Source organism: Rhodococcus sp. ZPP (assembly GCF_017656075.1).
Taxonomy (GTDB): Bacteria; Actinomycetota; Actinomycetes; order Mycobacteriales; family Mycobacteriaceae; genus Rhodococcus_F; species Rhodococcus_F oxybenzonivorans.
In genome coordinates this window covers 5620924-5851609 of record NZ_CP058638.1, presented here as the reverse complement: position 1 = coordinate 5851609, position 230686 = coordinate 5620924, and the positions used below count along the sequence as shown (strand labels likewise).

The window sequence follows — 230686 nt, the reverse complement described above, 5'->3', positions numbered from 1 at the left end:
CCGACCACGATGTCCTCGGTACCGCTCATTCGCGCCAGCAGTACGGCGAACGCCGCGTGTACCACCATGAACACGGAGGCCTGGTGCGCCTGCGCGACCTCCGCGAGGGCGGCTTTCAGGTCAGGACCGAACTCGAACTCGACTCGCGCAGACTGCGGAACCCGGTTGGGCGTGCGCTGGCGATCGAGAGGTAGCTCGAGGAGTTCAGGCGCATCGGCGAGCGTGCTCACCCAGTAGTCCAGCTGCCGGGCAGCCGGCGACGCCGGATCTTCCTCCGAACCGAGCACCTCCCGCTGCCACAGGGCGAAGTCGGCGAACTGCACCGCGAGGGGCGCCCATGCCGGAGCGGAGCCCTCGACCCGCGCGCTGTACGCCGTGAACAGGTCACGCGCCAGTGGCGCGATCGAGCCGCCGTCCGCGGAAATGTGGTGGATGACGATGAGGAGAACGTGCTCGGTGGAGTCCGCCTCCCCCACCCGGAAGAGCGCTGCGCGGACCGGCACGGACTTGGTGACGTCGAACCCGGTGGTGGCGACGGCCAACAGACGATCGCGGAGTTCCGACTCGTCGGCGACGTGCGTCACCTCGAGGTTCAGATCCACCTCGGCGGCCGGCCGGATGACCTGGTGCGGCCCTTCAGGGGAACTCGGGAACTGGGTACGCAGAGATTCGTGGCGTTCGAGCACGTCGGCGAGAGCGGACTGCAGCGCTGTGACGTCGAGAGCACCCGACAGGCGCAGTGCCATCGGGATGTTGTACGACGGGGAGGACGGATCGTAGCGGTTGGCGAACCACATCCGCTGTTGCGCGAGCGACAGCGGGATGCGGTCGGGACGCGGACGCGGTGCCAGAGCAGGGCGGGCGGCGATGCCGGTGCCACGCGCATCCACCCGCGACGCGAGAGCGCCGACGGTGGGAGCCTCGAAGAGTTCGCGTACACCGATGTCCGTATCGAGGGCCGTGTTGATCCGGGACACGACGCGGGTAGCGATGAGCGAGTTGCCGCCGAGTTCGAAGAAGGCGTCGTCGAGCCCCACTCGCTCGACACCGAGAACCTCGGCGAACACAGCGGCCACCGTCTGCTCGATGTGTGACTGCGGAGCACGGTATTCGCGTGTGACGGCGAACGTTTCGGGAATCGGCAACGCCCGCCGATCGAGCTTGCCCACAGGGGTCAGGGGCACGGATTCGAGAGCGATGACAGTGGCCGGAACCATGAACGACGGCAGGAACTCACCCGCGAAGTCCATCAGTTCTGCCTGGTCCACAGTTCGTCCCGCCGTGGGCAGCACGTAGGACACCAGGGCGGCGTCGCCGGAAGAGGTGGTCAACGCGGACGTGGTGACGAACTCGACCGACTCGTGTCGCGCGAGGACGGCATCGATTTCACCCAGTTCGATCCGGAAGCCGCGAACCTTCACCTGCTGGTCCGACCTGCCGACGTAGTCGGCCGTCAGAACACCGTGTTCGTCCCGCTTCCATCGGACGACGTCGCCGGTGCGGTACATCCGGTCGCCGGGTGCACCGTAGGGGTTGGCGACGAAACGTTCGGCGGTCAGCGGCGTACGCCGGTGGTATCCGCGAGCCAGCCCGAGCCCCGACAGATAGAGCTCACCTGCGATACCCACCGGAACAGGGCGCAGACGATCATCGAGCACGAGCGCACTGGTTCCCCGGATCGGGCCACCGATCGTCACCGGACCGTCAGCGGACATCGGGTCGCTGATGTTGGTCATGATCGTGGTCTCGGTGGGTCCGTAGCCGTTGAACAGCGAACGCCCGGGAGCCCAGCGCGCGGCGAGTTCTGCCGGGACCGCTTCGCCGCCGGCCACCACGAACTGGAAGTCGTCGAGACCCGCCGGGTCGACGGACGCGAGGGCGGAGGGCGTGACGAAACCGTGCGTGATCCGGTTCTCACGGAGGAACTTCGCGAGCTCGGGACCGCCGTACACGTCCGTGGGGGCGATCACCATAGTGGCACCGGCGCCGACCGCGAGCAGCAGTTCGAGCACCGACGCGTCGAAGCTCGGCGAGGCGAAATGCAAGGTCCGCGACGCGGTGGTCACCTGGTAACGCTCACGCTGTTCAGCAGCGAAGTTCGCCAGACCGCGGTGGCTGACGACGACACCCTTGGGCTGCCCGGTGGTGCCGGACGTGTAGATGACGTACGCGCTGTTCGCCGGTGTCACCGACGAACGACGGTCCGCGTCGGTGACCGGTGCCGCCGAGTACTGCGCCCAAGCGGTGTCGGCGCCGTCACCGTCGAGGAGCAGCCAGTCGACGCCGGCCGGCAGCCGGTCGAGCTCGGATGCGACGGAAAGCCCCAGCGTCACACCGGAATCGGTGACCATGTGGGCGATACGCTCGTCTGGGTACTTCGGGTCGATCGGCACGTAGGCGCCGCCACTCTTGGCAACGGCCCAGATGCCCACCACGGAGGCGATCGAGCGGGTGATGCCCAGGGCGACGAACGACTCGGCGCCCGCCCCTCGCTCGATCAGTGCCCGCGCGATGCGGTTCGAGCGTGCGTCGAGCTCCCGGTAGGTGATCGATTCGCTGCCCGCGACGACGGCGACACCGTCCGGGTCGGCGGCCACGGCACCCGCGAGCAACTCCACGAGCGTCTGCGGCGCCGCTCCCTCGACGCCCCGGACCGGAGCCAGCTCGGCGGCCTCCCGCGGATCGAGGATGGGGATGTCTCCCACGGCAATGTCGGTGTCGGTCGCGACGGACTCGAGGATTCGCAGGAAGCGATCCACGAATCCGCGAACCGTACTCGAGTCGAAAATCTCCGTCGCATACCCGAGCGACCCGGTGATGCCGGTGGCCACGCCCGCGTCGGACCACTGCTCCTGCAGGTCGACGGTGAGGTCGAATTTGCTGAACTCGACGTCGACCGCACCGGGAACGGCTTCCAGTCCCTCGAACTCGAGCGACGGAATTCCGTTGACCTGATGCGTCAGAACCACCTGGAACAGCGGCGTGTAGGCCGTGGACCGGGTCGGTTTCAGGGCGTCGACCAGCTGCTCGAACGGAACGTCCTGGTGGCTGAAGGCCGCCAGGTCCTGCTCCCGAACGTGTTCGAGGAGAGCTGTGAACGACGCACCGGGCTCGACCTGCGTGCGCAACACCAGCGTGTTGACGAACATGCCGACGAGGTTGTCGAGCGCCTCCTCGCCGCGGCCGGCAATCGCCGCGCCGATGGCAATGTCGGTGCCCGCACTCACGCGCGCCAGCAGCACGGACAGCGCCGCATGCAACACCATGAACGAGGAGACATTGTGCTCGCGCGCAAGATCACTCAGCCGGCGGTGCAGGGCCGCATCGATGGTGAAATCGACGGCGGCACCCGTCATCGACCGCACTGCCGGCCTGGGCCGATCGGTCGGCAACTCGAGAACGTCGGGCAGACTCGCCAGAGTCTTCGCCCAGAAGTCGATCTGCTGCGCCGCAAGGGAGTGCGGGTCGTCTTCGGATCCGAGCAGAGCGCGCTGCCAGATCGCGTAGTCGGCGTACTGGATCGGGAGCTCGGGCCACTGCGGCTCCCCTCCCGACACACGCGCGGCGTAGGCCGCCATCACGTCGCGTGCCAACGGCAGTGTCGACGCGCCGTCGGAGGCGATGTGGTGCATCACCACGACCAGGACGTGATCGTCCGCGGCGATGCGGAACAGGCGAGCGCGGATCGGGAGTGTGTCGGTGACGTCGAACCCTTGCGAGCCGAACTCGAACAGGCGAGCCGTCAGATCCGACTCGGCGACCTCGACCGGATCGAGGCCCAGGTCGACGTCCGATGCGGGAAGTATGACCTGGTGTGCGCCGGCATCGGAGTCGGGGAACACGGTTCGCAGGACTTCGTGGCGCGCCACGACGTCGGACAGAGCCGACGCCATCGCGGTGACGTCGAGATCACCGCGGAACCGGACCGTCAACGGCACGTTGTATGCGGGCGAGGTCGGGTCGAAGCGGTTGAGGAACCACATGCGCTGCTGCGCCAGCGACAACGGAAGTTGCTCGGGCCGCTGCTGCGCGACCAGGGCCGGTCGGGGCGCCCGATCACCGTCCTGCCGCTCGATGAAGTCGGCGAGTTCGGCGACAGTGGGGACTTCGAAGAGATCTCGCATGCCCACGGTGGCGCCGGTCGCCGCCGACAGACGGGACGCGACGCGTGTGGCGCTCAGCGAATTACCGCCGAGATCGAAGAACGACGCGTCGACGCTCACGCGGTCGACACCGATCACGTCACCGAAGACCGCGGCGACGACCTCCTCCAGCGGTGTGCGGGGTGCGACGAACTCGGCATTGTCGGTGGCGAATTCCGGTTCGGGAAGCGCCTTGCGGTCGATCTTGCCGCTCGCGTTGAGCGGCATCTCGTCCACGACGACGAGCGCATCGGGAACCATGTGCGACGGCAGAAGCGCACGCAGACGCGCGGTCACGTCGTGAGCCGTCACGGAGGCGCCCGCCGCGGCGGTGACATAGCCGACGAGTCGCTGCAGTCCGTGACGCTCGGAGACCACGACGATCGACTGCTTGATGTCGTCCATCGCGGTCAGAGCCGACTCGATCTCGCCGAGTTCGACCCGGAGGCCACGAATCTTGATCTGGAAGTCACTGCGCCCGAGGAAGATCAACTCTCCGTCGGCGCGCTCGCGCACGAGGTCGCCGGTGCGGTACAGACGCGAGCCCGCATCCCCGAGGGGATTCGCGACGAAGCGCGAGGCGGTGACATCGGCCATTCCGCCGTAACCGCGCCCGACCACGACACCGCCGATGTACAGCTCGCCGGTCACGCCGGCCGGGACGGGACGCAGCCGCTTGTCCAGGACGTAGTACTCGGCACCGGGCAGCGGCGACCCGATGGGGATCGGGGTTTCCTCGGCATCCGGAGTCGTCAGGTCGAGCTCGTAGGACGCAGTGACGTCCGACGCTTCCGTCGGGCCGTAGGAGTTGACGAGGCGGACGCCTCGTCCGACCAGCTTGGCGTATGCGGCCGGTCGAATCTGCTCACCGCCGAGGACCACGCAGTCGAGCGACGCCATCGTGTCGTCTGCGTCGAGTTCGGCCAGCAATTCGAAGGCGCTGGGTGCCATGTTCACGATGCGGACGTCCGCCATCGCGAAGTGCCGCAGAATGTCGGCAGGGTCGAAGCCCTCGGCCGCCAGATGGACGACGCCGCCGGACATCAACGGAACCCACACGTTCTTCTGCGTCAGGTCGAACAACGGCGAACTCGCCACGAGAACACCGGTGCCCTCGGCGATGCGCATCTCGTCGCGGTACCAGCGGTAAGTGTTCAGCACACCCGCCATCGGCACCATCGTCGGCTTCGGCCGTCCCGTCGAACCCGACGTCGAGATGACGTAGGCGAGACGGGCCCCCGCCTCGTCGCCCACCCACGGGTCGAACGCGAGATCGCTTCCGTCGCGGGAGTCCAGTGCGCGAACGGTGTCCGGGTCGTCGAGGACCACGGCCGTGTCGAGGACGCGATCGCCCAACGGCTTCCGTGCGATTTCGCGCCACGACGACGTGGTGATCGCCGCGCGAGCTCCGCTGGTGTCGACGAGACCCGCGATGCGTTCGAGAGGCCATGCCTGGTCGAGTGGTGAGTAGGCGGCGCCGACCTTCCACACCGCGAGCATGCCGACGACCCAGTCGAGTGAACGAGGCAGGATCAGGGCGACGACGTCGTCGTCGCCGATACCCCGCTCGGCAAGCTCGCGGGCCACCTTGTTGGCGCGTCTGTTCAGCTCGGCGCGCGTGGTCGACACTCCCCCGGCGACCACCACGATCGCCTCGGGGTCGCGTTCGACGCTGTCCTGCCACGCCGCGAGGGGCGACTCCAGCCGTGCCGTCACCGCGTCCGCCGGGGCAGGCTCCACGACGGCAGGGGCGGCCGCGAACTTTTCGAGGTCCACGTCGCCCACAAGCCGGTACGCGTCGGCGATCACCTTGTCCAGGATCGCTCCGAAACCGTCCTGCCCGTCCTCCGACGGCGGAGCCATCATGATGGTCGGAACCAGACCGGACAGAACGACGGACACGATCGCGTCCGGAGCCATTCCCCGCTCAGCCAACGGCGCAGACATCAACCGGAGGCGTTCATCGAATTCCCGGTACGTCACCTGCATGCCGTCGTGTGCGACGGCTACGGCGTCGGGCGCGACGTCCACCGCGGCTGCCAGCAGCTGCGGTAGTTCGCGGACCGTCATCGTGCGGGCAGGTCGTGCTTGGCTCAACTTTGCTCTCTCGTGTTCGGTGAGAATGTCGATATCGCCTACGGCGACGAGTGGGTTCTCGACGACGGCCTCGAGGATCCGCACGAACCGCTGCGTGATGCGCTCCACACTCTCCCGTTCGAAGAGGTCGGTGGCGAAAGTGAAGCGGCCGCCGAGGCCGGACGGCCGGCCCTCGTCATCGGCCTTCTCGGACATGGTCAGGGTGAGGTCGTATTTGGCGCCCTCGGCCATGTCCTCGATGACCCGTACGGTGAGTCCGGGCAGTTCGAGCGATTCCAGACGGTTGTTCTGGAACGCCAACATCACTTGGAAGAGCGGCGAATACGAGGCGGAGCGGCGAATGTGCAGCGCTTCCACCAGTTTCTCGAACGGCACGTCGGAATGCCCGAACGCCGCGAGGTCGTTGTCGCGGATCCGTTCGATCAGCGCTGCGAAGGAATCACCCGCGTCGACCCGGGCCCGCAAGACGAGCGTGTTGACGAACATGCCCACCAGATCGTCGAGCATCTGGTCGGTTCGCGCCGCATGGGGAGTGCCGATCGTGATGTCGTCGCTGTTACTCAACCGTGCCAGCAAGGTGGTCAACGCCGCGTGGGTCACCATGAACAGTGACGCTCCGTGGTCTCTGCCGAGCTTCTCGAGCCCGCTGCGCAGTTCGGGCGAGATCACGAAGTCGACGGAATCACCGATCATCGACTGACGGGGAGGCCGCGCATGATCGCGAGGGAGGTCGATCAGCTCCGGTACCCCGGCCAGTGCGTTCTCCCAGTAGGAGATCTGCTCGGCCGCGAGGGACTTGCTGTCGGCGGGATCGCCGAGCACTTCGCGCTGCCACAGGGCGAAGTCGGCGTACTGCACCGGCAACGGCTGCCAGAGCGGAGCCGCACCCGCTGTCCGGGCGGTGTAGGCGACCATCACGTCCCGCGCCAACGGAGCCAACGAGGCGCCGTCTGCGCAGATGTGATGGATCACCAGGACGAGAAGGAACTCCGTGTCGCCGGTCGCGAACAGGCGGATACGCAGCGGCGGCGCCGCCGTGACGTCGAACCCTTCGGTGGCGAATGCAGTGAGTACCGAGTGAAGCTCGGACTCGGGCACCTGCACGGGCGTCAGATCGGCCGGCACCTGGTCCACGTCGACGACCTGCTGGTACGGCCCGTCGGCGGAGTCGGGGAACACGGTCCGCAGTGACTCGTGTCGCGCGAGGACATCTGCCACCGCCGACGACATCGCCTCGATGTCGAGGCTGCCGGACAGCCGGACCGCGAGCGGGATGTTGTACGCCGACGACGTCGTGTCGTACCGGTTCATCAGCCACATGCTCTGCTGGGCCATCGACATCGGAACCCGCTCGGGACGCGGCTGTGCGACCAGTGTCGGCCGGTCGGACCCCGAACCCGCGCCGTCGGTGACCAAGACAGCCAGGCGCTCGACCGTCGGCGCCTCGAAGAGCTCGCGCACACCCAGTCGTGTTCCCGCTGCCGCGTTCACTCGCGCGACAGCCTTGGTGGCGAGGAGTGAGTTACCGCCGAGGTCGAAAAACGACTCGGCCACACTGATTTTCGACAGTCCGAGTACCTCGGCGAAAACCCCGGCGACCAATTCTTCTGCCGCCGTGCGGGGTTCGACGACCTCACCCTGCAGCGCGTCGAAATCGGGCTCGGGCAGTGCCCGGCGGTCGAGCTTGCCCGCGGTGGTGAGCGGAATCTCGTCGAGCACCAGAACAGCACTGGGCACCATGTGTGCAGGCAGCGTGCCGGAGACGAATCGGGTGACCTCGGCGGCGTCCACCGTGCTCCCGGCCGACGGCAGCACATAGGACACGAGCGCTGTCGCGCCCGAGGGCATGGTGCGGCCCACCGTGGTCGCGAACTCGAGAGCGGGATGCTGAACCAGGGCAGCGTCGATCTCACCGAGTTCGATCCGGAATCCGCGGACCTTCACCTGGAAGTCACTGCGGCCCACGTACTCGACGCCGTACCCGGCGCGATGTTCGGGGTCGACGACGAACCGGACCACATCACCGGTTCGGTACATCCGAGAGCCGTTCTCGCCGAACGGGTTCGCGACGAATCGCTCGGCCGTGAGGCCGAAGCGGTCGTGGTAGCCGCGAGCGAGTCCAGGTCCGGCGATGTACAGCTCGCCGTCCACACCGACCGGCACGGGACGCAGCTGCCCGTCGAGGACGTACACGGTGACGCCGCAAACCGGCCCACCGATCTCGATCCGCTTGCCGGGCTCGAGCACGTTACTGACGTTGCTCATCACGGTGGCCTCGGTCGGACCGTAACCGTTGTACATCCGGCGGCCGGGAGCCCAGCGCTCCACCAGTTCCGGGGGGCATGCCTCTCCGCCCACCACCACGACACCGAGTCGGTCCAGCCCCGACGGTTCGACCGACGCCAATGCCGCCGGCGTGACGAACGCGTGCGTCACCTCGTGTTCCGCCAGGAAGCTGTGGAGTTCTTCACCGCCGTACAGGTCTGCCGGCGCCACCACCATCGTGGCCCCGCACCCGAAGGCGAGCAGGAGTTCGAGGACGGACGCGTCGAAACTCGGAGACGCGAAGTGGAGCGTGCGTGCTGCGGGGGTGACCCCGTAATGGGTGCGCTGTTCGGCGGAGAAGTTGGCCAGCCCCGCATGGGTCACGGTGACACCCTTGGGCAGACCGGTGGTGCCGGAGGTGTAGATCACGTAGGCAACATGGAGGGCACGCAGCGGCGCGGTACGCTCCGAATCTGCCAGCGATGCCGATGATTCCCGCGAGCAGAGTGCATCGCACTCGGCGGAGTCGAGGACCAGCCAGTCGAGGTCCTGAGGAAGTCCCTCGCGCTGCGCCGCGACGGTCAGGCCCAGCATCGATCCGGAGTCGGCGATCATGTGCTCGACCCGCTCGGTCGGATAGCGCGGATCGACGGGCACGAACGCTGCCCCTGTCTTCGCGACCGCCCAGGTGGCGACCACGGAGTGCAGAGAACGCGTCATACCTAGCGCCACAGCAGTTTCCGGACCGACACCGCGCCCGATCAGGACGCGCGCGAGCCGGTTCGACCGCTCGTCGAGTTCGGCGTACGTCAGTGTCGCGCCGTCGGCGATGACTGCGAGATGCTCGGGATCGAGTGCCACCGACGCGGACAGGATGTCGGGCAACAGAAGCTGTTCGGCGTCCTCGGTGCCCGACACCGCGAGAAGCGACGCACGTTCGGTGCCGTCGAGGATGTCGATGCGGGCAACCGGTTTGTCGACGTCGCCGGACACCGCCTCGAGAACACGGACCACCCGCGCCATGATCTCCCGTACCTGGGCGGATTCGAAGATCTCGGGCAGGAACTTCGCTGTCAGATGAAGGCGCGGGTCCGTCATCGCGACGATGGCGAGCGGGTAATGGGTGGCGTCGTTGGACGTCACGTCGAGGACGCGGAGCCCTTCGATGTCACTGCTCTGCGTGAGTGCCTCACGGTCGAGTGGGTAGGACTCGTAGACCATCAACGTGTCGAACAGCGCGCTCAGACTCAGGCCCTGCTGAATATCGGTCAGTCCGATGTGGTGGTGGTCGAGGAGCTCGGTCTGCTCGTGCTGGATCCGGTCGAGCAGGGTTCGCACGGAGTCGCCGGGGCGCACCCGCACCCGCACGGGAAGGGTGTTGATGAAGAGGCCCAGCATCGATTCGATTCCGGGAACCTGCGGTGGGCGGCCGGAAACGGTGGTGCCGAACAGCACGTCGTCCCGTCCGGTCAGCCTACCCAGCACGATGCCCCAGGCCGCCTGGACCAGGGTGTTCATGGTGACGCCGAGCTCACGCGAGCGTTCGGTCATCGCCGCGAGCAGCTCGTCGGGCAGGTCCACGACGAGTTCGCCCGGGGTGAGCGTCGCAGCGGTATCCTCGTGCGTCGGCGCGAGAAGGGTGGGTTCTTCGACGCCGGCCAGTGCCTGTGCCCACGCGGCCACGGACTGCTGCGGATCCTGGGTGGCGAGCCACTCGAGGTAGTTCCGGTACGGGCGCGGCTGTGGCAGCGCCAGGGCCTCACCGTCCACCGCGTACAGGGTCAGCAGGTCCTGGATGAGAACCGGCAACGACCAGCCGTCGAGCAGGATGTGATGGTTGGTGACGGCGAAGCGGTACCGATCCGGCGCGGTCTCCACCAGCAGGAAACGCACGAGAGGCGGCGCCGTCATGTCGAACCGGTCCGTCCGGTTCGCGAGCATCAGCGCGTCGACTCGAGCTTCGCGGTCTGCCTCCGGCAGCGATCGCAGATCGACGTGCGTCCACGGGACGTCCACATGGTCGACGACGACCTGCATACCGGTGCCGTCCTCGTCCAGGACGAAGGCGGTGCGCAGGTTGGGGTGCCGCGCGACGAGGGCTTCCGCGGCCCGGCGCAGGCGATCGACGTCGACCGTTCCACCGAGGTCCATGACGAGCTGAGTGGTGTAGACGTCGGTGGTGCTACTCGCCAACGCGGCGTGGAACAGCAGGCCCACCTGCAGGGGAGCGAGCGACCACACGTCGGCGAGCGCAGGATAGCTGCTCTCGAGCGCATCGATTCGGGGCTGACTCAGTGGTACGAGATCGAGATCGGAGGGAGTCCGTCCGCCGGCGTCCGGCCGCCGGGCGTGCTCGACGAGAGCCTCGAGCGCGCGTTTCCACAGCCCGGCGAACCCCTCCACCTCGGCGGTGGTGAGCACACCCTCCGGAAAATCGACTGTGGCGGAAAGACGTTGCTCCCCTTCGACATCGACGATCATCGCATTGATGTCGAGCGCGAAGTGCACCGGCATCTCGCTGTTGCGGGTGCCGGTGAGTTCCATGGTGTCGGTGTCGGGCATCCAACCCGCCGCACGCAGGGCCGCCGGGATGTCGCCCACCGACACGCGACCGAGGTAGTTGAAGCTGATCTGCGGGCTGGGCAGATCCGCGAGTACCGACCTCGTCTCGGCGTTCAGATAACGCAGCAGGCCGAAGCCGATACCGTGCTCGGGCACCTGCGCCAGCTGCTCCTTGACGGTCTTGAGCGCCGTGCCCGCGGCCTTCCCACCGGCGAGCGCGTCCCCCAGATCATCCAGCGGTGCCGCCAGGCGAACGGGATACATACTGGTGAACCAGCCCACTGTCCGGGACAGGTCTGCTCCCGGCAGGACCGTTTCCTCACGGCCGTGACCCTCGAGGTGCACCAGAGTCGACGACTCGAAGATTCCGCGCTCCGCACGCCACGCAGCAACCGCCAGCGCGAGCGCCGTCAGCAGCCCGTCGTTGACACCACCGTGGAACGCACGCGGCACGTGGGTCAGCAGACCGTCGGTGACGTCGGCGGAGACCTCGAGCCGAACCCGACCGGTGGTGGAGACCACGTCGCGGCCGTCGAGAGCCCGCGAGCCGATCAACGGATCGGAGCCGTCGAGCGTGTTGCGCCAGAAGTCCAGTTCCGCAACTCTCCGTGCACTTTTGGCGTTGTCGGACAGTCCGTGCGCCCAGCGGCGCACAGACGTGCCCACCGCCGGGAGCAGCGGATCGGCCCCTGCCGAAATCTGCGACCACGCGGCCGCGAAGTCGGGCACCAGCACTCGCCACGACACACCGTCCACCGCGAGGTGATGGATGACGACGAGCAGCCGACCGGACTGCGGCTCCGTGTCGGCGCCCTCGCCTTCGGCGCTCGCGGCTTCGATACCCTCGGGGGCGTCGCCGCCCGCTGCGAACTCCGCGGGCGCGAACCAGACGAACCGCACCACGCGGCCTGCGGTGGGATCCAGGGTGTCGACGGTTCGTTCGAGGGCGTGTGCCGCCAGCGCCTCGAACGAGTCGCTACCCGGCCCCTCCGTGAACTCGACCCGGTCGACGAGCTCGTCGACGTCGACGGAGCCGATCGGCGAGATCTGCAGAGTCCAACCATCCGCAGCGTCGTTGCGCCGCAACACGGAACGAAGAGCGTCGTGGCGATCGACGACCGCCGACAAGGTGCGAACCAGCCTCTGCCTCTCGACCTTCGGCGGGAGCGTGAGCAGAATGGACTGGGAGAAGCTGTGGAAGTCGCCGCCCAGTTCCGTCATCCAGTGCACCACCGGGGTCAGCGGCATCGTGCCGATACCGGCGCCCGGCAGTTCCTCGAGAACGTGGACCGTTGCGGAATCGGAGGCCGAGGTGGCCACCTCGGCGAGAGAGGCCACGGTCTTGCGCTCGAAGACGTCGCGGGCCGTGAAGAGGACGCCGGCTTCCTTGGCCCGGGACACCAGCTGGATCGAGACGATGCTGTCACCGCCGAGCGCGAAGAACGAGTCGCCGACGCTGACGCGCGGAACGCCCAGAACCTCGGCGAAGAGGCCTGCGATCGACTCCTCCATCGCACTGCGGGGAGCGATGAATTCGCTGGCTTCCGCCGCGAAGACAGGTTCGGGCAGTGCCTTGCGGTCGAGTTTTCCACTCGCGCCGACCGGCATCTCGGCGATCACCATGACGGAATCGGGGACCATGTAGGACGGTACGGCGCGACCGACGTGGTCGATCAGCGCTGCGACGTCCACGTCCGAGCCGGATTCGGGGACGACATAGCCGACCAGCCGCTGTCCCAGGGAACTGTCGTGCACCACCGCAACCGATTGCGCGACATGGGGATACGAGGACATCGCGGCCTCGATCTCGCCCAGCTCGATCCGCAGACCCCGAACCTTGACCTGGAAGTCGGTGCGGCCGAGGTACTCGATACTGCCGTCCACCCGCCACCTGACCAGGTCGCCGGTACGGTACAGCCGGGACCCGGAAACCCCGAAGGGGTTGGCTACGAAGCGTTCTGCCGTGAGGTCGGGCCTGCCCTCGTATCCGCGGGCGGTTTGCGCCCCCGCGAGATACAGCTCTCCTGCGGATCCGATGGGCGTGGGTCGCAGGTGACCGTCGAGCACGTACGCCTCGGTATTCCACACGGGAGTTCCGATGGATACCGTGTGGACGGCCTCGCGGTCGACTTCTCCTGCGGTGGCGTGCACGGTGAATTCGGTGGGGCCGTACAAGTTGTGCAGCGCCGCGTCGGATCGTGCCCGGAATGCAGCCGCCACTGACGGCGGAAAAGCCTCTCCCGCAACGAGAACCAGCCGAAGAGAGGCCAGCTGGTCCCGGCCGGCCTCGGAGGTGAACACCGAGAGCATCGACGGAACGAACGAGGTGGCCGTGACCTTCTCGCGGGCGATCAGATCGGCGAGGTATGCCGGATCGCGGTGCCCCTCGGGAGCCGCGATCACGACGCGTGAGCCCGAGACGAGTGGTGCGAACAGCTCCCACACCGAGACGTCGAAGGTCGTGGGGGTTTTCTGCAGCACGACATCGTTCGCGTCGAGGTGGTAGCGCTCCGCGATCCAGGCGACCTGGTTCAGCACGGACCCGTGGCCGACCGCCACGCCCTTCGGACGTCCGGTGGACCCGGAAGTGTAGATGACGTAGGCGGGGTTGGCGGGCCGAAGGTCCGCCAGTCGCTCGGCATCGCGGATCGGGCCGGCATCGATGCTCTCGAGGTCGAGTGCGTCGATCTCGACCACGTCGTGGCCGGGCGGAAGCGTCAACCGGTCCCGGGTCACCGTCAGGATGCACTGCGGTCGGGCGCTGTCGAGGACGTAGGCAGTGCGCTCGGCTGGATGATCGGGGTCGAGCGGGACATAGGCAGCACCCGTCTTGACCACCGCGTACATCGCCACCATCGAGTCGAGGGAGCGGCGGATCGCGAGCGCGACCTTCGTCTCCGGTCCCACACCACGCCCGATCAGCACCCGGGCCAGACGGTTGACGCGTGCGTCGAACTCGCGATACGTCCACTCCTGCCCCTCGAACACCAGCGCCGTCGCGTCGGGGGTTCGGGCGACCTGGGCGTCGAACAGGTCGACGATCGTTCCAGCCGGCGGTGTGACGACCTCACCGTTCCAGCCCGACACCACCTGCTCACGTTCCTCGGAACTCATCGGGGCCAGATCCGACACGGGCGCGTCGTCGCCGGCCCCGAGGAACCGCTCGAAGAAGTCGAAGAATCGGCTGTGGTGCCGGTTCAACTCGTCCGCGGAGTACAGATTGGGGTTGGCTTCGAAGTCGATGTGGATCTTGTGGCCCGCGACGCCCTGGTAGATGTTCAGGGAAAGATCTTCGACCGGGCCCGTCGTGAGCACATTCTGATGTCCAGTGACGGTGCCCAGCTTGATCTCGCTGTGGAACATCATGATGTTGATGGACGGGCCGAAGAAACCGCGCTGTCCCTGGGGCGCGCCGGCGTCGCGGCGGATGTCCTCGTGCCGATAGCGTTGACGACGCAGAGCGCCTGTCAGCTCGATCTGCACACTCTTGACCAGCTCCGGAACCGTCATCTCCGGAGTGATCTGGAGGCGGAGCGGCACGATGTTCGACACCATTCCACCGGAGCGGCGCAAAGTGGCGGTGGTGCGTGCCGAGACTGGGAGGCTGAGTACGACGTCCGTGCGGTCGGTCATGTGGGCGAGGTAGGCGGCGAATGCGGCCACCACGACGGGAGCGGAACTTGCGTTCGTCCCGTCCAGTGCCTCGTCCAGCAAGGTCGCGGTCGATTCGGGCAGTGCCTCGGAGGAGAGCCGCGCGAACTTGCCCACCTTCGCGGCGCGACCGGCGAGGCTGGGCGCTTCCGGCAGGTGCGCGGTGCGTTCGGCCCAGTATTCCCTGTCTTTCGCGAACCGTTCGGAGCTGCGGTAACGCTGCTCGTCTTCGACGATCCTGACAAGGTCTTCCGCGCGCGGTGCAGGCGGCTCGGTGGACTCGACCAGCGCCGTGTAGATCTCTGCAATCCGGGCGATGAGCGCCATCGCCCCGAACCCGTCGAGCGCGATGTGGTGAATGCGGCAGAACCAGAAGTAGTGATTCTCACCGACGTGCAGAAGGTAGACCACGACCAGACGGTCTTCGAGAAGGTCGACGGGAGCGCTGTAATTGGCGCGCATCCACTTCTGGGCAGCGTCGACGGAGTCGTCCTCGCCGCGGAGGTCGACGTACGTGATGGCGTCATCCAGCGTCTTGTCGACGTACTGGTGCGGCACACCGTCGATCTCGACGAGGCGGAGGAAGCCCGAGCCGAATTCCCGGCCGGAACGGATGGTGGCTTCGGTCAGAAGGTCGAGGTCGATGTCTCCGCGGAGTTCGATGTACTGAGCGATGGTGAGGGGAATGTCGCCCATCGCATGTTGAGCGAACCAGATCCCTCGCTGCGCAGCTGACAGCGGAAAGGCTCCGATGGGAGCACCGTTACTACCCGCTGCATGTCCCGACCCCAAGGGTTACTCCGTTCTCGAACGCGTGGCTTGCCGCCGCCTGTGTGACTGGTGATTGGTAGCTCTGAACGCCACTACATGCACGTGCCTCGGTCCGAGGCCACTCGCGAATCGGGAACGGGACGGCCCACCTTGGGCTGATCGACGAGTTCCACCACAGTGGAGATCGATGCAGTGCGCCGTGGGGCGCTCTGACATCCCGGATCATTCGTGGTGAGCGGGTTCATTCCTGGCTCCGTTCCTTCATCGATCCAACAAGCGGCCACCCAATCGGTGCTCGTCACCCTCGGAGTCGACAGACGAGTCTACGGCGGAAATAGACGTCCGATCTTTCGCCACACTCATGCCTGCACCCTCCTCTCATTCGTCGGTGACCATCTCGGTTCGTCCTGTGTCGAAATAACGCCGGGGTGTACATCGGTCACATACCCACCACTGTTACCTGCCGAGCTGTGACCTTCCCGACCGTCGATACTTCCAGAATCAGTCGAAATTTGGATCGGCGACGCGCACATGTTCAACAGCGAGAACCACATTCCGGGCGTCGCGTACACATGCGAGGCGAAAAACGTACCGCGGGTCGGAATTCCGCCGGATGGACAAATGTCGTGTCCACATTTATCGCCCCCTTCTCGAAGAATTCCACTTCGCGCGGTACCAACCGATCGGCTGATCGGCCGCGGGGGCGGACTTCGCACCACCACCGCTTGTTTACCAACCATCGTGTCTACCAAAGCCCCGCGCAGGTCTCAAAGCGGAACACTCGCGGCGAAGGCGAGGCGGGAATGAAATCGAGACCCGCTCAAACGTGACGCGCACACGCCTCTGGCAGCGACATCCTATGCGCTCGAAACTGAAATTCAGCGCGGAATTCGCCTTGACCTGCATGGGCGCAGTCAGTAGGGCCACCCGGGCGCGGGATGTGCCATCCGTATCGCCCGCGGCGGCGATCACACTTGGACGGCGATGAGACGGGATGCAGCGCGCGTGGCGTCCTATTTGTCGTATCCCGGCGCGGACGCTCGCTGCGCCGATAAGGAGATATCTCACACCCCCCGCCACGCACCACGCCCGAACCGCCCTTGTTACCTCCCAGTAACAAAAGCAAGCCTTACCTGGTCAGCCACCCTGAGCCGCCGTGCGGCCATGCCGGGCGAACCAGTCGAGCAGTGCTGGATCATCGACGGCGCTGCGGTCGACCGAACGAGCCGCGTCCGCGCCTTGGAAAATTTTCTTGAGTGGCACCTCGAGCTTCTTGCCGGTGCGAGTGTGAGGAATGCCGGGCGCTCGGATGATGTCGTCCGGCACATGCCGGGGCGAGGCCTGCTCACGGATCGCACCCCGAATTCGGTCTTGCAACGCGTCGTCGAGCTCCACCCCGTCGACGAGGACCACGAAGAGCGGCATCCAATATCCGCCGTCCGGCAGGTCCACCCCGACCACCAGTGCTTCTGCGACCTCGGGCAGCTTCTCCACCACCTGGTAGATGTCCGCGCTCCCCATACGGATACCGTTGCGATTGAGTGTGGAATCGGACCTTCCGTGCATCAGCACGGTCCCGCGTTCGGTGATCGTGATCCAGTCACCGTGCCGCCACACACCGGGAAACACGTCGAAGTAGGCGTCGTGGTAGCGCCTCCCGTCCGGGTCGTTCCAGAACGACACCGGCATCGACGGCATCGGAGCCGTGACCACCAGTTCACCGACCTCGCCGCGCACGGGACTGCCCGACTCGTCGAAGGCGTCGACAGCGACACCCAGACAGGGAGCCGACAATTCGCCGGGCCAGACCGGAACAGTCCGCGCACCACCGATGAAGGCCGAGACCACGTCTGTCCCACCGGTGATCGACATGACGGGAATGTTCCGACCGACGTTGTGCGCCAACCACAATGACGACGCGGCAGGCAACGTGGACCCGGTGCTGCCGACCGCGCGGAGCGCAGTCAGGTCATGGTCGCGGGCGGGCACCACCCCGGCCTTGGCGCAGGCGAGTACGTACCCGGGACTCGTCCCCACCACCGTCACACCGAGACGTGAGGTCAACGCCCACAACGCATCCGTCGTGGGCCACCCGGGGCTCCCGTCGTAACACACGATGGTGGCCCCCACGAGCAGGCCCGCGGTCTGGAAGTTCCACATCATCCAACTGGGACTGGTGTACCAGAAAAGGGTGTCGTCTCGGCCGACGTCGAGATGAAGCGCGAGCGACTTGAGGTGTTCGAGAAGCACTCCGCCGTGGCCGTGCACGATTCCCTTCGGAAGACCGGTTGTTCCCGAAGAGAACACCACCCACAGGGGGTGGTCGAACGGGACGGCCACCGGTTCGAGCGCGGCATCCCGGCCCGTGGCCTCAGCCCACGTGGTGGCGTCGCCGACCTCCGATTCCCGTCGAAGATGGGGCACGATGACCGTCAGGGCCAGAGAGGGCAGCCCGGCCTGCAGGTGGCGTACGGCATCGACGCGGTCGTGCTCCTTGCCGCCGAACCGATACCCGTCCGCGGTGATCAGCGCCTTCGGGTCGAGCTGTCCGAGCCGATCGAGGGCTGCCGGCGAGGAATAGTCCTGCCCGCACGCGGCCCAGAGCGCCCCCACCGAAACGGTCGCAAGGAACGCGATCACTGCCTCGGGAATGTTGGGTAGGTATCCGACGACGCGATCGCCGACACCGACGCCGTGATCCCGCAGTGTGGCCGCGAGCGCCGCGACCTGCGAGCGCAACTCGTCCCACCCGACAGCGACGTCGGCCCCATCCTCACCGACGTACCGGATGGCGGGCCTGTCGGAGCGGGCATTGCGGAAGACCTGATCGACGTAATTGAGAGTGGCGCCGGGAAACCACACGGCGCCCGGCATGGAGGACTCGGCCAAGGCCGGACCCGGATCGGTCGCAGAGCGGATGTCGAAGTAGTCCCACACGGCTTGCCAGAACGCGTCGGGATCGGCCACCGACCAACGCCACAACGCCCGGTAGTCGTCTACCGGAACGTTGTGGCGCCGTGCAATGAAAGCACCGAAGTCGGTGATCACCGCGTTGCGCAGATCAGCCTCGGTCGGGACCCACTGCGGATCGGCTGTCATGGTTCCATCTTCCCCGACAGCCGGAGTGCTCCGCGTTCTTTTGGTACCTAGCTGGTGGGAACCCGCACGATCAGGGCGTCACCCTGACCGCCGCCGCCGCACAGCGCGGCCACACCCACACCGCCGCCGCGGCGCTGCAACTCGAGGGCCAGATGCAAAGTGATCCGCGCCCCGGACATGCCCAGCGGATGCCCCACCGCGATCGCCCCGCCATTGACGTTGACCTTCGCCGGATCCAGCCCCAGCTCACGGGTCGAGACGATCCCGACAGCCGCGAAGGCCTCGTTGATCTCGACCAGATCGAGATCCTTCGGATCGATGCCCTCCTTCGCGCACGCCTTCGCGATCGCCCGCGCCGGCTGCGACTGCAACGTCGAGTCGGGTCCGGCGACCACCCCGTGTGACCCGATCTCGGCGATCCACTCGAGACCGAGCTCCTCGGCCTTGGCCTTGCTCATCACGACCACGGCCGCCGCACCGTCGGAAATCGGTGACGCGGACCCGGCCGTGATCGTTCCGTCCTTCGCGAAGGCCGGACGCAACCGTCCCAGCGTCTCCACCGTTGTATCGGCACGCACTCCCTCGTCCTGGCCGAACACGATCGGTTCACCCCTACGCTGAGGAATGGACACCGGCACCACCTCGTCGTCGAACAACCCGTCCTTCCAGGCCCGGGCCGCGTTCTGGTGCGACGCCGCCGCGAACGCATCCTGCTCCTCGCGGCTGGTCTGCCGACCGGGTTCCGTGTTCTGCGACTCCGTCAGACTTCCCATGGCCTGATCGGTGAAAATGTCGTGCAACCCGTCGAACGCCATGTGATCACGCATCGTCACATCGCCGTACTTGAACCCCTCCCGCGACTTCTCCAGCAGATGCGGCGCCCGCGACATCGACTCCTGCCCACCGGCAACAACCACCTCGAACTCCCCCGCCCGGATCAACTGATCCGCCAACGCAATCGCATCGATCCCCGACAAACACACCTTGTTCACCGTCAACGCCGGCACATCCATCGGAATCCCGGCCGCAACCGCCGCCTGCCGCGCCGGCATCTGCCCCGCCCCCGCCGTCAGGACCTGACCCATGATCACGTACTCCACCTGATCCGGCGCCACCCCCGCCTTCTCCAGCGCACCCTTGATCGCGATCCCACCCAGATCCGAACCCGAGAGATCCTTCAACGAACCCATCAACCGACCCATCGGCGTACGGGCCCCGGCAACAATTACCGACGTAGTTCTTTCAGGCACTGCAGTTCTCCATTCCTGTGTTGTAACCGTGTGTACTCGTCAACCACCCGCGGCTGAAGAGTATTCACGGGGTCGTGCCGGATCTCCTCAGGATCGCCTCTGCGTGACGCAGGACGGGTGCGTCCACCATCTTGCCCTCGAAGGCGAAAACTCCGCGTTGCTCGTCGACCGCGGCCAGAACTCTCGTGGCCCAGTCGACCTCGTCGTCCGAGGGTGCATACGCCTCGCGGATCACCGCGACCTGGCTGGGATGGATGGCGACCTTGACATCGAACCCGACCGCCACCGCGTCGTGCGCCTCGGCGCGAAGACCGTCGAGGTCCTTGATGTCCAGGTAGACGGAATCCAGGGCGAGGCGATGGAAGCCCTTCGCCGCCAGCAACGTGGACGACCGTACGTGCCGGGCCACGTCACGGTACGTGCCGTCCTCGCGGCGACTGGAGTTGCCGCCCATCGCCGCCACGAGATCCTCGGCGCCCCACATCACGCCGATCGTGCTCGCCGCCAGCGCGATCTCGCCCACCGCGAGCGCCCCGAGCGGCGACTCGACCAGGGCGATCACCTCGCGTGGCGCCAGCGACAACACCTGATCGGCGGTCTCACATTTGGCCAGCATCAATCGGGTATAACGAGTGCCGTCGAGGGCGAGGAGGTCGAGTTCGTGGTCGTCGGTGCCGACCGGATTGACACGGACCACTGTTCGCTCCGGATCGAGCGGGGTGTCGATCAGCGCGACACGGGCGGCCTCCTTGTCTGCGGGCGCCACCCCATCCTCGAGATCGAGGATCACGACGTCGGCTGCCGCAGCCGCCTTCGCGTAACGCTCGGGCCGGTCGGCCGGGCAGAACAGCCAGGCCGGTCCGGGCAGTGCCCAGCTCACGACGGCTTCTTCTGGACGAGGGTCTTGCGCACGGCGATCGCCACCACGTCGCCGTTCTGGTTGCGCCCGGTGTGCTCGAGGGTGACGATGCCCTCCCCCGGTCGGCTCTTCGACTCCCGCTTGTCGGCGATGCGTGTCTCCGCGTACAGCGTGTCGCCGTGGAACAGCGGTTTCGGGAAACTGATCTCCGAGAATCCCAGGTTCGCGACGATGGTCCCCTGGGTGAGTTGCGCGACCGACAACCCGACCAGCGTCGAGAGGGTGAACATCGAGTTGACGAGGCGCTCACCGAACTGGGTGCCCTCGCTGTAGGCGGCATCGAGGTGCAGGGCCTGGGTGTTCATCGTCTGGGTGGTGAAGAGGACGTTGTCGGCCTCGGTGACGGTGCGGCCGGGCCGGTGCTCGTAGACCGCTCCGAGTTCGAACTCCTCGAACCACAGGCCCCGCTGGACGATCCGGTTCGGCTCCTCGGCTCCTGCTGCGCTCACAGTCCGGCCTCCCGCGCGATGAGCATCAACTGCACCTCGGTGGTGCCCTCGCCGATCTCGAGAATCTTGCTGTCTCGGTAATGCCGTGCCACCACGTACTCGTTCATGAAGCCGTAGCCACCGTGGATCTGAGTGGCGTCCCGCGCGTTGTCCATGGCGGCCTCGGACGCGACGAGCTTGGCGATCGCGGCCTGTTTCTTGAACGGCTTGCCTGACAACATCAGTGCAGCGGCGTCGTAGTAGGCGGTGCGGGCGGTGTGGGCGCGTGCCTCCATGCGCGCGATCTTGAACGCGATGGCCTGGTTGTGCCCGATGGGTCGCCCGAATGCCTCACGCTCCTTCGCGTACTTGACCGACTCGTCGACACACCCCTGCGCCGCACCGACACTCAGTGCGGCGATCGCGATGCGGCCCTCGTCGAGGATACGGAGGAAGTTCGCGTATCCGCGACCCCGCTCGCCGAGAAGGTTCTCCTCGGGGACGCGAACGTCCGAGAACGTGAGGGGGTGGGTGTCGGAGGCGTTCCAGCCCACCTTGTTGTACGCAGGTTCGGCGGTGAAACCGGGGGTCGAGGTGGGGACGAGGATCGTGGAAATCTCCTTCTTGCCGCCGTCCTTCACGCCGGTCACCGCGGTGACGGTGACGAGCCGGGTGATGTCGGTGCCCGAGTTGGTGATGAATTGCTTGTTGCCGTTGATGATCCACTCACCGCTGTCGAACTTGGCTGTGGTCTTGGTGCCGCCCGCGTCGCTTCCGGCGCCCGGCTCCGTGAGACCGAAAGCAGCGAGGCTCTTTCCGCTCGTCAGCTGCGGGAGCCACTCCTGCTTCTGCGCTTCGTTGCCGAAGCGGTAGATCGGCATCGCACCGAGGGACACGCCGGCCTCGAGGGTGATGGCAACGCTCTGGTCCACCTTGCCCAGCTCCTCGAGGGCGAGGCACAACGCGAAATAGTCGCCGCCCATTCCGCCGTATTCCTCGGGGAACGGGAGGCCGAACAGACCCATGTCGGCCATGCCCGACACCACCTCGTACGGGAAGGTGTGGTTGGCGTCGTGCTCTGCCGCGACCGGTGCCACCACGTTCTTCGCGAAATCGGCGACCGTCTTGGCCAGCTGCTGGTATTCGTCGGGAAGCTGGCCGGTGGCGAGATATTCGGTCATGACTCGTTCTCTTTCGTGTCGGTGTGCGGGGTGACTCGTGCGAGCAGCTGGTCGACCATCACCTGGTCACCGGGTGCGACGAGGATGTCGACGACGCCGTCGATGGGTGCGGTGAGCGAGTGCTCCATCTTCATCGCCTCGACGACGACGAGGCTCTGGCCCGCGGTGACGTGGGAGCCCGCTTCGGCGCCGACGGCGATGACGGATCCGGGCATGGGGCTGGTGATCTCGGCCTCGCCGGCATGCACGTCACCTGTGCGGACACTGAGCTCCTCGACTTCCCGGAGCATCGTCGTGCCCTCGGATCCGGCGAGCCAGATATGCCCGTCGGTCTGGGCGACCCGGTAGGTTTCACGTCTGCCGTCGATCACGACGGACAGGGTGGTTCCGTCGAGGGCCGCCGTCAGGGACAGGGTGTCGCCGTCCTCGACCTGCGCGGTGGCCTCGGACGGACTGCCCGTGATGCGCACGTGGTCGGTACGCGTCGGCGATGCCAGCCGAATACTGGTGGGCGCGGGAACCCCGACCCGCCAGCCGCTGGGCACGTCCCACGGATCGGCCTGTGCACGCTCCGGCCAGCGCTGCAACCAGCGGAAAGCGGCCGCGGCGATGAGGGCGGCATCGGTGGCCTCCGCAGCGACGAAGTCCTCGAGCCGGCGGTCGAGCAGACCGGTGTCGAGGTTGCCCGCCACCACGTCGGGATCGGCGAGCAGGAAGCGCGCGAACTCGATGTTGGTCACCACACCGAGCACACCGGTGCCGGCCAGCGCCCGGTCCAGCTTCCGCAGCGCACCGGCTCGGTCGTCGGCGTGCGCGATGACCTTCGCCAGCATCGGGTCGTAGTCGCTGCCCACCACGGTGCCGGGCTGCAGCCCGGAGTCGACGCGGACTCCGGGGCCCTCCGGTTCGATCACGTCGGCGACGAGACCACCGGTCGGCAAGAAGCCTCGGCTCGGATCCTCGGCGTAGACGCGGGCTTCGATGGCATGTCCGGTGAGGGTGATGTCGCCCTGGGTGAAGCCGAGCGGCTCACCCGCGGCCACTCGCACCTGCCACTCGACCAGGTCCAGGCCGGTGACGAGTTCGGTCACGGGGTGTTCGACCTGAAGCCGGGTGTTCATCTCCATGAAGAAGAACTCGTCCGGCTTGTCGGCGGAGACGATGAATTCGACCGTTCCGGCACCGGAGTAGTCGACGCTGCGCGCCGTGTTGCACGCCGCCTCGCCGATCCGGGCGCGGGTCTGCTCGTCGAGCAGGGGCGAGGGCGCCTCCTCGATGACCTTCTGGTGGCGACGCTGCAGACTGCACTCGCGCTCACCGAGATGCACCACGTTGCCGTGCCCGTCGGCGAGGATCTGCACCTCGATGTGCCGGGGCCGCAACACGAATCGCTCGAGGAACAGGGTGTCGTCACCGAACGCGGACGCGGCCTCACGCCGTGCACTGCGCAGGGCGTCGGCCAACGCCCCGGGCTCCTCGACCAGACGCATCCCCTTGCCGCCGCCGCCCGCCGACGGCTTGACGAGGACCGGGTAGCCGATCTCGCCCGCGGCGGCGATCAGTTCGTCGTCGGAGAGGCCGGGCCGGGCGATGCCCGGTACGACGGGCACGTCGAACTTCGCGACGGCGTTCTTGGCGGTGATCTTGTCGCCCATCACCTCGATGGCGTGAGCGGACGGGCCGAGGAAGGCGATGCCGGCGTCTGCGCAGGCCCCGGCGAACTTGGAGTTCTCCGACAGGAACCCGTAACCGGGATGGATCGCCTGAGCTCCGGTGGTCTGGGCGGCCGCGATCACCTTCTCGATCACCAGGTAGCTCTCCCGGGCGGCGGCCGGGCCGAGCAGGACTGCGGTGTCGGCCTCGCGGACATGCCGCGCGTCCCGATCCGCTTCGCTGTATACCGCGACCGAGCGGATTCCCATGGTCCTCAGGGTGCGGATTACCCGCACCGCGATCTCACCGCGGTTGGCGACGAGGACGGTATCTATCCGTGTCATGTCAGTCATGTCCGTTCACATCCGGAAAACGCCGTAGGAGACCGGTTCGAGCGGTGCGTTCGCGCACACCGAAAGAGCCAGCCCGAGAACAGTTCTGGTATCGGCGGGATCGATGATGCCGTCGTCCCACAGGCGGGCGGTCGAGTAGTAGGGGTTGCCCTGCGCCTCGTATTGCTCGCGGATCGGCGCCTTGAACGCCTCCTCGTCCTCCGCCGACCACGGGTTGCCCGCACTGTCGAGCTGCTCGCTGCGCACCGTCGAGAGCACCGACGCCGCCTGCTCACCGCCCATCACCGAAATTCGCGCGTTCGGCCACATCCACAGGAAACGCGGGGAGTACGCCCGCCCGCACATCGAGTAGTTGCCCGCCCCGTAGGAGCCGCCGATCACGACAGTCAGCTTGGGAACCCGGGCACAGGCCACCGCGGTCACCATCTTCGCGCCGTGCTTCGCGATACCCCCCGCCTCGTAATCGCGGCCGACCATGAAGCCCGCAATGTTCTGCAGGAACAGCAGCGGAATCCTGCGTTTGTCGCACAGCTCGATGAAGTGGGCACCCTTCATCGCCGACTCGGCGAACAACACCCCGTTGTTCGCGACGATGCCGACGGGATGACCCTCGATGTGCGCGAAACCGGTGACCAGCGTCTTGCCGTACTCCGCCTTGAACTCCTGGAAGGTCCCGCCGTCGACGATGCGGCCGATGACCTCGTGAACGTCGTACGGGGTGCGCGGGTCGGTCGGGACCACGTCGTACAACTCGGCCTGCGGCGCCGACGCGGGGACGGCGCTGATCACATCCCACGCACGTGCGGCGCGCGGGCCGAGCGTGGCGACGATGTTGCGCACGATCCGCAGCGCGTCCTGATCGTCCTCGGCGAGGTGATCGGTCACTCCCGACACCTTCGAGTGCAGGTCTCCGCCGCCGAGGTCTTCCGCGGTGACGACCTCACCGGTCGCGGCCTTCACCAGCGGCGGACCGCCCAGGAAGATCGTGCCCTGGTTCCGGACGATGACCGCCTCGTCGCTCATCGCCGGCACATAAGCGCCGCCCGCGGTGCAGGAGCCGAGGACCGCCGCGATCTGCGGGATGCCCTGCGCGCTCATCGTCGCCTGGTTGTAGAAGATCCGGCCGAAATGCTCGCGATCGGGAAACACCTCGTCCTGCCGGGGCAGGAACGCGCCACCCGAGTCGACGAGATAGATGCACGGCAGCTGGTTCTGCAGCGCGATCTCCTGCGCCCGCAGGTGCTTCTTCACCGTCATCGGGTAATACGTGCCGCCCTTGACCGTGGCGTCGTTGGCCACGATCACGCATTCCCGGCCGGACACCCGACCGATCCCCGCGATCACACCCGCACCGGGGCATTCGTCGTCGTACAACCCATTGGCCGCGAGCGGGGCGATCTCGAGGAACGGACTCCCCGGGTCGAGCAACGTGTCCACTCGATCGCGCGGGAGCAACTTGCCCCGGCTCACGTGCCGCTCCCGCGACTTCTCACTACCGCCCAGAGCAGCAACGGCCAGCTTCGACCGCAGCTCGTCCACCAATTTGGTGTGCTCTACCCGGTAGCCCTCTCTCGTAGTGGTTCCGCCCAGTGCCATCGTGCCGCCTTCTCGTCTTGACGCCCGTGCCGAGTGAGTTAATACTCGATAACTGAATTCAAGATAACTGTGATTAACTGAGTTGTCCAGACCGCAACCCGAAAGGAGCGAGGCGATGACCGCACACGTCGACGAAACCGGAGCGCCGGCAGCACCGACAGCGTCCACCGACGGCGCCGGAGCGCCGATCACGCGTCGCGAACAGATGAAGGCGGATCGCCGCCGGCAACTTCTCGACGCCGCCGCTCGCCTCATCGCCGAACGGGGATTTCTCGGCGTCCGGCTCGAAGACCTAGGATCCGCCGCCGGGATCAGCGGTCCCGCCGTCTACCGCCACTTCCCCAACAAAGACGCCGTATTGGTCGAACTACTCGTCGGCATCAGTACGCGACTCCTGGAGGGCGGTTCCCTCGTCGCGGCGGAGGCCTCCTCCCCCGAGGCGGCACTCGACGGCCTCATCGACTTCCACCTCGACTTCGCACTCGGCGAATCCGAACTGATTCGCATTCAGGACCGCGACCTCGAAAGCCTTCCCGCCGAGGCGCGGCGTGAGGTCCGGCAGAAGCAGCGACGCTACGTCGAACTGTGGGTGCAGGTGCTGCTCCGGGTGGACCAATCGCTCGACGAAACGGATGCCCGTACCAAGGCCCATGCAACGTTCGGGTTGATCAACTCCACACCGCACAGCGCCGATCCCGCGACTCCGGCGCGCACTCGGAAGGTTCTGCGCGAGATGGCACTCACCTGTCTGCGTCCGTGATTTCGGCTACCCAGGCGCACGGCAAGGGCCCCGCCCTGGATTGGACGGGGCCCGTGCACAGCCGGGTACCTACACTCTCCGCTTACTGGTCATGGACGTGTACGCCAAGGTCAGCACAGCTGCCGCAGCGATACTGATAATCCACCGTATCCAGTCGATTCCGCCGGTATCACCCTTGTCGCTGATCGCGCCCCACACCCAATATCCGATGAGGGCGCCCGCAATGCCGAGGACGATGGTGATGATCCACCCCATCGCCTGCTTCCCTGGGATGACCAGACGCGCGAGCACGCCGATGACCGCACCGAAGATGATGGTGCCGATGATGTCTCCAACCATTACCCTCTCCTCTCCACACGCGAGTGCGAGCGGAAGGCCACCGCTCCTTCGCAGATTAGCCAGCGTGGCAGCGGTTCAACCGTGGTTGGACAAATCGTTGCCGAATGGTTCATCTCCGGGACACGAAGAGGCTTATGACCCGCCGATCAACGCCATCGACTGTTCACGCATCTCCACCTTGCGCACCTTGCCGGTCACCGTCATGGGGAATTCGTCGACGATGTGCACATACCTGGGGATCTTGTAGTGGGCAAGCTTGCCGGTGCAGAATGCCCGGACCGCGGCTTCGTCGAGCGGCTGCGCACCATCCCGCATGCGGATCCATGCCATCAGTTCCTCGCCGTACTTGGCGTCGGGAACACCGATCACCTGGGCGTCGAGAATGTCGGGGTGGGTGTAGAGGAACTCCTCGATCTCGCGGGGATAGACGTTCTCCCCGCCCCTGATCACCATGTCCTTGATCCGGCCCGTGATCGCCACGTACCCGTCGGCATCCATTACGCCGATGTCACCGGTGTGCATCCACCGCGCCGCGTCGATGGCCTCGGCCGTCTTTTCCGGGTTGTTCCAGTACCCGAGCATCACCGAGTATCCGCGGGTGCAGAGTTCACCCGGCTCGCCGCGGGGAACCGTCAATCCTGTTGCAGGGTCGGTGATCTTGACCTCCAGATGCGGTCCGACCCGCCCGACGGTCGTCACCCGCTGGTCGATGGTGTCGTCGGAGCGGGTCTGCAGCGACACCGGTGACGTCTCGGTCATGCCGTAGCAGATGGACACCTCGGCCATTCCCATCTGCTCGATCACCTGCTTCATCACCTCTACCGGGCACGGTGATCCCGCCATGATGCCGGTGCGCAGGGTGGACAGGTCGAACCGGTCGAAGTCCGGGTCGGCGAGTTCGGCGATGAACATCGTCGGCACCCCGTACAGCGACGTGCATTTCTCTGCCTCGACGGCTCGCAAGGTGGCCCTCGGGTCGAAGGAAGGCCCGGGAATCACCATGGCGGCGCCGTGACTGGTGCAGGCGAGATTGCCCATCACCATGCCGAAGCAGTGGTAGAACGGCACGGGAATGCACACCCGGTCGTTCTCGGTGTAATGACACAGTTCGCCGACGAAGAATCCGTTGTTCAGGATGTTGTGATGACTGAGGGTGGCACCCTTGGGGAAGCCGGTTGTTCCCGAGGTGTATTGAATATTGATCGGGTCGTCCGACGACAGCCGGGCCTGCGCTGCCTCGAGCCGCGACGGGTCGTCGGCGAGCGCCGCCGCGCCGTCCGTCATCAGCGTGCTCCACTCGGGACTGCCGAGGAGAACGACCATGTCGAGATCGGGGCACTCCGGGCGCACTTCCTCGATCATGGCGCCGTAATCGGAGGTCTTGAACTCAGCAGCAGACACCAGGAGGCGGATGCCTGCTTGTCCCAGCACGTACTTCAGTTCGTGCGCCCGGTAGGCGGGGTTGATGTTGACCAGGACCGCACCGATCTTCGCTGTGGCGTACTGGATGAGCGTCCACTCCGGGCAGTTCGGCGCCCAGATGCCCACCCGGTCACCTTTGACGATGCCGCGGGTGAGCAGGGCCGCCGCGAGCGTGTTCACGTCCTGCGCCAGTTCGGTGTACGTCCACCGACGACCCGAGGGAACATCGACCAGGGCGTCGCGACGACCGTGCGCGGCCACAGTTCGATCGAAGTTGTCTCCGATGGTGTCCCCCAACATCGGGGCGTCGCCGAGCCCGGACGTGTAGCTGGGAAGTGGCGTTGTCATAGCTTTCCTCTCCAGGCGCCTCGACGGACACCTACGGGACGGGCGGGCACACGAGGCCGTTCCGTTCTCGAATTTACTCCCGGTCGACGTGACGCCCGGTCAGAGAGCTTCGTCCTTCGTCTCGACGAGCGCCTTCGTGCACACCAGGCTCACCACGGCCAGCCCGGCGAGCATGACGCCGATCGCTGCACTTCCGTATGCCGACGCGAGCGGCGCTGCGATCAGGGGCGGTACTGCGCCGCCAAGCACACCCGCGAGGTTGTAGCCGAGGCCTGCCCCCGTGTACCGGTAGCGGGTCTGGAACATTTCGGGGAGTAGCGCCCCGCAGGGGCCGTACGCGACTCCGAAGATTGCGAGCGTCACCATCACGCCGATCGCGAATGCGACGGGTGAACCGGTGTCGAGCAGCGGGAACAGCGCCAGCGCCCACACCACGGCCAGCGCACAGGAGATCATGATGACCCGGCGGCGACCGATCCGGTCCGAGTACAGCGCGGACACGATGATGGTGAGCCCGAAGACCACCGCCGAGACGATCCCGACGGTCAGAACGAAGGGACGACTGAATCCGAGCGTCGCGGTGCCGTAGCTGGTGAGAAATGCTGTGCCCATGTAGAAGAAGGCGAAGAGCGTGGCGAGGGCACCGGCGGAGAGAAGGATTTCCTTGGTCTGGTAGCGCCACGCATCCATGAGCGGGAGCGTCCGGGGTGCAACATCGGCCCGGTCGGCCTCCTGCACGGCGCGGAACACCGGTGTCTCCTCGATCGCGAGGCGCATGTAGAGACCGATACCGACCAGGACGGCGCTGAAGAGGAACGGTATCCGCCACCCGTAGTCGAGGAAGGTGGAGTTCGTGTCACCGAAGACGGCGCCGGTGACGAGGAAGGTGGCACTCGAGAGGATGAACGCGACGGCAGGGCCCAGCTGGGGGAACATCGCATAGAGTCCGCGTTTGCCCGGTGGGGCGTACTCGGCGGTGAGCAGTGTGGCGCCTGCCCATTCACCGCCGACCGCGAATCCCTGACCGAATCGCAAGAGCACCAGGAGAATCGGGGCTGCGACACCAATTGTGGCGGCACCGGGAAGCAGTCCGATCAGGAACGTGGAGACGCCCATCAGGATCAAGGTGGAAACGAGGGTCTTCTTACGACCGATTCTGTCCCCGTAGTGACCGAAGAGCATGGCTCCTACCGGTCTGGCGACGAAGGCCACCGCGAACGTCGCGAACGACGCCACGGTTCCGGCGGTGGAGCCCAGGGCGGGGAAGAACACCTTGGGGAAAACCAGTGCCGCAGCGGTTCCGTAGATGAAGAAGTCGTAGAACTCGATCGTCGTCCCGATGCCACTGGCGACGGCCACCTTACGAACGCTGGTGCCGCCCTTGCGCACCGGCGCGGGAGTGTGGGGCACTCCCGCACTCGATGTGGAGACTGTGCTCACTCGATTCCTCCGTGGTCCGTGTGGATGTCCCGACTTCCGGGACAAGAGGAAAGGTAGTGACCTGGCTCACGTCGTCACCACCCCCGAATGGGGGGGGTGGTGACTTCCGCCTCCCTGGGAGGGCTTCAGGCCGGCGCGCCCGCAGCTCCCAGCAGCTCCCTGCGCAGTTCCGTCCACACCGTTGCGTAGGAGTCGATGACCGGCTCAGCTACCCACTTCTTGTCTCCGGCAGCGACTTTCGCGAGTGCGTCCGCGAACAGATCCTGGTAGCGGGACAACCGAGGGACGAACGCCGACAGGTCGTCGAACACCACGGAGGCGCGGCGATCGAGGTCGGCAAGCTGATCGGCGTCCGCGGTGTCGATCAGTGCGACGAACTCCTCGTGGAACGGCACGAAGCTCTCGTACACCTCCGCGATGGAATCCTCGTCGATGGACACCCGCTCGGCGTCGAGCTGGTCCTCGAGTTCCGCCAGTCCCACCTCGGTCAGAGCGATCCGGCCACTCGATACTTCCTCCGCCTTGCCCTGGCTCAGCAGGGCGTCGTAGGCAGCCTGCGCGGACGCCGCGGCCACTCCCAGATGTTCGGCGAGCACATCGGCACTGACCTGCTCTTTCAGACGCACAGCCTGCAGTAGGGCCAACTCGTCCACATTGCCAGCGAAGGCCATAGGTCTTCTCCTCGTCATACCCGTGCAGGGTCGTTACGGGCAGGCCCGGGCGGACCTGCCGACCCTCTAGGTAACACGACTACAGTTCGAGGATCTCCGAGGGGGCTGCCAGCGCATCCGCGCGGGAGGTGTCCTTCAAATCCACACCGGATCTGCCGAGCTTTCTGGCACCGCCGACGAGCGACGCCACGACGCGCGCCGCGACCTCGTACCCGAGGCCTCCGGGGGGATGGATGTTGGATACACAGTTCCGGTCTGCGTCGGTGCGTCCGGGCCGGGGAAGGTGGGTCAAGTAGACACCCACACTGTCGGCCACCGACAGGCCGGGCCGTTCCCCGATGAGCAGTACGAGCGTCTGCACGCCCATCGCCTCGGCGATGTGATCACCGAGCGCCACCCGGGCCTGAGTGGCGATGACGGGCGGTGCAAGAGAGTAGGTGTCACCGAGCTGCGCGACCAGAGCCGACAGGAGTGGAACCCCGTGATCGGCCAGCGCACGGGGTGAGAGACCGTCGGCGAGCACGAATCCGACCTCGGCGGTCCCCCTCGGAATGGAGGACAGGTCGGCGGGGGACCTGCCGAGGTCCGGTCGTCTCAGGTACTCGCCACGGTCGCTCGCCTGACTGGCGACGACTACCGGCCGTCCCAGACCGACCGTCTCGACCTGGTCCGCCAGCGCTGCCGCGTCGAGCGGCTGGTGCACCGCATCGCGCGCCGCGGCGTGCGCCGAGCGGAACTCGAGCACCCGCCGAGTGGGCAGCGCATCACCGGCCCGGCCCAGCCCGATGCGGGCCTGCGTCGTGGCACGCAGTTCGGTCCAGAAGTCCTGCGCTGCAGGTTCATGCGCACTGTGGTTCACGATGCCACCGTCAGCGCCCGCAGCGGTGAGGCCGCCGCATCCACCGGCAGAATCCTGCCGTCGCCGTCTACCATGCCGAGACGGCGCAACCAGTCCTCGAACTCGGGTGCAGGCCGGAGCCCGAGGACCTGACGAGCGTAGAGGGCGTCATGGAACGACAGGCTCTGGTAGCCGAGCATCACGTCGTCCGCACCCGGCACCGCGATGACGAACGCCGCGCCCGCGACACCGAGCAGGGTGAGCAGCGTGTCCATGTCGTCCTGATCGGCCTCGGCGTGATTGGTGTAGCAGACGTCGACGCCCATGGGCAGTCCCAGCAGTTTCCCGCAGAAGTGGTCCTCGAGCCCGGCCCTGATGATCTGCTTTCCGTCGTACAGATATTCCGGTCCGATGAACCCGACCACGGTGTTGACGAGAAGCGGCTCGAGGTCGCGCGCCACGGCATACGCCCGGGCCTCGAGGGTCTGCTGGTCGACGGCCCGGCCGCCCGTACCGAGGTGCGCGCCCGCACTGAGCGCCGAGCCCTGCCCGGTCTCGAGGTACATGACGTTGTCGCCGACGGTGCCGCGCCGCAGCGAGCGGCCCGCTTCGTTGGCTTGCCGCAGAAGCGCGATATCCACACCGAAACTCGAGTTCGCGCCCTGGGTTCCGGCGATGGACTGAAACACGAGGTCGACGGGAACGCCTGACTCGATCAATCCCATGGTGGTGGTGACGTGAGACAGGACGCACGACTGCGCGGGGATGTCGAATCGCTGACGGATGTCGTCCAGCAGATGAAGGAGCTCCGAGGTGGCGTGCGGGGAATCCGTCGCCGGATTGATGCCGATCACCGCGTCTCCGCATCCGAGGAGCAGACCGTCGAGTGTTGCGGCCGCGATCCCGCGCGGGTCGTCGGTGGGATGGTTGGGTTGCAACCGGGTGCCCAGCGTGCCGGGCCGGCCGAGCGTGGTTCGGAACCCCGCGGTGACGTGCACGGCCCGGGCCACAGCGATGAGATCCTGGTTCCGCATGATCTTGCTGACCGCGGCCACCATTTCCGGAGTCAGTCCCGGGCCGACTCGCCGCAGGATCTCGGCCGCATTCTTGCCCGCTGCCACCTCGAGCAGCCAGTCCCGGAATCCGCCGACCGTGAGATGGGAGATCTCACCGAAGGCCACCCGATCGTGCGAGTCGATGATGAGCCGGCTCACCTCGTCGTCCTCGTAGGGCACGACGAGTTCGTCGAGGAAGGTGGTGAGGGAAACGTCGGCGAGGGCCCACTGCGCCGCCGCACGTTCGGCGTCCGAAGACGCGGCACAGCCGGCGAGCTCGTCCCCGCTTCGAAGCGGCGTGGCCTTGGCCAACAGGTCGACGAGGCCGTCGAACGTATATCCGACACCGGCTATCGAGTGCGTGTACATGGTCATCCCAGCTCTTCCTCTGCCTCCGCAAGAGCAGCAAACTCCTCGTCGGGGGAATTGGCAACCAGGTGATGGCGGCTGTACAGGCCGAAGTAGGCCATGAACCCGGCAAAGGCGATCAGCGTCCACAGCGCGGCGACCGGGTCGACGAGGAACGTGGCGATCACCGCAGCGGCCGCGATAACGAGCGCGAAGGAGGTGGTGGCAATTCCGCCCGGGGTGCGGTACGGGCGTGTCATGTCGGGTTCGCGGCGGCGGAGCACGATGTGACTGATCATCATCAGCACGTAGCTGACGGCTGCGCCGAACACCGCCATGTTGAGCAACATGGCACCTTCACCGGTGAGGGAGAGTGCGAAACCGATGACGCCCGGGACGATGAGCGCGAGGGTGGGAGCCTTGCGGGAATTAGTAACCGACAGATTCTTCGGCAGGTACCCGGCACGCGACAACGCGAAGGTCTGCCGCGAGTACGCGTACATGATCGAGAAGAAGCTTGCGACCAGCCCGGCCAGGCCGATGTAGTTGACCACCTTGGCGGCGGTTCCGTCACCGAGGGCCTCGACGAGTGGATTGCCCGAAGTCGCCAGACCCTCGGCGCCCATCGCTCCCGTGGCGAGGAACAGCACAGCCGCCGCCGTGACGAGCAGGACGAGCATGCTGATGATGATTCCGCGCGGTACGTTCTTTTCCGGCTCACGCGCTTCTTCCGCGGCCAGCGGAACACCCTCTACCGCAAGAAAGAACCAGATCGCGAACGGTACCGCAGCCCAGATGCCGAACAGGCCGAACGGCAGGAAGCTCGACGCTCCCACCGCGTCGGTGGGAGCGATGTCCGTCAGATTGCCCGCATCGAACAGCCCGATCGCCGAGATCACGAAGATGACGAGCCCGACGAGGGCAATCGCGGTGATCACGAACATGGCCTTGAGAGCCTCGCCCGCACCCGTCAGGTGGATGCCGATGAAGATGGCGTACACGGCGAGGTACACCCACCAGCCGTCGGTGATCCCGAAGAGCTCGAGCGATTCGACGTAGCTGCCGATGAAGGTGGCAATCGCGGCGGGCGCAATCGCATACTCGATGAGAATGGCCGTGCCGGTGGCGAATCCACCCCACGGACCCAGTGCGCGCCGGGCGAAGGTGTAGCCGCCTCCCGCCGCCGGGAGCGCCGACGACAGCTCCGCCATACCGAGGACCATCGCCAGGTACATGCCCGCGATGACCACACCGGCGATCAGCAGACCACCGAATCCGCCCTCGGCGAGCCCGTTGTTCCACCCCGCATAGTCACCGGAGATCACATAGCTGACTCCGAGGCCGGCGAGAAGCACCCACCCTGCCGATCCTTTTCGGAGAGTGCGCTTTTCGAGATAACTACTGTCCTCGGAGTGATAGTCCACACCATCGTGGTGGTCACCGGTTCCGGAATTCTTGGATGGTTCAACGAGTGACATTCCGTCCCCTACATCGATGTGAATGCTGCCGCGGCGCAAGTGCCGAGGCGAACGGTAAGCGTGCTGTGTACACGTCGTGTCAGCGTGGCGTGTCCACGACGTAAAAACCGGAGCCGCGTCACGTGCCCGGGCGGACGCCGGGCACGGGGCAGGCGTCGACCGCCTCGGCGACCACCTGCGGCTCGGCGGACGGGGCGGGCCGCCAGCCCTGCTCCCACCGCTCACCGACGATGACGTCTTCGGCTGCGAGGCTGGTGTTCTCCTCGGGTGTGAAGGCGCGGGCCCGGCTGAGGAACCGCATCCCTTCCGGGCTTTCGACGCTGAATCCCGACCCACGACCCGGCACGACGTCGAGTACGAGCTGCGTATGCTTCCACGCCTCGAACTGCGAACCGGAAATCCACACCGGAACCGCGTCGACGCCCTCGGGGCGCGTCGGCAACGTCTCACCGACGCCGAGACGGAGGTCCAGGACGCCGAGCAGCACGTCCCGGTCCCCCACGATGAACTCGCCGTCCGGGTAACACATCGGCGCGGAGCCGTCACAACATCCACCCGACTGATGCATCATCAGCGCGCCGTGGAGACCGCCGAGGCGGCGGAGAAGCTCCACCGCCCCGGCGGTTGCCTTCAGGCGCGCGGGCGCCCGAACCGCGTCCATCAGAAGAAGCCCTGAGCCTTCGCGGCGTAGCTGACCAGCAGGTTCTTGGTCTGCTGGTAGTGCTCGAGCATCATCAGGTGGTTCTCACGGCCGATGCCGGACTGCTTGTAGCCACCGAAGGCGGCGTGCGCCGGGTACTGGTGGTACGTGTTGGTCCACACCCGGCCGGCCTGAATGTCACGGCCCGCGCGGTAGGCGACCCCGCCGTCACGCGACCACACACCGGCTCCCAGGCCGTACAGGGTGTCGTTGGCGATCTCGATGGCCTGGTCGTAATCCTTGAACGAGGTGACCGAGACGACGGGCCCGAAGATCTCCTCCTGGAAGATCCGCATCTTGTTCTGGCCGGTGAAGATGGTCGGCTGAACGTAGTATCCGCCCGACAGATCGCCGCCGAGCTCCGCGCGCTCGCCACCGGTGATGACCTTGGCGCCCTCACCCTTGCCGATCTCGATGTAGGACAGGATCTTCTCGAGCTGATCATTGGACGCCTGCGCGCCGATCATCGTGTCGGTGTCGAGCGGGTCACCCTGACGCACGGCCTTGGTGCGAATGGCGGCCATCGCCAGGAACTCGTCGAAGATGTCCTCCTGGATCAGCGAGCGCGACGGGCAGGTGCACACCTCGCCCTGGTTGAGGGCGAACATCGTGAATCCCTCGAGTGCCTTGTCCTGGTAATCGTCGTTGGAGGACAACACATCCGAGAAGAAGATGTTGGGACTCTTGCCACCCAGCTCGAGGGTGACCGGAATCAGGTTCTGCGAGGCGTACTGCATGATGAGCCGGCCCGTGGTGGTCTCGCCCGTGAACGCGATCTTCCTGATCCGGGGGCTCGACGCCAACGGCTTGCCTGCTTCGACACCGAAGCCGTTGACGATGTTCACCACACCGGCGGGCAGAAGGTCACCGATGATGGAGATCAGGTGCAGGATCGACGCCGGAGTCTGCTCGGCAGGCTTGAGCACTACCGCGTTTCCGGCGGCCAGTGCGGGCGCCAGCTTCCACACGGCCATCAGGATGGGGAAGTTCCAGGGAATGATCTGGCCGACCACGCCGAGCGGCTCGTGGAAGTGGTACGCGACGGTGTCGTTGTCGATCTCCGACAGCGCCCCCTCCTGCGCTCGAATGGCCCCGGCGAAGTAGCGGAAGTGATCCACGGCCAACGGAATGTCCGCGTTCAGGGTCTCGCGGATCGGCTTGCCGTTGTCCCAGGACTCGGCGAGCGCGATGGATTCGAGGTTCTCCTCGATACGGTCGGCGATCTTGTTCAGGATGATCGCGCGCTCGGCCACGGACGTCTTGCCCCAAGCCGGTGCCGCGGCGTGCGCGGCGTCGAGCGCGAGCTCGATGTCCTCGGACGTAGACCGGGCGACCTCACAGAACGGCTGGCCGGTGACGGGTGTCGGATTCTCGAAGTACTGGCCCTTGACGGGCGCAACCCACTGGCCGCCGATCCAGTTGTCGTAACGCGATTGGAAGGACATGACGGCGTCGGGCGAACCCGGGCGGGCATACACGGTCATCGATAACTCCCTGGTGTCGTGAAGCTCAGTTGCTTTTCGGATGTGACTCACAACACTAGGGAACGTACCGTTGCAACTACGTTGCGTACTGCTGATCGAACAGATCGACCCGAGACTTGACCTGCGAGTACAGGGGCGAACGTGGATCGAGTCCGGCGAGATAGGCCTCCCACGCGGCCACGTCTGCTCGGCCGTGCACCGACGTGGTCCACCGCGCCAGCAATCGCTGGTCACCCTCACGCAGCAACGCGGCCTGCACCCGCGCACGCAGTTCGTCCCGGATGTCCTCGACGCCGGGTGCGTCGGATCCGGGCAGCACCGGACCGGAATAGATGTCCAGGGCAGCGGCGAGCTCGCCCCGGTCGAGGGCACTGCGCACCTGCTGCACATCCGACACCAGGTCGGCGAGCAACCGATACGGGCGCGAACCGATACCGGCCGTTCCGAAAACTTTTCGGAGCCGGGACATCTCGGCCCTGATCGTGACCGAGTCCAGATCACTCTCGTCGAGGAGGACGGCGAGACGGTCCGAACTGAGCCCCTCGGGATGCTCGGCGAGGAGCAGCAGAATTTCTGCGTGGCGCCGCGACAGCGGAGTACGCCGGCCCTCGCGGACGAGGCTGGGCCGACCCGAGCCCAGTACCTCCAACCGGGTGACGGTGTCGACGAGGGGCTGCGGCGAACGCAGCAGGTTCAGCCGTAGTTCGGCTTCTGCCGCGGCAACGGTGGCCCGAATCAGCGAGAGCACCTCGGGCACGGCTACCCGCGGACCACCGGTGATGTCGATGGCCCCGACGATCAGCCCGGTGGCCGGATCGTGGACCGGGGCAGCCGAGCAACTCCACTCGTGGACCGAACGGCTGAAATGCTCGGCACCGAAGATCTGCACGCAGTGATCGAGGGCCAGAGCCGTTCCCGGAGCGTTGGTGCCGACGGTGTCTTCACTCCAGTCGGCACCCTCGACGAAGTTCATGTTCAGCGCGCGATCCTTGGCCGTGGAATCGCCTTCGACCCACAGCAGCTGTCCCTTCTCGTCGGTGATAGCGACGAGAAGACCGGTGTCGGCCGCGTCCTCGACGAGGAGTTTGCGCACGACCGGGCGGATCAGCGCCATCGGATGCGAGGCCCGGTACTCGGCCAGCTCCGAGGCGGCAAGATGATCTGCCCGGGCGGCGCCGTCCGGATTGACGCCCTTACGGGTGCTCCGCATCCACGAATCGAGGATGACGGAGCGGACGGCGTTCTGCTCCGTGTCGGAGACGGCGGGCACGGACCGGTCGACGAACAATTGGTGCGCCGACGACACCCGTCGTGCGAGCACTGCGACATCGTCGCCGGGTCGTACGGCGACCCACGGGTTGCCCCCGGTGGGCGGTTGCTTCTGCATCGGATCCTCCACGGCGTCTCTACTACTGTAACGCGGGCCACACTTCCGGCGGGCGAGGGCTGTCACCCTGAGAGGAAGGTACTGACCCGTTCGGCCACCATCACCGCGGTGGCGTGCGGGCCACGACTCGGCACAACCGGGAACACCGACGTGTCGGCAATGGTGAGTCCGTCGATTCCACGGACATTGCAGCGCTCGTCGACCACCGCGCCGGCGTCGTCCGAATTCCCCATTCGGCAACTGCCACAGAGGTGCTGCGACGTCCCCAGGTGGGCGCGCACCTCGTTGTCCGACACCTCCTCCCAGATCGGCTCCACCAGCGAGTGGAAGGCCGGCGATCGGAGAAGTTCCACACCGAGAGCGACGCCGTTCCGGAGCGCCCGGCGATCGGAGTCCGTTTCCGCGTAGCGATACTCTATCCGCGGACGGACGCGGCGGTGCGGGGACGCCAGCCGAATTCGACCCCGGCTCTCCGGGGTCATCACACCTATTCCGAGCCGGGGAACGGGCTGACCGGATCCGGGCACGAGGACATCGAAAGATGCCGTGTACGGACGAATTTCGATCTGCCCGACGTTGAGCACGGCCTCGAGCACCGGACTGGTGGCGTCGCGGCTCAGTGGAGCCCGGACCCGATAGGGCAGACCCACTTCGGGGTGGTCGCTGAAGTCGCTCCCGACACCCGGTGCATCCGTCACCGGACGAATGCCGTTGTCCCGCAAATGTTCAGCCGGCCCGATTCCCGAGTGCATCAGCAGCACAGGCGTCTCGACGGCGCCTGCCGCGAGAACCACCCGATCCGCCCGGACCACCCGTCGGGCGCCGCCGCTGTCGACCTCGACGCCGACCGCCCTGGTGCCCGAGAAAAGGATGCGAACGACGTGCGAGTCGACGTCGACCGTGAGATTGGGGCGATCGAGCGCGGGCAGCAGATAGGCCGACGCCGTACTGATCCGCCGGCCGTCGCCGACATTGAGCGGCACGGGTCCGATTCCCTCGCCGTCGCGCCCGTTCTTGTCCGCTTCCTCCGCGAACCCCAGGTCGAGGGCGGCGAGGTGGAAGGCTGCACTTACCGCACTCAGCCGATCGGCCGGTTGCCTGCGCACCGGCACAGGGCCCGTTGCGCCATGCATTGGACCCTCGAAATCCACGTCTGTCTCCAGCGCGCGGAAGAAGGGCAGCACGTGCTCGTACGACCAGGAAGGCGGCCACCGATCGAAGTCCGGCGCCGTCCCGCGGATGAAATATGCACCGTTGACGGCGCCCGAGCCTCCGAGGACATGACCGCGCACCATGGCCGAAGGTATGCCGGGCGTCAGTTCGATTCCGTAGGTGTCGCCGTAGGGACTGCGCGGGCCGACCGGCAACGTGCGATAGTCGAGCACGGAAGAACACTCGGCCGCCGATCGATACCCGGGACCGGACTCGAGCAGGACGACGGTTCGGTCGGGATCCTCGCTGAGCCGCGCAGCGACGACACAACCACTCGAACCACCGCCGACGACTACCACGTCGGCAGCTCGGACGGGACCGGCCACTACGATTTCAGCCGAGGCTTCACGGCGTCGAAATCACGGGCAGCGATCACGCCCTTCCACAGTCCGGCACCGTAGGCGATGTCGTCGATCCGTTTGAACGCAGTGTGCCGCACGGGACCCAGTCCACCGGGTTCACGGTGGGTGACCCAGTCGGCGAACCCCTCCGCGATCGCGATGGCGAGGGCGATCCGGCGGATCCGTCTCGACAGCACCACCGCCAAGAGCGTGATCGGCCAGTAGTGCCGGCACATCGCGGAGGCAAGCTGCCAGGCACCGCCCGCAAACCCTCGAGCTGCGAGAATCGCGGCGATGCGGGTGGGCTGATCGAGCCCGGTGAACATGCGGCGAAGACGCACCACCATCATCGCCAGGGTGGCGACGGCTCCGAGCAGACCGAGCCGAGTGCAGGTGGCTGCGGCGATGCACGCGAAAAACGTCCACGGCGACATGGACAGCGGCGGAACCATCCCCGCGTGCCGCGAGGCGAGCGGCGCCGCACCCGTCCCGTAGAACAACTTGCGGTCGAACCACTTGCCGAAGGTGACCCGGTGATCATGCGCCACATGAGCCACAGGCTCGTACCGCAGCCGCCAGCCGGATTCCTGCAGGCGCCAGCACAGGTCTACATCCTCGGCGACGTGCATAGACTCGTCGAATCCACCGAACTCGTCCACCACCTCACGGCGGGCGATCATCGCCGCGCTGGGCACATACGACACGGGCCCGCCGGATTGGACCGCCGATTCCTTGCGCCCCAGATCCAGTGAGGATCGGCCGTGCTCGTATCGCGCCAGCGTGCTCGCCTCGGGGTCGAGAGCGACGATCCGCGGGGCCACGAGCGCGACCGCAGGGTCACTGAAATGGCCGAGCATCACTTCGATCCATCCCGTTCGAGGCAGCACGTCGGAGTCCAAAAAGGCAACGAAGGGGGTTGCCGCGGAACGGAGACCGGTGTTTCTTGCCGCGGCGGGACCCCTGGCGGTGTCATGGCGGAGAACGGTGACGCGTCCGCACCCGTTCTGCAACGCGGGAGAGACCACCGGAACGTCGGAACCGTCGTCCACCACGATCACTTCCAGGCCCCGCAGCGACGCGAGGAGGCGGTGGAGCCCGCCCGGATTGTTCTTCACCGGAATGACAACGGTGACGTCCTGGGGTGAGGGAGTGCTCATCGGCCGCGGATTGGCGACGCCGGAATCGAGGAGTCTGCGGGCGACCACCGCCGACTGGGGATCGACGACCTCGAGGAATCCGTCGCCGATCATGGCCGCAGCGGTGGGCGCGAGTTTCAACATGCGTGTCGGTGAACCGCCGATGAGGACTCGGCCGCCGGAATATGCGCGCACCTTCGGATCGATCCGGATCCCGAATCCGTCGGGAAGTCGAGCTTGGCGCATCAGTCGATGGTATGCGGGTCGGACAGCACGGGCAGGTCATACCGGATATCGGGAACACCGAGGGTACGACGATGCGTCCTCAGCCACCCGAGGACTCCCGCGTGGGTCATGTGAGCCTCCCATCGGGGCCCGGCTCCCACCGGGCCAGTGCCTTGGACACGTCTTCGACGAGTGCGCCGAACAAGTGCGCCCCCTCCGCGGCCGTGGCGCCCGTCGGATCACCGAGCACGCCGTTGGCCGACACGGCGACCATACCGCCTTCGCGCAGTCTTGGCATCAAGCTTGCGAGAGGTTCGACATTGCCGGGTTCGGCGCTGGACAAACGTACCCGGTCGGGTGAAAGGTGTAGCAACAGGGACGTTTCCGTACGGCCGGCGTGCGCATCTGCACCCGGCACGGCGCAGGGTACCCAGGCGACATCCCGGCCCTCGTACCGGAGCAAGGCAACAGCCTTGACCAGCGCGGGACCGTTGCCGCCGTGACCGTTGACGAACAGCACCCGACCCGCCCAGCGGCATGCCGACCTCCCGTACTCCACCAGCACCGTGTCGAGCGCATCCGCGCCGAGCGACACCGTTCCCGGAAACGCCTCGTGCTCGCCGCTGGCTCCGTAGGCAATCGCGGGCGCCGCCAGCACACCGGGTAAGGCCCCTGTCACCGCTGCGGCGATTGCAGTGTCGGTGTCCAGCGGAAGGTGCGGGCCGTGCTGCTCGAGGGAGCCGACGGGGACGGCGACAGTCGCCCCGCCGCGGTCCAAATCCGTCCACACTGCATCCTCGAGGGGCCCGGAAGCGGTCATGCCCCGATGCTATGCGAGGCGGAAGAAGGGGCTGCCATCAGAGCGACAACGCGACCCGTTCACCCTCGATGACGGCCGAGTGCGCGCGCCGCGGGGCGAGGACGTCGCCGATGCGATGCACGTCGAACCCCGCGGTAGTCAACGGGGCCCAGAGGTCGGCGTCGGGTTCTTGATGGACGGAAACCACCACCCAATCGACGGTGAATCTGCTGACCCGACCGGTCGGGTGATGCAGCAGCGCAACGGCGACCTGCGATTGCTCGCCAGGGCCACTGCCGGTCGGCACCACCTCGGTCAACTGGGTGATGCCCTTACGGTGCGCCCGCTCGTTCCAGCCCTCGAGGTCCAGGGTGATCCCGAGGTCCTGACCGACGATCATTCCCGGTGTACAGATCGTGACCTCGCACCCGCCGTCCGCAAGGAACTCCGCCACCGACGTTCCCTGGTGGAACCCCAGGTCGTCGACCACCAGCACCGTCCCCTGCGGCCCGGCCCGTCCTTCGAGGACGTCGCGCACATCCACTATCCGATCGGATCGGCCGGCCCAGTGGGGGCGCACCGGACGAGCTCCCGTTGCCAGCACCACCACGTCCGGGGAGCACCCGGCCACGCCCTCTACCGTCGCCGATGTGCCGGTGCGCAGATCCACACCGAGACGGCGGCACTCCATCTTCAAATTCGTGACCAGGCTGAGCAATTCACGGCGGCCGGGGACCACTGCGGCAGTACGGACCTGTCCCCCGAGTTCCCGCGCCCGCTCGTACAGCGTCACGGTGTGACCACGCAGCGCGGCCGTCGCGGCTGCCTGTAATCCTGCCGGACCGCCCCCGACGACAACAACGCGGCGCCCGCGGACCCGCGGTTCGGGCAGGGCCACGGATTCCTTGCCCGCACGCGGGTTGACGACGCAACCGAGCCACCGGCCGAGGCCCATCCGGCCGACGCATTCCTGATTGCACGACAGGCACGTCCGGATGCCGGCCGTGTCCCCCGCCAGCGCCTTTGCGGCGAAGTCGGGATCAGCGACCTGTCCGCGCACCACACCGATCAGGTCGCAATGACCTTCTGCCAAAGCCCGGTCGGCCTGAGCTGGATCCGTGAACCGTCCGACTCCGACCACGGGAAGACCCACCCGTTGCCGGAGGGCGTTCGGAATGAACAGTGCATAGCCGCGGGGCACCGCCATCGACGCTTCGATCATGTGCAGGGTTTCGGTGGCCATCCCGATCGAGGTGTTGATGTAGTCGACCTGCCCACAGGCATCGACGAAGGCCGCCACCTCCACGGCCTCGTCCAGCTCGACGCCTCCGTCGAACCGATCGTCACCGGCGAGCCGCACCCCGAGTGCATGGTCCGGTCCGATCGCCTCGCGGACCGCGGCCACGACCTCGAGGAGGAACCGTGCGCGGTTCCGGAGCGAACCCCCGTAGCGGTCGGTGCGCTGGTTGGTCGCCGGCGCCAGGAAGCTACGGACGAGCGAAGAATGGGAGCACTGCAGTTCGATGCCGTCGAAGCCGCCGCGGATGCACTGCTCGGCGACGAGTGCGTACCCGTCGATCAGCGTCCGGATCTCCCCGCTGTCCACCTCCTTCGGTACTTCACGGAACAACGGGTCGGGTACAGCACTCGGCGCCCACAGCGGCCGGCGTGAATACAGGCTCGACCCCTGACCACCGTTGTGGTTGAGCTGAGCCAGAATCGGTACGCCGTACTCGTGCACGGCGTCGGTGATCCGCCGATATCCGGGTACCACCTCGGGGCGGTAACCCGCGATCACCTTCTCGTACGGCCAGTCACCCGGATGGGTGGCATGTTCCTCGGAGATGATCAGCCCGGCTCCACCCCTCGCGCGCGCCGCGTAATAGGCGGCGTGTTGCTCGGTGGGGAGTCCGTCGACGGCGTATCCCGTGAGGTGCGCCGAGAAGACCACCCGATTGCGCACGGTGAGCGGTCCGAGGCGCAACGGGGTGAAGAGGTGACGGTAGGCGGTGTTCACACCTTGGTGTTGCCCATGTCGAGAGCGACCTGACTTCCGGTGACCGTGCGGGAACCGTCACCGGCCAGCCACAGCACCGCATCGGTGATGTCGTCGGTCCCGGCCAGCGGATGCTCGGTGAGGATCGTTCCGAAGCTCGACAGATAATGGGGGTGCTTCTCGAGTATCACCAGGCTGCCGGGGTCGGTGCCCATCGGGGTCTTGACACCGTACGGGTGAATCGAGTTGACCCGGATCTTGTACTCGCCGAGCTCTTTTGCCGCCGTCTGCGTCAGGCCGACCAGGCCGAACTTGGAAGCTGCATAATTGGCCTGACCCGGCAAGGGTTTGATACCGGCGACCGAGCTCACGACGATGATGGACCCACCCCGCCCGCCCTCGATCAAAGCCGGCACTGCCGCCTTCAATGTCTTCCACGCACCCGTGAGATTGACATCGATCAGCGTCTCCCACTGCTCGTCGGGCATCTCCCAGAATCGGCTCCAGTTACAGATGCCCGCATTCGCGATCACGATGTCGAGCCGCCCGAACTGTTCGACGCCCCGATCCACCACGGCCCGCAGCGCGGCGCTGTCCCGGACGTCGGCCTGTTCGGCGAGAATCTTGCCGCCTTCGGACTCCACCAGTCGCACCGTTTCGGCCAGGTCGTCGGGCGTCGCCGGTTCATAGGTGTTGTACGTCGATACCGGTCCGCAGATGTCGACGGCGATGATCGCCGCGCCCTCACGGGCCAGCCGCACAGCGTGCGTCCGCCCCTGCCCTCGGGCGGCCCCGGTGATGAACGCTACCTTGCCGTCGAACTGTCCCATGACATCGTCCTATCTCTCGTTGACGCGGGTAACCGAAGGGCATGTGCCTCGAGGCGGCCTTCGCGGATCGCTTCGAGAAGTGTTCGGGGAGCAACGCAGTCACCGACCCGAACCGCGCCGGAGCGCAGAGTGTTATCGGGTAACCGGGGGGAACAGTCGATCACGGCGGCACACGGCACCAGCGTTTCCGCACCGGTGTACCGGTTCCGGATCCGCGCACCCGAGTGTCCCGCCGACACGATCCGGCTCGACAGGTGACGGGCGACTCCCGCCCGTTGCAGACGCCCGTTGGCGTCGAACAGGTCGCCGCTCGGGCCCAGACGCGATCCGGCCACCGGGTCGGGAGTCACCACACCGACCTCGCGCCCCGACGCCGCGAGCCATTCGGCGAGGGCGACCGCGATCGGGCCTCCGATCGGATCGAAGACCAGGACCGGACCCTCGCGCAGGGCGGCGCCGCTCAACACGTCGACGGCGTCGACGCACTGGGTGGTCCCTTCGACGGGAAATGGCGCTGGGCGGGGCCGGCTACCGGTGGCCACCACCACGGTCACCCCATTCTTGTGAGCGGCATCGATGTCCGCGTCGGACACAGTGACACCGAGGCGGAAATCGACACCCAAGGACCTGCACTCGGCTTCGAGCCAGCCCGTCAGAGGCTGCAGGTGCGGTGCATCGGCGGCGGCTGTCCTTACCAGACCACCGAGGCGGTCTGCCGCCTCGGCGACCGTGACACGGTGACCGGACGTCGCGAGGACGCGCGCCGCTTCGAGTCCCGCCGGCCCCCCGCCCACCACGAGCGCCGTCTCCGCATCCGCGGATATACACGGATACGGTTGCGGTTCCGGTGGGTCGACGACCTCGTGCCCGGCGGTCGGATTGCCGACACAGGTGACGAGAGGATTGCGGGGGTCACGCACCCGGCAGGTCTGATTGCACAGTATGCAGGGGCGCGGCGCGGAACCGCTCCGGATCTTGGCGACCAGATCGGGGTCCGCGATCTGCGCTCGCGTCATCTCGATCACGTCCGCGACACCGTCATCGAGCGCTCGCCGAGCGAGTACGGGGTCGATCACACTGCCCTGCAGAGCGACCGGAACGCCGCCGGCCACCGCCCGCCGAACAGACAAGCACGTCTCCGTGTTGAATCCGGCCGGAGTGTGAAAATCGGGACGGTAGGCCGTTACCGACAGTGCGCCGCCGCGGACCACGACCAAGAGATCGAGCGCACCGGCCAGGGTTTTCGCCTGCTCTGCGGCGACGGAGGGTGTGATGCCACCCCACGACGTCCGTTCGTCGCACGAAAGACGCAGCGACAGTACTCGACCCGGGCCCAGTTCCTCCCGGACAGCGGTAATCACCTCGCGGGTGAGCCTGAGACGGTCGGCCCCGTACTCGTCGCCGCGTACATTGGTGAGCGCCGAATGGAATTGACGCAGCAGCCCCCTCGGCCCGGCGTCGAGTTCGACCCCGTCCATGTCCGCCTCGACCACACGGGCCGCGGCGGCGCGGAAACCCTCGACGAGTTCCTCGATTTCGGGCCGCTCCATCGGCATCGGCATCTCCCGCGACACCACGTCGGGCACGCGGGACGGTCCCCACAGCACGGACTGTGAATAGGCGCTCGAGCCCTGGAGTCCGGTGTGACCCAGCCCGGCCAGCACCAGAGTGCCGTGTGGGCGGCACGCCGACACGACGTCACGCCAGCCGTCAACGCAGTCGGCAGCGAGTGGCGCGCGCTCATAGGGCCAGTCGGAGGCGTGCACCGACGCGACCTCGGTGACGACGATTCCCGCACCACCTCTCGCCCGCCGCTCGTAGTACGCAACGTGACGCGGGGAAATAGACCGTCGCACACCGAGATTCGTGACGTGCGGACCGAAGAGCACCCTGGAGGAGGCATGACGCCCCGCCAGGGTGATCCGGTCGGTCAGCTGCGCAGCCATCTACGCGTGTCGAGTCAGGATTCGGCGCCCAGGACGCGTTGGAATCCGGGCGGGATCACGACGTCGGATGCGCTGAGGTCGTGAATGGACGAGTGCCCCAGTCCGAGGAGCGCCGAATCGATGCCGCCGCGCAGGACGTCGAGAACGTTTTCGACACCGGCCTGACCGTTCGCCGAAAGGCCCCACAGGTACGCGCGGCCGATCATGACGGCCTTGGCGCCGAGAGCGAGCGCCTTGACGACGTCGCTGCCGCGGCGGACGCCGCCGTCCAGCAGGATCTCGACCTGATCGCCGACCGCATCGGCGATAGCGGGCAGCGCCCGAATCGGCGCAGGTGTGCCGTCGAGGTTGTTACCACCGTGATTGGACACCGAGATGGCCGTGACACCGGCGTCGACGGCACGCTTGGCGTCGTCGATGCGCATGACACCCTTCAGCATGAACGGTCCACCCCACTGCTCACGGAGCCACGCAATGTCGTCCCAGGTGGGCAGCGGTGTCTGCATCCATTCGCCGTACGCACCGAAGAACGTGGGCGGTTCCTGACCGGGTGCCGCGAGGTTCGGTGTGGTGAGATCCGGGATCTTCCGGGTCTTCGCGAACTCGTAAAGCCACTTCGGACGCGTGATGCCTTCCGGTGCGAACTGGATCATCGCCTTGAGATCCATCTTCTCCGGGATGGCCGGGCTGCCCCAGTCGCGCCCGTAGGAGAAGGACCAGTCGGTGGTGATGATCAGCCCGGTGGCGCCGGCCGCACGAGCCCGCTCCATCCGCTGAATCAGCACGTCCCGGGTACCGACCCAGTACATCTGGAAGAAGGTCTGGGGATTCGCCGCGGTGACCTCTTCGACCGACTTGCTCGCGAACGAACTCAAGCCGATCGCCGTCCCCCTGGCCGCCGCAGCACGTGCAACCGCGACCTCGCCGTCGGGGTGCACCGCCTGCACACCGGTCGGGGAAATCACGACGGGAAGCGAAATGTTCTGCCCCATCACGGTGGTAGACAGCTCGCGCTTGTCCGAGAGACCGACGGCGTGCGGGGCGAACCCCAGCTCACCGAACGCCGTGACATTGTCGTCGACCGTCAGCCCGCGCTCGGAACCGGCGATCAGAGCCGCATACACGGACTTCGGCAAACGCTTCTTCGCGCGACGCTGGGCCTCGGCCACAGTCTCGAAGAACGGATTCTTACCCATGTCGAAAAAACCTCTCATACCGACAGACGGTTTACGTCTGTTCCATTCCCGCAAGCGGGTTCTCGTCACAAATCTTGGCGGGCGGACGCACCATCAACGTCAGCGGAACCGGTGCCCGAGGAGTCCGACGCTGGCCGGTGCGGGAGTGGTCGACGCTGGATTTCGGAATGTCGCCGCGCTCACCTGCGAGCGCCGCCTCGCCGTATCCCTGAACACATTCGGGGTCGGGTCCGTCCATCGGAAGCCCGGTGAAGAACTTCGCGGCCATACAGCCGCCGCGGCAAGAGTCGTAGTGGGCGCACTTGCTGCACGCTCCCCCGGTTTGCGGAGACCGCAGTTCCTGGAACAGGTCGGAGTGCTGCCACACATGCTGAAAGCCGCCGTCCGCCAGGATGTTTCCGGCGAGGAACTGCTCGTGAATGGCGAAGGGGCAGGCGTAGACGTCACCGATCGGGTCGATCAGGCAGACTACCCGGCCGGCGCCGCAGAGATTCAGGCCCGGCAACGCGTCACCGTAAGCGGAAAGATGGAAGAAGGAGTCGCCCGTGAGCACACCGTCACCATTGGCGACCAGCCAGTTGTACAACTCACGCTGCTGCGCCTGGGTGGGGTGCAGCTCGTCCCACACGTCCGCTCCTCGGCCGGACGGGCGCAATCGGGTGATGCGCAGGGTGGCGCCGTACTTGTCCGCCAGGGCCTTGAAGTCGTCGAGCTGGGACACGTTGTGCCGGGTGACCACCACGGAGATCTTGGCGTCCTTGAAACCGGCCTCGGACAGATTCTCCAGCGCCCGCACCGCCATCGCGAACGATCCCGGACCACGAACGGCATCATTGACCTCGGCCGTCGCGCCGTCCAAGGAGATCTGCACGTCGACGTAGTCGCTCGCCGCGAGCCGGGCGGCAACCTTCTTGTCGATCTTCACCCCGTTCGTGGAGAACTTGACTCCCACCTGGTGCGCGGTGGCGTAATCGACGAGTTCCCAGAAGTCGGAGCGCACGGTGGGCTCGCCGCCACCGATGTTGACGTAGAACACCTGCATACGCTGCAGTTCGTCGATGATCGCCTTGCACTGCTCGGTGCTCAGCTCCCGTGGATCACGCCGCCCCGACGAGGACAGGCAGTGCACACACGACAAGTTGCACGCGTAGGTCAGTTCCCACGTGAGGCAGATCGGGGCGTCGAGTCCCAGTTCGAACTGGTCGACGAGTCGGCCGACCGGGGCGGAGGGCCTTTCGAGCATGGAGGTCATGGGCTGGATCCTCTGATACGGGGCGAAGAGAGCTGGTCAGGCGGGGACGATCATGTGCGACTCGGCCAAAGTGCCGAGGGCTCGCGCATACTGCGGAGCGGTGTCGTCCCCGATGCCCTGCGCCCGCAATGCGGACCGGGCGTCGGAGTGGTCGGGAAGGGCCTCCACCACCGCGACGATTGTGCGGTTCTTCAGGAACGACAGCTTGCGTGTCCCGAAGTGGTAGAGCAGCGCCCCGAACGGCTCGGGACGCAGCGCCACCTGCGGATGAAGCTTCCAGCCCACATCGAGATCGATACCGGCTGTACCGGTCGCTGCGGGTGCTTCGGGCATGTCAGTACACGCCGCACATGCCGTCGATCGACACCTCTTCGACGAGAGATTCCTCGACGAGGTCGTTCTCCAGCACGTTGTTGTCACGATCGGACATGATTTCCTCCTACTGTTCGGTGATACGTAGGCGAGTCACTGGGATGCTTCCCGTCATAGGAGGACCCTTCTGTGACTCGCCTCACCACTGTAATGGCATCGAGTGCAGAATGACAGACCGGGAGGGACGAAACATGAAAAGTCGTCGAAAACCAGCCAGTCGGATAGGGCGACGCCCGTCCACGACGCAGGACCGGATCAGTACCGTGGGGATCGAGCTGTTCACCCGGCAAGGGTTCGACGCCACCAGCGTCGACGAGGTCGCCGAGGCATCCGGCATCGCCCGGCGCACCCTGTTTCGCTACTTCCCGTCCAAGAATGCGATCCCGTGGGGCGATTTCGATGCCCACCTCGCCGAGATGCGCGCTCAACTCGCCGCACAGCCGGACGACATTCCGATCGCGGATGGCCTCACGGCCGCCCTCCTCGAGTTCAACGCCTTCCCTGCAAGCGAGGAAGTCAATCACCGCAAGCGGATGGGCCTCATTCTGCGGGTACCTGCGCTGCAGGCATATTCGGTGGTGATGTACGAAGGATGGCGCAACGTCATCGCCGAGTACGTGGCCGGCCGGCTCGGAGTCTCACCCACCGACCACATTCCGCGCACTGTCGGTTATCTCCTACTCGGGGTTGCGATGTCGGCATACGAGCAGTGGCTCGATGACGATTCGCTCGAACTGAACGAACTACTCGCCAGCGGAATGCAATCGCTTTACGATGGGCTGAGTTCCCTCGGCGAGCCCGACACACGAACCTGATCTCCTCCCGCCATCACCACTAGGCAAGGTTGCCTCGAATGTCCTCCACTCTCGACACCTCCGCTTTCGACTCTCTCGCTCCGTGCGAATCCGGACTCTGGTCACACGGCCACGTCACGGTAGAGCGCGTCGCCGCCGGACCGCTCACGCTCGCCCGCGACGGCGACCACTTGTGGGTGCGGCATGCCCTGACACCGGAGGATCTGAGCGAGCGGCTCGTGGCCTCGGTCACTGCGTCGATCGAGGACGCCGACTTCGGCCAGGACGAATTCGAGTCGACCATGGTCGGGCTTGTTCGCTCCACCGTCGACGGTGCGCTCGAGGCCTGGACCGTCTACTACCGCAACTCTCTGGACGAATTGCTGGACGGCACCGCCGACTTCGCACCGATCCACGAGAAGGCGGAGGAACTCGTCCGCGGTTCCGTCCTGGACCTCGGGTCGTGCTTCGGATTCTTGCCCCTGCGACTCGCCCGCGCGGGTCGCTCCGTCACGGCGACCGACATTCTGCCGGGCACCATGACCCTCCTCGACGCCGTGGCACCAGAGCTCGGACTGGACCTGGACACCCTCGTCTGCGACGCCGCGCACGTACCGGTTCCCGACGACAGCTTCGACACCGTCACCGCCATCCACCTCCTCGAACACGTCGACGACAGCATCGGTACCGCGGTGATATCCGAGGCACTCCGCGTTGCCCGCGACCGGGTTGTCGTCGCTGTCCCCTATGAGGACGAGGCAACCGCGTGCCACGGACATATCCGCACCTTCGACACCCCGTCGCTCACGAAGCTCGGCGACGCGACAGGACGCCCGTTCGCGGTGTTCGAACACCACGGCGGCTGGCTCGTCATCGACTGCTGACCCCCTCACGATGCGCGCAGGTGCGCGGCCGCCGGTAGCGGTGGGGCCGCAGAGCGATAGTGGTGTCCGGTCGGGGTGCCGAGGTCGATGAGGTGGGTGCGGCCGGGATCGCGTAGTGGGCGGGCGTTCCATCCTGGTGCCTCCTTCGCGTAGTTGCAGGCCTCGCACAGCCCGGACCCGTTGTCCGCGCTGGTCGCACCCGCGTTGCCGTACGAGCGGATGTGGTCGTGATGGCGGATCGGGGCATCGCACCACGGTGTGCGACAGGTGCGGTCGCGGAGATCGATCAGCGTCTTCAGGCTCTTCGGGAACGTGCGCGACTGGGATTCCATCGCCGTCAACGCCCCCGACTGTGGGCACGAATACACCCGCCGCAATGTCGTCTCGGCAACTCCATCGATGGCGTCAGCCACCATGTGTCGTGCTATCCCCGCCGGCACCGGCCCGAACCCCTGCAGGTGGGCTGCCTCGTGGCCGCCGGCCAGCAGCGACTCGTCCGACAGCACCAGGTTCACCGACACCGGCACACCGGACGCCAGTGACGCTCCGGTGCCGCGCGCGAACAACAGATCCACCATCACCTGATTGCGGGTGCGGCCACCACTGTTGCCGGTGGCGATGAGACTGTCGGCGTCCCGGCTCAGCGTGGCCTGCAGGCAGACAGCCTGTTCCACAGGCATCAACACGCTGAGATACGCCATCGAGTCCGGCGCCGGACGGGTGGTGACCCGTCGCTCCGAGATTGCCTTGCGGTGCCTTCGGACGACCGCCGCGGCATCGAGTTCGACCGCCAGGGCTTTCGCTCGTGCAACCAGACCCCGGTCGCCGACTCCGTCGAGAATGCCTGAATCCGCGCACAATCGGCGGTCGACAATCGCCCGATCGTGCGCCGACAGGCAGGCTGTCTCGCGCACGAGCAGGGTGGCGCGCCATTCGTTCAACCGCCCCGATCGCAACAAGTCCAGGGTGTGTGGCATTTCATGCACCAACGCCCGCGCGAACCCCAGATGCCGGCCACCTCGGTTCGGAGATTCCCTGCGCGCCAATGCAATCTGCGACGCAATCCCCCGGTCCCACTCGGACCGCGGCAGTTGTCGAGCTTCACGGTCGTGTCGGATACTCGTGGCGACGTCGTCGGTGATCACCGCCTGCACTGCGCAGCCCACCGACTTCAACGTCTCGATCGCATCGAGTAGATCGATGCCCAACCCCGCATCGCCGTCGGCAGAAGCCAGACGAAGCCGTGCGGTGAACGCACGCACCTCGTCCAGATCCGGTACCGCTAATCCCCCCATAACCAACCTCCCCCAAGGTCGTTCGAAACTTTGTTCGAGTCTAGCAACTGCGGGCCCCCAGAGCAATAGCCAGCGCGAATCACATTGTCCCGCAGAGTTACAACAGTCGCCGGACCACTACTCAGGGGCCGCGACGTGATCCTGACACGTCAGCACGAGTGGCGCGCTGTCGGTGACGGCGATGGTGTGTTCGCTGTGTGCGGTACGGGACCCGTCGGCCGAGCGGATGGTCCACCCGTCGTCGTCGTAGATGATTTTGTCGGTACCGGCAGCGAGCCATGGTTCGAGCGCAAGCGTCAATCCAGGCTTCAGCTTCAGACCACGTCCGGCGGTTCCCATGTTGGACACGTGGGGGTCTTCGTGCATGGTGCGCCCGAGTCCGTGGCCACCGAATTCGGTGTTGACCGGGTACCCGTAGTCGGCGGCCACGGCGCCGATCGCAGCAGAGATGTCGCCCAGGCGGTTGCCGGGCAGCGCAGCGGCAATCCCCGCTGCCAGTGCACGCTCGGTCGCCTCGATGAGACGCTCGTCCTCCGGCCGCGGAACCCCCACGATCACACTCCGCGCCGAATCGGCGACCCACCCGTCAATCGATACCGCGATATCCATGCTCAGCAGGTCTGCGTCACGGAGGACGTAGTCATGCGGAAGTCCGTGCAGCACTGCATCGTTGACCGACAGGCAGATGACATTACGGAACGGCCCTCGCCCGAACGACGGCGCGTAATCCCAGTAGCACGACTGGGCACCGCGTTCGGTAATCAGCTGGCGGGCGCGGTGTTCGAGTTCGAGCAGGTTTACCCCCGGCTCGGCCCGGGAGGCGAGGTCGTCGAGCAGCTCGGCGATGAATACACCGGTGACCTGCATCGCTTCGATCTCCCGAGGGGTCTTCAATTCCAGCACAGATTTTCCTCTCCATCCGACCCGATAGCCGGTATTAAAATACCACCATAGTCGATCGTCCGGTATTTTCATACCGCCGTCGAGTAGACTGATGGCATGGTGCGTCTCCCGCTGACTCCGGCCCAACTCGCGGCAGGTCAGCGCCTGGGGGCGTATCTACGCCGTGCCCGGGGCGATCGCACTCTCGCCGAAGTGGCTCAGGAAGCGGCGATTTCACCGGAGACTCTGCGCAAGATCGAAACCGGCCGGATGCCCACTCCGGCATTTACGACAATTGCAGCTCTGGCCCGAGTCCTCGCCGTACCCCTCGACGACCTCGCGCAGGCTACGAACTGGTGATATCGCGTCGCCGGAACAGCACCACCCCGACGGCGATCACGACGACGGCGATCGTCGCGAGCAGCACGAGCGGAGCCGCCGTCACCTCCGCCGCAGGAACGGCGGGGACGTGTGTGAACGGCGACAGGTCGCGCACCGCCTGAGGCAGACCGAGCAGTGGTCCGAGGAATCCGAAGATCAGGCAGGCAGCGAGCACGCCCCAGGAGATCCCGGTCGACCAGGCCGGGGCACCACCGAACGACGCGACCACCACGGCCGCGACCACTGCGATCGCAGGCACGAAGTCCAGAGCAGCACCGGTCAGATGCACTACCTTTCCCGGTACGTCGTCGGTCACGAGACCGTACGCGAGCCCAGTTGCCGCCCCGGTCAGTGCCTGCAAGACAACGATTCCCGACACGACCAGTCCGACATGCGCGAGCATCCACCGCGGACGCGAGAGCGCTGTCGCGAGAACCGGTTCGAGTCGTCCCGCCGATTCCTCACCCCGCATTCGGAGTAATGCCTGTACGGCGTAGCCCGCAACCGCGATCGCCATCATGCCGAAGATGGCGGCAAAGTAGGCATCGACCATGTCGGTGGTACCGCCACCGAGCTGCTCCATCATGTCGGCCACCTGCTCGCCCTCGCCGAGAAAGTCGTCGATCTGGTCCGCGATTGCGCCGTACACCACGGCGAGGACGGTGATGCCGAATGCCCACCAGAACAGGATCGTCCGTTGTATCCGCCACGCCGATCCGAGCGGCGTCGGCAACAACCCGGACGCGCGGGCGGGGCCGGGGCGGGTCGGTACGAGGCCCGAGCCGATGTCCCGGCGTTCGGTAAGGGCGAAGCCGACCGAGCCGACCGTGAGTGCGAACAGGACGGGCAACGCCAGCACCCACCAGGCATTGTCGTCGTAAGGACGGACCTGTTCGGCCCAGCCGACCGGCGACAGCCAGGTCGGCCAGCTACTCACCACCCGGGTGCCGTTTTCCGTCACCGTCCCCGTCATGTCGCCCACTGCACGCAACAGGAACGCCACACCCAGGGCGGCGCCGGCCAGTCCGTTGGCGGTGCGGGCACTGTCCGTCACCTGCGCGGTGACCGCGGCGACGGCGGCGAACGCGATGCCAGCCCCCGCGACAGCCACGCCCAGAGCCACAGAACCTGCGAACGGAAGACCCTCCGCAACCAGAACGACAACGTTGATCAGTCCGAGAACCAGATTGGCGCCGACCGCGACAACCAGTGCGGCCGTGAGCAAGGCTCTGCGCCCGACGACGGCGGCCTCGACGAGTTCGGCGCGGCCCGTCTCCTCGTTCTGCCGCGTATGCCGCACGACGAGCAGGGTGGTCATCAGGCCGGCAGCGAGAGACAGCGGCATGACGATCTGGCTGGCGAGCACGGCGCCGACGCTGTACCCGGACACCAGACCGTTGGTGGCCAGCGCGACCGGTGAGGCCGCAGTGGCCACCGCGAAGCTGCGCAGGTCACCCTCCGTGGGATACAGGCCGAGCACACTCGACGCCGAGAACGCCTGCAGCGCTGCGAGGGCGAGTAACCACACCGGCAGCTGGATACGGTCACGGCGTAGCGCGAGCCGCACCAGCCGGGCGGTCCCCGCGTACTGCCCGCGCCCCACCTTCTCCGGCGCCGTCACGGCGCTCATCGTGTCCGCGCCCCGGATTCGGCGCGCCGGTGGTTCTCGCCCTCGCGGGCCAGTTCGTCCCCGTAGTGCCGTAGGAACAACTCCTCCAACGTCGGTGGCGTCGACGTCAGCGACGAGATGCCGAACGACAGTAGGTGGCGCAGCACCCCGTCGATCGCGCTGGTGTCCACCTCACATCGAGAGTGCAGGCCGTCGACCCGCACGTCGTAGACCCCCTCGATGCTCTCGAGTCCGGTCACCGGCCGCTGCGTCTCGGCCGTGATCGACGTACGCGTGAGATGACGCAGTTCCGCCAATGTGCCGGTCTCGACGGTTCGGCCCTCGCGGATGATGCTCACCCGATCGCACAGCGCCTCGACCTCCGCGAGAATGTGACTCGACAGCAGGATCGTCCGCCCCGAGTCGGACATCTCCTCGACGCAGTCCTGGAACACCGACTCCATCAGCGGATCCAGCCCGGACGTGGGTTCGTCGAGAACGTACAGTTCGACGTCGGACGCAAACGCGGCCACGAGCGCGACCTTCTGCCGGTTGCCCTTGGAGTACGTGCGCGCCTTCTTCGTCGGATCGAGTTCGAACCGCTCGAGCAGTTCTGCACGCCGGGTCTCGTCGAGACCGCCGCGCAACCCCGCGAGGAGATCGATCGCTTCACCCCCGGTGAGATTGGGCCACAGATTCACATCACCCGGAACGTAGGCGAGCCTGCGGTGCAACGACACCGAATCACGCCACGGATCCCCGTCGAGCAGACGCGTGGTACCGGAGTCGGCCCGGAGCAGTCCGAGCAGGACCCTGATGGTGGTCGACTTGCCGGAGCCGTTCGGCCCCAGGAAACCGTGCACCTCACCGGCGCGCACCTCGAGATCCAGGCCGTCCAGGGCGCGGGTGGCGCCGAACGTCTTCACGAGTTTCTCCACCGAAATCGCAGCAGCCATGGTAGGGACGGTACGCCGATCGACTACCGGTCACGGCTGTTTCAGATCAGTCCGAGCTTGCCCGCCTCGTACACTGCCTCCGCGCGCCTACCCACGTCGAGCTTGCGCATGATGTTGCTGACGTGGAACTTCACGGTGGTGGCCGAGATGAAGAGCCGTTCACCGATTTTCGCGTTCGACAACCCGGTGGCCAGCAGTTGCAGGACCTCGAGTTCGCGCTCCGTGAGTCCTTCCCGCGGGGTCGTCTGCCCGTTCAGCGACCGGATCACCGCGGAAGCACTCCGCGAGTCGAATGCGCTTTCTCCACGCGAGACCGCGCGGATGGCGCGCACCAGTTCGGTCGTGTCCACATCCTTCACCACGTATCCCCGGGCGCCGGCTTGCACGGCACGGACCACCAGCTGCTCGTCGAGGAACGTCGTGAGCACCAGAAGTCCCAGTCCTTTGTTCGCGGACGACAACTGCGCACACAGCACGAGCCCCTCGTAATCGGATGCCGCCGACAGCTTGAGATCCATCAACACGACGTCGGGTTTCACCTGTCCGACGACGTCGAGTGCCTCCCCGCTCGTGGACGCTTCCCCGACCACCTCGAGATCCGGTTCACGCTCGAGTACCGAGCGCAGCCCCTGCCGAAGAATCGCGTGATCGTCGACGAGGACGAGCCGGACCATCGACGTTGCTCGTGCAGACCTCGCCTCGTCCTGCATCGGAGTTCGCATCGTCATCGCTCCACCTCGTTGTCGTTGTCTCCCCCGGAAGGTCTGTCGCCGAGAGGAATTCGTGCAGCCACTCGCACTCCGCCGAGTCGCGCCCTGGCCACTTCGAAGGTTCCACCGAATTCCGCAGCCCGGGCCTGCATGTTCGCCAGACCACGATGGTGTCCGTCCAGGTCGTTGTTTGCCGCCATCCGCAACATGAGCCGCATCTGCTTCGGATCCCCGTCCCCGTCGTCGGCGACGGACAGGAGTACAGAATCCGCCGAATAGGTCAGGCGCAGAACGGCGCGCGTCGCGTTGGCGTGGACAGCAGCGTTGAACAAGGCCTCGCCGGCAATGCGCAGCAGCGCGTGCTCGCGGTCACACGACAGCTCCGCCGGTGTTCCGCCGACCCGGACGCTGACCTCGAGGTCGTCGGGCATGTGCACCACACCGAGCTGCTCGAGCATCCCGGGCAGCGACGTGCGGTCCGAACTCTTGGAGTGATTGAGCGCGTAGATGGCCGAGCGTAATTGCTCGACCGCGCGACGAGTGAGATCCTTGGCCAGGTCGAGTCTTTCGCGACGTTCGTCGTCGGACACTCCGCTCCGGCACACCTCGATCTGCATTCCGGCCGAGAGTACCGCCTGCGTGACACTGTCGTGGAGCTCACGGGCGATGCGGTGGCGTTCCTCGTCGAGTACCTGATGCCGGTGCGCGGCCCCGAGCTGACGTTGGGTGGACTCGAGTTCGGCGTTGCGGACCGCGAGATCCGACGCGGTCCGTCGCGCCTCCGCATATGCATGCTCGGCGTGTTCGAGGAGCCGCTGACCGCGTTGGTAGAGCGCCGAATTCTGCAGGGCTACCGCGGTTTGGCTCGCCAGAATACTCAGTACCGCACCATCGGTGGTGTCGAGTGTGCGTTGCGGCGCCGTCCACGCAGCAAAGGCGCCCACCACTCCGCCCTCGAGCACGATCGGCACGAACGCATGGTGCGCGTCGATGACGGGCGCCCTGCCGGTGCGGGCGGACCTGATGTCGCCGAGACACGTGACCACCTCGTCCGGCAGCGGGGGTCCCTCGACGTTGTCGACGAGAAACGGGGTGGCGTCCGGTCCGAGAACCAGCCGGCGGGGACCGGCATCGGGCAGCATGCCGTCCGCCAGGGCGAATGCCACCCAGCGCGCGTCGAGGTGGGCGCGCGCCGCCTCTGCCACCGCGCAGATCAACGTCTCGGGCCCCTCGACCGTTCGCACCAGCGCCCGGGAGATGAGCTCGAGCGCATGGACGACGCGCTCGAGACGTTCGGCGGCGCCGCGGTACTGCGGGTAGAACGTCGGTTTGCCCGACCGGAGTCCGGTGAGTGTCGAGAGGTCTGGGGCGTTCATCGGGCTCACATCGCAGTCCGGAAGAGTGCCACCATCTGCTGGTGTGTGGCCGTCCGCGGATTGGTGGACATGCAGGCGTCCCGCAGGGCGAACTCCGCAAGCCGCGGAAGGTCGGTGTCACGCACACCCAACTGCCCCAGACCTCGCGGCACACCGACCTCGCGAGCCAAACGCTCCACTCGGTCCGCGACCGCGAAGGCCGCTTCCTCGGGGGTTCCGCGATGTTCCTCCAGTCCGAGAGCCGCCGCGATCGCCACGAACGGGGCAGCGTCGCTGGCCGCATTGAACCGAATCACGTGTGGAAGCAGGACACCGTTGATCACGCCGTGCGGCAGGTCGAGCAGTCCACCGACCTGATGGCTCATGGCATGCGCCGCACCGAGAATGGCGTTGGTGAAGGCCAGGCCCGCTTCGAGGCTCGCCTGGGCCATGACGGCCCTCGGCTCCATCTCCAGCGGGTCTTCGATCGTGTGGACCAGGGTGTCGGTGACCAGCCCGATCGCGCGAAGCGCGTGATGGTCCGTGAGCGGGTTGTGCGCCAGCGAGACGAACGCCTCGATTCCGTGTGTGAGCGCGTCGAGCCCGGTAGCCGCATTGAGCCACTCCGGCATGGTCGTCAGCAGGCGGGGATCGATCACGGTGACGTCGGGAACCAGCGCGCGGCCGATGATCGTGATCTTGGTACCGCGGGCCGTGTCCGTCACGATGCAGAATTGCGACACGTCGGCACCGGTGCCGGACGTGGACGGGACCATGACCAGCGGAGGGATCGGACTGGTCGCCTGATCCACCCCCTCGTAGTCGAGAATGTTGCCCCCGTTCGCGGCGAGCACCGCGATTCCTTTGGTGGCATCGATCACCGAACCGCCTCCGAGTGCGATCAAGACATCGCATCCACCTTCCTGGTAGGCCTCGTGACCGGCCGCGACCTCGTGATCCTTCGGATTGGGCGTCAACGCACTCCACACAACGGGCGTCAGTCCCTGTTCCCGGAGCTGGTCCTGCAGTTCGGCCGCCCAGCCGGCGTCGATCAACCCGGGGTCGGTGACGAGCATCGGCCGCGAGCCGCCCAGTCGGAGGACGGCGTGCGCGGCCTCCACCATCGACCCGACACCGAAGACTATTTCCGGTGCATGGAATTTGACCAGCCGGTCGGTAACGGTGGTGCGGGTGACCGGATACGACACAGACAAGACGACACTCCTCCCACGCCCCCGTGATGTGATCCAGGTTACAAGCGCTGAACCTCGACTCTACGGGTAGGGACGGACGCGCACACTGACCGAAGGGCAGGTCCGGCACCTACCCGATCGGGTAGGTAGGCAGCAGCGGTGATCAGGTCCGACCCTGCTCCACGACCCAGGCCGCGATCTGAGTCCGAGAGGCGAAGCCGAGCTTGGCGAGAAGGTGTTCGACGTGCCCCTGCGCGGTCCGAGGTGATATCACGAGCCGGGCAGCGATCTGCTTGTTGGTCAAGCCCTCGGCCACCAGGTCGGCAACCTCTCGCTCTCGTTTCGTCAGGTCGGCGCCGGCGCGCGAAGGGGAAGGACGCGTGGGAGACTGCTCGCCGAGCGCGAACGCCACAGCGTCGTCGACGGCCAGCGTTCTGCCCTCGTCCCACGCCGACTCGTAATCCCTTCTGCCGAGGGCACTGCGCGCACGCTGTTCGCATTCCTCGTGATAGACGAGCAGATCGGGGAACAGCACCGTCGAGCTTCTCGTAGATTTCGCCAGCGACTCCGCCGCTCCCATCAGAATCGCGGCGCGTCGTGGATCGCCGTCGCCCGCGACCCACGCCAACGTTTCCAGGCAGGTTGCCACGGTGACCGCGCTATCGACCCGCCAGGCCAATGCCAGCCCGTCCTCGACATACCGGGACGCCCGCCGGACATCGCCTTGAAGCCACAGGACTACGCCCATCGACCACATCGTGTGCGAACGGTACATCGACTCGCCGGTCGATTCCGTGATCTCGAGGACCCGCTCGTAGTGTTCGATCGCCCGAGCGGAGTCACCGAGCAGTGCCCTCACGCTGCCGAGCGAGTCCAGGACCTCGATGTGCAGGGCCGGCTGGCCACAGTCCCCGGACACCTCGAGGGCGGATTCCAAACACTCGAGCGCGCCGGGCAGATCTCCCGTGAACATCTTCAGCACACCCTCGGCATGAGAGATGTGCGCGCGGATCACGACGTTGTCGGTCTGTGCCGCGAGCGCCTTTCCTTCCGCAACCAGCGACGCCCCGGCAGCCACGTCGCCCTGGGCCTCGGCAAGAACACTGTTTCCGTACAGCGCAGCGACCCGTTCCTCGCTGACCTCGACCGGCGACGTCTCCAGGAACCGATCGAGCCAGTGGCGGCCCTCGCTGAACATGCCTCGGGAGAGCCAGAACAGAAACAAGGCGGTCGCAAATCTCAACCCCGACACCGAATGCGGCTCGGTCAGACAGAACTTCATCGCCTCCCGCAAGTTCGGCTGCTCGCGGGCGACGCGGCGCATCCACGCCACCTGCTCGCGGCTGATCCACTTCGCCTTCGCATCTTCGACCAACTGCAAGTACCAGTCCCGGTGCCGCCGCCTCATGCGGTCGGCTTCGCCGGCTTCCGTCAACTTCTCGCTGCCGTAGTCGCGCAGCGTCTCGAGCATGCGGAACCGGACCACCGAGGCCGACTCCTCGCGGATGAGGATCGACTTGTCCACCAGCGAGGTGACCGAATCGAGCAGGTCCTCGGCATGGGCAGTACCTGCGCACACGCCTTCGGCCGCGTCGAGTTCGAAGCTGCCGGCGAACACCGACAGCTGCGCCCACAACTGCTGTTCCTGCTGGGTGCAGAGCTCATAACTCCAATCGATCGACAGACGCAGAGTCTGCTGCCGCGTGGGCGCGCCCCTGCTGCCGAGGGTCAGCAGAGCGTAACGGTCCGTCAGGCGACGCAGGATCTGCTCGGCCGACATGGCTCGCAGCCGCGCCGCTGCCAGTTCGATCGGGAGTGGCAAGCCGTCCAGTCGCTGACATATCAGCGCCACCGTGTCCGTGTTCTCCTCGGTGACCTCGAAGCCCGGCACCGCGGCGGCGGCGCGGTCGGCGAACAACGTGACTGCGTCGTACCGGGGCATCGCCTGAATGGACGGGGGACGGGCCCGGTCGGGGACGGTCAGCGGGGGAACCCGAAGCACGACTTCTCCGCCGATCCCGAGGGGTTCCCTGCTCGTGGCCAGGACCCGCACATCCGGACAGCTACGAAGCAAGGTCTCGGACAATTTCGCGACCGCGCCGACCACCTGTTCACAGTTGTCGAATACGAGCAGGATCCGGCGCGCGGCCAGGAAGTCGACGAGGGTGTCCTTGCCCAGGCTCGCCGGCCCGTCCCGCAGGCCCAGTGCCGCCGCGACGACGTCGACCAGAAGAGATTCGTCGTGCAATTCACCGAGTTCCACCAACCACGCACCGTCGGCGAATCCACGTCGGACGTCGGCGGCGACACGGAGCGCGAGACGGGTCTTCCCGACACCGCCGATGCCCGTCAGGGTGACCAGGCGCGCATCGGACAGTTTCGCCTTCGCCTCCGTCAGCTCACGTCGCCGACCGATGAAGCTGGTCAGCTCGAGTGGCAGGTTACCGTCGGCGCCGATCAGCGAATGCGCCGTGGGCTGCGCTGGGAGACGGGACCTCGCTTGCGATCGGCCGGGCGCATGCTGCGGGGCGGCCATATCGTCGACGGGGAGTCCGTTGTCTGCTTCCATCTGCCGCAGCGCGTCACCGAGTTCCGCCGCAGTCGCGGGTCGATCAGCGGGGTCGGCCGCCATCGCGCGCGCGACCACCGCGCTCACGTCCTCGGGAATGCCCTTCTCGCGCAGATCCGGTACGGGTTGCGAGGTGATCCGGAGGAACTGTGCGATGACCTGCTCCCCGCTTCGGCGTTCGAACGCCGCGTGACCGGTGACCGCACAGAACAGCGTGGCGCCTAGGCCATAGATGTCCGAGGCCGGGCTCGGCGGATCGCCCCGCAGAACTTCGGGTGCCGTGAACGCCGGCGATCCCGTCACCGTTCCGGTCGCCGTTTCGAATCCCCCGGAGATGTGCGCGATCCCGAAGTCGGTCAACGCGGGTTCGCCGTAGTCGGTGAGGAGGATGTTGGCGGGTTTGACGTCGCGATGGAGGATGCCGAGGCGGTGCCCCGTCTCCAGAGCCCCCGCGATCTTCACACCGAGCCGAAGGACCTCGCCCAGTGGAAGCGGACCGCTCTTCCGGATCCGGGCATCGAGCGAATCCTGTGAATGATAGGGCATCACGATGTAGGGACGACCGCTTCTGGTGACACCAACCTGGAGGACATTGACGATGTTGGGGTGCCCGGTCAGCCTGCCCATGGCCCGCTGCTCACGGAAGAACCGCGCCGTGTTCTCCTCGTCGAGTTCGGCGGTGAGGACCTTGACCGCCACTGTGCGGTCGAGTTCCGGCTGAACACACCGGTAGACGACCCCGAAGCCGCCGTGCCCGATCTCGTGCGCCTCCTCGAATCCGGCCGCTGTCAACTCCGCCGCGACGTTCGACGCCACATCGCGCTGGGTCTCGAGGGGATCTTCAGCCGTCGGCACCATGCACTCACCTCTCGATGACGTGCCCTCAGGATATCCCCGGCCGCGGTATCGGAAGCACACTCGGCGGGGGCCGTTCATCGCAACGCGTGACCCAGTTCGGCGGCGCGGGCCGACAGCTGGACCGCGTCCCGCGCGACTACCACTCGGTCGCAGACTTCGGCGTACTGAGGCATCGCGCACGACGCCTGATCCCAGTACCTCTCGGGCTCCGGCGTAATCCACGCGAGGCGGTGCACCTTTCTCCGCAGAGCGGCGAACTCGTCCAAGCCCGGTGGCAATCCGTTGCCCCTTCCGTCACCCACTACGAGCACCGAAGTGCGCGAGTGAACCTCGTCGCCGAACGCGGTGAGGACCTCGGAGAACACCCGGCCGTAGTCGCTGCTCGCCTCGAGATCGATGCGGGGATCGGCGAGCACGGCAGCGAGTGCGTCGTCGTCTCCGCCCGCGAGGAGTGTGTCCGTGACATCGACGGGCCTGTCCACGAATGCCAGGACTCGGCATCGGCTCGCGCGGCGGTGCATCGCCTGCGCCAACCTCAGGGTGAAGGCCGTGACCGGTCGAACGGACAGCGAGACGTCGGCGAGAACGAGCACACGTACCCGGTCCGGACGCGGCGCCTTCACCATCAAGCGGAAGGGCACGCCCTCGGTCCGCAGGCTCGCGCGGACCGTGCGCCGCATGTCCAGCCGTCCCGCGGTCAGCTCCCTCGGACGGGGACGCGCGGGGCCACGCATCCGCCGAAGGATCTCGTGGCATGCCTGATTGACCTCGGCGCGTGAGACTGCCGAACCTTGGCCGTCCGCCATCGGGACATCCGGAGCGGCCTGCCCGGCGGCGTCCCGTGCGTCGGCCAGCGCTCCGACGAACGCCTCGACTGCTTCTGCCAGACGATTCAACTGGGCAGCAGTCAGCGGCTCGTCGACACCGGAGTCCGAGTACACAGCGCTGGGGTCGTAGGCGTCGAGCCACGCCAGAATCGACGCCGGATCGTCCCAGGACAGCGACCCCACGACGGCGCCGCTCGTCGACGTCGCCAGGTCACCGACGGCAGTACTCGCCGCCCGCGAGACGTCGACGGTGTAGGTGACGCCGCGTCGGCCCGAATCGGCCTCGGAGTCGACGGACAGTTCGGCATCGCTCGACGTCATGCTGACGTCGTCGTCATCCTTGTGGGGATTGAAACCCTTTTCTGCCTCCGGCGTGTCGAAGTGGTCGCCGACTTCCGCGGCGCGCTCGTTGTATTCGGCATAGCGGGCCGTGTCGACGTTGTCGGCAACCTCGAGGGCCGTGGGAAGCCCCTCCGCGAACTCGGTTCGGGACGGTGCGCGGAGTTCGGGGGCGGCCGTGGCGACAGCACCGAAGAACACGTCGAAGGCTCGGTCGAATCCTGATTGCTCGTAACGGTACTTGGCGCAGACCGCGCGCAGCGCGGCCCGCGTGGTGTCCGGCTGCCGTGCGCCGACGAGCCCCAGCACGCGCCGGACATCGATCACCTCCGCCGCAGACGCCGCCACTCCGTACCGGCGCAGCAGTGCGCCGAACGACGCCGCCAGCACATCGAGGAGCTGCGACTCGGGCATCGGCGCGCCTCGGACCGCGGACATCGTCATCGCCTCGCAGGCCGGCCGTTGCCGACGCCGATTCCACCGCGGTCGCGGCCGCCGTGTCCGCGGAACACCGCTGTGGTCGTGTTGGCCGGACGGGATGCGACGGTGACCCGCTCTCTACTGTCTGCCCCCGCCTCCGGCGCCGGCGTTGGGGGCGGGCTCGCCACACCGTCGAGTCGGCCGCGAGCAAGATCGACGTCGCTGGTGTACTTGAGCAGCGCGGCGAGGAGGATGTCGCGGATCGCCGACTGCGATGTGACCGCAACGCCGGTCGCCTTCAGCACCACCGCGGCGCGGGCGGCGTCGATGACCTCGGCGATGGACGGGCTCTTGCGTAACGGTAGTGCGCGCAGAGTCCGCGCCAGTTCGACGACATCGGCCGCGACGGCCGATTCCACCTCGGGCGCACGGGCGGTCACGATGTCCCGCTCACGTTCGGGGGTCGGGTAGTCGAGGTGGTAGTGGAGGCAGCGCCGTTTCAGGGCGGGCGAGAGCTCGCGAGTGTCGTTGGAGGTCAGGATGACCCACGGCGCCGAGCGGGCGGTGAACGTGCCGATCTCGGGAATGGTGACCTGTCCCTCGGCGAGAACTTCGAGCAGCAGCGCTTCCATCGATTCCTCGGTACGGTCCACCTCGTCGACGAGCAGCACCACTGGTTCCGGCGACAGGATCGCCTCGAGTAGGGGCCGTACCGACAGGAATGCTTCCGAGTACAGGCCGAAATCCTGCGCCGCCAGAAACCTCGACGCGTCGACGACGTCGTCGAACGCGGCCACCTGCTCACTGAGCCGATCGCGCAGCATCTGCACGTGCAGTAGTTGTTTGGCGTAATCCCACTCGTACAGTGCACGGTTGTCGTCGAGACCTTCGTAGCACTGCAACCGGACGAGCCTGCGGCCCGCGGCCTCCGCCAGGGACTTCGCCAGCTCCGTCTTCCCGACACCGGCGGGGCCCTCGAGGAGGAGAGGCCGGTCGAGCGCGGTCGCCAGGTGTACGACGACCGAGAACTCGTCGTCAGCGATGTAGTCGACTTCCCGCAGGGCTGCTTTCAGTTCGATTCCATCGGCGAAGCGGACATCCGCCAGGGATGGAGCGGTGTGCGGTGCGGTCATGGTGCGGCTTCCGTCCTTCGTCAGCAGTGTCGGTCGTGGGAACGCGTCCGGGGCGGGGCCAGGCTGAGACACGGGGCAAAGGCTGGGACACGCCCGCCCCGGACGCGAGTTCGGTGGAGCTAGTACGAGCTGTTGATCGCGTGGTCGACGACGGGCAGCATCGACTCGACCGTCACCTCACGGGGATTTCCGGGCGTGCACCAGTCACCCTGGATGTGCTCGGAGATGGCGCGGATGGTCTTCTCGTCGCCCCGGATGGTGTCGCCGCGGCCCTCGTACTTCTTGGTGTTCATCTGGTTCTTCTCGTACGAGTCGGTGCGGACCTGCCCGAAGTTGTCGGGGATACCGACGTCCTTGGCGAGCCGGATCGCGGCTTCGACGGCGGCGTCCGCGGCCTGCACCGTGGTGAGGTTCCGGGTGTCGACACCCAACGCCCCCGCCAACTGCGCGTAGCGCTCGTACCGCGAGGGAAGGTTGTACTCCCACACGCGGGGAAGGGCGATCGCGTTGTTCAAACCGTGGTGGCTGTCGAAGAACGCACTGACCGCGTGCGAGATGGAGTGCACGATGCCGAGACCACCGGAGTTGAATGCCTGCCCGGCGATGTACTGCGCGTTCATCATTCCCTCACGGGCCTTCAGGTTGCGCGGCTCGAACACCGCCTCCCGCAGGTTCTTCGCCACCAGCTCGACGGAGTAGAGCGCGTTGCCCAGAGACGGTGCGAAATCGAGACGGGACACGTAAGGCTCACTGCCGTGGGCGAGTACGTCGAATCCGCAGTAGGCCGTGAAGTGCTGGGGGCAGGTGTAGTACAAAAGCGGGTCGTCGATCGCCAGCGTCACGATGGTCGCCTCGTCGAAGCCGACCCACTTGTGCGGGTTGTTCATGTCGGACGTGTCGGTGATGACGTACGCCCACGAGGTTTCCGAACCGGTGCCGGCAGTGGTGGAGACGGCGATGTGCGGCGGGTTCTCCTTGTTGGTCGACTTCGCGAATCCCTCGAACTCGTTGATGTTGCGACCGTCGTGCGCGACCACCACTCGAGCACCCTTGGCCGCGTCGTGGCTGGAGCCACCTCCGACCGAGATGATCGAGTCGCACTTCTCCTTCTGATAGAGGGCCGCGGCCTCCATCACGTTGTAGTCCTTGGGATTCGACTCCACCTTGTCGTACAGCACCACCTCGACGCCCTGGTACTCGATCTTGCCGACCAGTTCCTCGATGATCCCCGAACCGCGCAGACCGGTGGTCATGAGCAGCGTCCTCTTGAACCCGAGGTTCTTCGCCTCCACTCCGATGATGTCGTGCGCGCCCACTCCCATCAGTGCCCGCGGGAAGGGGTGGAACTCCTTGATGGGGAAGTCCCAGATCTGGTTGAGCTCGATGGCCATGGCCGTCTCCTCGAAGTTGTCGGTGTCGAAACTGAGCTGCCGGTGGAAGGAAAACCGTCTGCCGGTGTGATCGGCGTCTCAGCTGAGATTCACTGTGACTCACTTCGGGCACTCGTCACAGACCTGCGGGCCCGAACCGTCCGACTGCGGCGCACGAACTCTCCGATCGGCCAGGTAGGCACGGGCCGAACCGGTCAGGGCGGCGCTCGTTACGCTGGAGCGACCCGCTAGTCAAAAACTAGAACCTGTTCTATATTTGAGGCAGATGCAGGAGCGTTTCGACGCTGCGAATCATGGAGAGGACTACACACGCGATGACGACTGTCGAGGTGCCGCACAGCTCACGATCAGCGGTGCTCACGGTGTCCGAAGTAGTCGAGGAAACGTCCGACTCCCGGTCGCTGGTCTTCGACGTCCCCGCCGACCTCACCGCCAAGTTCGCCTACAAACCGGGTCAATTCCTCACCCTGCGCATACCCAGTGACCGTACCGGCTCGGTCGCGCGGTGCTACTCGCTGGCCAGCTCACCGTTCAGCGACGACGCACCCAAGGTGACGGTCAAGCGCACCTCCGACGGGTACGGGTCCAACTGGCTCTGCGACCACGTCGCCGTCGGTGACACCCTCGAGGTGCTGCCGCCGTCGGGTGTGTTCACCCCGAAGTCCCTCGACCACGACTTCCTCCTGTTTGCCGCAGGCAGTGGCATCACGCCGGTGATCTCGATACTCAAGGCCGCCCTCACGGAAGGGTCCGGCAAGGTCGTACTCTTCTACGCCAACCGGGACGAGAAGTCGGTCATCTTCGCCGAAGAGTTGCGGGAACTCGCCGGCCGGTACCCGAGCCGCCTCGTGTCGATCCACTGGCTCGAGACCGTCCAGGGTCTGCCCTGCGTCGATCAGCTCGCGTCCGCTGTCGCGCCCTACGTCGGGCACGAGGCGTTCATGTGCGGACCGACTCCGTTCATGGACACCATCCACAAGGCACTTGCCGACGCCGGGATGCCGCGCACCCAGGTGCACGCCGAGGTGTTCAACTCACTCGCCGGTGACCCCTTCCGCGACGCCGATGTCGTCGAGGTCACCGACGACGAAGCGGCCGACGCCGCCACAGTGGAGGTCGAACTCGACGGGGAGGTCCACAATCTCAGCTGGCCCCGCAAGCAGACGCTGGTGGAGATCATGCTCGCCAAAGGTATCGACGTGCCCTATTCCTGCCAGGAGGGCGAGTGCGGATCGTGTGCCTGCACGGTACTCGAAGGTGAGGTCGAGATGGAGAACAGCGAGATCCTCGACCCGGAAGACATCGAGAGCGGCTACATCCTCGGCTGCCAGGCCCGGCCCGTCACGGACCATCTGAAGATCGAGTTCTGACACCCGTCGGCCGCGCCCCTCACTCCAGCCGGCCGAATCCGACCACTGCGGAGTCGCTCGACCAGTCGACGGTGTGCACGCGCACCCGGCCGAACTCGTTGCCTCCCACCGTCGTTGCAGTGTCACCGTCCACCGCGACGACGAAGTTGGTGTGCTGACCGACCCAACTGGTGTTGTCGTAGAGCACCACGTCGCCGACCGAGGGCCGGTATCCGCTACCGACCTCCTCGAACCGGGACTGCGATTCGTAGTACTCCTGCAGCGTGTACACCCCAGGAATGCGCCAATGTCCCGAATTGGGGTTCGACAGGGGCCGACCGGACTCTCGCATGATCCAGCTGACGAAGTCGGCACACCAGGGTTCCTCCACTCCCTCGGAGTAGAAGGTGCCCGGCCGCTGCCGGCTGTGCTCGGTTTCGAGCAGGTCGATGATCGTCGCCTGCTGCGGCGACAACGCGGACGTGTCCACGGTAGGGAAGTCTGCGGTGTCCCAGGGCAGGTAGCGCGTCGGCGCCCACCACCACACCCCGACTGCCAGCACGGCGGCGAGGGCAAGGACGCCGACGAGGACCGGCCCCGTACGGCGGCGGCGACGAGGGGCATCGGCGAGGGTCATGCCACCGAATGTAGCGGTATCGCGTACGGCACGGTCAGCGCTGCGCACGGTACGCGGCTCGCTCCGCGGCCGTCAGGTGCTCGCAGGCATAGCTGAGCGCGGTCCGGCCCATCACGGCGGCGTTGCGGTCGAGAAAATCGGTGAGCAGAGCGCGGTCGACCCGCTTCCCCACCTCCCGCAGCATCCACCCCGTCGCTTTCTGGGTCAGATCCCGTCGGTCACCGAGCACCCGCTGCGCCACCTCCAGCGTGGTCGACGCGTCCCCTCGCCGGATGAACGCAAACGTGCTGAGTAGAGCGACGCGTCGTCGCCACAGGTCGTCATCCGCCGCGAGTCGGAATATCAGGTCCCGTGGTTTCTCGACAAGCCAGGTGCCGAGGATGTGGTCGGCGGAGGAATCGACGAGGTCCCAGTTGTTGACGCGTCCGCGTAACACGAGGTCCACGTAGAAGCGGGCCACCTTCTCGACCACGGCGTCCTCGCCGGCGCGCGCTGCAGTCGTGCACTGGGACACCAGAATCAGCAGGCCGGCCAGACGGTGCTCGTGCACGGGGCTGTCGAGCAGGGTCTCGACCTCGGGCGGCTCGAGATCGCGGTGCCGGCGCACCACACCCCGGGTAGCCGGAACCCGCACACCGATGAATACGTCGCCCTCCCCGTATTCACCCGGTCCGGTCTTGAAAAAGCGCGCGGATCCCACAGCGACTTTCTCGTCTGCCAGTTCAGCGAGTGCTTGGATCACGTCGCGCGCAGTGGAGGTCACCAGCGCACTGTCCCACACGCCACCGACATCCTCGAGAGTGGTTACGAAATGGCTTTGACCAGCGGCTGACGTTACTGGACTGCAACGACGCAGATATTGATCGGGCGGTCAATCAGGCGTGTACTCGAGGTGGACACAATCCGTTCCGAGGAGGCTGGACATGAAGTCGTGGAGTCGCATGCAAGATATAGCGGCCATCGTGATCGGAGTCTTCGCGGCGCTCTCGCCGCTGTGGCTCGACACGAATAATGCCGCCCGTTGGTCCCTGATCGTGCTGGGCGCTCTCATAGCGCTGTCCGGTCTGGTCCACATGTTCCGTCCGGATTTCACGATGGCCGAATACGCCATGGGCATCTTCGGTGTTCTGCTGTTCCTCTCCCCCTGGGTGATGAACTTCGACGGACTCCGGGGAGCGTCGTGGACCGCGTGGGTGGTCGGCGTGCTCGCGGTGGTCGTGGCCGTCACGGCAATGCCGGTAATGAGTTCCCGGATGCACGGACACGGAGGGCTTGCCACCCATCACTGATCCGTGCCGCATACCGAGAACACCGATTCGAGCGGGGCGAAGGAACGTGGATCCGGCGATAGTCATCGCCGCCCCGGCCTTCGCCCCGCCGTTCACGTCCGGAAAAGGCTCATGCACGCACCTCATCTCGGAATACCCGGCGTTCCCCCACCCCGCAAAGGACGGCGACGGCGCAGCGCGAAGATCGATGGCGATGCCCGGGAGCTGATCCTCGACGCCGCCGAATCCCTCATTGCGACACACGGATTCGACGCCACATCCACCGCCTCCATCGCCTCGGCCGCCCACGTCCCGAAAGGCTTGGTGTTCTACTATTTTCCGGCCAAGACCGACATCCTCCTGGCGTTGCTGTCCGAGAGGCTGCCCACCGAACCGTTTCGTGACGTCAGTCCCCTCGTGAGTCCTGGTGATCCGGCGGCGAGCCTGGTGAACCTCGATACCGCGTTGAATCTGCGCGACCACCACTCGTCGGTGATGCGGGTGATCATCTGGCGCGAGGCCGAGACCCACCCGGATGTTCGCGCTCATCTGCGGCGGTTCCGCGATTACCTCAGAGATATCACCGAACGGCTCCTGCAGGCGAGTTCGCCGTATCCGGTGCAACCGGGCACGTTGCGTGCGTGCGCAACGGCCTGGGTGGCAGCCATGTTCTCGATGGCGGGCAATGACCGTCTCCATGACCTCGACGACCTACCACGTAGGTACGGCGACGAATTGGACAATGTGGCGCGCGTGGTGGCCGCCGGGATGGTTCAGCTGGGTTGAGACGCGCCCGCTGTGAGTAGTCGGCCGACCGGAAACGCACGCGCGCTCTCGGGGAGGCTGCCGGGTCGACCACTCAGGTAGACCTCGACGGAGCCGGCACGAGCGTGGTGTGCCCCTTGAGCGTCACCCGCCTCACCGAGTGCATCGATGCGGCGAATGGTCTGCGCCGCTACCGCTTCCGCGCTGTCGAACAAGTGCACTCCCGCGGGGAGACTTGCCGCGATCTCGTCCGCCACCAGTGGGTAGTGCGTGCATCCCAGCACCACTGCCCCGACATCGTCGGGGGTGCGCGCTGCGGCCGAAGCAATGGCTGCTGTGGCCGCCCCTCGCTCGCCCCGGTCGATGGCCTCGGCCAGCCCGTGACAGGCAATGCTCACCACGGAACTTCCGTTGCCGAAACGCTCGATCAGATCGGCCTGGTACCGGCTCGCAGTGGTGGCCGCTGTCGCCCAGATCGCAACCGAGTCACAGGCAGCGGCCGCGGGCTTGATCGCCGGCACCGTACCGATCACCGGGACACCCGGTCCGACCAACTCCCGCACGTGTTCCAGTGCGGTGACACTTGCCGTGTTGCACGGCAGCACGATCACCTGTGCACCGCGGTCGAGGCAGCGCTGCGCGGTCTCGAGGACCCGATCGATCACCCACTGTTCCGGTTTGGGGCCCCACGGCGCTCCATCCGGATCGAGGGCGAGCATCAGGTTCAGCTCCGGCCGCTTCGTGCGTAGCCACAACGCAGTGGGCAGCATCCCCAGGCCCGAGTCGATGAGCGCAACAATCACCGGTCGAATCTATCGCGTCCTCGCGAACCGCCCTACGCCGACGCGGCCTCGAGAACCTCACCGATGGGTGTACCGGCGGCGATCTTGGCCCGCATTTTCATCACCGCTCCTGCCATCCCGGCGCCGACGACTCCCGACAGGATGCCGTCGCGCTCGTAGTACGCGAGGAACTTACGTCCGTCGTCCTTGACCACGTGCACCACGTCGGTGCCCGCCACGGCGCCCAATGCCTGGATCTTGAGGTCGTACTGGTCGCTCCAGAAGTACGGCACGTGCGCCGCGGGACTTCCACTCCCCGTCCCGGTCAACGCACCGGCAAGAAGCTTGGCCTGCTCGCCGGCATTACTCCAGTGCTCGACGCGCTTGCGGCCGCCCACCTGCAGCTGCCACGCGGCCACGTCGCCGACGGCCCACACGTGCGGAACCGCTGTCCGGCCGACATCGTCGCAGACCACGCCGTTGTCCAGTTCGACCCCCGCCCCCTCGAGCCAACCGGTGACCGGCACCGAGCCGACACCGATCGCGACGACGTCGGCGGTCACCTCGCTGCCGTCACCGAGCACTGCCCCGGTGACCCGATCTGTCCCGGTCAACGACTGCAGGCCGACCCCGGCCCGGAGATCGACGCCCTCGTCCACGTGCAGTCGCGCCACCAGGCCACCGATCTTCTCGCCCAGGATCGACGCGAGCGGTGTCGGTTGCGGCTCGACGAGCACCACCTCCAGCCCACCGGCCCGCATGCTGGCCGCGAGTTCGCAACCGATGAAACCGGCGCCCACGATCAGCGCACGCCGGGCATCGGCCATGTCCGATCGCAGCGCGAGACACTCGTCGATGGATCGGAGAACGTGGATGCCGGCCAGTTCCGGTAGACCGGGGATGCGGCGTGGCACGAGTCCGGTGGCGATGACCAGTTCGTCGTAGGCCACCTCGGAGCCGTCCGCGAGTCTCAGGATGCGGGATTCCGGATCGAGAGAGGCCGCTTCGACACCGAGCCGCAGTTCGATGTTCTTCTCGTCGAAGAATTCCCGCGGCTTGAGCGTGGTGTCGCTCTTCTCGCCGCGCACCACCTCCTTCGACAGCGGCGGCCGGTCGTAGGGCAGGTGTGGCTCACCGCCCAGAAGTACCAGGTCACCCGCGTAGCCCGCCCGCCGGAGTTCCTCAGCTGTGCGCAGGCCTGCCAGACCCGCTCCTACGATGACGATCTTCTGCACTGTCCCGTACCCGCCCAATCTGCCGACGCGACCCACATGATCGCCATCACATTCCGTGCACCAGTCATATCAAATGCTCACGGGTCAGAGATCGGCGATGGCCTCGAGCGGGCGGGTGCGTGCTGCCCGGCTCGCGGGCCACAACGCTGCCAGCACCCCGACCACGCCGGATCCGAGGAGCATGGCGGTGACCTGCCCCCACGGCACCGTCACCTGCTCGAGCCCCTGATCCTTCAACGTGCTCACGAAGCCCCACCCGAAAGCGATTCCGAGCAACACCCCGACCGCGGCACCGAACACCGCGATGAGCATCGACTCCAGATAGATGGTGCGACGCATCTGCGCACGCTGCATTCCGACGGCCCGGAGCATGCCGATCTCACGGCGTCGTTCCACCACGGACAGGGCGAGCGTGTTGATGATTCCCAGGATCGCGATCACGACGGCCAGGGCGAGCAGTCCGTAGAGGATGGCGAGGAGGGTGTCGATTTGAGCACCCTGTGTTCCCTTGAACTGCTCTCGGTCCTGTACCTGAACCACGACGAACTGTTTGGTCGCGGCCTCGAGGTCGGACCGTAGTTGCGTCAGGTCGGTTCCCGGCTTCGCGTCGATCAGCACCGTGAAGGCCGGCAGGGTTGCGGCGGGCATCACCTGGCGATACACGTCGTCGGACACCACCCACTCCCCGATCAGCTGGTTGTCCTCGAACACTCCCGCCACCTCCGCGTCGACGACCTTGCCGTCGGCGCTCTTCATCGGAACCGTCGAACCGAGCGTCCAGCCCTTGTCCGTGGCCGCTGTCTGGGAGACCAGCAGGTGATTGGCCGTGAGGTCGGCGGCGCCCTCGACGAGGGTGTAGTCGAGCACCCCGTCGATGGGACCTTCGAGTGAGGCGCCCTGCTCTGGTTCGTCGTCGACCGTGACGGACACGGGGTGCAGAGCGGTGGCACTCTGGACGCTGTCGAGGTTCCGGACGGCGCGCGCCGCGCCGGACGGGACACCGATCTGGTTGGGTCCGGTGAGGATGTAGTCGGCGGTCACTCCCACGTCGACGAGCTGATTGACGCCCGTTTTGGCCGAAGATCCGAATACGCCGATCACCGAAACGAGCATCAGTCCCAGCGTGAGGGCGAACGCAGTCGCGGCCGTGCGCCGGGGATTGCGGACGGCGTTGGTGCGTGCGAGCCTGCCGATCGGCCCGAACGGTTTCGCGAGGACGGCGCCGAGTGCACCGACCACCGGCCGGGACAGTGCAGGTGCGGCGAACAGCACGGCAAGGATCAGGCCCAGGGCACCGATACCCACCACTGCGGCCGCACCGCCTCCCGTCCCTCGCGAACCGACGACGAGGCCCACCACACCGAGCGCGCCGAGCACCGCACCGACGATCGTCCGGATCCGCAGCGAATCCCCGGTGGACGCGAATTCCTCACGCATCGCCGCCACGGGCGGAACCTTGGCCGCCCGACGGGCCGGTGCGTATGCGCTGACCGTCGTGACGACGACCCCGATCACCAGGGCGACGAGGATGGTCCGTGGTGCGACCTGGAGCGGTCCCTCGGGCAGGCCGAGGTCGAACGCGTTGAGCACTGTGCGCAGACCGTAAGCCAGGCCGATCCCGGCGGCGATTCCGATCGCACTGCCGATCACTCCCACGACGAGTGCTTCGAAGACCACCGACCGGCCGACCTGCTGACGGCTGGCTCCGATTGCACGAAGCAGGGCCAGCTCGCGCAGTCGCTGAGCGACGATCATCGAGAACGTGTTGTAGATGATGAAGGTGCCCACCAGAAGGGCGATTGCTCCGAATGCCAGCAGGAAATAGTTGACGAAACTCAGTGCCTCCGAGATTTCGGCCTTGGTCTCCTCGCGCACCTCGTCGCCCGTCTGCACCTGGGCATCGGGGAGGGCCGCCGCGATCCGGTCCCGCAGATCAGTCTGCGACAGACCGGTTCCGGCGACATCGAGGTACTCGACGTGCTCGCCGTCGGTGAACAGCTCACGCGCCTGGGAGTCCACGAACGTGGCGCTGAGGAAGCCACCGGTGTCGTTGCCCGTGGAATAGATGCCGGACACCGTCACGTCCACCATGCCGCGGGCAGGGACCAGGACCTTCGTGGTGTCGCCGACGGTGAGACCGGCGCGTTCGGCGGCGCTCGCGTTGACCGCGATCTGGCCCACCTGGGCCGGCGGAGTGCCCTCGAGGTACTCGTCGGCCTCACCGAGCGCCTGGTCGGGCGGCAGGTAGGACTCCCCGACGCTCGGCGCTCCCCCGGTCTGCACGGCAGCACCGTCGGAGCCGATGAGCACGATTTGTCCGCTGACCGAGGGCGCCACCTTGCGGACTCCGTCGACCGCGACGACCGTGTCCACGTCCGCGAGTGGAATACCGCGCGAGTTCTCCTCGGCGCTCGACACCCGGACGTCGACGCCCTGGGCGGTGTTCTCGAAAATCGAATCGAAGGTCTTCTGGAGTGTGTCGGTGAAGACGAAAGACCCGGCGACGAAGGCGGTGCCGAGGACGACGGAGAGGACGGTCAGGGCGAGCCGCACCTTGTGGGCGGCGAGATTGCGCAGCGAAACCTTGCGCATGGGAGCGCGAGAGGTGGACGCCATACCGTCAGACCACCGCGTCCGTGGCGAGTGCATGGGCGCCGCCGGATACCGATGCCGGCTCGTCGAGCCGCTTCATCGTGTCCAGGACCGAATCGGCGGTCGGATCTCTCAACTCGTCGACGATCTTCCCGTCGGCGAGGAACACCACCCGGTCGGCGTACGCTGCCGCGCGCGGATCGTGCGTAACGATCACGACCGTCTGGTGGAACTCGTCGACCGCCGCACGGAGGATGGACAGCACCTCCCCCGAAGACTTCGAGTCGAGGTTTCCGGTGGGCTCGTCACCGAAGATGATCTCCGGCTGTCCGGCGAGCGCCCTGGCACACGCCACCCGCTGCTGCTGTCCGCCGGACAACTCGCCGGGGCGATGCCCGAGGCGGTCCTGCAGACCCAGTTTGTCCAGCACGTTGTTCAACCACACCGCGTCGGGCGCACGGCCCGCGATGTCGAGCGGGAGGGTGATGTTCTCGAGAGCGGTGAGGGTCGGCACCAGGTTGAACGCCTGGAAGACGAACCCGATGCGGTCACGGCGCAGCTGCGTCATCTGCTTGTCCGACAGCGTCGTCAGCTCGGTGTCGCCGATGAGCACCGAACCCGAACTGGCCGAGTCCAACCCGGCGAGGCAATGCATCAACGTCGACTTACCGGACCCGGAGGGGCCCATGATCGCAGTGAACTCACCACGGGCGAACTCCGCCGATACCGCGCTGAGCGCGTGGACCTGGGTGTCGCCGGTGCCGTAGGTCTTCGACAGCTCGACAGCACGGGCAGCGACAGCGGGGGCATGCGTGCTCATGATCGCCTTTCGTTTCTTCTGTGACGGCCCCACCCCGTGGTGACGGGTCGGGCCGGCGCGCGGGGCGCACTCCACCATCTTGTCGAGAGGTGGGTCGGGCCGCCATCGGGGACCACCCTGATCTTTGGCGGACGACGATCGTGGACCGGCACCGCGGAAACCTGAGCAGCGCGAGAGGCGGACTGAGAGAATTCGGACACACCGGCGCGAAGGAGAAGCTCATGACCACCGAGTCCCCGAAGCCGAGAGCAGGCGCGCGATTCGTCGACGCCTTCCTCCAGTCGCCCTTCGCCGGGCTGACTCCGTGGATCGTGATGTCGCTGCTGTCGGGTCCGGGACGATTCGAGGAATCGGTCGCCGCCGCTCTCGCGTTGTCGATCCTGTTCCTGTTTCTCAGCCATCGCCGGGGTGGAGCCCTCAAACCCCTCGAAGTGTTCGACATCGTCTACTTCGGCTGCCTCGCCGCTATCGGACTGTTCGCCTCCGACACCGTGATCACGTGGCTGGAGACGTGGTCGGGTGAAATGTCGAGCCTTGCGCTGGTCGTTTTCGCGTTCGGCTCACTACTTCTGCGCAACCCGTTCACCCTGCCGTATGCGAAAGAGACTACGCCTGAGGAGTATTGGAGCTCACCGCTCTTCCTGGCGATCAACCAGCGCATCACACTGGTGTGGGCCCTGTCGTTCACGGTATCGGCGGCGGCCGGGCTGTTCGGCGACGCGGTGCTGCGGCAGCCGGACAACTTCTGGACGGGCTGGATCATTCCGATCGGGGCGTTGCTGTTCGCGCTGTCCTTCACCGAGTGGTATCCGGATGTGGCGACTGCGCGGGCGCCGCGGGAACCCGGAGAACCGGAAGAAGTGGCACCACCGCTCCTGAAACTGTTCGAGTTCCTGCCACCGTTCCTGATGGGCGTGGGCATCGCCATGCTCGTCACCGACAATGACCCGGACTGGCTGGCGATCGCGCTCATCGTGGTCGGAATAGTCGCCGGCGCCGCGTTTCGCCGCACCGGCGCACGCAGGCCGGCCGCTTCCGCCGGGTGAGGGCAAAACCGTCCTGAGCCGTCCCCCGGCCACTAACCTTGTGACTGATGTCACACAGGAGAGGTGGGCGCATGTCGGACGCCGCGAACGGAATCATCTTCGACCGGCTCGCGCACTGGGCGCAGTTCCGACCGAACGCCATCGCCGTGCAGTTCCAGGATCGCGCGTACACGTGGTCGGAATGGCGCGACCGCATTCTGCAGATCGCCGGAGCTCTGGCGGAAGGAGGAATACGGCAGGGAGACACGGTCGCTTTTCTCGACAAGAATCACCTCTCCTGCTTGGAGGTGACCTACGCGGCGGGTGTGCTCGGGGCGGCCACCGCGGTTCCCAACTGGCGGCTCGCCGGCGAGGAACTCGACTACGTGATCAACGACTGCCGTGCCCGAATCCTCTTTGTCGGGAACGAGTTTCTGCAACAGGTCATGGCGCTGCGCGATCGGATGACCGGTATCGAGCAATTCATCACCGTCGGTGGCGAGCACGACGAATTCGAGCCGTGGTTGACGGAGGCGTCCCCGTTGTGGCGGCCGCCCGTCGTGGATCCCGAGTCGACGACGTTGATTCTCTACAGCTCCGGAACCACCGGTAAGCCGAAGGGGGTGCAGCTGACGCACCGCAACCTGAACGCCCACAACGTCGACGCGCTCGCCGTGCTTCCCGCCCGGGAGGACGACTGCTTCCTCGTCGCGATGCCACTCTTCCACGTCGGTGGTAGTTGCTACGCGATCATGGGAATCCACGCCGGCGCTCGATGCCATGTCGCGCGGGATGCCGATGCCCCGTCACTGTTCGCAGGTCTTGCCGCCGGAGCCACTATCGCGTTCCTCGTTCCACCGGTGATCGCGGGCGTCCTGGCCGCAGGCGAACAGGCCGTCGCCGCGTTCGGCGCGCTCCGCCGCATCACGTACGGAGCGGCGCCGATGCCACTGCCGCTACTCCGGAGCGCGTTGGCTGCTTGGCCCAGGACGGAATTCGTCCAGGTGTACGGGATGACCGAATGCGCCGGTGTCGTCACAGCCCTCCTCCCCGAGGTGCACCGCGACGAAACGCAGGTCGAACGCATGGCGTCGGCGGGACAGCCGATCCCCGGCGTGGAGATGCGCATCGTGGACCCGGTCACCACCCGGGACGTCGCCCCCGGGGAAACCGGCGAATTATGGTGGCGCACTGAACAGCGGACACCGGGCTATCTCGGCAAACCCGAGGCGACGGCCGAGGCGATCACCGCCGACGGGTGGCTCCGCAGCGGCGACATGGGACGCGCAGACGCGGACGGATTCGTCTACATCGAGGACCGCCTCAAGGACATGATCATCACCGGCGGCGAAAACGTCTACTCGCCCGAGATCGAGCGGGTGCTGGTCGAACACCCGGCGGTGGCGGAGGTGGCGGTGATCGGTGTGCCCGACGAGCATTGGGGCGAAACTGTGAAGGCGATCGTCGTCCCCGTCGAGGGAACCGTCGCCGACCCGGACGAGCTGATCCACTACACCCACCAGCGTCTGGCAAAGTTCAAATGCCCGACCAGCATCGACGTCGTCGAGATGCTGCCGCGCAATCCGACGGGGAAAATCCTCAAACGGGAACTACGTGCACCGTACTGGAAGGACCGCAGCCACAAGCTTGTGTGAGCACCGTCCATACTGGAGTCGTGACCGGTCGATGCCCCTGCCTGTTCGGTGAGCCGTACGACGACTGCTGCGGACGGTTCCACCGCGGCGAGGCCACCGCCCCGACCGCCGAGCGGCTCATGCGGTCCCGTTTCAGCGCCTTCGCCGTCCTCGACGCCGGCTATCTCCTGGCAACCTGGCATCCGAGCACCCGGCCTGACGACCTCGACCTCGACCCCGCGCAGCGGTGGACCCGGCTCGACATCCTCGGGTCGAGCGGCGGAGGACTCCTCGACACCGCCGGCACTGTCGAGTTCCGGGCCCATTTCGTATTGGACGGCGAGCGCGGCTCGCTCCACGAGAACAGCCGTTTCGTCCGCGTGGACGGTCGCTGGCTGTATCTCGACGCACATGCGGCGCCGGGGCGGCGGCTCCCGCGTGTCTGATCGCCCCCGGCTTACGATCGAAACATGAACAACCACCGGATCGGCCCCGTCGCCGTCTTCGCCGCCTGCGCGCTGGCCCTGACACTCACCGGATGTTCGGAGTCGAACTCCGCCAGCAGTGTCGCGGCGACGTCACCCGCCGCCGCGGCGACCACGAGCACCGCACTCGAACCCGACGCATCGACGGTCCCGACCGACGCGTCGCCGAAGTCGTCCGAGGCGTCCGGTCCGGCGAAACTGACGGTGACCGACATCCGGATCGGTCGGCACGAGGGCTTCGATCGAGTGGTCTACGAACTCGGCGGAACGGGCACGCCGGGCTGGCGGGTCGAGTACGTCGACGAGGCCGTCCAGGACGGCAGCGGCAGGTCGATCCCGATGTCGGGCAACGGAATTCTCCAAGTGCTGATCGACGGCTCCGCATATCCCTTCGACAGCGGCGTGGAAGGGTATGCCGGTCCGAACCCATTGCCCGGGGAGCCCGGCGGGGTAGTGACCGAGGTCAACGGTGCCCTCGTCTTCGAAGGTGTCACCCAATCGTTCATCGGCGTGACGCGCCCCGACAGGCCGTTTACGGTGTCGAGTTTGTCGGGACCGACGAGGGTGGTCGTCGACATCGCGAGGTAGGAAGCACGCTCGGCACCCCAGCGCTTGACCTCGAGTTCGGTTCAGGTTCTACCGTCGTGTCATACCCACGCTCTACCGTGTGGGTAGCGACAGGAGGCCGCTGGCATGAGCATGGAAGTCACAGCGTGGAACGCGATGTACAACGCGATGCACGCCCAGGAGGATCGTCGACCGTTCTCGCGCACCACCTTGCGGCGGATCGCCCGCTTCGCCGCGCCGCACCGACGGAGCCTGGCGTGGTACCTCCTGCTCAGCGTGATCACCGCGGCGCTGGCCGTGGCGACACCGGTGCTCGCCGGCCGTGTGGTGGAGGCGATCATCGACGGCGACGCCGTGTCCGCCGTGGTCCGTCTGGCCGGGCTCATCGCGCTCATCGCCGTCCTCGAGGCCGCTCTGGGCCTGTGGACGCGATGGTTGTCGGCGAGCATCGGCGAGAACCTGATCCTCGATCTGCGAACCGCGGTGTTCGACCATGTGCAGCGCATGCCCATCGCGTTCTTCACCCGCACCCGCACAGGTGCCCTCGTGAGCCGCCTCAACAACGACGTGATCGGAGCGCAGCGCGCGTTCAGTGACACGCTCTCCGGTGTCGCCGCCAACCTTGTGACGCTCGGTATCACCCTCATCGTCATGATCGGAATCTCCTGGCAGATCACCCTCCTCGCGCTGCTGCTGCTGCCGATCTTCGTGCTGCCCGCCCGCCGGATGGGTGCCCGGCTCGCGCAGCTCAACCGGGAGGCCGCCAACTACAACTCGGTCATGAGCACCCAGATGACCGAACGCTTCTCGGCACCGGGAGCCACCCTCGTGAAGCTGTTCGGCCGCCCCTCAGAAGAGTCCGCCGAGTTCGCGGTCCGGGCCCGGCGGGTCCGCAACATCGGGGTCCGGACGGCGATGTTGCAGTCGGTGTTCGTGACCGCGCTCACGTTGGTGTCGGCGTTGGCGCTGGCCCTCGTCTACGGTCTCGGCGGGTTCTACGCATTGCGCGGTCAGCTCGACGCCGGCGCCGTCGTCGCCATGGCGATGCTCCTCACCCGGTTGTACTCACCGCTCACCGCGCTCGCCAGTGCCCGCGTCGACGTGATGAGCGCGCTCGTCAGTTTCGAGCGCGTCTTCGAGGTACTGGATCTGCAACCGCTGATTCAGGAAAAGCCAGACGCCACGGTAGTGCCCGACGGCCCCGTGTCGGTGGAATTCCGGAATGTGGAGTTCGCCTATCCGGCCGCCGACAAGGTGTCGCTGGCATCCCTCGAGGAGGTCGCGACCCTCGACACCCGGGAGGGCGTCGAGGTACTGCACGGAGTGTCGTTCCGTGCCGAACCCGGCCAGATGGTCGCCTTGGTGGGATCTTCGGGAGCGGGAAAGTCCACCATTGCCCAGCTCGTCCCGCGGCTCTACGACGTGGATGCCGGCGTGGTCGAACTCGGCGGCGTCGATGTCCGGGATCTCACCGCCGACTCCGTCCGCGCCACCGTCGGCATGGTGACGCAGGACGGGCACCTCTTCCATGACACCGTCCGCGCCAACCTCCTGCTCGCCCGCCCGGGCGCCTCCGCCGCCGAACTGGACGAGGTGCTGGAACGGGCCAGGCTCACCGAACTGGTGGCGGCGCTGCCCGACGGCCTCGACACGGTGGTCGGGGAACGTGGCTATCGGCTCTCCGGCGGTGAGCGACAACGACTGACCATCGCCCGACTGCTGCTCGCCCATCCGCGCGTCGTCATCCTCGACGAGGCCACCGCGCATCTCGATTCGACGTCGGAGGCGGCGGTGCAGGAGGCACTGGGCGAGGCACTGGCCGGACGAACCGCCGTGGTGATCGCACACCGGCTCTCCACCGTCCGCGCCGCCGACCTGATTCTCGTGATCGAGGCCGGACGAGTCGTCGAACGCGGCACCCACAGCGAACTCCTCGCCCTCGGTGGCCGCTACCAGGAGCTGTACCGCACCCAGTTCGACACGGGTACCCAGTCGTCGCCCACCCTGACGGAGGTCATCTCGGCTACGACGTAAGCCGGCGGATCGCGCCGAGGGGCAACGACATCCACCGCGGGCGGTTCCGGGCCTCGTACACCACTTCGTAGACGGCCTTGTCCAGTTCGTAGGCGCGAAGCAGGACTGATGAAGACCGAGGGTCGTCACCGGCGACCGAGGTATATCCCTCGCAGAAGGCCGTTCCGTTGCGGTGGGCCCACTCGCGCGCGCGGAACTCGCGCTGCGACGCTGCCGCTTCCGTCACGGAGTCGGCGAGCAGGTGATGTGCGGCGTAATCGAAGGAACGCAGCATGCCCGCGACGTCGCGCAGGCGGCTGTCCGGTTCCCGCCGCTCGGTCAGCGTCTTGGCGGGTTCTCCCTCGAAGTCGATGAGCAACCACCGTTCGGGGGTTCGGAGCACCTGGCCGAGGTGGAGGTCGCCGTGAATCCGCTGCACCGTGATGCTCCCCAGCGACTCGGCCTCCGCATACCGTTCCCGAATGGCGGGTGCCACTTCCGCCAACTCGGGAACGACCTCGGTAGCCGCCTCCAGACGGCGCAGCATTGCCGCCACCGTCGTGGACGTGACTGCCTTGTCCTCGGTGCCGAGCGCCCGCGCGAGGGTGGCATGCACCTCGGCGACCGCAGCCCCCATGCGATACGACTCCCCCGCGAAGTCCGTCCCGACCTCGTCTGCGCGGAGGTCCGCCTCCATCAGAAGGTCGCGCACGCTACCGAGTGCCATCGTCCACCCGTCCGCCGAATTGGCGGCGAAGTCCTGGACCATCGCCAGGGTCGTTTCGATGCCTTCCACGTCGGATTCGATCCACGCGCGCAAGGTTGCCACGTACTCGCTGCCTGCCTCGCCGAGTACCCGGTGCATCTCCACGTCCGGGTTCGTCCCCGGGGTCACGAGGCGGAAGATCTTCATCAGCAACTTGTCCCCGAGCACCACGGACGTATTCGATTGTTCAGCGCCGAGGGTCCGCCCCTTCAGGCCGGGTTCGATGACGCTTCCGGGAGCGGTCCGCAGCCGGATCGGCCCCGAACCCTGCGGCGACGCGAGCCGTTCCGCGTAGAGATCGATCACTTCGGCGTCGTGCAGGCCGTCGTAGGCGAACCATTCCGAACCGACATCTCCGTCGGGCGCAGGTAGCGCCCAGGGCACCAGGTCTTCGGGAAGGTGACTGCGGAAACCGAGCGGCACCTGATAGACCTGCGGTGGCCCGGTCTCGAAGTCCACCGAGACCAGGAGGTGATCGACCGCGAACCCCGGCACACCGGCGAGAGGCTGGCGCAGCAGAATCCGGACACCGGAAATGGTGTTCCCCTTGGCAGCGAACCAGCGGCGCTCAGGCAGCCATCGAGCGAGCTGGGGCTCGAGGATGTGGTCGGGGATTGTCGTCGGTTGATTCACGGCTGTACCGCCTGTTCTGCCTCGCTGCTCACCGGGTGACCGTCTGTCACTCCGCCGTCCCGTGGATCCGGTTGCAGGGCAAACCAGAAGAAGCCGTGCCCCGGCAATGTGACCATGTATCCGTCGTCCGTGATCGGCGGGAACGGAACCGATCCGGTGAGTTCCACCGGGATGCGACCGGCATATTGCGACAAGTCGAGGATCACCGCCTGCGGATACCTCGACAGGTTGTTGACACACAGGATGACATCCGCGGGTGCGCCTTCCGAGCTGGGCGGCGTTTCCCGCACATAGGACAGCACGGCCGGGTTGGCGCTGCCCAGTTCGGTGAACGAGGCGGTACCGAACGCCGGATGCTGTTTCCGCACCTGGATCATTCGCCGCGTCCAGTGGAGCAGGCTGTTGGTCGAGTTCATCTGCGCTTCGACGTTCACCGACTGATATCCGTACGTGGGGTCCATGATGACCGGCAGATACATTCGGGCCGGATCCGCCCGGGAGAACCCGGCGTTGCGGTCGGGCGTCCACTGCATGGGAGTACGGACGGAATCCCGATCACCCAGCCAGATGTTGTCGCCCATACCGATCTCGTCGCCGTAGTACAGGACGGGAGAGCCCGGCAGGCTGAGCAGCAGTGCCGTGAAAAGCTCGAGCTGGTTGCGATCGTTCTCGAGCAGCGGCGCGAGACGACGGCGAATACCGATGTTCGCCTTCATCCGCGGGTCCTGTGCGTATTCGGCATACATGTAGTCGCGCTCCTCGTCGGACACCATCTCGAGCGTCAACTCGTCATGATTTCGCAAGAAGATTCCCCATTGGCACGAACTGGGAATGGGTGGTGTCTGCGCGAGAATCTCCGAAATCGGGAAGCGGTTCTGTCGCCGCACGGCCATGAAGATCCGCGGCATCAGCGGGAAGTGGAACGCCATGTGGCACTCGTCGCCGACGTCCGGTTCGCCGAAATACTCGACCACGTCGGAGGGCCACTGATTCGCCTCGGCAAGCAGCGCGCGGCCCGGGTACTCGGCGTCCATCACGGCCCGGCACTTCTTCAAGAATGCGTGCGTCTCGGGCAGGTTCTCGCAGTTGGTGCCTTCACGCTCGAACAAGTACGGGACGGCATCCAACCGGAATCCGTCGATACCGAGGTCCAGCCAGAACCGGAGCACGTCGATCATGGCGTCCTGAACTTCGGGATTGTCATAGTTCAGGTCCGGCTGGTGGGAGAAAAAGCGATGCCAGTAGTACTGCTTGCGCACCGGATCCCACGTCCAGTTGGACGTCTCGGTGTCGACGAAAATGATTCGCGCGTCCGGATATCCTTCGTCGGTGTCGGACCACACATAGAAGTCGCCGTACGGGCCGTCGGGGTCGCTGCGTGACTCCTGGAACCAGGCGTGCGTGTCGGACGTGTGGTTCATGACGAGATCGGTGATCACCCGGATCCCGCGCCGATGCGCCTCGTCGAAGAGGTGAACGAAGTCCTCGACTGTACCGAATTCCGGTAGTACAGCACGGAAGTCACGGATGTCGTAGCCGCCGTCACGCAATGGGGAGTCGTAGAAGGGCGGCAACCACAGGCAGTCGACACCGAGCCAGGACAGATAGTCGAGCTTGGCGGTCAACCCCTCGAGGTCGCCGGTGCCGTCTCCGGAAAAGTCGTAGAAGGCGCGGACCAGGACCTCGTAGAACACTGCGGTCTTGAACCACTCGTGGTCGACCGTCAGTTCCCGGGCATGGGAGAAGTCTTCGGACCGTGCCTCGACGATATGGCCCTCCAGGTCGTGTTCCGGCTCGGCGTTGACGGAGGGCGACGGTTCTTCCAGGGGCATTAGCACCTCGGTATGCGACTCGATCACAGGAACCGCGAGGCTCCTCGGACACTTCCTCGATGGTAGGGCGGGTCAGCCTGAACCGCTCGGAACGCGTGCCGCGGAGCGTCCCCGAAGGAGGCCGGCAACTTTCCTGAACTTCGACGGTAAACGCGGACAGAAGGTGTCCTCTATCAGCGCGAGACTGTGTTCATGAACGAGACGACGCACGACGACATTTTTGACGAACGCAGCCTGCTGCTGCTCCTACTCGAGCATCAGCGCACCGCATTCCGCAACGCCATGTCGGGCCTGACCGAGGAGCAGGCGCGCAGCGTGCCCAGCGCGAGTGAGATGAGTCTGTCCTCACTCCTCAAACACGTGATCGACGGGGAGGAATCGATGACGGCCCGCGTTCTGGGAACACCGCGCGCCGAGGGGTCCGACCCGGTTGCCGCATGGATGGCGGCCTGGAATGTCGCGGAGGACGAAACCGTCGACGTACTCCTCGCCCGGCTCAATCGAGCCGAGCGAGCCACGGAGGCCGCGATCGCCGCGGAACCCGATCTCGGCAGGGACGTTCACCTCCCCGCCGACGTGGCGAAATGGATGACGCCGGGTGTTGCTTTCACTGTCCGTTTCATGCTGGTCCACCAGCTCGAGGAGATGGCCCGCCATGCCGGGCATGCCGACATCATCCGACAGTCCATCGATGGTGCACGGGCCGATACCCTGGCCGGCGGCACTGCCTGGTCCTGACGGGCGCGCAGTGCTCGGGTAGATTCACCGCTCGGACGGCGCTGCAGAGCCGCCCGAGGAGCGACGACGAGGAGTTCAGGTGGACGGTGTGAGCGGAACGCGGCGCGTGGTCGCCGCAGCAGCGGTCGGCATTGTGGCGACTTTCGGTCTGTCAGGAACGGCGTCGGCCCAGCCCTCGGCATCGAGTGTTCCCGGACTGGCGGAATTGCGCGCTCAGGCGGACAGGCCCGGTGAGCAGGTCGCGGTCGAGGCCCTGGCCTCGTCCACGGCGCTTCGGGACGTGGCCGGGACGCACACCCCGTTCCTGTACACGGCACCGACAGTGGGCTGCGGCACCGTCGCCCCGGTCACGCTCACCCTTGCCTCGGGAACCACCGACCCCGCCGCCGCGGCGATCAGCTTCCAGGCGCTCTCCGCCTACCCCGGCGTCGTCCAGTCTTCCGGGCTCACCGTCGCGTGGATCAACACCAATACCGGCGCCAGCGTCATCCTGCCGCTCGACGGCGTCACCGAGGGCGGCTACCCGTCGCTGTCGAAGGTGGTGGCCACCGGACCGGGCACCGTCGTTGCGTCGATCTTCGGCACCGTCGGCTACACCGGCGCCACCTGTTATGTACTGCCCACCGTGGGGACGTTCCTCGTTCCCACCGAGGGTCCTCTGCCGGCCGACGCGGCCGGTCAGCCAGCGCCGGCTCCCGCTCCCCCGGCGTAATGACCGGGGGCTCGGCAGGGCCTCTTCTCGGCGAGCCGCGCGGGTACTACTCGCGCGGCTTTCTTCTACTGTCGCGGTCACGCTGGAACTTACCGGCGTCGCGGTCGCCCCGGCCGGGCCTTCCCGACGGTGGGCCGGAGTCGGGCTGAAGCTGGATCAGCACACCGGAGATGCGGGTGCGCCGCAGGGCCTCGAGCGTCTCCCGGGACAGGTCTGCGGGTAGTTCCACCAGGCTGTGATCGGGACGGATGCTGATGTGCCCGAAATCGCTGCGCCGCAGCCCGCCCTCGTTGGCGATGGCACCCACAATGGCGCCGGGCACCACGCGATGCCGCTTCCCCACCGCGATGCGATAGGTGGCGAGTTCCTGACCCTCCGGGCCCCGCGACCGGGTGGGCGGGCCGTCGTCGAATCGACGGGCCGGACGTTCCCGGGGTTCCCGCGGTTCACGCTCGCGACGCGGCGGCGGCGGCGGTTCGGGTGACATCAGGAATGCGTCACCGTCGCGCGACTGCACCGCGAGCGCTGCTGCGATGTCGGCGAGCGGCACGTCGTGCTCCTGCTCGTAGTCCTCGATCATCTTGCGGAACAACGCCAGGTTGTCGGAGGTGAGGCTCTCGGTGATGGAGTCGCCGAACTTCGCGACGCGCTGCGCGTTGACGTCGTCGACGCTCGGAAGCTGCATCTCGGCCAGCGGCTGCCGTGTTGCCTTCTCGATCGCCTTGAGGAGATGCCGTTCCCGGGGCGCGACGAACAGCAGAGCCTCGCCCGCGCGTCCTGCTCGACCGGTACGGCCGATGCGGTGCACGTAGGACTCCGTGTCGTGCGGAATGTCGTAGTTCACCACGTGGGAGATGCGGTCGACGTCGAGACCGCGGGCAGCGACGTCGGTGGCGACGAGGATGTCGAGAGCACCACTCTTGAGCTGGCCGATGGTTCGTTCACGCTGCGCCTGCACGATGTCGCCGTTGATCGCGGCAGCGGAGAACCCGCGGGCGCGCAGGCGTTCGGCGAGATCCTCCGTGGCCTGCTTGGTGCGCACGAAGATGATCATGGCCTCGAACGACTCCACCTCGAGGACACGAGTGAGGGCGTCGAGCTTGCGCTGATGCGCCACCTGCACGTACCGCTGCGAGATGTTGGACGCGGTGGACGTCTTCGACTTCACCGTGATCTCGATGGGATCATGCAGGTACTGCTTGGAAATCTTGCGGATCGCGCCCGGCATGGTGGCCGAGAACAACGCCACCTGTTTCTGTTCCGGCGTATCGGACAGGATGCGTTCGACGTCTTCCTGGAAGCCCATCTTCAGCATCTCGTCGGCCTCGTCGAGGACGAGGTACGACAGCTTGGACAGGTCGAGCGTGCCCTTTTCCAAGTGGTCGATGACCCGGCCGGGCGTGCCGACGACGACGTGGGCGCCGCGGCGCAGCCCGGACAACTGGACGCCGTAGCTCTGGCCGCCGTAGATCGGCAGCACATGGAGACCCGGAATATGGGTGGCGTACTTACCGAACGCCTCCGCGACCTGCAGAGCCAGCTCACGCGTCGGTGCGAGCACCAAGGCCTGCGGCGACTTCTGGGTGAGGTCGATCCGGGAGAGGATCGGAACCGCGAACGCGGCAGTTTTGCCGGTACCGGTCTGGGCCAGTCCGACGACGTCGTTACCTGCGAGCAGAGGCGGGATGGTGGCTGCCTGGATCGGCGAGGGCGACTCGTAGCCCACATCGGACAGTGCCTTCAAGACCCGATCATCGATGTCGAGGTCGGCAAAAGTGGGCGGTTCGGGTTCACGTTCGATATCACTCATTGACCAGCAGTTTAGTGCACGACTCGGCGCCGCAGCGCCATGCCGGGTAAATACGCGGCCACCGGCACGGGAGACACCTGTGACGGGTCGTCGCCTAGCGTGGACGCCATGGTCGATGTCGCCGTCATTCAGTTCGCCCCCGGTCAGGACAAGCAGGAGAACGCGAGCACCCTTCGCAGGCTGGCCACCGAGGCGTCGGATCGCGGCGCACAGGTGGTCGTGGCCCCCGAGTATGCGATGTTCACGGCTCCGCGGACGGACCACCGACTCGTGGAGTCGGCGGAGGGACTGGACGGCACGTTCGTGACAGCGCTGGCCGAGACCGCCGCCCAGCTGCAGATACACCTGGTGGCCGGAGTCAACGAGTTGCTGCCCGGCGACGACCACATCTCGAACACGTTGGTGGCTCTCGGCCCGACGGGAGACGTCGTTGCCACGTACCGCAAGCTGCACCTCTACGACGCCTTCGGATACAAGGAATCGGAGGTGATCCGCGCGGGCGAGATCGGGACCCCCGAGACGTTCGCCGTCGACGGTCTCACCTTCGGGATGCAGACTTGCTACGACCTTCGATTCCCTGAGGTCACCCGCCGCATCGTCGACGCAGGCACCGACGTCCTGCTCCTCCCTGCGCAATGGGTGCCGGGACCGCTCAAGGAGGACCACTGGTCCACGCTCGTGCGTGCACGGGCGATCGAGAACACCATCTACGTGGCCGCTGCGGACCAGAGCGCGCGCACGGGGGCCGGAGCCAGCATGATCGTCGATCCCATGGGTGTGACCGTCGCTGCGCTCGGCGAACGGGTGGGCACCGCCATCGCCACGGTCACCGCGGAACGCATCACCGAGGTGCGCGAGAAGAACCCCGCGCTCGCGCTGCGGAGATTCACCGTCACGGAGATCTGAGCTGTATTTCCGCGCCCGGAAGTGGAGTAGTTTCGAAGACGAACCGTTCTTCCGATTCGGAGCGTTCGATGCAGTACACCAGTCGGGCGGACGCCGGTCGTCGGCTGGCCGCCTCACTCGAGCATCTACGCGGAAACGACCTGGTGGTTCTGGGCCTGCCGCGCGGCGGTGTCCCTGTCGCCTTCGAGGTTGCCGCGGCGCTCGCCGCCCCCCTCGATGTGGTTCTCGTACGCAAACTCGGTGTCCCCTGGCAGCCCGAACTCGCGATGGGCGCGATCGGTGAAGGAGACGCCCGCGTCGTCAACGACGACGTCCTTCGGATCGCCCGGGTCAGCAAGACAGCCCTCGCCATGGTCGAGGCCAAGGAGCGCCGGGAACTCGAGCGTCGAGCGCAGGTGTTGCGCGGCGGCAGGAACCGCGTGCCGATACGAGGACGCACCGCCGTCATCGTCGACGACGGCATGGCCACCGGTGCGACGGCCGCGGTGGCCTGCCAGTTCGTCAAGAAGTCGGGGGCGTCGCGCATCGTCGTCGCGGTTCCGGTGGCCGCGCCCGAGGCCGTCTCCCGTCTGCGCGTCACGGCCGACGAGGTGGTCTGCCCGTACACCCCACTCGACCTCGGTGGCGTTGGCAATGCCTACGACGACTTCCATCAGCTTGCAGACAGCGAGGTCACAGACCTGCTCGCCACCATATGACAGTCGTTCTCGAGTAAATCTCAGCGAGAGTGCAACGTTCCTGGAGTGACCGTCGATACACCGGACAGAGCACAGAACAGTCTGCCTTTGGAGGATCTCGTGACCGTCTCTGCCGATACCGTCGAAACCGTGGTGGCCGCTTGTCGCGACCGGCTGGGTGATCCGTCCGGCTGGGTCACCTCTGATGTCTATCGGCACAGCCTCGCCCTGTGCATCATCGAGTCCGTGCAGTCGAGCGCGGGACACAGCGAGGTCGCCGTCGTCGACCGGTATCTGGCGTACCGCCGGGCGGACGCCGGACGGCCGCTCACCGACGGTGCCCGCGATCTGCTCCGCACCTTCGAGGAGGCAGGCAGTTCGGATCAGTGGGCCGGCAAGGTCGGCTCGTACAAGCGCCGCTACACCGCGACAGGTGTGCCGATCGAGGCACGCCACATCCAGCAGGCAGCCGAGCGACTACACCAGCTCCGGGTCAACAGCATCGACGACCTTCTCGAGGCCGCTCGGGACGAGGCGGCGCTGGAGCAGATCCATCAGGCCTGGGTCGACGTATGCGGTGAGCACAGCGACGTCACGTGGTCGCACTTCCTGATGCTCGCGGGAATCCCCGGGGTGCGACCCAACAGGGTGGCGGAGGTCTTCGTCAACGGCGCCCTCGGCATCTCGGAGGCGACCGATGGGGGTGCCGCGGACGAAATCCTCGAGGCCACCGCAACCGAGCTCGGGGTCGACCCCGAGCAGCTCGACTACGCGATCCGGCGGTGGCTTGCGGCCAATTCTCGCCGCCTCGACGACGTCGCGTAGTTACCAGTTTACGTCTGGTTACACATATTCTCGCAGGTCAGAAGCAACTTACCCAAAACGGACATCGGCGCTAGTGCGAAACCCGGACAATTGTGATCGAATGCACATCCGTCATGTTGTTTCAGTGGAGGGGTCATAGTGCGAGAGTTTTCGGTACCGCAGTCGTTCTCAATTCCGGAGGACGCCTCTATGGCCGACTCGGTCTTCCGTCATGCCGAGGAGGATCCGACGTTCGTACCGTTCAAGCGTCCGAGTAACGGCGGCTGGACGGACGTCACCGCCGCCGAGTTCGCGAAGCAGGTCTCGGCAGTCGCGAAAGGTCTCATCGCGTCCGGCATCGAACTCGGTGATCGTGTCGCGATCCTGTCCGCGACCCGGTACGAGTGGGTCGTCATCGACTACGCGATCTGGACGGCCGGCGGTTGCACCGTCGCCATCTACGAGACGTCCGCGCCCGATCAGGCCAAGTGGATCCTCGAGGATTCCGGCACATCGCTGCTCGTCGTCGAGAACGCCAAGCACGCGCAGGCCCTGCGGGTCGTCACCGACGAGGCGGCGGATCTGCGGGAGGTGCTGCAGATCGATGCCGGGGCGAGCGAAGCGACGGGGGAATCATCCGGGGCTATCGAGGAACTGACGAAGCGTGGGCAGAGCGTCACGGACGAGCAGTTGCACGAACGTCGTCACCAGGTGCGAGCATCGTCGCCCGCCACCCTCATCTACACCTCCGGCACCACAGGCCGGCCCAAGGGCGTGCAGTTGACGCACGCCAATTTCTACGCCGAGTCCGCTGCCGTGAAGCTGGCGCTCTCCGATGCGATGTACGCCGGCCGCCGCACCCTGATGTTCCTGCCGCTCGCGCACGTCTTCGCCCGCGCCATCTCGTTCGGCGCCTTCGACGCGAAGGTCACCGTCGCACACACCGCGGATCTGACGACGCTGCTCGACCAGTTCGCCGCGTTCAAGCCGCACTTCATCCTGTCGGTTCCCCGCGTGTTCGAGAAGGTCTACAACTCCGCGAAGCAGAAGGCGTACGACGGCGGCAAGGGCAGCATCTTCGAGAAGGCGTCCGCCACTGCCATCGCGTACAGCGAGGCTCAGGACAAGGGTGGCGCCGGCCTCGGCCTCAAGCTCAAGCACGCGCTGTTCGACAAGCTGGTGTACTCGAAGCTGCGCACCGCGCTCGGTGGCGAATGCGACCGCGCCGTCTCCGGTGGTGCGGCTCTCGGTGCCCGGCTCGGCCACTTCTTCCGTGGCGTCGGCATTCCCGTGTACGAGGGTTACGGCCTCACCGAGACCAGCGCCGCCATCTCCGTGAACACCACGTCCGCGCAGAAGGTCGGCACGGTCGGCAAGCCGATCGACGGCCATGCCGCGAAGATCGGGGAGGACGGTGAGCTGCTCGTCAAGGGACCCGTCGTCTTCAGTGGGTACTGGCACAACGACCAGGCCACCGCCGACTCGATCCGCGACGGCTGGTTCCACACAGGTGACCTCGGGTCGATCGACGAAGAGGGATTCATCTCGATCACCGGCCGCAAGAAGGAAATCATCGTCACCGCAGGCGGCAAGAACGTGGCGCCGGCGGTCCTCGAGGATGCCCTGCGCGCACATCCGCTGATCAGCCAGTGCCTCGTGGTCGGTGACGGTAAACCGTTCATCGGGGCGCTCATCACCCTCGACGCCGAGACCCTCCCCGGCTGGAAGGAACGTCACGGGCTGGCCGCCGACACCCCGGTGTCCGAGCTGGTCAAGAACCCGGACCTGGTCGCGGAGATCGACGAGGCCGTGGCCGAGGGCAACAAGAAGGTATCCAACCCGGAACGGATCAAGAAGTACCGGATCCTCGAGGTCGACTTCTCGCAGGAAACCGGCGAACTCACCCCCACACTGAAGCTCAAGCGCAACGTCATCCACAAGGAACACGGCGCGGCCATCGAGGCCATCTACGCGTAAGCGGCTCCGCCACCCGTGTGTGGCCGAGGAGTGCATCGACTCCTCGGCCACTCACGTGCGCGCAGCGCCCAAGATGAAGTCGCGTACCACCGCGGTGACCGCGGGGTGAACCTTCTCGTGCAGTAGGTCGTGACCGGCGTCGTCGAACTCCCGGAATTCGAGGCCGGCGATTCCCGTCGCCCATGTCCGGATCGGGTCGATGGGTGCGATGCGGTCGTCCACGCCGTGCACGACGAGCAGCGGCATCTCGAGAAGGCCCAACATATCCGCCGTCTGCGCCGCGGCGGCGGACTTCGGTGTCCCGCACAGAATCGCGCACCGGAAGCCCGCGTTGCCACGCGCGAGGAGTTCCATCGACACGGCGGCACCCAGCGAATGTCCCATCAACGCCGTCGGGACGTGCGGTGCGCTTTCTTCGGCGAGGGCGGTGAGGAGCGCGCCGTCCTCGGCCAGTTCCGCGACGGATCCCGGCTGGTCGCCTTCGGATAGGCCGTGTCCTGCCTGGTCGATGCCCCACACGCCGATACCTGCCGATGTCAAGGCGCGCGCGAAGCGATGGTAGTGACCCGTGTGCTGACCCATCCCGTGTAAGAACACGAGCTGGGCGACCGGATTGTCGGCCGGCCAATGCCGGTAGTGCACTCGTCCGGAGTGGCCGTCGAAGAAAGGCATGGCTGCCATTCTGGGGCTGTCACACCCCGATGGCACAATCGGGCGCGTGAACTCACCGGCAGAACTGGGGACATAGCTGTGTTCCTCCTCGACGACACGATCGTCTACAGCGCGAGTGATCTCGCCGCGGCTGCCACGTGCGAGTTCGCCTTGCTGCGTCGACTGGACGCCACCCTCGGGTTCGCGGCGGCCGGCGCGGCCTGCTCCCCTTCCGACGACCCCATGCTGCGGCGCACCTCCAGCCTCGGTGACGCACACGAACACCGCAGGCTCGCGCAGTTCCGCGCTGTCTTCGGCGACGGAGTGGTCACGATCGATCGCCCCGACTACACCGCGCTCGGCTTGTTCGAGGCCAATTCCGCTACCGTCGAGGCGATCCGGGCCGGTGCCGACGTCGTGTACCAGGGAACATTCTTCGACGGCCGCTTCCTCGGTTTCTGCGACTTTCTCGTCCGCAACGGCGACACGTACGCCGTCTACGACACCAAGCTTTCCCGACACGCCAAGGTGTCAGCCCTCCTGCAACTCGCCGCGTACGCGGAAGCTCTGCAGCGCAACGGCATTCCCACCTCCCCGGAGGTGCACCTGCTGCTGGGCGACGACAGCGACTCGTCGCACTCCCTCGGTGACATCGCGCCGGTGTATTCCGCCCGCCGGTCCGCCCTCGAACGGGTACTCGACGAACACCGCGACGAGCAGTCGCTCACCGAGTGGGGCGATCCCCGGTACACGGCGTGCGGCCGGTGCGACACCTGCGGGCCGGAGGTAGAGGGGCACCGCGACCTCCTGCTCGTGGCCGGGATGCGTTCGACGCAGCGGAGTCGGCTGATCGCGGGCGGTATCGACACCATCGATGCGCTTGCAGCGCACACCGGTAACGTCGACGGTCTCGCCGAGCGCAGTCTCGACTCGCTCCGCGCCCAGGCCGCGCTGCAGCTACGGCAGGAGTCGTCGGGAACACCCGAATTCGAGGTGTACTCGCCCGGCGCACTCGGCGGGTTGCCCGCACCGGACGACGGGGACATTTTCTTCGACTTCGAGGGAGACCCGCTGTGGGCCGAGGACGGCTCGTCCGACTGGGGTCTCGAGTACCTTTTCGGTGTCGTCGAGGGGCCGCCGCCGGGCGAGAAGTCTGCCGCCCCGGTGTTCCGGCCCTTCTGGGCACACAGCCGCGCCGAAGAGCGTCAGGCCCTCGTCGACTTCCTCGACTACGTCATGGAACGCCGCGCCCGCTACCCCGACATGCACATCTACCACTACGCCGCGTACGAGAAGTCGGCGCTGCTACGGCTGGCGGGGCGCCACGGAGTCGGTGAGGAGTGCGTCGACAATCTGTTGCGCGACAACGTTCTCGTCGACCTGTATCCCGTGGTCCGCTCAGCCCTGCGCATCGGCGAACGTTCCTACAGCATCAAGAAACTCGAACCGCTGTACATGCCCGAGCAGCCGCGCGACGGAGACGTCACCAATGCCGCAGCGTCCGTGGTCGCCTACGCCGATTATTGCGATCACCGTGACAACGGCCGCCTCGGCGAGGCCCGCGACCTGTTGCAAGGCATCGCCGACTACAACGAGTACGACTGCGATTCCACCCTGAGATTGCGGAACTGGTTGCTGACACAGGCCGAGAAGCATGGTGTCGCTCTCCGTCCGCCGGGCGCGGCATCCTCTCCTGCCGCGGACGAGTCCTCGCCCACGGAATCGGCTCTACGACAGTTCGCCGGCTCCGGAACCGGCGACACCCGCGGGCACGATCAGCAGGCGGCCGCCCTCATGGCGGCCGCGGTCGGATATCACCGCCGGGAGCGGAAGCCCTTCTGGTGGGCTCACTTCGACCGTCTCGTCGTCCCTACCGACGAGTTGTCGGACATCCGGGACGTTCTGGTGGTCGCGACGGCCGCCGTCGAGGAGACCTGGCACAAGAGCACACCGCGGCAACGCAAGCTTCGGCGGCGCCTGTCACTCACCGGACGCTTCGGAACGGGCAGCACCGTCGGCCCCAAGACCACGATGTACGCGCTGTACGACACTCCCGCACCCGAGGCGGTCGCGGGTGACAACCCTCAGCAGAGGGGGACGTCCACCGTCAACGTGCTCGAGGTCGCCAAGGACGAGCGTCGCCGCGACGTCGTGACGGTCGAGGAGCTTCTCGGCGGCGAGGAGTATGCCGAGCTGCCGGTGGCCGTCACCCCCGGTCCGCCGATCACGACGGACCGCATCGAATCGGCTATCGCGTCCGCAGCCGACACAATGTGCGAGGTCCTGCCCGACCTTCCCCTGTGCGCGTCGGCAGACATCCTGCGGCGCTTCGACCCTCGGACCCGGAGCGGACGAGCGCTTCCATCGGTTCAAGGCACCGACTACGCGGCGGCAATCACCGCCGCCCTCCTCGACCTCGACAATTCCTACGTCGCCGTTCAGGGGCCGCCCGGCACCGGCAAGACCTACACCGGCGCCCGCGTGATCAAGACTCTCGTCGAGCAACACCACTGGCGGGTGGGGGTTGTGGCGCAGTCACATTCGGTCATCGAGAACATGCTCGGCGGTATCGTCAAAGCCGGCGTGCCCGCGGAGTTGGTGGCGAAAAAGGACGGACGGCACCGCGCTGCAACGTGGACGGACATCGGCTCGAACGACTATCCCGGATTCATCGCCGAGGCGGAGACCACCGGATGCGTGATCGGCGGTACGGCCTGGGATTTCGCGAATACCGATCGGGTGCCACCCGGAAGTCTCGATCTTCTGGTGATCGACGAGGCCGGACAGTTCGCGCTGGCCAACACCATCGCGGTCGGCGGCGCTGCCCGCAACCTCCTGCTTCTCGGTGACCCGCAGCAGCTTCCGCAGGTCAGTCAAGGCACTCATCCCGAACCCGTGGACACCTCCGCGCTGGGCTGGCTCGCCGAGGGGCACGGTGCGCTGCCCCCGAGCCGGGGCTACTTCCTCGAACGCACCTGGCGGATGCACCCGCAGCTGTGCGCACGGGTGTCGGTGCTGTCGTATGACGGGAAGCTTCGGTCTCAGGAAACGGCAAGTACCGCGCGAAGACTCGACGGCATGGAACCGGGAGTGCACACTGTCGTCGTCGATCATCAGGGCAATGCCACCCAATCACCCGAGGAATCGCGCGAAGTGGTCAATCGGATCACCAAGCTGCTCGGGGCCGGGTGGACCGACCCCAGCGAGTTCGACGGCACGCGCCCACTGGGCGAATCCGACATTTTGGTGGTGGCGCCGTACAACGCCCAGGTGGCGCTCATCGAGCGGGATCTCGCAGCGGTCGGACTCGACAAGGTAGAGGTGGGAACGGTCGACAAGTTCCAGGGACGCGAGGCGGCCGTCGCCATCGTGTCGATGACGGCGTCCGCGATCGAGGATGTGCCCCGCGGTATGTCGTTCCTGCTGTCCCGTAACCGGATGAATGTGGCCGTCTCCCGCGGCAAGTGGGCTGCCGTCATCGTCCGATCGGAATCCCTGACGCGGTACATGCCGAGCACACCGGAAGGGTTGACCGAACTCGGCGCCTTCATGCGCCTGTGCACGGATCAACCGAAGCACTGACCTTCGCCGCGATAGGTCGGTACGACGGTGCGGGAGCCGTCCGACTCGACGAGATGCAGCTCGGTGAATCGTTCGCACAGCTCACCCGCCTTCGCGTGCCGAAACCACACGCGGTCGCCGACCGCGAGTGACCGTGCCGCCCTCCCGGTCACGGGTGTCTGTACCTCCCCGGCACCTTCGTTGCGCAGCAGCGTCAGTCCGGACGGCCACACGGGCCGGGGCACGCGGGCGGAGCCTGCAGGTCCGGAAGCGATGTAGCCGCCGCCGAGCAAGGTGGCGATCGCGGGCGCAGGTCGGCGGACCGCAGGCAGAGCGAAGTACAGGGCGGGATGCGGACGGAAGGACCGGTACCGGTCGAACAAGGTGGGAACGTACAGACCCGATCCGGCGGTCACCTCGGTGACCACCGGGTCTGCCGAGCTCACCTCCAGGGAGCCGGTGCCTCCGCTGTTCACGATCGCGAGGGCCCCCACAGCCGTCTGCACCGCATCCACGACGGCACTGCGACGGGTGGCGAGTTCCTTCGCCGACGCGCGTTTCATCCATCTCACCGGCAGGCTGGAGTCGGGTAACCCGGCGATCTGGGCCTCGTAGAACATCACCCCGACGACGGCGAATCCGCGCTTGTCTGCGCGCGTGGCGAGACCGGCGACATGCGACGGTAGGCGCAGCGGTGAACGGCGTACTCCCATATGCACGGGCCCGAGGCGCAGCGACGCGTCCACGTCGATGCACAGCCTGGCGGGGACGGATTCGGTGCCTGCTGCGGCGGTGATGACGTCGAGGTGCTCGTCGCTGTCGACCATCAGCGTGATCCGGTCGAGAAGGACGGGGTCGGACGCCAGTTCGGCGAGCGCGCCGCGGTCCGCGGTGGGATAGCCCATGAGGATGTCCTGGGCGCCGGAGCGGGCGAGCCACATGGCTTCGCGCAGCGAGTACGTCATGATGCCGCGAAACCCGTTGTCTGCCGTAAGGCTTCGGCCGAGCGCGACCTCGAGGACCGCCCGGCAACGTACCGACTTGCTGGCGACGCGGACCGGTGTCCCCCCGGCTCGTCGCACGAGATCCCGCGCGTTGGCGCGCAGGGTCGGTAGGTCGACCGCGGCCAACGGTGGATCGACCTCCGCCGTGGAGGCGATGAGGCGGTCGAGCGTGGGGGTCACGGTTCGTCCAATCGTTGCCGCGGGAGGCTGACTCGAACCGTCAGTGAACCACCGTGTTGGACGATTGTCCAGATCGTTTCGGTCGGTCGAGTCCCCAGGATCAGGAGTGCTCGACGGCCTTCGACGCGATGATGTGCACCAGGTCGTCGAGCGCCGCGATCATCGCCTCGCTGTCGCGGTCGACGAGCCACCGCAGCACCAACCCGTCCAGCATGGCCAGGCCGAAACGCGCGATGGACTCGACGGGAGTGCTCCAGCCGACGTCCGAAATCCGCGCACACTCCGCGAGGAACTCGATGGCCTCATGGTCCATGGTGCGATATTGCCGCCCGGCGATGTCGCCCGCCCGTTCACTTCCGGAGGCGCGATGCCGGAGCGCCTGGGCGGTGATTTCGTAGGTGAGTAGCTGCCGGTCCGGGGTGGCCTCGATAATCGGCCACATCCCGCTGATCCCGATGTGGAGAAGTTCACGCAATCCCGCGGCCCCCCGCAGGTCCGGCGCGTGCCGCACCTGCCCGAAAGCCAGCCTCATCGATTCGCTGAGCTGCAATATCAGGCTCTCCCCCATTGCGGCGAGCAACTCTTCCTTGCTCTCGAAGCAGTAATGCACCACCCCGAGCGACACGCCGGCCTCCTCGGCTACGGCTCGAACCGTGACCGAAGCGACCCCGCGTTGCTCCGCGATGGAGAGGGCCGATTCGACGAGTTGAGCGCGACGTTCGTCCGCGGGGAGCCTGTTCAGCATTCTCCGATCGTAGGACCTGAGGCCGTACCGGCACGGGACAACACGGGGTTGCGCAGAAGCCGTCATTTGCCTGGACGAACGTCCAGGTTCATGATGAGCCCATGGGACAGGACACGTGGCACAACTGGGCGGGCACCGAAACGGCAAGCCCGTACCGTTATGCGACGCCCCGTTCCGTCGACGAGCTGAGCGCCCTGGTATCCGAGGCCGCGGAGCGAGGGCTGCGCGTGAAGGCGGTGGGAGCTGCGCATTCGTTCACCGGGGTCGCAGTCACGGACGGAATTCTCGTCAGCCTAGACAATCTGAGCGGAATCGATTCCGTGACGCTCGACGACCGTGCAGGCGCTCTCGTCACCGTATTCGCGGGCACCCGGTTGCGCGAGCTGAACGAACAACTCTGGCACCGCGGATTGGCCATGATCAATCTCGGCGACATCGATGTGCAATCGGTGGCGGGCGCCCTTTCGACCGGCACCCACGGCACCGGAGCGCGTTTCGGTGGCCTCGCCACTCAGGTCCGCGCATTGCAGGTGGTGCTGGCCGACGGTTCGATCGTCGAATGTTCGCCGGCCGAGAATCCCGACTTGTTCGAGGCTGCGCGTCTGGGCCTCGGCGCTGTGGGAATCATCTCCAAGGTCACGCTGCAGTGCGTCGCGCACTTCGTGATGCACGCCGTGGAGGCGCCCGGGTCATTGGACTCGACGCTCGATCGGCTCGACCACGACCGCACCGGGGTGGACCATTTCGAGTTCTACTGGTTTCCCCACACTCGGCGGGTGCTCACCAAGCGCAATACCCGGCTGCCCGGCGACACCCCGATCTCACCCCTTCACCCGCTCCGCGCCTACGTCGACGACGAGGTGCTCACCAATGTCGTCTTCGAGGGCATCAATCGGGTGGCTACCCTTGCGCCGTCGGCGATCCCGAAGATCAACCAGCTCTCCTGTCGCGTTCTGGGCACACGCGAGTACACGGATCGGAGTTACCGCGTCTTCGCCTCGCAGCGGCGGGTGAAGTTCCGCGAGATGGAGTACGCGGTACCCGTCGAGGCACTCCCGGATGCCCTCGCCGCCATCGATTCGTGGGTCGAGAACTCCGGTTTCACGGTGGCGTTCCCCGTGGAGGTGCGGTTTGCCGCCGCGGACGACGTGTGGTTGTCGACGGCGAACGGCCGGAACACCGCATACATCGCGGTCCATCAGTACTACCGCCGCGACCACGAACCCTACTTCGCGGCGGTCGAAGCCATTGCCCGCGCGGTGGACGGCCGTCCGCATTGGGGAAAGATGCACGGCCGCACGGCCGACGACCTGCGCGCCACCTACCCCGACTTCGACAGGTTCGTCTCCGCACGCGACAAGTACGATTCCGCGCGAATGTTCGGCAACGCGTACCTGCAGCAGGTCCTCGGTCGCTAACGTGGTCTAGGTGCCCCCCAGTCGATCTTTCGATCGTCGCGCATTTCTCCGCGTTGCCGGAATCTCCGGAGCGGCAGCGGTCGGCGCCACCGTGCTCGGCGCCTGCGGCGAACGGCTTCACGACCCGGAAGTCCCCCCGTTGCCCGACGGCAGCCTGTTCGACCCGAACGCAGGCACCTCCGAGTTCGTGCCCACCGACAAGGCGACGTGGCGTCTGCAGGGCGCTCCACTCGTCGCGCCGACCGGTGACGGCGCGCTTGCCGGACTGCGGGTTGCCGTCACCGACCTGTATGCCGTGGCCGGCAGGCAGATCGGGGCAGGCAGTGGGCGGTGGCTGGCCGGGGCGCCCGTCGAAACCACCACCGCAATAGCGGTGGCACGTCTTCTCGACCACGGCGCCGAGGTCGTGGGTATTGCTCAGACCGACGATCTCGGTTACGGCCATTCGGGTGTCAATCAGCAGTTCGGGACGCCGCCGAACCCACGGGCGGAGGACCGCTTACCGGGCGGAGCAACGTCGGGGGCGGCGAGCGCGGTCGCTCAGGGCGAGGCCGACATCGGACTCGGAATCGACACCACCGGGTCCGTCCGCATCCCCGCGTCGTATCAGGGCCTGTACGGGTTCTCGCCGTCGCGCAGTGCCGTGTCCAGTGAAGGCCTCCTTCCCCTCTGCCCGACCTTCGACACTCCGGCGTGGGTGTGCAGCGACATCGACACTCTCGCAGCCGTGTCGGGCGTGCTGCTTCCGCTCACAGCGGAGCGTCCCTTCGCCACAGCGCTGAGTTCGGACGGAATCAATGCCGTCGCCGACGCCGGGGTCCTCGCTGCGGTGCGGCGCGCACTCACCGCCTGGGAGAAGAGCAGCCTGCCGCGACTCGTGCGCACCGACACGGACATCGGCCGGCTACCCGACTGGTACGACGCCGTCAGCGACGTGCGGGGGTACGAGGCGTGGCGGCTGCACGGCGAGTGGATCGGGCAGGCGATCACCTCGCTCAGTGACGAGCCACGCCGCAATTTCGCGGCCGCCGGGCGGATCTGGGACTCGACGTACGCCCGTCAGATGAGAGTGCTGGCCGAGGCCTCCGACACGATCACCCGTTTCATCGGGAACAGCCTGCTGGTGTTGCCTGCGACCTCCTCGGCTGCGCCGCCGAGGCAGAACGACCCGAGCGGCGAACGCTTCCGGAACATCATGCGCACCACCGGAATGCTCACCTCGCTGGCGACCATCTCCGGCCTTCCCAGTGCAACGGTGCCCCTACGCACGGACGACGGAATCCCGGTCGGGCTCTGCGTGGTAGGCCCTTTCGGGCGCGATCGCGACGTGCTGGCTGCCGTCACCAGTGTCGGCGACGCCGGGCTGACCGACTGAACCTCAGCGCCGGAGGAGTTCCGCTTTGCGGGCTTCGGTCGCGAACGAGGCCTTGATGGAGTTGCGCGCCAACGTGTCTTGTTCGGCGTCCGTGAGTCCGAGTTGATCGCGCAGCTGGGCGAAATTGTCGTCGACGTATCCACCGAAATAGGCGGGATCGTCGGAGTTCACGGTGACCACCAGTCCGGCGTCGAGCATGGTCCGCAGGGGGTGCTCGGCGAGGGAGTCGACAACGCACAAGCGCACATTGGACAGCGGGCACACGGTGAGAGGAATCTCCTCGTCCACCAGTCGTTCGACGAGCGCCGGGTCCTCGAGGGCTCGCACGCCGTGGTCGATGCGCTCGGCACCGAGGAGGTCGAGCGCCTGCCAGATGTACTCCGGCGGACCCTCTTCGCCGGCGTGCGCCACCACGTGCAGTCCTTCCGCGCGGGCGCGGGCGAAGACGTCCTCGAACAGTGACGGCGGATTGCCCCTCTCCGCCGAATCGAGTCCCAGCCCGATGATCGGAGACTGCAACCGAAGAATCTCCGAGAACATCTCTTCTGCTTCGCTAACCGGACGGTCACGCAGAATTGCAGCGATAGCCGCACTACTGAGCCCGAACTCGCGCTCGCTGCCTGCGACAGCGTCCATGATTCCGTCGAGAACTTCGGTCAGCGGCACACCACGATTGATGTGCGCCTGCGGATTGAAGAAGAACTCGACGTGCGCCACACCGGCCGCCGATGCCCGGGCGAAGTAGGCGCGGGTCAGGTCGGCGAAATCCTGGGCGGTCCGCAGAACCTGCATGTTGGCGAAGTAGAGATCGAGGAACGACTGCAGGTCGGTGAATTCGTACCGCGAACGCAGATCGTCCAGGTCTGCGTACGGCAGTGGCACCGCGTTGCGTTCGGCGAGCCCGAAGATCAGCTCGGGTTCGAGCGACCCCTCGATGTGCATGTGCAACTCGGCGACGGGGAGGTTCACGGGAATGGTCCCTGCTTTCTCGGCGCCTAGGCGGCGACGTCGCGTTCGACGATACGGACGAAGCCGTCGCCGTCGATACTCGCGGTGTCGCCGGTGTGAAACCAGCCACCCGTGAAGCTCCGTGCGGTGGCCTCCGGGCGGTTCCAATAGCCACGTGTCACACCCGGTCCCCGACAGCACAATTCACCGAATCCGTGCTGCGCTTCCGGGCCGAACAGCGCCACCTCCATTCCACCGAACGCGATTCCCACACTTCCGGCGTGGGTCAATGCGCACTCGTCGGGAAGGGCCAGTCCGGCGCCGCACGTTTCGGTCATCCCCCACCCCAGGAAGTGCTTGGCGGCCGGGAATGTTCTGCGCAGGAACTGGGCCTGCTCGACGGACAGGCCGGCGCCGCTGTAGTCGATCCACCGCACTGCCCGACGACCGAAGTTGGTCACCGGGGACTCCTCGACCGCACCTAGGAGGGTGGCAGGCGCCGCGGTCAGAACGTCGGCGCCCGTTCCACGCCACGACGCGGAATCCGTGCTTGTCGTCAACAGGGCGGTGCCGCCCACCACGAGTGTCGACAATAATTCGACGAGCGATCCGACGGTGTGCAGTTCGGGGTCGACCAGCAAGTTACGCAGTCCCTCCGAGCTGAACCGCCGCGCGTGGATCACCGATTCGAGGGTGGACAGGACGTTCTCGTTGCTCAGTTCGACACCCTTGGGCGAGCCGTCACCGGTGTACGACAACAGCACCAGTTCCTCGGGGCCGGCGCCGTCGTCGATGAACGAGATTCCGTCGGGAAGTTCCCCGTCGAGGACCATCACCGACTCGCTGTCGGCGAGGACCGTGTCGGTGGCGGACTGGCCCAGTTCCGGACCCACCCCGACCGGTACCCCGCCTGCGAGGAGGACGCCGAGGAAGGCCTCGACCCAGCGCACTCCCACCGGTTGCCGAACGGCCACCCGGTCGCCGATCTCGACTCCCCTCGTCTTCAGGCCGCCGGCCACCCGGGCCGCCGACGTCCACAACTGCGAGAAGGTGAGCGTCCGGCCGCCGTCCTCCTCGACCGCCACCCTGCCCGCGTAACGGTGCACGGCGATGTCGAGCAGTTCGGTGAGTGACGGCGTGAGACCGCCGTACCGGAGGAGGCCGTCGCGTCCGCGGGCCATCCGGTCGTCGTGGAAGAAGGCGGAACTGCACGGGTACTCGACGAGGGACGACGGCATGTGGACCTCCGCTGACTGACCGGAACGCTGCCCCGACTATATGACGCCGGTCACAATCGTGTGCACAGTCGGGCGACTCTAGCGGCCTCGGTACGAGGCCTTGCCCGGCCCGTCGGTAAGAAAACTGCGGACCGCACCCGACAGGTCTTCGGTCTCGAAGAGCGCGCCTGACACTTCCGGTGTGATCGAGTCGGCGTGCGCCACTCCACCGGATCGCCATGCGGAAATGATCTGTTTCGTCGCATCGTGGGCGCGGGTCGGTCCGTCCGCGAGGCGCGTGGTCAGTGCCCGGGCCTCGGTGTCGACGTCGTCGTGGACCGCGTTCACCACACCCCAACCCTGCAGTGTCGCGGCGTCGTACAGATCTCCGGTCATCACCAGTTCGCGGGCACGGCCGGAACCGGCACGCTCGGCCAGTCGCTGAGGTCCCCCCATCGACGGAGTCAGACCCACCACTGTCTCGACCAGACCGAACTTCGCCTTCGGTGCGGCCAGAATGATGTCGCAGGCGAGAGCGATCTCGAATGCCGCAGTCAGGGTCAGTCCATGGGCGGCGTAGACCACCGGGCACGGCAGTGCCTCGATCGGATGGCAGATGTCCGCGAACAGCTGCTGCCACAGATCCGCAGCCTGCTCGGCGCTGAGCCCGTCGAAGAGATGGACGTCGACGCCCGCCGACACCACTTTGCCCTCCGCACGCAGCAGCACGGCACGCGGCGGGTCTTCGGTGAGAGTCGCGACATCGGCCTGGACGGCGTCGAACATGGCCTGGTCGAAAAGGTTCAGCGGGCCGTGGGCGAACGTGAGGGTCGCGAACTCGGCACCCGCATTGGTGCGGACGCGTTCGAGTCGGGTGGGGTGCGATGCGACAGCGGGATCGGTCATGCCGCCACACTGCCACACCGGCAACGTCAGTCCTGTAGCGACGATTCGCTGCTCGTCTCGACGTCGACGGTGTCGTCGGAATCCTTCTCCCGCAGCGGGCGGGCGAAGCAGACGGACGCAACGAAGCCGACCAGCAGAATCGCGGCGGGTAGCCACACCGATTGGGACATGGCCGTGGCGAACGGGTCTTTCAGGACCTCGGGCAGCTCGCCGACACCGGCGTCCTGGCTACCGCCTGCCATCCCCTGCGCGGACAGCCGCGCAGTAATGAGCGCGCCGATGGCGGCGCTGCCGAGCACTGCCCCGACCTGGCGGGTGGTGTTGTACACGCCGGCCCCTGCGCCCGCCTGATGCGGCGGCAGGTTGTGGGTGGCGGTGGCAGCGAGCGGGGACCAGATACACGAATTGGCCACGCCGATCAGACCGATGGGGAGCAGCAGCTGCCAGATGGCGACACCGGGCGACATGACCATCGCCAGCCAGCCCAGCGCGATCGCGAACAACAGGAAGCCCGTACCGGCGATGTACCGCGGGTGCGTACGGTCCACCAGCCGGCCGACGAACGGGGCGAACACACCGGTGAAGACGGCCATCGGCACCAGCAACAAGGCCGACTCCGTAGGCGACAGGCCGCGCACGCCTTGCGTGTAGAACATCAGTGGCAGAACCATGGCCGTGACCGCGAAACCCATCGCGGTGATCCCGACGTTGGCGAGGGCGAAGTTGCGATCCCGGAACAGGCTCAACGGCAACAACGGTTCGTTGCGATTCCACGACTGATACCAGACGAAGATCCCGATCAGGACCACCCCGGCGCCGATCGACAGCCACACGATTCTCGACCAGTCGTACGAACTGCCCTCCTGGATGCCGAACACGAGCAAGAACATGCCCGACGCACTGAGCACGACACCCGGGATGTCGAACTTGTGCGCGTGGGTTTCGAGCGCGGGAACGAGCCGCCATGCGAGCACGAACGCGATCACGCCGACCGGCACGTTGACGATGAAGATCCATTCCCAGCCCAGGTTGTCCACGAGCACACCGCCGGCGAGGGGACCGACCAACGTCGCGACGCCCGCCACGGCGCCCCACAGGCCCATCGCCGTGCCGCGCCGGTCGGGCGGGAAGGTACGGGTAATGACGGCCATTGTCTGCGGTGTCATCAGCGCGGCACCGAGTCCCTGGAACACCCGGGCGACGATGAGCATCGTGACGGTTCCGGACAGGCCGCACCACAGCGATGCACCGGTGAACAGCACGAGGCCGATCAGGTAGACGTTCTTGGGTCCGAATCGGTCACCGAGCCGGCCGGTGACGAGGAGGGGCACGGCGTACGCCAGCAGGTAGGCGCTGGTGACCCACACCACGCTGGTGATGTCGGTACGCAGGTCTGTCAGGATCGCCGGGTTGGCCACCGCCACGATGGTGCTGTCGACGAGGATCATGAAGAACCCGATGACCAGCGCCCACAGGGCGGGCCAGGGGTTGCCCTGTTCGGGCGGGGCGGCGGGAAGTCGTGCGGTGCGCTCGGTATCCATCGTCAATCCTTTGCTGAACCGGAATGGTCCGGGCGTGCGAATGTCAGGCCTTCGAGGAATTCCAGCCACGACAGCGTTCCGGAGTCGATATCGCTCACGAGCGCGCGGAGCCAGTCGCGTTCCGCGCGGGCGACAGTGAGCAGATACTCGTTCCCCAGGCTGAAGATGCGCGGCGGTGCCTCGTTGCCGTCGGCGGAGGCCACGAGTTCGTCGATCTCCTGGTCGAGGCGGCCGAGACGCTCGCGCAGCAGGTCTACGACCGCACCCGACTCGAGGTTGTGCGCCTCCGCGAGCGCGAGCGGAAACTGCGGGTACTCCCGGGCGGGGGCGGCGAGCATGTCGCTCACCCGGCGGCCGAGGGCGTCCCGCCCGGAGTCCGTGATCTCGTACATCGTGCGCTCGGGCCGGTTGCCCGCCCTATCGGTGCCCGTGGTGCGCACCAGGCGTTCGGCCTCGAGCCTGTTGACCGTGTGGTAGAGCGATCCCGGCCTGATCTTCACCAGGCGTCCGCGACGGGTGTCGGCGAGTTGGTACATCTCGTACGGGTGCATCGTTCGCTCGTTGAGTAAACCGAGAATGGTGACGGCGAGCGGCGTCAGCACCATCTGCATCGCCTTCCGCCGTCGAATACTCCACACGGAATATACCGGACCGGCCACGCGGGAACAGCGGTTACCGTGGCTGCGTGGATCCGCATCATCTCGACATCGTTCGACTCGCCTGGTCGCGTGAACTCGGACTCGCCGACGACGCGCTCACGGACAGGCCCGGCCGGGCCACCCGTGCCGATCCCGAGGCGGACACCCTCCGTTTCCTCGACCTGCGGGGCACCTCGGCCATGGTGGGTCCCGACTGGATACTCCGGCGCGCGGAACGACTTTCGGACCGGGACCTGACCGAACCCGCAACTCTGCTCGCCCTTGTTCAGGATCGTTCGGGCCGCTGCTCCGGACCGCTCACGCTGTGGTTCACCAGCGACTATCAGGAACCGGCGACCGGGCGACCGCCTGTGGTGTCGGACGACCGCGGGCACGTGCGGGAACTGGAGACCGCCTGCCCACCGGACGACGTGACCGAAGCCCACCTCAGCACTCGAGACCGGTGGTTCACGATCCTGGACGACGCGCAGCAGCCGGTCAGTTCCGCCGGGTACAGCGAATTCCAGGGATTCGTCGCCGATGTCGCGGTCCTGACCGCTCCCCTCTTCCGGTGCCGGGGGGCTCGGCACCCAGGCCGCCGGAATCGCCACCGACGATGCGCTCGACAGCGGACTGATCGCCCAGTTCCGTGCACCGCGCGACGCCCCGGCCTCCCGTCGGCTCGCTGCCCGCTCGGGTTACCGCGAACTCGGAACATACATCGAGGTCACCGTCGCGCGAAGTACGCTGTGAGACACCATCGACGGACGAGGACGGGTCGATCATGACTGAGCAGAAACAGGACGAAACGGGTTCGGCCGGCTATGTCGAACCCGGTTCCGAGTTCACTCGGGACACTCACTACATCGCCACGCGGATCACCGCTGACGGACGAGACGGGTACCCGGTCGAGTCGGGCCGCTATCGACTCGTGGCCGCGCGAGCGTGTCCTTGGGCGAATCGGGCGATCATCGTGCGGCGGCTGCTCGGACTCGAGGACGTGTTGTCGATGGGCCTGTGCGGCCCGACCCACGACGAGCGGAGCTGGACCTTCGACCTCGACCCGGGCGAGGTCGACCCCGTGCTGAAGATCCCGCGCCTGCAGGACGCCTACTTCGCGCGTTTCCCGGACTACGAGCGCGGAATCACCGTTCCCGCAATCGTCGACGTGCCCACCGGGCAGGTGGTCACCAACGACTATCCGCACATCACCCTCGATCTGTCCACCGAGTGGACGAAGTACCACCGCGAGGGAGCGCCCGAGCTCTACCCGGAGGAGCTTCGCGACGAGATCGACGAGGTAGCCGAGCTCGTCTTCCGTGATGTCAACAACGGCGTGTACCGCTGCGGTTTCGCCGGCTCACAAAGCGCCTACGATTCCGCATACGACCGCCTGTTCGCGCGCCTCGACTGGCTCGAGGAGCGGCTGACCACCCGCCGGTACCTCGTGGGCGACACCATCACCGAGGCGGATGTGCGGTTGTTCACCACACTGGCCCGATTCGATTCCGTCTACCACGGGCATTTCAAGTGCAATCGCAACAAGCTCAGTGAGATGCCTGCCTTGTGGGGCTACGCGCGTGACCTGTTCCAGACCCCGGGATTCGGCGACACCATCGACTTCGTTCAGATCAAGCAGCACTACTACATGGTGCACACCGACATCAATCCCGCCGGAATCGTCCCGAAAGGCCCGGACCTGTCGGGCTGGTTGCAGCCGCACGGTCGCGAGCAGCTCGGTGGCAGGCCGTTCGGGACCGGCACCCCGCCGCCCCCGCCGCGGTCCGGGGAGGAAGTGCCCGCGGGCCACGGCGCCTGAGCGGGTGAGTCCGTCTACGCACCGGTGTAGGTGCCGAAGCTCCAGAACACGCCCTCGGGGTCACGGCAGGTAAATCCGCGCGATCCGTAGTCTTCGTCCCGCAATTCGCGAACGATCGTGGCCCCGGCAGCGACCGCGCGCTGGTGGAGCGCGTCGGGGTCGTCGACGACGAGGTACACCGAGCCCGTCCCTGGCGGCAGGTCGCTGATGACCGAGTCCTCACTAAGCGAGCCGAGCATGATGCCGCCGCCCTTCGGCCAGCCGAGTTCGGCGTGATCCACCCGGTCGCCCTCGCCGTACACCGCCTTCTCGACGAATCCGAAGGTGTCGGCGAGGAAGCGGATCGCGGCGCGCGCGTCGCGGTAGACGAGGGTGGGCCATACACATGTAATTTGCGTCGAAGTAGTCATGTCGTCACTCTGCACCGTCGTCGCGGTCGGAGTCTTGGACAAATGAGAACGGTTCATTCTCGCGCCACCGCGACGGTGCGACACCCGCGAGGTCACGCCAGTCGCGGGCCATGTGCGCCTGGTCGTAATAGCCGCATCGCGCGGAGACCTCGGCGAGCGTGGCGCAGTGGGCCCGCTTCAGCATTCGGTGCGAGCGGTGAAAGCGCGACAACCGCGCCACATCTTTCGGCGTGACGCCGTACTCCGCAACGAAGCGGTTCACCAAATGCCTTCTGCTCCAACCTATGTCGCGAGCTACCGCGCTCACTCGCACTACCCCGTCACCGGCGAGCAACGTCCAGGCCTGCACGAGATGGGGGTCGATCTCCGCGTCGGCGATGCGCCGCCCGAGTACCTCGTCGAGAATGCGGAACCTCTCCTCCCACACCGGTTCGAGGGACAGCCGTTCGACCAGTTCCGTCGCATCGGCACCGAGGAGGTCGTCGAGTCCGACCACCCAGGCACCGAGGGCCGACGCGGGCACGCCTAGCAGAGCCCGCGCACCGAGGGGACTCAACGCCAGCTGGATCCCGTGCTGATTGCCGTCGTGCCGAATCGTCACCGGCGCCGTCGCGATGCCACTGGCAAGCGTGTCGTAGAAGCCGGGAGCCTGCTCCGCCGCGGCCTGCTCGGCGATCTCGAGCGGCGCATCGAGCGAGACGACGACGGTGAGCGACGGCGACGGCAGACCGAGGTGAAGTCCGGGCTCGAATCCCGTCAGGCGATAGCCTTCGTACCCAGACACCAGGGCGCGCAGCGGCGCGGCCGGTCGACGGCGTGCACCGTTGGACACGCCCCGAACCGGAGGCACGCTGCCCGCGACAGTCACGCCAACAGCGTAAGCACCGCCACCGCCGTCGGCCACCGCCTTTTTCCCACCTACAGTCGTATCCGGCACACTCGAAGTACACGGCGAGACGGGAGCCCCGATGGCTGACAATGGTGGACGGATCGAAAAGGCCCTGGTCTCGGTTCTGGACAACGGGAGCAGACTGCAGGCACCCGCTGTGGCCAAGTACGTCGAGTGGGTCCGGCGTTCGCATCCCGACGAATCGCCCGCCCAGATCATCGAGCGCATGGAAAAGATGTTCCTGCTGGCAGTGACGGGCAGCGGCAGCGCAGTGGGCGCCGCGGCCGCGGTTCCCGGTGTCGGGACGGTGGCATCGATTGCGGCCGTCGGCGCCGAATCCGCGTTCTTCCTCGAATCAGCGGCGTTGCTGACTCTCGCCGTGGCATCGGTGCACGGCATCTCCGCCACCGACCATCAACAGCGCCGGGCGCTCGTCCTGGCCGTCGCACTCGGTGAATCGGGCATGGAGATCGTCCAGAAGGCGACGGGCGTGACCGCGAAGAACTGGGGGACGGCAATCACCAGCCGCATCCCGGGCCCCACGATGAGAGGCATGAACAGCCGCCTGCTGCGCAAGTTCGTCACCAAGTACGCTGCCCGGCGCAGCGCGCTGATTCTCGGCAAACTCGTGCCTGCCGGGATCGGCGCAGCGATCGGCGGCGCCGGAAACCGGGCCATCGGCAAGGGCGTCGTGAAGAATGCGCGCGAGGCTTTCGGTACCGCACCTGCCCGCTGGCCGGATCAGCTGCGAGTCGTCGAGGCCTGACCGGTTTCGCGCGGATCAGTGCGCGAAGTGCTGCGCCGCCGAACGTCCGCCGCCCTTCTCGCGTAGTTCGGCGCAGACTTCCTCGATCGCCTCGCAGACCTGCGATCCCAAGTCTGCGCTGAACCCCTCGCGGACGACGATGCGCAGCACCGCCACCTCTTCTGCGTCGGCAGGCATCGTGTAGGCAGGCACTTGCCAACCCCGCGCCCGGAGTTCGTGCGACACGTCGAAGACCGTGAATCCGGGGTCCCCGACGAGCTCGAAGGCGATCACCGGGATGTCGCTGCCGTCGCTGATCAACGTGAAGTGCTCGATTTCGGCGATGCGCTTACCCACACGGACCGCGGTGTCGCGCAACGTCTCCATGATCGCCCGGTACCCGGCTCGGCCGAGGCGCAGAAAATTGTAGTACTGCCCCACCACCTGATTGCCGGGACGCGAGAAGTTCAGCGTGAACGTCGGCATATCGCCGCCCAGGTAGTTGACCCGGAACACCAGCCCCTCGGGCAGATACTCACCGCCGCGCCACACGACGAACCCGATACCCGGATACGTCAGCCCGTACTTGTGGCCGCTGACGTTGATCGAGACGACCCGCGGGACCCGGAAGTCCCACAACAGTTCCGGTTGCAGGAACGGGATCACGAAACCCCCGCTGGCCGCGTCGACATGAATTGGGACGTCGGGACCCCCCGAGGCCGCCAGTTGCTCGAGTGTGTCGGCGATCTCGGCCACCGGTTCGAGCTCACCGGTATAGGTAGTGCCGATGATCGCCACCACCCCGATGGTGTTCTCGTCGACCGCCCCCCGTACCTGCTCCGACGTGATGATGTACCGGCCCTTCTCCATCGGCAGGTAGACCGGCTCGACGTCGAAGTACCGGCAGAACTTCTCCCACACCACCTGAACATTGCTGCCCAGAACGAGATTCGGCCGGCTGGCGTCCTTGCCTGCCTCTTGACGCTGCGCGCGCCATCGCCACTTCAGTGCGAGACCGGCGAGCATCACCGCCTCGCTCGACCCGATCGTGGAGACACCCGTAGCGCTGGCCGGGTCGGTGGTGGAGAGATCCGGCGCGTGAAAGAGATCAGCGACCATCGACACGCACCGGGACTCGATCGCGGCCGTCGCCGGATACTCGTCCTTGTCGATCATGTTCTTGTCGAACGTCTCCGCCATCAGCTTGTCGGCCTCGGGATCCATCCACGTGGTCACGAACGTAGCGAGGTTCAGCCGAGAGCTACCGTCGAGCATCAACTCGTCGTGAATGAAGCGGTAGGCCGCCTGCGGATCGGTTTCCTCGTCCGGCAACCGCAGCGCCGGGAACGGTTCCACCGACATCCGCCCCGTGTACGCCGGCGCCAGAACATCTCGGTGATGGTGGTGGTGCTTGCTCATGTATGCCCCCAATCGACTTCATACAGGATGCGCTGCGCCGAAGAGCCCTGTACGCCAGTTGGTGAATATCGGGACGGCTGCCCAGTAGGGTCGAGTCGATTCCACACGATCATGTTCAGGGGAGGACGGCTTGACCACTGCAATGCCGGCACGTGTCGCGGCGCCGATCGAGGTGCGCGGGCTGTCGAAGAGCTTCAAGAACGTCACCGCCGTCTCCGACCTCAGTTTCTCCGTTCCGCACGGTTCGATCACCGGTTTCCTCGGCCCCAACGGCTCGGGTAAGACGACGACGCTGCGGATGATCCTCGGACTCGTCCGGCCCAGCGACGGAACCTCCGCAGTCGAGGGCGTCCCGATTCGGGCACTGCGAGATCCTGCCCGCACGGTCGGCGCCGTGCTCGACTCCCAGAGCCTGCACCCTGCGCGCACCGCGCTCGATCACTTGAAGGTGTACGCCTCGGCCATCGGGGTGCCGGACGCGCGGGCCCGACAGGTACTCGCGTTGGTCGGGCTCGAAGACGTGGCGGGGCGTAAGGCCGGCGGATTCTCCCTGGGCATGCGACAGCGCCTCTCGCTCGCGACCGCCCTGCTGGGCGATCCACGCATCCTGGTCCTCGACGAACCGGCCAACGGACTCGATCCCGAGGGGATCGCGTGGCTGCGGGAGTTCCTGAAAGGCTTCGCCGCCTCCGGGCGGACCGTCCTCGTCTCGAGCCACATCCTCCGGGAGGTCGAGCAGACGGTCGACACCCTGGTCATCGTCAGTCGGGGTGCACTCGTCTATCAGGGAAGGATGGAGGACCTGCGGAAGTCGCAGCAGAGCCGCCTACTGGTCGCCTCCTCGAGTCCGGCTGCGCTGGCGACCGCTCTGGCCGCGCGAGGCATCGTCGATGCCCGGTCCCTGGCCGACGGCCGTCTCGCCGTGACGGGTGCGGCATTGGACGTCGTGCAGTCCGTGGCCACCGGAGCCGGAGTGACGATCTTCGGCGCCGTGGCCGAGCACATCGACCTCGAGCAACTCTTCCTGTCGATGACGACCGGCCAGTACGTTGCCGGTGCGAGCGCGGCTGCGCCCTCTGGGTACGGCCCGCCCCCGGCCTACCCCCAGCAGCCCCACTACCCCGGCCACCCGGGTGCCGGCCCTCCTCCGGGCTACGGCGCGTCGGCCGGGTATCCGCCCGCGTATGCCCCGCACCCGCAGGGTCCGATGTCCGGAGGTCCGCGATGACCGCCCTGCTCACCGCCGAATTCCGCAAGGTCACCACGCTGCGGTTCTGGTGGATGCTCGGGCTGACCCCGCTGGTCGTCGGGATGTTCTCGAGCGCCATCTCCCTGCCGGTGCTACGCGCCTTCACCGACGCGTTCGAAGCCGATCCGGCAGACGCCAACCTCGCTGCCACCGTGTTCGGGCTGGCCGTCGCCCTGTCGCTCGTCGTGCTCTTCGCCGCCCTCTTCGGAGCAGTGAATGCCGGTACCGAGTTCCGCTACAAGACACTGACCACCACTTTCCTCACCGCACGTGGCCGAGACGGGGTGATCGGCGCGAAACTGGCCGTCACTGCCGCGTTCGGATTTTTCTACTGCCTCGTCGTCGAGATGGTCAGCGTCGCCCTGCTGCTGACGTTCGGCGGAGAGAACTTCGCACTGCGGGGTTCCCTCTTCGCGATGTTGGCCGCTGCGTTGGTTGCTGCCGCATGCTGGGCGCTGATCGGTGGCGGGATGTCGATGCTGACCGGCTCCTCCGTCGGCAGTTGCATCTCACTCGTCGTGTGGTACACCCTCGGCGAGATGATTCTGCGCTCAATCCTCAGCGGCATCGGCATCGGCGCGGTGGGCGACGTCCTCCCCGTGTCGGCCACCCTGGGGTCCGTCGCCAACGCGGCCGCGGGCAACGACATCGACTGGTTGCCGTTGTGGCCCGCCGCACCGATCGCGGTGGTGGTGTGGACGGCACTCTTCACCCTCGGCGGATGGGCCCTGACCCGCAGTCGCGACATCACCTGAGGAACGCCGCGACTGCGGTGTCGGACCGCAGCGCTAACGTGGACACAGTGGCAGGTGAGAGCACATCCGGCTCAGTGATCGAGCGGGAGCAGACGCGCGTACGCGACACGGTACGGCCCGGCTGGATACGCCGGCTCAGCGCCGAGTGCTGGACACATCGCCGCGCGACCGTGGGGGCTCTGACCGTGACGGTCGTCGCGGCGGGCATCGATATTTCGTTCCCGCTGCTCACCAAGTACGCGCTCGACGCCGCCGGTACGGATCGCGCCACCGAGGTCATCGGCATCGCAGCGCTCCTGATCGCGCTCCTCGCGTGTGTGCGCTTCGCGTGTCAGTACGGCCGGCGGATGCTGGCGGGCAAGCTGTCGCTCGACGTCCAGCACGACCTCAGGCTGGGTCTGCTCGGTGCCCTGCAACGCCTCGACGGACGTGGTCAGGACCAGATTCGCACCGGCCAGGTGGTGTCGCGGTCCATCACCGATCTGCAACTGGTGCAGGGACTCCTCGCGATGGTCCCGTTGTCGGCGGGCGCGTTGCTTCAATTCGTCCTCGCCCTCGGCATCATGGTGTGGCTTTCCCCGCTGCTGACGGTGGTCGCGCTGGTGATCGTCCCCCTCGTCTGTCTCGTCGTCTACGCGATGCGCCCGACGCTGTTCGCCGCCACGTGGTCCGCCCAGCAGCGGGCGGCCGACCTCGCGCAACACGTCGAGGAGACGGTCACCGGGGTGCGCGTCGTGAAGGGCTTCGGGCAGGAACGGCGGGCCGTCGATCAGCTCGAACACCACAGTCGGGCGCTGTACGCGGAACGCCTGCGGGCCGCCCGCATCAACTCCCGCTTCACGCCCACCATGGCCGCACTCCCCCAACTGGGGCTCGTCGGTGTGATCGCGGTCGGCGGCTACCTGGCCCTGCACGGCTCCATCACGATCGGCACCTTCCTCGCCTTCGCCACCTACGTCACGACGATGACGGCGGTGACCCGCACTCTGTCGTCCGTGGTGATCATGGCGCAACTGTCCCGGGCAGCCGTGGAACGGGTGTACGAGGTGATCGACACCGAACCGGAGGTCGCGGATCCACCGCACCCCACCCCGCTGCCGGGCGGACCGCTCGGCGTCGATCTGCGGTCGGTCACCTTCGGGTTCGAGCCGGGCCGCGACACCCTGCGAGGGCTCGACCTGCAGATCGCCCCCGGCGAGACGGTCGCGGTGGTCGGAATGGCGGGATCCGGGAAGACGGCGCTGTCGCTACTGCTTCCCCGGTTCTACGCCCCCTCCTCGGGCACCGTTGCGCTGACATCCGGCGAGGACGTGTTCGACGTCGCCCAGCTCAGCGCCGAGCACCTACGTGAAGCCGTCAGCCTCGTCTTCGACGAACCGTTCCTCTTCTCCGACACCATCGCCGCCAACATCGCACTCGGCAGGCCCGATGCCAGCGCCGAGGAAATCCGAGAAGCGGCGACGATGGCGGCGGCCGACGAGTTCGTCTCCGCCCTCCCCGACGGCTACGACACCGTGGTCGGGGAACGCGGTCTCACACTGTCGGGGGGGACAGCGCCAGCGGATCGCCCTGGCCCGCGCGCTGCTCACCGACCCGCGGATCCTGATTCTCGACGATGCGACGTCCGCCGTGGACGCGACCACCGAGGCGTCCATCTTCGAGTCGCTCCGGGCAGGCCGCGGCCGCACCGCGCTCGTCCTCGCGCACCGACGTTCCACCCTGTCGCTCGCCGATCGGGTGGCCGTCCTCGACGGCGGAACGATCATCGACAGCGGCACGGTGGCTGAACTCGACGAACGGTGCGCCCTGTTCCGGGCACTGTTCGCGTCCCCCGAGGAGGGAAACGGTTCGGAAGCAGGCCCGCGCGCGGCCGATCCGATGTCGACCCAGCGCATCCCCTCCGCAGCGGAACTGTGGCCCGAGGGCCCCCCGAGAGGTGCCGGACGCCGCTCTCGCCGCCACCACGGCCGGGAGGACCCCGGCGCCCGCCACCGGACCCGGCGGCGGAGGTCGCGGCGGAGGTGGACCGATGGCCGGCGCCCTGGGAAACATCGCGGCCACCCCCGAATTGCAGGCCGCAGTCGACGCTCTGCCTCCCGCTCTCGAGAGTCCGGGCCTCGACACCCGCACCCTGCGGCTACCCGAACCCAACTTCCACCTGTCGCGCACCCTGCGACCGGTCCGCGGCCTACTGTTCGCCGTGGTCGCCTGCCTCGCGCTCGATTCCCTCGCCGGGATCGCCTTCCCCTCCATCGTGCGATTCGCCATCGACAACGGGGTGCTCCCGCAGGACTCGGCGACGCTGTGGACCGCCACCGCGGTCGGAATCGCCCTCGTCGCCGCCGACTGGCTGGTGGTCGCGGCCATGACGGTGCTCACCGCCCGCGCAGGTGAACGCGTCCTCTTCGGACTCCGGGTGCGCAGCTACGCGCACCTGCAGCGGCTCGGCCTCGACTACTACGAGCGGGAGCTTTCGGGCCGGATCATGACCCGCATGACCACCGACGTCGACGCGTTGTCGTCGTTCATCCAGACCGGGATGTCCACCGCGGTGGTCAGTGTGCTCACCGTCGTGGGGATCTCGGTCGCACTCGTCGTCACCGACCTCACTCTCGCCCTCGTCGCCCTCGCCGTCATCCCGCCCCTCGTGCTCGCGACGCTGATCTTTCGCCGGATCTCTTCGGTGGCCTACACGATGTCCCGGGAACGGATTTCCCTCGTCAACGCCGAGTTCCAGGAAAACATCGCGGGATTGCGCGCCGCGCAGGCCTACCGCCGCGAAGAGTTCGCCGCCCGCAGATTCGCCGAACGCGCCGACAGTTACCGCCGCAGCCGCATGCGGTCCCAGCGCGCGATCTCGCTGTACTTCCCGTTCATCGCGTTCCTCTCGGATCTGGCGCTTGCCGCCGTCGTGTTCGTCGGTGCCCGGCAGGTCGCGGGCGGCGAGACGTCGTCGGGAACGCTCGTCGCCTTCGTGCTGTACCTCGGCCTGCTGTTCGGGCCCATCCAGCAGCTGTCCCAAGTGTTCGACGGCTATCAGCAGGCCAGTGTCGGCCTGCTCCGGATCGGCGATCTGCTCCGCACTCCGAGTTCCATCGAGCGCGCCGCCGGCGACCATCGCACTCGGATCGACGGGCACCTGAGAGGCGAGGTGCGTCTGCGCGACGTCGGCTTCCGCTATTCCGGCGCGGAGAGTGACGCGCTGACCGACATCGACCTCCACATTCCGGCGGGCGCCACGGTGGCGCTGGTCGGCAAGACCGGCGCGGGCAAATCCACCATCGTGAAACTGCTCGCCCGCTTCTACGACCCGACGTCCGGCTCCGTACTCGTCGACGACGTCGACCTGCGTCGCTATTCGCTCGGTGAGTACCGCGGGCGACTGGGCGTGGTCCCGCAGGAGGCGCATCTGTTCACCGGCACGGTCGCGACCAACATCGCGTACGGCAGGCCCGACGCGAGTCGCGAGGAGATCGAGAATGCCGCCCGCGCGGTCGGAGCGCTCGGTACGATCGGCCGGCTGCGGGGTGGGATGCGTCACCCCATCGGCGAGCGGGGGCAGGGGTTGTCGGCGGGTCAGCGACAGTTGATCGCGCTTGCTCGCGCCGAACTGGTCGACCCCGACCTCCTGCTCCTGGACGAGGCGACCGCGACGCTTGATCCGGCCACAGAGCAGCTGGTTCTCGAGGCCGGCAGCCGTGTGACCCGGCGCCGGACGTCGGTCGTGGTAGCCCACCGACTGGCCACTGCAGCGCGCGCCGATGTGATCCTCGTCATCGACGGAGGCCGGATCGTGGAGACCGGATCGCACGCCACCCTGCGCTCGGCTGGTGGCCACTATGCGGGACTGTGGGATGCGGCGGAGAGCGGTGCAGGGAATAATCGCGGGGCGAGAACCGTCATCGATGGTGACCCCATCCGATGGCCGTGAGACAGCTCACACGTGCAGGCCTGGCGATTCGCACGTCACACGCGAGGGCTACTCTCATGTATATAGGCGCTCTGATCGGGTACCGAAATAGAAACGAGGCGAACACCTGCCGTGAGCAGCAGCTCTACATCCCAGTTCGGACAGAACCAGTGGTTGGTCGACGAAATGTACCAGCGTTTCCAGGACGATCCGTCGTCCGTGGACGCGAGTTGGCATGAATTTCTGACGGATTACTCCCCCGATGCCGCCGCCAAGGCCGGCGTAGCCAACGGACGCGGCACGAACGGCACCACCACCGCCGCATCTGCTGCCGCTCCCCCCGGCAAGACGTCGCCGCCGCCGGCCGCCAAGGCCGAGACCGCACCCACGTCGGCGACCAAGACGGGCGACGGCGCCCCGGCGAAGTCCGCTGCCAACGGCGCAGCTCCCAAGGCCGCGGCGCCCAAGACGGCCGCACCGAAGGCCGCCCCGGCCAAGACCGCACCGGCCAAGGAGTCGACCGCGAAGGCGTCCGCTCCCGAGACCGCTGCCGAAGAAACGAAGGTTCTGCGCGGCGCCGCTGCTGCCGTCGCGAAGAACATGTCGGCCTCGCTGGCCATTCCGACCGCCACCAGTGTTCGCGCCATCCCTGCGAAGCTGATGTTCGACAACCGGATCGTCATCAACAACCACCTCGCCCGTACCCGCGGCGGCAAGATTTCCTTCACCCACCTGCTGGGTTACGCGATCGTGCAGGCGGTCAAGGCGTTTCCCAACATGAACCGGCACTTCGCGGAGATCGACGGCAAGCCGCACTCCGTCACGCCCGCGCACACCAATCTCGGCCTGGCAATCGATCTGCCGGGCAAGGACGGCAGCCGGTCCCTCGTCGTCGCCGCCATCAAGAACACCGAAACGCACAACTTCACGCAGTTCTACAGCGCCTACGAGGACATCGTCCGGCGCGCGCGTGACGGCAAGCTCACCGGTGAGGACTTCTCGGGCGTCACCATCTCCCTCACCAATCCCGGTGGCATCGGCACCGTGCATTCCGTGCCGCGTCTGATGCAGGGACAGGGCGCCATCATCGGTGCCGGTGCCATGGAGTACCCCGCCGAATTCCAGGGCGCGAGCGACGAGCGCATTGCCGACATGGGCGTCGGCAAGCTGATGACGCTCACCTCGACGTACGACCACCGCATCATCCAGGGTGCCGAGTCCGGCGACTTCCTCCGGACCATTCACAACCTGCTGATCAGCGACGAGTTCTACGACGAGATCTTCCACGCGCTGCACATCCCGTACGAGCCGGTCCGCTGGCGTCAGGATGTGCCCGAAGGCGCGGTCGACAAGAACACCCGCGTCCTCGAGTTGATCGCCGCGTACCGCAACCGCGGTCACCTGATGGCCGACACCGATCCGCTGCAGTTCGTCAAGGACAAGTTCCGCAGCCACCCGGACCTCGACGTCATCACGCACGACCTGACCCTGTGGGATCTCGACCGTGAGTTCAAGGTCGGCGGCTTCCACGGCCAGGAGAAGATGAAGCTCCGCGACGTGCTCAGCGTGCTGCGCGACGCGTACTGCCGCCACGTCGGCGTCGAATACACGCACATCCTCGAGCCGGAACAGCAGCAGTGGCTGCAGGACCGCGTCGAGGCGCATCACGTCAAGCCGACGGTCGCTCAGCAGAAGTACATCCTGAGCAAGCTGAATGCCGCCGAGGCATTCGAGACCTTCCTGCAGACCAAGTACGTCGGCCAGAAGCGCTTCTCCCTCGAGGGCGCCGAGTCCGTCATCCCGATGATGGACGCCGTCATCGACCAGGCCGCCGAGCACCAGCTCGACGAGGTCGTCATCGGCATGCCTCACCGTGGTCGACTGAACGTGCTGGCGAACATCGTGGGTAAGCCGTACTCCAAGATCTTCACGGAGTTCGAGGGCAACATGAACCCGGCTGCCGCGCACGGCTCCGGTGACGTGAAGTACCACCTCGGTGCCGAGGGCACGTACATCCAGATGTTCGGCGACAACGACATCACGGTGTCGCTCACCGCCAACCCGTCCCACCTCGAGGCCGTCGACCCGGTCCTGGAGGGACTGGTCCGCGCCAAGCAGGACATCCTCGACAAGGGTGAGGACGGCTTCACCGTCCTGCCGTTGATGCTGCACGGTGATGCCGCATTCGCGGGTCAGGGCGTGGTGGCGGAGACGCTCAACCTTGCGCTGCTGCGCGGATACCGCACCGGCGGCACCGTCCACATCGTGGTCAACAACCAGGTCGGCTTCACCACCGCCCCGGAGCACTCGCGTTCCTCCGAATACTGCACCGATGTCGCGAAGATGATCGGCGCGCCGATCTTCCACGTCAACGGTGACGACCCCGAGGCCTGCGTGTGGGTTGCCCAGCTCGCTGTCGACTTCCGGGAGAAGTTCCAGAAGGACGTCGTCATCGACATGATCTGCTACCGCCGTCGCGGTCACAACGAGGGCGACGACCCGTCGATGACCCAGCCGGCGATGTACGACGTGATCGACACCAAGCGCAGCGTTCGTAAGAGCTACACCGAATCGCTGATCGGCCGTGGTGACATCTCGCTGAAGGAAGCCGAAGACGCTCTCCGCGACTACCAGGGACAGCTGGAGCGGGTGTTCAACGAGGTACGCGAGCTGGAGAAGTACAAGCCCGAGCCGAGTGAGTCGGTCGAGCTCGACCAGCCGCTGCCCACCAAGTTGACCACCGCGGTCGACCGTTCGGTCCTCGAGCGGATCGGTGACGCGTTCGTCAACGTGCCCGAGGGTTTCTCGGTGCACCCGCGCGTCAAGCCGGTCGTCGAGAAGCGCCGCGAAATGTCCCGCGAAGGCAAGATCGACTGGGCGTTTGCCGAACTGCTCGCCTTCGGTTCGCTGGTCGACCAGGGCAAGATGGTTCGCCTCTCGGGTCAGGACTCCCGCCGCGGTACGTTCACGCAGCGTCACTCGGTGCTCATCGACCGCAAGACGGGCGACGAGTACACGCCGCTGCAGAACCTCGGCAGCGAGAACCCGGGCAAGTTCCTGGTCTACGACTCAGCACTCAGTGAGTTCGCCGCCGTCGGTTTCGAGTACGGCTACTCCGTGGGCAACCCGGACGCCCTCGTGCTCTGGGAAGCCCAGTTCGGTGACTTCGTCAACGGTGCGCAGTCCATCATCGACGAGTTCATCTCCTCCGGTGAGGCCAAGTGGGGTCAGCTTTCCGACGTCGTGCTGCTCCTTCCGCACGGTCACGAGGGTCAGGGTCCGGACCACACGTCCGGCCGTATCGAGCGCTTCCTCCAGCTGTGCGCCGAGGGATCGATGACGGTGGCCGTCCCGTCTACGCCGGCCAGCTACTTCCACCTGCTGCGTCGCCACTCGCTCGACGGAATCCGCCGCCCGCTGGTGGTGTTCACGCCGAAGTCGATGCTGCGCAACAAGGCCGCCGTGTCCGATATCGAGGACTTCACCACCGGCAAGTTCCGGTCCGTCTTCGAAGAGCCGGTTTACGAGACCGGTGACGGCGACCGCAGCAAGGTCACCCGGGTGCTCCTCGTCAGCGGCAAGCTGTACTGGGAACTGCTCGCGAAGAAGCACAAGGACAACCGCGACGACATCGCGATCGTCCGTATCGAGCAGCTGTACCCGGTGCCGAGCCGTCGCCTGCGTGAAACGCTCGATCGCTACCCGAACGCCGCCGAATTCCGGTGGGTTCAGGAGGAGCCGGCCAACCAGGGTGCATGGCCGTTCTTCGGTCTCGCGCTGCCCGAGTTGCTCCCGGAGAAACTCGCTGGGATCAAGCGGATTTCGCGCCGTTCGATGTCGGCACCGTCCTCGGGTTCGAGCAAGGTCCACGCTGTCGAACAGCAGGAGATTATCGATGAGGCCTTCGGCTGAAGAGCGTGTAACGGCTGAAGCCTTCGGCTGACATCGGCTGAACCACCACTGAGCCGGGCCGAGTTCGCTGTACGAGGCGAACTCGGCCCGGCTTTGTGGTGTCCGGATCCGCTCGGCTAGCCGCGCCCTGGTCAGATGCACCCCTTCTCGGTCGACGCACCCATTTTCGTGCCCTGAAACCGGTGCAGCTGCCTAAAAGGAGTGCCTCAGCATCGTCGCCATCGGCCCGCTAGCTTGCGCTGGTGGCCGCGACCAGTGCTGCGGCGATCTCGGGCGCCGCCGCGACCGCGAGGGCGGGCAGCGCTTGTACGTTGAGTTCTATCAATTGCTCACGGGTGAGCTGCGGATCGCGCAACCAGCTGATCGTGACCTCCTCGACGTATGCGATCCAGCCACGGACGGTCAGTTCCACCGCGGGTGTCCGCTCGACGCCGAGGATCGGGAGCTGCTCGAGAGTGCGCTCGGACATCTTTGCCCGCGTCTCCTCGAAGACAGCCCGCATGTCGGGGTCGCCACTGGCTGTGCCTCGGAGCAGCGAAACGTAGGTGCCACGGTTCTCCGACACGTAGTCGACGTATGCGGCCAATACGGACCGCAGAATCTGCAACGGATCCCGGGCGTCGTCCACGTAGGGGTCGGGCGCAGTCCGGGCCAGCATCTCGCTGCTGGAGTGACGCACGATGGCGAGATGGAAGTCGTGCTTCGAAGCGAAGTAGTGGAAGAGCAGTCCCCGCGAGACTCCGGCCTGGTCGGCGATCTCCTCGACCGAGATCTGCTCGAGCGGCCGTTGCGCCAGCATCTTCACACCGAGGTCGATCAATTGTGCCCGTCGTTGCTCCGGGCTGAGACGGGTCCGCTTCACGACGTCCATGACAGCATCTTACTGAACGGAGGTCAATAGCTATTGACTACCCCTCAATAGCGCCCTATTGTCTCCTACATGAGTCTTCCCGTCACAGACACTTACGACACGACCGCGGGTGCCCGATACGTCGACACCTTGATTATCGGCAGCGGGTTCGCCGGGCTGGGCGCGGCCATCAAGCTCACCCAGGCAGGCAAGACCGATTTCCTCGTGCTCGAACGCGGCACGGAGGTCGGCGGCACCTGGCGCGACAACACGTACCCGGGCGCGGCATGCGACGTGCCCTCGCACCTGTACTCCTACTCGTTCGCGCTGAACCCCGAGTGGACACGCTCGTTCTCGACCCAGCCCGAGATCCAGAAGTACATCCAGTCGGTGGCGGACAAGTACAAGGTGCGCGACCGCCACGTTTTCGGTTGTGACGTGACATCCGCACACTGGAACGAGCAGACCACGCGGTGGGAAGTCACCACCACCAAGGGGAACTTCGTCGCGAAGATCGTCGTCTCGGCGGTCGGTGCACTGTGCGAGCCGGCGCTCCCCGACATCAAGGGCATCGAAGAGTTCGAGGGCGAGATCTTCCACTCCGCCCGCTGGAACCACGACGCCGACCTGACGGGAAAGCGGGTTGCCGTCATCGGTACGGGCGCCTCGGCCATCCAGATCGTCCCGGCGATCGGCAAGAAGGTGTCGCACCTCGACGTCTACCAGCGCACGGCCCCGTGGATCCTGCCTCGCGCCGACCGCGAGTACACGAAGGCCGAGCACGCCGCGTTCAAGTACCTGCCCGGTTTCCAGAAGCTGTGCCGTAGCGGGATCTACTGGATGCGTGAGAGCCAGGTCGTCGGGCTCGCGAAGGCACCGGTGTTCATGAAGCCGCTGCAGTTCGCGGCCGAGCGCCACCTGCGCCGCCAGATCAAGGACAAGGACCTGCGCAAGAAGGTCACCCCGAATTTCCAGATCGGCTGCAAGCGCATGCTGATCTCGAACAACTACTACCCGACGCTCGCGCAGGACAACGTCGACCTGGTGACCGAGGGCATCGCCGAGGTCAAGGGCAACGCAGTCGTCTCGAAGACCGGCACGGTCCGCGAGGTCGACGCCATCGTGGTCGCCACCGGTTTCCACGTCACCGACTCCCCCACCTTCCAGGGAATTTTCGGCAAGGACGGCCGCTCGCTCGCCGAGATCTTCGACGAAGGCGGGCAGCAGGGTTACAAGGGCGCGGCGATCGCGAACTTCCCCAACATGTTCTTCCTCGTCGGTCCCAACACAGGACTGGGCCACACCTCGATGGTTTTCATGATCGAGTCGCAGCTCAATTACCTGGTCGACGCACTCGACACCCTCGACAAGTACGGCATCGGCAAAATCGAGGTCCGGCAGGACGCGCAGGACCGATACAACGCCGACCTCCAGGAGAAGCTGTCGCACAGCGTGTGGAACAACGGCGGGTGCGCCAGCTGGTACCTCGACAAGCACGGCAACAACACGACACTGTGGCCGGGGTTCACCTTCCAGTTCCGGAATCAGACGCGGCGTTTCGACCTCGCGGCGTACGACAGTGTGGCCGCCGCCGACCTCCCCGCACCGGTGCAGGTGAACGGTCAGTCCTCGGACTCGTTCGCCATCTCGGCACAGATCGACCTCGACGACGACAAGGTGGCAGCACAGTGAGCACATTCGCAGGCAAGGTGGTCGTGATCACCGGCGCCGGTTCGGGCATCGGCAGGGCTCTCGCCGTCAATCTGGCAGGGCAGGGCGCCAAACTGGCAATCTCCGACATGGACACCGTCGGTCTCGCCGAGACGGCGCGACAGGTCGCCGCCCTCGGCGCCGACGTGAAGTCGGACCATCTGGATGTCACCGAGCGCGAAGCGGTACTCGCGTACGCCGACGCCGTGCGTGCCCACTTCGGCACGATCAACCAGGTCTACAACAACGCCGGTATCGCATATCACGGCGAGTTCGAGAAGTCCGAGTTCAAGGACATCGAGCGGATCATGGATGTGGACTTCTGGGGAGTCGTCAACGGCACCAAGGCATTCCTGCCGCACCTCATTGCCTCGGGCGACGGCCACCTGGTGAACATCTCGAGCCTCTTCGGTCTGTTGTCCATGCCGGGCCAGACCGCCTACAACTCCGCGAAGTTCGCGGTCCGCGGCTTCACCGAGTCGCTGCGACAGGAGATGCTGATTGCTAAGCATCCCGTCAAGGTGACCTGTGTGCATCCGGGAGGCATCAAGACAGCCATTGCCCGCAATGCCACCGCAGGCCCCGGCGAAGACTTGGACACGTTCGCCCAGTTCTTCGACAAGAAGCTCGCCCGGACCTCACCGGAAGATGCGGCTGCCACCATCGTCAAGGGTGTGCGCAAGGGTAAGGCGCGGGTGCTGATCGGCGCCGACGCGAAGTTCCTGGACGCCTGGGTGCGCGTGGTCGGCCCGAGCTACCAGCGAGTGGTCGCCGCCGTCGCCGGGCGTGTCCTTCCCAAGCCGAACTGAGGTCGCCGTGAGCTTCTCCTTGCCGCTCCCGGTAGTCGCCGCCGCGCTGCGGCCGTTCTACCGGCTGAGCCTCAACTCGCGGCTGCCGTATCCGGCGCAGAGGGCGCTGCTCGAAATGGCCGCACCGCTGCAGCAGATGCCGGAGGGGGCGGCCTGCCGCCCGGCCACCTTGGCCGGCCGGCCCGCCGAGCGGATCACGGTGGGCGCCACCGAGCGCCGGACCGCCGTGCTCTATCTCCACGGTGGCGCGTACACCATCGGCTCGCCCGCGACCCATCGGTCGCTGGCCGCGCATCTGGCACGTGAATCCGGAAGCGTGGTCTACACACTCGACTACCGCCTGGCTCCCGAACATCCGTTTCCTGCCGGGCTCGAGGACGCCGTAGCGGCGTTCCTCGAGCTGACCACAGAACACGGGTACGAGACAGGTCGACTGGCAATCGCCGGCGACTCCGCGGGCGGTGGTCTGGCGGCGGCCACGGCGCGGCGCCTGATCGACCGGCACGGGGTCACCCCGGCCGCGTTGGGACTCATCTCACCGTGGGTCGATCCGGGCAGGCGCGACACCATCCGGGACCGCGACCTCGTGGTGAATACCGCGTGGTCGTTCGACGCCGCCGAGAAGTACCTGGGGAGCGGAGACAAGTTCGATCCCGGTTATGCCCCGCTGCACGGAGATTTGAAGGGGTTTCCGCCCACTGTCGTTCACGTCGGACTCGACGAGGTTCTGTATCCACAGATCTTGGAGTTCGTCGACAAGCTCGAGAAGTCGGGCGTCGACGTGATGCTCACCGAATACGCCCGACTCTGGCACGTTGCGCACCTCCAGGCCTCGTTGGTACGCGAGGCTGCGGACGCCGTCGCCGAACTCGGGGCTTACTTGAAATCACACATGTGCGTCCAGCCAGACACGAGCGACGTCGGCTGAATCGGCACCACCGCGGACCTGGCCGATCATGTCGGCCAGGTCCGCTGTCGTCAGCTCCCCCGCCACCACGTTCAGCGCCTTGATCTGGGGTTCACCGAGCGCCCCGACCCGGTAGAGCGGCACCACGTTCTGGGCTGTGAAGATCGGCTCGTCGTCGTCCAGCAGAACGAGGTCCGAGCTCGCGACTTCCGGGGTCGCGGTGGTCACTCCTGCCACCACGGCGCCATCCACCTGTGCGGGGACGGAGAGTTCCGCGACCGCCGCGGCTCCGTCCGGAACCGCGCGCGTCTGTGCGAACGTGCAACCGGTCAGATCGGCGAGTGAGCCGGCCTCGAAATCGGGGGTGAGCACCGCGGAGCTACGACTGCACGCGGGAATGAGCTCGTCGAGCGTCGTCACCGCCATCCGGGTAGACGTGTCCGCAGACACCGCCAGCGCGGACCGATCCTCCGCCGCCGCATAGTCTGAGATCGAAAGACCTTGCGGCAGAGCCTGACTCAGCGCCTCGAATACCTCGTCCTGTTCCTTTTCGGTCGACTCGGGATCGTAATAGCGCAGCAGCCGGCCGGTGAACTCGGGCACCAACGTCACTTCGCCCGCATCGAGCCGCCGAAGATAGGAGGTGCGGTCGCCCAGGCCGGTCTCGGTGGATGCCGGCGCACCCGTCGAACGGAGAGCGCCCGCGTAGATTTCGGCCAGGACCCGGCTTTCCGCCGTGTCTCCCGATCCCACCACCACCTCACCCGAGGTCTGTCCCGCGGAACCGTCGAGAGCAGTGTTGTCGACATCGCAGGCCGACAGCGCGCCGGGAACCAGAATCAGCACCGACGCTGCCGCCCATGCCCCGAGACGAGCGGACTTCCGGGAACTCCCGTTCCCCGATCCGCCCTTACCTGTCTGTGCCACCTCGCACGCCTTCCCTCGCATCACGCTGAGCCGAAACCAGTGTTGCCCACCTGCCTATCGTTACACTGACGCCACATCGGCCCGGCGGTGTGCCCACCGGATCTCCCGATCATGCGGCAGTAGTGAACAAACGGCAGTGTGAACGAACGGAAGGACGCGCATGCGCACCTCGAACACATCCTCGGGTCGCGGGTTCGCCCGCCGCACTCTGGGCGGCCTCGCAGTCGCCACGGTTGCCGTGGTCTCCCTCGCCGCGTGCGGGGGCGGTTCCGATCCGTTGTCGGCCGAGGGCGAAGGGTCCGGTGACGACGCAAACGCCGTCATCGTGGGTTCGGCGAACTTCCCGGAGTCCGAGACGGTGGCCAATATCTACACCGAGGTTCTCCGCGCCAACGGTTTCGACGTAACCACGAAGTTCGACATCGGAAGCCGCGAGGCCTACATTCCGGCGCTGAAGGACGCGTCGATCGACGTCATTCCGGACTACACGGGCAACCTGCTGCAGTACCTCGATCCGGAGTCGACTGCCACCAGCGCTGCCGACGTCAACTCGGCACTTCCGGGTGCACTCGGATCGGAGTTGACGATCACCACCGCCGCCCCAGCCGAGGACAAGGACGCCGTCGTCGTCACGGCGGAGACCGCACAGAAGTGGAATTTGACCTCGATTGCGGACTTGGCAGCGCATTCGGCGGAGGTGAAGTTCGGTGCACCCGCCGAGTTCCAAGAGCGCCGCGCCGGATTGCCCGGACTGAAGGAGAACTACGGACTCGATATCGCACCGGCCAACTTCGTCCCCATCGCGGACAGCGGCGGCCCCGCCACGGTCGAGGCTCTGGCATCGGGGCAGATCACCGCGGCGAACATCTTCACCACCTCGCCGGCAATCGGGAAGAACAACTTTGTGGTGCTCACAGACCCGAAGAACAATTTTCCGGCTCAGAACGTCGTTCCGGTGGTGCGCGCAGCCAAGTCGACGGCCGAGCTGACTCGAGCGCTCGACGCACTGTCCGCGAAGCTGACGACGGAGGAGCTGGTGAAGTTGAACGATGCCGTGTCCGGTGACGCCAAGACGGAGCCGGCGGCAGCCGCGAAGCAGTGGGTCGTAAACCAGGGGCTCGACAAGCCGGTCTCCTGAGGAGTCGACGGTGATCACATTTTCGGGCGTCACCAAGCGGTACCCGGACGGCACCACGGCGGTCGACAACCTCGATCTGCATATCGACGCGGAGTCGTTCACGGTCTTCGTCGGGCCTTCCGGCTGCGGCAAGACCACATCGATGCGCATGATCAACCGGATGATCACCCCGACGGCCGGAACCATCTCGGTCGACGGCCGGGACATCGCCTCCACCGATGCAGTGAAGCTTCGCCTCGGGATCGGTTACGTGATCCAAAGCGCTGGACTGCTACCGCATCGCACCGTGATCGACAACGTCGCGACCGTACCGGTCCTGCGCGGTGACTCCCGCCGTGCGGCCCGGACGGCTGCGCTGTCGGTGCTCGAGCGGGTCGGTCTCGACCCCGCGCTGGCGGGCCGTTATCCCGGCCAGCTGTCGGGTGGGCAGCAGCAGCGTGTGGGCGTGGCCAGGGCGCTGGCTGCCGACCCGCCCATTCTGCTGATGGACGAACCGTTCAGCGCGGTGGACCCCGTGGTCCGCGAGGATTTGCAGGCGGAGATGCAACGACTGCAGGCCGACCTGCGCAAGACCATTGTGTTCGTGACGCACGATATCGACGAGGCGGTCAAGCTCGGTGACCGGCTGGCAGTCTTCGGACCGGGCGGCCGATTGCAGCAATACGATGCGCCCGACACGGTGCTGTCCGCGCCGGCCACCGATTTCGTCGCCGGATTCGTCGGCCGCGACCGCGGCTATCGCGGCCTGTCGTTCCGCGCGGCAGACGAGGTTTCCCTTCATCCCCTCCGGACGGCCACCGAACGGGAGCTGAGCACACTGCGGCTCGACCGCGGTGATTGGGCGCTGGTGGTGACCGATTCCGGTGTTCCGCGGGGCTGGATCGACGTCACGGGCGTCGAAGGGTTGCGCTCGGGCCGCCCGCTGTCGGAATGTACTGCGGCAGGCGGCTCACTGTTCCCGCCGGGCGGAGACCTGCGGCAAGCGTTGGATGCGGCCATCTCGTCGCCGTCAGGAATAGGTGTGGCCGTCGACAGGGACGGTGCCGCCCGCGGCGGCATCCTCGGGTCCGAGGTCATCGAGAAGCTGACGCAACAGCGGGCCGCCGAGGATCGCGCGCGGAACGAGCAGTTCTTCGCGCCCGCGTCCACTTCTCCCGACAGGCCGTGATCCTGTGCGGTGGCTCATCGACAATTTTTCCGTAGTCGTCGACCTGACGAGGACCCACCTGTACCTGGCGCTGATGCCACTCCTACTCGGCCTGGTCGTCGCCGTCCCGGTGGGCACCGCGATCCGGGGTGCATCGGTGCTGCGCAAGGTCACCACGACCATCGCCGGCATCGCGTTCACGATTCCCTCGCTGGCCCTCTTCGTCACCATCCCGTCCGTCGTCGGACTGCAGATCCTCGATCCGCTGAATGTGGTGATCGCCCTGACCATCTATTCCACCGCCCTGCTCGTCCGCGCCGTCCCGGAGGCCCTCGACTCGGTTCCCGCCGACGTCGTCGACTCCGCGAACGCGATGGGTTTCACACCCTTGCGCCGGGCACTGACAGTCGAATTGCCTTTGGCCTTACCGGTTCTCGCGGCAAGTGTGCGCGTGGTGGCGGTCACCAACATTTCGCTGGTCTCGGTCGGTTCGCTGATCGGGATCGGCGGACTCGGGACCCTGTTCACCCGCGGCTACCAGCGTGACTATCCCGATCAGATTCTCGCGGGGATAATCGCCATCGTCGTCCTCGCACTGGTCTTCGACCTGGCGCTGTTCCTCCTCGCCCGTGCGCTCACACCATGGACGCGGCAGAAGAAGGAGGCGGCGGCGGCATGAGCATCTTCGGCGGGGCGTGGGACTACATTGTAGATCCGGCCAACTGGGAGGGCAGGGCCGGAATCGGGGCGCGCATCCTCGAGCACCTCTGGTACAGCCTTCTCGCCGTCGCCTTCTCGGCCGCCGTCGCGGTTCCGCTCGGTGCGGTCATCGGCCATCTGCGTCGAGGCGAGGTGCTGGTGGTGGGCCTCGTCAACGCGCTGCGTTCACTTCCCACGTTGGGCCTGCTGACCTTCCTCGTGCTGCTCCTCGGGCTCGGTCTCATCCCGCCGATCCTCGCCCTGGTGGTACTCGGCATTCCGCCGCTACTGGCCGGCACCTACTCCGGTGTCGCGAACGTCGACCGGACGGTGGTAGACGCCGCCCGCGCGATGGGCATGACCGAGTGGCAGGTCCTCAGTCGCGTGGAGGCACCGAATGCGCTGCCGCTCATGCTCGGCGGACTGCGCAACGCCACACTGCAGATCATTGCAACCGCAGCGGTGGCCGCGTACGTCAACCTCGGCGGACTCGGACGGTACATCTTCGACGGACTCGCCTTGCGTCAGTACGACCGGGTACTGGTCGGTGCGCTCCTGGTGACGATCCTGGCCCTCGTCGTCGACGGGCTTCTCGCGCTCGCGGTGTGGGCATCCGTCCCGGGCACCGGCCGGCTACGTCGTGGAACCAGCGCTCAGGAGTGGGCCGACCTGGCAGTCGCCGCGAAGTCCCGCTAGAACGGCAAACACCCCGGGCGGGAACCTTGGTGCGGGCTCCGGTCCGGGGTGTTCAACGGATTCTCGCTAGTCGGTGACGCCTTCTGCGCGAGCAGCGGCGGCGACTGCCTCCGCGACAGCGGGGGCGACGCGAGGATCGAGCGGGCTGGGAACGATCTTGTCTACAGCCAACTCGTCACCGACGACCGAGAGGATTGCCTCGGCGGCGGCAAGCTTCATGCCTTCGGTGATACGGCGGGCGCCGGCGTCGAGCGCACCGCGGAACACACCGGGGAAGGCGAGCACATTGTTGATCTGGTTCGGGAAGTCGCTACGCCCGGTGGCCACGATCGCCGCGTGCTTCTTCGCGACCTCGGGGTGGATTTCCGGGTCCGGGTTCGACAGCGCGAAGACGATGGCGTCGTCCGCCATGGTCGCGATGAGTTCTTCGGGAACGGTGCCCGCGGACACTCCGAGGAACACGTCCGCACCGTCGAGGGCTTCGACGATCCCGCCGTGCCGGCCGGTGGGGTTGGTGCGGGCCGCGAGGTCGACCTTGACCTCGTTCAGGTCCTTGCGGTCGGCCGAGACGATGCCCTTGGAATCGAGAACGGTCACGTCGGCGATGCCGGCGGCGAGCAGGATGTTCGCGCAGGCGACACCGGCGGCGCCGGCGCCGGAGATGACGACGCGCAGCGAGGAGATGTCTCGCTTCTGCACCTTCACCGCACCCTTCAGGGCGGCGAGGACCACGATCGCGGTGCCGTGCTGATCGTCGTGCATGACCGGGCAGTCCAGGGCCTCGATCACGCGCTTCTCGATCTCGAAGCAGCGCGGTGCGGAGATGTCCTCGAGGTTGACCGCGCCGAAGCTCGGGCGCAACCGGATGAGGGTTTCGACGATTTCGTCGGGGTCCTTGGTGTCGAGCACCAGCGGAATGGAATTGAGGCCCGCGAAGTTCTTGAACAGTGCGGACTTGCCTTCCATCACCGGGAGGGAGGCGCGGGGACCGATGTCGCCGAGGCCGAGTACCGCGGAGCCGTCGGAGACCACGACCACGAGGCGGCTGGTCCAGGTGTACCGGTCCGCGAGGGTCTCGTCGGCGGCGATGGCGCGGGAAACCTGCGCGACGCCGGGCGTGTAGGCAATGGATAGGGCGCGCTGGGTATCGAGGGCGGTCGTGGTCTCAACCGAGAGCTTCCCCCCGATGTGGCCGGCGAAGATCTCCTCGTCGGTCAGCTCGACCTTCTGCGGTGTGGTGGGTTCGGACACGATGGACACGATGACACTCCTGCTAAGTCCAGGCTCACTCGGGGCCGGGTTACTGTGAAGTAACCATGCGGATCGGCGCTGATCTACGTAGTTACTCCGCGAACGACAACTGGTGAAGCTTCCGGTGCGCGCGATCACTTTGGCCGCAGAACTTCCGAAGCGTGGATGGCGCTGGGCGGGTGAGCCCTTGGCAACGCTGCCATAAATCCCCGCCGAAGGGCGGTGGCGCCGACGTCGGAGTGATGCTAAGTCAAGCACGAAGATCGCTGCACAATCAAATCGCCACGGGAGTCAGACGTCTCACGTTTTCCGGCTTCTACCTGTGAGAACAAGTTACCGACGGGTCACCGTGAGAGCCGGTTTCACATAACTCTCCGAGCGTCGGTCAACCCCACCATTGGGTGACCAGCAGAAGCGCTGCCGCAGCGAGGACGGCGACTGATGCGAGCACCGCGGCGAGACCGTCGCGGCGGTCGGCGATCCGCTGGGCCACGACCACGACCACGGACGCGACGATGTGCGCGGTGATCGAGACCGCTCCCGGACCCGGGAATCCCCTGCCGCCGCCCACATAGGCGGACCCGATCACGACGAGACACAGGATCACCACACCGGCCGCGACGGCGCCACTGAACGCGCGCGACGCCCTGACGACAAATGAGCTGCGACGTGGCTCGCGCGGGGGCACGGACCTCGGCGGCGTCGGGCCGTAGGGGTCGTCACGGCCAGCGTCGTAGCCGTGAGGGTCGTAGTGGTCGCGGTTGCCGTAGCGGTCCGAATCGCGGGCAGTCATGCCGAAATCACCTGTGTACCGGAGGCTTTGGAGGCGAGCTTGTCGAACTCGTCGGGGTCCGTGCCGAACTCGCCCAGCCGGATCGTCTTGTTCGTCCCGTGGTAATCGGAAGATCCGGTGACGACGAGCCCCAATTCGTCGGCCAGTCCCAGAAGGACCGCGACATCGGCCGACGAGTGGTCGGGATGATGCACCTCGAGCCCGTGTAAACCCTCAACGGCCAGCTCCCGGACGTGATCGAGCGACAGCAGCCGTCCCCGCGCCCGCGCCCGCCCGTGGGCGAGAACGCTCACCCCTCCGGCCTCGGCCACCAGTTGCACCGCCTCGTCCAAAGGGGTGTCGGATTTGTCGACGAAGTACCGGCCCCGCGGCGCCAGCAGGTCGACGAACGCCTCGTTGACACTGCTCACGACTCCGGCCCGCATCAGCGCCCTCGCCAGATGTGGGCGACCCGCGGCGGGACCCGCTGCCGCCAGGACCTCGTCGGCGTCGATGGGCAGGCCGTCCTCCATCATCAGCTCGGCCATGGCCCGGATCCTGACGACCCGTTCGGTTCGCAACCGCTCACGTTCCCGCGCGAACGCGGCGTGCGCGGGATCGAAGAGGTAGGCCAGCAGGTGAACCGCGACGGGACGACCGTCCTCACCCCGGCCCGCGCAGGACATCTCCATGCCCCGGACCAGGGTCAACCCGGCAGGCATCGCCGCAACCGCCTCTGCCCACCCCGCCGTGGTGTCGTGATCGGTGATGGCCACGACGTCCAGACCCGCGGCACCGGCCGCGCGCACGAGGTCTGCCGGACTGTCGGTACCGTCCGAGGCCGTCGAGTGAGTGTGGAGATCGATGCGCACCTGCCCAGTGTGTCAGGTGCGCTCGGGAAGGGTCCGGGCGTGCGTGCGTCGAGCGGTGTCGTGCCGTCCGGTCGTCGGGGATTCGGGACTCCGGTGCTCACGTAGGATTGCGCGACACCAGGTCCTCGGTCTCGACGCTGAAGGGAGTGCTCGCACCCATGCCCTCACTTCCGGCACAAGGCCGCGACAAGTCCGCGGGTCCCCGGATCCGCATCCCCACCGCACGCGCCGTGGTGGATTGCGGCGTGTACGTGGACGGCATCCGTCTGCCCGGTAAGTACACCCATCAGGCTGCCCTCGCCGAGGTTCGGCGGCGTGGCCGGGGATTCGTGTGGGTCGGACTCCTCGCACCCGACGAAGGTCAGATGGAGAGCGTGGCCGAGACGTTCGGCCTGCACGAACTGATGGTCGAGGACGCTGTCCACGCGCACCAGCGGCCCAAACTCGAACGCTACGACGACATCCTGTTCCTGGTGCTGCGGACCGTCAATTATGTGCCACACGATTCAGTGGCGACCGCCAGTGAGATCGTGGAGACCGGCGAGATCATGGCCTTCGTGGGCGCGGACTACGTCGTGACCGTGCGGCACGGCGATCATTCCGGGCTCGCGAACGTCCGGCGCTCGCTCGAGGAGAATCAGGAACGGCTCGTGCTCGGTCCCTATGCCGTCCTGCACGCGGTGGCCGACCACGTCGTCGATACGTACCTCGAGGTCACCCAGGCCATCGAACACGACGTCGACGGCATGGAGGAGGCGGTGTTCAGCCCGCGGAACACCGTCGCGGTCGAGCACATCTACCTGCTCAAGAGGGAGATCGTCGAACTGCGCAAGTCGGTGAACCCGCTGTCGAACCCGCTGCTGCGGTTGACGCAGTCGCCCGGCAATCCGGTGCCGAAGGAAGTGCGGCGGTACTTTCGCGACGTGCTCGACCACCACACCACCGTCGCAGAGCGGATAGCCGAGTACGACGAGGTGCTCAGCTCACTCGTCGACGCGGCTCTCGCCAAGATCGCCGTCCAGCAGAACACCGACATGCGCAAGATTTCGGCATGGGTGGCCATCGCCGCCGTGCCCACGATGATCGCAGGAATCTATGGCATGAATTTCGACAACATGCCCGAATTACATTGGCAATACGGGTATCACCTCGTGGTGGCCTTCATTGTGTCGGTCACGGTGGGACTGTTCGTCACCTTCCGCCGAAACAACTGGCTCTAGAGGGACGCCGCGCCGCGGTTCGGGTCGCGCACGTCGATGCCCGCCTCGGTCCACGCTTCCCGTAATGCCTCGGCGCCGCGCAGTCGCACCCACGCTGCCTCGGTTCCGGTGAGGGGCACGGCGGCGAGGAACTGCACCGCGTCGGCGGGTTCGGGAAGGGCCAGGTCCGGAATCGAGGACTTGCCCAGGAGCACCGCCGTGAACGGCGTGTCCTTCCACAACGGCTCGCCGAGGTCGAGGAGCGCGTCCTCGACGAGGACCACCCCCTCCACCGACGGCGCCGCCGCCAGCACCGCGAGCGTGCGCGCGACACCCGAGCTCACCCCGGCTCCCCCGCGCAGCGTCAGCACGAGTTCCGCGCGCGGACCCCGCATCGGGTCGGCCACCAATTCCCCGGGATCACCCATCGGGTGCCGGGAGCAACCCAGAGTCACGTACCGGACGAGATCGTCTTCGGCGGGAGGGAACCGCAGCACGTCGAGAGGCTCGACCCCCAGAAACGTCACCGAGGCGGCGGTCGGCTCGGGCCCGCCGATCTGTTCGAGCAGGTGCGCACGAACGGCTGCCACAACGCTGTCAGTCACCCCGCCATCAAACCACCGCGCGCGGTCACTCGTCCCCCGGCCTCTCGAGCCGGTAGCGTCGGGCCATGGTCTCGGTACTCGCGGTCTCCGACGAGACGATCGAGTCGTTGTGGACCCCGCAGGGGCGCACCATGAAGGTCGACCTCGTCCTCGGTGCCGGTGATCTGCCCTTCGACTATCTCGAGTATCTGATGGATGCACTCGATGCACCGTGCGTGTTCGTGCCCGGCAACCACGACCCCGACCTTTCCGGCTATTCCGCGGGCCGTGTCGGATGGATGCGTTCCGGTATGCCGTCGACGTGGCCGGGTCCGTGCGGCGCCGTCAACGCCGACGGACGGATCGTCCGCATCGCCGGACTGCGGATCGCCGGCCTGGGCGGATCGATTCGGTACAACGACGGCCCCAATCAGTGGACCGAACGGCAGCAGCGCCGGCGTGCCCGCAACCTGGCCATGACGAGTGCGTGGCATGCGCGCCGATCCGGAGTAGCCGGTGTCGACGTGCTCCTCACGCACAGCCCACCGCGCGGAGTCGGTGATCTCGAGGACCCGCCGCACCGCGGTTTCGAGTGTTTCGAGCAGCTGGCCGCACGGTTGCAGGCTCGGACACTCGTTCACGGCCACGTGCACCCGTACGGGACGACGCCCGTGGACAGAGTGCTCGGCTCCACGACGGTGATCAACACGGTCGGGTTCACTCTCATGGAGATGTCTTCGGGTACCGAACCGACGATCGTGAGGCGACGGCATGGCACGTGACACCGGTTTCCCTGCCGCCGACGCGGAGAACGACTTCACCCGTCAGCGCCGCCGCGCCGAGCTCTCCCGGCTGGTCAACTGGTTACGCAGGGAACCGGACGACGTCAACGAAATCCTGCCGTTCGACGAAGTGGTGGCCGCGCTCGGGAGGATCGGCGAACGGTCACTGGGGTTGCAGGTGATCCCCGTCAACTCGATCGTCGGGAGTGTCGACCGCACCAGTGACTTCGACCGGTACTTCCGTCCTACGTCCGCCCGGATACGCGAACGCTGGCAGCGGCTGGCCGCAGCGCAGCGCCGCGGCGAGTCGGTTCCGCCGATCCAGGTGTACAGAATCGGGTCGATGCACTTCGTCAGCGACGGCCACCACCGCGTGTCCATCGCCTACGCGATGCACTGGAGCACCATCGACGCGTACGTGAGGGAGATCCTCACCCGGATCTCGCCGGACGGCATCACGCAGCGCGGCGATCTGCTGATCAAGGACCATCGCCGACTGTTCCTGAGCCGGGTACCCCTCACCGGCGCCCAGCGCAAGGCGGTGACGGTCACCGATCCGTGGGAGTACGCGGAAATCAGCGAGTGCGTCGAAGCCTGGGGATTTCGTCTCATGCAGGAGATGGGCGAGTTCGTGGGCCGCGACACCGTGGCGCGTCGGTGGTTCGGCGAGGAATTCCTCCCGGTCGTGCGCATGGTCCGGGCCGCCGGCATGTTGCCCGACCACACCGATGCCGAAGCCTACCTGTGGGTGGCTCGAGAACGGTATCGCCTGGTGCGTCAACATGTCTGGAACGACGAGATCATCGCCGAACTGAGCCAGCGGGCGCCCCGCAAGCACCGGTCTACGAGTCCGTGAACCGCACCTCCCGGGTGACGGCCTCGGGGTGTGCGAACTTCAGCAATCGGCGCCCTTCCGCTTCGATGGCCGGCCGATGAGATTTGGCGATCGTGGTCAGCGGCTCCACCTCGAGGATCACCCCGTCCTTCTCCACGGTCGTGGTCGTGAAGCCCGCGACCCTGCCGCCCACCAGCACGGCAGGCTTGATGATCCCGTTCTGAGTGAAGACCCGCTTCCGCACCTCGTCGTCGAGAATCCGCCTGCGATCCGCATGGGAAAGAAGCACATTGTCGAAGGGCGCGAGGATGCGCACCGGCGCAGGCACCCCAGCCTCCGGCCGCGGCGCGTCCGGAAGGTCGAAAAGTTCCGTTCCCGATTCCGCGGTGAACACCCGCAACTGCGGGCGCAGCTCGTCCAGGATCTCGCCGAGCCGGGTCAAGCCTGACCACGCCTGTGCATCCAGGGCACTCGCCGGGCCGAACGCGGCGAGGTAACGCAGGACCATCGTCCGTAGTGACGGCGCCGGGTCGAGTGCTTGCCCCACCCACGACTCGAGTGTCGCCAGCGCGGGCTGTCCCGACCTGCCCCACAACCCCCGCGGTGGCACCTGGACCATCGGCACGAGCCCGCGCACCCCGTGCGCGAGGGCCGCGCCGCCGCGTCCGGGAAATCGCTCCTCGAGCAGCGGCCGCATCTGCAGTTGCGTGAGCGGCCGATCCTGGACGAGGTCGCGGCCGGCGGCGGCGAGAGCGGCGGCATCGATCCCGTAGAGGTGTGCCCGGTACTGCGTGTTGGTGCGCAGATCCCGATCGAGGAGCGGCTGAACCAGCGGGCGGAATGTCAGAGCGTCGGCCGCCGACAACGCGAACACGGTTCCACGCATGGCGACGATGCGAACCACTTCGCGGCGCTCGATGAGCTCGGAGAGGGCATCGGGCCGGAAATTCTCGATGCGTGCCCACAGGGCGAAATACGGCGGCATCGGGGCCTGGGCCTGCAGCCCGCACAGGTGCTCGATCATCTCGAGAGCCGGCGTCCCTGTTCGGCGTAGCAATCCCTGGCGGGCCAGCGTGGCCCGTCCCAGCGCCCGATCCGACATCCGTTCGGAACCCACCGCGTCGACCCCCTTTGTTAGTTAGCCCCAGTACCGTGTTTATCTGTCAGTGTCGACAGGACGACGCACGGAGGACCACATGAGCGCAGAACCCGGACCCACGCCGAGGATGCTGCTGCCGGTCATGTGCTTCATCGTCATGATTCTGGCGGTTCTCCAGACCTTGGTGGTACCGATCGTCGGCACGATCGGCGCCCAACTCGAGGTCGGGCCCACCGCCGTCGGGTGGCTCCTCACCGCCAACCTGCTCGCAGCTGCCACTGCGACGCCCCTACTCGGCCGGCTCGCCGATCTTCGCGGCACACGCCCGGTGCTGCTCGGTGTGCTCGTGATCGTGCTTCTGGGCTCGTTGCTCGGCGCGGTCGCCACGTCGATCGGTGTGCTCATCGTTGCCCGAGTGCTGCAAGGCGTCTCGTTCGCACTGTTCCCCATCGGAATTGCAGTCCTGCGCGACGAGCTGCCCCCCGAGAAGCTGACCGGGGCGATGGGCATTCTCTCGGGAACTCTGGGTTTCGGCGGATGTTTCGGGATCGTCCTCACCGGGGTGCTCGTCGCCGACGGCGCCGACTTCCACCGGATCTTCTGGCTCTCCTCTGCGATCACGCTTGCAGGTCTCGTCCTGGCGTGGTTCGCGATTCCCCGGCGCGCGCGGACGGGATCGGGGTCTATGGACTGGATCGGTGCGGTGGGTCTCGCCGCCGGCCTCGTCCTCGTCCTGCTCCCGTTGTCCGAGGGAAGCACCTGGGGATGGGGTTCGCCCGCCTCCATCATCAGCGGTGCTGCCGGACTGCTCGTCCTGACCGGGTGGTTCCTGTACGAGCGCAGAATCGCTCATCCGTTGGTGGCACCCCGGTTGCTCACCGATCCGCCGGTCCTCGTCACACACCTGTCCGCCCTCGTGGTGGGAATGTCGATGTTCGTGATGTTCCTGGGCAGTTCGTACTTCGTGCAGACGTCCCGTTCGGTCGCCGGATACGGCTTCGGCGCCACCGTGCTCGAGGCCAGCACCGTGTACCTGTTACCCGGCGCGGTCAGCGGAGTCCTCGCCTCGATCCTCAGTGGCACGATGATCCGCCACGTCGGCGCGCGTGTCGTGCTCATCGGCGCCAGCGTGGTCGGCGTCGCAGGCTTCATCCTGTTCATCGTCGCCCACGACCACACCTGGCAGGTGATCACCGCCATCCTGCTGATCAACACCTACATCAGCCTTGCCTACGCGGCGCTGCCCTCGCTGTTGGTCGCCGAGGTCCGGCAGGACGAGACCGGCGTGGCCAACAGCATCAACTCGATCGCGCGGTCGGTGGGCAGCGCGTTCGCCAGCGCCCTCATTGCGACCCTGCTGGCCGAAATCACTCTCTCCGGCACCGACCTCGCGGCCGAATCCGCCTACCTCATCGCGTTCGTCACCGGCGCCGTTGCCGCCGCTCTCGCCGGGCTGCTGCCCTTCTTCGGTATCACCCGCGTGATCCGCACACCCTCCGACGCGGAAGAGGACGAGATCCATGCCACCGCGCTCGCTGCCGAATGGGGCACGGTGGGCGGCCTCGGTGGCGCGAACACGAGCCCCGGCGAACGGCAGAGGACGTCATGAGTTCGCCTTGTCCCCTCGGTCAGCGAGTGATATTGGCCCCGGAATCCTGATCGAACACCGCGACTTTCGCGGGATCGAACCACAACTCCACCGGGCTGCCCTGCGCCGCAGACGACTCGGTCGACAACCGAGCCACCAGATGTCCCCCACCCGCGACCTCGGTGCCCGAGTCGGCAGCGAGCTCCTCGAGTTCCCGCGAACTCACCTGTGGTCCTTCTGCGGAGAAGTAGACATACTTGTCCGAGCCCATCGACTCGAGCACCTCGACCTGAGCGGTGAACGTGGCACCAGCGGCTTTCTGATCCGCGTCGATCAACCCGGCGTCCTCGAAGTGCTCCGGGCGGATACCGACCACGACGTCCTTCGACGCCCCGGAGGAGGTGACCTTCTCACGCGAGCGCGGAGGCAGCGCGAAGTTCCCGAGGGGAGTCGAAATCCCGTCCGCTGTCAGCTGTCCGGGGAAGAAGTTCATCGACGGCGATCCGATGAACCCGGCAACGAACAGATTGTTGGGATGGTCGTACAACTCCTGCGGTGCCCCGATCTGCTGGACGAGTCCCCCGCGCAGCACCACCACCCGGTCGCCGAGAGTCATCGCCTCGGTCTGATCGTGGGTCACATACACCGTGGTCGTTCCCAGACGTTGCTGGAGGCGGGAAATTTCGGTGCGCATCTGCACGCGGAGCTTGGCGTCGAGGTTGGACAGCGGCTCGTCCATCAAGAACGCTTTGGGACTGCGGACGATTGCCCGCCCCATCGCGACCCGCTGTCGCTGTCCGCCCGACAGATTGGACGGCTTGCGGTCGAGGTGCTGGGTGAGATCGAGGATCTTCGCGGCATCGTCCACCTTGGCCGCGATCTCCGACTTCGACATCTTCGCCAGCGTCAACGGGAACGCAATGTTCTGGCGCACCGTCATGTGCGGATACAACGCGTACGACTGGAACACCATGGCGATGTCCCGGTCCTTCGGCGCCTTCTCGTTCACCCTCTCGCCGGCTATGCGCAGCTCACCGGACGAAATGTCCTCGAGGCCCGCGATCATGTTGAGGGTCGTCGATTTACCGCAACCCGACGGACCGACCAGAATGATGAATTCGCCGTCGGCGATCGTGATGTCGACGTCGCTCACCGCCCGCGCACCGTCCGGGTAGAGCTTGGTTACCTTGTCCAGCACAATCTCGGCCACAGGTTTATCCCTTCACTGCGCCGGACGTCAGACCGGCCACGATGCGTCGTTGGAAGAAGAGCACGAAGACGATGATCGGAATGGTGATCACCATCGCAGCGGCGGCGATCGACCCCGTCGGCTCTTCGAACTGCGAAGCGCCGGTGAAGTTGGCGATCGCCGCCGGTGCGGTGATCGAGCGCTCCGTGGAGGTCAGCGAAATCGCGAACAACAGGTCGTTCCAGCAGAAGATGAACACGAGGATTGCCGCGGTGACGATACCGGGCGCCGCAAGCGGTGCGACCACTTTCCGGAACGCCTGCGCCGGTGTGGCGCCGTCCATCTTGGCCGCTTTCTCCAGCTCCCAGGGGATCTCCTTGAAGAAGGCCGACAACGTGTAGATCGCCAAGGGAAGCGCGAACGTGATGTACGGCAGGATCAAACCGGCCCAGGTGTCGAACAATCCGAGTCGGCGCTCGATGTCGAACAGCGGGCTCACGAGGGAGATCTGCGGGAACATCGCGATCAACAGCGCCACCCCCACCAGGAGCTTCTTGCCCGGAAAGTCGAGTCGGGCAATCGCGTAGGCAGCCATCGTCCCGATTACCACCGCGATCACCGTGGCGATCAGACCGATGCCGATGGAGTTGATCAGCGCGCTGGTGAACGCGTCGGTCGAGAAGATTCCGCGGTAGTTGTCGAGCGTCCACTTCTCCGGGATGAGCTTGCCGTCCTTGATGGTGCCCGCGGGCTTGAACGACAAGCTGGCTATCCAGAGCACAGGAACGAGCGCATACAGCAGGACCAGCAAGTTGACCGCCGACCAGCTCAGCCTGCGTTGCTTTGTTTCGACCATGGTTATCGCTTTCCTTCCGTGTCGGACCCGGGAGCCGAGGCACCGAAGAGCTTGATGAAGACGAATGCGAGGACGGCCACGCAGAGAAAGATCAGAACGCTGATGGCCGAACCGATTCCGAGATTGAAGGCCTTGAACAGGTTGTCGTAGCCGAGGATCGACAGGGAGCCGGTGTCGTTGGCGCCCTTGGTGAGCACGTAGATATTGTCGAAGATCCGGAACGCGTCGAGGGTGCGGAACAACAACGCCACGAGGATGGCCGGTTTCATGAGCGGGAGAATGATGCGCACCAGCCGGGTCCAAGCCCCGGCGCCGTCGACCTGTGCCGCCTTGAGCAGATCGTCAGGTACTAGGGCGAGACCGGCCAGCAGCAGCAGGGCCATGAACGGCGTGGTCTTCCAGACCTCGGCGAGGACGATGATCGCGAGCGACGGAATCTGCTGCGTGAGGGGAGCACTGCCGTCGGGTAGCAGATTTGCGAGGTAGCCGGTTCCCGGCGTCCACGCGTAGTACCAGCTGTAGGCGGCGGCCACGGTGACGATGCCGTAGGGAATGAGCACCACGGTCCGCACGAGCCCCTTGCCCACGATCGTGCGGTGCATGACCAGTGCGAGGATCAGACCCAGCACGAATTCGATCACCACAGACACGGCCGTGATGCCCACCGTGACCACGAACGCCTGCCACCAGTACCCGTCCGACAACACCGACACGTAATTGGCGAGGCCGACGAACTTGCGGTCGTCGGGGAATCGGAGGTCGTAGCGCTGCAGGCTCAACCACACCGCGTAGACCACCGGATAGGCCGTCACGGCGATCATGAGAATCGCAGCCGGTGCCACCAGCCACAGTCCCAGCCGGCGCTCGGCCTTCTTCCCCTCGGACACCTGTCTCTTCGTCGGCGCTGCCGGCTCGTCGGTCCGGTCCACCGGCACGGCTTCGGTCGTCACGGAATCAGTCCTTCCGAGTTGACCGCCTTACGCACCTGCTCGGCGAGTTCGTCGACGGTACGCGGCGGATCGATGTCACCGACCGGGTTCAACGTGGCGGTGATCAGGGTCGAGATGCTCTGGTACGCGGGCGAAACCGGACGCACCGCCGCCGTGTTCAGGCCGTCACGCACCTGCTGCCAGGCGGGATACGCCTCCTGGAATGCCGGATCGTCGTACAGCCTCGCCAACGTGGGCGGCACACCACCGTTGACGGCATTGTTGCGCTGGTTCTCCTCGTTACGTAGGCAGGACACCGCTTCGAACGCGAGGTCGGGGTGCCGGCTGGTCTTCGCGACCGCGATGTTGAATCCACCGATCGTGACCTCGGCCGGCCGGCCGGGAATCACCGCGGGGTACGGAGCGGCGAGGAAGTTCTGCTGCCCGTCGACCGTGAGCACCGTGTTACCGGTATCGACGGAGGTGGTGTTGCCCTTGTCGTCGATGAACGGCAGGTCACCCTTCTCCGCATTCTCGATCATGCCGGGAAGAACGAAAGGCCAGTTGACCTCGAAGGCCGCGCGTCCGCTTTCCATGCCGAGACGGGACGACGCCTCGTCGCCCTGAGAAATGGACGGGTCGGCGCCCTGTGCGGTGGCTACTCGCTTCATCACCTCGAGGGCTTTCAGCGTACCGTCACCGTCCGCGACGGTCACGGTGGTTCCGTCCTCGCCGACGACGGATCCGCCCGCGCTGGCCAGCAGGGTGTTGAACCACACCATCAAACCCTCGTACTGCTTGCCCTGCACCCCGATCCAGCTGGGCCGGCCCTCACTCGCCAGCCTCTCGGAGATATCGATCATCTGATCCCACGTCTGCGGCGGTTGCCCACCAGGCATGAGGTCCTTGCGGTACCAGAGCAACTGCGTGTTGGTGTTCAGCGGCGCGGCGTACAGCTGATCCTGCCACCGGGCCGACTCGAGGGGGCCTTCGAGAGTGCCCTCGGTGACCTCGGCCGCCACATCGTCGGGCAACGGCAATGCCCACCCCGCCTCGGCGAACTCGGCCGTCCACACGACGTCGAGCGTCATGATGTCGAGCGAGGTGTCGTTTCCGGTGAGGCGCCGGGCCAACTGCAGTCGCTGATCGTCTGCCCCCTTCGGAAGGGTGCGTTGCTCGATCGTGTATCGGCCACCGGCCGCGGCCGTGCAGTTGGCTGCGGCCTCGGCATACTGTTCCGCACCGTCGGCCGCCGTGTAGAAGCTGAGCACGGTGCCGCTGTCCGGTGAACCGCACGCCGCCAGCAGCGGAACCGTCAGGACGGTGGCCGCGCCGATGAGGCCCCATCTGACTGCGAGTCCGGGCCTGCCCGGACGACCGGATTCTGTCGATGTACGCCGCACAGCCGCCTCCTCGAGCGGTCCTCACGAACCCAGTCGCGGTACGGCTGGCACGCAGGCCCGCACAGTGGTTCCTGCCGGATCGTGCAGTCCCGCCAGGTCACGGTTTCACCGAGGGGAAGACCCCTCGCATTGCGCCGTAAACCTATCCGAGATCGACCTGAAACTGGCGGAAATCACCGCGAACGAGACGAAAAGCGCGCAATCCGTAATACGAGCCCGCCCACGTCTCGGTTCAGAGCGCCAGCTTGGCCAGCATGTCGCGCGCCGCCTCCGCGGTCTTCGGCTCACACAGCACGTCGTACCGCCCGGCGACCAATTGCATTGTGGACGCGAAGTCACGGGTACCGCGAGTGGCCGCATACGGGATGGTGGTGGAGATCAGCCCGAAGATGATGCCGCCGACGATGCCCACCACGAGCGGTGCGAGGAATCCGCCCGTGACGATACCCAGCAGAAGGCCGAAGAAGACACCGAGCCAGGCACCTGAAACGATGCCGCCGCCAATGACTTTGGCCCACGTCAACCGGCCGAGTACTCGCTCGACCTGCATGAGGTTCACTCCGACGATGGTGACGTCCTCGACCGAGAACTCCTGATCCGACAGGTAGTCGACGGCACGCTGCGCCTCCGCGTACGTCGGGTACGAACCGATGGGCCAGCCCGTGGGAGGTTCCGGCAGAGCCCCTCGCCGCGCCCCGTTGGACTGTCCGAGTGGATTCGTCATCGTCAGCTGGTCTCCTCGTGTAATTCTCTCAGGATCGATCCTGTGAGAACCATTCTGCCTGTTTCCGCTAACGCTCGTCGGGCGGCGTGAACTCGGAGGTCCGCGTCATTCCCGCGGCACGGCCCTTGGCCGAGATCACGAGGGCCATCTTCCGACTGGCCTCGTCGATCATCTCGTCACCGAGCATCACTGCGCCACGTCCTCCGCCGGCCGCCGACGTGTGGAACTCGTAGGCGTCGAGGATCAGTTCGGCGCGGTCGAAATCGCCCTGTCGGGGGCTGAACACTTCGTTGGCCGCATCGATCTGCGTGGGATGCAGCACCCATTTCCCGTCGAAACCCAGAGCGGCGGTGCGCTGCGCAGAACGCCGGAATGCCTCCACGTCGCGGATCTGAAGATACGGCCCGTCGATGGCCTGGATGCCGTGTGCGCGTGCGGCCATGAGGATCGTCATCAGTATGTGATGGTAGGCGTCACCGCGGTCGTAGCCGTCCGGCTGTTCCCCGACCACCAGCGTGCGCATGTTGATACTCGCCATGAAATCCGCCGGCCCGAACACCAGCGTCTGCACCCGGGGACTGGCCGTTGCGATGGCGTTGATGTTGGTGAGTCCGATGGCGTTCTCGATCTGCGGTTCGATCCCGATCCGCCCGACCTCCAACCCGTTGGCCTTCTCGATCTGGGTCAGCAGTAGGTCGAGGGCCTGAACGTGGCTGGCGTCCGGCACTTTCGGCAGCAAGATGGCATCGAGGTACGCGCCCGCACGCCCGACGACCTCGGCGACGTCGGTATGGGTCCACTCGGTGGTCCAGTCGTTGACCCGCACCACCTTGATCTGTTCTCCCCACCCGTTCTCGGCAAGGGCGTCCGCGACGGTGACGCGGGCTTCCTGCTTCGCCAACGGCGCCACGGCGTCCTCGAGGTCGAGGAAGACCTCGTCCGCGGGAAGCCCCTTGGCCTTGTCGATCATCTTGCGACTGCTGCCCGGAACAGCCAGAACCGATCGGCGTGGCCTGAAGACGGAACTCATGACGGACGATCCTCCACTTTCCACAGGTGTTCGATTGCCTGGATCCCCGTACGAGGATCTAGCCTGGCAATCATGGCAGCTGCGAACAAGGTTTTTGCAGCCAGGCTGGCCGGCCTGGTGGTACTCGGGCCCGACGGTGAGTCGATCGGCCGGGTGCGGGACGTGGTCATCACCGTTCGCATCGGGCGCCAGCAACCGCGGGTGCTGGGGCTGGTCATCGAATTATTCACGCGCAAGCGCATCTTCGTGCCCATGCTGCGGGTCACGGCGATCGAGCCGAGTTCGGTGACACTGACCACGGGGAACGTCAGTCTGCGCCGGTTCACGCAGCGTCCGGGCGAGGTTCTCGCGCTCGCGCAGGTCCTCGATTCTCGCGTGCGGGTTGACGACCCGGAACTCGCGGAACTGCACGGGGTCGACACGGTGGTGGTCGATCTCGGCATCGAACTGACCCGTAGCCGTGACTGGGTGGTGTCGAAGGTCGCGGTGCGCGGCCATCGCGGCCGCCTCGGCCGGCGTACCGCCATTCACATCGTCGAGTGGCAGCACGTGCAGGGGCTCACGCATTCCGATCTGTCGATGCCGGGCCAGGGAGTGTCCGCACTCCTGATGCAATACGAGGGCATGCGTCCCGCCGACGTGGCCAACGCCATGCGTGAGCTCCCGGACAAACGACGGCACGAGCTCGCACTCGCTCTCGACGACGAGCGCCTGGCCGACGTCGTGCAGGAGTTGCCGTCCGATGATCAGACCGACCTTCTGATGCACCTCGAGGTGGAGCGGGCCGCCGACATCCTCGAGGCCATGGATCCCGACGACGCCGCCGACCTTCTCGGCGAGCTGCCCGAGACGGAAGCAGAATCACTGCTCCAACTGATGGACCCGCAGGACTCGGAACCCGTCCGAAGGCTGCTCGAGCACTCGCCGGACACGGCCGGTGGTCTGATGACTCCCGAACCGGTGGTGCTGACGGCGTCCACAACGGTGGCGGAAGCATTGGCCCGCGCTCGCAACGAGGATGTGACGCCCGCGCTCGCGAGCATGATCTTCGTCGTCAGGCCGCCGACGGCCACGCCGACCGGCCGCTATCTGGGATGCGTGCACCTGCAGAAGCTGCTGCGGGAACCACCCGCGAGCCTCGTGGGGGGTCTGCTCGACACCGGTCTCCCACGTCTCGCGGCCGACGACTCCCTGGCGGCCGTCACGCGGTACTTCGCCAGCTACAACCTCGTGTGCGGTCCCGTGGTGGACGACGAGAATCACCTGATCGGCGCGGTCACCGTCGACGACGTCCTGGACCATCTCCTTCCGGAGGACTGGCGTGAAGAGGAGATCGACGGATGAGCGAGAAGGTCCCCAGCGTGTCGGCCCGTGGACTGTCGGATCGGCAAAGGCTCGACACCCCTCGCGGCGCCCGGCGGTTCCGCTTCACCTACGACGTGGAAGCGGTCGGCCGTGCCAGTGAGAACTTCGCTCGTTTCCTAGGGACCGGCCGGTACCTGGTGATCCAGACCGTGGTCGTGATCATCTGGATCGTCCTCAACATCTTCGCCGTCGAGCTGAAGTGGGATCCGTACCCCTTCATCCTCCTCAACCTCGCGTTCTCCACCCAGGCCGCCTATGCGGCCCCGCTGATCCTGCTGGCCCAGAACCGACAGGAGAACCGGGACCGCGTCTCGCTCGAGGAGGACCGGTCGCGGGCGGAACAGACCAAGGCGGATACCGAGTTCCTGGCGCGCGAACTCGCCGCCCTGCGCATCGCGATCGGCGAGGTGGCAACCCGTGACTACCTCCGCCGGGAACTCGAGGAGATCAAGACCCTGCTCGGCGACGAGGAAGAGGCCCGGCCCCGGCGCAAATGATCGCCGGTCATTCGCGCATTCCTCGGCACACGCAGTCACGGATATGTAACGTCGATCACAACTTCTCGGATGTACGCGGTGTGCGACAAGCAAGAGCACCGCAGGGGGTGGTGGAGTGCGGATACGTGGACTGGTGACGGTTGCTGCCCTGACGGTGGGCGCCGCCGCAACGCTCGGATCCTCGACGGGTAGTTCCGGCCCTGTCTCGGCCGTCGACACCCGTCAGAACCCGGCGGTCGAGACGGCCGCGCTGGCGTCGGCCACGCGTCTGTCTCCGGTGAGTGAACCGCAGGACGCCTACCTACCGCCCGCAGGCTTCGTGGCGCCTGCGCCGCGGGTCGCGAGATCGCAGCGCGCGGCGCCTCCGTCTCCCCCGCCCGTGGTGATAAATCCCACATCGCCCGCGTCTCCCACCGGAACAGGGTTGATCGCCGCACCGGTGATTCTCAGTTCGCTCGGCATCCCGGAGATCGTGCTCAACGCGTACCGCTCGGCGGAACTCACCTTGATGGTGGAGGCACCCAAGTGCGGGGTGCCCTGGCATTTGCTGGCGGGTATCGGGCGCATCGAATCGGGGCATGCCGGTGGAGGCCGGACAGACTCGTCCGGCACCACCGTCACCCCGATTCTGGGACCGGTGCTGGACGGCCGGCTGGCCGGCAACGAGGTGATCCGCGATACCGACCGCGGCGCCACCGACGGCGACGCCGGACACGATCGGGCGGTGGGGCCGATGCAGTTCATTCCGTCCACTTGGGCGAAATACGCGTCGGACGGCAACGCGGACGGCGCTGCAGATCCCAACAACGTATTCGACGCAACCCTCGCCGCCGCCCGATACCTCTGCTCGGGGGGACTCGACCTCCGTGATCCACTCCAGGAGACCCGCGCGGTTCTCCGCTACAACAATTCGGGAACCTACGCCGCCAACGTCATTACGTGGTCGAACGCCTACCGGAACGGTGGTACGCCCACCCCGAGTCAGCTGTCCGACTCGAGCACTCCGCCGCCCGGTGGCCTCAGCGACGCTGCGGCGAACGGATCCGACCTCGCCCGTGAGCTCGCGGCTCCACCGGAGCTCCCGCCCGACGCGACACCGACTCCGACCACTCCGGCGCCTGCACCGCTGATCCCCGGCTTGCCTGCGCTACCCGCACTCCCGTGTGTGTTCTTCTGCCCACCTGCCGACCCGGCCGCTCCGGCACCCGCGCCGGCGCCTGCGGAACCGGCCGCTCCCCCGCCGCCAATCGCCCCGGCCGTGGGAGTTCGCTAGAAGTTTCCTCGTTTTCGTATGCCTTCCGGGTTCTGGCGTCGAGTCGCGCTGCCTTCCGCGCTGAGCCGCCTGCGGGCGTGACCTTTCCGTGTTCGTTACCCTTCCTGGACGGGTTCCTCAGGTAACAGACCCGCGTCTCTCACCCGTATTGATCACGGTTGCGTAACGGAAATGTCTCGAATCGGGTAGCCTCGTGCCGTCCAGTTCACAGGCACATCCCGAACGGGGTCGCAGGAGGCAATCGAGTGGGTCGGCACAACAAGAAGACGGATTCCCATATCCGCCGCAATTCGGTCATCGCGCTCACCGGACTGATTCCCATCGGTCTGGTCACCGCAGCCAACACGGCCGGAGCCACCCCCAAGGTCCCGTTCTTCAGCTCTGAAGCCGCCGCGGACGTCGCGGACGTCGCGGACGTTGCCCAGGAAGCGACCGCCGCACCGAACGCCGAGGCTGTCACCCCTGTCGCCGACACCGCCGCCGTGGAGGCCACGCCCGCAGTGGAGCAGCCCCCCGCACCTGCCCTGGCCCCGGTTCAGGCCACGCCGCCGCTTCCGGCCAGCATCGCCCAGGGCGCCCTCGGCATACCTGCCATCAACGTGTCGGCCTACCAGAACGCCGAGCGCATCCTCGCTGTCGAGCAGCCCGGGTGCGGCATGTACTGGACGCTCATCGCCGGCATCGGCCGCGTGGAGTCGACTCACGCCTACGACGGCAAGGCCGACGACAAGGGCAACATGCTCGACGCCGTTCTCGGTCCGGTCCTCGACGGTCACCTCGCCGGCAATGCCGTGATTCGCGACACCGACGGTGGACGGCTGGACGGCGACAGCAACTACGACCGCGCGGTCGGGCCCACACAGTTCCTTCCGGAGACGTGGAACCGCTACGCAGGCGACGGCAACGGAGACGGCGCCGCCGACCCGCAGAACCTCTTCGACTCCGCGCTCACCACCGGAAAGTATCTGTGTGACGGCGGTTTGGATGTCCGCGACCCGATCCAGGCGGCCAAGGCGGTCCACCGTTACAACAACTCGGCTGCCTACGTCGCCAATGTCTTGGCCTGGTCCGCGGGCTACGCCAGCGGCATCGTCCCGGCTGCGTCCGACCTGCCGCGCATCCACTGAGGACACATCCCTACCATTGAGTTATGTCAGTCCTGAGCGAGTCCGCTGTTCGTAGCGCCTTGGCGCGCGTCCAAGATCCCGAGATCCGGAAACCGATCACCGAACTCGGGATGGTCAAGAGCGTCGACATCGCCGACGACGACAGTGTCGACATCGCCATCTACCTCACCACTGCCGGCTGCCCGATGCGGACCGAGATCAGCGACCGCGTCACGAAAGCCGTGGCCGATGTGCCGGGTGTGGGCGCGATCCGCGTCGAACTCGACGTGATGAGCGACGAGCAGCGCACCGAACTGCGTAAGTCGTTGCGCGGCGACTCTGCCGAGCCGGTCATTCCCTTCGCGCAGCCGGGCTCACTCACCCGCGTGTATGCGGTCGCCTCCGGTAAGGGTGGCGTCGGCAAATCGAGTGTGACCGTCAACCTGGCCGCATCGCTGGCCGCCCGAGGTCTGTCCGTCGGTGTCCTCGACGCCGATATCTACGGTCACTCCGTTCCCCGCATGCTCGGCACCGACGCCAAGCCCACCCAGGTGGAGCGCATGATCATGCCGCCCGTCGCGCACGACGTGAAGATGATTTCGATCGCCCAGTTCACTCAGGGCAACACTCCGGTGGTGTGGCGTGGCCCGATGCTGCACCGCGCGCTGCAGCAGTTCCTCGCCGACGTCTTCTGGGGCGACCTCGACGTCCTGCTCCTCGACCTTCCGCCCGGAACCGGTGACGTCGCCATTTCCGTGGCCCAGCTCATTCCGGGGGCAGAGATCCTCGTGGTCACGACACCGCAACAGGCGGCGGCCGAGGTGGCCGAGCGGGCGGGGGCCATCGCCTTGCAGACCCGTCAGCGCATCGTCGGTGTGGTGGAGAACATGTCGTGGATGGACCTGCCCGACGGCACTCGGATGGACGTGTTCGGTTCGGGTGGCGGTCAGGCCGTTGCTGACCGGCTCACGAGAGCCGTGGGCGCCTCGGTGCCGTTGCTGGGGCAAATCCCCCTCGAGCAGGCGGTGCGTGAGGGCGGCGACGGCGGTGTGCCCATCGTGCTCGGTCATCCCGATTCGCCGGCGGCAATCGCCCTCCGCGAGGTGGCCGACAAGCTGGCGGTGCGCAAGCGTGGGCTCGCTGGAATGTCGTTGGGGATCGACACCACCCGCCACCTCTGAGGCGCTTCGCGCCTGTGCGCCCTTCTGGTAGCAGGAACAACCAGAAAGGCGCATGAGCCCGGAGGGCCTAGGTTGCGTCGGTGTCGATGGGGGGACGCTCGCCTGCCGCGAGCGGCTTGTTCGGCGGCGGGGTGGGCGTCGACGGATCGGCGCTGACCGCCTTCGTTCCCGGCTTGTCGAACGACACCGCATTCGGCTTGTCGAAGTTGCCGGTGAGAATCGAATCGTCGCCGTCGAGCAGGTGTTTGGTGATCACGGCGCGGGGGGTCATACCGCGCAGCTGATTGAGGTCGGCCAGCGGCTTGCGGAGATCATCGAACTCCGGTCCGAGTTCATCCTTCAGTTGCTGGCTCGCGCCGCTCGCGTACTCGCGGACCTGCCGCAAGGATCGCGTGACCCAACTGACCGCTCCCGGAAGCCGCTCGGGTCCCAGAATGACCAGAGCTGCGACGAGGAGGACCATGAACTCGCCCCAACCAATGTTGCCGAACACGTGGTCAGCCTACTGTGCGGTGCGGGCCGACGCCCAGGCGGAAGGGGAACTCACAGCGAATCGGGAGTCAATCCGAGGCCGGGGTCACGTCGACGTCGACGAGCCGCCCCTCACGGATCAGCTGGACCCTCACCGGCTGGCCGATCTTCTGGAGGTTGACCGCGACGACGAGTTCGTCTGCGCTGGTCACCGTCCGATCCCCCACCTTCACGATCACGTCCTTTTCCACGATGCCGGCCTGCGCCGCAGGGCTGTCCGACTGGACGTTGGCCACCTCTGCACCGCTGGTGTTGTCGTTGACCACGGTGCGCGCATTGACCCCGATCTCGGGGTGGTGCATCTCCCCGTCGCGAATAAGGGTTTGCGCCACCGTCGTGACGTCGTCGATCGGGATTGCGAAGCCGAGGCCCACCGACCCGCCGGACTCACTGAGCATGGCGGTGTTGATGCCGATGACGCGTCCGGTGTCGTCGACGAGCGCGCCGCCCGAGTTGCCGTGGTTGATCGCGGCGTCCGTTTGAACCGCGTCGATGACGGCATTGGTGTCGGAGCCCTCGCCCGACAGCCGCATCGGCCTGTGCAGGGCGCTGACGATTCCGCGTGTGACGGTCTTGCTGAGGCCGAGCGGCGAACCGACGGCCACGACGTCCTCGCCTACCTGCACGTCCTCGGACCTGCCCAGCTCCGCAACGGTGAGGTTGTCGGCCGCCACCTTGAGCACGGCGAGATCCATCTTGATGTCGCGCCCGACGATCTGTGCCTCGGTTTTGGTGCCGTCCGCGAAGATCACCTGGATCTTGCCGCCGTCCGGCGCGGTGGCCGCGACGGAGATGACGTGGTTGTTGGTGACGATGTAGCCGGCACCGTCGATGACGACTCCCGAACCGGTGCTTCCCTGGTCACCGACCGCCACCTGGATCGACACGACGGCGGGAAGCACGGCATCGGCGACCTGCGCCACCTGCGACTGTCCGAGGTCTTCGTCTCCGCCGTTCTGCGCGAGCGTGACCCGCTGGCTGGTGAGAGAGCTGCGGTCGGCGGTGATGACCGCAGCGAGGAGCCCGCCGATCAGGCCGATCGCCAGTGCGAGTGCGCCCAATGTCGCGAGTGCGCGGGGTGCGACCTTGCCGCCGAAGAGGACTTCGCGGGCCGTGAGGGCGGGGGCAGGGGGCTCCGTACGTTCCCGGGCGTGCAGGGCGGGCGATCCCAGTTCGACTCCCGCTTCGGGGTTCCGCCAGGGGTCGGCAGGGGGCGCCTCGTCGGGCACTACTTCCGGTGTGTTGTAGGGATCGCGCTGGATGGTCTCCGTCTCACCGGGCGGTCGGCCGAAAGCCTCCGCGAGGACGGGGTCGGGGGCGCGCACCTTGACGGCCGGTTCGCTCTCACGCTGAGCGCCGGACGGAGCGAAGGAGCCGGTGACCCCACCGGGGCGGCCGAACGCACGACTGGACGCTGCGTCGATCTGCGGCCGGTAGACCGGTCGGGGGTCGAGTCTCGGAGCGTCGGCGGGCCGCAGGGCCCCGTCCTCCGACGCGCGAGCATCGGATTCCGCGGCGTCGGTACCCGGGGTCTTGTAGTCCGCCGTCACGCTGTCGTGTCCCCCTCGTAAGAGTCAGTTCCGGGCCCCAGTATCACCGATGACTCCAGTATCACCGATGACTGCGGGCGCACGGACACCGCCGTCCCCGGTACCGAGAGGGTCAACGGCGCCAGCGCCGCGACCACAGCCGACTACTCACCGTCGAGTCCGCAGTGGGTCCGGCAAACGGGGCCTTGTCGGCGGGTTCGCCCGAATTGCAGCTGGGGATCTGGCTCAGCAGACCGAGAAGCCCCGACGGCATCGCCACGTCGGCACTGCGACGAAGAGCCCGCCGCGCCTGCTGCTGTGCGTCCACCTCGAACGCGCACTCGGCGCAGATCGACAGGTGGTGGGCCGCCCGCAGGTAGGCGGACATACGGAGTTCACCGTCGACGAAGGCGGCGATCGCCTCACTCGCCAAATGCTCCGTCGAGCCAAATTGGCGAGGTACACGCCCCTGCGTCATTCGTCCCTCCTGATAACTACCCGACACCGATCTGATCGGAGTCAACCTTTCCGTTCACAGCCAGATGATCACGCAGAGCCTGGCGGCCGCGGTGGATGCGACTGCGCACGGTTCCGAGTTTCACACCCAGTGTGGCACCGATCTCCTCGTATGACAGACCTTCGATGTCACAGAGCACGACGGCGGCGCGAAACTCCGGTGCCAGCGAGTCGAGCGCTGCCTGCAGATCGGCGTCGAGCCGGGCGTCGTGGTAGATCTCCTCGGGGTTGGGCCCGTCGGCCGGGACCCGGTCGTAGTCCTCAGGCAACGCTTCCATGCGGATGCGGTTGCGGCGGCGGACCATGTCGAGGAAGAGATTGGTGGTGATGCGGTGCAACCAGCCTTCGAAGGTGCCGGGCTGATAGTCGGACAAGGAGCGGAACACGCGAATGAACGTGTCCTGGGTGAGGTCTTCGGCGTCTTGCGCGTCGCCCGACAACCGGTAGGCCAGACGGTAGACACGGTCGCCGTGTTCCCGGACGAGTTCGTCCCAGGACGGCATGGCCGACTTCTCGCCGGTGGCGTCGAACACAGCGGTGCCCGTCAGCTCGGGTTCAGAGACGGCGTCACCACCGACCAGCACGGGCTCGACACCCGGCTGCTCGGTTCTGTCACCGTCTCGCGCCATTGCGTGGTTACTCATCGAGTTAAGTGGATCCTCCTGGTCAGGACCGCGGATCACGTCACGTGGTATTAGGGGACAACTCCCGACGGTCCGGAATTGTTCCCGGCCCCCGCCTGTACTTCACCTCGTTGCAATCTGCCCGCCGTGCGGTCTTCGGATCTGGCGATGGTCATACTCTCTCCCACCGCGATATGTGTGTGGTGTGAGCAAGCTGAGGTATTCCTGAGAATTTCGCTGTTCACCGGGGAACCCGCACACGCCGATCGGGCGGCATCGAGCGCGCCTCGCAGCGGCGATGACGAGACCCCGATAGCCTCATGTGCGTGCAGACTAACGCCGAACGGATACTCACCCACGCGGAAGGGGCCGTCCGTGAGGACGACGCCCTCGGTGCGGCCAGGGAGCGGGCGGACGACCTCGGTGCCGCACCGGTACCGCCCGCGGTCGGTGCTGCTCTCGCTCTGTTCGCCCGCATGCTCGACGCCAAGACAGTAGTCGAGGTCGGCACGGGCGCAGGTGTGAGCAGCCTGTGGCTGCTCCGCGGCATGCGTGAAGACGGCGTTCTCACCACCATCGACAGTGAACCGGAGCACCAGCGCGCCGCCAAGCTGTCCTTCCGGACCAACGACATCGCGCCCGCACGCACGCGGCTCATCAACGGACGCGCCCTCGATGTGCTCCCCCGCCTCGCCGACGGCGCGTACGACCTCGTCTTCGTCGACAGTGCACCCGTCGACCACCCGCATTACGTGCGTGAGGGCGTCCGGCTCCTGCGTCCCGGCGGCGCCATCGTCCTGCACAACGCGCTCCACGGGGGACGTGTGGTCGATCCGAGCCAGCGTGATGCCGCCACCGTCGCTGTGCGTGAGGCCGCCAAGGTTCTCGCCGAGGACGATCAGCTGATCCGGGTGTTCCTGCCGATCGGCGACGGCCTGCTGTGCGCGTCCAAGCTGTGAGTTAGATCCACACGCCCTTGCCGATGGCGACGACCCCGCCGTTGCTCACCGCGAAGCGCTGCTTGTCCCGTTCGAGGTCGACGCCGATGATCTCGCCGTCTCCGACCACCACGTTCTTGTCGAGGATGGCGCGGCGCACCACAGCGCCCTTGCCGATGCGCACGCCGGGCATGAGCACACTGCCCTCGACGGTGGCGCCGTCGTCGATCATCACGTTCGAACTGAGAACGGAGTTGCGGACCGTCGCTGCGGAGAGGATGCACCCGGCGCCCACCACCGACTCCTGAGCCAGCCCACCCTTCACGAATTTTGCGGGCGCCAGGTTCTCCGTCGCACCGCGAATCGGCCATCGACGGTTGTAAAGGTTGAAGATGGGGTGGACCGACACCAGGTCCATGTGTGCGTCGTAGAAGGCGTCGAGTGTTCCGACGTCCCGCCAGTAACCACGGTCGCGGTCGGTGGCGCCGGGAACGACGTTGTCCTTGAAGTCGTAGACCGACGCCTCACCGGCCTCCACGAGCGCGGGGATGATGTCGCCGCCCATGTCGTGGTCGGAGTCGGAGTTCTCGGAGTCGGCGCGAATGGCGTCGACGAGCACCTTGGTGGTGAAGACGTAGTTCCCCATCGAGGCGAACGTCATGTTGGGGTCGTCCGGTGTGCCGGGCGGATGCGCGGGCTTTTCGAGGAACTGCACGATGCGGCCGGATTCGTCGCTGTCGATGCACCCGAACGCGAAGGCCTCGCTGCGCGGCACCCGAATTCCGGCGACCGTCACGCCGGCACCGGAATCGATGTGGTGCTGCACCATCTGTTCGGGGTCCATGCGGTACACGTGGTCGGCGCCGAACACGACGATGTACTCGGGATCCTCGTCGTAGACGAGGTTCAGTGACTGCAGAATCGCATCCGCGCTGCCCGTGTACCAGCGTGGACCCAGACGTTGCTGCGCGGGCACCGGAGTGATGTACTCCCCGGCAAACCCCGACAACCGCCACGTTTGAGAGATGTGGCGGTCCAACGAGTGCGACTTGTACTGCGTCAGTACACACAGGCGGAGATATCCCGCATTGACCAAATTGCTGAGCACGAAATCGATCAGCCGGTAGGCACCGCCGAACGGTACGGCCGGCTTCGCCCTGTCCGCTGTGAGCGGATAGAGACGTTTGCCCTCGCCGCCGGCGAGCACGATTCCAAGCACATGTGGCTGGCTCCTCACCCTGTCAACCTATCGGGCGGCCTCTCCCCCCGCCAGCGAAGCGCCGAGTCACCATTCGTCCGATATCCGAATGTGTCCGACATCGGTTGGCCCGAACAGGCCCGGCCGGTTACGTTAGGCGCGTGCGGGTGGCGATGATGACCAAGGAGTATCCACCGGAGATCTATGGCGGTGCCGGTGTACACGTCACCGAGCTGGTTGCTCAGTTGAAGCAGCTGTGCGAGGTGGACGTGCATTGTATGGGTGCTCCGCGCGTCGGTGCCTTCGTGCACAATCCCGACCCGGCACTGACGGGGGCCAACGCCGCACTGGCGACGTTGTCTGCCGAATTGCGCATGGCGGACGCCGCAACCGGCGCCGACGTCGTGCACTCGCACACCTGGTACACCGGGCTGGCAGGACATCTGGCGGCCGCACTGTACGACGTCCCGCACATCCTCACCGCCCACTCACTCGAACCCCGCAGGCCGTGGAAGGCGGAGCAACTGGGTGGTGGCTACCGTGTCTCCTCCTGGTCCGAGCGCAACGCCGTCGAGCACGCAGACGCCGTGATCGCCGTCAGCGCCGGGATGCGACTCGACGTGCTCGACGCGTATGCGTCGGTCGATCCCGCCCGGGTCCACGTGGTACGCAACGGGATCGACACTTCGGTGTGGCATGCCGGTCCTTCCGGTCCGAGACGGTCCGCGCTCACCACGATCGGCGTCGACCCCGACACGCCGATGGTCGCCTTCGTCGGTCGCATCACGAGGCAGAAAGGTGTCGGGCACCTCATCGCGGCCGCACACCATTTCGCGCCGGACATCCAGTTGGTGCTCTGCGCAGGCGCTCCGGACACACCGGAGATCGCCGCGGAAACCGAGCAGGCCGTTGCGGCCCTCGCCGCTCACCGGGGCAATGTGTTCTGGGTACGCGAAATGCTACCGACCGAGCAGGTGCGAGAAATCCTCGCAGCGGCAACAGTATTCGTATGCCCCTCCGTGTACGAGCCGCTCGGCATCGTCAATCTCGAGGCGATGGCCTGCGAGACGGCGGTAGTGGCATCCGATGTCGGTGGCATCCCCGAGGTTGTGGAAGACGGCGTCACCGGTCGTCTCGTGCACTACAACTCGTACGAACCGGACAGTTTCGAACATGCGCTGGCAGAGACGGTCAACGAGGTCGCTTCCGATACCGCCGCGGCCGCCGCGATGGGTAAGGCGGGGCGAGCCCGTGCCATCGCCGAATTCTCCTGGGCCGCCATCGCACAGCAGACCCTCGACGTGTACCAGGACGCCCTCTCCCGGCGTTGAACCGACTGCCTGGGACGGCCTTTTCAGCGGCGCCGGTATGTGGAGACCGTCACGGACGCCGTCACCGGATACGCGCGGGGCAGGTCGGCGATCGAGGTCGCGAGCCGCTCGGGTGTGAGGTGGCGAGCCGAGGGTCCCATGCCGACCAGACGCGTGAGGTCGTCGTGCGTCAGCGACATCGGGTACTCGACGTCCCTGAGGTCGGTGCGGTCGAAGCGCCCGGACATGGCCGCACCGAGCCGCTCGACCTTACGGTCGTCGACACGCACCATGCCGAGGAGGTCGACGAGTTCGGCCAGGTGTCGTTCGGTCGGGGTGAGGACCACCAGAGCGCCGCCCTCGCCGAGCACTCGATGCGCCTCCTCTGCATTTCGCGGCGCGAACACGCACAACACGTGGCTCAGGACTCCGTCGCGCACCGGCAGGTGGTGCCAGACGTCGGCGACGACCGCCCCCGCACGCGGATGCGCCTTGGCGATACGGCGGGCCGCGTATTTGGAGACGTCTAGCCCGATGCCTCGGGCCGTCGGAACCGCGTCGAGGACACGGGCAAGGTAGTGACCTGTGCCTGCGCCGATCTCGAGAATCGCCGGCTCGGGATCGTCAGTAGCTCGGACGGCGTCCGCGACGGCGTCCATCAACGGGTCGAAGCTCCCGCCCGCCAGAAAATCGGCCCGCGCGGCAATCATATCGGGACTGTCACCGTCGAACTTGCCGCCGGCGCCGGTCATCAGGCTGACGTAACCCTGGCGGGCCACGTCGAAGCTGTGGCCCGCATCGCACAGAAGCGTATTTTCGTCGAGTTCGAGGCCGGCCCCGCATTGCGGACAGGCAAGCAGGTCCACCACATCAGACAACACGAGCGCGCGCCCCGTTTCCTTCCGGACAGGGAACAGGCCCCGCACCGGCAACGGCGACGGGGCCTGACCCATGAGGTTCTCTCTGCACCCGGCTAACTGGTGACGCCCTTGAGCTCTTCACCGAGTGCAGCAGCTTCCTCCGGGGTGAGCTCGACGACCAGACGTCCACCACCCTCGAGCGGAACCCGCATGACGATTCCTCGTCCCTCTTTGGTTGCTTCGAGGGGACCGTCCCCGGTCCGGGGCTTCATGGCCGCCATCCTCTGCTCCCTCCAGATCTGCGCTGCCTGCGTGCGCCTCGACAACTTGTGGTGCCTCGCCGAATCACTCGGCGAGGCTCGTGACAACCATTCTTCCCTATGGACACGAGTACCGGGAACCTGAGTTCCAAATAGGCGCGTTCACCGGCGGCTCAGGCGGCCGATGGGACCCAGCACCCGGCGACATGGTCGTCGACCATCCCGGTAGCCTGCATCAGCGCATACGCCGTGGTAGGGCCCACAAACTTGAATCCGCGGCGCTTGAGTTCCTTGGCCATTGCGGTGGACTCGGCGGTGACGGCCGGAACGTCGTTCACGGTGGCCGGCCGGCTCGGGCGCGGCGGCGGGGCGAACGACCAGAGCAGGGTGTCGAGGCCGGTGTCCTGCAGCTCCAGAATCGCCCGCGCATTGCTCACCGAAGCTTCGATCTTGGCACGGTTGCGCACGATCGACGCGTCCGCCAGAAGGCGTTCGACATCCCGTTCCGTGAACCTCGCGACCACCTCCGGGTCGAACCCGGAGAACGCAGCACGGAATGCATCACGTTTACGCAGGATCGTGATCCATGACAGTCCCGACTGGAACGCTTCGAGGCACAGCCGCTCGTACAACTCGTTCCGCCCGTGCAACGGCCGGCCCCATTCCTCGTCGTGGTAGTCCCGGTACAGCCGGGAGCCATTCGTGTCGACCGCCCACGCACACCGCACTCGATCGTCGGGCTCGGTCACGACGACTCCGCCGGACGGTCGCGCGCCGACTCAGCCTCCGCCAATTGTTCACGCAGCGAATCGATTTCGCGAGCCAGCCGCGCCAGCGCCCAGTCCACCTCGCTCGCTTTGTATCCCCGCAACGTCTGCTGAAAACGCAAGGCCTCCACGTCCGCCCCGGTTACGCCCCGGGCCGGCAAGACGGTCAGGGTGGTGCCCGGAGGCAGCGGCTCCAGTTCCTCGGAACGGCCGAACACCGCACTGGCGGCGAGGAACAACATCGCACCGACGAAGGCCATGACGAGCAGATAGAGCAGGGCTGTCACCATGCTTCGATCCTGTCACGGACCTCCGACAGCAGCCACAGGCCGGGCTTCCGTCAGGGGCACACGGTGTTCATCGGAGGACGATCCGTCAGAGCCACTTCCGTCGTGGTCGGGACGAACGAATCGCCGTCGACGAGGAACTGGGTGAGACCGGCCCCCGAATCCTCCACTCCACACCTTCGCATCATCGTGCCGATGATCTGCCTGCTCATCACACCGAGTTCGGACAGCGGGCGGTTGCGGTGCTTACGCACCCCCAGATTGACCTGGCCGATGGCACCGAGGCCGAGGCGGTCGTACGTGTCGAGCAGCAGCCCGATCTCGACGCCGTACCCCGGCGCGAAAGGCACCGCCGACAGCAGTTCGCGGGTGCCCGCGTATTCACCACCGAGCGGTTGCAGCACACTCGTCAATTCCGGCCGCAGAGCCGCCAGCAACGGACGCGCCACCAGTTCGGTGACACGCCCCCCTCCGTTGGCATCCTCCGTCCCGCTGAGCCGCAACGGACGACGGTAGTAGCCCTTCACGAGATGGATGCCGTCGACGGTCAGCAGCGGTCCCAGTAGTTTCGGTACGAAGGCGGGGTCCGGGTTGATCAGATCGGAATCGACGAAGGCGATGAGGTCGCCGGTGCTCGCGGCGACGGACCGCCACAACACCTCACCCTTGCCCGCCACCGGCGGGTACGCGGGCACAGCCTCTTCGCGGCTGATCACGGTGGCACCGGCCGACCGGGCGCGTTCGACCGTCAAATCCGTCGACCCGGAGTCGAGCACGATCAGCTCGTCGACCAGCCCGCCCAGCAAGGGGTGGATCGTGTCGACCACGGCCGCGACGGTCTCTTCCTCGTTGAGCGCAGGCAGGACCACCGACACGGTCCTGCCCGCCTTGGCACGTTCGAGTTCCGCGATACTCCACGACGGCTGATCCCAGCTGTTCGCCTCCGCCCAGGTGCGAGGGGTGTCGACCGCCAGCATCGAGCGGGGCACGCCCGCCCCGACCGCGCTCATGCCAGCCCCCGCACCGTGCGGGCGGGTGCGCGTCTGCCCTGAATCGCGGCCACCATATCCACCACTCGTCGAGTGGGTGCAACTTCGTGAACGCGGAAGACGCGTGCGCCTCCCGCTGCGGCCATCGCTGTCGCTGCCAATGTTCCCTCCAACCGCTCGGCGAGATCTACCCCTAGAGTCTCCCCGACAAAGTCCTTGTTACTGAGGGCCATGAGCACTGGCCACCCCGTATTTACAAGATCTTCCACTCGCCGCAACAACTCGAGCCCGTGATAAGTGTTCTTCCCGAAATCGTGGGTCGGATCGATGAGGATGGAGTCGGTGGGCACGCCCAGCCGAGCGGCTCTCTCGGCGGCAGTGACCACCTCCCGCAGGACGTCGGCCACGATGTCCGCATAGCGAACCCGGAACGGCCGGGTCCTCGGTACCGCTCCCCCCGTGTGCGAGCAGACGATGCCGGCTCCGGTCTCCGCGGCCACCTCCACGAGCGCCGGATCCGCGCCCGCCCAGGTGTCGTTGATGAGGTCGGCCCCCTCGGCGCGGGCCAGTCGCGCCACCTCGCTGCGCCAGGTGTCGACACTGACGAGCAGCTCCGGGAAGCGTTCGCGGATGGCGGCGACGAACGGCACCACCCGCCGCGTCTCCTCGGCGGCATCGACGACGTCACCCGGCCCTGCCTTCACACCCCCGATATCGACGAGGTCCGCGCCCTCGTCCACGGCACGCTCGACCGCCGCCATCGCCGCCGAGTCGGTGAACGTGGACCCGCGGTCGTAGAACGAATCGGGGGTCCGGTTGACGATGGCCATCACCAGCGCGCGGTCGGTGGCGACCGGTCGCCCGCAGAGCGTGGACGACGGGCAGTCCGGGGCGGGCGGTGTGTCTTCGTCGGCCATGTCACCCATATTGGCACGCAGCGGAATCGCACCACCCGTGAGCACTTCTCAACAGTGGGGTGTCAACAAGTACTCACGGGCGCCGGAGGCGCATCGTCACCCCTTGGGGAGCGCGCCCTTCGCTACTTCGTCGACGTAACCCTCGTAGGACGGGCAGTATCCCTTGCTGCGTCCGGCGAGAACGAAGAGCCGGGCGGTGTCCTCGACGTCGTACCCTTCCTTGCGCAGTTCCACCTTGCGGCTCTTGAACGTCGACGTCTGTTCGAGGGAGTCGACAACGCGGACGAACAAGGGCACGGCGTACGACGGCAGCCGCTCGAAGAGGAGGGACGCCACCTCCCTGCCGTCGAACTTCTCGCCGTCACACAACGTCACGGCCGCCATACCCGCGCGCCCGTCCGTACCCGGGATCTCGACCCCGTAGACGACGGCATGCTCGACCGCGGGGTGTGCGAGGATCACCCCTTCGACCTCGGTGGTCGCCACGTTCTCGCCCTTCCAGCGGAAGGTGTCACCGAGCCGGTCGACGAAGGCGACGTGCGACCACCCCTGCCGGCGCACCAGGTCGCCGGTGTCGAACCAGCAGTCGCCGTCGTCGAAGCCGTCGCGAATCAATTTCTTGTCGGTGGCCTTTTCGTCGGTGTACCCGTCGAACGGCGCCCTGTCGGTGACCTTCGACAGCAGCAGCCCGACCTCACCGGTTCGCACCTTCCGCAGCCGGCCGTCGGAGTGGCGTTTCGGCGATCCGCTGTCCTCGTCGTACTCGACCACCGCGTGGGGAAGGGGACAGATTCCCGCGGTCTTGTCGAGGTTGAGGGCGTTGACGAAGGCGATGTTGCATTCGCTGGCCCCATAGAACTCGGCCACCCGCGTGATGCCGAACCTCTTGGTGAATTCCGACCAGATTTCGGGGCGAAGGCCGTTGCCCACCATCAGCCGGATGGAGTTGTGCCGATCCTGCGGATCGGCCGGCTGGTTGAGCAGATACCGGCACAGTTCACCGATGTAGGTGAACGCCGTGGCACCGTTCAGTTCGACGTCTGCCCAGAAGTTCGACACGGAGAACTGTTTGCCCAGGGCAAGGGTGGCGCCCGACCCCAGCACCGAGGAGAGGGAGACCGTGAGCGCATTGTTGTGATAGAGCGGCAGGCAGCAGTAGAGCGTGTCGCTGCTGCGCAGACGCACCCCCATGTTGCCGAGGCCGGACATGCTTTTGAGCCAGCGGAAGTGGCTCATCAAGCTGGCCTTGGGAAGGCCCGTCGTGCCCGAGGTGAAGATATAGAAGGCCTTTTCCTTCGCCTGGATCTCCTCGCACACATCCGGGTCGTCCTGTTCGGCCGATTCCGCGAGCTGATCGAGGTCGTCGTAATACAGGACCGAGGACACCGCGGGTGGTTCGTCGAGGGAGTCCATGGCCTCACCGCAGGCCTCGGACACCACCAGCAACCGGCTGTTCAACAGCGCGATGCTGTGGGCGAGTACCTCACCGCGCTGGTTGTGGTTGAGCATGCCTGCGGTGGCACCGAGTTTCACCACCGCCAGTGCGATCAACAGCGTCTCCGGCAGGTTCTTGCCGAGGATCCCGACGACGTCTCCGCGCGCGACGCCGAGGTCCGCGAGGGCGTGTGCGTAACGGTTGACGCGCGCATTGGCGGACGCGTAACTGATCGATTCACCCTCGAATTTCACGAAGGTGCGACCCGGGTGTGCCGCTGCCACCCGTTGGAAGACGAGACCGATCGATTCCTTCGCGTCCGGGGTGCGCATCAGGCCCCGGACACCCTTGGCCATGATCGGCAGTTCCGGGATCATCGCCGGCAGCCGCCAGGCAAGGTCGACCACACTGATCGTCGAACGTGCTTCAGAACGCATGACATCCCCTCAGGCCTGCAATATGAGTCAGGTCACCTTACTGCACGGTAACAACCAGCGCCACGACTCCGGGGGATGCGGATCTCAGACCACGCAGGCGTCGAGCGCAGCCTCGACGTCGGTCCGAACGAGCAGTCGGTCGAGTGCACGTTGGGCCACGAATCCGCCTCCGCGCAGGCTGTCGAGCCATTCCAGCAGCCCGGTGTAGTGACCGACCGGGTCGAGCAGGACCACGGGTTTGTCGTGCATGCCGAGGTAGCCCGCTGTCCACGTTTCGAAGAGTTCCTCGAGCGTGCCGATTCCGCCCGGCAGCGTGATGAAGGCGTCCGCTCTGTCCTCCATCACCTGTTTGCGCTGCCGCATGGTGTCGGTCACGACAAGTTCGTCGGCGTCGACATCGGCGACCTCCCGGTGCACCAAGGCTTTGGGGATGACACCCACCGTGTTGGCGCCCGCAGCCCTCGCCGCTTCGGCCACCGCGCCCATCATCGACACATTTCCGCCACCCGAGACGAGTTGCCAGCCGCGGGCGCCGATGTGGGTGCCGATCTGGCGGGCGAGTTCGAGGAAGTGTTCGCCGACCGGCCCGGAGGCACAGTAGACGCACACCGACAACGGCTCGGCTACAACACCTTTCGGCATCACCACTGGTCCTCCGTGCCGGCCAGTGCGCCGTCGTCGACGCCCTGTTGCGCCTTGACGACGATCTGCACGGCCTCCTCGACACTGTCGGTCACGTGCAGCAGGTTCACGTCCCCTTCGGAGATTTTGCCGGTCCGCTCGAGCGTGTTCCGAAGCCAGTCGACGAGCCCCGACCAGTACTCGGTGCCGAACAACACGATCGGGAAGCGGGTGACCTTCCGCGTCTGGACCAACGTCAGCGCCTCGAAGAGTTCGTCGAGAGTCCCGAACCCTCCGGGCAGGCAGATGAAGGCCTGCGAGTACTTCACGAACATCGTCTTACGCGCGAAGAAGTACCGAAAATTGATCCCCAGGTCGACCCACTCGTTGAGTCCCTGCTCGAAGGGCAGTTCGATGCCCAGGCCGATGGAGTAGCCCCCGGATTCGCTGGCGCCCCGATTGGCCGCTTCCATCACGCCGGGGCCCCCGCCGGTGATGACGGCGAACCCTGCCTCCGCCAAGCCCGCACCCAGCGCCCGGCCCGCCTCGTACTCCGCATGGTCGACCGACGTCCGGGCGGAGCCGAACACCGTGACCGCCCGGGGCACCTCGGCAAGGGCACCGAAACCTTCGACGAACTCACTCTGGATCCGCAGCACCCGCCACGGGTCGGTGTGCACCCAATCCGTCGATCCCCGCTCGTCCAGCAACCGCTCGTCGGTGGTCGTGGCCTCGTCCTTGCGGGCGCGCCTCAACTGGATCGGGCCGCGGTGCTTCACGGACGACGACTTGCGACCGTGATTGTTCTTTTCGGGTGCCATGCGCCCCAGGCTAACGGGTGGCCCGAGCCTCCGATCGGGCAGTCAGGACGCCGTCAAGTACGCCCGCAGGACGGTCGTGACGTCGGTAATCTGCTGCACGGGCACGTGCTCGTCCCGCTTGTGCGCAAGATTCGGGTCGCCCGGACCGTAGTTGACGGCCGGGATACCGAGGGCCGAGAACCGGGATACGTCCGTCCACCCGTACTTCGCCCGGAACCGGCCGCCTGCGGCCTCGATGAGGGCGGCCGCCGCAGGATCGCTCAGCCCGGGTAGGGCGCCCGGCGAGAGGTCGGTGACCTCGAAACCGAGTTCGAGCCCGTCGAAAACCTCCCGAACGTGCTCGACGGCCTGCTCGGCACTGCGGTCGGGCGCGAAGCGAAAGTTCACATCCACCTCTGCGGCATCGGGGACCACGTTCCCGGCTACTCCGCCCGCGACCCGCACCGCGGACAGGCCTTCGCGGTACACACAGCCGTCGATGTCGACCGATCGCGCGGTGTAGTCGGCGAGGCGCTGCAGGACGGGTGCGAATCGGTGGATGGCATTGTCACCGAGCCACGACCGCGCCGAGTGTGCCCTCGTCCCGCGGGTCGTGAGGGTGACACGCAACGTTCCCTGGCACCCGGCCTCGATCTGTCCGGCCGTCGGCTCTCCCAGGATCGCCACGTCCGCCTGCAGCCATTCGGGCATCTCACGTTCGATCCGTCCGAGCCCGTTGTGGACGGCGGCAATCTCCTCGCAGTCGTAGAACACCAGCGTGAGGTCGTGCACCGGGTTCTCGATGGTGGCCGCCAGATGCAGGAACACTGCGTCACCCGACTTCATGTCGACGGTGCCGCACCCGTGCAGCAGGTCGCCCTCCCGCCGCGACGGCACGTTGTCCGCGATCGGCACCGTGTCCAGGTGTCCGGCGAGCATCACCCGACTCGGTAGCCCCCGGTTGGTCCGGGCCAGCACAGCGTTTCCGTTTCGGACGATCTCGAATCCGTTCGTCTGGGTGCGCAGGGCGGATTCGACGGCCTCGGCGATCACCGACTCGTCGTGCGAGACACTCGGGATATCCACCAGCGCGGCGGTGAGGTCGATGGGATCGGCATGCAGGTCCAGTGTGCTCACCCGTCCACCCTAAGCCGCGGACGTCTACGGTGTGCCTTGCCGCCAGCCGGCACGCGTTGTCGTGCACGCTGCCGTAGGCGGCGCAGACCTGCAGGGTTTCCCGGGACGACCCGTTGCCACCACCGCGGAGGGGCACCCCCGTGACCACCCAGTAACCTCTAGTGCCGTGAGCACACAGGGAGCATCAGCAGTAGGCATCGCCAACGTGACGGTCGGCGGCACGGTTCTCGACACCTGGTTCCCGGCGCCCGAGCTGGGCACCTTCGAGGAAGCGGGCACCGTCCGGGTCGAGGGTGGCGACATCCCGTCCGATCTGGCACTCCTCGCCGGACCCGACGAGGCGCGCGAGGTGGACCAGATCGTGGTTCGCACCACGATCGCCGACCTCTCGGCCCCGCCCGCGGACGCCCACGACGCCTACCTCCGCCTACATCTTCTCTCTCATCGTCTGGTCGCACCCCACGGTGTGAACCTCGACGGCCTGTTCGGGTTGCTGTCCAACGTGGTGTGGACCAACTTCGGTCCGTGTGCCGTCGAAGGATTCGAGAAGGTGCGTTCCCGTCTGCGGATCCGCGGCGTCGTCACCGTCTTCGGTGTCGACAAGTTCCCGCGCATGGTCGACTACGTGGTGCCCTCCGGTGTCCGCATCGCCGACGCCGATCGGGTACGCCTCGGCGCGCACCTGGCCAGCGGCACCACCGTCATGCACGAGGGATTCGTCAACTTCAACGCGGGCACACTCGGTAACTCGATGGTCGAAGGCCGCATCTCCGCCGGTGTCGTCGTCGACGACGGATCCGATGTGGGCGGCGGCGCTTCCATCATGGGCACCCTGTCCGGTGGCGGCAAGGAAACCATCTCGGTCGGCAAGCGGTGTCTGCTCGGTGCCAACGCCGGCCTCGGTATCTCGCTGGGCGACGACTGCGTGCTCGAAGCCGGTCTCTACGTCACCGCAGGCACCAAGGTCACCGGCCCCGACGGCACCGTCGTCAAGGCAAAGGAACTGAACGGCAAGTCGAACCTGCTGTTCCGCCGCAACTCGGTGTCGGGTGCCGTCGAGGTGGTGCCGTGGAAGGGCACCGGTGTCGAACTGAACGCCGCACTGCACGCAAACGACTGACTCTGTGAGCGGTACGCGACCACCCGACACCATGACCGACTCGGACACCCTGGGCCGCGGCCTGAAGGTCCGCCATCTCACGATGATGGGTCTCGGCTCGGCCATCGGTGCCGGACTGTTCCTCGGTACCGGTGTCGGAATCGCCACGGCCGGTCCCGCCGTGCTCGTCTCCTACCTTCTCGCCGGCCTGATCGTGGTCTTCGTGATGCGCATGCTCGGCGAGATGGGGGCAGCGATCCCGGCCAGCGGGTCCTTCTCGCACTACGCCCGGATCGGCATCGGCGAGTGGGCCGGGTTCGTGATGGGCTGGCTCTACTGGTTCATGCTGATCATGGTTCTCGGAGCCGAGATCACCGGCGCCTCGGGCATCGTCAGCGGGTGGCTGCCCGGGGTCCCGCAGTGGGTGGTCGCCCTGGTGTTCGTGATCTTCTTCGCGGCCGTCAACCTTGCCAAGGTCAGCAACTTCGGTGAGTTCGAATTCTGGTTCGCCGCTATCAAAGTCACCGTCATCATCGCCTTCCTCGCAATCGGTGTGTTGCTCGTGTTCGGGCTGCTCCCCGATACCGAGCCGGTCGGTACCACCAACCTCCTCGGACACGGCGGCTTCATGCCCGAAGGGTTCGCCGGTGTCGCCGCCGGTCTCCTGGTAGTGGCCTTCGCCTTCGGCGGTATCGAAATCGTCACCATCGCCGCCGCCGAGTCCGAGAACCCCGAACGGTCGATCGCCGTCGCGGTACGCAGCGTCGTCTGGCGAATCAGCGTCTTCTACATCGGCTCGATCTCGATCATGGTGCTCGTCCTCCCGTGGGACTCGTCGGACCTGAAGAGCGGACCCTTCGTGGCCGTGTTGAATCAGGCGCACCTTCCCTACGTGGCCGGATTCATGGAACTGGTCGTGGTGATCGCGTTGCTCTCGGCGTTCAACGCCAATATCTACGGCACCTCCCGGATGGCGTACTCGTTGTCCCGCCGCGGCGACGGTCCGGCGTTCATGGCCCGGATCTCCCACTCGGGGGTGCCGCTCAACGCGGTGTTGCTGTCCGTGTTCTTCGGTTTCGTCAGCGTGCTCCTCAATTGGTGGCTACCCGACGACCTGCTCGGGTTGCTTCTCAATGCCGTCGGTTCGGCGCTCCTGGTGATCTGGATCTTCATCGTCGTCTCCCACCTGAGACTGCGTCCGCGCCTCGAACGTGAGGGCAAGCTGACGGTGCGGATGTGGCTGTTCCCCTGGCTGAGCTACGCCACGCTCGCGCTTCTCGGCGGGTTCGTCGTGCTCATGCTCTTCGACACCGACGCCCGAACCCAGCTGTTCTCGACGTGCGTGCTGTTCCTCGGAATCACCGCGCTCGCCTTCCTGAACGCGCGATACCGCAGGAAGGCCGTTCCCGCTACCGACCCCGGGCAGCGAGCGCGTTGACGAACACGTTGGAAATGTCCGCCGGATCCTTCGCGACGTAACTCGACCCACCCGTCACCCGCGAGATCTCGGCGAGGGTAGCCGCGTCTGCGTCGTCGGTGATACCGATCGTCACGATGATGACGGGACGCGCCGGGTCCTGCTCCCGCTCGAGGATGCTCAGCAGCTGCTCCTTGGTGATGGAGTCCGGGTCTTCGTTGGCACCATCCGTCAGGATGATCACGCTGTTGACGGCGCGTGGGTCGTACGATTCCTGCACGGTCCGAAATGCGGCCAGCGCCGTGTCGTACAGCCCCGTGGCGCCGCCGACGAGGCCGTCCACCTTCTCCGCTTGCTGGGCCATGATCTGCCGTTGCGTGAGGCCGTCGACCACCGTGTCATAGCGCCGGATCGGCACCATCTCCCGGTAGTCCTGCGGTCCCCCGCCGAGCCCCTGCGAGAAGGCCCACAATCCCGCCGACACGCTGTCCGGGAACATGGCGTTCCCGGCGAGCGCGGCGTCCACCGTGAGGTCCATCCGAGATCGGTTTCCTGCCGGCGTCTCCATCGACCCCGACACATCGATGGCGACGAGGGTGCGGATGGGCAGCGCCATCAACGCCCATGCACCGAGCGCCTCCTGCAACACCGTTTCGTCCACCGGGCCCAGCTCGGGGACCTCACCGACCCCGCGCCCGTCAGGCAATTGGCTGCCATCCGGGCCACGAAACCCACTGTCCTGCAGCATGGTTCGAGCGGATTCACTCCCGAGAACTCCCGCGACGGCGCGCGCGACCTGAGTGGCCTTGTAGTGGCGGTCCGGTGCCGGCGACGTGACGACCAGAGGATAATTCATGAACGTGCTGCCCGTCGGAGGCACCGTCGCAGCGAGCGCCTGACCGGTATCGGCGTTGTAGTCCGCTACGGCCTGTTCGGTGGCGACGGCGACGCCGCCGTTGTCGGCTACCCCGCGCAGCATCTCTTCGCCGATGGGTTCGTCTGCGGTGCGCGCACTCTCCTCCTGCGCGAGGGGCACCAGGGCGGCCCGCACGGTGCCCGCGGACACCGGGTCCGATCGGCCTTCCGCGAGGGCTGCATCGATCGGCCCCTGTGCGACGCCTGTGACGAGCGGATTACCGAGCTGCAGTTCTTTCAACTGCAGCGCAGCAAGCCAGGTCTCGACCGCCGGCGCCTCATCTTCGCGGGACACCAGGACGATGGGCGAAGACGCGACCGACCCCGTCATCACTTCCACCGGACCCGCAGCGGTGAGTGCCGCTTTCCCTACCCACGCCCCGGTGTCGGGGATCCACAAGTCGGGAGCGTCGGCGCCCTTGCCCAACCGTCCGGCTACGTCACCCGAGGTGGCAGCGCTGACGGCGATGGTGGCGCAACCCGTGTCGGTGTCCGTCGCCGCGCTCAGAATGTCGGTGACCGCCGGCGCGATACTCGGGTCCGCCGCAAGGGTGTAATCGACCAGGCGGTCGCAGCCACCGGTCCAGGAACGCACCGCTTGCACGATGACGACGACGGACACGACCAGACCGATGACCACGGCGGCGCAGACGATGTAGAAACCGAGGGAACGGCCACCGCGCTCGTCGTGCGTACTCGAATGACGACCTCCGGCCATCGCCTGCCTTCCTGACTTTTCGGTCACGACGCGACCGACGACCCACCCCCGACCCATTATGATCCGCCACACATCGTAGCGAAGAGGCTGTTCGCCGAACTCGCACTACTGACGCGGATGGGCTTGCTCGAGGCGCCGGGCGATGAGGGCCGCTTGGATGTGCCGAAGCCCGGACGGACGGGTGGGGTCGAACCCAGTGAGCTGAGCTACCCGCTTGAGCCGGTAGTCGACGGTGTTCGCGTGGACGTGCATCTTCTTCGCGGTCCGCTGGCGGTTCAGATCGTAACTGATATGGACCTCGAGCGTCTCGACGAGTTCCGGTGAACCGTCGAGCGGCTCGAGCAGACTCGCGAGATGCGTTCGCCCCGGCCCATGCCGGGTGAGCTGAAACTCGAGGGCGAGGTCGTCCATGCGATACATCCCCGGCGGCCGGGACAGCTGACGGACGAGGTCGAGAAGTTCGTGGACCTCGTCGGCGGCACTGGGGATCCGGTCGATGCGTGCGGCGGCGACGGCCGCCGTCACGTCCATCTCAGAAGCTTGGCCGAGCCTGCGCACGAGGTTCTGCAGTTCCGCCGGTGTCGGTGTGCCCGGGAGGAGGATCGTGCCGCCCTCTTCGCTGAGGAGTGCGAGTGGCGCACCACCGCAGGCGTCCGAGACGGCCGCCTGGATATGTCGGGTCCGCCGCCGGATCCCCACCGCTTCGGGCAGTTGCGGGTTCGCGTCCGCACTATACGGCGGCACCGACAACCCGATCACGACATAGTTCTCCACCAATCCGATCCCGGACTGTCGGGCCAGAGGCACCGGATTACGCCCACTCAGGAGGGCGGTGACCATCGCTTGCGCCGCCGAGTTCCGTTCGCTGGTCAACGCCTCGACCTCCGCCATGTAGCTGGACGTGGCGGCGATCGTCACGCTTTCCACCAGTGCAAGCAAAAGTCGGGATCCCGCGACGACGTCGGCCAGATCCTCCGCGCGAGCTCTGGAGACGATCACGTCCCACCCACGGCGGATTCCTTCGTGGTAGACGTGCAGGACGGATTTCAGTGGAACACCCTCACGCGCCCATTGGGAAGCGATCGTTCGCAGCGGATCCAGGTCCTCCTCTGCGGGTTCGCTTCTGGTGTCGAACATCGAAATCCCCAGCTGCAGGCAATGAACCGTCACCTCGGTGACGTCGCTCTCGGACTGCTTACCCGGAACCGTTCCGGGCGACGTGCTCTCGGTGGCGAATCGGGAGACCAGATGACGGGCCAGCGACTGGAAGTTGCGTAGTGGCTCCGACGCCGGCTTGCCATCCATCATGATGCCCTGGCCGGTCTCCGAATTATTATCAGCCACAGCATTTCTCCCTCTAGCTCTATGGCGCCGGACAGATCTCGCGCCGACATGAGTCGCCGAAGGTTACTGCACGCGAGGAACTCACGCACCCACTTCTCGCAGATGGTCGGCGGCCCCTTGTGAGGCTCGACAAGCGGAGACCGGCGCCGCTGCGAACTCCACCAAGAAAGCCGAAGAAGACTGGCATGAATTCGCGCGCGCAGCCTAGGGTCCGTCAGTCACCCGCCCTGTTGCCGCCTCGAAGGATCCCCATGACTGCTCGCTCCAGCGTGACGATGCCGATCCCGCAGGGGCCCCGGAACACGCAGCTCCCGCAACGCCAGTTACTCCGTGAACTGCAGACGACCGCGGAGGAGAATCTGCGACGCCACCGCAAGGCCCTCGACGACTGGCATCCGCACGACTACCTCCCGCTGAATGGCGGAACCCCGCCACCGAGGATGATGTACCCGGAACGCCGCGAACTCGATGATGTCGCGGAGGCGGCAATGATCATCACCTTGCTCACGGCAGACAACCTGCCTTCAGGCTTGCAGCAGATGACCGACAGCGTCGCGAAGGACAGCGCCTGGGCGACGTGGGTGCGGATGTGGACTGCCGAGAACGACCGGCATTACGTCGTCCTGCGCGACTACCTGGTGAAGCTCCGTGGGGTCGACCCTGTGGCGCTCGAACGCGCCCGGATGGAGAACATGACCGTCGGAATTTCCTGCGCGCTCGAAGGTGCCAGCCTGCTTCATTCCCTTGCGTCCGTCACGTTGCAGGAACTCGCCACCCGGGTGGCGCACCAGAATATCGGCCCGGTGTGCGGCGACCCACTCGCCGGAAGAATCCTCACGCGGATCGGGGACGAAAAGGACCTGCACACAATTTTCTACCGGAACCTGTGTGCGGCGGCACTGGAATTGACCCCGGATCAGGCCGTCCGGGCGGTGGGCGACGTGGTGTTGAACTTCCAGATGCCCGGGGTGACTCGGCCGGGCTTCCGGCACACTGCGACTCGGATGGCGCAGTACGGGATCTACGACATTCGGCAGCACCTCGACCAGGTGCTGCGCCCCACCCTGGAGGAGTGGAAGCTATTCGAACGCAACGACTTCGGCAAGGAAGGCGAGCAGGTTCGCGAATGCATCGGCCGACATCTCGAGGACCTGGAGATGCAGGCCCGGCGGTTCGAACAATCGCGGGACCGCACCTGTTCCCCGACACCGAACTCGCGGGCCGAGGAACCCGGCGGTCAGCGTTCGCGTTGGGCCACCTCGAGTTTCCGGGCCACCAGTGCGGCCTGTATCTGACGCAATCCGGAAGGTCGTGTCGGGTCACACCCGGTCAGCTGCGCTATTCGCTTCAGCCGATAGTCGACCGTGTTGGTGTGTAGGTGCATCTTCTTCGCGGTGCGCTGACGGTTCAGGTCGTGGCCGATGTGTACTTCGAGGGTTTCGACCAGCTCGGGTGAGTTCTGCAACGGATCGAGAAGGCGTGCGAGGTGTGTGCGACCTGGGCCGGGACGGGTGAGCTGATACTCGAGTGCCAGATCATTCATCTCGTACAGTCCTGGAGCCAAGGCCAGCTGATGCGCGAGGTCGAGAAGTTCGTGTACCTGCTCGGCGGCCGTCGGGATGTCCGCCGTACGCACCCGGCTCACCGTCGCGGTCAGCGGCACTTCGGCGGCCGCGCCGATGCGGTCGAGCAGCGACACGATCCACGCCCGCTCGGGCGAGCCGGGAAGCAGGATGGTGCCGCCATCGGGACTCAGGGAACACAGGGCCGCCCCGCCGGAGGCCTCGGAAAGTTCGATCTGCAGACGCCGTAGCTTTTGCCGCGCCACCACGGCCTTGCGCCGGTGAGCGACTGCCTCGGCCGGATGCGGCGGTACCGCAAGGCCCATGACGACGTAGTTCTCGGCCGGCTCCACCCCCGCATGCCGGGCGGCCGACGCTGCCTTCCGGCCGCTGAGGAGGGCGGTGACGAGGTTGACGGCGGCGCCGTCGCGCTCACTGTTGACCGCCTCGAGTTCATTGACGTAGCTGGTTGTGGCCGCGACCGTCACGCACTCGAGAAGCGCGAACATCACCTTCTGGATGACCAGAAGGCCCGGCAGGTCCTCTTCGCGGGCGTTGGCCGCCGCAAGGTCGCCGGCCTTGGTGATTCCCTCATGGAGGATGCGCAGAACCAGCGTCAAGGGGAAGCCCTCGCGGGCCCACCGAGCCGAGGCGTCCCGCACTTCGGCGAGATCTTCTTCGGTGGGCGAAGTTCCCTCATCGAGCATCTGGATGCCGAGGCGCAGGCACACGACCGTGAAATCGGTGACGTCGCTCTGGAGTTGCTCACCGGGCAGAGAACCGCAAGGAGTCACGTTGTCCGCGAAATGCCGTACGAGTTTTCGTGCGACTGCGTGCGTGTCGCGTAAAGGGGCAGACGCCGGCCTACCGTCGACGAGAATCTGCAAACCCGCCCCCGCACTGTGATCTGTCATAGATCTCATCACTCCAATATGTGGATGACACCGAACTTGCGCACCATCGACATCACGTGCACATAACGAGGGTTCGCTTCTATAACTGTTTTATCACGACAACGCTCTGTGCAGGGGGAATACGGCGATGTGCGGACGACAAGTCGGTCGAGAGCAGACCCGGCACCGGCCGGGCAGACCTCAGTTCTCCTCGCCGACCCGGACCACCAGCTTGCCGAAGTTTCTTCCCTCGAGAAGGCCGATGAATGCTGACGGAGCGTTCTCGATGCCCTCGACGAAGTCTTCCCGGTAGGCGAAGCGACCCTCGGCGATCCACGCCGCAACGTCCCGCTGGAAGTCGGCGAACATCTCCGGCACGAACTCGCTCTGAATGAAACCGCGGATGGTGAGACTCTTCACCAGGACACGACTGAAGAAGCCGGGCAACCGATCCGGCCCCTCGGGAGCCGCTGTGTCGTTGTACTGGGCGATCAAACCGCACACGGGAACGCGAGCATAGAGGTTGAGGAGCGGGAGCACCGCGGCGGCGACAGCGCCGCCGACGTTCTCGAAGTAGACGTCGATACCGTCCGGCACCGCGGCGCGGAGTTGTTCGGCGAAATCAGGAGCCCGATGGTCGACCACGGCATCGAAACCCAGCTTCTCCAACACATAGGCACATTTCTCGGGACCGCCGGCGATGCCGACTGCCCTGGCGCCCTTCACTTTCGCGATCTGGCCGACCGCGGAACCGACCGGTCCGCTCGCCGCCGCGACGACGACGGTCTCGCCTGCCTTCGGTTGCCCGATCTTCAGTAATCCGGAGTAGGCAGTGAATCCGGGCATTCCGAGAACGCCGACCGCGGTCGACAGCGGCGCCGCGGCGGGGTCGAGCTTGCGCAGGTGGCGACCGTCGACCACCGCGTGCGACTGCCACCCCGCGTAGGCGAGGACATAGTCACCGGCCGGAAATTCAGGGTGGCGCGATTCGACCACCTGGCCGACAGTGCCACCCACCATCACCTCGTCGATCTCGACCGGATCGGCATACGATTCGGCGGTGCTCATTCGCCCCCGCATGTACGGGTCGAGCGAGAGGTAGATGACGCGGATCAGCACCTGCCCCTCGGAAAGTTCGGGCAAACTCACTACCTCGAGACGGAAGTTGTCCGTCGTGGGCGCGCCGTCCGGCCGGGACGCCAGGACGATCCGGGTGCTCTGAACAATGCTGTCGACACTCACTGTGCGCCTGCCCATCCGTAGTGGTCCGGTTCCGAACGCCACACTACCGACGTCAGAAGAGTTGGTTCTTCTGCACCTTTCCCATGGCGTTGCGGGGCAGGGAGTCGACCACCCTGATTTCGCGGGGTCGCTTGTGTACCGACAGTTCAGCGGCGACGTGGTCGATCAACTCGGTCTCCGAGACGTTCTCCCCCACCACGAAGGCGACCAGTCGCTGGCCGAGGTCGGGGTCGGGAACGCCGACCACCGCCGCTTCCCGCACACTCGGGTGACCGAGCAGCGATGTCTCCACCTCGCCCGCCCCGACCCGGAAACCGCCCGACTTGATGAGGTCCGTGGATTCGCGTCCGACGATGCGATGAAACCCCCCTGGGTCGATGACGGCGACGTCGCCGGTCTTGAACCAACCGTCCTCGGTCCACGATTGGGCAGTCGCCTCCGGACGGCCCAGATATCCGTCGAACAGCATCGGACCCCGCACCTGCAGTCCGCCTATCGATTCACCGTCGCGGGGAACGTCACCGCCCCGTTCGTCCCGCAGTCGGGTTTCGACGCCGCGAAGGGGGACGCCGACCCAGCCGGGGCGACGCTCCCCGTCCGCCCGCGTACTGAGGGTCAGCATCGTCTCGCTCATCCCGTAGCGCTCGATCAGTGCGAGGCCGGTCAGCTCGCGGATCTTGTCGAACACGGGCACCGGAAGAGGCGCACTGCCCGACACCAGCAACCGCGCACTCGACAGCGCACGAGCCGACTCGGGGTCGTCGGCGATGCGGCTCCACACCGTCGGAACGCCGAAATACATCGTTCCGCGGGCGGCGGCGTACGCCTTGGGGACCGGTTTGACGGTGTGCACGAGCGGGCCGCCGAACCGTAGCGGTCCGAGCACCCCGAGAATCAGCCCGTGGATGTGGAAGAGCGGGAGTCCGTGCACCACGGTGTCGGCGCCGGTCCACTCCCACGCCTCGGCGAGCGCGTCGAGTCCGGCGGCAATCGCCTTCCGGCTGAGGAGTACGCCCTTCGGCGGTCCCGTCGTCCCGGAGGTGTAGAGGATGAATGCAGTGGCCGTGTCGGGCGGCTCGGGATAGCTGTGCCAGGAGCGGGCGTGAAGCCGGACCGGGATGACGGGCAACCCCGCAGCGTTCTGCGGAGCCTCGCCGAGCCACGCCTGCGCCCCGGAGTCACGCAGGATGTGCTCGAGCTCCGCGCGACCCGAATCAGGTGGAACCGGCACGGCGGTGACGCCGGCGATGAGACAACCCACCACCGCGAGCACAGTCGTGACACTGGGGGTGGCGAGGATCGCGACCCGGTCTGCGCGCGAGATTCGTTCCGCCACGGAGGTCGCTGCGCCGAGCACATCACTGCGCGACAGTGTGGAATCGCCGATCCGGACGGCGTCAGGAAGGTCGTCGCCGCGGGCGACGGCTACAGGATTCAGGGATCGCAGAAGCACAGGGACAGCTTCTCACAGGGGCCGGGCGGCGCCGGCCGGGTCTCCCACGGGCGGACTGACGGTCGCCAGGGCGGCGCCCAGCAATGCTCCGGTGAGCACCGCGAGTCCGTGAGCGTTGCCTACCGCGACGAGCAGAACGCCCGCCAACACCACCCCGGCACTGAGGGCGAGGGCTCGCCACTCCTTCGACTGCATGACCACCAGCCCGGCGATGGAGGCCGCGAGTGTGAGGGTGGCTCCCGAGTTGCCGGCGCCGGAGGAAGGAAAGAGAAAAGCGGTGAACAATCCGAAGATGACCTGACCGGCCACGAACAGCAGGACCGTCCGGGCGCTCCCCCACACCTTCACCGCCAGCGGCGCCACCCACGCGAGGATCGCCAAATTGAGCAGCGTGCCGGCGATCCCGCCGTCCTGAACCGCGACGGAGGTGACGATGCGCCACCACTGGTCGTCCCTGATCCGGTCAGGCTCCCGATCGAACGCATCGAGAATCGCCGGAAACACGAACTGCAGCAGCGACGGAACTGCGACCACCGACCACAGCACGACGGCGGTCCGGGGCGGGTGACCCGGCAGTCGGTAGCCGACGAGAACCTGCCCGAGCAGCGCAGACAGCACGAGGACGACCACGAAGAGGACCGCACCGGTCCATCCTTCGACTGAAGTGGTCACCGCGAAACTCTACAACGGCGCAGGCCCGGTCCCGCGTCCGTGGCACACCATCTCAGTCCCTGCTGACCACCGACCGGAGGAAGAATCGCAAGTTCGACGGACGCTCCGCGAGGCGGCGCATGAAGTAGGCATACCACTGAGTTCCGTACGGTACATACACCCGAACCTGCTTGCCCTCACCCGCGAGCCTGCCTTGTTCGAGGTCTCGGATGCCGAACAACATCTGGTGCTCGTAGTCCGTGGATGTACGTCCTGATTTCGTCACAAGTGGCCCGACTGCAGCGATCACTGCCGGATCGTGCGACGCCACCATCGGGTATCCCGATCCGTCGATCAAAACCCCGAGGCACCGCAGATACGACGCGTCGACCGCAGCACGGTCTCTGAACGCCACCGACTCCGGCTCCTGATAGGCACCCTTGCAGAGACGGACCCGGGAGCCGGAACCCGCCAGTTCGCGGCAGTCCTGTTCGGTGCGCCGCAGATACGACTGCAGCACGGCGCCCAGCCAGGGGTAGTCCCGCCGGAGTTCGCGCACGATCGAGAGAGTCGAATCGGTGGTGGTGTGATCCTCGGCGTCCACGGTGACCCAGACGCCGGCGGCCTCCGCGGCCGCGCAGATGGTGCGGGCGTTCTCGGTGGCCACTTCGGTTCCACGGTCCGGAAGCGCCAGCCCGAGCGCCGACAACTTCATCGACACCTCGAGCCGGCGCACGCCCGACCCGCCGGGCGCCGCCTCGGGTAAGGCTCCGAGGGCGGCGACGAGTTGCAGATACTCGTCGACCGTTGCCCGCGCTCCCTCCTCGTCGCGGGTGTCCTCGCCGAGGAAATCGATGGAGACGGAGCGGCCCGAGTCGAGGAGGGCGCGGACCGTGCGCAGAACCGAGTTCCGGTCGTCGCCGGCGATGAATCGATCGACGAGCTTGCGGGTGACCGGTGTGCCCGTTACCGCCCGTTTCACCCGGGACGAACGCGAGGCCGCGAGGATCGCCGGCCGAAGCGGATTCGCCAGGGACGCGGGCGCTTTCATTCCGACCCCATGTGTGGGTAGCGATAGTCGGTGGCGGGCGAGAACGTCTCCTTGATCGTGCGCGCCGACACCCACCGCAGAAGGTTCAGCTTGGAGCCGGCCTTGTCATTGGTACCCGAGGCGCGGGCGCCGCCGAAGGGTTGCTGTCCGACCACGGCTCCGGTCGGTTTGTCGTTGACGTAGAAGTTCCCCGCGGTGAACCGCAACGCGGAGGTGGCAGCTTCCACCGCACGGCGGTCGTCGGCGATCACGGCCCCTGTCAGCGCGTACGGGGCCGCCGAATCGACCGCGCCGAGGATGTCGGCGAAGGCACCGGGCGCCGAATCGTCGTAGACGTGCACGGTCAGGATCGGGCCGAAGTACTCGGTGGTCATCGCCTCGTCCACCGGGTCGTCGGCGAGCAGCACGGTCGGACGGACGAAGTACCCGACGCTGTCGTCGTACTTGCCGCCCACGGCGATCTCGACGCCGGTGGTGGCGCGTGCGCGCTCGATGGCCGCGACGTTCTTCTCGTACGCGCGGCGGTCGATGAGAGCGCCGCCGAAGTTCTCGAGATCGGTGACGTCACCGTAGGTGAGCGCGTCGACTTCCGCGGTGAAGGTGTCGCGCATCCTGTGCCACAGGGACTTCGGTACGTAGGCGCGGGACGCCGCCGAGCACTTCTGGCCCTGATATTCGAACGCTCCCCGGATCAACGCGGTGCGCAATACGTCCTCGTCCGCCGACGTGTGCGCGACCACGAAATCCTTGCCGCCGGTCTCGCCGACCAGCCGCGGATAACCGGCATAGTTGCCGATGTTCTCCCCGATCTGCCGCCACAGGTGCTGAAATGTCCGGGTCGACCCGGTGAAGTGGATCCCGGCGAGACGGGGATCGCTCAACGCCACCTCGGACACGGCCTGCCCACTGCCGGTCACCAGATTGATGACGCCCGGTGGCATTCCGGCGGCCTCGAGTAGCTTGATGGTCCAGTACGCCGCAACGGTCTGCGACGACGACGGCTTCCACACCACCGTGTTACCCATCAGCGCCGGCGCGGTAGGCAGATTCCCGGCGATGGCACTGAAGTTGAACGGGGTGATCGCGTAGACGAAACCCTCGAGCGGCCGGTATTCGAGCCGGTTCCACACACCCGGTGACGAGAGCGGCTGATCGGCGAGGATCTGCCGGGCGAAATGAACGTTGAAACGCCAGAAGTCGATCAATTCACACGGTGCGTCGATTTCCGCTTGTTGCACCGACTTGGACTGACCCAGCATCGTGGCCGCCGCCAGCGTCTCCCGCCACGGTCCCGACAGCAGGTCGGCGGCGCGCAGGAGGACTGCTGCTCGGTCGTCGAAAGATAGTGCCCGCCATTCCGGCGCTGCTGCTGTGGCCGCCTCGATGGCCGCTGATGCGTCGTCGTGGGTCGCGTTGCGCAGCGTGCCGAGCACCGCGGAGTGCCTGTGTGGTTGCACGACGTCGACACGGTCGCCGGCGCCGTGCCGGTGCGTTCCGCCGATCACGTGCGGGATGTCGATGGGATTTGTCGCGATGTCGCCGAGTGCGGTCTTGATTCGTGTGCGTTCGGGACTGCCCGGCGCGTACGAATGGACCGGCTCATTGGTGGGCACCGGAACCTGGGTGATGGCGTCCATGCTGCCTGCCTCCTGCCCTCAGATCGTGAGGAACTGTGACCGCGAACGAACTGTGACGGGAACTTCTCGGACGGGACACCCGACCGAGTTGGACCCTGTGCCCAGGTTAGCGCCGGAGAGGGAGAGCCATCCGGTTTTGGCCGCGACTACACGTCGCGGGCGTTCGAGACCATCTGATGCACGTCCTGGTCTTCGGCGCCGAGACCGAAACTGATGATGCGACGCGGATGGATACGAATCGTCGGGCCACCGAGGCCCTGCGTCTGCGCAGCGTCCGCGTCGATCGCCTCCCCGCGGCCGCGGATCTCGACGCACCGCACCCGCCACGGATCGACGGAAGGAACATCATCTACCACGAAGGCCACCCGCCCGTTGTCGGCGACGTTGCGGAACTTCCTGCTCGCCGCCATGCGGTAGCCCTGGATGTCGATCGTCGACGTCGTGGGGTTGTAGTGGAAGCCGACAGGGCTGACCTGCAAGGTCCCGTCGGGCTGGACCGTCGCGAGGCGTCCGAGGCGCTGGGTGGACAGGTACGCGAGTTCGTCGTCTGTGAAAGGCATGAACTCACGCTAAAACCTGAACCACGCTGGAGGTCAAGTGCTCACCGAAGATCCCGGACCGCCTGCCTCGCTTCGTCCACCCGCTGTTCGGCCCGATCGAGTTCCCGTTCCGTCCGACGCACGCTCTCCGCCGACGCCTTCTCGGCGTTCCGGGTGAACTGCCGTTCCTGCTCAGCGTGTTCGAGTTCCGCGCGCAACTCCTCGATGCGCCGGTCGATCTCCGCCAACGTCGAGCGCGCCTGTTCGAGTTCGGACCGCGCACTGCCCAGCGCGCCCCGGATCTCCTCCGCCTGCGACGTGGCCTCGGCGAGCTCCGTCTCGGCGGCCGCCCGCTCGGCGTCGCGCTTGCGCGCCTCCGACTTCTTGTCCTTCCGGGATGCCGACTTCGGCTTGGACTCGGTAGCCGACTTCGCGGACGAACCCCCGTCCGACGCGGTGGTCGGGCTCCCCGATTTCTCGCTCTTCTTCGCCGTCTTCCCCGAGACGACACTCAGTCCGGCCGGACCGAAACCGCTGTAACTCGCAGCAGTCACCATCCGGCCGAGCCGAACCTGATCCGCCGTGTCGGAATCGGCGAGCGCCGCTGTGAGCGTCTGCCCCACCTCGCGTAAAGCGTCTTCACCGACCTGCCGCCCGCGCTCGGCCGCAATGTCCCCCGCCCGGCGAGCCAGGGCGCTCACTGCCTGCTGCCGTTGGGCGGACAGTTTCCGAAGGTCCGGCCCCGACAGATGGCGTTGAGCGTCCCGAAGTGCCTCCCCCAACTGCAGAAGCGCGCCCACCTCCTCCGGCAACTCGCGCGAGAGTAGGTTGACCAGCCACCCCACCGTTGTCGGTTTCCGCAGCTTCCCGATGGCGCTAGCCATCGCACGATCCCCGGCCTCGCGGGCCGCTTCCACCCGGGCAGTGCGGGCCGAGACGAACTCGGCGGGGTCGAGGCCGTACAACTCGTCGGCGACATCGTCCAGGTTCACGGACACAATCCTGTCACCGCGAACCACCGCACCTCAGCGCAACCGCTCGGCCGCCGCCTCAGCGCAACCGCTCGGCCGCCGCCTCAGCGCAACCGCTCGGCCGCCGCCTCAGCGCAACCGCTCGGCCGCCGCCTCGATCCGCTCATCACTGGCCGTCAAGGCAATCCGCACATGCGTGCCGCCGCGGGGACCGTAAAACTCCCCCGGGGCGACGAGAATGCCGCGGTCGGCGAACCACTCGACGGTGTCGCGGCACGACTCACCGCGGGTGGCCCAGATGTAGAGCCCGGCCTCGGAATCGTCGACGGTGAACCCGGCACCCCGTACTGCGGCGAGGAGGATGTCACGGCGACGACGATAGCGCTCGCGCTGCTCGTTCTCGTGCTCGTCGTCGGACAGCGCGGCCGTCATCGCCGACTGGATGGGCAGTGGCACCATCATCCCAGCGTGTTTGCGCACCTCGAGGAGTTCGGCAACCAGCACGGGATCACCGGTGACGAATCCGGCGCGGTAGCTCGCGAGATTCGACGTCTTCGACAGGGAGTGCACGGCGAGCAAACCGGTGAGATCGCCGTCGTTCACCCGCTCGTCGAGGATCGACAGCGCCTCACCCTCCCAGGTAAGTCCCAGGTAGCACTCGTCGGAGACGACGAGGGCGCCGCGTCGCCGCGCCCAGTCGACCACCTTGCGCAGATGTTCGAGGCCCAGCACCTTGCCGGTGGGGTTGGACGGCGAATTGACGAAGATGAGTGACGCCGCCTCCGGCCCCAACCGGTTGAGCCCGTCGGCGCGGATCACGCGGGCACCCGCGAGAAGCGCCCCCACCTCGTATGTGGGATACGCGAGTTCCGGAATGACCACCAGATCGTCGGACCCGAGCCCGAGGAGGCTGGGCAGCCAGGCGATCAGTTCCTTGGTACCGATGGCGGGGAGCACCGAGACCGGATCGATCCCGGCGATCCCGTACCGGCGTTTCAGCGACTCGACGGCAGCGACACGCAACTCCTCGGTACCGTGCGTCGTCGGATATCCGGGGACAGCCGCGACCGCGGCCAGCGCCTCCTGAATGATCGGCGCAACGGGATCGACGGGCGTGCCCACCGACAGGTTGACGATGCCGCCCGCGTGCGCGAGTGCTTTCGCCTTGGCCGACTCGAGCGAGTCCCAGGGAAAGTCGGGCAGTGCCTTGGCTACCGAGATACGCGGCACATCTAGTCCTCGCCCATGGGCGGCAACGCCTTGATGAACGGCGGGTCGTAATCGACCTTGCCCAACTTCGCTGCGCCACCGGGGGATCCGAGGTCGTCGAAGAAATCGACGTTGGCGGCGATGTAGCCGTTCCACTGTTCCGGGACGTCGTCTTCGTAGAAGATGGCTTCTACCGGGCAGACAGGTTCACAGGCACCGCAGTCCACACACTCGTCGGGATGGATGTAGAGCATCCGCCCGCCCTCGTAGATGCAGTCGACAGGGCACTCCTCGATACATGCCTTGTCCAACACATCTACGCACGGTTCAGCAATCGTGTAGGGCACTGCCGCTCTCCCTGCCTTTCTGACGCCACCAACGAGCTGCGGAAGACCCGCAGAAGACCCTATTATCCCCTGCCCGGACTCCCACTTTTCGCTGAGGGTTACCTGACCCGGCGCAGTCCCGGGGCGAGCGCCGCGCGGGAGCTGATCCATTGCTCACCCTGCTTCGCCGCCCGCGCCAGCGCTCCCCGTTCACCGAGATACGCGGCCACCACACCGATCACTGGCACGTTGCCGAGCAGAGAGTAGGTGCGACCCGGCCCCGGCCGTTGATCGAGCTCGGTGGTGAGTGCACGCAGCGTGCGGGCCGTGCGCCACAAGGCGCCTATGAGTGCGAACGGACGCCACGACGTCTCCCCTGTGTCGGGGCGGGGCTCGTCACCGTCGGCAGACAGGGCTCTAGCATCGGCCTCACGCCGGCACAGCACCGACGCCAGCAGCTCCACCTGCTCGGCCCGCTCGGTGACACCGTGCTCCCGCGCGACGGCAACGAGTACGAGCGCCTGGTTCGCGAACCCGAGCAGGTCTCGGATGGGCAATCGGTTCAGGAGAACGCCGAACATGCCCGGAAACGCGACCGCGATCGTGTTGAGTGCCCCGATGCGCGTCACCCACCACCGAGCGCGTTCGTCGTCGCTCGCCTTCTCCCACGACGCCGTTCCTGGGAACTGGATCGTGTCCAGCACCCAGCCGATGCCGTCGAGCAGGGCTTCAGCGGCGCTGCGCTCCTCCGGTGTCGGGACGAACGTCCGGCCCTTGATTCCGAACGGGTCCGTCAGTGCCAGATCGAGCACAGGGTTGATGCCGCGCGCGGCCCGATCCAGTATCGCGACGACCTTGTCGTCTCCGAGCCGATCCGTATCGCTCATGCTGCCGGTGACCTTCCTTCGCGTCGGGCGTGGGTGGTGGTGCGTTCGCGTGCCGGGCGGCCGATTCCCTCGGCGATGGCCCGTAGTTCGGCGACGGTCTTCTCGGATCCGTGCTCGGACCCGGCCATCCGGGAGATGGTTTCCTCCATCAGGGTGCCGCCGAGATCGTTGGCACCGCCCTGCAACATCACCTGAGTACCCGTGACACCGAGCTTGACCCAACTGGTCTGAATGTTCGGGATCCGCCCGTGCAACATGATCCGGGCCAGCGCGTGGACGGCGCGGTTGTCCCGGTTGGTCGGGCCCGGACGCGAGGCACCCGCGAGATACAGCGGCGCGCTCTGATGTACGAAGGGCAGCGGCACGAACTCGGTGAATCCGCCTGTCCGGTCCTGAATTCCGCGCAGCACCCGCAGATGCCCCACCCAGTGCTTCGGGTTGTCGACATGGCCGTACATCATCGTCGAACTCGACCGCAGCCCCACCTCGTGCGCCGTCGTGACCACCTCCACCCAGGTGGCCGTGGGCAACTTCCCCTTGGTCAGCACCCAGCGGACCTCGTCGTCGAGGATCTCCGCGGCCGTGCCCGGAATGGTGTCCAGACCCGCCTCCCGCAATTCGGTGAGCCAGTCCCGGATGCTCTGCCCACCCTTGGCGGCACCGTTGACGATCTCCATCGGCGAGAACGCATGCACATGCATCGACGGCACCCGCGCCTTCACCGCCCGCACCAGATCGGCGTACCCGGTGACCGGCAGCTCCGGATCGATACCCCCCTGCATGCAGACCTCCGTCGCCCCGGCGACGTGCGCTTCCCAGGCCCGGTCCGCGACCTCGGACGTCGACAGGGTGAACGCATCCGCATCACCCTTGCGCTGCGCGAACGCGCAGAACCGGCAGCCGGTGTAGCAGATGTTGGTGAAGTTGATGTTCCGGTTCACCACATACGTCACCTCGTCCCCGACCGCCTCCTTGCGGAGGGCGTCCGCCAGCGCCACCATCGCCTCGAGTCCCGGACCCTCGGCCGTGGCAAGGGCCAGGTACTCGTCGTCGGTGCATCCTGCCGGATCGCGTTCGGCGCTGCGCAACGCCGCCAGCACATCGGTGTCCACCCGCACCGGGCCACTGAGTTCGAGGACCTGCTCGCGGACGGTCTCCCAGTCCCCGAACGCGCTCCCCAAATCGCTGCGGGTGTCGGTGTTGCGGCCCTCGGTGTCGATTCCGGTGTGCAGATCCACCCGCCCGGTCGACTCCCACGACTCGTCCGGCTCCTGCCACGGCAACCCGCCCGGGATCGTGTCCGGCCGCGCCAGCCCCGTATCAGGGTCGGAGAGGGCCTGCACGTGCCCGAGGATCCGCGGATCGATCCACGGCGAGCCGGCGAGCACGAACTGTGGCTGCGCCGCCGTGCGTTCGGTGAGCACGAACCCGGCCTGCGCGGTGATCTCGGCCAGGGTGTCCAGATTCGGCCACGGGCGTTCGGGGTTCACATGGTCCGGAGTCAACGGCGACACCCCACCCCAGTCGTCGACACCGGCACCGAGCAACGCGGCGCATTCGGTGTTCGAAACCAGGTTGGGTGGTGACTGGATCCGCATCCCCGGCCCGAGCAGCAACCGCGATACCGCAATGGACGCCAGAAATTCGTCGAGACCGGCATCGGGGACATCGCGCATCGCCGTATCCGGTTTGGCCAGGAAGTTCTGGATGATCACTTCCTGGATGTGCCCGAACGCCTTGTGCGATTTGCGGATCGCCATGATCGACTCGGCCCGCTCGCGCACGCCCTCGCCGATGCCCACCAGAATTCCCGTCGTGAACGGAACGTTCAACCGCCCCGCGTCGGTGAGCGTGCGCAGCCGCACCGCCGGATCCTTGTCCGGGCTGCCGTAGTGGCATTCGCCCTTGTCGGTGAACAACCGGGTGGCAGTGGTCTCGAGCATCATCCCCATCGACGGCGCCACCGGCTTGAGGCGGGAGATCTCTTCCCAGTTCATCACCCCGGGATTCAGGTGCGGCAGCAGCCCGGTCTCCTCGAGCACCCGGATCGACATCGCCCGCAGGTAGTCGAGCGTCGAATCGTAGCCGCGCTCGTCGAGCCACTGCTTGGCCTCGGGCCACCGATCCTCGGGACGATCACCCAAGGTGAACAGGGCCTCCTTGCACCCGAGTTCGGCGCCCCGGCGGGCGATCTCGAGCACCTCGTCCGGCTCGAGATACGCACCCCGGCCCTCGGCCCGCAGCTTGCCCGGCACGGTCACGAACGTGCAGTAATGGCACTTGTCGCGGCACAACCGCGTCAACGGAATGAACACCTTGCGTGAATACGTGACCGCACCGGGTCTGCCCGCCGCCAGCAACCCGGCATCGCGCACCTTCGCCGCCGACACACACAGATCGACCAGATCATCACCACGCGCCTGCAACAGAACAGTGGCCTCGTCGACATTCAACGTCGCGCCGTCCCGGGCACGCCGCAACACACGCCGCATAGCCGAGGCAGAAGGTGCCGCTTCCTGCACCGATGCGCCAGTCGAGGTCGCTGCTGGAATACCCGGTATGGGAAGCATGGTGGGCCGGCCGGTCTCTTCACCTGAATGGGTCACCCAGCGATCATGCGCCACCCACTCGCGCACGTGCCACCCAGACTCCCCCGAGCGGCCCGTAACGCTATTCGCGCGGATAGTCTTCGTCGTCCGGGACGACTCGGCTCTGCTCCGCGGCATCCGCCTCGTTCACTTCCAAGGACGACACCCCTTCTACCTGGTCAGTGGGCTCGTCGTCGACGGCCAGTTCCTGCTCCAAACGGTCGGCCTCGGGAACCTCCGGAGAGTTGGCCGCATCGAATGACGTCATGTCTGCGCTCCTTTCGCTTCGGGGGTCCTCCCACGATAGGTCTGTTCTCGACAGAATGCCGGTGCACGGCCAAAGTAGGGGCATGAGTGCGCCCGCTACCGTCACCATGGCCGATCCGCTGTGGCAGCCCAGCCCCCGAGCCAGGCAGCTGTGGGCCATCAACGCCGCACTCTTGTGGCTCCCGGTCTTCGCCCTCCAGGCGGTGGGTGCCTTCGTCGGCAGCTGGTGGCCGACCTGGGCTCAGATCAGCGTTGCAGCGGCCACTGCCGTCCTCGCCCTGTTGCATGTCACCGTCGTTCCGTTCTGGCGCTATCGCGTGCATCGCTGGGAGATCAGCGACACCGCCGTCTACACGCGCACCGGGTGGTTCACGCAGGAACGGCGCATCGCCCCGATCTCCCGGGTGCAGACGGTCGACACCGAACGCGGGCCGATCGACCGCATGCTCGGTCTCGCCACGGTCACCGTGACCACAGCGTCGTCGGCCGGTGCGGTCAAGATCACCGCCCTCGACCAGGACACCGCAGATCGCACCGTGGCCCAGCTCACCGAGATCGCCGGGACCAACGTCGGCGACGCCACGTGACTGCGCCGCCGCCCGGAGTCGCGCCTCCCCTCGCTCAGGGGGAGGCCGCGGCCGCTGCCGAGGCAGAACAACCGTGGCTCCGCCTGGATCGGCGGATGCTGCTGGTTCATCCGGTGAGCGAGATCGTGAAGCTGCTGCCCGTGCTGCTGCTGTCGCTGGTCGTCGGCAGTCAGAGTGGGAACCACGTGTGGGGTCTGATCGCGGTGGCGGCGTTCGTGGCACTCGGCCTCTCGCGCTGGTTCACCACGAGCTATCGCATCGGTCCCGTCCACGTGCAATTGAGGCAGGGACTCTTCCGCAAACGACTCCTCTCCATTCCCCGAAACCGCATCCGCTCGGTGGACGTCGAGGCGGGAGTGCTGCATCGCCTGCTCGGATTGTCGATCGTCCGGATCGGCACGGGGCAACAGGTCGGTTCCAAGCCGGACGCGGCGAAGTTCGAACTCAATGCCCTCTCGGCCGCCCTCGTACCGGATCTGCGCACCGCACTGCTCTCCCACACACCCGAAACAGTGCCCGGACCCGGCTCGATCGCCGCCGAGCGTCCTGTACACGAGATCGGGCACTGGGGGCCCTCCTGGGTGCGATACGCCCCGTTCTCGGTGACGGGGGTGGTCACCATCGGCGCGATCGTCGGCATCGCATTCCAGTACGGAATCGCCCGCGAGATCGCACGGTCCTCGACGGTGACCGAAGGTATCGAATCGGCCGAGCGGCTCGGTATCGCGCTCGTGGTGGTCTTCGGAATCGTCGTACTCCTGATCGCTGCCAGTGCACTCGCATGCATTCGGTATCTCCTGGCGTACGGCAACCTGACCCTCACCGACAACGGACGAACACTGCACGTCAGCCACGGTCTCCTGAAGACCCGGCAGACGACGCTCGACCGTGCGCGGTTGCGGGGCACGACCTTGAAAGAGCCGTTGCTTCTGCGGTTGGCCGGCGGTGCCCGACTCGACGCCGTCATGACCGGGGTCAGCGCCGAGAAACACGAGTCCTCGCTCCTACTACCCCAGGCGCCGCGCCGTGAAGCCGAACGGGTGATGGCCACGGTGATCGGAGACAGTCGTCAAGCCGCGGTGGCACTGAGGCCGCACGGAGCTGCGGCACGACGGCGGCGCTACACGAGGGCGCTGATCCCTGCGGGCGTCGCACTGCTCGCCGCACTCGTCCTTACAGGGGTCGGCCGGCCGGTGATCTGGCCCGTGTGGGCAGGAATCGGGGTGGCCACGGTCGCCGGAGCTGCCCTCGCCTGGGACCGGTACCGCGGGCTCGGCCACGCGGTTCTTCCCGGTTGGCTGATCACCCGCAGCGGCTCCCTCGACCGGGCCCGCGACAGCCTCGAGGCGAACGGCATCATCGGTTGGACCGTCCGCCAGACATTCTTCCAACGCCGGTCGGGGGTGGCCACCGTCATCGCCGCCACCCCCGCGGGCACCGGAAAGTACCTCGTGATCGACCTCCCTGTCGATCAGGCGTGGACTCTCGTCGAGTCCGTGACTCCCGGCGGAGGTGACGTGTGGGCGCGCCGCTGAACGATCTTGCGCGCCTCGACGCCGAACTCGTCGACTGCCGCGCCTGCCCTCGTCTGGTGGAGTGGCGAGAGAGGGTGGCCCTCGAGAAGCGCGCCGCCTACCGTAACGAAACATACTGGGGCCGACCGGTTCCGGGATTCGGACCACCCGATGCGGCCATGCTGATCGTCGGACTCGCTCCTGCCGCACACGGCGGAAACCGGACGGGGCGGATGTTCACCGGTGATCGCAGCGGCGACTTCCTGTACGCGGCGCTGCATGCCGTCGGTCTGGCAAGTCAGCCGACCGCCACGCACATCGGTGACGGCCTCGAACTGTTCGGCACCAGGGTCACGGCACCCGTGCACTGCGCGCCGCCCGACAACAAACCCACGCCTGTGGAACGGCAGACCTGCCGTCGTTGGCTCGACGCCGAATTGAGAATCCTGCAGCCTGGGCTGCGCTCGGTGATCGTGCTCGGCGGATTCGGCTGGCAGGCACTGCTGCCCGTGCTGGGGGACGCCGGATGGGTCGTCCCGCGACCCCGCCCGAAGTTCGGCCACGGCGCCCACGTCGAACTCGCCGGCCGGACCGGTCCTCTGCACCTGTTCGGGTGTTACCACGTCAGCCAGCAGAACACCTTCACCGGCCGGCTCACCCCCGCGATGCTCGAGTCGGTGCTGTCCGACGCCGCACGCGCGGCCGGGTTGATGGGGTGATCCCGCCCGCCCGCGCACCGTACGAACGGGACGTCCGTTCGATCTGACGCAACGGGCGTCCCGTTCGTGCGACACCCGGAGGGTGCTACCGCCGGTTCGGCAGTTCCTCGATGATGTATTTGGCCATGCTGCCCAGCCGTGAGCGGGTGGGTTGCATGGTGTCGACACCGAGCACGGTGAGAGGCGACGCCGTCACGGAGCCGACGCAGATCGCGGCCACCGGCCCGTTGAACGCGCGGACGAGAGCGTCGACGCGTCCGACGTCCTTCGCCGTGCTCAGCAGCGAGGACACCGCCGGCGCGCTGGTGAAGGTGACTGCGTCGACGTCCCCACCGGCGATGCCGTCGACCAGCGCCCGCAGGGGTCGTTGGTCGACGGGCCGTATCCACCGGTACACCGACACCGCGGTGGTCCGCGCGCCCGCCTCCGCCAGGGAGACGCTCAAATCGGTGATCGGTTCCCACTCCGTGATCGTGCCGTGTAGTTGGACCGCAACGTGTAGCCCCTGCACTCCCTCTGCGATGAGGTGTTGCGACACTTCCTCGGACGACTCCGTCTCCGGCGACCACTCCTCCCGCAGGCCCGCACCGCGTACGGCGCCCTTGGCTTTGGGACCGCGGGTGATGATGCGTGCCGAGCTCAACGCTCCGACGAGGGCCTCGTCGTTACCCCAGGCCCGTGCGGCGTCCATCCACCCCCGGAAGCCGACGGCCGTACTGATCACGACGAGGTCCGGCGGAGAGGCGATGATGTCGGCCGTTCGTGCTTTCAGATCGGAGTCGTCGACTAACGGCAGCACATGGATGGCAGGTGTGTGCGTCACGGTGGCACCGTGACGTTCGAGCAGCGTGATGAACTCCGCGGCTCGGCGTTCGGCGGTGACGGCGATGGTCAGTCCCGCAAGTTCATCGTTCGACATTGTCCCAGTGTGACGGACGTTCCGGCTTATGCTGACGAGATGATCACTGCCGTGCACACGCTCGTCTATGCCGACGACGCCGAAGCTGCCCGCGACTTCTTCCGCGACGTGCTGGGCTGGGACCATGTGGACGCGGGAGGCGGCTGGCTCATCTTCCGCACCGGCCCCTCCGAGATGGGCGTGCATCCCACGTCGGACGACCGCGGCGGGGAGCCGTGGTCGACGCAGCCTCACCATGAGATTTCGCTCGTCTGCGACGACATCGAAGCGACGGTTGCCGAGTTGAAGGCGAAGGGCGCCGAGTTCACCCGCGACGTTCGCGACGAGGGATACGGCCTCACCACCGCGCTGAGAATACCCGGCGCCGGCGAGATGATGGTGTATCAGCCGCAGCACCCGGTCGCGTACTGAACGGGTACCGAGAGGTCCAGGCGCTCAGGCAGGAACTGGGGACGTGGGCGGCACCGCCGAACCGACCTTCCAGAGATATGCGGCAGGCGGAATCAACGCGCCGAGAAACAGCAGCAGGGTCCACACGGACGCGAGCAGGAGAACGTCGCCGCCCGGCCCCCCGAGCATGCAGAGCAGGAAACCCACGATCCACCCGACGAGTGGGAGGACTGCGGCGCCCACCCGGCCGGTCGCGGACCGCGCGGCGATCACCAATGCCACATTGACCGCTCCGGCGACGAGGATGCTCACCGGGAACGGCGTCGCTCCGAGGTACAGCGGGAGAAAGAGTACGGCGAGGACGGCACACAAAAAGCCGTCGAACACCAGCAGGGCAAGGGTGGCCCTTGCCAGAACGTCCGTATGTTCACGTATTTCTGCGGTGCCGACGGCCATGTGTCAATAGTGGATCAGGGGACCGGCGGGTAACCCAGCAGGGTCAGCAAGTGACTCTGCATGTCGGCAAATCCATACAGCACGCTGTAGTACAGCTCGCGCTGAGCGGGCCATGACGGCTTCAGCGTGTCGACGAACGCCACTATGGCGTTCTGAACATCCCAGTTGTACATCGAAGACCTCTCCTGACGGGCGTCACACGGACTCGGACTGAGCCACTGCGTGATGTGCGCCACAGTGTAATACGTAATGCCAGTCACAGTTAAGTGCGGTCATGCCCGGCACCGCAGAGGTCAGAGCTCTATACCGGCGAAGAGGTCACGCTCACGGCCACGGTCGTCGACCTCCCCCGACCGACCACGGGCCAGCACGAAGTGTTCCTGCGGAAGGATCGGCTGGGCGACGGCGTTGGAGAGCGCGAACTCGGCACCGCCGGGTGCCACCGTCACCTGCGTGGCATGAGCCGCGAGTGCGGCCTGCTTGGCGTCCAGCACCGCCCGCACGTCGATCACCGTGGTGACCTGGGAGTCGGGCACGCTCGGTAGTTCGCCGGGCTCGGGCAGTCGCCATCCTTCGGGGAGGTCGCCGATCCGGCAGATCCCCGACTCGAGCGCGCTCGCCTCGGTGACCGTCCAGTACAGCTTGGCCACCGGCCACGGTTCACCAGCGTCGGGAAATGTCGTCGTCCCCGACGCCTCCACCGCTGCCTCCGTGAGCCGATGCGCCTGGATGTGGTCGGGGTGCCCGTAGCCGCCGTGCTCGTCGTAGGTGACGACGACGTGCGGTCGCAGCTCCCGAATGACCGCCACCAAGGCTGCGATCGCCGTTTCTTTCTCGGCGTTGACGAAGGCGCGCGGATGAGCTGCCGAGGGCGTACCCGCCATTCCCGAATCGCGAAAGTGCCCCGCCCCTGACAGGAACCGCGGCCGGCCGGCGCCGAGGATCGACAGGGCAGACCTCAGTTCGCCGATCCGGTATCCGCCGAGTTGATCGGCGGCACCGGCAACGAGCCCAGCCCACTCGTCCCCGATCACCTCACCTTCCTCACCCAGCGTGCAAGTCAGGACGTTAACCTCGACACCCTCGGCGGCGTAATGCGCGATAGTGCCACCAGTGGTGATCGTTTCGTCGTCGGGATGGGCATGGATCAAGAGAAGGCGCCGATCGGTCATTCCTCGATCCTGCTCCAACCGGCCGCGTCACTGAAAATCCCTACCGGCACAGCGCCCGACAGCGACACTCCCTCGACACCCGGCCCTACCGCCACCAACGTGCGGTCCTGCATGATCGGCAGTACGGCAGCGAGATCCCACAGTCGGCGATCTGCGTCGGCCAGAGCCTGAGATACGTCACCCGCACCGCGCAACGCGGCGTCGATCGCGGGCTGCAGCGACGGGTCGCACACGCCGGACAGATTGGACGGCGCTTCCGCCTCTGCGGCGGAATTCCCTTCCGGTGCCGACCCTTCGGCTCGAGCTGGCGTGTTCGTCGCTGCGGCGGGCGGGCAACTGTGCCGGGAGGCCAGCGCGGTTGCCGGATCGGAACCGTCGCGGGACCATCCGACGACGGCACCGATCTCGCCGCTCGTCAACGCTTCTCCGTACAACTCTTCCGCGGGTATGGATTGCACACTGGCGTCCACTCCAGCACCACGCAGTTGGTCGGCAGCCGTGTTCGCGACAGCACTGGCAGTGTCATCCCCCTCTGGAGTTCCGATGACGAGCGAGAGCGGCACGCCACCGCGGACGAGCCTCGCCTGCGGCACGGTTGCGGCGGGATCGGGAGTGGGCGCGGCAATGTCGGAGACATAGCCGTATTCCGCGAGCTGCGCCAGCACCTGTTCGCGGGACGGACGCGCGGGGGCGGTAGCGGTGTATCCCGGGTCGGACGGGGCGTACACCTGCGAGCGGGTGGGAACGGCGGCCGCTTCGCTTCCCGCCCCGACGACCGCCAGAAGGTCGGTATCGAGCAAGTCCAGCAGACTCCGCCGCACCCGGACGTCCGCGAGTTCGGGCACCCGTCCGTTGAGGGTCAGCGACAGCCCTCGCGGCTGGAACGACGCACCCGTGCGCACGGTCGGGATCGCCGCGAGCTGAGCGGAAGTGGCTGTGCCGCCGTGAATCTGCACGATCTGCGTGTCGTTGTTGCGCATCGAGTCGGCGAGCTGCGCGGGGGTTCCGTCACGCCGCATGAGTATCTGGTCCGGGGTCGCCGGCATGTCCCAGAATCGATCGTTACGTTCGAGCAGAATTTCGTCGCGACCGCGGTCGATGTTTTTGATGTGGAAGTGTGCGCCCGACACCGGAATGTTCTCGGACAGCCCGGTGGCGAATCCCCCCGGCGAATCCTTGATCAGGTGCGACGGCAGGAGGTCGGTGAACAGCTCTCGCCACGCCGGGTACGCGGACTTCATCACCACGTTCACGGTCTTGCCACCGCCCGACGACCGCACGTCCTCGATGAGTTGATAGCCGGCCGGGTCCACCGCTCCCGGGGCGCTGATCATCTGCTGCCACAGGTAGCGGAAATCCTCCGCGGCGATGGGCGCACCGTCGGACCATTGCGCTTCGTTGCGTAACTGATAGGTGATGGTGAACGGTTCTTGCGACGAGACCTCGACGGAGATCACGAGCGAGGTATCGGGGATCCAGTTACTGCCACCCACACGCTGCGGGTCGGGAACGGGGCGGAACGGGCTCGGGAGGACGAGTGCACTGACGGCGGAGTTCGCCGGCGACTGATCCGACAGGAGATGCGGGTTGAATCCACTGCCGACGTCGTCGATGGCCACCACGACAGGCTGCTTCTCCGTGGGTGAGACGGTGGGTTTGGGGCTGTCGGTGCTCTCGACGGGAGGCGGCGGGTCGGCCGTACACGAGGTGAGGACCGTCGTGGACACTGCGAGAAACACCGCGGTGGTCACGAGCCCGTTGCCACGCCTTCGACGCCGAACTCCCCACGCTCTGTCGATCGAACCCCCAGCAACCACCGCGCCGCCTTTCCTCAGAGATACCGGAAGGCTCCGGAAACCCTCGAGCGAATGTACCTTCGGTCGGCGATCGACCGAAGGTACATTCGCCCGTTGTGTCTTACGTGGTCGGACGCGGGACCTAGAGGGCCGCCTTGTCGCGGGCCTTGGAACGCGAACGCTCACGGGCGCGGTCGGTGGCCGACAGGTGCACCTTGCGCACCCGCACGACCTCCGGGGTGACCTCGACGCACTCGTCGCCGGCGCAGAACTCCATCGCGCCCTCGAGTTCGAGCTTGATGGGCTTGGCGAGGGTCTCCATCACGTCGGCGGAGGACTGACGCATGTTGGTCAGCTTCTTCTCACGGGTGACGTTGATGTCGAGGTCCTCCTGGCGCGGGTTGATGCCCACAACCATGCCCTCGTAGGTATCGGCACCCGGCTCGACGAAGAAGGTGCCGCGATCGGCCAGCTGGATCATCGCGAACGGGGTGACGGTGCCGGTGCGGTCCGAGACGAGCGAACCGGTGTGGCGTGCCCGGATCTCGCCGGCCCACGGTGCATAACCGTGGAACACCGCATTGGCGATGCCGGTACCGCGGGTCTCGGTGAGGAAGTCGGTGCGGAAACCGATGAGGCCACGCGACGGGACGATGAACTCCATCCGAACCCAGCCTGCACCGTGGTTCGCCATCTGGACCATCTTGCCCTTGCGGTTGGCCAGCAGCTGGGTGATGGCACCGAGGTACTCCTCGGGGCTGTCGATGGTGAGCTCCTCGAAGGGCTCGTGCACCTTGCCGTCGACCTGACGGGTGACCACCTGCGGCTTGCCGACGGTCAGCTCGAAGCCTTCGCGGCGCATCTGCTCGACGAGAATGGCAAGCGCGAGTTCACCACGGCCCTGCACCTCCCAGGCGTCGGGGCGACCGATGTCGAGGACCTTGAGCGAGACGTTGCCGACGAGCTCCTGGTCGAGGCGGGACTTCACCATGCGGGCGGTGAGCTTGTGCCCACTGACCCGGCCGACGAGCGGCGACGTGTTGGTGCCGATGGTGACCGAGATGGCGGGCTGGTCGACGGTGATCCGAGGCAGCGGGACAGGGTTTTCCAGATCGGCGAGCGTGTCACCGATCATGATGTCGGGGAAACCGGCGACGGCGACGATGTCGCCGGCAACCGCCCTCTCGGCAGGCTGGCGCTCGACACCCTTGGTCGCGAGCAATTCGGTGATCTTGGCCTTGGTGACGACGGGCTCGCCGTCCACCTCACGGCACCAGGAGACGGTCTGACCCTTGGTCAGCTCGCCGTTGTGGATGCGGACCAGTGCGAGTCGGCCCAGGAATGCGGAGGCGTCGAGGTTGGTGACGTGAGCCTGCAGCGGCGCGTCGACGTTGCCCTTGGGTGCAGGAACGTAGTTCAGAAGCACGTCGAACAGGGCGTCGAGGTTCTCGGCGTCCGGTGCGTGACCGTTCTCGGGCTGACTCTTGGACGCCTTGCCCTCACGGCCGGAGGCGTAGAGGACCGGGAGGTCGAGCGCGAGTTCGGCGGCTTCCGCGGCCTCGTCGTCGAGGTCCGAGGCGAGGTCGAGAAGCAGGTCGTGACTCTCGGAGACGACCTCTTCGATGCGGGCATCGGGGCGGTCGGTCTTGTTGACCACGAGGATCACGGGCAGCGAGGCTGCGAGGGCCTTGCGGAGCACGAACCGAGTCTGCGGCAGCGGGCCCTCGGAGGCGTCGACGAGCAGGACGACACCGTCGACCATGGACAGGCCGCGCTCGACCTCACCACCGAAGTCGGCGTGGCCCGGGGTGTCGATCACGTTGATCACGGTGACGCTGCCGTCGGCATGGTGCTTGTGGACAGCAGTGTTCTTCGCGAGGATGGTGATGCCCTTCTCGCGCTCGAGGTCGCCGGAGTCCATGACGCGATCGACCAGCTCGGCGCGCTCCTCGAAAGCCCCCGATTGGCGCAGCATGGCGTCGACGAGAGTGGTCTTGCCGTGGTCGACGTGTGCGACGATGGCAACGTTACGGAAGCTGGTGATGGTCACGCGATGGCTCTCCTGGCTGAGTTGATTCGGCCACGCGAAAGTTCACTCGCACGACCTTCTGGCGGCCGCATTGTCATCCTGATTCAGAAATCCCTCGTCGAGGCGATGGCAAAATCGCTCATACAGGCATCGCGGCCACGTAAATACTACCCGCCCGCGGCCCGGTTCCGCGCATCGCGGACGTCGAGGGGCATCGGGCACCAGCGTAAAGTGATCTGCGCCACGCGGTGTGCGAGCCGGTTCCAGGTCGACAGCGGACGAAGTCGCGGCCACGCTAGCCTGGGTCGAGCGTCGCATCCGGTGTTCCGTCAGAGCTAGGGAGGCCGAGCCGAGCATGGGCAAGATCAAGGCCACCGAGGTCTCGGGCCTCAAGCCGAAGAAGAAGTGCTGCCGCAGCAAGAAGCGTTGCCTCAAGTGCCCGGTGGTCATCATGCGGATGAAGAAGCTCGAGAACGAAGGCGCCTCCAAGAAGGAACTGAAGAAGGGCCTCGTGAAGGCCCGTAAGACCTGAGCCGGCGGCCCGATCGACCGTTGTCCTCAGTTTCCACTGTCGAGGTACGGACGCAGGTCCGGCACCCATCCCTGATCGTTGCCGACCAGGTCGATCTCCACGAGCTCTCGGCCGTTCACCCATCGCAGCTCGGCATGGTCGAGCGCGGACGGTGTTCCCGACACCAGGTCCACCCGGTAGGCGCGGAGCACGCGCCCGTCGGGAAGGGGCACGTCGCCCCCTACCCTCGTGCCCCCTGCTACCTCGACGCCGAGTTCTTCTCGCAGTTCCCGCCGGAGCGCGTCCTCGGCCGTCTCCCCTGCTTCGGCCTTGCCGCCCGGCAGTTCCCACAGGCCCGCCAGCTCGGGCGGTCGCGTCCGCTGGGCGAGTAGGAGGCGTCCGTCGACGATGATCGCCGCAGCCACCACTTCGCCGTTGTTCGTGGCGGGTCTTGCAGGTTCCGTCGGCACCGCACCATCATGGGGTATGACCGAGTTGCTGTCAGACGGAAGTATCGATGCCGGGCTCGCCGGACTGCCCGAGTGGCGGCGCACCGGCGACTCCCTGGTCCGCACCATCGAGTCGCCGAGCTTCATCGACGCGATCGAACTGGTCCGCAAGGTTGCCGCGGCCGCCGAGGCCGCCAACCACCATCCCGACATCGACATCCGGTGGCGCAAGGTCACCTACACCTTGTCGACCCACTCGGCCGGGGGGATCACACAGCTCGATCTGGATCTCGCTGCACAGATCGACGTGCTGGCAGGGTAGGCGTCAGCTTCGCCCGTCTGCCCGCCCAGGCAATCCAGGCATACACGGCGAATGCGCCCACCACGTCGACGGTGCCGAGCCACGCGAGCACCGCCGGCCGTGAGATGAGCCAGATCGAGTCCTGAAAGAAGCTCAGGACCCACGGCACCCCGATCAGCGTCGTGACGAGCCAGTACCCCGCGACGACCCGGGTACCGAACATCGATCCGTAGGGGCCGTGAAGAAGCCAGATCAGCATCGGGATCACCCATACCCAGTGGTGTGACCACGAGATCGGGGACACGAGCAGTCCCAGCAGCTCCACGACGACGAGTGTGCCCAACCTGTCGTCGCGGGCGAGCGCGCGCCAGGCGAGCACCGCGAGGACCACGGTGAGCGCGACTCCCACCACCCAGACTGCACCCGTTCCGACGTCGTACCCGAGCAGCCTCGACAACGCCCCGCGCAGAGACTGGTTCCATACCGAACCGACCGGACCGATGCGATCTGCGTCCCCGAGCAGGTGGGTGAAGTACTCGCGGGCCTCGGAACCGATCAAGAGATAGCTGAGGCCGACGGTCGCCGCGAAGGCGACGCCCGAGAAGACTGCCGCTTTCCACCTGCGCTGGAGCAGAAAGTACAGCCCCGTGATGGCCGGGGTCAGTTTGATGCCCGCCGCGAAGCCGACGAGCGCACCCGACAGCCACCACCGTGAACTACGTACCGCAGTCATCACGAGCAAGGCGAGGAAGACATTGATCTGCCCGTAGTCGAGCGTGGTGCGCACCGGCTCCAGCCAGACGCCCACCGTCGTCCAGAGAAGTGCCACCGTCCGCCAGTGGGGTCGACGGGCCGCCGCGCCGAGCACGAGACTCAAACTCATGCGGGCCAACGCATACAGCGCGAGGATGGTTAGCAACTGCCAACAGACGCCGACCAGGGTGAATGGCAGGAAGTGCAGGGGAAAGAAGACGAGCGCCGCGAAGGGTGGGTATGTGAACGGCAGTGGAAAGTCCGGTGTCACTTCCGAATAGGTGAAGTCGTACAGGTTGCCACCGCCGAGAGCCTCCGAACCGTCGACGTAGACGTGTAAGTCGACGAGGTTCATCCCGTTGGGGCTCAGCAGTGTCCACGCCATCCGTCCGAGCACCGACAACGCGAGAAGCACAGGCGCCCAGCGCAACAGCGCGCGGCTTGCGGAAACACGTTGTGACGAGGGAGAAGACGGGTCCTCGGAGTCCGCTCCGCCGTCGGACGCTCCTTCGTGGGACGCTCCTTCGTCGGACGCTCCTTCGTGGGACGCTGCTTGGTCGGACACAGTGTGGCGCTCTCCCGTGAGGTGTGTAGACGTCTCAGCCGATCCCGAAACGGTCCCGCACAGCGTAGACGCCCGGCCATACACGCTCCGCTCTGTCCGTAGCAGCGCGTAACAGTTGCATCACCATCAACACTGATCACACCAGCCACAGGCTATGGTTCCGGGAAGGATCACCGCCGGGGTCACCATGCCATACACTCCCACCGGGGCGCCGCAGCTACCACGGGCTGCACTCGTCAGCTGTACAACCCGGGGGCGCTGTACATAGAGTGACCCCCCGAGCCGTAAGACGTGGATTGGATTGTCGTTCACGCTGTTATGACAAGGATGGGGAGACTGTGCTTCGAACCCGAGGTATGCGCAGGGCATTTACTGCTTTCGCAATTGCCGCAGCAGCAGCGATGGCAGTGCCGGTACAGGTATCCGCGCAGCCGACGCCGCCGCCCGTGCCCGAGGGCATGCCTGTGGAGATGCTCGCATCGTTCGCTCCCGCGATCATCGGCGCAGCCGCTGGTACCGAAGACATCGCTGAAGGCCCGCAGGCCGAACTTCTCGCGCAGGCACGCAACCTTCTCGAGTCTCCCGGCATTCCTCCCGAGATCAAGTCCACCCTCGAGCGCGTCATCACGTTCCTCGACGGCAGCGGTGGCGGCGGACCCGAAATCCCGCAGGACAACGCACCCGTCATCGCCCAGTTCCTGTACCCGACGCTCGGTAAGGGCTGCATCGGAGAGGGCGCCGATTCCGTCGGCACCGCACTCGCCGTGCCCGGACCCGCGCAGCTCCCGCCGCCCGGACCTGCGGCCGGACAAGCCGGCTTCGTGTTCACGGCGCTCGGAACCAGTGCGGTCGCTGCCGAGCAGCCCAATCCGCTCACCGTCACGTGGATCAACCTGGACAACCAGCGCCGCGAGACGCAGAACCTCACCAACGAGGCGCGCATCAACCCCGACGGCCCTGCCACTCTGTCCGCGATTGCCGACACCGGCCCCGGTCGCGTCATCGCCGTCATCTCCGGCGGACTCACCACTCAGAAGGAAGGGGCGGCACCCATCACGTGCAGCTTCCTCCCGACCGTGGGCATGTTCCGCGTCGCATAGCAGTTCGACATCGCGAAAGGCCCCCGGACTTCCGGGGGCCTTTTCGTCGGTCCGGGCCCGATCACCGTGTGCCGACGACACCGACGTGGTAGACCGAGGAATGCCCTCCAAGCACTCGTTCCGCCGATCTCGGCACGCCCACCGATCGATACTGTCGATTCGCTCGGAAGGGTCCATCCTCTCGATCGGGTCGGCCTACTCGGTTCTGTCGATCGGTAGCGTCGGCTCGGTCCTGTCGATAGGGTCGGCCGGCTCGATCGGGTCGGTGCTGAGCACGGGCTCGTTCGCCAGCCTGGGCTCGGCCCTGTCCGGACTCTCGGGCTGGTCCCTGATGTCCTGGCGGGGATGGCACGAGTCACCTCAGGAGCATCCCCAACTCACGGTCATCGCCGAAGAACCGGACCTTGCCCGGGACGCGACCGCGCACGTGCAGTCCTGAGCGCTACGACCCCAGCCGACCTTCCTTCGATCGGCGAGGCCAGCTCCGGCCTTCCAAGTTCTCTACCTCCTCGTTGAACTTCGACAGCAGTCGACGCAACTCTTCACGGTCGCCGTCGCTCCATCCGCCGATCACCCGTTCCACGCCGCTACGACTCAGCTGTCGATCACTGCGCAGGTGCTCGAGCCCGAGATCGGTGGCCTGCACCTTGCGCGCCAGTCCCCCGTCGGGATCGGGGACGCGCTCGACCAGTCCTCGCCGCAGCAGTGCACCGATCTGCCTGTTGATCGTCGAGATGTCGAGGCGGAACGCCTCCGAAAGTTCTTTCAGAGTGACCGGATGCTCCAGCTCGAGGCGGCTGAGTAACAGGTAGGCCGAGCGATCGATCTGCAATCCCGCCCGTTGGGAATGCACGTAGTGCCTCGACAACAAGGTCAGCTCGTTCTCGATGTCGGCCGTCACCGCCTCGCGATCGGACACCGTCACCTCCAAAAGTCTCCTTCATCCTGCCCGATCGGCAGCGTTGTGCACCATACACATGATGTGTAGGGTACACATCTCTGGTGTCGTGAACGCGTCGCTCCGAACCTGTACACCCCGGGAGGTGTCTGTCGATGTCCGTTCCACCGCCGAACGCCGGTATCCGAAGCCGGCGGCACGCACCGCCGCTCATCCTCGCCGTCCTCGGCTCGTGCGGGATCGTGGTGGCGCTCATGCAGACGCTCGTCATACCGATCATTCCCGAATTGCCCCACCTCCTGGGGGCGAGTGCGGCGAATACGTCCTGGGCAGTCACGGCGACTTTGCTCGTCGCCGCCGTCGTCACGCCGATCAGCGGTCGACTGGGTGACATGTTCGGCAAACGCCGCGCCCTGATCGGAAGCCTCACACTGCTGGTGCTCGGATCGGCGGTGTGCGCGATGGCCTCCTCATTGATTCCGATGGTGACGGGTCGTGCCCTCCAGGGTGCGGCCATCGGCGCGATCCCACTAGGAATCGCCATCCTTCGCGACGTGCTCCCGCCGAAAAGGGTCGGCGGCGCGATGGCGGTGATGAGCGCGACCCTCGGAGTCGGGGGCGCCGTGGGATTGCCCATCGCCGCGACCATCGCGCACTACACCGATTGGCACATGCTGTTCGTCGTGTCCGCCGTTCTCGGCTGCGCCTGTATCGCCCTGACCTTGCTCGTCATTCCCGAATCGCCCGGGCGGCGGCCCGGCCGCTTCGACTTCCTCGGAGCTGTCGGCCTGAGCGTCGTTCTCGTCACGTTCCTGCTGCCCATCACGAAGGGCGACGACTGGGGATGGGCGAGCGGGCAGACGCTAGGACTGTTCGCGGCGTCGTTCGTGAGCCTGCTCCTGTGGGGGTTCCTCGAGCTACGGACCGCCGCACCCCTGATCGATCTCCGCGTGAGCGCACGACCTCCGGTCCTGTTCACCAACCTTGCCTCGGTTGCCGTCGGCTTCGCGATGTACGGCACCTCCCTCTCGTTCCCCCAGTTGTTGATGGCTCCGCAGTCGACCGGTTACGGGTTCGGCCTGTCGATGATCACCGCGGGCCTGGTTCTCGCCCCCGGCGGCCTGGTCATGATGGCGCTGTCCCCGATATCGGCGCGCCTCTCCGCCTGGCGGGGACCGAGGGTGACCCTGATGACCGGCGCCGTGGTGATCGGCCTCGGTTACGCGGTGGCGTACGTGGCGGTGTCCGCGGTCTGGCAGGTCCTGCTCGCCGGAATGGTGATCGGCGCGGGCATCGGCCTGTCGTACTCCGCCATGCCCGCCCTGATCATGAGTGCGGTTCCCATCACGGAATCGGCGGCGGCCAACGGATTGAATTCGCTGATGCGGTCGATCGGCACATCCACGTCGGCAGCCGTCGTCAGCGTGATCCTCGCGGGAATGACGGTCACCGTCGGCACGGCGGTCATCCCGTCGCTCGACGCTTTCCGCGCCGGGTTCATCGCCTCGATCATCGCCTCGATGGTCACACTGGTTCTCGCCTGGCTGATCCCGTCGCCCAGGAAGGACCTACGACCCGTTGACGAAGAACGCGGTGTAGAGGACGGAGGCGATCGTGTAGCCGAAATCGATGAGCAGATCCATAGTGCAACTCCCGGTGTCGAAGTGAATGAAGTGACACCTGATGCATCGGCGCCGGCTCGCCGAGCGTTTCACCCAGCATCTCGCCCAGCGGAAACTTTCCCACAAAGCGACTGAAACGTGTTCTCATTTCCGTAGGCGCACCCCTACGGGCGCCATGAGGGAAGGACATGGGGATGTCGTGGAGTCGGGCCGAACTGAACGACGCATTTGCGCACTACCAGCGAACGGTCAGCCGGTGCGTCGAGCTCGGGGATTGGAACGGCTTCGCCGATCTGTTCACAGAGGACGCGACTTACGCGGAGCACGCGTTCGGAAATTTCGAGGGCCGCGAGGCCATCCGGGCATGGGTCACGCGGACCATGTCGACGTTTCCCGGCAGCCGGATGACACAGTTTCCCGCGAACTGGCACGTGCTCGACGAAGAACGCGGGTGGGTGATCTGTGAGATCGACAATCCTATGGAAGATCCCGGAGACGGTTCAGTGCACGCGGCCGCCAACATCACGATCCTCCACTACGCGGGCCACAACCTGTGGTCGCGGGAAGAAGACGCGTACAACCCGCTGAATTTTCTCACCACGGCCAAGAACTGGTGCCGCGCAGCGGAAACCGCGGGAAAACTTCCCGACGACGCTCGCGAGTGGCTCGTTCGGATGGGCGAGAAAATCTCTGGCTAGCCGCCTCGGCACAGGCTAGCGGCGGAGCGAGCCCGAACGCTCACCACTGGCCGTAATCGGGCGCGAGAATGTCATTGAGGTCGATGCCGACTCCGTCGACAGTTCTGGCATCGATTTCGTACTGGTGCAGATGAGCTTTCGGGTGAACGTACCCCTCCGGAGTGCCCCAGTCGTGCTGCCAGTACCACGACCCGAGTCCGGCGAGGATAGCCAGCTCCAACGTCGGCGAATTTGCGTAGATACCCGTATTCGCCTTGCCTACCACCGATTCCCACCCCGCGAGATACGGCGCGATCATGGTGAGGAAGTCTGCCGGCGTGGGATTGTCGTCGATCGATGCATAGATCGGCCGATTCTCGGGACCTCCGGCGGCGAGGTGGAGTTCGAGCCCGCGCTCCGCGTGACGTTTTCCGGCTTCGAATCCGCCGCGCCAATCCGCCGTAGACCCCTTGCCGAACTGGTAGCACGACACGACGGACAACCCCGCCTCTTGCAGAGCGCTCGCCTCGTCGGCGCGGAGCGGCTTCCCCACCATCCACTCGGCTCCCGGTCGCCGGTCCGACACGTAGCGGATGGCCCCGGCGTATCCGGCCGCGCTGATCGCCTCTGCCGACGGCACTCCGCCCGAGTAGTCGATGAGAGTGCCGAGGCTGTCGGCATGCGCCACCGCGCCCGACACCAGGGTGGAGGTGAGTGCGGCCACTCCGGCTACGGCCGACCCCGCGGCCGCATACCGGAACAAGTCCCGTCGAGAAATATGCACTGTGCCCCTCATATCCAATCGGTCGCGCCCCGGCGTGTCGTCGACAAGTGTTTCTGCTCAGTCGCTATGTTGTTCGGTTTGCATTCCACCACACTCACTGGTGTCCCGCCAGCCACTTGGACGACATCAGTCACACTGGACACTCCCACGGGCGGGACGCGACATCGCCCTCATCACTGCGCCGCGTCGTTGTGGCGCGCGGCCGCCTGCCGGGTCGCCGTGAGAGACCCCACGTTGCACGTTACTTCCAATAACACTTACCTTGGGGGCCGTGGGGCATAGCCGCCTCGCACGACAGTTCGTTCCATCGCGAAAGGGCGGTGCGTCATGAGCATTGCGGTTGTCTCGATTCTGATCGCCATCGGGCTCACTCCACTCTTCGTGAGCGGCGGCGGAGGTCTCGACTTCCAGGCCCGCCAACTCGGGTACCGGATGCGGGCCCGCCACTGAGGCAGAGAGTTACGCCTTCGACGCGAGGGCGAGTGCGGTCGATCCAAGTTTAGGCAGACGAAGGTCGGCAATAGGCGTGAGCATGTTGCCCAGCCGATTCGTGACGAAGGCAATCGACAGGCCCGTCTCCGCGTCCGCGAACGCACCCGACCCGCCCAAGCCGTAGTGCCCGAACGTCTTCGACGGCTGGGTGCGTCTCGCCACCATGCCGGCGTGGTAGCCGAGACGCCAATTCATGGGCAGTCCCAGCACGTAGTCGCGCCCCGTGGTCTGCACCTCACCGAGTTGCGTCACGACATCGGGTGCGAGGAACTCGACGCCGCCCACCGATCCGCCGTTTGCCAACGCCCCGTACATCTTTGCGAGCGCGCGGGCGCTGAACACTCCATTCCACCCGGGCATCACACTGTCGTGGACAGCCGGGTTGCGGACGAGTAGATCGAACCCTGCCGGCATTCCGGCATCAGCGACGTTGCGCAGTCCCGGAAGTCGAGACATCGCAAAGGACGTCGCGGCCCAGGGGACACCGAACGGGTTGATGTGCGGAAAGGTCCGGGCGATCCGGCCGCGTTCGTCGAGCGGAACCGCGTACCAGAAGTCCTTCACCCCGAGCGGTTCGGCGATCTCGGTTTTCACCAGCTCGGTGAAGGGCTGTCCCGACGCCCGCGACGTCACTTCGGCGATCAGCGAGCCGAAGGTGACCGCGTGATACCCGGGAGCGCGCAGTCTGCGCCGATCGGGGGTCGCGGCAGCCAGCGCGGCGCTGACGAGGGAATGGTCCATCAGGCTCAGCGGTTCGGGTACCAGGCCGCGAACCCGATGGAGTCCGGCACGGTGCGACAGCAGCTCGCGTACCGTGATCGCCTCCTTGCCCGCCGCTGCGAACTCGGGCCAGTACTGCGCGATAGGGACGTCGTAATCGATGACGCCGCGCCCCGCCAGTCGGTGTAGCACCGTGGATGCGACGCCCTTACCGGTGGAGAAGGTCAGCGTGACAGTGTCACTGTTCCACTGCGTCTTCCGGCTGGCCCAACCCGCCCAAACGTCGACGACGGGCTCACCGTGCAGATAGACCGACAGGGCGCCGCCGCCCTGCCTCGTGTCGCGGAACAGCTGAAAGAACTGGTCCACGAGCCTTCCGAAGCGCCGGTCCACCAGCATCCCTGCCGGCGGCCGCGCCGTTCGGCCGATCAACGGCCACGGCGTTGTGGTCGTCATGCCTGTTGTCCTAACAGTCTTTTCCCGTGAGCACTGTGCACACCTACTTCCTCTGTACACATCCCGGAGGCTGCGGGTGGCGGTTGGCGGCCTACGTGACCGGTTCGTGGCCATACCGCAACGGAAAATGCGCCTGAACAGCGCACGAGCACCGCTTTTGCTATTTCGGTTCAAGTGAGCGGAAGTAGTCCGAGCGGACCTCTACGTCCTCGACGAGACGGGTGGTGGTCTGCACTCCCAGCGCGTGCTCCTTGAGTAGGTCACACAGCCGATCCCCGTCGATGAGATCGATAGGCGGTGCTCCGTCGCGCTTCGACTCCGTGCGGGCGTCACCGGTGAAGGTGCCGGTGGTGATGAGTAGCCCCTTCTCGCCCCGGCCAGCCATTGCGCCTCGGAAGTCGCGCACGGCGCCGGCGCCGACACTGCCGTTGTGACGCTTGCACTGGAAGAAGACCGGAAAGCTGAGCAGCGACAACTGGTAGACGCCGAGCCCCTCGATGTCGCCCTCTCCCCCGCGCCACGTGACGGATGCGCTCGAGAACCCCGCTTCGCGCAGCAATCGCTGCGTAAGGCGTTCGAACGCGGCCGGCGACATCTTCAGAACGGTCTCGAGGAGCACGTCCTTCCAGCCGGCATCGGTGTCGACTTCGGTGATGTTCGTTTCCGGTTCGTCGGTCCTGCGAGACGCGGCCTTGGCCGATTTTCGGGCAGCGTTCCTCTTGCGGTTCTCCGCCGAGGACTCGGCATGCAGAGGCCGAATCTGACTTTCGGTGACCTCGCGACCCTTCTCCGTGACACTCCACACCCCGCGGCGGCTGTTCGTGAGCAGACCCATCCCCTTGAGGTGGGTGCGGGCCCACGCCAACCGGTATTCGATCTCGGTGCTCGGCCCGTCTCCGTGCAGTACACCCTGGACGTCGGACGACAGTCCTTCGCGCTCGATGACCGCGTTGTCGAGTTCTTCGTTGGACGCCGAACCACCGAGCGCAATCACGGCCTGAAGCGCTGGCCACAGGAGGTCGACGTACCGAGGAACCTGAACAGTCATGGCGACAAGCATGCCGGAATCGACCGGGCCCCCCACACACCGGACCCCGATCCGTTCACCCGGGCGAATTCTGCAACTGCCGAGCCTCCTCGCGGTTCTCGAGCTGTGCCCGGTAGATCGTCTTTCCGGATCGCCGCACGATGAGATATGCGAGGGCGACGGCAACCATTCCCGGGGCCAGCACACCGATGCTGCCTGTCATCTCGGCCACCATCAACATCACCGCGAGCGGTGCCCGGGCGATGCTGCCGAAGCAGGCCATCATGCCGACGATGACGAACGGCGCCGGACTGTCGGGGACGCCGGGAACGATCGGTTCGAGCAGGCGCCACACCGCGGCACCGGTGAATGCCCCGATCACCATGCCGGGGCCGAAGATACCGCCGGAACCACCGGACCCGATGGACAACGAGGTGGCGAGAATCTTCGCGAACGGCAGCAACAGCACCACCCACAGAGGAATGGCCGCGAGGTCGACACGGGCCATCGATTGCTGGATCCAGCCGTATCCGCTGCCGAGCACCTCGGGAAGTGCCAGCGCCATCAGCCCGACGAGTAGGCCCCCGACCGCCGGTTTGACGATGCGACTGCCCGGCAGCCGGTGGCTCAGGTCGACGAACGCATAGAACGTCCCGCTGCACAGCAGTCCAATCAGTCCTGCCAGGATTCCGATGATCGCGAACCACACCAGCTGTATGGGGGATTCGAACGTGTACTCCGACGCGGCCGCACCGAACAACGGCCCGAAACCGAGGATGCTGCCGAACACCGAGTAACTGACGATCGAGGCGACCATGCCCGGCACGAGTACGTCGTATTCGAAGTCGTCCTTGTAGGGAATCGCGCAACACAGCACCGCCCCTCCGAGCGGCGCACCGAAGATGGCGCCGATGCCGGACCCGATGCCCACCGCGACAGCGATTCTGCCGTCGCGGTCGGACAGGTCGAGCTTGCGGGCGAGCAGCGAGCCGAAACCTGCCGAGATTTGCGCCGTCGGCCCCTCACGGCCACCCGACCCGCCCGACCCGATGGTGATCGCGGAGGCGACCAACTTGACCAAGACGACGCGGATCCGGATCATCCGCGGATTGCGGTGAAACGCCTCGATCGCCGCATCGGTTCCGTGCCCTTCAGCCTCCGGCGCCAGGGTAAATACGATCACTCCGGAGACAAGCCCGCCCAGTGCCACCACGAGTGGGACGGCCCAGGGACGGGTGAATTCTCCGCTCCCGGCTGCACCGCCGTCTCCTGCCGCAGTCGGGGGCTGATACCCGGCGAGTTCACCGAGGAGCAGATGCGTAGCCCCCGCGAGGGCGACGGAGAACACCACCGCCCCCAACCCTGCGATTGCGCCGATGATAGATCCCAGCACGAGCCACTTCGGTAGGTAGCTCGCATTCCGGACCCACGTCGCCACCGACGTCGGGATCGACCGCACGGCCTTCGCCAGGTGCGCCACGCGGGTCACTCCAGCTTTCCGAAGACCGTCCGGCCCTCCAGAATCGTGGCGAGCACCTCGAGACCCGCGATGTCGTCCGGGTCCACGCGCAGCGGATTGGCCGACAACACCACGAGGTCGGCGTGTTTGCCGGGTGTGATCGATCCGATCGCATCCTCACTTCGCAGGTGCCATGCCGAGTTGATCGTCTCCGCTCGCAGCGCCTCGAGGACGGGAATTCGTTCCTCGGGTGCGAGGACGCGGCCCGACCGCGTCCGGCGTGTGACCGCGTCGGTGATGTTGCGTAACGGGTTCGTGGGAGTGACCGGACCATCGTTGTGGAACGAAATACGCTGACCGGCCGCGATGGCCGAAGCGGCTGCCGCCCAACGCGACCCGCGCTCGGCTCCGAACAGGTCGTCGACGAGGACGTCGCCCCAGTAGTAGAGATGGTCGACGAACATGCTGCAGGTGACGCCCAGTTCCGTTGCTCTGCGGAATTGCTCCGGTCGCATGGCGCCTACGTGCTCGAGGCGCAGACGGTGGTCTTCGCGCGGTACCTCGGTGAGCATTCTCTCCCACGCGTCGAGGACCAAGGTGACCGCGTTGTCGCCGTTGGCGTGACACGAAATCTGCCAGCCCTTCTCGAAATACGGCCTGCTGATGTGGTGGACCTCCTCGGCCGTGTAGTTCGCCTTGCCACGTGTTCCGGCGAGTCCCAGTGCCCGGGTGACCTCCGAGTCGATGTACGGAAAACTGGTGGCGGCGTTGCCGACCCACGGAGACCCGTCCGACCAGATCTTGATACCCACCTGCCGGAGAAGATCGTTCCCGACGCCCGGCGACACCGCAGTGGCCCGTTGAGGATTCGACATCTCATAGAGACGCAGCCGAGTGGTGAGCGCACCGGACCGTGCGATCGCCGTCAACGTCGCACTGAATCGAGGGTCGAACGCCATCTCACTCACGGTGGTGATTCCTACCGCGTTCATTCGTGCGCATTCAGCCGCGAGAAGCTCTGGCAGACGGGCGGTAGCGCCGGCGAGCACGTTGGCGGCCACCGCCATGACGGCGGGCGCTTCGAACGCCGACCCGTCGAGTTCGCCCGACGGATCCCTGCCGTAACTTCCCCCTTCGGGGTCGGGCGTCTCGCGGGTGAGCCCGGCGTCGCGCGCTGCGACATCGTTGAAGTAAGCGACGTGCCCGGTGTTGTGCAGGATCACCATCGACGTCTCGCGCGCAACCGAATTGAGCCATTCACGCGTAGGAACGGGCAAACCCTTCTGCAGCAGCGGATCCCATCCGTTGAGGACGACACCCTCCGGGTGCTCGCCGACGGCCCGGCGGACGGTGTCGACCACCGTGTCGGCATCGGCGATGGTGACGGGGCGGATGTCCACCACGGGCTCGCCGAGCAGGACGGCCGAGTTCAGCGGATGCCCGTGGGCCTCGACGAACCCCGGCATGATGCACGCGCGGTGCACGTCCACCGTTGCGGTGGTGGGTCCGATCAACGGGAACACCGCGGCGTCATTTCCGACAGCGGCTATCCGCCCGTCGCGCACAGCAACGGCCTGCGCTCGCGGCCGCGTGTCGTCCATGGTGACCACGTCACCGAACAGCACCAGATCCGCTGCCTTCTCGTCGTTCGTGCCCATCAGTGCACCCTCCCGTCAGACCGGGCGCGGGCGAGTGCCCGCACGCCGGCAGCGAGCGTCGACTGGAACTTCAGATTACAACCCGGGATGCAGGCCATAGGGAGAAATAGGCAGCAAGAAGTTCCTGTCTCGGACAGCGATGACCCGAGCGCTGCCCGATGGGTTTCACGGCGACGGCGCAGCGCGGTACTAGACGGCGCAGCGGAGCACTACCGGAGTCGGGCCCCGGTCGGAGTGGGGCTCGGCCGCACCGTCATGCACTGAGCACTGGTATCGCCGGTCAGTTACCCTCGACGGTGATGTCGGCCTGGTCGACGTTCACTCCCTCGCCGGGGTTCGCCGTACCCTTCACGGAAATCCGGCCTTTGTCGACACCCTGCGCGGCGAGCGCGTCGGCGACCGCATTGGCGCGTTGCTCGGCGAGTGCCTCCGCCGCAGCCACATCGGAGTTGACGGCGTACGCCGTGATTTCGACCTTGTTGTCGCTGGCTTTCAGCGCGGCGGCCACCGCGTTGATGGTCACGCCGGAGACGGCATTGAGTTCGGCGGACCCCGACTCGAATCCGATGGGGACCGCCGAGATCGCCGAATTGATGGCGTTCTGCGTGGCCTCGCGGGCCGTGTTCACCGCAGAGGACGCGGTGGCCTGCACGCTACTCATCGCCCCTTCCATACGGTCCGACATGGACGCCGACGTCGTCGTCGTTGCTATCGGGGCCTGATCGGAGCTGTCGTCGGTGCAGCCGGCAGCGCCTACGACGGCGAGGGCCGCCACTGCGATGCCGCTGACGAGGGTCTTGCGCATCATGGATCCCCTATACGTGTGTATTGCCGGAAGCCTTCTCGTGAGGATAGCCGCGGTGCGAGCCCTCGGCGGTGGTATTCGCACGAGTCCGAGTAGATCCGCCGGAGACGTGTAGAGATGCCATCCAGAGATGCCATCGGCGCCGCCACCGATTATTTACTTTGTGTTCCTTGCAATTCAATCTCTCGAATTGCGATCCCCATTCGATCACGGTAAGAAGGTGGACGGCGCCCGCTCAGCGCCACAAATTCCCACGACCGAGCAAGGAGTTATCAGCATGGATCTGTCCTTCCTTTCCGAGTTCTTCACCGCAGTCTCCGACCTTGTCGGTGCCCTCGATTTCTTCTCGGGCTCCGCTGAGGCACTGAGCGGTACGGAAGAAGCCGCATAGGCATCCGCTCCACTTGGCTGGCCATTTGCGCTGGTAACTAGCTCGACAGCACGCGACGGTGCTCGCCCGTTCCCTGGGAGAGCACCGTCGCTTTGTCATTTCCTCGGCACTTATCGGTGCACGTGAACGCAAATCACAAACGTGTAACGGAACAGCACGCACGCATCAACACTCGTCAACATCGAGCATTAATGGTTATTTTGGTCGAACGACCAGTTGCATAAATCCCAAGATCAACTTTCTTCGCCGAGGATTAATTCACTCAACGCCCCGCCTTTACGCATTGCGCATGCCGACCGGCAGTTCACCCGGCAGATTGAGTGCACATCTGTACACTCACTCCTCATGATTCAATCCGAGCTGCGGCGTCGATCCGAAATACAGGCGCTCGCCCGGCTGGCCCTCGACGAGATCGGGGGTGCAGCAGACGGCATCGGGTCCATGCACCGCGCCATCGCGAACCGCATCTTTGCCGGCATCCGCGCAGGCCTCGGGCCTTCGGTGCAACCAGTGCGATTGCTCCACGACGCTCTCTCCGACGCGATCTACACCGCGGTCGCGAGCAGCGCCCGCCTCGGCGGCGCTCTGGCCGGACAACTGCTCGACCTTCCGACTTCCGACAACGTCCCGCCGTCGCAGACCAAAGCCGGCGCTCAGGTGATCGCCATCATCTCAGGCCTGATCGGCGACGCACTGGAAATGGAGGGCTCCCCCCTCGCGGAACCGATGGCGGTTCGTGTCGACGGGGCCGCGATCCCCCTGGACAGCGGCGCGCTGGCAACAGCGTTTCCCGAGGCGAGCCCACGTATCGTCGTCTTCCTCCATGGCCTCGTGGAAACCGAGAGTGCGTGGACGCTCGGCGGAAGACCGACCTACGGCGAACGCCTCGAAACCGATGCCGGGTTCACGGCGCTGCAGATCCGGTACAACTCAGGACGCCACATCTCGGACAACGGAAAGTCCCTGTCCGGACTTCTCGACACGCTGACTGCGCGGTGGCCGGTCGAGATCGAGTCGATTGCCCTGGTCGGGCATTCGATGGGCGGACTGATCGCCCGTAGCGCCTGCTACGCGGCCGCCCAGGACGATCGACCGTGGGTACAGCAGGTACGGCAGGTCGTGAGCCTCGGATCCCCACACCTCGGGGCGCCGCTCGAGCAGGCGGTGCACTACGTGAGCGCAGCGTTGGCGGCACTGCCCGAGACGCGGGCGGTATCCGGACTGCTCCGTCGGCGGAGCGCGGGTATCCGCGACCTCAATCAGGGGTCGCTGGTCGACGAGGACTGGCGCGACCGCGACCCGGACGCGCTACGTGCGGCTGCCTGCAACGAGGTGCCCCTGCTCGAGGGCGTGATGTACTTCTTCGTCTCCGCCACCATCACGCGAAGTCCCAGGCATCCCCTGGGACGTCTGCTCGGTGACGGCATGGTTCTCGTGCCGAGCGCATCGGGCCGCAATAGAACTCGGATGATCGGGTTCCGCGAGGAGGACGGGATGCACCTGGCCCCCGCTAACCATTTCACGATGCTCAACCACGAGTCGGTGTACGAGAAACTTCTCGGCTGGCTGACGTCCGCGACACCGGAGTCGGCCGGGAAGCCCCCGAACCCCCCGGCCGACTCTGGTCGTCACGAACTGGAGTCGTGATCGCATCAGGTTAACGCGACTCGGGTCGGCCGTCGGCTGTCTGTTTTCCCAGACTCCGCGGAGCACCGGTTGTGTTGCCTCACAGGCTTCGGAAGCCGATCAGGCCATCGTCGTCTGCCACACGATGGCGGCCGCAAGCGCGCCTGCGCCGTTCAACGACCAGTGCAGCGCAATGGGCGCGATGAGGCTACCGCTTCGGCGGCGCAACCACGTGAAGACGACGCCCGCCGCGGCGGTGGCCACGACCGCGGCGAGAACGCCGAGTATCTGACCGAGCAGCCCACCGCCGAGGAACCCTGACAGTCCCTTGTTCCCCGAGGTCAACCCGAGCGAAGACGCGATGTGCCAGAGGCCGAACAGAAGCGACCCTGCCGCGAAGACTCCGCGCGCACCGTAGACGCGCTCCAACGTTCCGTGGAGGACACCGCGGAACGCGAGTTCTTCCGGGATGACGGTCTGCAACGGGATCACGATCATCGAGGCGATGAGTGCCCCGGAGAGGGTGGCGTACCGGTCGGCCATGAAGAACGGGCGAGTGATGGGTAGCGCTGCGCCGATCGCCACGACACCGATGACGATGGCCATCGCGGCCAGGGCGTACACCGAACCACGCCGCAAGTGGCGGGGTGAGAGTCCGAGTTCGGCCCAGCCGAGCCCCCGGCGACGCGTGAGAACGAGGAGGACAACGGCGGAGACAGGAACGGTCGCGATACTCGCCCACACGGTGGTGAAGTGCGCGATCAGGTTGGTGGCCGCGAGGACGATCACCACGATTGCGATGTCGAGGTAGGCGTGCAGCACGGGTTTGCCCGCGCGCTCGTCGCCGGATCCGGGTTCGATGGCAGTCACACAGCCAGCTGGTGAGGTCATGAGGTCAGCCGCAGTCGTTCGTGTCGTCGCATCAATTCAAGTGTACGGATTTGCCTGTGAGAACCATGTGACAGCTTTTTGAGAACCCTGTGACAGGGGCCACAACGTCGCCCCCGGCCTCTGCCGCCTCACGTAGCCGCGTCTAGCCTGAGTACGAACTTCACACCCCTCGCTGTCCAGGAGATAGAATGGCCGACTTCCTCTACGAGGACTTGCTGCCGATCGGTGACGACCCCACCGAATATCGGTTGCTGACCACCGAGGGGGTGTCGACCGTCGAAGGACCGGACGGCCGCACCTTCCTGTCCGTCGAGCCCGAGGCCCTTCGCCTCCTGACCGAGACCGCTCTCCACGACATCTCGCATTACCTGCGCAGTGACCACCTGACACAGCTGGCGAGCATCCTGGACGACCCGGAAGCCTCCGGCAACGACAAGTTCGTTGCCCTGGACCTGCTCAAGAACGCGAACATCTCCGCGGCGGGCGTCCTCCCGATGTGCCAGGACACCGGCACGGCGATCGTCATGGGCAAGCGCGGTCAGCACGTCCTCACCCCGGGTGACGACGAGAAGGCCATCGCGCGGGGTGTGTACGACGCGTACACCCGGCTGAATCTGCGCTACTCACAGAACGCTCCGATCACCATGTGGGAGGAGAAGAACACGGGAAGTAACCTTCCCGCGCAGATCGAGCTGTACGCCGACACCGCGGCAGGTCACGAGAACTCCTACAAGTTCCTGTACATGGCCAAGGGCGGCGGCAGCGCCAATAAGTCGTATCTGTTCCAGGAGACCAAGGCCATCCTGAATCCGGACGGCATGATGCGGTTCCTCGAGGAGAAGATCCGAGCGCTCGGCACCGCAGCCTGCCCGCCGTATCACCTCGCGATCGTCGTCGGCGGTACCTCGGCCGAGTTCGCGCTGAAGACCGCGAAGTACGCGTCCGCGCACTACCTCGACGAGCTTCCGAACGAGGGTGCGATCACCGGTCGCGGCTTCCGCGACCTCGACCTCGAGGAGAAGGTCCTCGAGCTGACCCGCCAGATCGGTATCGGTGCACAGTTCGGCGGGAAGTACTTCTGCCACGACGTCCGCGTCATCCGCCTTCCGCGGCACGGTGCGTCGCTGCCTGTCGCACTCGCCGTGTCCTGCTCCGCCGACCGCCAGGCCAAGGCGAAGATCACCCCCGAGGGCGTCTTCCTCGAGCAGCTCGAATTCAATCCCGGCCGGTTCCTCCCCGAGGTCACCGACGCCCAGCTCGACGCCGAGACCGACGGTGTGTCCGGCACCGGCAAGGGTGCCGCAGTGAAGATCGACCTCACCAGGCCGATGCCGGAGATCCTTGCCGAGCTGTCGAAGCACCCGGTGAAGACCCGCTTGTCGCTCACCGGCCCGCTCGTCGTCGCCCGCGACATCGCGCACGCCAAGATCAAGGAGCGACTCGACGCCGGCGAGGACATGCCGCAGTACCTCAAGGACCACCCGGTGTACTACGCCGGCCCTGCCAAGACCCCCGACGGCATGGCGTCCGGTTCCTTCGGACCCACCACCGCCGGTCGCATGGACTCCTACGTCGAGCAGTTCCAGGCGGCGGGCGGCTCGATGGTCATGCTCGCGAAGGGCAACCGCTCCAAGCAGGTCACCGATGCGTGCAAGAGCTACGGCGGCTTCTACCTCGGGTCGATCGGCGGTCCCGCGGCGCGTCTGGCCCTCGACTGCATCAAGAAGGTCGAGATAGTCGAGTACGAAGAGCTCGGCATGGAAGCGGTGTGGAAGATCGAGGTCGAGGACTTCCCCGCGTTCATCGTCGTCGACGACAAGGGCGAGGATTTCTTCGCCGGTGTCTCGACTCCCACCCTCACCATCGGCAAGCGCCCGGGGCTCTAGCCGCTCCCCGCTCGTGCGCCTTTTCGGTAGCTGGGACTACCGAAAAGGCGCACGGGCGGAAGCCAGGGCACTCAGCGTTTCGGCGCTGCTGTAGCGCGGCTGCCAGCCGAGGTTCTTCTTCGCCTTCGAGGTGTCCATCACCACGGACGTACGCCCGGTGTGCAGCCATTCCACTATTGCCGGTACCCCCGGGAGCCATTCGAGGGCTGCCGAGGTGGCCTGTGCGACGGCCAAGGGGATTCGGACAGGCCTCGCACCCAACGCTGTCGCCACCTCGGACAGCGACACGGTTCCGTCTCCGGCGATGTTGTAGGCGCCGGGCGGTGCGTCCGTGGTGACCGCCGCGTCGATCGCCGCGGCCACGTCGTCGTGGTGGACCAGTTGCAGCGGGATGCCGGGGTCGGGAAAGAGCGGGCGCGGAAGGGGCAGCGCACCGACGACCTTCGTCACGAATCCGGGCAGGCGATCGGCGAGCTGACGCCACGGCATGGCGTCGGCCAGCGCGGTGGCGTTCGGTCCGGCGACGATGCACGGCCGGAGCACGAACACCTCGAGCCCGTTGCCGTCGGTGATCTCTGCCAGCACCGTCTCGAGTTCGGCCTTCTGTTCCGAGTAGTAGTGCTGCCGGGATCCTCGGGTGGGCACGTCCTCGGTGAGCGGGGTCGGATTGTCGGGATGATACCCGTAGGCCGCCACCGAGGAGGTATACACCAACCGAGTGGGGCGGGCGGCCGCGACAGCGGCTTCGAAGACGTTTCGCGTTCCGGTGAGGTTGATCCGGTTGCTGTCGGCTCGCGATCCCATGATGAGGAATGCGAGGTGAACAACCACATCGGCTTCACCGACGAATTGTTCGACCGCGGCGCGGTCGAGGATGTCACCTTGCCGATATTCCGTCTTGTTCCATCCGCGCTCGCCTGGGTCGAACGGCCGTCGCGCCATGCCGAGGATCCGGTCGACGGTGGGGTCGTTCTCGAGCGCGGCAACTGCGGCGAGGCCGATCTCGCCGGTGGGGCCGGTGACAGCAACGGTGATGCCCATGGGTTCCACATTTCCCCGTGGAGGCCGTATCGAAACTTCCGCCTCGGTGCGGCCGAGCACGCTGTTAGCGTGGTCGGCAGACTCTGCACGGCAACCGAGGGGACAGCCATGACGTTCAGTCTTGCTCTCACGCCAGCTCAGAAGGATCTCGTCGAGCGGACGCACAGTTTCGCCGAAGACGTGATCCGGCCGGTCGCCGCCGAGTACGACCGCAAGCAGGAGTTCCCGTGGGACGTCCTCGAGAAGGCGGCAGCAGAGGGGTTCTACAGTCCACTGTTCTACCGCGACCTGATCGGTGATCCGACGGGATTGTCGTTGCCGTTGTTCATGGAGGAACTGTTCTGGGGTTGTGCGGGAATAGGACTCGCGGTCGTGATGCCGGCCCTCGCCTTGTCGTCGATCGGCCAGGCCGCGACTCCGGAGCAGATGCTCCGGTGGGCGCCCGAATGCTTCGGGCAGCCGGGCAACCTGAAACTCGCAGCCCTGTGCATCTCGGAACCGGAGGGCGGAAGCGACGTGCGGAACTTGCGGACCACCGCGAAGCGGGACGGTGACGAATGGGTCATCGAAGGTCACAAGATGTGGATCGGGAACGGCGGCATCGCGGACGTGCACGTCGTCAATGCGACGGTCGACCCCGACCTCGGTCATCGCGGACAGGCGCTGTTCGTCGTGCCCGGCGGCACGCCGGGTATCGAGCTGGTGCGCAAACTCGACAAGCTCGGGTGCCGCGCGTCCCACACCGCCGAGCTGAAATTCCATCAGGTGCGGGTGCCGGCGGATCATCTCCTCGGCGGTGACGACAAGCTGCAGAGCCGCATGAAGAAGGCTCGAGAAGTGCAGGAGCAGGTTGCGACAGGTGCACCGCGCCGGAAGTCGGCGACACTCGGCACGTTCGAGCAGACACGTCCCATGGTTGCCGCGCAGGCGCTGGGAATCGCCAGGGCAGCACTCGAATACGCAACCGAGTACGCGAACCGTCGCGAAGCCTTCGGTGGTCCGATCATCGACAACCAAGGCATTTCGTTCCCGCTGGCCCAACTCGCCACCGAGATCGATGCGGCGCGGCTGCTGACGTGGCGGGCATCGTGGATGGCTGCGGCCGGCGTCGAGTTTCGGCACGGCGAGGGCTCGATGGCCAAGCTCGCGGCCTCGGAGGTCGCGGTGAAGACGACGGAACGCGCGCTGCAGACGATGGGCGGCTGGGGTTACATCAGCGACCACCCGGTGGAGAAGTGGTACCGGGATGCCAAGCTGTACACCATTTTCGAGGGCACCAGCGAGATTCAGCGGATGGTGATCGGGCGGGCACTGGGAGCAGCAGACGGCGCCCCTCCCCTACATTTCGATCAGGCGACCGAGGGAACCGCGTTCAATCGGCGCTTCGGCCGGGGAACGTCGGTGCGCACCAAGGCAGGCGAATTCGCGATGTCCATGAAGGATCGGATGCCCGAGTCGGCGCAGCGACTGGCGATGCGCGTACTGGCGCCGCCGAAAAAGTGATCAGGTCCAGAGTGCGGCCACCAGAACGGTGACGACGGCCAAGCCCCCGACCACGTGCACCAGTCCCGGCTTCTCCTGCCCGCGCTTCTGCCTGCCGCGCAGAATCTCGGCGAGCGCCACCACCACGAGGGACAGCAGAAGTTTCACACCGATCTTGACGTGGTTGTACTCCTTGTCGAGCGCCCCTTCACCGAGTCCGACGAGGATCAGTCCGGTGACGAACTGGAGCCGGGCACCCCACACGATCACCTCGGAGATCCGAGGAGCCGACAACACGGCGAAGTAGCCACCCACGAGTGCAGCCATGCCGAGTAGGTGGCCTACGAAGACGATGTTGTACACAACAGACATATGCGGAAGCCTAGCGGCCGAATCAGACCTTCACGATGCCTGCCTCGATCGCGGCCTCCCGATACGACGCAGCGAGAGTAGTGACGGTTTCATGGGCGTTGAGCCCACTGGGATTGGGCACCAGCCACAGGGCGGCTCCCTCCAGATCACCCGGCTGCCTACCCTTCTTCGCCGCCCGCTCGCGGAACGCCGTCCGGTACGCCGTGATTCCGGCAACCGCTACGACGTGCGGGCGGGTGCCGCGCACCACCGCGCGAAGTCGCTCGGCGCCGACCGCCAACTCGTCGGCAGTCAGCTCGTCGGCCTTGGCGGTGGCGCGCACCGCCATATTGGTGATGCCGACTCCCCGCTCGATCAGGTGGTCCCGGTCGGCGTCCGACATCCCGGCGGTGGGGTCGATAGGCCGGTCGATGATTCCGGCAGCCAGTAGAGCCGGGTAGAACCGGTTACCCGGTCTCGCGAAGTGCGCCCCGGTGGCGGCGGTCCACAGTCCCGGGTTGATACCGACGAAAAGCAACCGGCATTCGGGTCCGATCAGGTCCGGAACTTCTGCGTCGCGGTACGACTCCAGCTCGGCACGGGTGAATCTCACAGTCGCCCGGCACCCATGAGACCCGCAACGGTGTCGGCGAGCGTCTCCGACGAATCGCGGTACTCGACACCGAGTTCCACCTCACTGGGCCGGTCGTCCGTGTCCGGCATCCGCGTATAGTACTCCATCGCCGCTTCGGACACCGGCGTGTCGAAGGGAACGAATCGGTCGACCACATCGACGACGCGTCCGACGAGCCGAAGCGCGCTGTCGGGAACCGGCAGGACACCCATCCGCCGTCCGGTGACGGAGGCGAGCATGTCTGCCACTGCGCTGATCGGGACCCGGGGACCGCCGAGCATGAACCGTCGGGGGCCGTGCCCCGGCTCGAGCAGGGCGGCGTGTGCTGCCGCCACGTCCCGCACGTCGACCATCGTCCACGCCGCACTCCGCCCGGGCAGAAACCGCAGTCGGACGGCGGCCTCGACTCCTTGCGCCGCCTCACCGAACTGGTCGCCCGCGGGCGGGCCGATCACCATCCCCGGGTAGGTGATGGCGATCGGCGCACCACCCGCCTGCAGGTCACGGGCATACTCCTCCACTCGGGCCTTGCTCTGCCCATAGGCGTCCGAGGGACCGCACACGGGCAGGTCCGGGGTGAGCAGGTCGACCCCGGGCTGGAACAGTGCGGCGATACTCGAGACGTAGACGACGGGATCGCAGCCCACGTCGATCGCCGTCCCGAGCACGTTCCGAGCACCGGCGAGGTTGGTCTGCTTCATCTCCTCGGCCCGGCGAGGGTCGACCGCGACGACGGCGGCGGCATGGACCACCGCGTCGCAGCCGTCCAACGCACTCCGCACCGAATCCGGGTCGGTGATGTCTCCGACCACGTGATCCGAGGTGTCGAGACCGAGCTTCGCCGCGCTGCTCTCGAGTCGAGCAGGATTCCGGACGAGGAAACGCACGTGGTGACCGGCGTCCACCACCGCCTTCGCGCTCCATGCCCCGATGAATCCTGTTCCCCCCGTAACCAGAACTCGCAAGGTGTGTTACACCGTCCCGGCGAGGCGATTGGCGAGGAGACTCGTGAAGTGCGCGGGATCGTCGAGTTCGCCACCCTCCGCCAACAACGCCATCCCGTAAAGAATTTCGGCAGTCTCCTTCAGGCCCGGATCCTCGCTACGTTCGGCGTGCGCCGTCCGCAGAGCCGTCACCAGCGGGTGCTCCGGATTCAGCTCGAGAATGCGCTTGCTGGTCGGCACCGGCTGCCCGGAGGCGCGATACATGCGTTCGAGCGCCGGTGACATGCTGAAGGCATCGCCGACCATGCAGGCCGGGGAGGTGGTCAGTCGTGTCGACAACCGCACCTGCTTGACATGCTCGTCGAGGGCTTCGGTCATCCAGGTGAGCAGGTCGGCGAAGTCCTTTTCCTTCTCCTCCCGCTCGGACTCGTGAGCCTTCTTGTCGTCCTCGGTGTCGAGATCGACTTCTCCCTTGGCGATCGACTGGAACGACTTGCCATCGAACTCCGGAACCGCGCCCACCCACATTTCGTCGACGGGGTCGGTGAGCAGCAACACCTCGATGCCTTTTGCACGGAAGGCTTCCATGTGGGGCGAACTTTCGAGCAGCTGGCGCGACTCGCCGGTCGCGTAGTAGATCTGCTCCTGACCTTCCTTCATCCGAGCTACGTATTCCTCGAGCGACGTCAACTCTTCGTCGCTGTGGGTTGACGCGAAAGACGAGATGGACAGCAACGTCTCACGGTTGTCGGTGTCGGACAGCAGGCCTTCCTTGATCGCCCGGCCGAATTCGTTCCAGAAGGTGCGGTACTCCTCGGGGCGCTCGTTCTTGATGTCTTTGATCGTCGACAGCACCTTCTTCGTGAGCCGACGGCGGATGGCGCGGATCTGCCTGTCCTGCTGGAGGATCTCGCGAGAGACGTTGAGCGACAAGTCCTGGGCGTCCACGACGCCCTTGACGAAGCGCAGGTACTCCGGCATGAGCTGGTCGCAGTCGTCCATGATGAAGACGCGCTTGACGTAGAGCTGCACACCGACCTTGGCGTCCCGCATGAACAGGTCGAACGGGGCGTGGGAGGGGATGAACAGCAGCGCCTGGTACTCGAATGTGCCCTCCGCCTTCATCGGAATGACTTCGAGGGGATCGTCCCAGGCGTGGGCGACGTGCTTGTAGAACTCCTTGTACTCGTCCTCGGAGACCTCGTCCTTCGAGCGGGCCCACAGGGCCTTCATGGAGTTGATCGTCTCGTCCGAGATGGTGACCTGTTCCTCGCCGCCTTCCTCGGCGGGCGGGGTCTTGCGCTCCACCTGCATCCGGATCGGCCACGCGATGAAGTCGGAATAGCGCTTGACGAGTTCCTTGATCTTCCATTCCGACGTGTAGTCGTGGAGGTGATCCTCGGTGTCCTCAGGCTTGAGGTGCAGCGTGACGGAGGTTCCCTGCGGTGCCTCGTCGAGCGTTTCGATCGTGTAGGTGGCCTCGCCGGCGGACTCCCAACGCGTCGCCGAACTCTCCCCCGCCTTCCGGGTCACCAGCGTGACCTTGTCGGCGACCATGAACGAGGAATAGAACCCGATGCCGAACTGACCGATCAACTCTTCCGAGGCGGCGGCGTCCCGCGCCTCACGCAACTTGCTGCGCAGTTCCGCGGTGCCGGACTTGGCGAGCGTGCCGATGAGGTCGATCACCTCATCGTGCGACATACCGATGCCGTTGTCGCGGATGGTGAGTGTGCGCGCGTCTTTGTCCGTTTCGATCTCGATGTGCAGATCGGAGGTGTCGACGTCGAGGTCCTTGTTGCGGTAGGCCTCGAGCCGGAGTTTGTCCAACGCGTCGGACGCATTGGAGATCAGCTCGCGCAGGAACGAGTCCTTGTTGGAGTAGATCGAGTGGACCATGAGGTCGAGCAGCTGACGAGCCTCCGCCTGGAACTCGAGCTGCTCGCGGCGCGGTGCGCCGCTCTCCACCGTTTGTGCGTTCACTTCGATTCCCTTCGACAGCAGAACCCTGGACACAGAGTCGTTTTTCGGAATGATATCCCGTCGGGATACGGCGATTTCATGGTGTCGGCACGGCGGGTTCACCGGTATCCGGTGACGTCGGCGGGCATGCCGGCGTCCTGTACTTCGTCCATGTATCGCCAGCAGTCGGGCCGACTACCGTCGAGGTCGTCGAAGTCGTACACCTTCGCCAGTTGGCCGCTGGACAACGACTGCCCATTCCACCTCGATACGTCCGGATCCTGGGCGAGCGCTGCCACCGCCCGTCCGACGAAGGCGGGACTCTCGGAGATCGCGAAATGCGGGACACGCTCGGTGGCGTCACGCCAGTTCGCCTCGGTGACACCGAAGGCCTCGAGCATCATCTCCGAACGCAACCATCCCGGCGTGAGCGACACCGCCGTCGACCCGTGGGGCGGGAGCTCGTGCGCCAGCGCGAACGCCATTCTGTTCACCGAGGCTTTCGCCAGGTCGTAGAAGAAGGACACCCGGTAGTGGGCGGAGTTGTACTGGTCGGTTCCGTCGGTGACCTCGACCACCAGCCCGCCCGGACTCTCGATCAGCAGCGGAAGAGCGAAGTGACTGGTAACCGCGTGAGTTTCCACGCCGTGTCGCAGATAGTGGAGGCCGATGTCGAGGGAAGACTCCCAGACCGTCTTGTCCCACTCCATGGTGGTGGCGCCCCAGATGTCGTTGACGAGCACGTGCAGGGCTCCTTGTTCGTCGCGGATGCGGTCGACGAGGGCACGCACCTCGTCGGGTACCAAGTGATCGACCCGGACAGCGATGCCGCGTCCACCTGCGTCGTCGACGAGTTCGGCGGTCTCCTCGATCGTCTCCGGCCGGTTCATCTCGGACGGCTGGGTGCGGGTAGTACGCCCGGTGACGTAGACGGTGGCTCCCGCGGCACCCAATTGCACAGCAATTCCACGGCCCGCTCCCCTGGTCCCTCCGGCCACCAGGGCAACCTTGCCCGTCAACGGCTTCTCCATGTCTCGAACCTAACGCCGTCGAGGCCGTCCGCGGAGGCTAATCGAATACGACTCGACGAACCGCCGAGCCGGTCGCGGAAACGTAATCTACTTCTGTGCAAGCGCCGTAGGCTTGCAAGATGGAACGAACTTCGGCGAGGTGACCGGCGTGACCGAACTGATCCTGGGACCACTTCTGCGGCACGTGGGCAGGTGTGACGCGACAGTGTGGGTGGAGACTTCCGGACCGTGCACGGTCGGCGTACTCGGTCACACCGAGCACACGTGGGAGGTCGCCGGTCACCACTACGCGCTGGTGATGGTGGACGGGCTGGACGCCGGGTCGAGCACGCCCTACGAAGTCACCCTCGACGACCGCCGGGTCTGGCCGCTGCCCGACGCGAAACCGTCGACCATCCGCACGCTCGCCGACGACGGTTCGCTGGTGCTCGTCTTCGGTTCGTGCCGTTTCGCCACCATGTCCACCACGGAGGACAACAACCACCTCGGCGCCGACGCTCTCGATGCCTTCGCGTTGAGGATGGCGGAAAAACCCGAGAACGAGTGGCCTAATGCTCTCCTGTTACTCGGCGACCAGGTGTACGCCGACGAACTGTCCGCCGAAACCGAGCGCCGGCTCGCCGAGATCCACGATTTGAGCGAGCCGCCGGGACCGCAGGTCCGTAACTACGAGGAATACACCTGGCTGTATGCGGAGTCGTGGTCCGACCCGCAGGTGCGCTGGCTGATGTCGACAGTGCCGACGTCGATGATCTTCGACGACCACGACGTTCGTGACGATTGGAACACCTCGCAGTCGTGGCGGGACGAACTCGAGGCCACCTCGTGGTGGGAGGAGCGGATCGTCGGCGCGTTGTCGTCGTACTGGGTCTACCAGCACCTGGGCAATTTGGGACCCGCGGAACTTGCCGAAAACGAACTGTATCAACGTGTTCGGAACCATGGCGGTGACGTGGAACCGATCCTCCGCGAGTTTGCATCCGCCGCCGACGAGGAAGCCGACGGCGCCAAGGGTGCGCAATGGTCCTATCGCCGCGACCTCGGGCCGGCGCGGCTCCTCGTCATCGATTCACGCTGTGGACGCGTCCTCACCGACGGCCGGCGTGAGATGGTGTCCGATCCGGAGTTCACCTGGATCGAGCGCCAAACTCGGGGAGACTACGACCACCTCCTCGTCGGGACGTCGTTACCGTGGCTGCTGCCGCGCGCGCTGCACGACCTCGAATCGTGGGACGAGCGTCTGGCCGAGGGCAGCCGGGGACCACGCCTGGCCGCCCTGGCCGAGAAGATCCGGCGTGGGGCCGATCTCGAACACTGGGCGGCATTCCGCAGTTCGTTCGATCGACTCACCAGATTGTTCGGCGACGTCGGCCGCGGTCAGTGCACCGGCCCGGGTGGGCGGGCGCCGTCCACCATTTCCGTGCTGTCCGGGGACGTGCACCACGCGTACGTCGCGGAGGCACACTATCCGGAGCCGACTCAGTCGCACGTCTACCAACTGACATGTTCGCCGCTGCACAACTACGTGCCTGCCGCGATGAAGGTGGCCTTCCGCATCTCGTGGCGGCGCGCCACCGAACGGACGATCCGCTTCATTCTGGGCCGGGTCTCGAAGGTTCCGCCGGTGCCGATCGAGTGGAGCAAGGTCACGGGACCGTTCTTCGGCGATCAGGTGGCCACCCTCCGACTGGACGGCAGGGCTGCTCACCTCGTCATGGAACAAGCGAGCACTGACAGTGCGGGTACCCCTCAGTTCACCACCATGGCCGATCTCGTGCTGTCGACGGCGGACGATTCGGTGCCTAGCGCTTCTCGGCCTCCGCTTTGAGCTGTGCCAGGCCCTTGTCGAAGTCCTTGCCTACGAGCTTGTCCATGTTCACGATGAAGCCGAAGAGTTTCAGCATCCGATTCTTCCGGCCGGTCATCTGCCAGCGGACCGTCGTCCTGGCACTGTTCGGCTCGAGGAGGAACGTCGTGACGTTCTGCGCCGAAAACGGCTTCTGAAATTCCAGGTCGAGGACGACCTGGGTATCGGGTACCGATTTCGTGATCGACATCGAGCCTTTGCCCGCCTTGCGATTGCCTTCCCAGCTGTAGGTGGCGCCCACCCCGGAATCCGGCCCTGTGTAGGTCCGCCGCAGATTCGGGTCGACTCCTTCCCATGGCGACCACGCCGTCCATCGGTGGAAGTTGTCGATGAGGGGAAACACGGTTCCCGGGCTTGCATCGATCACGATGGATCGCTCGACGCGGAACTCGTCGGAAGTCTTCGGTGCCAACACTGTCTCCGTTTCGTCACTCGAGAAGCCAGGTCGCTCGAACCGACCCTGCCGGTACCGCCCGAAGTCGGGGCGTCGCGCGGTATCGTCGAGGACGACCCGTACGACATGCTGTGGTAGGGGGTGCGACATCGTCAGCGACTCGATCCGAAATATCGCTCTGGTGGGACATCAGGGTAACGGTAAGACGAGCCTCGCGGAGGCAATGCTGTTTCGTGCTGGTGTCGTCACACGTCCGGGGCGCGTCGAGAACGGCAACACCGTGCTCGACACCCAACCGGAAGAGCACGACCGTACCCAGTCGCTGACTCTCGGACTGGCGTCGTTCGAGTGGTCCGATTGCCGGATCAACCTCCTCGATGCGCCCGGTTACGCCGATTTCATCGGTGATGCGATGACGGCGCTGCATGTCGCCGACGTGGCCGTATTCGTCGTCGACGGGGTCAGCGGTCTGCAGGTCAACGACGAATTGCTCTGGCAGGCGGCGGCGGAACGTTCGATTCCCCGGATCGTGTTCATCAACAAGATGGACAAGGAAAGGGCATCGTTCGATCAGACGCTGGCAGGTCTCCGAGACCATTTCGGCGCCGGCGTGGAACCGCTCGATCTGCCGGTCGGTGAGGCGTCGGAGTTCACGGGCGTCGCCGATCTTCTCAGCGAGCACGTCATTCTCTACGACACCGGATCCGCAACCACCAGCGACGAACTCCCCGCGGACATCGCCGACCGCGAGCACGAGCAGCACGAACACCTCGTGGAAGACGTCGTCGAGATCGAGGACGATCTGCTGGCCCGATACCTCGACGGTGATGCCATCAGTGTTCCCGAACTCGAGCACGCACTGCGTCGGGGATTCGCCGGCGGCTCCCTGTGGCCGGTGCTGTGCGGTTCGGCGACCGAGGCGATCGCGATCGACCGGCTGCTGGACTTCTTGTGTCACATCGCGCCGGCGCCTTCGGAGGTGCCCGGTGTCGAGGTACGCAACGGGAACGGATCCGACTCGGTGGCGTGTGATCCTTCCGGTGATCAACTGGCGTTCGTCTTCAAGACGCAGACCGACGAATACGTTGGCCAGGTTGCGCTGATGAAAGTCCTCTCCGGCACGCTCCACGCCGATGATGTTCTCGTCGACCAGCGAACCAGCACCAAGGAACGCCTCCACAACTTGCTCCGGGTTCTGGGCAGCAAACACACCCCGATCGACACCGCAGTTGCCGGCGACATCGTGGGGGCGATCAAACTCACCGACGTCACAACCGGTGACACCCTCGCGCCGATCGGGTCCTCGCTCACGGTCACACCGGTCGAACACAAACGCCCGGTCTACGGAATCGCCGTCGCTGCCGACAGCGCGGGGGACGAAGACAAGTTGTCGACCGCCCTGGCCGAGCTGGTGGGTGACGATCCGACTCTGGAAGTGGTCCGCGACAGCGAAACCCATCAGACCGTGCTGCGGGGGGCGGGTGACGTCCACGTCCAGGTGGCCCTCACCCGCTTGCAGCGGCGATACGGCATCACCGTCCGCACCGAACCCGTGAAAATCGCCTACCGGGAAACACTGCTCGCCCCGGTCGAGACGGAAGGCAGGCACAAGAAGCAGAGCGGCGGTCACGGACAGTTCGGTGTCGCGACCGTCCGGTTCGAACCTCTCCCCCGCAACGGTGGCTACGAATTCGTCGACGCCACGCGGGGCGGCGTGATCCCCAAGTCGCTCATCCCCGCGGTGGGCAAAGGTGTTGCCGAATCGATGGAACGCGGCGGGCGACACGGGTTTCCGCTCGTCGACCTACGGGCGACGGTTCTGGACGGCAAACACCATTCCGTCGATTCGGACGATTTCAGCTTCCGGATGGCCGGGGCACTCGCTCTGCGCGCCGCCATCGACAAGGTGGGCACGCTGATCCTCGAACCCGTCGACCATGTCGAGGTCACGGTGCCCTCCTCCCTCCAGGGTGATGTGATGGCAGACCTCGGGCGGCGGCGTGGCCAGATCGAGGGCACCGAGCCCGCGGGAGACGGAGAAGTCACCGTGATCGCCTCGGTGCCCACCAGCGAGGTCGTCGACTACCCCGTCGCCTTGCGCTCGATGACGCATGGACGGGGGCGCCTGGCGCTGTCGTTCGAGCGCTATCAGGAGCGCCCCGACCCCCGGTAGCCGCCACGCCCTCCCCGTAATAGCGCTCAGTGCGGCGCAGCTTCGTCGCGGCTCCAGGTGTCCGTCTGGGTAAGCCAGAAGAGGTAAGCCAGCGCCGGCACCACCGTCACCGCGGCGAGGCCGACGACCACAAGCAGTCCGACGAGCGTTGCTTTCGCTCCCGCGGCATCGGCGATGAGAACCTGGTCGACGAGGATCCAGGGTGTTGGGCGACGCCCCAGCCGATCACGATCGCTACCGCGGCGACCAGCGCAGTGATCCGGGCGGCACCGAAGCGGCTCCGCCACAACAAGATCAGTGTGGCGACACCTGCGAGCGCTGAGCCGTGTCCCTCGGCGGCCTCACCGTCGAATCATCCGGTGGTCGGACCCTGGTGTTCGTCTTCGACAAAAGCGGAAACGTCGTCGGCCGTATGGTAAACGGACGCGTCGACGGCAACCAGGTCGTGGCCTCACACCACAACGTCGTCACCGCCTCCTCCCGGGCAGTGACCACACTGACCGACACCGCCCGCATCGATACCCCGATCACCGAGCACACCGTTGCGTCGATCTCGAATAACCCGGACAGCGGCGCCACCTCGATCTGGTTCAACAGCGGCCGCTCGAACAGCTACGTGTCCGTGCTGTCGCCGCCCTGGTGCCACCCGTGTTCCCCGCGTACGCCCGAATCTTCCACCCCGCAACCACCCTTGACGACGAGCCGGTGCGTTGGGCAGCTGTCGCCGAAGCCAACGGCACCCTCGCGCACCCCGTCATGGAATGGGGGTCCATCGTGGGCAGCTGGCACACCAGCGAACAGGAGGGCATGTGGCACGACGCCCCGGTCACCGGCTCGTTGCCTGCGCGAACAACACGCGCGCTGGCCGACATTCTTCGACGGTTCACGTCCACACCGGAGCTGTGCTGGTTCGCCCACTGGGAAGGATCCGGATTCCTCACCGTTCCGTCGAACTACGCGCAGCTGCCCATGCCCAACCGCAGGATGGCCCTGTTCTCGGGAGGAATCGATCTGGCTGATATCCGGTTCGGGGCCAATAAGTGGTTCCCGGACGGGATGAGCCCGCATTTGTGGTGGCCCGATGATCGGGCATGGTGTGTGGCGAAGGACATCGACCTCATGACGACGTATGTGGGAGCATCGCGCGATTGCGTAGATGCCGTTGTCGCTGCCCCAGGTGCTCGGCGCAGGCCTCGCCCGATGGCCGAACCGGTAACGGCACGCGGTGAAGGACGAGCAGTCACACCTGGATAGCCCGCACGGTGAGCAGGAGTCCGGACTCCACACCTTCGTCGTAGCTGATTCTTAGCTGGTGGCCATTCGGTGCGGTTGCTATGTACACCTGCTCGCTATGTTCGAGGTTCGGTCTACGCATCTCTTCGCGAAACGGGCCGTCGTCCAGACCTACTCTCCGCCGGTCAATCTCCTCGCTCACACCGGACCGTTCGAGCAAGGCCTCTCGCGTGGTGTGTGATGCAGTACGCACTATGACAGTTCCTAAGGAGTCCGGGAAGCTCGAGTGCCATTCGCAGGAGACGACCTCGTGGCGAAATGATCCCCGATACAGGTGCGCGGACCATTGTAGATTTCCGCCGGTCCTGTCAGTCACACGCCGCGATGACTGTGAGTTCTCGATGTCATGTCAGTGCTTAATTCCTACGAAATTGTGAGGATTCTCAGCACGGTCGCTATCGGGGTGCCTTGAGTGTGCGAGGGCGACCACAGCGCCAGGCCGCTGCGCGTCGAGCAGGTACCGAACTCCAGTCCGTAATGGGAAAAGCTTCGCCCGATTTCCTCCTTTGTGGGTGATCCCGACTCGGTGTTGTGCGTGATTCGCTGAATTCGCGGGCGCGGGCCCGCTCACCACGAGTGTGGAGCGCGCCGCACGTCCGGTCCTCGACCGCAGGAAGGATAGAGCTGATGGGCATTAGCGCGGATCCGATTCCGGGGGGCGATACACTGCCGTTCCCACCGACTCCGTCGGGAAGTATCGCGGGCCGCACCATGGCCGAGTCGGTGTACAACCCCCGCCCGGAAGAGCGGCGCCTGCCGTCCGACGCCCCGAACATCCTCGTCGTTCTCATTGATGACGCCGGACCCGGGCTGCCGAGTGGTCTCGGCGGTGAGGTGAACACTCCGACCCTCGACGCGATGTTGCACGAGGGCATCGGGTACAACCGATTCCATACCACCGCAATGTGTTCGCCGACCCGCGCATCGTTGCTGACCGGCCGCAACCACCACCGTGTCGGGAACGGGCAGATCGCCGAGCTTGCCAACGACTGGGACGGCTACTCCGGCCACATTCCGAAGTCGAGCGCGACGGGAGCCGAGGTGCTGCGCCACTACGGCTAC

192 protein-coding genes and 1 pseudogene (2 of these 193 running past the window's edge) are annotated in these 230686 nt (G+C 66.3%); 67 read left to right on the top strand and 126 right to left on the bottom strand.

What is annotated here, in order from left to right:
* From HYG77_RS26885 to HYG77_RS26850, 8 genes are all read right to left on the bottom strand, one after another.
* On the bottom strand, positions 1–15509 hold the beginning of the coding sequence (locus HYG77_RS26885) for a non-ribosomal peptide synthase/polyketide synthase (RefSeq protein WP_280123285.1). The gene continues 18364 nt to the left of window position 1, outside the view; only the first 15509 of its 33873 coding nucleotides appear in the window; its start codon is at positions 15507–15509; the stop codon falls past the left edge of the window.
* 1116 nt (positions 15510–16625) lie between these two features.
* On the bottom strand, positions 16626–18587 hold the full coding sequence (locus tag HYG77_RS26880; protein ID WP_208961170.1) for an acetoacetate--CoA ligase: 1962 nt from the start codon (positions 18585–18587) through the stop codon (positions 16626–16628).
* 47 nt (positions 18588–18634) lie between these two features.
* The gene (locus tag HYG77_RS26875; RefSeq protein WP_159927534.1) at positions 18635–19789 is read right to left on the bottom strand and encodes an acetyl-CoA C-acetyltransferase; all 1155 of its coding nucleotides are present in this window, start codon (positions 19787–19789) and stop codon (positions 18635–18637) included.
* A 112-nt stretch (positions 19790–19901) separates the two neighbouring features.
* Positions 19902–20717 (bottom strand): CoA ester lyase, encoded by an 816-nt coding sequence (locus tag HYG77_RS26870; RefSeq protein ID WP_208961169.1) that lies wholly within the window; start codon positions 20715–20717, stop codon positions 19902–19904.
* Positions 20714–21205 carry a MaoC family dehydratase gene (locus tag HYG77_RS26865; protein WP_109331659.1) on the bottom strand — a complete coding sequence of 164 codons (492 nt, stop codon included), beginning with the start codon at positions 21203–21205 and terminating at the stop codon, positions 20714–20716. The genes HYG77_RS26870 and HYG77_RS26865 overlap by 4 nt, the downstream gene beginning before the upstream one ends.
* Positions 21202–22365 carry an acyl-CoA dehydrogenase family protein gene (locus HYG77_RS26860; RefSeq protein WP_109331669.1) on the bottom strand — a complete coding sequence of 388 codons (1164 nt, stop codon included), beginning with the start codon at positions 22363–22365 and terminating at the stop codon, positions 21202–21204. The genes HYG77_RS26865 and HYG77_RS26860 overlap by 4 nt, the downstream gene beginning before the upstream one ends.
* On the bottom strand, positions 22362–24362 hold the full coding sequence (locus tag HYG77_RS26855; protein ID WP_208963535.1) for an acetyl/propionyl/methylcrotonyl-CoA carboxylase subunit alpha: 2001 nt from the start codon (positions 24360–24362) through the stop codon (positions 22362–22364). The genes HYG77_RS26860 and HYG77_RS26855 overlap by 4 nt, the downstream gene beginning before the upstream one ends.
* Before the next feature lie 15 nt (positions 24363–24377).
* Entirely contained in the window at positions 24378–25967 is a 1590-nt protein-coding gene (locus tag HYG77_RS26850; protein ID WP_208961168.1) for a carboxyl transferase domain-containing protein, read from the bottom strand.
* A gap of 205 nt (positions 25968–26172) precedes the next feature.
* Here HYG77_RS26850 and HYG77_RS26845 point away from each other — a divergent pair, with 205 nt between their 5' ends.
* The gene (locus HYG77_RS26845) at positions 26173–26727 is read left to right on the top strand and encodes a TetR/AcrR family transcriptional regulator (RefSeq protein WP_109335230.1); all 555 of its coding nucleotides are present in this window, start codon (positions 26173–26175) and stop codon (positions 26725–26727) included.
* Positions 26728–26796: 69 nt separating this feature from the next.
* Here the strand turns inward: HYG77_RS26845 and HYG77_RS26840 are convergent, their stop codons facing one another.
* The 20 genes from HYG77_RS26840 to mftA all read right to left on the bottom strand — a co-directional run bounded on the left by HYG77_RS26840 (position 26797) and on the right by mftA (position 49600).
* Positions 26797–27066 (bottom strand): GlsB/YeaQ/YmgE family stress response membrane protein, encoded by a 270-nt coding sequence (locus HYG77_RS26840; RefSeq protein WP_109331675.1) that lies wholly within the window; start codon positions 27064–27066, stop codon positions 26797–26799.
* Between the two features lie 132 nt (positions 27067–27198).
* Positions 27199–28836 (bottom strand): AMP-binding protein, encoded by a 1638-nt coding sequence (locus HYG77_RS26835; RefSeq protein ID WP_109331676.1) that lies wholly within the window; start codon positions 28834–28836, stop codon positions 27199–27201.
* A 99-nt stretch (positions 28837–28935) separates the two neighbouring features.
* A complete protein-coding gene (locus HYG77_RS26830) occupies positions 28936–30276 on the bottom strand; it encodes an MFS transporter (RefSeq protein WP_201453448.1) in 1341 nt (446 codons plus the stop codon).
* A gap of 125 nt (positions 30277–30401) precedes the next feature.
* Positions 30402–30947, bottom strand: a complete 546-nt coding sequence (locus HYG77_RS26825) for a hypothetical protein (protein ID WP_208961167.1) — start codon at positions 30945–30947, stop codon at positions 30402–30404.
* 79 nt (positions 30948–31026) lie between these two features.
* Positions 31027–31806 carry an ethanolamine ammonia-lyase subunit EutC gene (gene eutC, locus HYG77_RS26820; RefSeq protein ID WP_208961166.1) on the bottom strand — a complete coding sequence of 260 codons (780 nt, stop codon included), beginning with the start codon at positions 31804–31806 and terminating at the stop codon, positions 31027–31029.
* Positions 31803–33215 carry an ethanolamine ammonia-lyase subunit EutB gene (locus HYG77_RS26815; protein ID WP_109331683.1) on the bottom strand — a complete coding sequence of 471 codons (1413 nt, stop codon included), beginning with the start codon at positions 33213–33215 and terminating at the stop codon, positions 31803–31805. Before HYG77_RS26815 ends, eutC begins: the two co-directional genes overlap by 4 nt.
* The gene (gene eat / locus HYG77_RS26810) at positions 33212–34666 is read right to left on the bottom strand and encodes an ethanolamine permease (RefSeq protein WP_159925573.1); all 1455 of its coding nucleotides are present in this window, start codon (positions 34664–34666) and stop codon (positions 33212–33214) included. The genes HYG77_RS26815 and eat overlap by 4 nt, the downstream gene beginning before the upstream one ends.
* A gap of 118 nt (positions 34667–34784) precedes the next feature.
* On the bottom strand, positions 34785–35327 hold the full coding sequence (locus tag HYG77_RS26805) for a DUF779 domain-containing protein (RefSeq protein ID WP_208961165.1): 543 nt from the start codon (positions 35325–35327) through the stop codon (positions 34785–34787).
* On the bottom strand, positions 35327–36850 hold the full coding sequence (gene adh, locus HYG77_RS26800; protein ID WP_109331686.1) for an aldehyde dehydrogenase: 1524 nt from the start codon (positions 36848–36850) through the stop codon (positions 35327–35329). The genes HYG77_RS26805 and adh overlap by 1 nt, the downstream gene beginning before the upstream one ends.
* Before the next feature lie 76 nt (positions 36851–36926).
* On the bottom strand, positions 36927–38237 hold the full coding sequence (locus HYG77_RS26795) for a helix-turn-helix domain-containing protein (RefSeq protein ID WP_109335231.1): 1311 nt from the start codon (positions 38235–38237) through the stop codon (positions 36927–36929).
* 62 nt (positions 38238–38299) lie between these two features.
* The gene (gene mftG, locus HYG77_RS26790) at positions 38300–39775 is read right to left on the bottom strand and encodes a mycofactocin system GMC family oxidoreductase MftG (protein WP_208961164.1); all 1476 of its coding nucleotides are present in this window, start codon (positions 39773–39775) and stop codon (positions 38300–38302) included.
* The gene (gene mftF, locus HYG77_RS26785) at positions 39775–41172 is read right to left on the bottom strand and encodes a mycofactocin biosynthesis glycosyltransferase MftF (RefSeq protein WP_208961163.1); all 1398 of its coding nucleotides are present in this window, start codon (positions 41170–41172) and stop codon (positions 39775–39777) included. The genes mftG and mftF overlap by 1 nt, the downstream gene beginning before the upstream one ends.
* 106 nt (positions 41173–41278) lie before the next feature.
* On the bottom strand, positions 41279–41971 hold the full coding sequence (gene mftE, locus HYG77_RS26780; RefSeq protein WP_109331689.1) for a mycofactocin biosynthesis peptidyl-dipeptidase MftE: 693 nt from the start codon (positions 41969–41971) through the stop codon (positions 41279–41281).
* A 37-nt stretch (positions 41972–42008) separates the two neighbouring features.
* Positions 42009–43967: a mycofactocin system FadH/OYE family oxidoreductase 2 gene (locus tag HYG77_RS26775; protein ID WP_208961162.1), complete on the bottom strand. Its 1959-nt coding sequence runs from the start codon at positions 43965–43967 to the stop codon at positions 42009–42011.
* Positions 43964–44776, bottom strand: a complete 813-nt coding sequence (locus HYG77_RS26770) for a mycofactocin-coupled SDR family oxidoreductase (protein WP_109331691.1) — start codon at positions 44774–44776, stop codon at positions 43964–43966. Before HYG77_RS26770 ends, HYG77_RS26775 begins: the two co-directional genes overlap by 4 nt.
* On the bottom strand, positions 44752–46722 hold the full coding sequence (locus tag HYG77_RS26765; RefSeq protein WP_208961161.1) for a mycofactocin system FadH/OYE family oxidoreductase 1: 1971 nt from the start codon (positions 46720–46722) through the stop codon (positions 44752–44754). Before HYG77_RS26765 ends, HYG77_RS26770 begins: the two co-directional genes overlap by 25 nt.
* A 14-nt stretch (positions 46723–46736) precedes the next feature.
* Positions 46737–47918, bottom strand: coding sequence for a pre-mycofactocin synthase MftD (gene mftD, locus HYG77_RS26760; RefSeq protein WP_109335232.1), 1182 nt, complete (start codon positions 47916–47918; stop codon positions 46737–46739).
* 31 nt (positions 47919–47949) lie between these two features.
* On the bottom strand, positions 47950–49170 hold the full coding sequence (gene mftC / locus HYG77_RS26755) for a mycofactocin radical SAM maturase (RefSeq protein ID WP_109331693.1): 1221 nt from the start codon (positions 49168–49170) through the stop codon (positions 47950–47952).
* 36 nt (positions 49171–49206) lie between these two features.
* Positions 49207–49503: a mycofactocin biosynthesis chaperone MftB gene (mftB, locus tag HYG77_RS26750; RefSeq protein ID WP_109331694.1), complete on the bottom strand. Its 297-nt coding sequence runs from the start codon at positions 49501–49503 to the stop codon at positions 49207–49209.
* Between the two features lies 1 nt (position 49504).
* A complete protein-coding gene (mftA, locus tag HYG77_RS26745) occupies positions 49505–49600 on the bottom strand; it encodes a mycofactocin precursor MftA (protein WP_005573048.1) in 96 nt (31 codons plus the stop codon).
* A gap of 133 nt (positions 49601–49733) precedes the next feature.
* On the opposite strand from mftA, the gene mftR reads away from it, so the two are divergent.
* Together mftR and mftM are read left to right on the top strand one after the other, a co-directional pair.
* Positions 49734–50357: a mycofactocin system transcriptional regulator gene (gene mftR / locus HYG77_RS26740; protein ID WP_109331699.1), complete on the top strand. Its 624-nt coding sequence runs from the start codon at positions 49734–49736 to the stop codon at positions 50355–50357.
* A 38-nt stretch (positions 50358–50395) separates the two neighbouring features.
* Positions 50396–51220: a mycofactocin oligosaccharide methyltransferase MftM gene (gene mftM / locus HYG77_RS26735; RefSeq protein ID WP_208961160.1), complete on the top strand. Its 825-nt coding sequence runs from the start codon at positions 50396–50398 to the stop codon at positions 51218–51220.
* Between the two features lie 5 nt (positions 51221–51225).
* On the opposite strand, the gene HYG77_RS26730 is transcribed toward mftM, so the two are convergent.
* Together HYG77_RS26730 and map are read right to left on the bottom strand one after the other, a co-directional pair.
* Positions 51226–52515, bottom strand: coding sequence for a DUF222 domain-containing protein (locus HYG77_RS26730; protein ID WP_208961159.1), 1290 nt, complete (start codon positions 52513–52515; stop codon positions 51226–51228).
* A gap of 117 nt (positions 52516–52632) precedes the next feature.
* Complete coding sequence (map, locus tag HYG77_RS26725; protein ID WP_208961158.1) at positions 52633–53418, bottom strand: type I methionyl aminopeptidase; 786 nt, start codon at positions 53416–53418, stop codon at positions 52633–52635.
* Between the two features lie 96 nt (positions 53419–53514).
* Here map and HYG77_RS26720 point away from each other — a divergent pair, with 96 nt between their 5' ends.
* The gene (locus tag HYG77_RS26720; protein ID WP_208961157.1) at positions 53515–53757 is read left to right on the top strand and encodes a helix-turn-helix transcriptional regulator; all 243 of its coding nucleotides are present in this window, start codon (positions 53515–53517) and stop codon (positions 53755–53757) included.
* On the opposite strand, the gene HYG77_RS26715 is transcribed toward HYG77_RS26720, so the two are convergent.
* From HYG77_RS26715 to mdo, 9 genes are all read right to left on the bottom strand, one after another.
* On the bottom strand, positions 53744–55408 hold the full coding sequence (locus HYG77_RS26715) for an anibiotic ABC transporter (RefSeq protein WP_208961156.1): 1665 nt from the start codon (positions 55406–55408) through the stop codon (positions 53744–53746). The two genes, HYG77_RS26720 and HYG77_RS26715, sit on opposite strands and share 14 nt — an antisense overlap.
* Positions 55405–56343, bottom strand: coding sequence for an ABC transporter ATP-binding protein (locus tag HYG77_RS26710; RefSeq protein ID WP_109331707.1), 939 nt, complete (start codon positions 56341–56343; stop codon positions 55405–55407). The genes HYG77_RS26715 and HYG77_RS26710 overlap by 4 nt, the downstream gene beginning before the upstream one ends.
* A 41-nt stretch (positions 56344–56384) precedes the next feature.
* Positions 56385–57071: a response regulator transcription factor gene (locus HYG77_RS26705; RefSeq protein ID WP_109331708.1), complete on the bottom strand. Its 687-nt coding sequence runs from the start codon at positions 57069–57071 to the stop codon at positions 56385–56387.
* A complete protein-coding gene (locus HYG77_RS26700) occupies positions 57068–58429 on the bottom strand; it encodes a GAF domain-containing sensor histidine kinase (RefSeq protein ID WP_280123284.1) in 1362 nt (453 codons plus the stop codon). The genes HYG77_RS26705 and HYG77_RS26700 overlap by 4 nt, the downstream gene beginning before the upstream one ends.
* A gap of 5 nt (positions 58430–58434) precedes the next feature.
* Positions 58435–59622 (bottom strand): iron-containing alcohol dehydrogenase, encoded by a 1188-nt coding sequence (locus tag HYG77_RS26695; RefSeq protein WP_208961155.1) that lies wholly within the window; start codon positions 59620–59622, stop codon positions 58435–58437.
* A gap of 142 nt (positions 59623–59764) precedes the next feature.
* Entirely contained in the window at positions 59765–63028 is a 3264-nt protein-coding gene (locus HYG77_RS26690; protein ID WP_208961154.1) for a protein kinase, read from the bottom strand.
* Positions 63029–63102: 74 nt separating this feature from the next.
* Positions 63103–64632, bottom strand: coding sequence for a VWA domain-containing protein (locus tag HYG77_RS26685; RefSeq protein WP_208961153.1), 1530 nt, complete (start codon positions 64630–64632; stop codon positions 63103–63105).
* A 2-nt stretch (positions 64633–64634) separates the two neighbouring features.
* The gene (locus HYG77_RS26680) at positions 64635–65747 is read right to left on the bottom strand and encodes a MoxR family ATPase (RefSeq protein ID WP_109331715.1); all 1113 of its coding nucleotides are present in this window, start codon (positions 65745–65747) and stop codon (positions 64635–64637) included.
* 119 nt (positions 65748–65866) lie between these two features.
* Positions 65867–67138, bottom strand: a complete 1272-nt coding sequence (gene mdo, locus HYG77_RS26675; RefSeq protein ID WP_109331718.1) for an NDMA-dependent methanol dehydrogenase — start codon at positions 67136–67138, stop codon at positions 65867–65869.
* Between the two features lie 314 nt (positions 67139–67452).
* Between mdo and HYG77_RS26670 the strand changes: the two genes are divergently transcribed.
* Positions 67453–68508, top strand: a complete 1056-nt coding sequence (locus HYG77_RS26670) for a ferredoxin--NADP reductase (protein ID WP_109331719.1) — start codon at positions 67453–67455, stop codon at positions 68506–68508.
* A 19-nt stretch (positions 68509–68527) separates the two neighbouring features.
* On the opposite strand, the gene HYG77_RS26665 is transcribed toward HYG77_RS26670, so the two are convergent.
* Together HYG77_RS26665 and HYG77_RS26660 are read right to left on the bottom strand one after the other, a co-directional pair.
* Positions 68528–69124, bottom strand: a complete 597-nt coding sequence (locus tag HYG77_RS26665) for a CHAP domain-containing protein (protein WP_109335234.1) — start codon at positions 69122–69124, stop codon at positions 68528–68530.
* Between the two features lie 34 nt (positions 69125–69158).
* Positions 69159–69890 carry a DNA alkylation repair protein gene (locus HYG77_RS26660; RefSeq protein ID WP_208963533.1) on the bottom strand — a complete coding sequence of 244 codons (732 nt, stop codon included), beginning with the start codon at positions 69888–69890 and terminating at the stop codon, positions 69159–69161.
* A 157-nt stretch (positions 69891–70047) separates the two neighbouring features.
* On the opposite strand from HYG77_RS26660, the gene HYG77_RS26655 reads away from it, so the two are divergent.
* Together HYG77_RS26655 and HYG77_RS26650 are read left to right on the top strand one after the other, a co-directional pair.
* Positions 70048–70413: an SPW repeat protein gene (locus tag HYG77_RS26655; RefSeq protein ID WP_201453447.1), complete on the top strand. Its 366-nt coding sequence runs from the start codon at positions 70048–70050 to the stop codon at positions 70411–70413.
* 111 nt (positions 70414–70524) lie between these two features.
* Entirely contained in the window at positions 70525–71178 is a 654-nt protein-coding gene (locus HYG77_RS26650) for a TetR/AcrR family transcriptional regulator (protein WP_208961152.1), read from the top strand.
* Here HYG77_RS26650 and HYG77_RS26645 read toward each other — a convergent pair.
* The 4 genes from HYG77_RS26645 to HYG77_RS26630 form a co-directional block, all read right to left on the bottom strand.
* Entirely contained in the window at positions 71166–71960 is a 795-nt protein-coding gene (locus HYG77_RS26645; RefSeq protein ID WP_109331723.1) for an aspartate/glutamate racemase family protein, read from the bottom strand. The two genes, HYG77_RS26650 and HYG77_RS26645, sit on opposite strands and share 13 nt — an antisense overlap.
* Positions 71961–71992: 32 nt before the next feature.
* Positions 71993–73174 (bottom strand): FAD-dependent oxidoreductase, encoded by a 1182-nt coding sequence (locus HYG77_RS26640; protein ID WP_208961151.1) that lies wholly within the window; start codon positions 73172–73174, stop codon positions 71993–71995.
* An 84-nt stretch (positions 73175–73258) separates the two neighbouring features.
* Positions 73259–75790 (bottom strand): FtsX-like permease family protein, encoded by a 2532-nt coding sequence (locus HYG77_RS26635; protein WP_208961150.1) that lies wholly within the window; start codon positions 75788–75790, stop codon positions 73259–73261.
* Between the two features lie 4 nt (positions 75791–75794).
* Positions 75795–76586: an ABC transporter ATP-binding protein gene (locus HYG77_RS26630; RefSeq protein ID WP_109331726.1), complete on the bottom strand. Its 792-nt coding sequence runs from the start codon at positions 76584–76586 to the stop codon at positions 75795–75797.
* A gap of 221 nt (positions 76587–76807) precedes the next feature.
* On the opposite strand from HYG77_RS26630, the gene HYG77_RS26625 reads away from it, so the two are divergent.
* The 5 genes from HYG77_RS26625 (at position 76808) to HYG77_RS26605 (ending at position 82331) form a co-directional block, all read left to right on the top strand.
* Positions 76808–77632, top strand: a complete 825-nt coding sequence (locus tag HYG77_RS26625) for a hypothetical protein (RefSeq protein ID WP_208961149.1) — start codon at positions 76808–76810, stop codon at positions 77630–77632.
* A gap of 71 nt (positions 77633–77703) precedes the next feature.
* Complete coding sequence (locus HYG77_RS26620; protein ID WP_208961148.1) at positions 77704–79266, top strand: long-chain-fatty-acid--CoA ligase; 1563 nt, start codon at positions 77704–77706, stop codon at positions 79264–79266.
* Positions 79263–79691: a YchJ family protein gene (locus tag HYG77_RS26615; RefSeq protein WP_208961147.1), complete on the top strand. Its 429-nt coding sequence runs from the start codon at positions 79263–79265 to the stop codon at positions 79689–79691. Before HYG77_RS26620 ends, HYG77_RS26615 begins: the two co-directional genes overlap by 4 nt.
* A gap of 24 nt (positions 79692–79715) precedes the next feature.
* On the top strand, positions 79716–80318 hold the full coding sequence (locus HYG77_RS26610) for a hypothetical protein (protein WP_208961146.1): 603 nt from the start codon (positions 79716–79718) through the stop codon (positions 80316–80318).
* A 105-nt stretch (positions 80319–80423) separates the two neighbouring features.
* On the top strand, positions 80424–82331 hold the full coding sequence (locus tag HYG77_RS26605) for an ABC transporter ATP-binding protein (RefSeq protein WP_109331736.1): 1908 nt from the start codon (positions 80424–80426) through the stop codon (positions 82329–82331).
* On the opposite strand, the gene HYG77_RS26600 is transcribed toward HYG77_RS26605, so the two are convergent.
* Positions 82321–83709: a phosphotransferase gene (locus HYG77_RS26600; RefSeq protein WP_159925501.1), complete on the bottom strand. Its 1389-nt coding sequence runs from the start codon at positions 83707–83709 to the stop codon at positions 82321–82323. The genes HYG77_RS26605 and HYG77_RS26600 overlap by 11 nt on opposite strands.
* The gene (gene treS / locus HYG77_RS26595; RefSeq protein WP_109335239.1) at positions 83706–85541 is read right to left on the bottom strand and encodes a maltose alpha-D-glucosyltransferase; all 1836 of its coding nucleotides are present in this window, start codon (positions 85539–85541) and stop codon (positions 83706–83708) included. The genes HYG77_RS26600 and treS overlap by 4 nt, the downstream gene beginning before the upstream one ends.
* 192 nt (positions 85542–85733) lie before the next feature.
* On the opposite strand from treS, the gene HYG77_RS26590 reads away from it, so the two are divergent.
* Both HYG77_RS26590 and HYG77_RS26585 read left to right on the top strand, forming a co-directional pair.
* A complete protein-coding gene (locus tag HYG77_RS26590) occupies positions 85734–86279 on the top strand; it encodes a DUF664 domain-containing protein (RefSeq protein WP_208961145.1) in 546 nt (181 codons plus the stop codon).
* 79 nt (positions 86280–86358) lie between these two features.
* Positions 86359–86991: a hypothetical protein gene (locus HYG77_RS26585; protein WP_208961144.1), complete on the top strand. Its 633-nt coding sequence runs from the start codon at positions 86359–86361 to the stop codon at positions 86989–86991.
* Positions 86992–87037: 46 nt separating this feature from the next.
* On the opposite strand, the gene HYG77_RS26580 is transcribed toward HYG77_RS26585, so the two are convergent.
* On the bottom strand, positions 87038–88801 hold the full coding sequence (locus tag HYG77_RS26580; RefSeq protein WP_109331746.1) for a DEAD/DEAH box helicase: 1764 nt from the start codon (positions 88799–88801) through the stop codon (positions 87038–87040).
* A 108-nt stretch (positions 88802–88909) separates the two neighbouring features.
* On the opposite strand from HYG77_RS26580, the gene HYG77_RS26575 reads away from it, so the two are divergent.
* The 4 genes from HYG77_RS26575 (at position 88910) to HYG77_RS26560 (ending at position 93165) form a co-directional block, all read left to right on the top strand.
* Positions 88910–89707, top strand: a complete 798-nt coding sequence (locus HYG77_RS26575) for a carbon-nitrogen hydrolase family protein (protein WP_208961143.1) — start codon at positions 88910–88912, stop codon at positions 89705–89707.
* A gap of 68 nt (positions 89708–89775) precedes the next feature.
* Positions 89776–90405 carry a phosphoribosyltransferase family protein gene (locus HYG77_RS26570; RefSeq protein WP_208961142.1) on the top strand — a complete coding sequence of 210 codons (630 nt, stop codon included), beginning with the start codon at positions 89776–89778 and terminating at the stop codon, positions 90403–90405.
* Positions 90406–90504: 99 nt separating this feature from the next.
* Positions 90505–91209, top strand: coding sequence for a heme peroxidase (locus HYG77_RS26565; RefSeq protein ID WP_208961141.1), 705 nt, complete (start codon positions 90505–90507; stop codon positions 91207–91209).
* Positions 91210–91347: 138 nt separating this feature from the next.
* Entirely contained in the window at positions 91348–93165 is a 1818-nt protein-coding gene (locus HYG77_RS26560; protein WP_159925487.1) for a long-chain fatty acid--CoA ligase, read from the top strand.
* 51 nt (positions 93166–93216) lie between these two features.
* Here the strand turns inward: HYG77_RS26560 and HYG77_RS26555 are convergent, their stop codons facing one another.
* A complete protein-coding gene (locus HYG77_RS26555; protein ID WP_208961140.1) occupies positions 93217–93837 on the bottom strand; it encodes an alpha/beta hydrolase in 621 nt (206 codons plus the stop codon).
* 78 nt (positions 93838–93915) lie between these two features.
* On the opposite strand from HYG77_RS26555, the gene HYG77_RS26550 reads away from it, so the two are divergent.
* Positions 93916–97398 carry a bifunctional RecB family nuclease/DEAD/DEAH box helicase gene (locus HYG77_RS26550; RefSeq protein ID WP_208961139.1) on the top strand — a complete coding sequence of 1161 codons (3483 nt, stop codon included), beginning with the start codon at positions 93916–93918 and terminating at the stop codon, positions 97396–97398.
* On the opposite strand, the gene HYG77_RS26545 is transcribed toward HYG77_RS26550, so the two are convergent.
* Positions 97383–98561 carry an amino acid deaminase/aldolase gene (locus HYG77_RS26545; protein ID WP_208961138.1) on the bottom strand — a complete coding sequence of 393 codons (1179 nt, stop codon included), beginning with the start codon at positions 98559–98561 and terminating at the stop codon, positions 97383–97385. The genes HYG77_RS26550 and HYG77_RS26545 overlap by 16 nt on opposite strands.
* Before the next feature lie 100 nt (positions 98562–98661).
* Positions 98662–99306: a TetR/AcrR family transcriptional regulator gene (locus HYG77_RS26540; RefSeq protein WP_109331755.1), complete on the bottom strand. Its 645-nt coding sequence runs from the start codon at positions 99304–99306 to the stop codon at positions 98662–98664.
* Between the two features lie 101 nt (positions 99307–99407).
* Here HYG77_RS26540 and HYG77_RS26535 point away from each other — a divergent pair, with 101 nt between their 5' ends.
* Both HYG77_RS26535 and HYG77_RS26530 read left to right on the top strand, forming a co-directional pair.
* Positions 99408–100724: a D-arabinono-1,4-lactone oxidase gene (locus tag HYG77_RS26535; protein ID WP_208961137.1), complete on the top strand. Its 1317-nt coding sequence runs from the start codon at positions 99408–99410 to the stop codon at positions 100722–100724.
* Between the two features lie 10 nt (positions 100725–100734).
* Positions 100735–102099 carry an amidase family protein gene (locus HYG77_RS26530; RefSeq protein ID WP_208961136.1) on the top strand — a complete coding sequence of 455 codons (1365 nt, stop codon included), beginning with the start codon at positions 100735–100737 and terminating at the stop codon, positions 102097–102099.
* 3 nt (positions 102100–102102) lie between these two features.
* Here the strand turns inward: HYG77_RS26530 and HYG77_RS26525 are convergent, their stop codons facing one another.
* From HYG77_RS26525 to HYG77_RS26505, 5 genes are all read right to left on the bottom strand, one after another.
* Entirely contained in the window at positions 102103–103068 is a 966-nt protein-coding gene (locus tag HYG77_RS26525; RefSeq protein WP_109331763.1) for an adenosine deaminase, read from the bottom strand.
* A 26-nt stretch (positions 103069–103094) separates the two neighbouring features.
* Entirely contained in the window at positions 103095–104285 is a 1191-nt protein-coding gene (locus HYG77_RS26520; protein ID WP_208961135.1) for a long-chain fatty acid--CoA ligase, read from the bottom strand.
* 78 nt (positions 104286–104363) lie between these two features.
* Positions 104364–105170, bottom strand: coding sequence for an enoyl-CoA hydratase/isomerase family protein (locus HYG77_RS26515; protein WP_109331774.1), 807 nt, complete (start codon positions 105168–105170; stop codon positions 104364–104366).
* 26 nt (positions 105171–105196) lie between these two features.
* Positions 105197–106711: an MFS transporter gene (locus tag HYG77_RS26510; protein WP_109331778.1), complete on the bottom strand. Its 1515-nt coding sequence runs from the start codon at positions 106709–106711 to the stop codon at positions 105197–105199.
* A 2-nt stretch (positions 106712–106713) separates the two neighbouring features.
* Positions 106714–107316, bottom strand: a complete 603-nt coding sequence (locus tag HYG77_RS26505; RefSeq protein WP_109335243.1) for a PadR family transcriptional regulator — start codon at positions 107314–107316, stop codon at positions 106714–106716.
* A gap of 80 nt (positions 107317–107396) precedes the next feature.
* Here HYG77_RS26505 and HYG77_RS26500 point away from each other — a divergent pair, with 80 nt between their 5' ends.
* Entirely contained in the window at positions 107397–108137 is a 741-nt protein-coding gene (locus HYG77_RS26500) for a GNAT family N-acetyltransferase (RefSeq protein ID WP_244373241.1), read from the top strand.
* The gene (locus tag HYG77_RS26495; RefSeq protein ID WP_208961134.1) at positions 108134–109168 is read left to right on the top strand and encodes a glutathione S-transferase C-terminal domain-containing protein; all 1035 of its coding nucleotides are present in this window, start codon (positions 108134–108136) and stop codon (positions 109166–109168) included. The genes HYG77_RS26500 and HYG77_RS26495 overlap by 4 nt, the downstream gene beginning before the upstream one ends.
* Before the next feature lie 14 nt (positions 109169–109182).
* Here the strand turns inward: HYG77_RS26495 and HYG77_RS26490 are convergent, their stop codons facing one another.
* On the bottom strand, positions 109183–109578 hold the full coding sequence (locus HYG77_RS26490) for a VOC family protein (RefSeq protein ID WP_208961133.1): 396 nt from the start codon (positions 109576–109578) through the stop codon (positions 109183–109185).
* A gap of 4 nt (positions 109579–109582) precedes the next feature.
* Entirely contained in the window at positions 109583–110446 is an 864-nt protein-coding gene (locus HYG77_RS26485) for a helix-turn-helix domain-containing protein (protein WP_244373239.1), read from the bottom strand.
* Positions 110447–110546: 100 nt separating this feature from the next.
* Between HYG77_RS26485 and HYG77_RS26480 the strand changes: the two genes are divergently transcribed.
* Positions 110547–111233, top strand: coding sequence for a hypothetical protein (locus HYG77_RS26480; RefSeq protein ID WP_208961132.1), 687 nt, complete (start codon positions 110547–110549; stop codon positions 111231–111233).
* A gap of 15 nt (positions 111234–111248) precedes the next feature.
* Here HYG77_RS26480 and HYG77_RS26475 read toward each other — a convergent pair whose 3' ends face one another.
* Positions 111249–112631 carry a glutamate decarboxylase gene (locus tag HYG77_RS26475; protein WP_208961131.1) on the bottom strand — a complete coding sequence of 461 codons (1383 nt, stop codon included), beginning with the start codon at positions 112629–112631 and terminating at the stop codon, positions 111249–111251.
* A 130-nt stretch (positions 112632–112761) separates the two neighbouring features.
* Here HYG77_RS26475 and HYG77_RS26470 point away from each other — a divergent pair, with 130 nt between their 5' ends.
* The 4 genes and pseudogenes from HYG77_RS26470 to HYG77_RS26455 all read left to right on the top strand — a co-directional run bounded on the left by HYG77_RS26470 (position 112762) and on the right by HYG77_RS26455 (position 122457).
* A complete protein-coding gene (locus HYG77_RS26470) occupies positions 112762–113859 on the top strand; it encodes an ATP-binding cassette domain-containing protein (protein ID WP_244373230.1) in 1098 nt (365 codons plus the stop codon).
* On the top strand, positions 113856–114635 hold the full coding sequence (locus HYG77_RS26465) for an ABC transporter permease (protein ID WP_208961130.1): 780 nt from the start codon (positions 113856–113858) through the stop codon (positions 114633–114635). The genes HYG77_RS26470 and HYG77_RS26465 overlap by 4 nt, the downstream gene beginning before the upstream one ends.
* A 47-nt stretch (positions 114636–114682) precedes the next feature.
* Positions 114683–118566 (top strand): annotated as a pseudogene (locus HYG77_RS41010) (ABC transporter ATP-binding protein).
* 111 nt (positions 118567–118677) lie between these two features.
* Positions 118678–122457 carry a multifunctional oxoglutarate decarboxylase/oxoglutarate dehydrogenase thiamine pyrophosphate-binding subunit/dihydrolipoyllysine-residue succinyltransferase subunit gene (locus tag HYG77_RS26455; protein ID WP_109331802.1) on the top strand — a complete coding sequence of 1260 codons (3780 nt, stop codon included), beginning with the start codon at positions 118678–118680 and terminating at the stop codon, positions 122455–122457.
* A 229-nt stretch (positions 122458–122686) separates the two neighbouring features.
* On the opposite strand, the gene HYG77_RS26450 is transcribed toward HYG77_RS26455, so the two are convergent.
* Complete coding sequence (locus HYG77_RS26450; RefSeq protein WP_208961129.1) at positions 122687–123328, bottom strand: TetR/AcrR family transcriptional regulator; 642 nt, start codon at positions 123326–123328, stop codon at positions 122687–122689.
* A gap of 69 nt (positions 123329–123397) precedes the next feature.
* Here HYG77_RS26450 and HYG77_RS26445 point away from each other — a divergent pair, with 69 nt between their 5' ends.
* The 3 genes from HYG77_RS26445 to HYG77_RS26435 are packed head-to-tail and all read left to right on the top strand — an operon-like array spanning position 123398 to position 126754.
* The gene (locus tag HYG77_RS26445; RefSeq protein WP_109331804.1) at positions 123398–124999 is read left to right on the top strand and encodes an NAD(P)/FAD-dependent oxidoreductase; all 1602 of its coding nucleotides are present in this window, start codon (positions 123398–123400) and stop codon (positions 124997–124999) included.
* Positions 124996–125826, top strand: a complete 831-nt coding sequence (locus HYG77_RS26440) for an SDR family NAD(P)-dependent oxidoreductase (RefSeq protein WP_109331805.1) — start codon at positions 124996–124998, stop codon at positions 125824–125826. The genes HYG77_RS26445 and HYG77_RS26440 overlap by 4 nt, the downstream gene beginning before the upstream one ends.
* Before the next feature lie 7 nt (positions 125827–125833).
* Complete coding sequence (locus tag HYG77_RS26435) at positions 125834–126754, top strand: alpha/beta hydrolase fold domain-containing protein (protein WP_208961128.1); 921 nt, start codon at positions 125834–125836, stop codon at positions 126752–126754.
* Here HYG77_RS26435 and HYG77_RS26430 read toward each other — a convergent pair.
* On the bottom strand, positions 126713–127660 hold the full coding sequence (locus tag HYG77_RS26430) for an ABC transporter substrate-binding protein (RefSeq protein WP_244373220.1): 948 nt from the start codon (positions 127658–127660) through the stop codon (positions 126713–126715). The two genes, HYG77_RS26435 and HYG77_RS26430, sit on opposite strands and share 42 nt — an antisense overlap.
* Before the next feature lie 160 nt (positions 127661–127820).
* Between HYG77_RS26430 and HYG77_RS26425 the strand changes: the two genes are divergently transcribed.
* Genes HYG77_RS26425 through HYG77_RS26410 form a run of 4 tightly spaced genes read left to right on the top strand, consistent with a single transcriptional unit; the run spans position 127821 to position 131340 of the window.
* Positions 127821–128798: an ABC transporter substrate-binding protein gene (locus HYG77_RS26425; RefSeq protein ID WP_208961126.1), complete on the top strand. Its 978-nt coding sequence runs from the start codon at positions 127821–127823 to the stop codon at positions 128796–128798.
* A 10-nt stretch (positions 128799–128808) separates the two neighbouring features.
* Positions 128809–129966 carry an ATP-binding cassette domain-containing protein gene (locus HYG77_RS26420; protein WP_109331808.1) on the top strand — a complete coding sequence of 386 codons (1158 nt, stop codon included), beginning with the start codon at positions 128809–128811 and terminating at the stop codon, positions 129964–129966.
* Between the two features lie 4 nt (positions 129967–129970).
* A complete protein-coding gene (locus tag HYG77_RS26415; protein WP_208961125.1) occupies positions 129971–130624 on the top strand; it encodes an ABC transporter permease subunit in 654 nt (217 codons plus the stop codon).
* On the top strand, positions 130621–131340 hold the full coding sequence (locus HYG77_RS26410; RefSeq protein ID WP_208961124.1) for an ABC transporter permease: 720 nt from the start codon (positions 130621–130623) through the stop codon (positions 131338–131340). The genes HYG77_RS26415 and HYG77_RS26410 overlap by 4 nt, the downstream gene beginning before the upstream one ends.
* 66 nt (positions 131341–131406) lie before the next feature.
* Here the strand turns inward: HYG77_RS26410 and HYG77_RS26405 are convergent, their stop codons facing one another.
* From HYG77_RS26405 to HYG77_RS26395, 3 genes are all read right to left on the bottom strand, one after another.
* Positions 131407–132600 carry an NADP-dependent malic enzyme gene (locus HYG77_RS26405; protein ID WP_208961123.1) on the bottom strand — a complete coding sequence of 398 codons (1194 nt, stop codon included), beginning with the start codon at positions 132598–132600 and terminating at the stop codon, positions 131407–131409.
* A gap of 376 nt (positions 132601–132976) precedes the next feature.
* On the bottom strand, positions 132977–133384 hold the full coding sequence (locus HYG77_RS26400; RefSeq protein ID WP_208961122.1) for a hypothetical protein: 408 nt from the start codon (positions 133382–133384) through the stop codon (positions 132977–132979).
* A complete protein-coding gene (locus HYG77_RS26395) occupies positions 133381–134235 on the bottom strand; it encodes a PHP domain-containing protein (protein ID WP_208961121.1) in 855 nt (284 codons plus the stop codon). Before HYG77_RS26395 ends, HYG77_RS26400 begins: the two co-directional genes overlap by 4 nt.
* Before the next feature lie 158 nt (positions 134236–134393).
* Here HYG77_RS26395 and corA point away from each other — a divergent pair, with 158 nt between their 5' ends.
* Entirely contained in the window at positions 134394–135455 is a 1062-nt protein-coding gene (gene corA, locus HYG77_RS26390) for a magnesium/cobalt transporter CorA (protein ID WP_208961120.1), read from the top strand.
* On the opposite strand, the gene HYG77_RS26385 is transcribed toward corA, so the two are convergent.
* Positions 135452–136039: a suppressor of fused domain protein gene (locus HYG77_RS26385; protein WP_201453445.1), complete on the bottom strand. Its 588-nt coding sequence runs from the start codon at positions 136037–136039 to the stop codon at positions 135452–135454. The genes corA and HYG77_RS26385 overlap by 4 nt on opposite strands.
* A 65-nt stretch (positions 136040–136104) precedes the next feature.
* Between HYG77_RS26385 and HYG77_RS26380 the strand changes: the two genes are divergently transcribed.
* Together HYG77_RS26380 and HYG77_RS26375 are read left to right on the top strand one after the other, a co-directional pair.
* Positions 136105–136800, top strand: a complete 696-nt coding sequence (locus tag HYG77_RS26380; RefSeq protein ID WP_109331819.1) for a metallophosphoesterase — start codon at positions 136105–136107, stop codon at positions 136798–136800.
* Positions 136790–137656, top strand: coding sequence for a chromosome partitioning protein ParB (locus HYG77_RS26375; protein ID WP_208961119.1), 867 nt, complete (start codon positions 136790–136792; stop codon positions 137654–137656). The genes HYG77_RS26380 and HYG77_RS26375 overlap by 11 nt, the downstream gene beginning before the upstream one ends.
* Here the strand turns inward: HYG77_RS26375 and HYG77_RS26370 are convergent.
* Positions 137643–138737 (bottom strand): winged helix DNA-binding domain-containing protein, encoded by a 1095-nt coding sequence (locus HYG77_RS26370; RefSeq protein WP_208963530.1) that lies wholly within the window; start codon positions 138735–138737, stop codon positions 137643–137645. The genes HYG77_RS26375 and HYG77_RS26370 overlap by 14 nt on opposite strands.
* Before the next feature lie 94 nt (positions 138738–138831).
* Between HYG77_RS26370 and HYG77_RS26365 the strand changes: the two genes are divergently transcribed.
* Positions 138832–140343, top strand: a complete 1512-nt coding sequence (locus HYG77_RS26365; RefSeq protein WP_244373216.1) for an MFS transporter — start codon at positions 138832–138834, stop codon at positions 140341–140343.
* Positions 140344–140362: 19 nt separating this feature from the next.
* On the opposite strand, the gene ugpC is transcribed toward HYG77_RS26365, so the two are convergent.
* The 6 genes from ugpC to HYG77_RS26335 all read right to left on the bottom strand — a co-directional run bounded on the left by ugpC (position 140363) and on the right by HYG77_RS26335 (position 146453).
* A complete protein-coding gene (gene ugpC, locus HYG77_RS26360; protein ID WP_109331836.1) occupies positions 140363–141532 on the bottom strand; it encodes a sn-glycerol-3-phosphate ABC transporter ATP-binding protein UgpC in 1170 nt (389 codons plus the stop codon).
* 4 nt (positions 141533–141536) lie between these two features.
* Entirely contained in the window at positions 141537–142367 is an 831-nt protein-coding gene (locus HYG77_RS26355; RefSeq protein ID WP_109331837.1) for a carbohydrate ABC transporter permease, read from the bottom strand.
* Between the two features lie 2 nt (positions 142368–142369).
* Positions 142370–143317 (bottom strand): sugar ABC transporter permease, encoded by a 948-nt coding sequence (locus HYG77_RS26350; RefSeq protein WP_109331838.1) that lies wholly within the window; start codon positions 143315–143317, stop codon positions 142370–142372.
* Positions 143314–144699, bottom strand: a complete 1386-nt coding sequence (locus HYG77_RS26345) for an ABC transporter substrate-binding protein (RefSeq protein ID WP_244373214.1) — start codon at positions 144697–144699, stop codon at positions 143314–143316. The genes HYG77_RS26350 and HYG77_RS26345 overlap by 4 nt, the downstream gene beginning before the upstream one ends.
* 232 nt (positions 144700–144931) lie before the next feature.
* Positions 144932–145423, bottom strand: a complete 492-nt coding sequence (locus HYG77_RS26340) for a general stress protein (protein ID WP_109331840.1) — start codon at positions 145421–145423, stop codon at positions 144932–144934.
* Between the two features lie 67 nt (positions 145424–145490).
* A complete protein-coding gene (locus HYG77_RS26335) occupies positions 145491–146453 on the bottom strand; it encodes a CoA ester lyase (RefSeq protein WP_208961118.1) in 963 nt (320 codons plus the stop codon).
* A gap of 72 nt (positions 146454–146525) precedes the next feature.
* Here HYG77_RS26335 and HYG77_RS26330 point away from each other — a divergent pair, with 72 nt between their 5' ends.
* The 5 genes from HYG77_RS26330 to HYG77_RS26310 all read left to right on the top strand — a co-directional run bounded on the left by HYG77_RS26330 (position 146526) and on the right by HYG77_RS26310 (position 151875).
* The gene (locus HYG77_RS26330) at positions 146526–147797 is read left to right on the top strand and encodes a CBS domain-containing protein (protein WP_109331842.1); all 1272 of its coding nucleotides are present in this window, start codon (positions 146526–146528) and stop codon (positions 147795–147797) included.
* On the top strand, positions 147794–148315 hold the full coding sequence (locus HYG77_RS26325) for a DUF1003 domain-containing protein (protein ID WP_109331843.1): 522 nt from the start codon (positions 147794–147796) through the stop codon (positions 148313–148315). Before HYG77_RS26330 ends, HYG77_RS26325 begins: the two co-directional genes overlap by 4 nt.
* Positions 148316–148430: 115 nt before the next feature.
* Positions 148431–149588 (top strand): lytic murein transglycosylase, encoded by a 1158-nt coding sequence (locus tag HYG77_RS26320; RefSeq protein ID WP_208961117.1) that lies wholly within the window; start codon positions 148431–148433, stop codon positions 149586–149588.
* 245 nt (positions 149589–149833) lie between these two features.
* Complete coding sequence (locus HYG77_RS26315; protein ID WP_208961116.1) at positions 149834–150715, top strand: lytic murein transglycosylase; 882 nt, start codon at positions 149834–149836, stop codon at positions 150713–150715.
* Positions 150716–150738: 23 nt separating this feature from the next.
* Positions 150739–151875, top strand: coding sequence for an Mrp/NBP35 family ATP-binding protein (locus HYG77_RS26310; protein WP_208961115.1), 1137 nt, complete (start codon positions 150739–150741; stop codon positions 151873–151875).
* Positions 151876–151942: 67 nt separating this feature from the next.
* On the opposite strand, the gene tatB is transcribed toward HYG77_RS26310, so the two are convergent.
* The 4 genes from tatB to sigE form a co-directional block, all read right to left on the bottom strand.
* The gene (gene tatB, locus HYG77_RS26305) at positions 151943–152368 is read right to left on the bottom strand and encodes a Sec-independent protein translocase protein TatB (protein ID WP_208961114.1); all 426 of its coding nucleotides are present in this window, start codon (positions 152366–152368) and stop codon (positions 151943–151945) included.
* A gap of 67 nt (positions 152369–152435) precedes the next feature.
* Positions 152436–153956, bottom strand: coding sequence for a trypsin-like peptidase domain-containing protein (locus tag HYG77_RS26300; protein ID WP_208961113.1), 1521 nt, complete (start codon positions 153954–153956; stop codon positions 152436–152438).
* A 112-nt stretch (positions 153957–154068) separates the two neighbouring features.
* On the bottom strand, positions 154069–154413 hold the full coding sequence (locus HYG77_RS26295; RefSeq protein ID WP_109331858.1) for an RNA polymerase subunit sigma-70: 345 nt from the start codon (positions 154411–154413) through the stop codon (positions 154069–154071).
* A gap of 16 nt (positions 154414–154429) precedes the next feature.
* Positions 154430–155080 (bottom strand): RNA polymerase sigma factor SigE, encoded by a 651-nt coding sequence (sigE, locus tag HYG77_RS26290; RefSeq protein ID WP_244461390.1) that lies wholly within the window; start codon positions 155078–155080, stop codon positions 154430–154432.
* 314 nt (positions 155081–155394) lie between these two features.
* On the opposite strand from sigE, the gene HYG77_RS26285 reads away from it, so the two are divergent.
* A complete protein-coding gene (locus tag HYG77_RS26285; RefSeq protein ID WP_109331859.1) occupies positions 155395–156033 on the top strand; it encodes an O-methyltransferase in 639 nt (212 codons plus the stop codon).
* 1 nt (position 156034) lies between these two features.
* Here HYG77_RS26285 and glgC read toward each other — a convergent pair whose 3' ends face one another.
* On the bottom strand, positions 156035–157249 hold the full coding sequence (gene glgC / locus HYG77_RS26280) for a glucose-1-phosphate adenylyltransferase (RefSeq protein WP_109331864.1): 1215 nt from the start codon (positions 157247–157249) through the stop codon (positions 156035–156037).
* Between the two features lie 122 nt (positions 157250–157371).
* Between glgC and glgA the strand changes: the two genes are divergently transcribed.
* A complete protein-coding gene (glgA, locus tag HYG77_RS26275; protein WP_208961112.1) occupies positions 157372–158541 on the top strand; it encodes a glycogen synthase in 1170 nt (389 codons plus the stop codon).
* Positions 158542–158564: 23 nt separating this feature from the next.
* Here the strand turns inward: glgA and HYG77_RS26270 are convergent, their stop codons facing one another.
* The 10 genes from HYG77_RS26270 to dapE all read right to left on the bottom strand — a co-directional run bounded on the left by HYG77_RS26270 (position 158565) and on the right by dapE (position 167030).
* A complete protein-coding gene (locus tag HYG77_RS26270; protein ID WP_208963526.1) occupies positions 158565–159401 on the bottom strand; it encodes a putative RNA methyltransferase in 837 nt (278 codons plus the stop codon).
* Positions 159402–159493: 92 nt separating this feature from the next.
* A complete protein-coding gene (locus tag HYG77_RS26265; protein ID WP_003936084.1) occupies positions 159494–159661 on the bottom strand; it encodes a DUF3117 domain-containing protein in 168 nt (55 codons plus the stop codon).
* Between the two features lie 152 nt (positions 159662–159813).
* Positions 159814–160389, bottom strand: coding sequence for a DNA-3-methyladenine glycosylase I (locus tag HYG77_RS26260; RefSeq protein WP_208961111.1), 576 nt, complete (start codon positions 160387–160389; stop codon positions 159814–159816).
* Positions 160386–160697, bottom strand: a complete 312-nt coding sequence (locus HYG77_RS26255; protein ID WP_109331868.1) for a DivIVA domain-containing protein — start codon at positions 160695–160697, stop codon at positions 160386–160388. The genes HYG77_RS26260 and HYG77_RS26255 overlap by 4 nt, the downstream gene beginning before the upstream one ends.
* A gap of 50 nt (positions 160698–160747) precedes the next feature.
* Entirely contained in the window at positions 160748–161704 is a 957-nt protein-coding gene (locus HYG77_RS26250; protein ID WP_109331878.1) for a glucosyl-3-phosphoglycerate synthase, read from the bottom strand.
* Positions 161701–162600, bottom strand: coding sequence for a dihydropteroate synthase (folP, locus tag HYG77_RS26245; protein WP_109335250.1), 900 nt, complete (start codon positions 162598–162600; stop codon positions 161701–161703). The genes HYG77_RS26250 and folP overlap by 4 nt, the downstream gene beginning before the upstream one ends.
* Before the next feature lie 96 nt (positions 162601–162696).
* Positions 162697–164472: a long-chain-acyl-CoA synthetase gene (locus HYG77_RS26240; RefSeq protein ID WP_208961110.1), complete on the bottom strand. Its 1776-nt coding sequence runs from the start codon at positions 164470–164472 to the stop codon at positions 162697–162699.
* An 84-nt stretch (positions 164473–164556) separates the two neighbouring features.
* Positions 164557–165114: a TIGR00730 family Rossman fold protein gene (locus HYG77_RS26235; RefSeq protein ID WP_109335251.1), complete on the bottom strand. Its 558-nt coding sequence runs from the start codon at positions 165112–165114 to the stop codon at positions 164557–164559.
* Positions 165114–165914, bottom strand: coding sequence for a TIGR00730 family Rossman fold protein (locus tag HYG77_RS26230; protein ID WP_159925414.1), 801 nt, complete (start codon positions 165912–165914; stop codon positions 165114–165116). The genes HYG77_RS26235 and HYG77_RS26230 overlap by 1 nt, the downstream gene beginning before the upstream one ends.
* A 42-nt stretch (positions 165915–165956) precedes the next feature.
* On the bottom strand, positions 165957–167030 hold the full coding sequence (gene dapE, locus HYG77_RS26225) for a succinyl-diaminopimelate desuccinylase (RefSeq protein ID WP_109331881.1): 1074 nt from the start codon (positions 167028–167030) through the stop codon (positions 165957–165959).
* 166 nt (positions 167031–167196) lie between these two features.
* On the opposite strand from dapE, the gene dapD reads away from it, so the two are divergent.
* On the top strand, positions 167197–168150 hold the full coding sequence (gene dapD, locus HYG77_RS26220; protein ID WP_109331882.1) for a 2,3,4,5-tetrahydropyridine-2,6-dicarboxylate N-succinyltransferase: 954 nt from the start codon (positions 167197–167199) through the stop codon (positions 168148–168150).
* A gap of 31 nt (positions 168151–168181) precedes the next feature.
* Positions 168182–169567 (top strand): amino acid permease, encoded by a 1386-nt coding sequence (locus tag HYG77_RS26215; protein ID WP_208961109.1) that lies wholly within the window; start codon positions 168182–168184, stop codon positions 169565–169567.
* Here the strand turns inward: HYG77_RS26215 and HYG77_RS26210 are convergent.
* Both HYG77_RS26210 and HYG77_RS26205 read right to left on the bottom strand, forming a co-directional pair.
* Positions 169539–171179, bottom strand: a complete 1641-nt coding sequence (locus tag HYG77_RS26210) for a substrate-binding and VWA domain-containing protein (protein WP_208961108.1) — start codon at positions 171177–171179, stop codon at positions 169539–169541. The genes HYG77_RS26215 and HYG77_RS26210 overlap by 29 nt on opposite strands.
* A 105-nt stretch (positions 171180–171284) precedes the next feature.
* On the bottom strand, positions 171285–172523 hold the full coding sequence (locus HYG77_RS26205) for a helix-turn-helix domain-containing protein (RefSeq protein ID WP_244373212.1): 1239 nt from the start codon (positions 172521–172523) through the stop codon (positions 171285–171287).
* 251 nt (positions 172524–172774) lie between these two features.
* Here HYG77_RS26205 and HYG77_RS26200 point away from each other — a divergent pair, with 251 nt between their 5' ends.
* On the top strand, positions 172775–173818 hold the full coding sequence (locus HYG77_RS26200; protein ID WP_230989902.1) for an acyl-ACP desaturase: 1044 nt from the start codon (positions 172775–172777) through the stop codon (positions 173816–173818).
* Here the strand turns inward: HYG77_RS26200 and HYG77_RS26195 are convergent.
* The 13 genes from HYG77_RS26195 to HYG77_RS26135 all read right to left on the bottom strand — a co-directional run bounded on the left by HYG77_RS26195 (position 173761) and on the right by HYG77_RS26135 (position 187800).
* Complete coding sequence (locus HYG77_RS26195; RefSeq protein WP_109331890.1) at positions 173761–174999, bottom strand: helix-turn-helix domain-containing protein; 1239 nt, start codon at positions 174997–174999, stop codon at positions 173761–173763. The genes HYG77_RS26200 and HYG77_RS26195 overlap by 58 nt on opposite strands.
* 180 nt (positions 175000–175179) lie before the next feature.
* Positions 175180–176220: an NADP-dependent oxidoreductase gene (locus tag HYG77_RS26190; protein WP_230989903.1), complete on the bottom strand. Its 1041-nt coding sequence runs from the start codon at positions 176218–176220 to the stop codon at positions 175180–175182.
* A 52-nt stretch (positions 176221–176272) separates the two neighbouring features.
* The gene (locus HYG77_RS26185) at positions 176273–177673 is read right to left on the bottom strand and encodes an acyl-CoA synthetase (RefSeq protein ID WP_208961107.1); all 1401 of its coding nucleotides are present in this window, start codon (positions 177671–177673) and stop codon (positions 176273–176275) included.
* Between the two features lie 12 nt (positions 177674–177685).
* Complete coding sequence (locus HYG77_RS26180) at positions 177686–178345, bottom strand: rhomboid family intramembrane serine protease (protein WP_208961106.1); 660 nt, start codon at positions 178343–178345, stop codon at positions 177686–177688.
* Between the two features lie 52 nt (positions 178346–178397).
* On the bottom strand, positions 178398–179375 hold the full coding sequence (locus HYG77_RS26175) for a proline dehydrogenase family protein (protein ID WP_208961105.1): 978 nt from the start codon (positions 179373–179375) through the stop codon (positions 178398–178400).
* Positions 179372–181012 carry an L-glutamate gamma-semialdehyde dehydrogenase gene (gene pruA / locus HYG77_RS26170; protein ID WP_208961104.1) on the bottom strand — a complete coding sequence of 547 codons (1641 nt, stop codon included), beginning with the start codon at positions 181010–181012 and terminating at the stop codon, positions 179372–179374. The genes HYG77_RS26175 and pruA overlap by 4 nt, the downstream gene beginning before the upstream one ends.
* Positions 181013–181158: 146 nt before the next feature.
* Complete coding sequence (locus tag HYG77_RS26165) at positions 181159–181572, bottom strand: PPOX class F420-dependent oxidoreductase (protein ID WP_109331900.1); 414 nt, start codon at positions 181570–181572, stop codon at positions 181159–181161.
* A 41-nt stretch (positions 181573–181613) separates the two neighbouring features.
* Entirely contained in the window at positions 181614–182543 is a 930-nt protein-coding gene (locus HYG77_RS26160) for a hypothetical protein (protein ID WP_208961103.1), read from the bottom strand.
* Between the two features lie 108 nt (positions 182544–182651).
* A complete protein-coding gene (gene dapC, locus HYG77_RS26155; RefSeq protein WP_208961102.1) occupies positions 182652–183752 on the bottom strand; it encodes a succinyldiaminopimelate transaminase in 1101 nt (366 codons plus the stop codon).
* A gap of 2 nt (positions 183753–183754) precedes the next feature.
* Entirely contained in the window at positions 183755–184078 is a 324-nt protein-coding gene (fdxA, locus tag HYG77_RS26150) for a ferredoxin (protein WP_109331903.1), read from the bottom strand.
* A gap of 98 nt (positions 184079–184176) precedes the next feature.
* Positions 184177–184944 (bottom strand): hypothetical protein, encoded by a 768-nt coding sequence (locus HYG77_RS26145; protein ID WP_109331904.1) that lies wholly within the window; start codon positions 184942–184944, stop codon positions 184177–184179.
* Positions 184941–187514 carry a bifunctional FO biosynthesis protein CofGH gene (locus HYG77_RS26140; RefSeq protein ID WP_244461389.1) on the bottom strand — a complete coding sequence of 858 codons (2574 nt, stop codon included), beginning with the start codon at positions 187512–187514 and terminating at the stop codon, positions 184941–184943. The genes HYG77_RS26145 and HYG77_RS26140 overlap by 4 nt, the downstream gene beginning before the upstream one ends.
* Before the next feature lie 100 nt (positions 187515–187614).
* Positions 187615–187800, bottom strand: coding sequence for a hypothetical protein (locus HYG77_RS26135; protein WP_109331905.1), 186 nt, complete (start codon positions 187798–187800; stop codon positions 187615–187617).
* Between the two features lie 82 nt (positions 187801–187882).
* Between HYG77_RS26135 and HYG77_RS26130 the strand changes: the two genes are divergently transcribed.
* From HYG77_RS26130 to HYG77_RS26120, 3 genes are all read left to right on the top strand, one after another.
* Positions 187883–188386 carry a PH domain-containing protein gene (locus tag HYG77_RS26130; RefSeq protein ID WP_208961101.1) on the top strand — a complete coding sequence of 168 codons (504 nt, stop codon included), beginning with the start codon at positions 187883–187885 and terminating at the stop codon, positions 188384–188386.
* 95 nt (positions 188387–188481) lie between these two features.
* Positions 188482–189921 (top strand): PH domain-containing protein, encoded by a 1440-nt coding sequence (locus HYG77_RS26125; RefSeq protein ID WP_244461388.1) that lies wholly within the window; start codon positions 188482–188484, stop codon positions 189919–189921.
* On the top strand, positions 189906–190619 hold the full coding sequence (locus tag HYG77_RS26120; protein ID WP_208961099.1) for a uracil-DNA glycosylase: 714 nt from the start codon (positions 189906–189908) through the stop codon (positions 190617–190619). Before HYG77_RS26125 ends, HYG77_RS26120 begins: the two co-directional genes overlap by 16 nt.
* 85 nt (positions 190620–190704) lie before the next feature.
* On the opposite strand, the gene HYG77_RS26115 is transcribed toward HYG77_RS26120, so the two are convergent.
* A complete protein-coding gene (locus tag HYG77_RS26115; protein ID WP_208961098.1) occupies positions 190705–191538 on the bottom strand; it encodes a uroporphyrinogen-III synthase in 834 nt (277 codons plus the stop codon).
* 39 nt (positions 191539–191577) lie between these two features.
* Between HYG77_RS26115 and HYG77_RS26110 the strand changes: the two genes are divergently transcribed.
* Positions 191578–191949 (top strand): VOC family protein, encoded by a 372-nt coding sequence (locus HYG77_RS26110; RefSeq protein WP_109331918.1) that lies wholly within the window; start codon positions 191578–191580, stop codon positions 191947–191949.
* Positions 191950–191973: 24 nt separating this feature from the next.
* Here the strand turns inward: HYG77_RS26110 and HYG77_RS26105 are convergent, their stop codons facing one another.
* The 5 genes from HYG77_RS26105 to typA form a co-directional block, all read right to left on the bottom strand.
* A complete protein-coding gene (locus HYG77_RS26105; RefSeq protein ID WP_109331919.1) occupies positions 191974–192384 on the bottom strand; it encodes a hypothetical protein in 411 nt (136 codons plus the stop codon).
* A gap of 14 nt (positions 192385–192398) precedes the next feature.
* Positions 192399–192557, bottom strand: a complete 159-nt coding sequence (locus HYG77_RS26100; RefSeq protein WP_204164781.1) for a hypothetical protein — start codon at positions 192555–192557, stop codon at positions 192399–192401.
* A 120-nt stretch (positions 192558–192677) separates the two neighbouring features.
* A complete protein-coding gene (mshB, locus tag HYG77_RS26095) occupies positions 192678–193556 on the bottom strand; it encodes an N-acetyl-1-D-myo-inositol-2-amino-2-deoxy-alpha-D-glucopyranoside deacetylase (RefSeq protein ID WP_208961097.1) in 879 nt (292 codons plus the stop codon).
* Positions 193553–195373 carry an ABC transporter family substrate-binding protein gene (locus HYG77_RS26090; protein ID WP_208961096.1) on the bottom strand — a complete coding sequence of 607 codons (1821 nt, stop codon included), beginning with the start codon at positions 195371–195373 and terminating at the stop codon, positions 193553–193555. Before HYG77_RS26090 ends, mshB begins: the two co-directional genes overlap by 4 nt.
* 121 nt (positions 195374–195494) lie before the next feature.
* A complete protein-coding gene (gene typA / locus HYG77_RS26085) occupies positions 195495–197402 on the bottom strand; it encodes a translational GTPase TypA (protein ID WP_109331922.1) in 1908 nt (635 codons plus the stop codon).
* A 334-nt stretch (positions 197403–197736) separates the two neighbouring features.
* Between typA and HYG77_RS26080 the strand changes: the two genes are divergently transcribed.
* On the top strand, positions 197737–197913 hold the full coding sequence (locus tag HYG77_RS26080; protein WP_201453443.1) for a hypothetical protein: 177 nt from the start codon (positions 197737–197739) through the stop codon (positions 197911–197913).
* Positions 197914–197939: 26 nt separating this feature from the next.
* Here HYG77_RS26080 and HYG77_RS26075 read toward each other — a convergent pair whose 3' ends face one another.
* The gene (locus HYG77_RS26075; protein ID WP_109331923.1) at positions 197940–198320 is read right to left on the bottom strand and encodes a (deoxy)nucleoside triphosphate pyrophosphohydrolase; all 381 of its coding nucleotides are present in this window, start codon (positions 198318–198320) and stop codon (positions 197940–197942) included.
* A gap of 58 nt (positions 198321–198378) precedes the next feature.
* Between HYG77_RS26075 and HYG77_RS26070 the strand changes: the two genes are divergently transcribed.
* Positions 198379–198663 carry a 4a-hydroxytetrahydrobiopterin dehydratase gene (locus HYG77_RS26070; RefSeq protein ID WP_109335254.1) on the top strand — a complete coding sequence of 95 codons (285 nt, stop codon included), beginning with the start codon at positions 198379–198381 and terminating at the stop codon, positions 198661–198663.
* Here the strand turns inward: HYG77_RS26070 and HYG77_RS26065 are convergent.
* Positions 198611–199960, bottom strand: coding sequence for a mannosyltransferase (locus HYG77_RS26065; protein WP_109331924.1), 1350 nt, complete (start codon positions 199958–199960; stop codon positions 198611–198613). The two genes, HYG77_RS26070 and HYG77_RS26065, sit on opposite strands and share 53 nt — an antisense overlap.
* Positions 199961–200316: 356 nt before the next feature.
* Here HYG77_RS26065 and HYG77_RS26060 point away from each other — a divergent pair, with 356 nt between their 5' ends.
* Together HYG77_RS26060 and HYG77_RS26055 are read left to right on the top strand one after the other, a co-directional pair.
* On the top strand, positions 200317–201060 hold the full coding sequence (locus tag HYG77_RS26060; RefSeq protein ID WP_208963523.1) for a hypothetical protein: 744 nt from the start codon (positions 200317–200319) through the stop codon (positions 201058–201060).
* Positions 201061–201160: 100 nt separating this feature from the next.
* Positions 201161–201499: a hypothetical protein gene (locus HYG77_RS26055; protein ID WP_109331939.1), complete on the top strand. Its 339-nt coding sequence runs from the start codon at positions 201161–201163 to the stop codon at positions 201497–201499.
* Positions 201500–201502: 3 nt separating this feature from the next.
* Here HYG77_RS26055 and HYG77_RS26050 read toward each other — a convergent pair whose 3' ends face one another.
* The gene (locus HYG77_RS26050) at positions 201503–201985 is read right to left on the bottom strand and encodes a MarR family winged helix-turn-helix transcriptional regulator (RefSeq protein ID WP_208961095.1); all 483 of its coding nucleotides are present in this window, start codon (positions 201983–201985) and stop codon (positions 201503–201505) included.
* 128 nt (positions 201986–202113) lie between these two features.
* On the opposite strand from HYG77_RS26050, the gene HYG77_RS26045 reads away from it, so the two are divergent.
* Both HYG77_RS26045 and HYG77_RS26040 read left to right on the top strand, forming a co-directional pair.
* Positions 202114–203715, top strand: coding sequence for an MFS transporter (locus HYG77_RS26045; RefSeq protein WP_208961094.1), 1602 nt, complete (start codon positions 202114–202116; stop codon positions 203713–203715).
* A 59-nt stretch (positions 203716–203774) separates the two neighbouring features.
* Complete coding sequence (locus HYG77_RS26040) at positions 203775–204278, top strand: nuclear transport factor 2 family protein (protein WP_208961093.1); 504 nt, start codon at positions 203775–203777, stop codon at positions 204276–204278.
* Between the two features lie 40 nt (positions 204279–204318).
* Here the strand turns inward: HYG77_RS26040 and HYG77_RS26035 are convergent, their stop codons facing one another.
* Positions 204319–205053: a DUF1906 domain-containing protein gene (locus HYG77_RS26035; protein WP_208961092.1), complete on the bottom strand. Its 735-nt coding sequence runs from the start codon at positions 205051–205053 to the stop codon at positions 204319–204321.
* 315 nt (positions 205054–205368) lie between these two features.
* Between HYG77_RS26035 and HYG77_RS40750 the strand changes: the two genes are divergently transcribed.
* Positions 205369–205491: a hypothetical protein gene (locus HYG77_RS40750; RefSeq protein WP_280123283.1), complete on the top strand. Its 123-nt coding sequence runs from the start codon at positions 205369–205371 to the stop codon at positions 205489–205491.
* A gap of 9 nt (positions 205492–205500) precedes the next feature.
* On the opposite strand, the gene HYG77_RS26030 is transcribed toward HYG77_RS40750, so the two are convergent.
* The 5 genes from HYG77_RS26030 to HYG77_RS26010 all read right to left on the bottom strand — a co-directional run bounded on the left by HYG77_RS26030 (position 205501) and on the right by HYG77_RS26010 (position 211661).
* Complete coding sequence (locus HYG77_RS26030; protein ID WP_208961091.1) at positions 205501–206709, bottom strand: serine hydrolase domain-containing protein; 1209 nt, start codon at positions 206707–206709, stop codon at positions 205501–205503.
* 160 nt (positions 206710–206869) lie between these two features.
* On the bottom strand, positions 206870–207769 hold the full coding sequence (locus HYG77_RS26025; protein WP_109331952.1) for a restriction endonuclease: 900 nt from the start codon (positions 207767–207769) through the stop codon (positions 206870–206872).
* Between the two features lie 43 nt (positions 207770–207812).
* Positions 207813–209225, bottom strand: coding sequence for a chloride channel protein (locus HYG77_RS26020; RefSeq protein WP_208961090.1), 1413 nt, complete (start codon positions 209223–209225; stop codon positions 207813–207815).
* Complete coding sequence (locus HYG77_RS26015; protein WP_208961089.1) at positions 209222–210853, bottom strand: amidohydrolase; 1632 nt, start codon at positions 210851–210853, stop codon at positions 209222–209224. Before HYG77_RS26015 ends, HYG77_RS26020 begins: the two co-directional genes overlap by 4 nt.
* A gap of 280 nt (positions 210854–211133) precedes the next feature.
* Positions 211134–211661: an OmpA family protein gene (locus HYG77_RS26010; RefSeq protein WP_244373205.1), complete on the bottom strand. Its 528-nt coding sequence runs from the start codon at positions 211659–211661 to the stop codon at positions 211134–211136.
* 733 nt (positions 211662–212394) lie between these two features.
* On the opposite strand from HYG77_RS26010, the gene HYG77_RS26005 reads away from it, so the two are divergent.
* Positions 212395–213696 carry an alpha/beta fold hydrolase gene (locus HYG77_RS26005; RefSeq protein ID WP_109331956.1) on the top strand — a complete coding sequence of 434 codons (1302 nt, stop codon included), beginning with the start codon at positions 212395–212397 and terminating at the stop codon, positions 213694–213696.
* 99 nt (positions 213697–213795) lie between these two features.
* On the opposite strand, the gene HYG77_RS26000 is transcribed toward HYG77_RS26005, so the two are convergent.
* Complete coding sequence (locus HYG77_RS26000; RefSeq protein WP_244373202.1) at positions 213796–214545, bottom strand: type II CAAX endopeptidase family protein; 750 nt, start codon at positions 214543–214545, stop codon at positions 213796–213798.
* 209 nt (positions 214546–214754) lie between these two features.
* Between HYG77_RS26000 and HYG77_RS25995 the strand changes: the two genes are divergently transcribed.
* Positions 214755–216452 (top strand): fumarate hydratase, encoded by a 1698-nt coding sequence (locus HYG77_RS25995; RefSeq protein ID WP_109331958.1) that lies wholly within the window; start codon positions 214755–214757, stop codon positions 216450–216452.
* 36 nt (positions 216453–216488) lie between these two features.
* Here the strand turns inward: HYG77_RS25995 and HYG77_RS25990 are convergent, their stop codons facing one another.
* Positions 216489–217493, bottom strand: a complete 1005-nt coding sequence (locus tag HYG77_RS25990) for an NAD-dependent epimerase/dehydratase family protein (protein ID WP_208961087.1) — start codon at positions 217491–217493, stop codon at positions 216489–216491.
* Between the two features lie 108 nt (positions 217494–217601).
* Here HYG77_RS25990 and HYG77_RS25985 point away from each other — a divergent pair, with 108 nt between their 5' ends.
* On the top strand, positions 217602–218996 hold the full coding sequence (locus HYG77_RS25985; RefSeq protein ID WP_109331969.1) for an acyl-CoA dehydrogenase family protein: 1395 nt from the start codon (positions 217602–217604) through the stop codon (positions 218994–218996).
* Here HYG77_RS25985 and HYG77_RS25980 read toward each other — a convergent pair whose 3' ends face one another.
* The 5 genes from HYG77_RS25980 to HYG77_RS25960 form a co-directional block, all read right to left on the bottom strand.
* Positions 218997–219347 carry a hypothetical protein gene (locus HYG77_RS25980; RefSeq protein ID WP_109331972.1) on the bottom strand — a complete coding sequence of 117 codons (351 nt, stop codon included), beginning with the start codon at positions 219345–219347 and terminating at the stop codon, positions 218997–218999. It lies immediately after the preceding gene.
* Positions 219348–219369: 22 nt separating this feature from the next.
* Positions 219370–219939: a mismatch-specific DNA-glycosylase gene (locus HYG77_RS25975; protein WP_208961086.1), complete on the bottom strand. Its 570-nt coding sequence runs from the start codon at positions 219937–219939 to the stop codon at positions 219370–219372.
* Entirely contained in the window at positions 219936–220925 is a 990-nt protein-coding gene (locus HYG77_RS25970) for an SDR family NAD(P)-dependent oxidoreductase (RefSeq protein WP_208961085.1), read from the bottom strand. Before HYG77_RS25970 ends, HYG77_RS25975 begins: the two co-directional genes overlap by 4 nt.
* Before the next feature lie 6 nt (positions 220926–220931).
* Positions 220932–222872 (bottom strand): molecular chaperone HtpG, encoded by a 1941-nt coding sequence (gene htpG / locus HYG77_RS25965; protein WP_280123322.1) that lies wholly within the window; start codon positions 222870–222872, stop codon positions 220932–220934.
* 113 nt (positions 222873–222985) lie between these two features.
* Complete coding sequence (locus HYG77_RS25960) at positions 222986–223897, bottom strand: SDR family oxidoreductase (RefSeq protein WP_208961084.1); 912 nt, start codon at positions 223895–223897, stop codon at positions 222986–222988.
* A gap of 148 nt (positions 223898–224045) precedes the next feature.
* Between HYG77_RS25960 and HYG77_RS25955 the strand changes: the two genes are divergently transcribed.
* Positions 224046–225725 (top strand): alkaline phosphatase D family protein, encoded by a 1680-nt coding sequence (locus tag HYG77_RS25955; RefSeq protein WP_208961083.1) that lies wholly within the window; start codon positions 224046–224048, stop codon positions 225723–225725.
* On the opposite strand, the gene HYG77_RS25950 is transcribed toward HYG77_RS25955, so the two are convergent.
* The gene (locus HYG77_RS25950) at positions 225700–226176 is read right to left on the bottom strand and encodes an SRPBCC family protein (RefSeq protein ID WP_204165006.1); all 477 of its coding nucleotides are present in this window, start codon (positions 226174–226176) and stop codon (positions 225700–225702) included. The genes HYG77_RS25955 and HYG77_RS25950 overlap by 26 nt on opposite strands.
* A gap of 130 nt (positions 226177–226306) precedes the next feature.
* On the opposite strand from HYG77_RS25950, the gene fusA reads away from it, so the two are divergent.
* Entirely contained in the window at positions 226307–228331 is a 2025-nt protein-coding gene (fusA, locus tag HYG77_RS25945; protein WP_280123321.1) for an elongation factor G, read from the top strand.
* 26 nt (positions 228332–228357) lie between these two features.
* Here fusA and HYG77_RS25940 read toward each other — a convergent pair whose 3' ends face one another.
* Positions 228358–228618, bottom strand: coding sequence for a hypothetical protein (locus tag HYG77_RS25940; protein ID WP_208961081.1), 261 nt, complete (start codon positions 228616–228618; stop codon positions 228358–228360).
* Positions 228619–228979: 361 nt separating this feature from the next.
* Here HYG77_RS25940 and HYG77_RS39975 point away from each other — a divergent pair, with 361 nt between their 5' ends.
* The gene (locus HYG77_RS39975; RefSeq protein WP_244373196.1) at positions 228980–229585 is read left to right on the top strand and encodes a hypothetical protein; all 606 of its coding nucleotides are present in this window, start codon (positions 228980–228982) and stop codon (positions 229583–229585) included.
* Positions 229586–230251: 666 nt separating this feature from the next.
* On the top strand, positions 230252–230686 hold the 5' portion of the coding sequence (locus tag HYG77_RS25930) for an arylsulfatase (RefSeq protein WP_208961080.1). Its footprint extends 1887 nt past the window's final position; only the first 435 of its 2322 coding nucleotides appear in the window; it begins with the start codon at positions 230252–230254; the stop codon falls past the right edge of the window.

Coding starts and splice junctions, on each gene's coding strand:
- HYG77_RS26880 (WP_208961170.1), bottom strand. CDS start 18,587: ATGACAGCCGATCCGCAGTGGGTCCCGACCGAGGCTGATCTGCGCAAC.
- HYG77_RS26875 (WP_159927534.1), bottom strand. CDS start 19,789: ATGGGTCGGTTGATGGGTTCGTTGAAGGATCTCTCGGGTTCGGATCTG.
- HYG77_RS26860 (WP_109331669.1), bottom strand. CDS start 22,365: ATGACCGAATATCTCGCCACCGGCCAGCTTCCCGACGAATACCAGCAG.
- HYG77_RS26855 (WP_208963535.1), bottom strand. CDS start 24,362: ATGACACGGATAGATACCGTCCTCGTCGCCAACCGCGGTGAGATCGCG.
- HYG77_RS26850 (WP_208961168.1), bottom strand. CDS start 25,967: ATGGCACTGGGCGGAACCACTACGAGAGAGGGCTACCGGGTAGAGCAC.
- HYG77_RS26845 (WP_109335230.1), top strand. CDS start 26,173: ATGAAGGCGGATCGCCGCCGGCAACTTCTCGACGCCGCCGCTCGCCTC.
- HYG77_RS26840 (WP_109331675.1), bottom strand. CDS start 27,066: ATGGTTGGAGACATCATCGGCACCATCATCTTCGGTGCGGTCATCGGC.
- HYG77_RS26835 (WP_109331676.1), bottom strand. CDS start 28,836: ATGACAACGCCACTTCCCAGCTACACGTCCGGGCTCGGCGACGCCCCG.
- HYG77_RS26825 (WP_208961167.1), bottom strand. CDS start 30,947: ATGGCCTTCGCTGGCAATGTGGACGAGTTGGCCCTACTGCAGGCTGTG.
- HYG77_RS26815 (WP_109331683.1), bottom strand. CDS start 33,215: ATGACCATGTACACGCACTCGATAGCCGGTGTCGGATATACGTTCGAC.
- eat (WP_159925573.1), bottom strand. CDS start 34,666: ATGTCACTCGTTGAACCATCCAAGAATTCCGGAACCGGTGACCACCAC.
- HYG77_RS26805 (WP_208961165.1), bottom strand. CDS start 35,327: ATGGACGCGGTTCGGGCGCCCGCGCGCCTGAAGGCAACCGCCGGGGCG.
- adh (WP_109331686.1), bottom strand. CDS start 36,850: ATGACCGTGTATGCCCGCCCGGGTTCGCCCGACGCCGTCATGTCCTTC.
- HYG77_RS26795 (WP_109335231.1), bottom strand. CDS start 38,237: ATGCAGAAGCAACCGCCCACCGGGGGCAACCCGTGGGTCGCCGTACGA.
- mftF (WP_208961163.1), bottom strand. CDS start 41,172: ATGCGCCAAGCTCGACTTCCCGACGGATTCGGGATCCGGATCGATCCG.
- mftE (WP_109331689.1), bottom strand. CDS start 41,971: ATGACCGCTTCCGGGCCCCTCGAGGATGCAGTGTGGACGGATTTGGAC.
- HYG77_RS26770 (WP_109331691.1), bottom strand. CDS start 44,776: ATGGGACAGTTCGACGGCAAGGTAGCGTTCATCACCGGGGCCGCCCGA.
- HYG77_RS26765 (WP_208961161.1), bottom strand. CDS start 46,722: ATGGCTGCGCAGCTGACCGACCGGATCACCCTGGCGGGGCGTCATGCC.
- mftD (WP_109335232.1), bottom strand. CDS start 47,918: ATGGGTAAGAATCCGTTCTTCGAGACTGTGGCCGAGGCCCAGCGTCGC.
- mftC (WP_109331693.1), bottom strand. CDS start 49,170: ATGACCTCCATGCTCGAAAGGCCCTCCGCCCCGGTCGGCCGACTCGTC.
- mftB (WP_109331694.1), bottom strand. CDS start 49,503: ATGCCCGAAGCACCCGCAGCGACCGGTACAGCCGGTATCGATCTCGAT.
- mftA (WP_005573048.1), bottom strand. CDS start 49,600: ATGTCCGATCGTGACAACAACGTGCTGGAGAACGACCTCGTCGAGGAA.
- mftR (WP_109331699.1), top strand. CDS start 49,734: ATGAAAAGTCGTCGAAAACCAGCCAGTCGGATAGGGCGACGCCCGTCC.
- mftM (WP_208961160.1), top strand. CDS start 50,396: ATGTCCTCCACTCTCGACACCTCCGCTTTCGACTCTCTCGCTCCGTGC.
- HYG77_RS26730 (WP_208961159.1), bottom strand. CDS start 52,515: ATGGGGGGATTAGCGGTACCGGATCTGGACGAGGTGCGTGCGTTCACC.
- HYG77_RS26720 (WP_208961157.1), top strand. CDS start 53,515: ATGGTGCGTCTCCCGCTGACTCCGGCCCAACTCGCGGCAGGTCAGCGC.
- HYG77_RS26715 (WP_208961156.1), bottom strand. CDS start 55,408: ATGAGCGCCGTGACGGCGCCGGAGAAGGTGGGGCGCGGGCAGTACGCG.
- HYG77_RS26710 (WP_109331707.1), bottom strand. CDS start 56,343: ATGGCTGCTGCGATTTCGGTGGAGAAACTCGTGAAGACGTTCGGCGCC.
- HYG77_RS26705 (WP_109331708.1), bottom strand. CDS start 57,071: ATGACGATGCGAACTCCGATGCAGGACGAGGCGAGGTCTGCACGAGCA.
- HYG77_RS26700 (WP_280123284.1), bottom strand. CDS start 58,429: ATGAACGCCCCAGACCTCTCGACACTCACCGGACTCCGGTCGGGCAAA.
- HYG77_RS26690 (WP_208961154.1), bottom strand. CDS start 63,028: ATGGTGCCGACGGCTGAAGATCCCCTCGAGACCCAGCGCGATGTGGCG.
- HYG77_RS26685 (WP_208961153.1), bottom strand. CDS start 64,632: ATGTCCGCGGTCCGAGGCGCGCCGATGCCCGAGTCGCAGCTCCTCGAT.
- HYG77_RS26680 (WP_109331715.1), bottom strand. CDS start 65,747: ATGACCGCACCGCACACCGCTCCATCCCTGGCGGATGTCCGCTTCGCC.
- mdo (WP_109331718.1), bottom strand. CDS start 67,138: ATGGCCATCGAGCTCAACCAGATCTGGGACTTCCCCATCAAGGAGTTC.
- HYG77_RS26670 (WP_109331719.1), top strand. CDS start 67,453: ATGACGACTGTCGAGGTGCCGCACAGCTCACGATCAGCGGTGCTCACG.
- HYG77_RS26665 (WP_109335234.1), bottom strand. CDS start 69,124: ATGACCCTCGCCGATGCCCCTCGTCGCCGCCGCCGTACGGGGCCGGTC.
- HYG77_RS26655 (WP_201453447.1), top strand. CDS start 70,048: ATGAAGTCGTGGAGTCGCATGCAAGATATAGCGGCCATCGTGATCGGA.
- HYG77_RS26650 (WP_208961152.1), top strand. CDS start 70,525: ATGCACGCACCTCATCTCGGAATACCCGGCGTTCCCCCACCCCGCAAA.
- HYG77_RS26635 (WP_208961150.1), bottom strand. CDS start 75,790: ATGGCGTCCACCTCTCGCGCTCCCATGCGCAAGGTTTCGCTGCGCAAT.
- HYG77_RS26630 (WP_109331726.1), bottom strand. CDS start 76,586: ATGAGCACGCATGCCCCCGCTGTCGCTGCCCGTGCTGTCGAGCTGTCG.
- HYG77_RS26625 (WP_208961149.1), top strand. CDS start 76,808: ATGACCACCGAGTCCCCGAAGCCGAGAGCAGGCGCGCGATTCGTCGAC.
- HYG77_RS26620 (WP_208961148.1), top strand. CDS start 77,704: ATGTCGGACGCCGCGAACGGAATCATCTTCGACCGGCTCGCGCACTGG.
- HYG77_RS26610 (WP_208961146.1), top strand. CDS start 79,716: ATGAACAACCACCGGATCGGCCCCGTCGCCGTCTTCGCCGCCTGCGCG.
- HYG77_RS26605 (WP_109331736.1), top strand. CDS start 80,424: ATGAGCATGGAAGTCACAGCGTGGAACGCGATGTACAACGCGATGCAC.
- treS (WP_109335239.1), bottom strand. CDS start 85,541: ATGCCCCTGGAAGAACCGTCGCCCTCCGTCAACGCCGAGCCGGAACAC.
- HYG77_RS26590 (WP_208961145.1), top strand. CDS start 85,734: ATGAACGAGACGACGCACGACGACATTTTTGACGAACGCAGCCTGCTG.
- HYG77_RS26580 (WP_109331746.1), bottom strand. CDS start 88,801: ATGAGTGATATCGAACGTGAACCCGAACCGCCCACTTTTGCCGACCTC.
- HYG77_RS26575 (WP_208961143.1), top strand. CDS start 88,910: ATGGTCGATGTCGCCGTCATTCAGTTCGCCCCCGGTCAGGACAAGCAG.
- HYG77_RS26570 (WP_208961142.1), top strand. CDS start 89,776: ATGCAGTACACCAGTCGGGCGGACGCCGGTCGTCGGCTGGCCGCCTCA.
- HYG77_RS26555 (WP_208961140.1), bottom strand. CDS start 93,837: ATGCCTTTCTTCGACGGCCACTCCGGACGAGTGCACTACCGGCATTGG.
- HYG77_RS26540 (WP_109331755.1), bottom strand. CDS start 99,306: ATGCTGAACAGGCTCCCCGCGGACGAACGTCGCGCTCAACTCGTCGAA.
- HYG77_RS26535 (WP_208961137.1), top strand. CDS start 99,408: ATGGGACAGGACACGTGGCACAACTGGGCGGGCACCGAAACGGCAAGC.
- HYG77_RS26520 (WP_208961135.1), bottom strand. CDS start 104,285: ATGCCGTCGTCCCTCGTCGAGTACCCGTGCAGTTCCGCCTTCTTCCAC.
- HYG77_RS26515 (WP_109331774.1), bottom strand. CDS start 105,170: ATGACCGATCCCGCTGTCGCATCGCACCCCACCCGACTCGAACGCGTC.
- HYG77_RS26510 (WP_109331778.1), bottom strand. CDS start 106,711: ATGGATACCGAGCGCACCGCACGACTTCCCGCCGCCCCGCCCGAACAG.
- HYG77_RS26505 (WP_109335243.1), bottom strand. CDS start 107,316: ATGGTGCTGACGCCGCTCGCCGTCACCATTCTCGGTTTACTCAACGAG.
- HYG77_RS26495 (WP_208961134.1), top strand. CDS start 108,134: ATGACTGAGCAGAAACAGGACGAAACGGGTTCGGCCGGCTATGTCGAA.
- HYG77_RS26490 (WP_208961133.1), bottom strand. CDS start 109,578: ATGACTACTTCGACGCAAATTACATGTGTATGGCCCACCCTCGTCTAC.
- HYG77_RS26480 (WP_208961132.1), top strand. CDS start 110,547: ATGGCTGACAATGGTGGACGGATCGAAAAGGCCCTGGTCTCGGTTCTG.
- HYG77_RS26475 (WP_208961131.1), bottom strand. CDS start 112,631: ATGAGCAAGCACCACCACCATCACCGAGATGTTCTGGCGCCGGCGTAC.
- HYG77_RS26465 (WP_208961130.1), top strand. CDS start 113,856: ATGACCGCCCTGCTCACCGCCGAATTCCGCAAGGTCACCACGCTGCGG.
- HYG77_RS26450 (WP_208961129.1), bottom strand. CDS start 123,328: ATGGACGTCGTGAAGCGGACCCGTCTCAGCCCGGAGCAACGACGGGCA.
- HYG77_RS26445 (WP_109331804.1), top strand. CDS start 123,398: ATGAGTCTTCCCGTCACAGACACTTACGACACGACCGCGGGTGCCCGA.
- HYG77_RS26425 (WP_208961126.1), top strand. CDS start 127,821: ATGCGCACCTCGAACACATCCTCGGGTCGCGGGTTCGCCCGCCGCACT.
- HYG77_RS26410 (WP_208961124.1), top strand. CDS start 130,621: ATGAGCATCTTCGGCGGGGCGTGGGACTACATTGTAGATCCGGCCAAC.
- HYG77_RS26400 (WP_208961122.1), bottom strand. CDS start 133,384: ATGACTGCCCGCGATTCGGACCGCTACGGCAACCGCGACCACTACGAC.
- corA (WP_208961120.1), top strand. CDS start 134,394: ATGCCCTCACTTCCGGCACAAGGCCGCGACAAGTCCGCGGGTCCCCGG.
- HYG77_RS26380 (WP_109331819.1), top strand. CDS start 136,105: ATGGTCTCGGTACTCGCGGTCTCCGACGAGACGATCGAGTCGTTGTGG.
- HYG77_RS26375 (WP_208961119.1), top strand. CDS start 136,790: ATGGCACGTGACACCGGTTTCCCTGCCGCCGACGCGGAGAACGACTTC.
- HYG77_RS26370 (WP_208963530.1), bottom strand. CDS start 138,737: ATGTCGGATCGGGCGCTGGGACGGGCCACGCTGGCCCGCCAGGGATTG.
- HYG77_RS26365 (WP_244373216.1), top strand. CDS start 138,832: ATGAGCGCAGAACCCGGACCCACGCCGAGGATGCTGCTGCCGGTCATG.
- HYG77_RS26355 (WP_109331837.1), bottom strand. CDS start 142,367: ATGGTCGAAACAAAGCAACGCAGGCTGAGCTGGTCGGCGGTCAACTTG.
- HYG77_RS26340 (WP_109331840.1), bottom strand. CDS start 145,423: ATGACGAATCCACTCGGACAGTCCAACGGGGCGCGGCGAGGGGCTCTG.
- HYG77_RS26335 (WP_208961118.1), bottom strand. CDS start 146,453: ATGAGTTCCGTCTTCAGGCCACGCCGATCGGTTCTGGCTGTTCCGGGC.
- HYG77_RS26330 (WP_109331842.1), top strand. CDS start 146,526: ATGGCAGCTGCGAACAAGGTTTTTGCAGCCAGGCTGGCCGGCCTGGTG.
- HYG77_RS26325 (WP_109331843.1), top strand. CDS start 147,794: ATGAGCGAGAAGGTCCCCAGCGTGTCGGCCCGTGGACTGTCGGATCGG.
- HYG77_RS26310 (WP_208961115.1), top strand. CDS start 150,739: ATGTCAGTCCTGAGCGAGTCCGCTGTTCGTAGCGCCTTGGCGCGCGTC.
- HYG77_RS26295 (WP_109331858.1), bottom strand. CDS start 154,413: ATGACGCAGGGGCGTGTACCTCGCCAATTTGGCTCGACGGAGCATTTG.
- sigE (WP_244461390.1), bottom strand. CDS start 155,080: ATGGCGCGAGACGGTGACAGAACCGAGCAGCCGGGTGTCGAGCCCGTG.
- HYG77_RS26285 (WP_109331859.1), top strand. CDS start 155,395: ATGTGCGTGCAGACTAACGCCGAACGGATACTCACCCACGCGGAAGGG.
- HYG77_RS26265 (WP_003936084.1), bottom strand. CDS start 159,661: ATGGCGGCCATGAAGCCCCGGACCGGGGACGGTCCCCTCGAAGCAACC.
- HYG77_RS26255 (WP_109331868.1), bottom strand. CDS start 160,697: ATGGTGACAGCCCTGCTCTATCTGCTCGTCATGGCCTTCGTCGGTGCG.
- HYG77_RS26250 (WP_109331878.1), bottom strand. CDS start 161,704: ATGAGCGCGGTCGGGGCGGGCGTGCCCCGCTCGATGCTGGCGGTCGAC.
- folP (WP_109335250.1), bottom strand. CDS start 162,600: ATGGCCGACGAAGACACACCGCCCGCCCCGGACTGCCCGTCGTCCACG.
- HYG77_RS26240 (WP_208961110.1), bottom strand. CDS start 164,472: ATGCGTTCTGAAGCACGTTCGACGATCAGTGTGGTCGACCTTGCCTGG.
- HYG77_RS26235 (WP_109335251.1), bottom strand. CDS start 165,114: ATGCCGAAAGGTGTTGTAGCCGAGCCGTTGTCGGTGTGCGTCTACTGT.
- HYG77_RS26230 (WP_159925414.1), bottom strand. CDS start 165,914: ATGGCACCCGAAAAGAACAATCACGGTCGCAAGTCGTCGTCCGTGAAG.
- HYG77_RS26215 (WP_208961109.1), top strand. CDS start 168,182: ATGACCGACTCGGACACCCTGGGCCGCGGCCTGAAGGTCCGCCATCTC.
- HYG77_RS26210 (WP_208961108.1), bottom strand. CDS start 171,179: ATGGCCGGAGGTCGTCATTCGAGTACGCACGACGAGCGCGGTGGCCGT.
- HYG77_RS26200 (WP_230989902.1), top strand. CDS start 172,775: ATGACTGCTCGCTCCAGCGTGACGATGCCGATCCCGCAGGGGCCCCGG.
- HYG77_RS26195 (WP_109331890.1), bottom strand. CDS start 174,999: ATGACAGATCACAGTGCGGGGGCGGGTTTGCAGATTCTCGTCGACGGT.
- HYG77_RS26175 (WP_208961105.1), bottom strand. CDS start 179,375: ATGAAAGCGCCCGCGTCCCTGGCGAATCCGCTTCGGCCGGCGATCCTC.
- pruA (WP_208961104.1), bottom strand. CDS start 181,012: ATGGACGCCATCACCCAGGTTCCGGTGCCCACCAATGAGCCGGTCCAT.
- HYG77_RS26165 (WP_109331900.1), bottom strand. CDS start 181,572: ATGCCTTTCACAGACGACGAACTCGCGTACCTGTCCACCCAGCGCCTC.
- HYG77_RS26145 (WP_109331904.1), bottom strand. CDS start 184,944: ATGAGCGATACGGATCGGCTCGGAGACGACAAGGTCGTCGCGATACTG.
- HYG77_RS26140 (WP_244461389.1), bottom strand. CDS start 187,514: ATGCTTCCCATACCGGGTATTCCAGCAGCGACCTCGACTGGCGCATCG.
- HYG77_RS26135 (WP_109331905.1), bottom strand. CDS start 187,800: ATGACGTCATTCGATGCGGCCAACTCTCCGGAGGTTCCCGAGGCCGAC.
- HYG77_RS26130 (WP_208961101.1), top strand. CDS start 187,883: ATGAGTGCGCCCGCTACCGTCACCATGGCCGATCCGCTGTGGCAGCCC.
- HYG77_RS26125 (WP_244461388.1), top strand. CDS start 188,482: ATGCTGCTGGTTCATCCGGTGAGCGAGATCGTGAAGCTGCTGCCCGTG.
- HYG77_RS26115 (WP_208961098.1), bottom strand. CDS start 191,538: ATGTCGAACGATGAACTTGCGGGACTGACCATCGCCGTCACCGCCGAA.
- HYG77_RS26110 (WP_109331918.1), top strand. CDS start 191,578: ATGATCACTGCCGTGCACACGCTCGTCTATGCCGACGACGCCGAAGCT.
- HYG77_RS26105 (WP_109331919.1), bottom strand. CDS start 192,384: ATGGCCGTCGGCACCGCAGAAATACGTGAACATACGGACGTTCTGGCA.
- HYG77_RS26100 (WP_204164781.1), bottom strand. CDS start 192,557: ATGTACAACTGGGATGTTCAGAACGCCATAGTGGCGTTCGTCGACACG.
- mshB (WP_208961097.1), bottom strand. CDS start 193,556: ATGACCGATCGGCGCCTTCTCTTGATCCATGCCCATCCCGACGACGAA.
- HYG77_RS26080 (WP_201453443.1), top strand. CDS start 197,737: ATGGGCAAGATCAAGGCCACCGAGGTCTCGGGCCTCAAGCCGAAGAAG.
- HYG77_RS26070 (WP_109335254.1), top strand. CDS start 198,379: ATGACCGAGTTGCTGTCAGACGGAAGTATCGATGCCGGGCTCGCCGGA.
- HYG77_RS26060 (WP_208963523.1), top strand. CDS start 200,317: ATGCGCAGGGCATTTACTGCTTTCGCAATTGCCGCAGCAGCAGCGATG.
- HYG77_RS26055 (WP_109331939.1), top strand. CDS start 201,161: ATGCCCTCCAAGCACTCGTTCCGCCGATCTCGGCACGCCCACCGATCG.
- HYG77_RS26045 (WP_208961094.1), top strand. CDS start 202,114: ATGTCCGTTCCACCGCCGAACGCCGGTATCCGAAGCCGGCGGCACGCA.
- HYG77_RS26040 (WP_208961093.1), top strand. CDS start 203,775: ATGTCGTGGAGTCGGGCCGAACTGAACGACGCATTTGCGCACTACCAG.
- HYG77_RS26035 (WP_208961092.1), bottom strand. CDS start 205,053: ATGAGGGGCACAGTGCATATTTCTCGACGGGACTTGTTCCGGTATGCG.
- HYG77_RS40750 (WP_280123283.1), top strand. CDS start 205,369: ATGAGCATTGCGGTTGTCTCGATTCTGATCGCCATCGGGCTCACTCCA.
- HYG77_RS26030 (WP_208961091.1), bottom strand. CDS start 206,709: ATGACGACCACAACGCCGTGGCCGTTGATCGGCCGAACGGCGCGGCCG.
- HYG77_RS26025 (WP_109331952.1), bottom strand. CDS start 207,769: ATGCTTGTCGCCATGACTGTTCAGGTTCCTCGGTACGTCGACCTCCTG.
- HYG77_RS26015 (WP_208961089.1), bottom strand. CDS start 210,853: ATGGGCACGAACGACGAGAAGGCAGCGGATCTGGTGCTGTTCGGTGAC.
- HYG77_RS26010 (WP_244373205.1), bottom strand. CDS start 211,661: ATGATGCGCAAGACCCTCGTCAGCGGCATCGCAGTGGCGGCCCTCGCC.
- HYG77_RS26005 (WP_109331956.1), top strand. CDS start 212,395: ATGATTCAATCCGAGCTGCGGCGTCGATCCGAAATACAGGCGCTCGCC.
- HYG77_RS25995 (WP_109331958.1), top strand. CDS start 214,755: ATGGCCGACTTCCTCTACGAGGACTTGCTGCCGATCGGTGACGACCCC.
- HYG77_RS25990 (WP_208961087.1), bottom strand. CDS start 217,493: ATGGGCATCACCGTTGCTGTCACCGGCCCCACCGGCGAGATCGGCCTC.
- HYG77_RS25985 (WP_109331969.1), top strand. CDS start 217,602: ATGACGTTCAGTCTTGCTCTCACGCCAGCTCAGAAGGATCTCGTCGAG.
- HYG77_RS25980 (WP_109331972.1), bottom strand. CDS start 219,347: ATGTCTGTTGTGTACAACATCGTCTTCGTAGGCCACCTACTCGGCATG.
- HYG77_RS25960 (WP_208961084.1), bottom strand. CDS start 223,897: ATGGAGAAGCCGTTGACGGGCAAGGTTGCCCTGGTGGCCGGAGGGACC.